This is a genomic window from Bradyrhizobium sp. USDA 241 (assembly GCF_049739505.1).
In the GTDB taxonomy this organism is placed as follows: Bacteria; Pseudomonadota; Alphaproteobacteria; order Rhizobiales; family Xanthobacteraceae; genus Bradyrhizobium; species Bradyrhizobium liaoningense.
In genome coordinates, this window is record NZ_JBMGPZ010000004.1 from 732836 (window position 1) to 960306 (window position 227471).

At 64.6% G+C, this 227471-nt stretch carries 203 protein-coding genes, 2 tRNA genes and 18 pseudogenes (2 of these 223 running past the window's edge); 107 read left to right on the plus strand and 116 right to left on the minus strand.

Annotated elements, in window-relative coordinates; genetic code table 11:
- Positions 1 to 222 carry the final stretch of an IS256 family transposase gene (locus tag ABIF91_RS13225; RefSeq protein ID WP_038952271.1) on the plus strand. 1047 nt of this gene lie to the left of the window's left edge, so only the last 222 of its 1269 coding nucleotides appear in the window; the start codon falls outside the window, past its left edge; the stop codon is at positions 220 to 222.
- Positions 223 to 242: 20 nt separating this feature from the next.
- On the opposite strand, the gene ABIF91_RS13230 is transcribed toward ABIF91_RS13225, so the two are convergent.
- From ABIF91_RS13230 to ABIF91_RS13240, 3 genes and pseudogenes are all read right to left on the minus strand, one after another.
- Positions 243 to 995 (minus strand): hypothetical protein, encoded by a 753-nt coding sequence (locus ABIF91_RS13230; RefSeq protein ID WP_424579187.1) that lies wholly within the window; start codon positions 993 to 995, stop codon positions 243 to 245.
- Between the two features lie 49 nt (positions 996 to 1044).
- A pseudogene (locus ABIF91_RS13235) lies at positions 1045 to 2315 on the minus strand (IS256 family transposase).
- A 56-nt stretch (positions 2316 to 2371) separates the two neighbouring features.
- On the minus strand, positions 2372 to 3346 hold the full coding sequence (locus ABIF91_RS13240; protein WP_424579188.1) for a hypothetical protein: 975 nt from the start codon (positions 3344 to 3346) through the stop codon (positions 2372 to 2374).
- Between the two features lie 155 nt (positions 3347 to 3501).
- Here ABIF91_RS13240 and ABIF91_RS13245 point away from each other — a divergent pair, with 155 nt between their 5' ends.
- A complete protein-coding gene (locus ABIF91_RS13245) occupies positions 3502 to 4770 on the plus strand; it encodes an IS256 family transposase (protein ID WP_038952271.1) in 1269 nt (422 codons plus the stop codon).
- Between the two features lie 298 nt (positions 4771 to 5068).
- Here the strand turns inward: ABIF91_RS13245 and ABIF91_RS13250 are convergent, their stop codons facing one another.
- Both ABIF91_RS13250 and ABIF91_RS13255 read right to left on the minus strand, forming a co-directional pair.
- Positions 5069 to 6337, minus strand: coding sequence for an IS256 family transposase (locus ABIF91_RS13250; protein ID WP_038952271.1), 1269 nt, complete (start codon positions 6335 to 6337; stop codon positions 5069 to 5071).
- A 63-nt stretch (positions 6338 to 6400) separates the two neighbouring features.
- Positions 6401 to 6940: an SIR2 family NAD-dependent protein deacylase gene (locus ABIF91_RS13255; protein ID WP_284280577.1), complete on the minus strand. Its 540-nt coding sequence runs from the start codon at positions 6938 to 6940 to the stop codon at positions 6401 to 6403.
- Between the two features lie 468 nt (positions 6941 to 7408).
- On the opposite strand from ABIF91_RS13255, the gene ABIF91_RS13260 reads away from it, so the two are divergent.
- On the plus strand, positions 7409 to 8752 hold the full coding sequence (locus ABIF91_RS13260) for an IS1380-like element ISBdi2 family transposase (RefSeq protein ID WP_208086440.1): 1344 nt from the start codon (positions 7409 to 7411) through the stop codon (positions 8750 to 8752).
- 150 nt (positions 8753 to 8902) lie between these two features.
- Here ABIF91_RS13260 and ABIF91_RS13265 read toward each other — a convergent pair whose 3' ends face one another.
- A complete protein-coding gene (locus tag ABIF91_RS13265) occupies positions 8903 to 9292 on the minus strand; it encodes a hypothetical protein (RefSeq protein WP_424579189.1) in 390 nt (129 codons plus the stop codon).
- Positions 9289 to 9414 (minus strand): hypothetical protein, encoded by a 126-nt coding sequence (locus tag ABIF91_RS13270; RefSeq protein ID WP_283805399.1) that lies wholly within the window; start codon positions 9412 to 9414, stop codon positions 9289 to 9291. The genes ABIF91_RS13265 and ABIF91_RS13270 overlap by 4 nt, the downstream gene beginning before the upstream one ends.
- Here ABIF91_RS13270 and ABIF91_RS13275 point away from each other — a divergent pair.
- Positions 9413 to 10630, plus strand: a complete 1218-nt coding sequence (locus tag ABIF91_RS13275; RefSeq protein WP_424579190.1) for an MFS transporter — start codon at positions 9413 to 9415, stop codon at positions 10628 to 10630. The genes ABIF91_RS13270 and ABIF91_RS13275 overlap by 2 nt on opposite strands.
- A gap of 36 nt (positions 10631 to 10666) precedes the next feature.
- On the opposite strand, the gene ABIF91_RS13280 is transcribed toward ABIF91_RS13275, so the two are convergent.
- Both ABIF91_RS13280 and ABIF91_RS13285 read right to left on the minus strand, forming a co-directional pair.
- On the minus strand, positions 10667 to 11800 hold the full coding sequence (locus tag ABIF91_RS13280) for an OpgC domain-containing protein (RefSeq protein WP_050994950.1): 1134 nt from the start codon (positions 11798 to 11800) through the stop codon (positions 10667 to 10669).
- Between the two features lie 193 nt (positions 11801 to 11993).
- Positions 11994 to 12650 carry a Spy/CpxP family protein refolding chaperone gene (locus ABIF91_RS13285; RefSeq protein WP_028179770.1) on the minus strand — a complete coding sequence of 219 codons (657 nt, stop codon included), beginning with the start codon at positions 12648 to 12650 and terminating at the stop codon, positions 11994 to 11996.
- Between the two features lie 197 nt (positions 12651 to 12847).
- Here ABIF91_RS13285 and ABIF91_RS13290 point away from each other — a divergent pair, with 197 nt between their 5' ends.
- Entirely contained in the window at positions 12848 to 13999 is a 1152-nt protein-coding gene (locus ABIF91_RS13290) for an acyl-CoA dehydrogenase family protein (RefSeq protein ID WP_028179769.1), read from the plus strand.
- Positions 14000 to 14451: 452 nt separating this feature from the next.
- Here the strand turns inward: ABIF91_RS13290 and ABIF91_RS13295 are convergent, their stop codons facing one another.
- Entirely contained in the window at positions 14452 to 16623 is a 2172-nt protein-coding gene (locus ABIF91_RS13295; protein ID WP_028179768.1) for an EAL domain-containing protein, read from the minus strand.
- Between the two features lie 453 nt (positions 16624 to 17076).
- Between ABIF91_RS13295 and mepA the strand changes: the two genes are divergently transcribed.
- The gene (mepA, locus tag ABIF91_RS13300) at positions 17077 to 18021 is read left to right on the plus strand and encodes a penicillin-insensitive murein endopeptidase (RefSeq protein ID WP_028179767.1); all 945 of its coding nucleotides are present in this window, start codon (positions 17077 to 17079) and stop codon (positions 18019 to 18021) included.
- 117 nt (positions 18022 to 18138) lie between these two features.
- On the opposite strand, the gene ABIF91_RS13305 is transcribed toward mepA, so the two are convergent.
- Positions 18139 to 19155, minus strand: coding sequence for an AraC family ligand binding domain-containing protein (locus tag ABIF91_RS13305; protein WP_424579191.1), 1017 nt, complete (start codon positions 19153 to 19155; stop codon positions 18139 to 18141).
- Positions 19156 to 19389: 234 nt separating this feature from the next.
- On the opposite strand from ABIF91_RS13305, the gene ABIF91_RS13310 reads away from it, so the two are divergent.
- The 5 genes from ABIF91_RS13310 (at position 19390) to modC (ending at position 24635) form a co-directional block, all read left to right on the plus strand.
- The gene (locus ABIF91_RS13310) at positions 19390 to 21354 is read left to right on the plus strand and encodes an autotransporter domain-containing protein (RefSeq protein ID WP_424579192.1); all 1965 of its coding nucleotides are present in this window, start codon (positions 19390 to 19392) and stop codon (positions 21352 to 21354) included.
- Between the two features lie 413 nt (positions 21355 to 21767).
- Positions 21768 to 22265, plus strand: a complete 498-nt coding sequence (locus ABIF91_RS13315) for a hypothetical protein (protein ID WP_028179765.1) — start codon at positions 21768 to 21770, stop codon at positions 22263 to 22265.
- A gap of 196 nt (positions 22266 to 22461) precedes the next feature.
- Positions 22462 to 23247 carry a molybdate ABC transporter substrate-binding protein gene (modA, locus tag ABIF91_RS13320; protein ID WP_028179764.1) on the plus strand — a complete coding sequence of 262 codons (786 nt, stop codon included), beginning with the start codon at positions 22462 to 22464 and terminating at the stop codon, positions 23245 to 23247.
- Positions 23248 to 23274: 27 nt separating this feature from the next.
- On the plus strand, positions 23275 to 23970 hold the full coding sequence (modB, locus tag ABIF91_RS13325; RefSeq protein WP_035670865.1) for a molybdate ABC transporter permease subunit: 696 nt from the start codon (positions 23275 to 23277) through the stop codon (positions 23968 to 23970).
- 2 nt (positions 23971 to 23972) lie between these two features.
- Complete coding sequence (gene modC, locus ABIF91_RS13330) at positions 23973 to 24635, plus strand: molybdenum ABC transporter ATP-binding protein (RefSeq protein ID WP_028179762.1); 663 nt, start codon at positions 23973 to 23975, stop codon at positions 24633 to 24635.
- A gap of 196 nt (positions 24636 to 24831) precedes the next feature.
- Here the strand turns inward: modC and ABIF91_RS13335 are convergent, their stop codons facing one another.
- Positions 24832 to 26625, minus strand: coding sequence for a potassium/proton antiporter (locus ABIF91_RS13335; protein ID WP_028179761.1), 1794 nt, complete (start codon positions 26623 to 26625; stop codon positions 24832 to 24834).
- Between the two features lie 209 nt (positions 26626 to 26834).
- Between ABIF91_RS13335 and ABIF91_RS13340 the strand changes: the two genes are divergently transcribed.
- Together ABIF91_RS13340 and map are read left to right on the plus strand one after the other, a co-directional pair.
- Positions 26835 to 28151 (plus strand): mechanosensitive ion channel family protein, encoded by a 1317-nt coding sequence (locus ABIF91_RS13340; protein ID WP_028179760.1) that lies wholly within the window; start codon positions 26835 to 26837, stop codon positions 28149 to 28151.
- A 185-nt stretch (positions 28152 to 28336) separates the two neighbouring features.
- Positions 28337 to 29155 carry a type I methionyl aminopeptidase gene (gene map, locus ABIF91_RS13345; protein ID WP_028179759.1) on the plus strand — a complete coding sequence of 273 codons (819 nt, stop codon included), beginning with the start codon at positions 28337 to 28339 and terminating at the stop codon, positions 29153 to 29155.
- 116 nt (positions 29156 to 29271) lie between these two features.
- On the opposite strand, the gene ABIF91_RS13350 is transcribed toward map, so the two are convergent.
- Positions 29272 to 29868 (minus strand): bifunctional transcriptional activator/DNA repair enzyme AdaA, encoded by a 597-nt coding sequence (locus ABIF91_RS13350; RefSeq protein WP_028179758.1) that lies wholly within the window; start codon positions 29866 to 29868, stop codon positions 29272 to 29274.
- 131 nt (positions 29869 to 29999) lie between these two features.
- Between ABIF91_RS13350 and ABIF91_RS13355 the strand changes: the two genes are divergently transcribed.
- Positions 30000 to 30920, plus strand: a complete 921-nt coding sequence (locus ABIF91_RS13355; protein WP_028179757.1) for a DMT family transporter — start codon at positions 30000 to 30002, stop codon at positions 30918 to 30920.
- A 55-nt stretch (positions 30921 to 30975) separates the two neighbouring features.
- On the plus strand, positions 30976 to 31689 hold the full coding sequence (gene radC, locus ABIF91_RS13360; protein WP_028179756.1) for a RadC family protein: 714 nt from the start codon (positions 30976 to 30978) through the stop codon (positions 31687 to 31689).
- 108 nt (positions 31690 to 31797) lie between these two features.
- On the opposite strand, the gene ABIF91_RS13365 is transcribed toward radC, so the two are convergent.
- A complete protein-coding gene (locus ABIF91_RS13365) occupies positions 31798 to 32142 on the minus strand; it encodes a sel1 repeat family protein (protein WP_028179755.1) in 345 nt (114 codons plus the stop codon).
- 579 nt (positions 32143 to 32721) lie between these two features.
- Here ABIF91_RS13365 and ABIF91_RS13370 point away from each other — a divergent pair.
- Positions 32722 to 34065, plus strand: coding sequence for an IS1380-like element ISBdi2 family transposase (locus ABIF91_RS13370; protein ID WP_208086440.1), 1344 nt, complete (start codon positions 32722 to 32724; stop codon positions 34063 to 34065).
- 125 nt (positions 34066 to 34190) lie between these two features.
- Here the strand turns inward: ABIF91_RS13370 and ABIF91_RS13375 are convergent, their stop codons facing one another.
- Complete coding sequence (locus ABIF91_RS13375; RefSeq protein ID WP_424579193.1) at positions 34191 to 34472, minus strand: hypothetical protein; 282 nt, start codon at positions 34470 to 34472, stop codon at positions 34191 to 34193.
- Between the two features lie 373 nt (positions 34473 to 34845).
- On the opposite strand from ABIF91_RS13375, the gene ABIF91_RS13380 reads away from it, so the two are divergent.
- A complete protein-coding gene (locus ABIF91_RS13380; RefSeq protein WP_028181652.1) occupies positions 34846 to 36237 on the plus strand; it encodes a peptidoglycan-binding protein in 1392 nt (463 codons plus the stop codon).
- Between the two features lie 143 nt (positions 36238 to 36380).
- Here the strand turns inward: ABIF91_RS13380 and ABIF91_RS13385 are convergent, their stop codons facing one another.
- The 5 genes from ABIF91_RS13385 to ABIF91_RS13405 all read right to left on the minus strand — a co-directional run bounded on the left by ABIF91_RS13385 (position 36381) and on the right by ABIF91_RS13405 (position 40945).
- Positions 36381 to 37073: an AprI/Inh family metalloprotease inhibitor gene (locus tag ABIF91_RS13385; protein ID WP_028181651.1), complete on the minus strand. Its 693-nt coding sequence runs from the start codon at positions 37071 to 37073 to the stop codon at positions 36381 to 36383.
- Positions 37073 to 38062 carry a 2-hydroxyacid dehydrogenase gene (locus tag ABIF91_RS13390; protein ID WP_028181650.1) on the minus strand — a complete coding sequence of 330 codons (990 nt, stop codon included), beginning with the start codon at positions 38060 to 38062 and terminating at the stop codon, positions 37073 to 37075. Before ABIF91_RS13390 ends, ABIF91_RS13385 begins: the two co-directional genes overlap by 1 nt.
- Positions 38062 to 38880, minus strand: a complete 819-nt coding sequence (locus tag ABIF91_RS13395; protein ID WP_028181649.1) for an ABC transporter permease — start codon at positions 38878 to 38880, stop codon at positions 38062 to 38064. The genes ABIF91_RS13390 and ABIF91_RS13395 overlap by 1 nt, the downstream gene beginning before the upstream one ends.
- A complete protein-coding gene (locus ABIF91_RS13400; RefSeq protein WP_028181648.1) occupies positions 38877 to 39722 on the minus strand; it encodes an ABC transporter ATP-binding protein in 846 nt (281 codons plus the stop codon). The genes ABIF91_RS13395 and ABIF91_RS13400 overlap by 4 nt, the downstream gene beginning before the upstream one ends.
- A gap of 200 nt (positions 39723 to 39922) precedes the next feature.
- Positions 39923 to 40945, minus strand: a complete 1023-nt coding sequence (locus tag ABIF91_RS13405) for an ABC transporter substrate-binding protein (protein ID WP_028181647.1) — start codon at positions 40943 to 40945, stop codon at positions 39923 to 39925.
- 135 nt (positions 40946 to 41080) lie between these two features.
- Here ABIF91_RS13405 and ABIF91_RS13410 point away from each other — a divergent pair, with 135 nt between their 5' ends.
- The 6 genes and pseudogenes from ABIF91_RS13410 to ABIF91_RS13435 all read left to right on the plus strand — a co-directional run bounded on the left by ABIF91_RS13410 (position 41081) and on the right by ABIF91_RS13435 (position 47387).
- Positions 41081 to 41890 carry a creatininase family protein gene (locus ABIF91_RS13410; protein WP_035670889.1) on the plus strand — a complete coding sequence of 270 codons (810 nt, stop codon included), beginning with the start codon at positions 41081 to 41083 and terminating at the stop codon, positions 41888 to 41890.
- A gap of 139 nt (positions 41891 to 42029) precedes the next feature.
- Positions 42030 to 42292, plus strand: a pseudogene (locus ABIF91_RS13415) (hypothetical protein).
- A gap of 237 nt (positions 42293 to 42529) precedes the next feature.
- A pseudogene (locus tag ABIF91_RS13420) lies at positions 42530 to 42997 on the plus strand (IS110 family transposase); the annotation flags it as partial.
- Between the two features lie 93 nt (positions 42998 to 43090).
- Positions 43091 to 44359, plus strand: coding sequence for an IS256 family transposase (locus tag ABIF91_RS13425; RefSeq protein ID WP_038952271.1), 1269 nt, complete (start codon positions 43091 to 43093; stop codon positions 44357 to 44359).
- Positions 44360 to 44420: 61 nt separating this feature from the next.
- Positions 44421 to 44966 carry an IS110 family transposase gene (locus ABIF91_RS13430; protein WP_051394009.1) on the plus strand — a complete coding sequence of 182 codons (546 nt, stop codon included), beginning with the start codon at positions 44421 to 44423 and terminating at the stop codon, positions 44964 to 44966.
- A gap of 489 nt (positions 44967 to 45455) precedes the next feature.
- Positions 45456 to 47387: a carbohydrate porin gene (locus ABIF91_RS13435; RefSeq protein WP_051394008.1), complete on the plus strand. Its 1932-nt coding sequence runs from the start codon at positions 45456 to 45458 to the stop codon at positions 47385 to 47387.
- Positions 47388 to 47395: 8 nt separating this feature from the next.
- Here ABIF91_RS13435 and ABIF91_RS13440 read toward each other — a convergent pair whose 3' ends face one another.
- From ABIF91_RS13440 to ABIF91_RS13450, 3 genes are all read right to left on the minus strand, one after another.
- On the minus strand, positions 47396 to 47587 hold the full coding sequence (locus ABIF91_RS13440; RefSeq protein WP_424579194.1) for a hypothetical protein: 192 nt from the start codon (positions 47585 to 47587) through the stop codon (positions 47396 to 47398).
- A gap of 72 nt (positions 47588 to 47659) precedes the next feature.
- Positions 47660 to 48127, minus strand: coding sequence for a TSUP family transporter (locus tag ABIF91_RS13445; protein WP_424579195.1), 468 nt, complete (start codon positions 48125 to 48127; stop codon positions 47660 to 47662).
- Positions 48128 to 48243: 116 nt separating this feature from the next.
- The gene (locus tag ABIF91_RS13450) at positions 48244 to 50319 is read right to left on the minus strand and encodes a methyl-accepting chemotaxis protein (RefSeq protein ID WP_424579196.1); all 2076 of its coding nucleotides are present in this window, start codon (positions 50317 to 50319) and stop codon (positions 48244 to 48246) included.
- A gap of 245 nt (positions 50320 to 50564) precedes the next feature.
- Here ABIF91_RS13450 and ABIF91_RS13455 point away from each other — a divergent pair, with 245 nt between their 5' ends.
- Positions 50565 to 51860 carry a hemolysin family protein gene (locus tag ABIF91_RS13455; protein ID WP_028181726.1) on the plus strand — a complete coding sequence of 432 codons (1296 nt, stop codon included), beginning with the start codon at positions 50565 to 50567 and terminating at the stop codon, positions 51858 to 51860.
- 105 nt (positions 51861 to 51965) lie between these two features.
- Here the strand turns inward: ABIF91_RS13455 and ABIF91_RS13460 are convergent, their stop codons facing one another.
- From ABIF91_RS13460 to ABIF91_RS13480, 5 genes are all read right to left on the minus strand, one after another.
- On the minus strand, positions 51966 to 52205 hold the full coding sequence (locus ABIF91_RS13460) for a PilZ domain-containing protein (RefSeq protein WP_028181725.1): 240 nt from the start codon (positions 52203 to 52205) through the stop codon (positions 51966 to 51968).
- A 213-nt stretch (positions 52206 to 52418) separates the two neighbouring features.
- Positions 52419 to 53186, minus strand: coding sequence for an IS21-like element IS1631 family helper ATPase IstB (gene istB / locus ABIF91_RS13465; RefSeq protein ID WP_424578711.1), 768 nt, complete (start codon positions 53184 to 53186; stop codon positions 52419 to 52421).
- 4 nt (positions 53187 to 53190) lie between these two features.
- A complete protein-coding gene (gene istA / locus ABIF91_RS13470) occupies positions 53191 to 54948 on the minus strand; it encodes an IS21-like element IS1631 family transposase (protein ID WP_100214066.1) in 1758 nt (585 codons plus the stop codon).
- A 107-nt stretch (positions 54949 to 55055) separates the two neighbouring features.
- The gene (locus ABIF91_RS13475; protein WP_193374334.1) at positions 55056 to 56753 is read right to left on the minus strand and encodes an FMN-binding glutamate synthase family protein; all 1698 of its coding nucleotides are present in this window, start codon (positions 56751 to 56753) and stop codon (positions 55056 to 55058) included.
- A 416-nt stretch (positions 56754 to 57169) separates the two neighbouring features.
- Positions 57170 to 57943, minus strand: coding sequence for a ferredoxin--NADP reductase (locus ABIF91_RS13480; protein WP_028176862.1), 774 nt, complete (start codon positions 57941 to 57943; stop codon positions 57170 to 57172).
- Between the two features lie 386 nt (positions 57944 to 58329).
- Here ABIF91_RS13480 and ABIF91_RS13485 point away from each other — a divergent pair, with 386 nt between their 5' ends.
- The 6 genes from ABIF91_RS13485 (at position 58330) to ABIF91_RS13510 (ending at position 64520) form a co-directional block, all read left to right on the plus strand.
- On the plus strand, positions 58330 to 59148 hold the full coding sequence (locus tag ABIF91_RS13485; protein ID WP_028176863.1) for an ATP-grasp domain-containing protein: 819 nt from the start codon (positions 58330 to 58332) through the stop codon (positions 59146 to 59148).
- A gap of 110 nt (positions 59149 to 59258) precedes the next feature.
- Positions 59259 to 60260, plus strand: coding sequence for an NADP-dependent oxidoreductase (locus ABIF91_RS13490; RefSeq protein WP_028176864.1), 1002 nt, complete (start codon positions 59259 to 59261; stop codon positions 60258 to 60260).
- Positions 60261 to 60405: 145 nt separating this feature from the next.
- Entirely contained in the window at positions 60406 to 61251 is an 846-nt protein-coding gene (locus tag ABIF91_RS13495) for a hypothetical protein (protein WP_028176865.1), read from the plus strand.
- Between the two features lie 114 nt (positions 61252 to 61365).
- Positions 61366 to 61581, plus strand: a complete 216-nt coding sequence (locus ABIF91_RS13500; RefSeq protein WP_028176866.1) for a hypothetical protein — start codon at positions 61366 to 61368, stop codon at positions 61579 to 61581.
- 189 nt (positions 61582 to 61770) lie between these two features.
- Positions 61771 to 62910: an FAD-dependent monooxygenase gene (locus ABIF91_RS13505; RefSeq protein ID WP_028176867.1), complete on the plus strand. Its 1140-nt coding sequence runs from the start codon at positions 61771 to 61773 to the stop codon at positions 62908 to 62910.
- Positions 62907 to 64520 carry a benzoate-CoA ligase family protein gene (locus ABIF91_RS13510; protein WP_028176868.1) on the plus strand — a complete coding sequence of 538 codons (1614 nt, stop codon included), beginning with the start codon at positions 62907 to 62909 and terminating at the stop codon, positions 64518 to 64520. The genes ABIF91_RS13505 and ABIF91_RS13510 overlap by 4 nt, the downstream gene beginning before the upstream one ends.
- Positions 64521 to 64720: 200 nt before the next feature.
- Here the strand turns inward: ABIF91_RS13510 and ABIF91_RS13515 are convergent, their stop codons facing one another.
- Positions 64721 to 65233, minus strand: coding sequence for a MarR family winged helix-turn-helix transcriptional regulator (locus ABIF91_RS13515; protein WP_028176869.1), 513 nt, complete (start codon positions 65231 to 65233; stop codon positions 64721 to 64723).
- Positions 65223 to 65855 carry a maleylacetoacetate isomerase gene (gene maiA, locus ABIF91_RS13520; protein ID WP_028176870.1) on the minus strand — a complete coding sequence of 211 codons (633 nt, stop codon included), beginning with the start codon at positions 65853 to 65855 and terminating at the stop codon, positions 65223 to 65225. The genes ABIF91_RS13515 and maiA overlap by 11 nt, the downstream gene beginning before the upstream one ends.
- Positions 65856 to 66055: 200 nt before the next feature.
- Here maiA and gtdA point away from each other — a divergent pair, with 200 nt between their 5' ends.
- Positions 66056 to 67096, plus strand: a complete 1041-nt coding sequence (gene gtdA / locus ABIF91_RS13525; protein ID WP_035670913.1) for a gentisate 1,2-dioxygenase — start codon at positions 66056 to 66058, stop codon at positions 67094 to 67096.
- A gap of 151 nt (positions 67097 to 67247) precedes the next feature.
- Here gtdA and ABIF91_RS13530 read toward each other — a convergent pair whose 3' ends face one another.
- The 4 genes from ABIF91_RS13530 to ABIF91_RS13545 all read right to left on the minus strand — a co-directional run bounded on the left by ABIF91_RS13530 (position 67248) and on the right by ABIF91_RS13545 (position 71549).
- On the minus strand, positions 67248 to 68069 hold the full coding sequence (locus ABIF91_RS13530; RefSeq protein WP_028176872.1) for an ABC transporter permease: 822 nt from the start codon (positions 68067 to 68069) through the stop codon (positions 67248 to 67250).
- On the minus strand, positions 68062 to 68835 hold the full coding sequence (locus ABIF91_RS13535) for an ABC transporter ATP-binding protein (RefSeq protein ID WP_028176873.1): 774 nt from the start codon (positions 68833 to 68835) through the stop codon (positions 68062 to 68064). The genes ABIF91_RS13530 and ABIF91_RS13535 overlap by 8 nt, the downstream gene beginning before the upstream one ends.
- Positions 68836 to 69142: 307 nt before the next feature.
- Positions 69143 to 70147: an ABC transporter substrate-binding protein gene (locus ABIF91_RS13540; protein WP_028176874.1), complete on the minus strand. Its 1005-nt coding sequence runs from the start codon at positions 70145 to 70147 to the stop codon at positions 69143 to 69145.
- 34 nt (positions 70148 to 70181) lie between these two features.
- Positions 70182 to 71549, minus strand: a complete 1368-nt coding sequence (locus ABIF91_RS13545) for an FAD-dependent oxidoreductase (RefSeq protein WP_028176875.1) — start codon at positions 71547 to 71549, stop codon at positions 70182 to 70184.
- A gap of 111 nt (positions 71550 to 71660) precedes the next feature.
- On the opposite strand from ABIF91_RS13545, the gene ABIF91_RS13550 reads away from it, so the two are divergent.
- Both ABIF91_RS13550 and ABIF91_RS13555 read left to right on the plus strand, forming a co-directional pair.
- Entirely contained in the window at positions 71661 to 72545 is an 885-nt protein-coding gene (locus ABIF91_RS13550; protein ID WP_028176876.1) for a LysR family transcriptional regulator, read from the plus strand.
- A 198-nt stretch (positions 72546 to 72743) separates the two neighbouring features.
- Positions 72744 to 73016, plus strand: a complete 273-nt coding sequence (locus ABIF91_RS13555) for a hypothetical protein (protein WP_028176877.1) — start codon at positions 72744 to 72746, stop codon at positions 73014 to 73016.
- A 3-nt stretch (positions 73017 to 73019) separates the two neighbouring features.
- Here ABIF91_RS13555 and ABIF91_RS13560 read toward each other — a convergent pair whose 3' ends face one another.
- Positions 73020 to 73823 (minus strand): enoyl-CoA hydratase-related protein, encoded by an 804-nt coding sequence (locus tag ABIF91_RS13560; protein ID WP_028176878.1) that lies wholly within the window; start codon positions 73821 to 73823, stop codon positions 73020 to 73022.
- A 152-nt stretch (positions 73824 to 73975) separates the two neighbouring features.
- Here ABIF91_RS13560 and ABIF91_RS13565 point away from each other — a divergent pair, with 152 nt between their 5' ends.
- Positions 73976 to 74950 (plus strand): ketopantoate reductase family protein, encoded by a 975-nt coding sequence (locus ABIF91_RS13565; protein WP_035694057.1) that lies wholly within the window; start codon positions 73976 to 73978, stop codon positions 74948 to 74950.
- A 3-nt stretch (positions 74951 to 74953) separates the two neighbouring features.
- Here the strand turns inward: ABIF91_RS13565 and ABIF91_RS13570 are convergent, their stop codons facing one another.
- From ABIF91_RS13570 to ABIF91_RS13580, 3 genes and pseudogenes are all read right to left on the minus strand, one after another.
- Positions 74954 to 75628, minus strand: a complete 675-nt coding sequence (locus ABIF91_RS13570) for an alpha/beta family hydrolase (protein WP_028176880.1) — start codon at positions 75626 to 75628, stop codon at positions 74954 to 74956.
- Between the two features lie 114 nt (positions 75629 to 75742).
- A pseudogene (locus tag ABIF91_RS13575) lies at positions 75743 to 77300 on the minus strand (long-chain-fatty-acid--CoA ligase).
- Positions 77297 to 78037, minus strand: a complete 741-nt coding sequence (locus tag ABIF91_RS13580) for a TetR/AcrR family transcriptional regulator (RefSeq protein ID WP_050994959.1) — start codon at positions 78035 to 78037, stop codon at positions 77297 to 77299. The pseudogene ABIF91_RS13575 and the gene ABIF91_RS13580 overlap by 4 nt, the downstream one beginning before the upstream one ends.
- 88 nt (positions 78038 to 78125) lie before the next feature.
- Between ABIF91_RS13580 and ABIF91_RS13585 the strand changes: the two genes are divergently transcribed.
- From ABIF91_RS13585 to ABIF91_RS13605, 5 genes are read left to right on the plus strand one after another with little or no spacing between them, the layout of a single operon-like run.
- Positions 78126 to 79307 (plus strand): lipid-transfer protein, encoded by a 1182-nt coding sequence (locus tag ABIF91_RS13585; protein ID WP_028176881.1) that lies wholly within the window; start codon positions 78126 to 78128, stop codon positions 79305 to 79307.
- A gap of 8 nt (positions 79308 to 79315) precedes the next feature.
- On the plus strand, positions 79316 to 79771 hold the full coding sequence (locus ABIF91_RS13590) for a MaoC family dehydratase N-terminal domain-containing protein (protein ID WP_028176882.1): 456 nt from the start codon (positions 79316 to 79318) through the stop codon (positions 79769 to 79771).
- On the plus strand, positions 79771 to 80178 hold the full coding sequence (locus ABIF91_RS13595) for a MaoC family dehydratase (RefSeq protein WP_035670932.1): 408 nt from the start codon (positions 79771 to 79773) through the stop codon (positions 80176 to 80178). The genes ABIF91_RS13590 and ABIF91_RS13595 overlap by 1 nt, the downstream gene beginning before the upstream one ends.
- 20 nt (positions 80179 to 80198) lie before the next feature.
- On the plus strand, positions 80199 to 81026 hold the full coding sequence (locus ABIF91_RS13600) for an SDR family NAD(P)-dependent oxidoreductase (protein ID WP_028176884.1): 828 nt from the start codon (positions 80199 to 80201) through the stop codon (positions 81024 to 81026).
- A gap of 13 nt (positions 81027 to 81039) precedes the next feature.
- Positions 81040 to 82185 carry an acyl-CoA dehydrogenase family protein gene (locus tag ABIF91_RS13605; protein ID WP_028176885.1) on the plus strand — a complete coding sequence of 382 codons (1146 nt, stop codon included), beginning with the start codon at positions 81040 to 81042 and terminating at the stop codon, positions 82183 to 82185.
- 1 nt (position 82186) lies between these two features.
- Here ABIF91_RS13605 and ABIF91_RS13610 read toward each other — a convergent pair whose 3' ends face one another.
- Positions 82187 to 83167, minus strand: a complete 981-nt coding sequence (locus tag ABIF91_RS13610; RefSeq protein ID WP_028176886.1) for a helix-turn-helix domain-containing protein — start codon at positions 83165 to 83167, stop codon at positions 82187 to 82189.
- A gap of 139 nt (positions 83168 to 83306) precedes the next feature.
- Here ABIF91_RS13610 and ABIF91_RS13615 point away from each other — a divergent pair, with 139 nt between their 5' ends.
- Entirely contained in the window at positions 83307 to 84032 is a 726-nt protein-coding gene (locus tag ABIF91_RS13615; RefSeq protein WP_028176887.1) for an alpha/beta fold hydrolase, read from the plus strand.
- A 36-nt stretch (positions 84033 to 84068) separates the two neighbouring features.
- Here ABIF91_RS13615 and ABIF91_RS13620 read toward each other — a convergent pair whose 3' ends face one another.
- The 4 genes from ABIF91_RS13620 to ABIF91_RS13635 all read right to left on the minus strand — a co-directional run bounded on the left by ABIF91_RS13620 (position 84069) and on the right by ABIF91_RS13635 (position 86708).
- Positions 84069 to 85208 carry an amidohydrolase/deacetylase family metallohydrolase gene (locus ABIF91_RS13620; protein ID WP_028176888.1) on the minus strand — a complete coding sequence of 380 codons (1140 nt, stop codon included), beginning with the start codon at positions 85206 to 85208 and terminating at the stop codon, positions 84069 to 84071.
- 149 nt (positions 85209 to 85357) lie between these two features.
- Positions 85358 to 86056: a hypothetical protein gene (locus ABIF91_RS13625; RefSeq protein WP_245285412.1), complete on the minus strand. Its 699-nt coding sequence runs from the start codon at positions 86054 to 86056 to the stop codon at positions 85358 to 85360.
- Entirely contained in the window at positions 86053 to 86430 is a 378-nt protein-coding gene (locus tag ABIF91_RS13630) for a DUF2252 family protein (RefSeq protein WP_245285413.1), read from the minus strand. The genes ABIF91_RS13625 and ABIF91_RS13630 overlap by 4 nt, the downstream gene beginning before the upstream one ends.
- Positions 86431 to 86631: 201 nt before the next feature.
- Positions 86632 to 86708, minus strand: a tRNA-Arg gene (locus ABIF91_RS13635).
- Positions 86709 to 86850: 142 nt separating this feature from the next.
- Here ABIF91_RS13635 and ABIF91_RS13640 point away from each other — a divergent pair.
- Together ABIF91_RS13640 and ABIF91_RS13645 are read left to right on the plus strand one after the other, a co-directional pair.
- Positions 86851 to 87204: a VOC family protein gene (locus ABIF91_RS13640; RefSeq protein ID WP_028176889.1), complete on the plus strand. Its 354-nt coding sequence runs from the start codon at positions 86851 to 86853 to the stop codon at positions 87202 to 87204.
- Positions 87205 to 87309: 105 nt separating this feature from the next.
- Positions 87310 to 87593, plus strand: a pseudogene (locus ABIF91_RS13645) (GYD domain-containing protein).
- Between the two features lie 68 nt (positions 87594 to 87661).
- Here ABIF91_RS13645 and ABIF91_RS13650 read toward each other — a convergent pair.
- The 4 genes from ABIF91_RS13650 to ABIF91_RS13665 form a co-directional block, all read right to left on the minus strand.
- A complete protein-coding gene (locus tag ABIF91_RS13650) occupies positions 87662 to 88618 on the minus strand; it encodes a tripartite tricarboxylate transporter substrate-binding protein (protein WP_028176890.1) in 957 nt (318 codons plus the stop codon).
- 124 nt (positions 88619 to 88742) lie between these two features.
- Positions 88743 to 89114: a cupin domain-containing protein gene (locus ABIF91_RS13655; RefSeq protein WP_028176891.1), complete on the minus strand. Its 372-nt coding sequence runs from the start codon at positions 89112 to 89114 to the stop codon at positions 88743 to 88745.
- A 27-nt stretch (positions 89115 to 89141) separates the two neighbouring features.
- Positions 89142 to 89780, minus strand: coding sequence for an RraA family protein (locus tag ABIF91_RS13660; protein WP_028176892.1), 639 nt, complete (start codon positions 89778 to 89780; stop codon positions 89142 to 89144).
- Positions 89781 to 89801: 21 nt separating this feature from the next.
- On the minus strand, positions 89802 to 91319 hold the full coding sequence (locus ABIF91_RS13665) for an AMP-binding protein (RefSeq protein WP_028176893.1): 1518 nt from the start codon (positions 91317 to 91319) through the stop codon (positions 89802 to 89804).
- A gap of 231 nt (positions 91320 to 91550) precedes the next feature.
- Between ABIF91_RS13665 and ABIF91_RS13670 the strand changes: the two genes are divergently transcribed.
- Complete coding sequence (locus ABIF91_RS13670) at positions 91551 to 92174, plus strand: hypothetical protein (RefSeq protein WP_028176894.1); 624 nt, start codon at positions 91551 to 91553, stop codon at positions 92172 to 92174.
- A 37-nt stretch (positions 92175 to 92211) separates the two neighbouring features.
- Here ABIF91_RS13670 and ABIF91_RS13675 read toward each other — a convergent pair whose 3' ends face one another.
- Together ABIF91_RS13675 and ABIF91_RS13680 are read right to left on the minus strand one after the other, a co-directional pair.
- Positions 92212 to 92427: a hypothetical protein gene (locus ABIF91_RS13675; protein ID WP_028176895.1), complete on the minus strand. Its 216-nt coding sequence runs from the start codon at positions 92425 to 92427 to the stop codon at positions 92212 to 92214.
- A gap of 18 nt (positions 92428 to 92445) precedes the next feature.
- Complete coding sequence (locus ABIF91_RS13680) at positions 92446 to 93447, minus strand: 2-dehydropantoate 2-reductase (RefSeq protein ID WP_284279988.1); 1002 nt, start codon at positions 93445 to 93447, stop codon at positions 92446 to 92448.
- Between the two features lie 167 nt (positions 93448 to 93614).
- Between ABIF91_RS13680 and ABIF91_RS13685 the strand changes: the two genes are divergently transcribed.
- Complete coding sequence (locus ABIF91_RS13685; RefSeq protein WP_028176897.1) at positions 93615 to 94193, plus strand: YidB family protein; 579 nt, start codon at positions 93615 to 93617, stop codon at positions 94191 to 94193.
- A gap of 90 nt (positions 94194 to 94283) precedes the next feature.
- Positions 94284 to 94556: a GlsB/YeaQ/YmgE family stress response membrane protein gene (locus tag ABIF91_RS13690; protein WP_080659861.1), complete on the plus strand. Its 273-nt coding sequence runs from the start codon at positions 94284 to 94286 to the stop codon at positions 94554 to 94556.
- Between the two features lie 145 nt (positions 94557 to 94701).
- Here the strand turns inward: ABIF91_RS13690 and ABIF91_RS13695 are convergent, their stop codons facing one another.
- Positions 94702 to 95487: an SDR family NAD(P)-dependent oxidoreductase gene (locus ABIF91_RS13695; protein ID WP_035675224.1), complete on the minus strand. Its 786-nt coding sequence runs from the start codon at positions 95485 to 95487 to the stop codon at positions 94702 to 94704.
- 247 nt (positions 95488 to 95734) lie between these two features.
- On the opposite strand from ABIF91_RS13695, the gene ABIF91_RS13700 reads away from it, so the two are divergent.
- The 3 genes from ABIF91_RS13700 to ABIF91_RS13710 are packed head-to-tail and all read left to right on the plus strand — an operon-like array spanning position 95735 to position 98808.
- A complete protein-coding gene (locus ABIF91_RS13700; protein WP_028176900.1) occupies positions 95735 to 96799 on the plus strand; it encodes an acyl-CoA dehydrogenase family protein in 1065 nt (354 codons plus the stop codon).
- Between the two features lie 18 nt (positions 96800 to 96817).
- Positions 96818 to 97978: an acyl-CoA dehydrogenase family protein gene (locus ABIF91_RS13705; protein ID WP_028176901.1), complete on the plus strand. Its 1161-nt coding sequence runs from the start codon at positions 96818 to 96820 to the stop codon at positions 97976 to 97978.
- 17 nt (positions 97979 to 97995) lie between these two features.
- Entirely contained in the window at positions 97996 to 98808 is an 813-nt protein-coding gene (locus ABIF91_RS13710; RefSeq protein ID WP_028176902.1) for an enoyl-CoA hydratase/isomerase family protein, read from the plus strand.
- A 169-nt stretch (positions 98809 to 98977) separates the two neighbouring features.
- On the opposite strand, the gene ABIF91_RS13715 is transcribed toward ABIF91_RS13710, so the two are convergent.
- The 3 genes from ABIF91_RS13715 to ABIF91_RS13725 form a co-directional block, all read right to left on the minus strand.
- Positions 98978 to 99727, minus strand: coding sequence for a hypothetical protein (locus ABIF91_RS13715; RefSeq protein WP_028176903.1), 750 nt, complete (start codon positions 99725 to 99727; stop codon positions 98978 to 98980).
- A gap of 2 nt (positions 99728 to 99729) precedes the next feature.
- Positions 99730 to 100521 (minus strand): enoyl-CoA hydratase, encoded by a 792-nt coding sequence (locus ABIF91_RS13720; RefSeq protein WP_028176904.1) that lies wholly within the window; start codon positions 100519 to 100521, stop codon positions 99730 to 99732.
- Between the two features lie 137 nt (positions 100522 to 100658).
- Positions 100659 to 101864 (minus strand): ABC transporter substrate-binding protein, encoded by a 1206-nt coding sequence (locus tag ABIF91_RS13725; RefSeq protein WP_035694624.1) that lies wholly within the window; start codon positions 101862 to 101864, stop codon positions 100659 to 100661.
- A gap of 278 nt (positions 101865 to 102142) precedes the next feature.
- Between ABIF91_RS13725 and ABIF91_RS13730 the strand changes: the two genes are divergently transcribed.
- A complete protein-coding gene (locus tag ABIF91_RS13730; protein WP_028176906.1) occupies positions 102143 to 102913 on the plus strand; it encodes a thermonuclease family protein in 771 nt (256 codons plus the stop codon).
- Positions 102914 to 103051: 138 nt separating this feature from the next.
- Positions 103052 to 104440, plus strand: a complete 1389-nt coding sequence (locus ABIF91_RS13735; protein ID WP_028176907.1) for a M48 family metalloprotease — start codon at positions 103052 to 103054, stop codon at positions 104438 to 104440.
- Positions 104441 to 104638: 198 nt separating this feature from the next.
- Here ABIF91_RS13735 and ABIF91_RS13740 read toward each other — a convergent pair whose 3' ends face one another.
- Entirely contained in the window at positions 104639 to 105967 is a 1329-nt protein-coding gene (locus ABIF91_RS13740) for an MFS transporter (RefSeq protein ID WP_028176908.1), read from the minus strand.
- 181 nt (positions 105968 to 106148) lie between these two features.
- Here ABIF91_RS13740 and cyoA point away from each other — a divergent pair, with 181 nt between their 5' ends.
- The 7 genes from cyoA to ABIF91_RS13775 are packed head-to-tail and all read left to right on the plus strand — an operon-like array spanning position 106149 to position 113089.
- Positions 106149 to 107309 (plus strand): ubiquinol oxidase subunit II, encoded by a 1161-nt coding sequence (cyoA, locus tag ABIF91_RS13745; RefSeq protein WP_028176909.1) that lies wholly within the window; start codon positions 106149 to 106151, stop codon positions 107307 to 107309.
- Positions 107310 to 107321: 12 nt separating this feature from the next.
- Complete coding sequence (cyoB, locus tag ABIF91_RS13750) at positions 107322 to 109319, plus strand: cytochrome o ubiquinol oxidase subunit I (RefSeq protein ID WP_028176910.1); 1998 nt, start codon at positions 107322 to 107324, stop codon at positions 109317 to 109319.
- Positions 109320 to 109949, plus strand: coding sequence for a cytochrome o ubiquinol oxidase subunit III (gene cyoC, locus ABIF91_RS13755; RefSeq protein ID WP_028176911.1), 630 nt, complete (start codon positions 109320 to 109322; stop codon positions 109947 to 109949).
- Positions 109946 to 110326: a cytochrome o ubiquinol oxidase subunit IV gene (gene cyoD, locus ABIF91_RS13760; protein WP_028176912.1), complete on the plus strand. Its 381-nt coding sequence runs from the start codon at positions 109946 to 109948 to the stop codon at positions 110324 to 110326. The genes cyoC and cyoD overlap by 4 nt, the downstream gene beginning before the upstream one ends.
- A 13-nt stretch (positions 110327 to 110339) precedes the next feature.
- Entirely contained in the window at positions 110340 to 111191 is an 852-nt protein-coding gene (locus tag ABIF91_RS13765; protein WP_028176913.1) for an SURF1 family protein, read from the plus strand.
- A complete protein-coding gene (locus ABIF91_RS13770; protein WP_028176914.1) occupies positions 111163 to 112566 on the plus strand; it encodes an ATP-binding protein in 1404 nt (467 codons plus the stop codon). Before ABIF91_RS13765 ends, ABIF91_RS13770 begins: the two co-directional genes overlap by 29 nt.
- Positions 112556 to 113089: a response regulator transcription factor gene (locus ABIF91_RS13775; RefSeq protein ID WP_028176915.1), complete on the plus strand. Its 534-nt coding sequence runs from the start codon at positions 112556 to 112558 to the stop codon at positions 113087 to 113089. Before ABIF91_RS13770 ends, ABIF91_RS13775 begins: the two co-directional genes overlap by 11 nt.
- A 373-nt stretch (positions 113090 to 113462) precedes the next feature.
- Here ABIF91_RS13775 and ABIF91_RS13780 read toward each other — a convergent pair whose 3' ends face one another.
- From ABIF91_RS13780 to ABIF91_RS13795, 4 genes are all read right to left on the minus strand, one after another.
- On the minus strand, positions 113463 to 114287 hold the full coding sequence (locus ABIF91_RS13780; RefSeq protein WP_284279975.1) for a CarD family transcriptional regulator: 825 nt from the start codon (positions 114285 to 114287) through the stop codon (positions 113463 to 113465).
- 344 nt (positions 114288 to 114631) lie between these two features.
- A complete protein-coding gene (gene fdxA, locus ABIF91_RS13785) occupies positions 114632 to 114970 on the minus strand; it encodes a ferredoxin FdxA (protein ID WP_028176917.1) in 339 nt (112 codons plus the stop codon).
- A gap of 131 nt (positions 114971 to 115101) precedes the next feature.
- On the minus strand, positions 115102 to 115353 hold the full coding sequence (locus ABIF91_RS13790; RefSeq protein WP_063709768.1) for an RNA-binding S4 domain-containing protein: 252 nt from the start codon (positions 115351 to 115353) through the stop codon (positions 115102 to 115104).
- 22 nt (positions 115354 to 115375) lie between these two features.
- Positions 115376 to 118765, minus strand: a complete 3390-nt coding sequence (locus ABIF91_RS13795; protein ID WP_424579197.1) for a helicase-related protein — start codon at positions 118763 to 118765, stop codon at positions 115376 to 115378.
- A 33-nt stretch (positions 118766 to 118798) separates the two neighbouring features.
- Between ABIF91_RS13795 and ABIF91_RS13800 the strand changes: the two genes are divergently transcribed.
- Complete coding sequence (locus tag ABIF91_RS13800; RefSeq protein ID WP_080659863.1) at positions 118799 to 119110, plus strand: hypothetical protein; 312 nt, start codon at positions 118799 to 118801, stop codon at positions 119108 to 119110.
- A gap of 498 nt (positions 119111 to 119608) precedes the next feature.
- On the opposite strand, the gene ABIF91_RS13805 is transcribed toward ABIF91_RS13800, so the two are convergent.
- Positions 119609 to 120418, minus strand: a complete 810-nt coding sequence (locus ABIF91_RS13805) for a DUF3108 domain-containing protein (protein ID WP_424579366.1) — start codon at positions 120416 to 120418, stop codon at positions 119609 to 119611.
- Between the two features lie 615 nt (positions 120419 to 121033).
- Between ABIF91_RS13805 and rpmB the strand changes: the two genes are divergently transcribed.
- The 11 genes and pseudogenes from rpmB to ABIF91_RS13860 all read left to right on the plus strand — a co-directional run bounded on the left by rpmB (position 121034) and on the right by ABIF91_RS13860 (position 131486).
- Positions 121034 to 121342 (plus strand): 50S ribosomal protein L28, encoded by a 309-nt coding sequence (gene rpmB / locus ABIF91_RS13810; RefSeq protein ID WP_028176922.1) that lies wholly within the window; start codon positions 121034 to 121036, stop codon positions 121340 to 121342.
- Between the two features lie 241 nt (positions 121343 to 121583).
- The gene (locus ABIF91_RS13815) at positions 121584 to 122471 is read left to right on the plus strand and encodes a HamA C-terminal domain-containing protein (RefSeq protein WP_284279969.1); all 888 of its coding nucleotides are present in this window, start codon (positions 121584 to 121586) and stop codon (positions 122469 to 122471) included.
- Positions 122472 to 122901: 430 nt separating this feature from the next.
- Positions 122902 to 123123, plus strand: coding sequence for a DEAD/DEAH box helicase (locus ABIF91_RS13820; RefSeq protein WP_424579198.1), 222 nt, complete (start codon positions 122902 to 122904; stop codon positions 123121 to 123123).
- 406 nt (positions 123124 to 123529) lie between these two features.
- Positions 123530 to 124873, plus strand: coding sequence for an IS1380-like element ISBdi2 family transposase (locus ABIF91_RS13825; RefSeq protein WP_208086440.1), 1344 nt, complete (start codon positions 123530 to 123532; stop codon positions 124871 to 124873).
- Between the two features lie 211 nt (positions 124874 to 125084).
- Positions 125085 to 125828 carry a hypothetical protein gene (locus ABIF91_RS13830; protein ID WP_424579199.1) on the plus strand — a complete coding sequence of 248 codons (744 nt, stop codon included), beginning with the start codon at positions 125085 to 125087 and terminating at the stop codon, positions 125826 to 125828.
- Positions 125829 to 126030: 202 nt separating this feature from the next.
- Positions 126031 to 126453, plus strand: a complete 423-nt coding sequence (gene tnpA / locus ABIF91_RS13835) for an IS66-like element accessory protein TnpA (protein WP_424578819.1) — start codon at positions 126031 to 126033, stop codon at positions 126451 to 126453.
- A complete protein-coding gene (tnpB, locus tag ABIF91_RS13840; RefSeq protein ID WP_018273742.1) occupies positions 126450 to 126806 on the plus strand; it encodes an IS66 family insertion sequence element accessory protein TnpB in 357 nt (118 codons plus the stop codon). The genes tnpA (ABIF91_RS13835) and tnpB (ABIF91_RS13840) overlap by 4 nt, the downstream gene beginning before the upstream one ends.
- A gap of 50 nt (positions 126807 to 126856) precedes the next feature.
- Positions 126857 to 128408 (plus strand): annotated as a pseudogene (gene tnpC / locus ABIF91_RS13845) (IS66 family transposase).
- Positions 128405 to 129055: a UPF0149 family protein gene (locus ABIF91_RS13850; protein ID WP_063712394.1), complete on the plus strand. Its 651-nt coding sequence runs from the start codon at positions 128405 to 128407 to the stop codon at positions 129053 to 129055. The pseudogene tnpC (ABIF91_RS13845) and the gene ABIF91_RS13850 overlap by 4 nt, the downstream one beginning before the upstream one ends.
- A gap of 49 nt (positions 129056 to 129104) precedes the next feature.
- A complete protein-coding gene (locus ABIF91_RS13855) occupies positions 129105 to 130031 on the plus strand; it encodes a hypothetical protein (protein ID WP_155252170.1) in 927 nt (308 codons plus the stop codon).
- A gap of 88 nt (positions 130032 to 130119) precedes the next feature.
- Positions 130120 to 131486, plus strand: a pseudogene (locus ABIF91_RS13860) (DUF2235 domain-containing protein).
- A gap of 9 nt (positions 131487 to 131495) precedes the next feature.
- Here the strand turns inward: ABIF91_RS13860 and ABIF91_RS13865 are convergent.
- From ABIF91_RS13865 to ABIF91_RS13885, 5 genes and pseudogenes are all read right to left on the minus strand, one after another.
- The gene (locus ABIF91_RS13865) at positions 131496 to 132560 is read right to left on the minus strand and encodes an IS630-like element ISRj1 family transposase (RefSeq protein WP_424579200.1); all 1065 of its coding nucleotides are present in this window, start codon (positions 132558 to 132560) and stop codon (positions 131496 to 131498) included.
- A gap of 1286 nt (positions 132561 to 133846) precedes the next feature.
- A pseudogene (locus ABIF91_RS13870) lies at positions 133847 to 134788 on the minus strand (transposase); the annotation flags it as partial.
- A gap of 74 nt (positions 134789 to 134862) precedes the next feature.
- Positions 134863 to 135629: pseudogene (gene istB / locus ABIF91_RS13875) on the minus strand (IS21-like element IS1631 family helper ATPase IstB).
- 4 nt (positions 135630 to 135633) lie between these two features.
- A complete protein-coding gene (gene istA, locus ABIF91_RS13880; RefSeq protein ID WP_424579201.1) occupies positions 135634 to 137391 on the minus strand; it encodes an IS21-like element IS1631 family transposase in 1758 nt (585 codons plus the stop codon).
- 106 nt (positions 137392 to 137497) lie between these two features.
- A pseudogene (locus ABIF91_RS13885) lies at positions 137498 to 137932 on the minus strand (transposase); the annotation flags it as partial.
- 462 nt (positions 137933 to 138394) lie between these two features.
- Between ABIF91_RS13885 and ABIF91_RS13890 the strand changes: the two are divergent.
- Complete coding sequence (locus tag ABIF91_RS13890; protein ID WP_028177491.1) at positions 138395 to 138640, plus strand: PilZ domain-containing protein; 246 nt, start codon at positions 138395 to 138397, stop codon at positions 138638 to 138640.
- A 151-nt stretch (positions 138641 to 138791) separates the two neighbouring features.
- Here ABIF91_RS13890 and ABIF91_RS13895 read toward each other — a convergent pair whose 3' ends face one another.
- From ABIF91_RS13895 to cobS, 5 genes are all read right to left on the minus strand, one after another.
- Positions 138792 to 139199, minus strand: coding sequence for a hypothetical protein (locus tag ABIF91_RS13895; RefSeq protein WP_028177490.1), 408 nt, complete (start codon positions 139197 to 139199; stop codon positions 138792 to 138794).
- Between the two features lie 260 nt (positions 139200 to 139459).
- On the minus strand, positions 139460 to 140572 hold the full coding sequence (locus ABIF91_RS13900; RefSeq protein WP_028177489.1) for an NADH:flavin oxidoreductase/NADH oxidase: 1113 nt from the start codon (positions 140570 to 140572) through the stop codon (positions 139460 to 139462).
- Positions 140573 to 140869: 297 nt separating this feature from the next.
- Positions 140870 to 141955, minus strand: a complete 1086-nt coding sequence (locus ABIF91_RS13905; RefSeq protein WP_424579202.1) for an esterase-like activity of phytase family protein — start codon at positions 141953 to 141955, stop codon at positions 140870 to 140872.
- Positions 141952 to 143856 carry a cobaltochelatase subunit CobT gene (gene cobT, locus ABIF91_RS13910; protein WP_028177487.1) on the minus strand — a complete coding sequence of 635 codons (1905 nt, stop codon included), beginning with the start codon at positions 143854 to 143856 and terminating at the stop codon, positions 141952 to 141954. Before cobT ends, ABIF91_RS13905 begins: the two co-directional genes overlap by 4 nt.
- Before the next feature lie 210 nt (positions 143857 to 144066).
- Positions 144067 to 145065: a cobaltochelatase subunit CobS gene (gene cobS, locus ABIF91_RS13915; protein ID WP_028177486.1), complete on the minus strand. Its 999-nt coding sequence runs from the start codon at positions 145063 to 145065 to the stop codon at positions 144067 to 144069.
- 296 nt (positions 145066 to 145361) lie between these two features.
- Between cobS and ABIF91_RS13920 the strand changes: the two genes are divergently transcribed.
- Entirely contained in the window at positions 145362 to 146021 is a 660-nt protein-coding gene (locus tag ABIF91_RS13920; protein ID WP_028177485.1) for a DedA family protein, read from the plus strand.
- A gap of 20 nt (positions 146022 to 146041) precedes the next feature.
- On the opposite strand, the gene ABIF91_RS13925 is transcribed toward ABIF91_RS13920, so the two are convergent.
- Complete coding sequence (locus ABIF91_RS13925; protein ID WP_028177484.1) at positions 146042 to 146413, minus strand: nuclear transport factor 2 family protein; 372 nt, start codon at positions 146411 to 146413, stop codon at positions 146042 to 146044.
- A 49-nt stretch (positions 146414 to 146462) separates the two neighbouring features.
- Positions 146463 to 147071 (minus strand): annotated as a pseudogene (locus ABIF91_RS13930) (NADPH-dependent F420 reductase); the annotation flags it as partial.
- Positions 147072 to 147181: 110 nt separating this feature from the next.
- Between ABIF91_RS13930 and ABIF91_RS13935 the strand changes: the two are divergent.
- Complete coding sequence (locus tag ABIF91_RS13935) at positions 147182 to 148111, plus strand: LysR family transcriptional regulator (RefSeq protein ID WP_028177482.1); 930 nt, start codon at positions 147182 to 147184, stop codon at positions 148109 to 148111.
- Between the two features lie 13 nt (positions 148112 to 148124).
- Here the strand turns inward: ABIF91_RS13935 and ABIF91_RS13940 are convergent, their stop codons facing one another.
- Positions 148125 to 149357 (minus strand): citrate/2-methylcitrate synthase, encoded by a 1233-nt coding sequence (locus tag ABIF91_RS13940; protein ID WP_028177481.1) that lies wholly within the window; start codon positions 149355 to 149357, stop codon positions 148125 to 148127.
- A 73-nt stretch (positions 149358 to 149430) separates the two neighbouring features.
- Between ABIF91_RS13940 and ABIF91_RS13945 the strand changes: the two genes are divergently transcribed.
- Positions 149431 to 150525: a citrate synthase/methylcitrate synthase gene (locus ABIF91_RS13945; protein WP_424579367.1), complete on the plus strand. Its 1095-nt coding sequence runs from the start codon at positions 149431 to 149433 to the stop codon at positions 150523 to 150525.
- Between the two features lie 454 nt (positions 150526 to 150979).
- Here ABIF91_RS13945 and ABIF91_RS13950 read toward each other — a convergent pair whose 3' ends face one another.
- On the minus strand, positions 150980 to 151615 hold the full coding sequence (locus ABIF91_RS13950) for a J domain-containing protein (protein WP_028177479.1): 636 nt from the start codon (positions 151613 to 151615) through the stop codon (positions 150980 to 150982).
- 104 nt (positions 151616 to 151719) lie between these two features.
- Here ABIF91_RS13950 and ABIF91_RS13955 point away from each other — a divergent pair, with 104 nt between their 5' ends.
- Positions 151720 to 151989, plus strand: coding sequence for a BolA family protein (locus ABIF91_RS13955; protein ID WP_028177478.1), 270 nt, complete (start codon positions 151720 to 151722; stop codon positions 151987 to 151989).
- 187 nt (positions 151990 to 152176) lie between these two features.
- Here the strand turns inward: ABIF91_RS13955 and ABIF91_RS13960 are convergent, their stop codons facing one another.
- From ABIF91_RS13960 to ABIF91_RS13970, 3 genes and pseudogenes are all read right to left on the minus strand, one after another.
- A complete protein-coding gene (locus ABIF91_RS13960) occupies positions 152177 to 153529 on the minus strand; it encodes a hemolysin family protein (protein WP_028177477.1) in 1353 nt (450 codons plus the stop codon).
- A gap of 67 nt (positions 153530 to 153596) precedes the next feature.
- Positions 153597 to 154740, minus strand: a pseudogene (aroB, locus tag ABIF91_RS13965) (3-dehydroquinate synthase).
- Entirely contained in the window at positions 154737 to 155363 is a 627-nt protein-coding gene (locus tag ABIF91_RS13970) for a shikimate kinase (protein WP_035669502.1), read from the minus strand. Before ABIF91_RS13970 ends, aroB begins: the two are co-directional and overlap by 4 nt.
- A gap of 156 nt (positions 155364 to 155519) precedes the next feature.
- On the opposite strand from ABIF91_RS13970, the gene ABIF91_RS13975 reads away from it, so the two are divergent.
- The 4 genes from ABIF91_RS13975 (at position 155520) to ABIF91_RS13990 (ending at position 159966) form a co-directional block, all read left to right on the plus strand.
- A complete protein-coding gene (locus ABIF91_RS13975; RefSeq protein WP_424579203.1) occupies positions 155520 to 155666 on the plus strand; it encodes a histidine kinase in 147 nt (48 codons plus the stop codon).
- Positions 155667 to 155683: 17 nt separating this feature from the next.
- Positions 155684 to 156643, plus strand: coding sequence for a site-specific tyrosine recombinase XerD (gene xerD, locus ABIF91_RS13980; RefSeq protein WP_028177474.1), 960 nt, complete (start codon positions 155684 to 155686; stop codon positions 156641 to 156643).
- A 323-nt stretch (positions 156644 to 156966) separates the two neighbouring features.
- Entirely contained in the window at positions 156967 to 157929 is a 963-nt protein-coding gene (locus ABIF91_RS13985) for an acetyl-CoA carboxylase carboxyltransferase subunit alpha (RefSeq protein ID WP_028177473.1), read from the plus strand.
- Positions 157930 to 158430: 501 nt separating this feature from the next.
- On the plus strand, positions 158431 to 159966 hold the full coding sequence (locus tag ABIF91_RS13990; RefSeq protein WP_245285424.1) for a L,D-transpeptidase family protein: 1536 nt from the start codon (positions 158431 to 158433) through the stop codon (positions 159964 to 159966).
- A 115-nt stretch (positions 159967 to 160081) separates the two neighbouring features.
- On the opposite strand, the gene ABIF91_RS13995 is transcribed toward ABIF91_RS13990, so the two are convergent.
- From ABIF91_RS13995 to ABIF91_RS14025, 7 genes are all read right to left on the minus strand, one after another.
- A complete protein-coding gene (locus tag ABIF91_RS13995) occupies positions 160082 to 160777 on the minus strand; it encodes an ABC transporter ATP-binding protein (protein ID WP_028177471.1) in 696 nt (231 codons plus the stop codon).
- Complete coding sequence (locus ABIF91_RS14000; RefSeq protein ID WP_028177470.1) at positions 160770 to 161504, minus strand: ABC transporter ATP-binding protein; 735 nt, start codon at positions 161502 to 161504, stop codon at positions 160770 to 160772. Before ABIF91_RS14000 ends, ABIF91_RS13995 begins: the two co-directional genes overlap by 8 nt.
- Positions 161491 to 162564, minus strand: a complete 1074-nt coding sequence (locus tag ABIF91_RS14005; RefSeq protein WP_424579204.1) for a branched-chain amino acid ABC transporter permease — start codon at positions 162562 to 162564, stop codon at positions 161491 to 161493. The genes ABIF91_RS14000 and ABIF91_RS14005 overlap by 14 nt, the downstream gene beginning before the upstream one ends.
- A gap of 128 nt (positions 162565 to 162692) precedes the next feature.
- On the minus strand, positions 162693 to 163910 hold the full coding sequence (locus ABIF91_RS14010; protein ID WP_028177468.1) for a substrate-binding protein: 1218 nt from the start codon (positions 163908 to 163910) through the stop codon (positions 162693 to 162695).
- A gap of 4 nt (positions 163911 to 163914) precedes the next feature.
- A complete protein-coding gene (locus tag ABIF91_RS14015; RefSeq protein ID WP_424579205.1) occupies positions 163915 to 164763 on the minus strand; it encodes a branched-chain amino acid ABC transporter permease in 849 nt (282 codons plus the stop codon).
- A 138-nt stretch (positions 164764 to 164901) separates the two neighbouring features.
- Positions 164902 to 166416: an amidase gene (locus ABIF91_RS14020; protein WP_028177466.1), complete on the minus strand. Its 1515-nt coding sequence runs from the start codon at positions 166414 to 166416 to the stop codon at positions 164902 to 164904.
- 166 nt (positions 166417 to 166582) lie between these two features.
- On the minus strand, positions 166583 to 167803 hold the full coding sequence (locus ABIF91_RS14025; protein ID WP_155251801.1) for a substrate-binding domain-containing protein: 1221 nt from the start codon (positions 167801 to 167803) through the stop codon (positions 166583 to 166585).
- A gap of 143 nt (positions 167804 to 167946) precedes the next feature.
- On the opposite strand from ABIF91_RS14025, the gene ABIF91_RS14030 reads away from it, so the two are divergent.
- The gene (locus ABIF91_RS14030; protein ID WP_028177464.1) at positions 167947 to 168390 is read left to right on the plus strand and encodes a MarR family winged helix-turn-helix transcriptional regulator; all 444 of its coding nucleotides are present in this window, start codon (positions 167947 to 167949) and stop codon (positions 168388 to 168390) included.
- Positions 168391 to 168634: 244 nt separating this feature from the next.
- On the opposite strand, the gene secA is transcribed toward ABIF91_RS14030, so the two are convergent.
- Positions 168635 to 171475, minus strand: a complete 2841-nt coding sequence (gene secA, locus ABIF91_RS14035) for a preprotein translocase subunit SecA (protein ID WP_028177463.1) — start codon at positions 171473 to 171475, stop codon at positions 168635 to 168637.
- A gap of 352 nt (positions 171476 to 171827) precedes the next feature.
- On the opposite strand from secA, the gene ABIF91_RS14040 reads away from it, so the two are divergent.
- From ABIF91_RS14040 to ABIF91_RS14050, 3 genes are all read left to right on the plus strand, one after another.
- Positions 171828 to 172754: a peptidylprolyl isomerase gene (locus tag ABIF91_RS14040; protein ID WP_028177462.1), complete on the plus strand. Its 927-nt coding sequence runs from the start codon at positions 171828 to 171830 to the stop codon at positions 172752 to 172754.
- 130 nt (positions 172755 to 172884) lie between these two features.
- The gene (argJ, locus tag ABIF91_RS14045) at positions 172885 to 174126 is read left to right on the plus strand and encodes a bifunctional glutamate N-acetyltransferase/amino-acid acetyltransferase ArgJ (protein WP_028177461.1); all 1242 of its coding nucleotides are present in this window, start codon (positions 172885 to 172887) and stop codon (positions 174124 to 174126) included.
- A gap of 4 nt (positions 174127 to 174130) precedes the next feature.
- Positions 174131 to 174541, plus strand: coding sequence for a (deoxy)nucleoside triphosphate pyrophosphohydrolase (locus tag ABIF91_RS14050; protein WP_028177460.1), 411 nt, complete (start codon positions 174131 to 174133; stop codon positions 174539 to 174541).
- 79 nt (positions 174542 to 174620) lie between these two features.
- Here ABIF91_RS14050 and ABIF91_RS14055 read toward each other — a convergent pair whose 3' ends face one another.
- The gene (locus ABIF91_RS14055; protein WP_085966103.1) at positions 174621 to 175499 is read right to left on the minus strand and encodes a methyltransferase domain-containing protein; all 879 of its coding nucleotides are present in this window, start codon (positions 175497 to 175499) and stop codon (positions 174621 to 174623) included.
- Between the two features lie 162 nt (positions 175500 to 175661).
- Between ABIF91_RS14055 and ABIF91_RS14060 the strand changes: the two genes are divergently transcribed.
- From ABIF91_RS14060 to ABIF91_RS14075, 4 genes are read left to right on the plus strand one after another with little or no spacing between them, the layout of a single operon-like run.
- Positions 175662 to 176471 carry a ComF family protein gene (locus tag ABIF91_RS14060; RefSeq protein WP_028177458.1) on the plus strand — a complete coding sequence of 270 codons (810 nt, stop codon included), beginning with the start codon at positions 175662 to 175664 and terminating at the stop codon, positions 176469 to 176471.
- 35 nt (positions 176472 to 176506) lie between these two features.
- On the plus strand, positions 176507 to 176782 hold the full coding sequence (gene grxC, locus ABIF91_RS14065) for a glutaredoxin 3 (RefSeq protein WP_028177457.1): 276 nt from the start codon (positions 176507 to 176509) through the stop codon (positions 176780 to 176782).
- Entirely contained in the window at positions 176779 to 177657 is an 879-nt protein-coding gene (locus tag ABIF91_RS14070; protein ID WP_028177456.1) for a carbon-nitrogen hydrolase family protein, read from the plus strand. Before grxC ends, ABIF91_RS14070 begins: the two co-directional genes overlap by 4 nt.
- Positions 177654 to 178139, plus strand: coding sequence for a DUF1178 family protein (locus tag ABIF91_RS14075; RefSeq protein ID WP_028177455.1), 486 nt, complete (start codon positions 177654 to 177656; stop codon positions 178137 to 178139). The genes ABIF91_RS14070 and ABIF91_RS14075 overlap by 4 nt, the downstream gene beginning before the upstream one ends.
- 108 nt (positions 178140 to 178247) lie before the next feature.
- Here ABIF91_RS14075 and ABIF91_RS14080 read toward each other — a convergent pair whose 3' ends face one another.
- The 4 genes and pseudogenes from ABIF91_RS14080 to ABIF91_RS14095 form a co-directional block, all read right to left on the minus strand.
- Entirely contained in the window at positions 178248 to 179147 is a 900-nt protein-coding gene (locus ABIF91_RS14080) for an EamA family transporter (protein ID WP_424579368.1), read from the minus strand.
- A 261-nt stretch (positions 179148 to 179408) separates the two neighbouring features.
- Positions 179409 to 179689: pseudogene (locus ABIF91_RS14085) on the minus strand (GIY-YIG nuclease family protein).
- Positions 179690 to 179799: 110 nt separating this feature from the next.
- Complete coding sequence (gene ubiG / locus ABIF91_RS14090) at positions 179800 to 180567, minus strand: bifunctional 2-polyprenyl-6-hydroxyphenol methylase/3-demethylubiquinol 3-O-methyltransferase UbiG (RefSeq protein WP_028177452.1); 768 nt, start codon at positions 180565 to 180567, stop codon at positions 179800 to 179802.
- Positions 180568 to 180581: 14 nt separating this feature from the next.
- Positions 180582 to 181049, minus strand: a complete 468-nt coding sequence (locus tag ABIF91_RS14095) for a PH domain-containing protein (RefSeq protein WP_028177451.1) — start codon at positions 181047 to 181049, stop codon at positions 180582 to 180584.
- Positions 181050 to 181202: 153 nt separating this feature from the next.
- On the opposite strand from ABIF91_RS14095, the gene ABIF91_RS14100 reads away from it, so the two are divergent.
- The 6 genes from ABIF91_RS14100 (at position 181203) to ABIF91_RS14125 (ending at position 190332) form a co-directional block, all read left to right on the plus strand.
- On the plus strand, positions 181203 to 182459 hold the full coding sequence (locus ABIF91_RS14100; RefSeq protein WP_028177450.1) for an aspartate kinase: 1257 nt from the start codon (positions 181203 to 181205) through the stop codon (positions 182457 to 182459).
- A gap of 491 nt (positions 182460 to 182950) precedes the next feature.
- Positions 182951 to 184294, plus strand: a complete 1344-nt coding sequence (locus tag ABIF91_RS14105) for an IS1380-like element ISBdi2 family transposase (protein ID WP_208086440.1) — start codon at positions 182951 to 182953, stop codon at positions 184292 to 184294.
- 509 nt (positions 184295 to 184803) lie between these two features.
- Positions 184804 to 187071 (plus strand): phosphoenolpyruvate--protein phosphotransferase, encoded by a 2268-nt coding sequence (gene ptsP / locus ABIF91_RS14110; RefSeq protein ID WP_424579206.1) that lies wholly within the window; start codon positions 184804 to 184806, stop codon positions 187069 to 187071.
- Positions 187072 to 187127: 56 nt separating this feature from the next.
- Positions 187128 to 188213 (plus strand): peptide chain release factor 1, encoded by a 1086-nt coding sequence (gene prfA, locus ABIF91_RS14115; protein ID WP_028177448.1) that lies wholly within the window; start codon positions 187128 to 187130, stop codon positions 188211 to 188213.
- A gap of 3 nt (positions 188214 to 188216) precedes the next feature.
- A complete protein-coding gene (gene prmC / locus ABIF91_RS14120; RefSeq protein ID WP_028177447.1) occupies positions 188217 to 189098 on the plus strand; it encodes a peptide chain release factor N(5)-glutamine methyltransferase in 882 nt (293 codons plus the stop codon).
- A gap of 463 nt (positions 189099 to 189561) precedes the next feature.
- Positions 189562 to 190332, plus strand: a complete 771-nt coding sequence (locus ABIF91_RS14125; RefSeq protein WP_028177446.1) for a DUF4167 domain-containing protein — start codon at positions 189562 to 189564, stop codon at positions 190330 to 190332.
- A gap of 215 nt (positions 190333 to 190547) precedes the next feature.
- Here ABIF91_RS14125 and ABIF91_RS14130 read toward each other — a convergent pair whose 3' ends face one another.
- Positions 190548 to 191291 carry a class I SAM-dependent methyltransferase gene (locus tag ABIF91_RS14130; RefSeq protein ID WP_028177445.1) on the minus strand — a complete coding sequence of 248 codons (744 nt, stop codon included), beginning with the start codon at positions 191289 to 191291 and terminating at the stop codon, positions 190548 to 190550.
- Between the two features lie 108 nt (positions 191292 to 191399).
- Between ABIF91_RS14130 and gloB the strand changes: the two genes are divergently transcribed.
- The gene (gloB, locus tag ABIF91_RS14135) at positions 191400 to 192167 is read left to right on the plus strand and encodes a hydroxyacylglutathione hydrolase (RefSeq protein ID WP_028177444.1); all 768 of its coding nucleotides are present in this window, start codon (positions 191400 to 191402) and stop codon (positions 192165 to 192167) included.
- A gap of 23 nt (positions 192168 to 192190) precedes the next feature.
- Entirely contained in the window at positions 192191 to 192613 is a 423-nt protein-coding gene (locus tag ABIF91_RS14140; protein ID WP_028177443.1) for a cupin domain-containing protein, read from the plus strand.
- A gap of 1 nt (position 192614) precedes the next feature.
- Here the strand turns inward: ABIF91_RS14140 and ABIF91_RS14145 are convergent.
- A pseudogene (locus tag ABIF91_RS14145) lies at positions 192615 to 193477 on the minus strand (DMT family transporter).
- Between the two features lie 142 nt (positions 193478 to 193619).
- The gene (phbB, locus tag ABIF91_RS14150; protein WP_028177441.1) at positions 193620 to 194345 is read right to left on the minus strand and encodes an acetoacetyl-CoA reductase; all 726 of its coding nucleotides are present in this window, start codon (positions 194343 to 194345) and stop codon (positions 193620 to 193622) included.
- A gap of 213 nt (positions 194346 to 194558) precedes the next feature.
- On the opposite strand from phbB, the gene ABIF91_RS14155 reads away from it, so the two are divergent.
- A protein-coding gene (locus tag ABIF91_RS14155; RefSeq protein ID WP_424579183.1) for an IS630 family transposase occupies positions 194559 to 195501 on the plus strand; the annotation gives its coding sequence in 2 pieces (ribosomal slippage) (positions 194559 to 194894 and positions 194896 to 195501; 942 coding nt in all).
- 131 nt (positions 195502 to 195632) lie between these two features.
- On the opposite strand, the gene ABIF91_RS14160 is transcribed toward ABIF91_RS14155, so the two are convergent.
- A complete protein-coding gene (locus ABIF91_RS14160; protein WP_028181795.1) occupies positions 195633 to 196811 on the minus strand; it encodes an acetyl-CoA C-acetyltransferase in 1179 nt (392 codons plus the stop codon).
- Positions 196812 to 197118: 307 nt separating this feature from the next.
- On the opposite strand from ABIF91_RS14160, the gene phaR reads away from it, so the two are divergent.
- Positions 197119 to 197709 carry a polyhydroxyalkanoate synthesis repressor PhaR gene (gene phaR / locus ABIF91_RS14165; RefSeq protein ID WP_028181794.1) on the plus strand — a complete coding sequence of 197 codons (591 nt, stop codon included), beginning with the start codon at positions 197119 to 197121 and terminating at the stop codon, positions 197707 to 197709.
- A gap of 42 nt (positions 197710 to 197751) precedes the next feature.
- Positions 197752 to 198369, plus strand: coding sequence for a class I SAM-dependent methyltransferase (locus ABIF91_RS14170; protein WP_028181793.1), 618 nt, complete (start codon positions 197752 to 197754; stop codon positions 198367 to 198369).
- Positions 198370 to 198493: 124 nt separating this feature from the next.
- On the opposite strand, the gene ABIF91_RS14175 is transcribed toward ABIF91_RS14170, so the two are convergent.
- Positions 198494 to 199381, minus strand: coding sequence for a branched-chain amino acid aminotransferase (locus ABIF91_RS14175; RefSeq protein WP_028181792.1), 888 nt, complete (start codon positions 199379 to 199381; stop codon positions 198494 to 198496).
- Between the two features lie 222 nt (positions 199382 to 199603).
- On the opposite strand from ABIF91_RS14175, the gene ABIF91_RS14180 reads away from it, so the two are divergent.
- The gene (locus ABIF91_RS14180) at positions 199604 to 200536 is read left to right on the plus strand and encodes an alpha/beta hydrolase (protein ID WP_028181791.1); all 933 of its coding nucleotides are present in this window, start codon (positions 199604 to 199606) and stop codon (positions 200534 to 200536) included.
- A gap of 9 nt (positions 200537 to 200545) precedes the next feature.
- Here the strand turns inward: ABIF91_RS14180 and ABIF91_RS14185 are convergent, their stop codons facing one another.
- Complete coding sequence (locus tag ABIF91_RS14185; RefSeq protein ID WP_028181790.1) at positions 200546 to 200791, minus strand: hypothetical protein; 246 nt, start codon at positions 200789 to 200791, stop codon at positions 200546 to 200548.
- Between the two features lie 209 nt (positions 200792 to 201000).
- On the opposite strand from ABIF91_RS14185, the gene ABIF91_RS14190 reads away from it, so the two are divergent.
- A complete protein-coding gene (locus ABIF91_RS14190) occupies positions 201001 to 201873 on the plus strand; it encodes a hypothetical protein (RefSeq protein ID WP_028181789.1) in 873 nt (290 codons plus the stop codon).
- 46 nt (positions 201874 to 201919) lie between these two features.
- Here ABIF91_RS14190 and ABIF91_RS14195 read toward each other — a convergent pair whose 3' ends face one another.
- From ABIF91_RS14195 to ABIF91_RS14215, 5 genes and pseudogenes are all read right to left on the minus strand, one after another.
- Positions 201920 to 202480 (minus strand): carboxymuconolactone decarboxylase family protein, encoded by a 561-nt coding sequence (locus ABIF91_RS14195; protein ID WP_028181788.1) that lies wholly within the window; start codon positions 202478 to 202480, stop codon positions 201920 to 201922.
- Between the two features lie 107 nt (positions 202481 to 202587).
- A pseudogene (locus tag ABIF91_RS14200) lies at positions 202588 to 203033 on the minus strand (PLP-dependent cysteine synthase family protein); the annotation flags it as partial.
- 73 nt (positions 203034 to 203106) lie between these two features.
- A pseudogene (locus ABIF91_RS14205) lies at positions 203107 to 203427 on the minus strand (Lrp/AsnC ligand binding domain-containing protein); the annotation flags it as partial.
- Positions 203428 to 203573: 146 nt separating this feature from the next.
- Positions 203574 to 204703 (minus strand): IS3-like element ISRj2 family transposase gene (locus ABIF91_RS14210; RefSeq protein ID WP_086023025.1). Its coding sequence is split into 2 segments (ribosomal slippage): positions 203574 to 204451 and positions 204451 to 204703, totalling 1131 coding nucleotides; the frame shifts between segments, so codons are not numbered across the junction.
- Positions 204704 to 204791: 88 nt separating this feature from the next.
- Positions 204792 to 204938: pseudogene (locus ABIF91_RS14215) on the minus strand (Lrp/AsnC family transcriptional regulator); the annotation flags it as partial.
- A gap of 163 nt (positions 204939 to 205101) precedes the next feature.
- Between ABIF91_RS14215 and ABIF91_RS14220 the strand changes: the two are divergent.
- Positions 205102 to 206115, plus strand: a complete 1014-nt coding sequence (locus ABIF91_RS14220; RefSeq protein WP_028182170.1) for a 1-aminocyclopropane-1-carboxylate deaminase — start codon at positions 205102 to 205104, stop codon at positions 206113 to 206115.
- Between the two features lie 203 nt (positions 206116 to 206318).
- Here ABIF91_RS14220 and recQ read toward each other — a convergent pair whose 3' ends face one another.
- Together recQ and ABIF91_RS14230 are read right to left on the minus strand one after the other, a co-directional pair.
- Positions 206319 to 208184: a DNA helicase RecQ gene (gene recQ / locus ABIF91_RS14225; protein ID WP_028182169.1), complete on the minus strand. Its 1866-nt coding sequence runs from the start codon at positions 208182 to 208184 to the stop codon at positions 206319 to 206321.
- A 240-nt stretch (positions 208185 to 208424) separates the two neighbouring features.
- The gene (locus tag ABIF91_RS14230; RefSeq protein WP_424579207.1) at positions 208425 to 209168 is read right to left on the minus strand and encodes a polysaccharide deacetylase family protein; all 744 of its coding nucleotides are present in this window, start codon (positions 209166 to 209168) and stop codon (positions 208425 to 208427) included.
- Positions 209169 to 209366: 198 nt separating this feature from the next.
- On the opposite strand from ABIF91_RS14230, the gene ABIF91_RS14235 reads away from it, so the two are divergent.
- Positions 209367 to 210315, plus strand: a protein-coding gene (locus tag ABIF91_RS14235) for an IS630 family transposase (RefSeq protein WP_424579208.1) whose coding sequence is annotated in 2 segments (ribosomal slippage) — positions 209367 to 209702 and positions 209704 to 210315 — 948 coding nt in all. Because the reading frame shifts where the segments join, the coding sequence is not laid out codon by codon here.
- A gap of 6 nt (positions 210316 to 210321) precedes the next feature.
- Here ABIF91_RS14235 and metA read toward each other — a convergent pair.
- From metA to ABIF91_RS14260, 5 genes are all read right to left on the minus strand, one after another.
- On the minus strand, positions 210322 to 211323 hold the full coding sequence (gene metA, locus ABIF91_RS14240) for a homoserine O-succinyltransferase MetA (protein WP_035669456.1): 1002 nt from the start codon (positions 211321 to 211323) through the stop codon (positions 210322 to 210324).
- Positions 211324 to 211335: 12 nt separating this feature from the next.
- Positions 211336 to 212637 (minus strand): O-acetylhomoserine aminocarboxypropyltransferase/cysteine synthase family protein, encoded by a 1302-nt coding sequence (locus ABIF91_RS14245; RefSeq protein WP_035669453.1) that lies wholly within the window; start codon positions 212635 to 212637, stop codon positions 211336 to 211338.
- Positions 212638 to 212926: 289 nt separating this feature from the next.
- On the minus strand, positions 212927 to 214513 hold the full coding sequence (locus tag ABIF91_RS14250) for an amidase family protein (protein ID WP_028181626.1): 1587 nt from the start codon (positions 214511 to 214513) through the stop codon (positions 212927 to 212929).
- Positions 214514 to 214634: 121 nt separating this feature from the next.
- Entirely contained in the window at positions 214635 to 215669 is a 1035-nt protein-coding gene (locus ABIF91_RS14255; protein WP_035669439.1) for an aldo/keto reductase, read from the minus strand.
- Positions 215670 to 215684: 15 nt separating this feature from the next.
- Positions 215685 to 216866 carry an MFS transporter gene (locus ABIF91_RS14260; RefSeq protein ID WP_028181628.1) on the minus strand — a complete coding sequence of 394 codons (1182 nt, stop codon included), beginning with the start codon at positions 216864 to 216866 and terminating at the stop codon, positions 215685 to 215687.
- 99 nt (positions 216867 to 216965) lie between these two features.
- On the opposite strand from ABIF91_RS14260, the gene ABIF91_RS14265 reads away from it, so the two are divergent.
- The gene (locus ABIF91_RS14265; protein ID WP_028181629.1) at positions 216966 to 217919 is read left to right on the plus strand and encodes a LysR family transcriptional regulator; all 954 of its coding nucleotides are present in this window, start codon (positions 216966 to 216968) and stop codon (positions 217917 to 217919) included.
- A gap of 129 nt (positions 217920 to 218048) precedes the next feature.
- Here the strand turns inward: ABIF91_RS14265 and ABIF91_RS14270 are convergent.
- Positions 218049 to 218138 (minus strand) — tRNA-Ser (locus tag ABIF91_RS14270).
- A 194-nt stretch (positions 218139 to 218332) separates the two neighbouring features.
- Between ABIF91_RS14270 and ABIF91_RS14275 the strand changes: the two are divergent.
- The 4 genes and pseudogenes from ABIF91_RS14275 to tnpB (ABIF91_RS14290) form a co-directional block, all read left to right on the plus strand.
- Positions 218333 to 218518: pseudogene (locus ABIF91_RS14275) on the plus strand (hypothetical protein); the annotation flags it as partial.
- 83 nt (positions 218519 to 218601) lie between these two features.
- Positions 218602 to 219024: an IS66-like element accessory protein TnpA gene (tnpA, locus tag ABIF91_RS14280; RefSeq protein ID WP_424578819.1), complete on the plus strand. Its 423-nt coding sequence runs from the start codon at positions 218602 to 218604 to the stop codon at positions 219022 to 219024.
- 133 nt (positions 219025 to 219157) lie between these two features.
- Positions 219158 to 220426, plus strand: a complete 1269-nt coding sequence (locus ABIF91_RS14285) for an IS256 family transposase (protein ID WP_038952271.1) — start codon at positions 219158 to 219160, stop codon at positions 220424 to 220426.
- Positions 220426 to 220788 (plus strand): IS66 family insertion sequence element accessory protein TnpB, encoded by a 363-nt coding sequence (gene tnpB / locus ABIF91_RS14290; RefSeq protein ID WP_424579369.1) that lies wholly within the window; start codon positions 220426 to 220428, stop codon positions 220786 to 220788. The genes ABIF91_RS14285 and tnpB (ABIF91_RS14290) overlap by 1 nt, the downstream gene beginning before the upstream one ends.
- On the opposite strand, the gene ABIF91_RS14295 is transcribed toward tnpB (ABIF91_RS14290), so the two are convergent.
- From ABIF91_RS14295 to tnpA (ABIF91_RS14315), 5 genes are all read right to left on the minus strand, one after another.
- Entirely contained in the window at positions 220772 to 221026 is a 255-nt protein-coding gene (locus ABIF91_RS14295) for a hypothetical protein (protein WP_424579209.1), read from the minus strand. The two genes, tnpB (ABIF91_RS14290) and ABIF91_RS14295, sit on opposite strands and share 17 nt — an antisense overlap.
- A 3-nt stretch (positions 221027 to 221029) precedes the next feature.
- Complete coding sequence (locus ABIF91_RS14300; RefSeq protein WP_424579210.1) at positions 221030 to 221422, minus strand: UPF0149 family protein; 393 nt, start codon at positions 221420 to 221422, stop codon at positions 221030 to 221032.
- Positions 221419 to 222969 (minus strand): IS66 family transposase, encoded by a 1551-nt coding sequence (gene tnpC, locus ABIF91_RS14305; protein ID WP_035681142.1) that lies wholly within the window; start codon positions 222967 to 222969, stop codon positions 221419 to 221421. Before tnpC (ABIF91_RS14305) ends, ABIF91_RS14300 begins: the two co-directional genes overlap by 4 nt.
- A 50-nt stretch (positions 222970 to 223019) precedes the next feature.
- Positions 223020 to 223376 carry an IS66 family insertion sequence element accessory protein TnpB gene (tnpB, locus tag ABIF91_RS14310; protein WP_018273742.1) on the minus strand — a complete coding sequence of 119 codons (357 nt, stop codon included), beginning with the start codon at positions 223374 to 223376 and terminating at the stop codon, positions 223020 to 223022.
- Positions 223377 to 223461: 85 nt separating this feature from the next.
- Positions 223462 to 223794 (minus strand): IS66-like element accessory protein TnpA, encoded by a 333-nt coding sequence (gene tnpA / locus ABIF91_RS14315; protein WP_284279398.1) that lies wholly within the window; start codon positions 223792 to 223794, stop codon positions 223462 to 223464.
- Between the two features lie 19 nt (positions 223795 to 223813).
- Here tnpA (ABIF91_RS14315) and ABIF91_RS14320 point away from each other — a divergent pair, with 19 nt between their 5' ends.
- Positions 223814 to 224137 (plus strand): hypothetical protein, encoded by a 324-nt coding sequence (locus ABIF91_RS14320; protein ID WP_155252020.1) that lies wholly within the window; start codon positions 223814 to 223816, stop codon positions 224135 to 224137.
- Between the two features lie 53 nt (positions 224138 to 224190).
- Here the strand turns inward: ABIF91_RS14320 and ABIF91_RS14325 are convergent, their stop codons facing one another.
- From ABIF91_RS14325 to ABIF91_RS14335, 3 genes are all read right to left on the minus strand, one after another.
- On the minus strand, positions 224191 to 225654 hold the full coding sequence (locus ABIF91_RS14325) for a trehalose-6-phosphate synthase (RefSeq protein WP_028181087.1): 1464 nt from the start codon (positions 225652 to 225654) through the stop codon (positions 224191 to 224193).
- 241 nt (positions 225655 to 225895) lie between these two features.
- On the minus strand, positions 225896 to 226714 hold the full coding sequence (gene otsB, locus ABIF91_RS14330; RefSeq protein ID WP_028181086.1) for a trehalose-phosphatase: 819 nt from the start codon (positions 226712 to 226714) through the stop codon (positions 225896 to 225898).
- A gap of 4 nt (positions 226715 to 226718) precedes the next feature.
- Positions 226719 to 227471 carry the 3' portion of an MFS transporter gene (locus ABIF91_RS14335; protein ID WP_424579211.1) on the minus strand. The gene runs 735 nt beyond the window's last position, so 753 of the gene's 1488 nt are visible here — the last part of the coding sequence; the start codon falls outside the window, past its right edge; its stop codon occupies positions 226719 to 226721.

The following is a 227471-nucleotide window of genomic DNA, read 5'->3' on the forward strand; positions in this document are numbered from 1 at the left end:
CCGATCGAGAGCGTCTTCGCCACGGTGCGCCACCGAACGGTGCGGACCAAGGGATCGCTGTCGCAACAAACTGCGAAGCTGATGGTGTTCAAGCTCATCGACGCCGCATCGAAGACCTGGCGGCGATTGAAGAGCACGAACCAGTTGCCGAAAGTCATCGCCGGTGTAAAGTTCATCGACGGAATCGAAGTCATTCCGAACACTGAAAGCCACGCCGCCTGATCAGGCCGCGTCACCCAAAATCAGCCATAGCTCGGCACGAGATCGGCACTTTCATTGTCTTCGGCTTTGTCCCAGAAACTTTCCTGATGAACTGTTTCCGAAACGAAACGCATGAGCTTCGGCCAAGCTGCCTCCCAGTCGAAGTTCGGCTTCGCGTTGTTCGAGGGGTCAAAGAGCTTCTTGTATCCTTGGATCAGCGCATGCTGGAACGGCGGCTTGGCGGCGTGGAAATCTGAGAGCAGCGGGAGAAAGGAATCCGGCTTGCTTGCCACCGCATCCTCAAGTGCCGACACGAGGCCGCCCAGGGTTGGACCACGCCAGAAGTCGCCCGGCTTGAAGCTGTTCAACCGCTCAACTAACGAGCCATCTTCGGCAAACGCAACCAGCGCGTCAGTCTCGTAGGGCGCAGGACCAGGTCCCCAACGGCTCTCATGGTAAGAAAGAAAATCGGGATGTTCGCTAGCGGAACCTAACTCCGGAGCGGCCATCAGTTCAGCAAACCACGCGGCTGCTTCCGGCTGATCCTTAATGGCCGAGAGCCATTCCCGCTGCGTGAACTTCAAGCGGCGCTCGCGATCCTCACCCCTCGACACAATGGGCAGATTTCTAATGGCCTCTATAACCTTCGTCTTGCCGTCTTGAGAGAACTCCACAAAGCGCGACGACAATAGGCGGTAGAGTTCGTGGCGGTGCCCCGATTGCATCAACTGCGGGCAGATCAAAGGCTCAAAGATCCGTTTCAGCACTTCAAAATGTTCGGTAACGGTATGCAAGGCGATCCGGCGAATAATGAGCTATGCGGGATTTTGGGTGACGAGGCGATCAGGCGGCGTGGTTTTCCGGCACTTGGATGACCTCGATGCCGTTTTCGAATCTGACACCTGCGCTGACCTTCGGCAACTGATTTGTGCCTTTCAGCCGCCGCCAGGTCTTTGATGCGGCGCAGAGCAGCTTGAACACCATCAACTTGGCAGTCGTTGACGATAACGAACCTTTCGTGCGCACCGTTCTGTGCCGGACCGTCGCGAACACGCTTTCGATGGGATTCGTCGTCCGCAAGTGGTCCCAATGCTCGGCGGGGAATTCGTAGAACGCAAGCATTGCGTCGCGATCTTTCGTCAGGCACTCGACCGCCTTGTCGTACTTCGCTCCGTATTTCTCGGCAAAGACATCGATCGCCACTTCGGCCGAAGCTCGGTTGGACGCCAAATAGACCTCGCGCAGATCCTTCTTCATGCTGGCCTGTACCGACACTGCGACTTTGTTCAAGATATTCGCGGTTTTGTGCACCCAGCACCGCTGATGTCGCGTGGCGGGAAAGACCTCGTCGAGCGCCTTCCAGAAGCCGAGCGCGCCGTCACCGACGGCGATTTCCGGGGCGATCTTCAAGCCCTCGGGTTTTCGCCTCGACGAGCAGTTCGTGCCAGCTCTGCGTGCTCTCGCGCACGCCGACCCTGGAAGCCGATGAGTTCCTTCTTGCCTTCCGGCGTCGCGCCGATCAGCACCAGCATGCATTCGCTGTGGTCTTCCATGCGAGCCTGCAGGAAGACGCCGTCCGCCCACACGTATACGTACCGGCGCGCCGACAGATCGCGCTTCTGCCAACGCTCGTACTCGAGCTGCCACTCCGTCGTCAGTCTGGAAACCACCGCCGGAGAAAGATTCGGCGCATCCTTGCCCAAGAGCGCCGCCAGCGCCTCCTGGAAGTCGCCCGTCGAGATGCCTCGCAGGTACAGAACCGGCAAAAGTGCATCCAAGCTCTTCGTGCGCCGTGCCCACAACGGCAGGATCGCCGAGGTGAAGCGGATCCGCTCGCCATCGCTGGTCACCGCGCGATCGCGAATCTTTACCCGGGCGACTTCGACGGCGCCGATCCCCGTCTGGATCGTCCGCACTGGACCATGGCCGTGTCGCACGAGGCGGTCGCGGCCATCGGGAAGCTTCAAGCCCTTCATCGCGGCGAGAAACGCCTCGGCTTCCATCTCGACAGCCTGCGCAAGCAGCTGCCGAGCTCCAGATCGCAAAATATTCGTCAGTGGATCGTCGATCTCATCGGGCTGACGCAGTGGGACAATGTTGCTATGCTCGTTCATGGCGTATCGCTCTCCTTGAGGTTCTGGCAGGCTCGACACCCGCCTCGATACGCCGCCTATCTCATTCCGTCATCACCCAGTTTCCCGCATAGCTCCCGAATAATCTCGGATCCGTCTTTCAAAGCCGCTTCAACATACTCGCTCGCACCCACCTGCTCCGTCTCAAGCCATCCGTCGAGAACATCGCGCAGCCCCTCAACAAACCGGTTCTCAGGCCCATAAAAGTCCCGATTCTGGGAGTTTGTTTCGATTGCAGGACGCCAAAGCGCACTGTCGTAGCTCCGTCGTTCCTTTGAGAATACAATCCGCAGGCCATTCTCGAAAATGACTGCCGCGTTCCGGCCCGCTTTTCGGCCAAGTTCGCGGGCGTATGCCTGCAATATCTCCTTAAGCCAATAGTCATCGACAACCGTTGCAAGGTCGTCGTCTGACCGCTTTCGCCGTCGGGAGGAACGCTCCAGCCTTAGGCAGGCCTCGATGACAGCACAGGCTTTTTCAGCACTTTCTGCACTACCGTCATCGAAGAGACGCTTGAGAAGTCCCTTTGAAAGGGCATGCGGCACGAGGGATCGGTCATACTTGGAGTTCAACCACGTAGGTATAAGACCAACATCTCCAATGGAGATGGAACGAAGTGGCAAGACTCCCAACAATTCAGCAAACGTGAAGTAGGTACGGTAGTTGTCTCTTGGTTCGCCGGTTGCCTCATCCCTGAAGAGCGTAACCGAACGAATGACGTCGAGGATTTTTTCAGCTAGCTCATCGCTATTGAGCGCAGCTGCTCGTGCGCCGACCGCTTGAAGATACTTCAGAGCAGCCCAAACCGGTATGTGCACGAAATCTGGGTTGGCAGATGGCACCGGCCCCTGGTTCTCAGAGGGGTTAAAAAAGCCGCGCTGCTTGAGGGCGTCAAAGTACTGCTCCGGCTCGCTCCGCTTGCAGAGAAGATCGAAACCATGCTGCGCGAACTCTTCGCCGCGGCGCATCGTCTCGAAGAATGACTCTAATTTTGATGGCAAGCTAGGGCTCAAGGAGGCTCTCCATCTCCATCTGGACTTGTAGTCCCAACGGGGTCGCCGCCGGTATGATGAGCTATGGCGGAATCTGGGTGATGACGGTGTGAGGAAGGCGGCGTATCGAGGCGGGTGACGAGCCTGCCAGAACCTCTCGAGGAGAGCGATACGCCATGACCGAGACTACCAATGTTCTTGCTTTCCGTCAGCCGTCCGCGGTTGATGATCCACTGACCGATATCGTTCGTGCCGGCGCGCGGGACCTGCTTGCCAGGGCGATCGAGATCGAGGTTGGCGCGTTTCTGGCCAGCACGGCCAATCTGACGCTGCCCGACGGTCGAGCGCGCCTGGTCCGACATGGGCACGGTCCGGTGCGCGAGATTGCGACCGGCATCGGTCCGGTGGAGGTCGCTCGTCCCAAGGTCCGCGACCGCGGAGCGAGCGGGCCAGGCGACCGCCTCCGCTTCAGTTCGGCAATCCTGCCGCTATGGGCGCGGCGGACGAAGAGCCTGGATGCCTTGATCCCGGTCCTCTATTTGCGCGGCATCTCGACCGGCGACTTCCAGGAGGCGCTCTCGGCGCTGCTCGGCAAGGATGCGCCGAACCTGTCGCCTTCGGTGATCGCCGGCCTGAAGGCCGATTGGCAGGTCGAGTACGAACGCTGGCAGAGACGCGATCTGTCGGCGCGTCGCTATGTCTACATCTGGGCCGATGGCGTGTACCTGCAGGCCCGCATGGAAGATCACAGCGAATGCATGCTGGTGCTGATTGGCACCACGCCGGAAGGCAAGAAGGAGCTGATCGGCTTCCAGGTCGGCGTGCGCGAGAGCGCGCAGAGCTGGCGCGAACTCCTGATCGACCTGCGGCAACGCGGGTTACGGATTGCCCCGCAACTCGCCATCGGCGACGGCGCCCTCGGCTTCTGGAAGGCACTGGACGAGGCCTTTCCCGGCACGCGGCACCAACGATGCTGGTGCCATAAAGTGAGCAACGTACTCGACAAGGTCGCCAAATCCGTGCAGGGCCCCATGAAGAACGACCTGCGGAACATCTATCTGGCCCCACACCGGGCCGAAGCTGAAACCGCGATCGACGTCTTCGTCGAGAAATACCACGTCAAATACGGACGTGCGGTGGAGTGCCTGATCAAGGATCGCCATGCGCTGCTCGCCTTCTTCGACTTCCCTGCTGAGCACTGGATCCACCTACGCAGCTCGAACCCGATCGAGAGCGTCTTCGCCACGGTGCGCCACCGAACGGTGCGGACCAAGGGATCGCTGTCGCAACAAACTGCGAAGCTGATGGTGTTCAAGCTCATCGACGCCGCATCGAAGACCTGGCGGCGATTGAAGAGCACGAACCAGTTGCCGAAAGTCATCGCCGGTGTAAAGTTCATCGACGGAATCGAAGTCATTCCGAACACTGAAAGCCACGCCGCCTGATCAGGCCGCGTCACCCAAAATCAGCCATAGCTCTCTCGAAATCCTCGAGTATGTAGTCCAGAAAGCGCAACAGCAGAGCGCCAACGACCGGCCGCAAGCGCGTCACTTCATGCTGCAAGGGTACTTTGCGCACGAATATGAGCTGATGCGAAGCCTCACCCAATACTATGCACAGTGTGACATCGAACTGATACCCTTTCGGCGCGACGCGCGTGACTGGGCTCAGTTGACCGATGTCTTGGAGGCGTTTGCGGAAATCATACCGGAGCTATGGCTGATTTTGGGTGACGCGGCCTGATCAGGCGGCGTGGCTTTCAGTGTTCGGAATGACTTCGATTCCGTCGATGAACTTTACACCGGCGATGACTTTCGGCAACTGGTTCGTGCTCTTCAATCGCCGCCAGGTCTTCGATGCGGCGTCGATGAGCTTGAACACCATCAGCTTCGCAGTTTGTTGCGACAGCGATCCCTTGGTCCGCACCGTTCGGTGGCGCACCGTGGCGAAGACGCTCTCGATCGGGTTCGAGCTGCGTAGGTGGATCCAGTGCTCAGCAGGGAAGTCGAAGAAGGCGAGCAGCGCATGGCGATCCTTGATCAGGCACTCCACCGCACGTCCGTATTTGACGTGGTATTTCTCGACGAAGACGTCGATCGCGGTTTCAGCTTCGGCCCGGTGTGGGGCCAGATAGATGTTCCGCAGGTCGTTCTTCATGGGGCCCTGCACGGATTTGGCGACCTTGTCGAGTACGTTGCTCACTTTATGGCACCAGCATCGTTGGTGCCGCGTGCCGGGAAAGGCCTCGTCCAGTGCCTTCCAGAAGCCGAGGGCGCCGTCGCCGATGGCGAGTTGCGGGGCAATCCGTAACCCGCGTTGCCGCAGGTCGATCAGGAGTTCGCGCCAGCTCTGCGCGCTCTCGCGCACGCCGACCTGGAAGCCGATCAGCTCCTTCTTGCCTTCCGGCGTGGTGCCAATCAGCACCAGCATGCATTCGCTGTGATCTTCCATGCGGGCCTGCAGGTACACGCCATCGGCCCAGATGTAGACATAGCGACGCGCCGACAGATCGCGTCTCTGCCAGCGTTCGTACTCGACCTGCCAATCGGCCTTCAGGCCGGCGATCACCGAAGGCGACAGGTTCGGCGCATCCTTGCCGAGCAGCGCCGAGAGCGCCTCCTGGAAGTCGCCGGTCGAGATGCCGCGCAAATAGAGGACCGGGATCAAGGCATCCAGGCTCTTCGTCCGCCGCGCCCATAGCGGCAGGATTGCCGAACTGAAGCGGAGGCGGTCGCCTGGCCCGCTCGCTCCGCGGTCGCGGACCTTGGGACGAGCGACCTCCACCGGACCGATGCCGGTCGCAATCTCGCGCACCGGACCGTGCCCATGTCGGACCAGGCGCGCTCGACCGTCGGGCAGCGTCAGATTGGCCGTGCTGGCCAGAAACGCGCCAACCTCGATCTCGATCGCCCTGGCAAGCAGGTCCCGCGCGCCGGCACGAACGATATCGGTCAGTGGATCATCAACCGCGGACGGCTGACGGAAAGCAAGAACATTGGTAGTCTCGGTCATGGCGTATCGCTCTCCTCGAGAGGTTCTGGCAGGCTCGTCACCCGCCTCGATACGCCGCCTTCCTCACACCGTCATCACCCAGATTCCGCCATAGCTCATTTCGAGATCCTCCAGACCGTAACCGACAAACAGGACGGTCTTATTCCGAAAGAGAGCTTCGAGAAACGTGAGGGTCCGGTTCTCGCGGATCGGATCGTCCGTGCCGCGGTCGTTTGCGTACCGCCGTATGTAGTCTCGTGTTGTCATCACCATACTGCTCGGATCGGACAAGGACCCGTGAAGGTGAAACACGCAGTCCGGCTGGTTAAGATTTGCGGGTGTAAACTCCTCTACTTGCACAATTCTTCTTCTGACGCGTGGAGCGAAAGTCCTATCTTGCGCGGACTGACCTTCGCTCACCGAGAGCGGCACATCAGGAATCTCCATGTCGAGCCAAGCATCGTAATTCGTCGTGACGAACGTTCTGCTCAGCTTACCGAGGCTCCGGTAGACGCGCTGGCCCACGTCGTTGTTCTGGTATCCATTAATCGGATTGATCAGCCCATCGTAGTTGATCTTCAATCCATGCTCTGCTTCGACAGCCCGCGCAATGGAGAGCTTCATGCGCGGGCCTAGCCCGTCTTATTCGCGAGAGGGCGCCTGAGAGGCTGGCGAGCGTGGTGTAAAGCGCTGATGCGGCGTAGGATTCGGTTGCGAAGCCACCCCATCACCTTCAACCGCGAACGCCACGCCCGCCATGACCGATGATACGATTTCAGACCACTATCGAGAAGCAAGAATTCAACACAAATAAAACCTCTGCCTCGCGCTCGATCTCTTCATGCTTGATAGTCTCGTTTCGGAGGCTGAGCACCTACCGCGTCTAATAGGCCGCTCGCGCCGGTTTCTTTGGACGCGGCACGACCGCGACTCCACGTTTCGGCACAGAAATGATCGGGAGTCACTCAATCTTTCTTCAACTTAACCCGTCTTATTCGTAAGAGTGCGCCTGAGGGGTAAAGCGCTGATGCGGCGTAGGATTCGGTTGCGAAGCCAACCCCATCACCTCCAACCGCGAACGCCACGCCCGCCATGACCGACGATACGATTCCGCCCTTCTCGTTTCCAGCCGTTCACGCCAAGAAAGTCACAGCTGCCTTCGATGGTGGGCGCCTAACCTCGAACGGGGGCGTGATGCTTCTGGCGATGGCCGAGCGGCGTCTCGGTTTGGCCAACAATCTGGCCCGGGTGTTCCCGGATCGGCGCGATCCGACGCGGGTCGTGCACAGCCTGGTCGATATGTTCCGCGCTCGCATGTTCGCGATCTGCTGCGGCTACGAGGACGCCGACGACCTCGATCATCTGAGGTCCGATCCGGCATTCAAGCTGGCCTGCGGTCGCCTACCGGACACGGGCCGGGATTTGTGTTCCCAGCCGACGCTGTCGCGGCTGGAGAATGCTCCGCGCCTGCGCGACGTGATCCGGCTGACCTACACTTTGGTCGACGCATGGATGGATAGCTACCCGCGCGAGCCGGCATCCGTCACGCTCGACATCGATGATACCTGCGACGTCGTCCACGGCCATCAGCAGCTCTCGCTGTTCAACGCTCATTATGACGAACGCTGCTTCCTGCCGATCCACGTCTACGACACGGAGAAGAGCCGGCCCGTGGCCGTCGTGCTGCGGCCCGGCAAGACGCCGGGCGGCGTCGAGGTGCGTGCCCATCTGCGCCGCCTGGTACGGCATATCCGGACGCGATGGCACAACACGCAAATTACGTTCCGTGGCGACGGGCACTATGCCCGGCCGGAGGCAATGGCGTGGTGCGAGACCAACGGCATCGACTACATCTTCGGTCTGTCCGGCACCAAGCCTCTCGCCAGAAAAGTCGACGAGGTCGCCGACGACATCCGCACGCGACGCGCCATCGAGAACCTGCCGGTTCTGCGTGGCTATACCGAGACGCGCCACAAGGCAAAGTCCTGGGATCGCGAACGGCGCACTGTCGCCCGTATTGAGGCGACGATGCTCGGCCTCGACATCCGCTTCGTCGTCACCAGCCTCGATGTCGGCTCGGCCGAGTGGATCTACGACAGCCTGTATTGCGCGCGCGGCCAAGCCGAGAATCTGATCAAGCTGCATAAGACGCAGCTCGCCTCCGATCGCACCAGCTGCCGTTCGGCGCTCGCCAACCAGGTCCGTCTCGTGCTCCATACGGCCGCTTATTGGCTGATGCTGACCGTGCGCGACGCCATTCCCAAAGCCCGGGAATTGGCCGCTGCCGAGTTCGCGACGCTGCGTCTTCGGCTCTTGAAAATCGCCGCCCGTGTCGTCGAGACCACGAGCCGCATTCGCCTTGCGTTTGCCGCGGCATGTCCCGAAGCCGACCTGATCTGCGGCTTGCCCGGCGCGCTGCTGCCGCTCGGTCCTTGACCGGCGGGGCGTCCGCCCCCGTTCGCCCAACCCATCCCTCAAGCGCGTTGCAAAGTACCGGTCGTCAGGCGGCGAAAAGCCGAAGGCAATCCTGTGCGCCTCGTCAGACAAGATGTGCGGCCGCATCAATCGGGCCCAAAAGCCGCACTCTCACGAATAGGACGGGCTAGGTTGCGTATCGTCCAACTGGCCATGTGAAAACTTGTTCTCCACAATACACGCCTTGAGCGCACCCTCAGCGAGTTGCCCCCAGGTCGGACATCCGGCAAGCACCGAAGCACCGGCACCAACAAACGGAATTAACGTTCCTCGTTGCGCCGCTTCCCGAAGACCTTGTGGTACATTAGGAATGAGCGGAATTTCATCGCTCATATTCGATCGCTTGCTAGCCCTCTGCAGAAGTGCATCGAAGGTGTCATCATAGCGCACTGTCACGAGTCGATCGACAGCATAGGCCGCGATGACCTTTGGCAACCTTTTGGATATGCCGCCTTCGTCCCTCGATATCTTGGTGCTTTTGACGAGATGGACTGCCTTCACGCCGGTCGCGGCAGATAGACGAAGAACGGGCCTAGCCGCCCGCCAACCTTGCCCTCCGCCTGCGGATAGGCCACCATCCCCGCGCGCACCACCAACAAAACCAAAAGCGCGAGGAAACGCATGAGCAAGCCGTCAGGCTTCGACTATGGCTGGGTCGTTGTCGCCGCAGGTGCGCTGATGACCTGTGTCGGGTTCGGCACGATGCTGTCGCTGGCGGTGTTCCTGCAGCCGATCTCGGAAGCGATGGGCTGGTCGCGCGCCGGCGTGTCGGCGGCGGCGACGCTGGATTTCCTCTGCATGGGCGTGGCTGCTTTCCTCTGGGGCGCGCTGTCGGACCGCTTCGGCACCCGCATCGTGGTGCTGTCAGGGAGCATTCTGCTGGGACTCGGTCTCGTGACGGCGAGCCAGGCGGCAACCCTGTGGCAATTCCAGCTTTGCTTCGGCGTGCTGATCGGCATTGCCGCCGGCAGCTTCTATGCACCGATGATGGCGCTCGCGAGCGCCTGGATCGAGAAGAACCGCAGCCTTGCGGTAGCGCTCGTCTCCGCGGGCATGGGCGTGTCGCCGGTGACGATCGCGCCGGCCGCGAGCTGGCTGATCACGACCTATGAATGGCGCACCGCGATGCTGGTGATCGGCTGTGCTGCCTGGGCGCTCTTGATTCCCGCCTGCTTCCTGGTGCGTCCGGCGCCGCAAGCCGTCGCTGCAACGGCGGATGCTGCGCCTGATGTCGAGCTGACCGCGGCGCAGGCGCTGCGCACGCCGCAGTTCATCGCGCTCGCAGCGGCGCATTTCGCCTGCTGCGCCGCGCATTCCGGCCCGATCTTCCACATGGTGTCCTATGCGATGGTCTGCGGCATCGCCCCGCTCACGGCGGTGACGGTCTATAGCGTCGCCGGGGTGTCAGGCCTCGGCGGGCGCCTGCTGCTGGGCGCGGCTGCCGATCGCATCGGCGCCAAGCCCGTGCTGGTCGGCGGCTTGTTGGTGCAGGCGATGTGCATCGCGGCCTATCTGGCGGTGGGGCAGCTCGGCGAATTCTACGCGCTCTCGGTGGTGTTCGGCCTCGCCTATGGCGGGGTGATGCCGCTCTATGCGGTGCTGGTCCGCGAATTCTTCGGCGCGCGCATCATGGGCACGGTGTTCGGCGCGGTATCGGCCTTCGCCAGCCTCGGCATGGCGCTCGGTCCCTGGGCCGGCGGGCTCGTGTTCGACAATTTCCAGCGCTACACATGGCTGCACGCCGGCTCATTCGCGATCGGGCTCGCCGCCGTCGCGGTGGCGCTGAGCTTCCCGACCAGGCGCCGGCCATCGCTCGATCTCGGCCGCATCGCGGCCTGACGGCGGAACAATGCGCCTGCGCATTCGTGTTCGAAACTACAACGGCCTGAGATTGGGAAACATGCCGCGATCGATTGCGGCGAGCAATATCGCCATCGCGCTCATCAGGCCCAGGCCCAGGACAGTGACCAGCGTCTGCCATGCCAGGCTGTTCCAGCCCAGGCTGAGCAGTGCATGAGCTGCAAAGGACAGCAGAACACTGGCGCAATAGATCGCGAGCGAATATTCGCCGCATCGTATCAGCGGCCGCAGTGCTCCGGCTTTCAAGATGCTGGCATTGCTTGGAAGAAGGCGCCAACAGAGCAGTGCGAGCGCAGCAAAATGCAATAATCGCAGGATATCGAGATTGGTCTTGTCGACCGGATAGATCAGGCGCGACAACCACTCCGGCACATAGGCTTCGATCGCGTGGATCTGCCAGCCCAGGGTGATTACGAACGAGAACAGCACGTAGCCCGCCGCCAGAACGGCAAGAGCCCGGGAATTGAGAACGGCAAGCTGCCAATCGCCGCGGTTTGCTCCCCACCAGATGCCGATCACGAACAGCAGCTGCCAGTTCAGCGGATTGAAATAGAGTTGCCCCCTCGGATAGGCCGGGATGTACCAGTCAAACAGATGGGCGAGAACATAGAGAGCTACGGATCCGGTCAGGGCCAGCGGCCAGGCGTGTATCGTCAGCGGCACGATGAGAATGAGCGCGAAGTGGAGTATGACCATCAGGAGCAGAGGGTCGAGATTGACCGGGGAATAGCGCAGCAGTGCCACCTGAAGCAGTGTCTCTGCGGGCTCCTGCAGCAGGATGGCCAGGTTGGCGTGATCGAACATGCCGGGCTGCCATGCCGCAATGTACGCCACCTCCGCCAGCAACAGGACGACCGTCATGATCTGCGCGACATAGATTTCGAACGAACGCCGCAACATGCGCAAGCTCGCCGCCGCAAAGCCAGACTGACGCATCAGGTCGCCGTATACGATGCCGGACGCGAGGCCCGACAAGAATACGAGAATCTCTGCCGCATCACTGAAGCCGAAATTCTTGGGCGTGAACCTGTTCAGATAGCTTTCCGGGATGTGATTGATATAGATCCACCACAGGGAAAGGCCCCGAAAGAGATCGATCCGAAGATCGCGCTTCGCCAGGGGTGGCGGTATGGTCGCAGTCCACTTCACTCCAGCGCACTGCCTCTCTCGATCAGAACGTCTCGCCACGGCGAGCGCTTACCGGGCCAGCGCGGTGATGTCGTGGACGCCGGCTCATCACTTCAATCAACCGCTGACGGTACCTTGCCGCGCCGCTACGGTCCAGAAAGCATGCCGCACTTGCCAGCATTGTCGAGACATGGCGAGGATGCGGTTGAAGCCCTCATTTTCCGCCTTGCATCGGCATGGCGCCCATCCGGCCACCCTGCATCATCGGCATCATGCCCATGTTGGGCGCGAGCAATTCGTCGGCGGTCTTTTTCTGCTCGTCGGAGAGGGTGCCGACGAGGTTGGCCAGCGCCGATTTCATCGCGCGGGTGGCCTCCAGCCGGGCCGACAGCCACTTTTCCTGCCAGGTCACGCGATCCAGCAAGGTCTCTGACCCAGGGCCAGCCATCGACCCGCGGAGCTCTCCGAGAGCCTTGGCATTCGCGCGCAACGCATCGGCGAAAGCGGTCCAGGCCGGCGCCTGAGCGTCCGTGATCTTGAGCTCGGTCCGCAGAAAGGCAATCCGGCCCTCCACGCGATCGACGGTCTCCATCCCGTTCATGCAGTCACCGCCGGACTGACGCATCATGCCCATCATCCGCATCATGTCGGACATCGGCATGTTGCCGCCCATCATGTTCATCATGCCGCCGCCCATCCTGCCCTGAGATGGGGCGGTGCCGCGCGGCGCCTCCGGCGGCGTGGCCGGACCGGTCGCAGGCGCGTCCTTCTGATCCGGATGATGGGCCTGGTGGTCGGCAGGCGATTGCGCGAGTGAGGAATTGCCGAGGAGGGGGAGCAGCAGGGCTGCCGCAAGCATCTGATGTCGCATCGTGTACCTCCCGAGGTTCCGCCTTTGTTGCGATTGTGGGGCTCGCCCGACGAATTCGACTTGACCCAAGTCAACAGAACCGCCGCGGCCGGCCATGACGCGCTCGTTCCGCCCGATGGCGTCGCCTTGATCCCATCAGCCAAATGGACCACGATCGCGCCTCTACCGCTCACGGCAGAAGGGGCGAGACAACGCGAATGTCCGAGCTTTCCGGATTTGGTCTGGTCGAGCGGGCGCGAGCCATCGCCCCCTTGATCGCACGCGAGGCCGACGAGATCGAGCGGACGCGGCGGCTGACGCCGGGCGTCGTTTCTGCGCTGACCGAGAACGGGCTCTACCGGGCGCTGTTGCCGCAGAGCCTCGGCGGCGCGCAAGCCGCGCCGGAGGCCTTCATGCAGATGGTGGAGGAAATCGCCAAGGCGGATGCGTCGACGGCTTGGTGCCTCGGCCAGTGCGGCGTCTGCGCGATGATCGCGGCCTGGCTCGACCACGACACCGCGCAGGAAATCTTCAACACGCCGCCCGGCATCCTCGCCTGGGGCGCGATCGCGCATGAGGCACGCATCGTCGAGGGCGGCTATCGCGTCACGGCGCGCTGGGATTTCGCCTCAGGCTCGCGGCAGGCGAGCTGGCTGGGCGCGCATGTCCGCATCGTCGGGGCTGACGGCGTGCCGCGCAAGAATGCCGATGGATCGCCGGAGCTGCGTACCATCCTGTTTCCGGCTGCGCGCGCGACCTTGCACGACGTCTGGCAGGCGATCGGGCTCGCCGGCACCGGCACGGACTCCTATGAGGTCAACGACCTCTTCATCCCCGAGCGCTTCACGGCGTTTCGCGACGTGCCGTCGACGCTGCGCGAGCCGGGCCCGCTCTACAAGATCGGCACCGGCTCGACCTTCAGCCTCGGCTTTGCCGCGGTGTCGCTGGGCGTCGCGCGCGCCACGCTGGATGCCGCTATCGCGCTGGCACGGGAGAAGCACCAATCGCTGGCGGCCGGCCCCATGCGCGACAACGGAGCGGTCCAGGGGCTGATCGGCCGCACCGAGGGTGATTTGCGCGCCGCCCGCGCCTATCTCTATGCGGCTGCGAACGCGATGTGGCGCGACCTGTCTGCGACCGGCGCGTTCAGCGCGGCACATCGGAACGCCGTCCGCCTCGCCGCGACCTGGACCATCCATCAATCCGCACGCGTGGTTGACACGGCCTATCACATGGCCGGCGCGACCGCGGTGTTCCGCAGCAATCCGTTCGAGCGCCGGTTCCGCGACATGCACGCCATCGCGCAGCAGATCCAGGCGCGCGACACGCACTATGAGGATGTGGGGAAGACGATCTTGACGGAAGGCTGATGGCAGCCGCAACGCCGGTCTGCTCCCTCCCCCGCTTACGGGCAGAGCCATCGCATATGGAAGCGCGGCGGGAAACTCGCCTGCGGCCATCCTTCGAGACGCCCGCCTCCGGCGGGCCCTCAGGATGAGGGCGTAGTGCGCGGCAGCAGTTTCAAAGGACACCGCTTTTGCGAAGCCTCATCCTGAGGAGACCGCGGAGCGGTCGTCTCGAAGGACGAGGCGCTTGCTCAGACCTTTCCAAGAGATCATATGCGATTGCCCTGCCCGCACCCGGGAGAGGGAGCGCACACGACCTGAGAACTCGTGCGAAAGCCTCACATCGTCATGGCCGGGCTTGTCCCGGCCATCCACGTCTCACCACGCGGCGCGAAGAACGTGGATGCCCGGGACAAGCCCGGGCATGACCCCTTCTACGCTCGGACATGTGACCGTTCGACTGGCGACGGCGGATATCACGCCACCAGCGCGGCGTCCTCGTCATCGGCGGCATCAATCCCGCGCTGTGCGGCAAGCAGGCAGATGATCTCCGCATTCGGCCGGGCCTTGCTGAACAGAAAGCCCTGGCCCTCGTGGCAGCCTTCGGCGCGAAGACAGCTCAGCTCGGCTTCGGTCTCGACACCTTCGGCGGTGATGGTGACGCCGAGGCCCTTGCCGAGGCTGACGATGGAGCGGATGATCGCCTGCGCCTCGCGGTTGGCGCCGAGATCGCGCACGAAGGACTGGTCGATCTTGATCTTGTCGAACGGGAAGCTGCGCAAATAGCTGAGGCTGGAATAGCCGGTGCCGAAATCGTCCATGGAGATGCGCACGCCGAGCGCGCGCAGCGCGTGCAGCGTCGCCAGCACTTGCGCGCTCTTCTCCAGGAGCAGCGTCTCGGTGATCTCGAGCTCGAGCCGGCGCGGCGGCAGGCCGGAATGTTTCAGCGCGTCCGTCACAATCGAGAGCAGATTGCCGCTGCGGAACTGGAGCGGGGACAGGTTGACGGCGACGCGAACGTCGTCGGGCCAGGCCGCGGCATCCAGGCAGGCGCGGCGCAGCATCTGCCCGCCGAGCGGATTGATCAGGCCGGTGTCCTCGGCGACCGGAATGAACTCGGCCGGCGAGACCATGCCGCGCTCGGCATGCGGCCAGCGCACCAGCGCCTCGAAGCCGGTGATGCGGCCGCTCTGGAGGTCGATCAGCGGCTGGTAATAGGGACGGAGCACGTCGTTCTGGATCGCGTCGCGCAGCTCGACCTCGATCTTGCGGCGGCTCTGCGCCTTCGCATCGAGCGCGGCCTCGAAGAAGGCGAAGGTGCCGCGCGCGTCCAGCTTGGCGCGCGACAGCGCCATGTCAGCGCTCTTGAGCAGCTTCTCGGAATCGTCGCCGTCGCCGGGCGACATGGCGATGCCGATCGAGGCGCCGATCACCACGGAATGGCCGTCGAGCAGATAGGGATCGGCGATGGCTTCCAGGAGGCGCTTGGCCAGCATCACCGCGTCCTCGGGACGGGTCAGTCCGCCTTGCACGATCGCGAACTCGTCGGAATTGAGCCGCGCCAGCGCGTCCTCCTCGCGCAGGGTCGAGCGCAACCGCTTGGCGACACCGCGCAGGAGCTTGTCGCCGACCGCATGCCCCAGCGTATCGTTGACCGCCTTGAAATTGTCGAGCCCCAGCATCAGGAGCGCGACCTTCTCGGCGCTGCGCCGCGTGTGCAGCAGCATTTCGTCCATCTGCTGCCGGAGCAGGCTGCGATTGGGCAGGCCGGTCAGCCCGTCATGCTGGGCCATGAAGGCGAGCCGCGCCTCAGCGCGCTTGCGCTCGGTGATGTCCATCAGCGCGAGCAGCACCGCGGGCCGCTCGGCATAAGTCAGTTCGCGGGAGTAGATCGCAAGGTCGATCAGCGTCCCGTCGGCCTTGACATGTTTCCAGGTGCGGCCGGCCTGTTCCTCGCCGGAGCGGTCGGCGGTCCAGGGCGGCTCGCTGTCGAAGGCCTGCAGGGAGCGGATCTTCAGCCTCTCGAACTCGGCCCGGCTGTAGCCGTAATGCGCGACCGCGGCGTCGTTGACGCCGATGATGCGCTCGTCATCCAGCGCGCAGACGATCATGGGCACGGGATTGCCGTCGAACAGCAGGCGGAACGAGGCCTCGCGCTGCTTCAATTCGGTGATGTCGACGCGCAGGCCGACGACTCCGCCGTCGTCGGTCAGGCGTTCGTCGATCAGGATGACGCGACCGTCGGACAGCTTCTGCTCGTGGCGCGCACCGGGCTGATAGAGCTTTTGCAGACGCTCCGCGATCCACTCGTCCTCATGACCGATGGCCTCGGGATAGTCGCCGCGGGCGACGCCGATGCGCAGCGTGTCTTCGAGGCGCGCGCCTTCCTCGAACAGATCGGCGGTCTTGCTGTAGATCTCGGCGTATTTCTTGTTCCAGAGGACGTAACGGCCTTCGGCATCGAGGAACACGATGCCCTGCGGCAGGATGTCGATGGCCTGGCGCAGGCGCTCATGGGATTTGCGCGCTTCCGCAATCGCAGCTTCCGCCTCGGCGCGGCTGCGCAGGACTTCGTCGTGCTCGACAAGGTCTCGCGGCGAGCACGCGAAACGCGGCCTGCGCGCCTTCCTGCTGGCGCGGGCAAGCACGTTTTGCTTTCGCTTTTTCGTCTTTCGAGACCCCAAACTCAACTTCACTCGTCCCAGTCGCGCGCCCGGCGGCCGCAAGTCTTGAGGCAAGTGTCTGAAAAAAAAGTAATCTTGCCCGGCCGCGGTCCGCGCGAGGCGGACCTTGCTGCCTGTTTGCGCGGCGCGACCGCGACGGCAAGCGCCTTCAGACTGAGTCCGGCACCGCAATCAATGGGCGATCTGGCGCAAAACTGCGCGCGCACTTGAATCCGTTCCGAAATCGCACGCGATTGCATGCGGTCCGCAGATATTCCTCCCTCCGCGCACGAATTTTGGTCAATGCGGGATACGGTTATTGCGGCGTTAAAAAGCGGCAATTTGAGACGCGATTTGGGCCCGTGCGCCGTGATGTTGCGGTCCGCTCAATGCCTCGTTCTTAACCCTGATGCCGCATTGGGCTATAAGGACGTCAGCATGAGTCGCCGCAGCATCACACTCCTCCTGCTCTCGCTTGCTCTCCTGGCTGCCGGCGGTGCGCTGGCCCAGGACAAGGGCAGCATCACCCCGAAGCCGCTGCCGCCGCTCGCCAATCCGAACGATCCCGATCTCCCCGCCAAGGAGTTGTTCGCGCGAAAGCTGCTGCCGTCGAAGGGGACGGCCCATGTCATCGGCTCCTACGCCAGGGGCTGCATCGGCGGCGCGGAGCAGATTCCGGTCAACGGCGACCATTGGCAGGTGATGCGACTGTCGCGCAATCGCAGCTACGGTCATCCCGACATGATCGCGCTGATCAAGCGGCTCGCGGCGAAGGCGCACAAGGACGCGGGCTGGCCCGGCATCCTGGTTGGCGACATCGCCCAGCCGCGCGGCGGGCCGGCGCTGTCCGGCCATGCCAGCCACCAGATCGGCCTCGATGCCGACATCTGGCTGACGCCGATGCCGAACCGCCGCCTCTCGCGCGAGGAGCGCGAGGACATGTCGGCGGTGATGATGGTGCGCCAGGACCGGCTCGACGTCGACCCCAAGGTGTTCACGCCTGGCCATGTGCTGGTGCTGCGCGATGCCGCGCGGGAGCCCGCGGTGCAGCGCATCTTCGTCAACGCCGCGATCAAGAAGGCACTGTGCCGCGAGGCCAAGGGCGACCGCGCATGGCTGTCGAAGATCCGGCCGTGGTGGGGCCACGACTACCACTTCCACATCCGCATGCGCTGCCCGCCGGGGGCGGGCGAGTGCGAGGGCCAGCCGTCACAGGCCGACGACGAAGGCTGCAAACCTGCCGACCTCGCCTACTGGTTCTCCGACGCGGTGCTGCATCCCAAGCCGCCGCCGGAGCCGCCAAAACCGAAGCCGCCGATGACGCTGGCGCAGATGCCCGCGGCCTGCACGGCGGTGCTGCACGCAGGCGACGCGAAGCCGTAAGCCACGCCGCCGCCACGGCTTTAGGGAATCACCCCCGGCCGAGAACATGGAGCGGGCCGTCGGCCGCGCTCGTTTCACGGGACCATGCCTCGGCGCGGTCCCTGACTTCGCCCGGCGTCAGGCCGAACTGGCGGCGGAAGGCCCGGACAAAGGTGTGGAATCGCCGCTGAATTGCAGTTCGACCGCGAGATCGATCAAGCGTTTGCTCCGCGCCGCCGGCGAAATGAGCAGAAGCAAAGCGCGATTGAGTCGCTGATCCTGCACGTAGTGCGCAAGACCTCCATCGGACTCGAACAGCCGGTAGAGGCTGGCGCGAGACAATCGAAAGCGGCCGCAGAGATCGTCAGCACTGAGCGCGCCGGTGTGGAGATTGGCGTCGATATGCTGCTTGATCGCCGCCAGGAGTAGTCGGCGTTCCGCCCGCCCGACATCGCCACGCGCGTCGGCCGCGCGGCCGGCGACTTCCGCGATGACGTCGCATATGCCATCGACGATCGCCGCGGTCACGGCGGCTGCGTCGGCGGTTTCAGGTTGCTGCCAAAGCGCCGCAAACTGATCGGCGAGGAGACGCGCACGACGATCGCATCCCGGCAGAAGCGTCGCCGCTGACGAATCCGGGTGCGCCAGCCGCGGGGCGAGCACCGGACGCGGCAGGATCAGCGAGGTCTGTCGCGAACGCTCCCCGCCCGCCCCCATCAGCCAGGTGCGGTTCGGCTGCGCCATGTCGATCAGGCAGACGTCACCGGGGCGCAGGGCTATTTCGCGGCGCCCCGAGGCAAACCGTATCTGTCCCTGGTAGCAAAGGGTGATGTGATAGTGATCGAGACCGCCACGCGCGATATGCGCGGCCGTACGATCATATTCGAGCGGCGACGAAACGCTCTCGACCAGCATGCCCTTGCCGGTCATCTTCGTCGCGGACAACAAGTAAAAGTCGTCCGGCGCGTTCAGCGGGATGACGTCGCAGATATCCGACGTCGCCGCGCGAAGTGCCTCCAGCGCCTGTCTGCCGATTCCGGGGGGCGCCGCCGCCAGCTCGCTCATATGTCCTTCGTCCGCATCGCTGCTCAACGCGGCAAGATCGCGCGGCCCTATCTGCTGGTGCCCCGGCCGGGCGCCAACCTTGTTGTTCATCTGTACTCAGCCGAACAGCGACACGCAACCGACGATGGGTTGGCAGCGGCCGTCCGCTGCCGGTGATTGTGTCGTTTCGGCACCAGCATGCGTCCGAGATGTGAACCTGAGATTCTGGGCACATTGCCCCACTGGGCTGCCTGCTATGCAGCGGGATCGGACTTGCGGCACGTCTGCCGCGCCTCTGGCGCGACAGACCGGGGGACTGGAATGCGGATCGTTCGGAAGGCGTTGGTGGCGCTGGCATCGCTGTGCGCGGCGTTCGGCTGCCTGGATCCCGCAATGGCTTCGCCGGGCTGTGATGCGATCAGCGTCACACCCCAGGGCGTGGCCACGCCGGGGGCAGGATTTGTCCGAGGCGACACGATCACGCTGACCGTTACGAACAATACCGGGAACAGCCACATCTTTCTGGCAAATAGTACGTCGTTCGCGATCCTGGCGGGTCCGACCACAACGGCTTTCACCTACGTCGTGCCGGCGGATACATCGGACACGCTGTATTTTGGCGGCACGCTCTATCCGGCGGATAGTGTCGCCAGCCTCTGCGTCAATGCGCCGGCGCCGACCGTCGCCTCGGTCAGCCCGAACACCGGCGCGGCGCTGGGCGGCACGTCAGTCGTCATCACCGGCACTGGATTCACTTTTGCCACGGCCGTGGCGTTCGGCAGCAGCGCAGCGACCTCCTTCACCGTCAACAGCGGCACGCAGATCACCGCCGTCGTCCCGGCGCATGCCGCGGGGGCGGTCGATGTGGTCGTCACGAACAATGTCGGCAGCAGCACGCTCTCCGCCGGCTTCACCTATACCAACGCCAGCACGTCGGTGACCCTGACGTCATCACCGAACCCGAGCCAGTCCGGGCAGGCCGTGGCATTCAGTGCATCGGTGGCAAGCAGCGGCGGTTCTCCGTCCGGCACGATGACCTTCAGCGACGGCGGCATCGTGTTCGGTACCGTTGCCCTGAGCGGGGGCGTTGCCACGCTGACGACGGCATCGCTCTCGGTCGGGACGCACAACATCACGGCGACATATAATGCCGGCCCCGGGTTCTCCGGGTCTGCGTCCGCAGCGCTTGCCCAGATGGTGAACGTGCCGGCCGACAGCAGCAAGCTGCGGTCGATGCAGATCGTCGCGACCAGGACTGTGGCGCAGATTTCGGGCCAAGCCATCTCCGGCGCCATCGATGGCGCGATCGCTGACGGCTTCTCCGACAATCCATCGCCGGTGATGTCGAACGGCGACGGCATGCGGTTCAACCTCGCCGCGGCCGACGATGACGGTGGCAGACCAGGACCGTTCGGGGCCATGCGGTCGCCGACAAACGACCGGGTCGACGACGCCTTCTCGGCGCTCGCTTACGCGGGTAGCGCCCGGTCGGTGACGAAAGCGTCGCCGCGCGTCGCGCAGCGCGACTGGCAGGCCTGGATCGATCTGCGCGGAGGGGGCATTCGCAACAACTCCGGCACCGCGAACGATCTCTCCGGCGGTCAGATCAATGTGACGGCCGGCCTGACCCGCAAGCTGACGCCCGACGTCCTGATCGGCATGCTCGTCGGTTACGAGAACTTCCGATATGACTCGGCCTTTCTCACCGCCCGGCTCCGCGGCGACGGCTGGACTGGCGGCGCCTATCTCGGCTGGCGGTTCTGGAATCGTCTGCGCCTCGATGTCGCCGTGGCCTATACCGGGCTCGACTATTCGCTGACGGCCGGGACGGCCGCGGCTTCGTTGCCCGGCCGGCGCGTGCTCGTGTCGGCGGGCCTGACCGGCAACTACAGGCTGGCCGATGTCGACCTCGAACCATCCGCGCGCCTCTACGCGCTGTGGGAGCATCAGGATGGCTATACGGACAGCCTCGGTACTGCGCAGACCGACCGAAATTTCTCCTCCGGTCGCGCGAGCACCGGCCTGAAGGCCGCGCGGTCCTGGATGATCGGGTCCGATCTCACCCTCGCGCCCTATGTCGGCATCTACGCCGACTACTATTTCAGCCAGGACGGGACCGATACCAGCGGGCTTTCCTCGATCGCCACGGTTCCGCTCGTCGTCCTCCAATCATGGTCGGCGCGCGTCACCTCGGGCGCGGCGATGACATTCGCAGGAGGACCGCGGATCTCTCTCGGTGGTGAAGTCGGCGGGTTGGGCCGCGATTACACGCTCTGGAGTGCCAAGGCGCAGGCCGCCTTCCCCTTTTAGGACAGATCCACAGTCGACGGAGCCAGATGCAGATTGCGGCGCGGGAGCCGGCGGTGTGCAAGGTCGTGCTGCACGCAGGCGACGCGAAGCCGTAAGCGACGCCGCCGCCTCACCCACCTGTGTCCTCCCGGGGCGCGAAGCGAGCCCGGGACCCATAAGCCACAGGGAGCGGTTGTGGCGTGAGGTAGCCACTCCGAATCTTCGCCAAACTCCTCCCTGTGGTTATGGATCCCGGGCTCGCGCTGCGCGCACCCCGGGATGACGAACTCGTTGATTGGTTCGCAGCACCCGAATGCGGTAACATGCCCTGCCCCGTGCCGTAAGCCCGCGGCATCCGGGGATGTGCATCCCATCTTTCGACAAGCCTGACTGCAAGCCTCGCGCCGGTCGCGTGGCCAACGATGGGATTTCACATGCGCGCCCTCATCTTCCTCGCTGCGCTCACAATCAGCGCGACCTCCGCTTTCGCCGCCGAGGAGCCCAGCGGCTGCGACAAGTTCAAATGGCCGATCGAGCGCGCCGCGCTCGCGGCACCGGATCGCACCAAGCTCGCCTCGGGAAGCGAGCAGGCGGAATTGCCGTCCTCGGCCATCACGCTGGAGTTGATTGTCCCGAGTGAAGCAAGACTGCCGACGATGCCGGAGCGGGCGCCAAAGGACGGCACCTTTGCCGGCTTCACCAGCATCAAGACGCCAAAGGCCGGGCTCTACACGATCAGCCTGTCGGCCGGCGCCTGGGTCGACGTGGTCCAGGACGGGCATGTCCTCAAGCCCATGGACTTCAGCGGCGCGACCGATTGTGAGGGCATCCGCAAGACCATGAAATACCAGCTGTCGGCGCAGCCCTTCGTGCTCCAGGTCAGCGGCACCAAGGACAATTCGGTCTCGATCGCAATCCTGCCGGCGCAATAGGCGCCGTTGAACTGACCAAACGGTCGCCCTTTGACCTGACGCCTCGGCCTGCTATGTTTGCCTGGAGCGATATCCCTGCCGGTCGTAAGCCGCTGCCGGGCCCCGTGGAGCAGCGCTTCCACCCGTCGCATCGACCCACCCAACGCCGGACTTGCGCGTGCATCTTGCGCGCGCGGACTCGCACGGAGCGCTCCCCATGTTACGCATTTCAGGACTTTTCACCGCCTTCATGATCCTCGCGGGCGCGGCCCTTTCGCCCGCCGCCGCCGAGGACAAGACCATCACCGTGTTCGCCGCCGCCTCGATGAAGAACGCGCTGGACGAGATCGACGCCGCCTACACCGCCAGGACCGGCGTCAAGTTCAGCATCAGCTATGCGGCAAGCTCGGTGCTGGCCAAGCAGATCGAGCAGGGCGCACCGGCCGACGTGTTCGTCTCGGCCGACACCGACTGGATGGACTACGCAATCGCCAAGAAGACCATCAACGAACCTTCCAGAGTCAACCTGCTCGGCAACAGCATCGTGCTGATCGCGCCGAAGGATGCCAGGATCGACAACGTCGACATCGCGCAAGGCTTCGATCTCGCCAAGCTCGCCGGCGACGGCAGGATCGCGACCGGCGACGTCAAGTCCGTGCCGGTCGGCAAATATGCCAAGGCCGCGCTGGAGAAGCTCGGCGCCTGGCAGTCCGCGGAGCCGAAATTCGCCATGGCCGAGAGCGTCCGCGCCGCGCTGACGCTGGTCGCCCGCGGCGAAGCCAATCTCGGCATCGTCTACTCGACCGACGCAAACGTCGAGCCCGGCGTGAAAATCATCGGCACCTTCCCGGCGGCTTCGCATCCCGCGATCGTCTATCCCGTCGCCGCGACCACGACCGCGAAGGGTGAGACCGGCGACTATCTGGCGTTCCTGCGCTCCTCGGCGGCCAAGTCCATTTTCGAGAAGTACGGCTTCAAGTTCCTGGTCAGTCCCATAACTTAGGGCTTGCGACGTGATGTCTGCGGCTTGATGTCGGACCTCTCTCCCGCCGAATGGACGGCGATCCTGCTCTCGCTCAGGGTCGCCATCATCGCAACGCTGGTGGCGACGCCATTCGGCATCGCGCTGGCGTGGCTGCTCGCGCGGCGTGATTTCTGGGGCAAGTCGCTGCTCGACGCGATCGTGCATCTGCCTCTGGTGCTGCCGCCTGTCGTCACCGGCTATCTGCTCCTGCTGACGTTCGGCCGCCGCGGCCTCGTCGGCGGCTTCCTTGCCGACCATCTCGGCATCGTCTTTTCATTCCGCTGGACCGGCGCGGCACTGGCCTGCGGCGTGATGGCGTTTCCGCTGCTGGTGCGCCCGATGCGGCTGTCGATCGAGGCGATCGATCGCCGGCTCGAGCAGGCGGCCGAGACACTCGGCGCCGCGCCGTGGAAAGTGTTCTTCACGGTGACGCTGCCCCTGGCGCTGCCCGGCGTGCTCGCCGGCATGGTGCTCGGCTTCGCCAAGGCGATCGGCGAGTTCGGCGCGACGATCACCTTCGTCTCCAACATTCCCGGCGAGACCCAGACGATATCCTCGGCGATCTATTCGCTGATCCAGACCCCGGACGGCGATGCCGCCGCGGGACGGCTGGTGATCGTCTCGATCGTGCTGGCACTGGGCGCTTTGATCGCCGCCGAGTGGTTCGCCCGCCGCGCCACCGCGCGCCTGCACGGAAACTGACCATGCTGCGTGTCGACATCGAAAAGCAGCTCGGCGAATTCTCGCTGCATGCATCCTTCGCCAGCGAAGGCCGTGCCATCGGCCTGTTCGGCGCCTCGGGCGCCGGCAAGACGTCGCTGGTCAACATGATCGCAGGGTTGTTGCGGCCCGACCGCGGCACCATCGTGATCGACGGCGAAACCGTCGACGACACCGCGGCCGGCATCCATGTCCCGACCTGGCGCCGCCGCATCGGCTATGTGTTCCAGGACGCGCGGCTGTTTCCGCATCTCAACGTCGCGCAGAATCTCGACTATGGACGGCGGATGAACCGCCTGCCGCCCGATGCCTCCCAGCACAAGCGCATCGTCGACCTGCTCGACATCGGTGCACTGCTCGATCGCCGTCCCGGAAAGCTCTCGGGCGGCGAGCGCCAGCGCGTTGCGCTCGGACGCGCGCTGCTGTCGAAGCCGCGGCTGCTGCTGCTCGACGAGCCGCTCGGCGCGCTCGACGAGGGCCGCAAGCTCGAGATCCTGCCCTACCTGGTGCGGCTGCGGGACGAAGCCAACGTGCCGATGGTCTATGTCAGCCACGACGCCGCCGAGCTGCGCCAGCTCGCGACGCAGATCGTATTGCTGAAGCAGGGCCGCGTGACGAGTTTCGGCGGGGTGAAGGTGCTGACGTGAGGTCGTGTGCCGACCCACCCTCCGCCGTCGTCCCGGCGAACGCCGGGACCCATACCGCGTGATCCATCGGGGAATTGCGGTGCGAATACCGGCCAAGAAGGAGCAACTGCGAATCTTCGTCAAGCTTCTCCCTGTGGTTATGGGTCCCGGCGTTCGCCGGGACGGCACAGGAGATTGCTGACGCGCCGGAGCCTCCCTAAACCCCTGCCACCGAGGTCCACAGCTCCGCGAGCTTCTTCCGCAGCGCCTGTGCGCGCGTCAGCGGCTCGGGCGTCTCGTCTTCTTCCGGCAGGCGCAGGCCGACGAGATTGACGCGGCCGCCGGAGATCGAGCGCGCGACAAGGACGATCTCGTCCAGGGCGAGCTCGGCGCCCTCCTTCGGCGCGCGGTCGAGATGGACGTCGAAATAGTCGGCCAGGGTCAGGTTGCCTTCGTCTTCACCGACCTTGACGCCGTAGATCTCGGCGAGCTCGGCGAGCGTGTGGTCGCCGGAGACCATGAAGTCGCCGAGCAGATGCGGATCGGGCGCCGTGCTCGGCTGCATGTCGACGAAGAAGCGGTCGAGCGACTCGGCCTTTTCCGGCGGGGCCAGCAGATAGATGTAGTCGCCGGGCGCGATCGGATCGGCTTCCCCCGGCGTCAGGATGTTCTGGTTACGGATCACCAGCGTCGGCTTGGACCAGGACGGGATCAGGCCACGGCGGAAATACAGGCTCTTGGGCCGCACCGGATAGCCGACCAGCTGCTGCTCGAGCTGGCCGGGCAGATCCAGTTCGACGCGCCGCGGGCCGCGCTCGGCGCGCGGCAGCGCCACGTGCAGCTTGCGTGCGGCGGGCGCCAGCGTCCAGCCCTGCAGCAGGAGCGAGATGATGACGACGACGAAGGCGACGTCGAAATAGAGATAGGCCTTGGAGAGCCCGACCAGCATCGGGATCGAGGCCAGGAAGATCGCGACTGCGCCGCGCAGGCCGGTCCAGGCGATGAAGATCTTCTCGCGCCAGTTGAAGCGGAACGGAGAAAGGCACACGAACACCGCGAGCGGCCGCGCCACCAGCATCAGCACGAGCGCGACGGCGACGGCCGGCAGCACGCTGGTGCCGAGCCGGCTCGGTGAGACCAAGAGGCCGAGCAGCACGAACATCACGATCTGCGCCAGCCAGGTGGCAGCATCGAGGAACGTCACCACCGAATTATGCGCGCGCGTCGGCCGATTGCCGATGATGATGCCGGCGAGATAGACCGCGAGGAAGCCGGAGGCGTGCATGATCTGCGAGCCGCCGAAGATCACGAGGGCAGCTGTGGCCACGAACGGGGCATGCAGGCCCTGCGGCAGCGCCACCTTGTTGAGGGCGATCACGACCAGGCGCCCGCCGATGACACCGACGATGGCGCCCAGGACCGCCTCCTGAATGAACTCCACCAGCACATGGCCGGGCGAGCTCGAGCCGACCGAGATGTATTCCACCAGCATGAGCGTGAGGAAGATCGCGAACGGGTCGTTGGTGCCGGATTCCGCCTCCAGCGTCGCGCCGACGCGCGGGCGCAGGCGCAGGCCCTGGGTGTGCACCAGCAGGAACACCGCGGCCGCATCGGTCGAGGCCACCACGGCGCCGACCAGCAGCGATTCCGACCAGTTGAGATCGAGCGCGTATTTCGCGAACGGCGCCGTGACAAGCGCGGTCAGCAGCACGCCGACGGTCGCGAGCATCACGGACGGGGCCAGCACAGTGCGGATGCTGGCAAAGCGCGTCCGCAGGCCGCCGTCGAACAGAATCAGGGCGAGCGCGACGGAGCCGACCAGATAGGTGGTGCGGACGTCGTCGAACTGGAGCTGGCCAGGGCCGGAATCGCCGGCGAGCATGCCGATCGCAAGAAAGACGAGCAGCAAGGGGGCGCCGAAGCGCAGCGCGAGCAGGCTCGAGAGGATGCCGGCCATGATGAGGACGGCGCCGAGCAATATGGCGATGCTGACGGAGTCGAGGGAAGCCATCCACCTTCCGGGTAAAAATCGCTGGGATTGCATCCTTATCGTCGGCGGACTCGCGCGCCAACCCATTTTCCATGGTTCGAGGCAATCTGCCCGCATTTTGCGGCCTTAACGCGCTTCACTTGACGGTGTATCGATGGTCCGGCCGCGCCCCTTGTGGGATTCTGCGCCTCCCTCGAATCAATTCCTCCCCCCGCTTGCCGACGAGACCGATGGACATGGACCTCAAAGAATTCATGGAGTTCGTGCAGACGACCGCACGCAGCGTCGGGGCGGAAATCTCCTCACCCTGGTTCTACCTGCAATTCGGTCTCATGCTGGCCGCGGCCGGCATCGCCTATGCCGCGGAGACCGCGATTCGCAGCCGCATCGACATGACCTCGCTGGCGATGCGCTTGCCGCTGCCGCTCCGGCATTTCGTCCGGGTGATGGTCTCCAGCGCCTCGACGGCGGTGTTCACGCTGCTCGTGATCATCTCGCGCGTGGTGATGTACCACGCGACCTGGCCGAGCCGCAGCTATCTCCTGATGGTCGCAGCCAAGCTGGGCTTCGCCTGGCTCGTGATCCGGCTCGTGACCTCGGTGCTGCGCAACGCCTTCATCGTCAAGCTGGTGTCGATCGCGGCGTGGTTCGTCGCCGCGCTCTCCATCCTCGGCCAGCTCGACGCGACGGTCGACGTGCTCGATTCCTTCGCGATCGTGCTCGGCGGCCTCAGGCTGACCCCGCTGCTGGCACTCAAGGCCGGTGCGCTCCTCCTCATCGCACTCTGGGCCACCAACATCGCGAGCAATTTTGCCGAGAGCCGGATCAACGCGACCACCGATCTGACGCCGTCGGTGCAGGTGCTGCTGGTCAAGATCATCCGTATCGGGCTACTCACCGTCGCGATCGTGATCGCGCTCGGCGCCGTCGGGATCGACCTGTCGGCGCTCGCGGTGTTTTCCGGCGCGGTCGGCGTCGGCATCGGTATCGGCCTGCAGAAGATCGTGGCCAATTTCATCTCGGGCATCATCCTGCTCGCCGACAAGTCGGTGAAGCCCGGTGATCTCGTCACCATCGGCGACAATACCGGTCGCATCAGCGCGATGAAGACGCGCTATATTTCCGTCGCCGCCGGCGACGGCCGCGAATTCCTGGTGCCGAACGAGGATCTGGTGACGCAGAAGGTCGTCAACTGGACCTATACCGACAAGAACACGCTGGTGAAGATCGCCTTCGGCACCAATTACGATGCCGACCCGCGCCTTGTCTGCACGCTCGCCGCCGAGACCGCCGCCGCCCATCCGCGCGCGCAGAAGGGCAAGCCGCCGACCTGCATCCTGACCGAGTTCGCGGAAGCCGGCATGAAGTTCTCGCTGACCTTCTGGATCGCCGACCCCGACGGCATGGACAAGGTCAAGAGCGACGTGATGCTGGAGCTGTGGGACGCGTTCAAGCGCGAGGGCATCCGGGTTCCCTATCCGGTCCGCGAAATCCGCATCCGCGGCGGCGCCCTCCCCGTGGAAACCACCGTAGAAGTCCCGAATTAGGTCACTTTCGCCCCCAAGGCTGGCAGGGCTCTTGTTCTGACGCGTTTTCTTCACGCGAGCCGGTAGCCACTTCGCTCGAAAACGCTCTGCCTCGGCTTGCATGAAGGCCGGCAATCGTTAAATTAGGGCCTGAAATCAAGCCTTTCCGCCGATATCGAGACCAGCCCCGAGAAGACCTGACACGCATGAGCTACGTCGAAGCCACCGATACCTCCCTGCGCAAGACCGGACAGATCAAGCTGCATGGGCCGAGCGCCTTTGCCGGCATGCGCAAGGCGGGCGCGCTGGTGGCAAAATGCCTCGACGAGCTCACCGACATCGTCGGGCCGGGCGTGCCGACCTCCAGAATCGACGAATTCGTCCGCGACTTCGCCTTCAGCCATGGCGCCTATCCGGCGACGCTGATGTATCGCGGCTACCGCTACTCGACCTGCACCTCGCTCAACCACGTGGTCTGCCACGGCATGCCCGGGGACCGCCCGCTGAAGGAAGGCGACATCGTCAACATCGACGTCACCTTCATCGTCGACGGCTGGTATGGCGATTCCAGCCGGATGTATGCGATCGGCCCGATCGCGCGCAAGGCCGAGCGGCTGATCGAGGTCACCTATGAAGCGATGATGCGCGGCATCGCCGCCGTGAAGCCCGGCGCCACCACCGGCGACATCGGCCACGCCATCCAGAGCTTCGTCGAGCCGCAGGGCATGAGCGTGGTGCGCGATTTCTGCGGCCATGGGCTCGGGCGCATGTTCCACGACGAGCCGAACATCATCCATGTCGGCCGGCCCGGCGAGGGTGTGCAGCTCAAGCCCGGCATGTTCTTCACCATCGAGCCGATGATCAATCTCGGCAAGCCGCACGTGAAGATTCTCTCCGACGGCTGGACCGCGGTCACCCGCGACCGTTCGCTGTCGGCGCAGTTCGAGCACTCCGTCGGCGTCACCGCGACGGGCGTCGAGATCTTCACGCTGTCGGAGCGGCACGGCGAGAAGCAGATCGGGTGATTGCCGGCACCAGTCCATCTCCGTCGTCATTCCGGGGCGCGACGAGGTCGCGAGCCCGGAATCTCGAGATTCTCAGGTGCACAATTGCGCATCGTAGTTCGGTGCTTCGTACCGCCCTACCGCCGGCGGCGGAATGATGATGGCGTCCTCTTGTAGGTCGCGACGAACGCGTCGTTGAAGCGCCGAACGCTGCCGAATCCCGCGGCAAAGGCGATCTCCGCCAACGTCATGTCAGTCTGGTCGATCAGACGCTTGGCCTCCTGCACGCGCCGCGTTGCCGCGATCTCGATGGGGCTCGCCCCGGCATGGCGCATGAAAAGACGCAGGAGATGGCGCGGCCCGACGCCAAGCGCGTCCGCGAAATCCGTCATGGACGCCCGATCCAGAAAACCGTCGTGGATCAGCCGCATGCCGCGCGCAACGGTGGTGGCCGTTCCCATCCAGGCCGGAGAGCCCGGCGCGGCTTCCGGCCGGCAGCGCAGGCACGGGCGAAAGCCGGCCCGCTCGGCGGCCGCCGCGGTCGCATAGAAGGTGACGTTCTCGGAGCGGGCCGGCCGAACCGGACACACCGGCCGGCAATAGATGCGCGTCGAACGGACGCCGGAGAAGAACAGGCCGTCGAAGGCGCGCGCCCGCGCGAGGCGCGCCCGGTCGCAGGTTTCCCAATCGAGGTGCGGTGGCAGCGTTTGCCGATGCGCAGAGCCTGTCGTCATGGCGAAAACATAATTTCAAGGCGCGCCGCCGAGTAGCTGAAATCGGACTCCACCGGGCGATGAGGTCCGAATTCAGCCAGCCTGCATCGCCGCTCCCGATCATGGTGTCGACGGATCCCGGAGCAGATCGCATGAGCACATCGGCGCAACAGACGACGTCAGGGCAAACCCGTCTCGCATTCGAGATCGGGCTGCTGCTGCTTCTCTCCCTGATCTGGGGCAGCTCGTTCACGCTCATCAAGATTGCAATCCCGACGATTCCGCCGTTCACGATGGTCGCCGCGCGGGTGACGATCGCTGCCATTCTCCTGGTCCTGATCGCAGCCACGCAGGGATACACCCTGCCGCGCCAGGGGTCTGTGCGGGCTGCATTCGTCGTGCAGGGACTGCTGCAGAGCGCGCTGCCCTTCACCCTGATCAGTTGGGGCGAGACGCATATCACCAGCGGGCTCGCCGGCGTGCTCAACGCGACCCCGCCGATGTTCGTGCTTGCGATCGCGATGACGACCGGGCGCGGACGACAGGAGATCGGCGGCCGGACGACCATCGGTGTTGCTCTCGGCCTGGCAGGCGTCGCCCTGACCATGGGAGTCGACGCGCTCTCGGGGATCGGCACCGCCGCGCCGCTGGCACAGGCAGCCGTGCTGGCTGCGAGCTTCTGCTACGCGCTCGCACCGATCTGGGGGCAGCGGTTCGCGAGCCTTCCCGCGGTCGTCACGGCAGCCGGCGCGATGGGCTGCGCCGCCGCCCTGATGCTGCCCATAGCCGCTGTCCTCGACCGGCCCTGGACGCTGGCGCCGACGAGCCAGGCGATCGCAGCCGTGCTCGGCCTTGCCATCGTCTGCACCGCGCTCGCAATGGTGATCTATTTCCGCCTGATCCGCACGCTGGGCCCGCTCGGCACGACGAGCGGCAGCTATCTGCGCGCGGGCTTCGCCGTCGCGCTCGGGACCACGCTCCTTGGCGAGAGCTTCACCTGGTCGATGCTGGCCGGCATGACGTTCATCGTCATGGGGGTCATAGCGGTGACCGCACCCATGCGGAAGCCATGAGGCGACTACAATTGCCGATTGAAAAATTCTCCCGACAGGGCAATGCTGGCGGCCGATGCCCGCCAAGTCCGACCACGACAAGAGCAAGCCTGAGGACGCGCCGCACTATCTCGGCCATCGCGAGCGGCTGCGCGAACGCTTCTACAGCGCGGGCGCGGATGCGCTCAGCGATTACGAGTTGCTGGAGATGGCGCTGTTTCCGGCGCTGCCACGGCGGGACACCAAGCCGCTGGCGAAAATACTGATCAAGACGTTCGGCTCCTTCGCCGAGGTCGTTCATGCGCCGGTGGCACGCCTGCGCGAGATCGACGGGGTCGGCGAATCCGCGATCAACCAGCTCAAGCTGATTGCCGCGGCGGCGCATCGCGTCGCCAAGGGCGAGGTCAATAGCCGCAACGCGCTGTCGTCCTGGAACGAGGTGATCGACTATTGCCGCACCAGCATGGCGTTCGCCGACAAGGAGCAATTCCGCCTGCTCTTCCTCGACAAGCGCAACCAGCTGATCGCCGACGAGGTGCAGCAGACCGGGACCGTCGACCACACCCCGGTCTATCCGCGCGAGGTGATCAAGCGCGCGCTCGAGCTCTCCGCCACCGCGCTGATCCTGGTGCACAACCACCCCTCAGGCGATCCCTCGCCCTCGCAGGCCGACATCCAGATGACGAAGGCGATCATCGACATCGCAAAACCGCTGGGCATTGCCGTGCACGACCACATCATCGTCGGCAAGAACGGGCATGCGAGCTTGCGCGGAATGCGGTTGATCTAAAGCGCGATGCGATTGCGATGAATCGTCATTGCGCTTTGGGTTGTTGCTCAAGCATGATCTTTCCGGAAAACCGCCGTGCACTCTTCCGGATCATGCTTCCGGGCAAGATCAGAACACCCTGTTCCTGGCAACCTTCAAGTGCTCTTCTGCGGCTCTGAATCCGCTCAATGCCTTGAGCGTAAGAGCGGTCGGTTGCGGCTTCCATTCGGCAACCATCTTCTCGGCCTTCTCGAGCTCCGGCTTGGACAACATGGAAGCCATTTCATTCACGTTCTTGGCCGGCGCCACCTTGGAGAGCTTGAAATACGCGTATGACAGAGACAAATCTCTCGACGTTCCCTTTCCGCCTGAATAGGCGCGGGACAGGCTGAAGAGGGCGTCGGGAAGCCCCTGATCGCCCGCCAACTTCCACCATTTCAGCGCCTCCTCCGAATTGCCTCGTCGGTCATACATGAGAGCGACATCGTGCTGGGCGCGCGCATAACCCGCATTCGCAGCAACGAGTTTGTATTTCAGTGCTTGATCCGCGTCGGTTGCGATGATGCCCGCGCCTTGTCCGTCGTAATAGCAGCCTAGCCCGTCTTATTCGCGAGAGGGCGCCTGAGAGGCTGGCGAGCGTGGTGTAAAGCGCTGATGCGGCGTAGGATTCGGTTGCGAAGCCACCCCATCACCTTCAACCGCGAACGCCACGCCCGCCATGACCGATGATACGATTTCAGACCACTATCGAGAAGCAAGAATTCAACACAAATAAAACCTCTGCCTCGCGCTCGATCTCTTCATGCTTGATAGTCTCGTTTCGGAGGCTGAGCACCTACCGCGTCTAATAGGCCGCTCGCGCCGGTTTCTTTGGACGCGGCACGACCGCGACTCCACGTTTCGGCACAGAAATGATCGGGAGTCACTCAATCTTTCTTCAACTTAACCCGTCTTATTCGTAAGAGTGCGCCTGAGGGGTAAAGCGCTGATGCGGCGTAGGATTCGGTTGCCAAGCCAACCCCATCACCTCCAACCGCGAACGCCACGCCCGCCATGACCGACGATACGATTCCGCCCTTCTCGTTTCCAGCCGTTCACGCCAAGAAAGTCACAGCTGCCTTCGATGGTGGGCGCCTAACCTCGAACGGGGGCGTGATGCTTCTGGCGATGGCCGAGCGGCGTCTCGGTTTGGCCAACAATCTGGCCCGGGTGTTCCCGGATCGGCGCGATCCGACGCGGGTCGTGCACAGCCTGGTCGATATGTTCCGCGCTCGCATGTTCGCGATCTGCTGCGGCTACGAGGACGCCGACGACCTCGATCATCTGAGGTCCGATCCGGCATTCAAACTGGCCTGCGGTCGCCTACCGGACACGGGCCGGGATTTGTGTTCCCAGCCGACGCTGTCGCGGCTGGAGAATGCTCCGCGCCTGCGCGACGTGATCCGGCTGACCTACACTTTGGTCGACGCATGGATGGATAGCTACCCGCGCGAGCCGGCATCCGTCACGCTCGACATCGATGATACCTGCGACGTCGTCCACGGCCATCAGCAGCTCTCGCTGTTCAACGCTCATTATGACGAACGCTGCTTCCTGCCGATCCACGTCTACGACACGGAGAAGAGCCGGCCCGTGGCCGTCGTGCTGCGGCCCGGCAAGACGCCGGGCGGCGTCGAGGTGCGTGCCCATCTGCGCCGCCTGGTACGGCATATCCGGACGCGATGGCACAACACGCAAATTACGTTCCGTGGCGACGGGCACTATGCCCGGCCGGAGGCAATGGCGTGGTGCGAGACCAACGGCATCGACTACATCTTCGGTCTGTCCGGCACCAAGCCTCTCGCCAGAAAAGTCGACGAGGTCGCCGACGACATCCGCACGCGACGCGCCATCGAGAACCTGCCGGTTCTGCGTGGCTATACCGAGACGCGCCACAAGGCAAAGTCCTGGGATCGCGAACGGCGCACTGTCGCCCGTATTGAGGCGACGATGCTCGGCCTCGACATCCGCTTCGTCGTCACCAGCCTCGATGTCGGCTCGGCCGAGTGGATCTACGACAGCCTGTATTGCGCGCGCGGCCAAGCCGAGAATCTGATCAAGCTGCATAAGACGCAGCTCGCCTCCGATCGCACCAGCTGCCGTTCGGCGCTCGCCAACCAGGTCCGTCTCGTGCTCCATACGGCCGCTTATTGGCTGATGCTGACCGTGCGCGACGCCATTCCCAAAGCCCGGGAATTGGCCGCTGCCGAGTTCGCGACGCTGCGTCTTCGGCTCTTGAAAATCGCCGCCCGTGTCGTCGAGACCACGAGCCGCATTCGCCTTGCGTTTGCCGCGGCATGTCCCGAAGCCGACCTGATCTGCGGCTTGCCCGGCGCGCTGCTGCCGCTCGGTCCTTGACCGGCGGGGCGTCCGCCCCCGTTCGCCCAACCCATCCCTCAAGCGCGTTGCAAAGTACCGGTCGTCAGGCGGCGAAAAGCCGAAGGCAATCCTGTGCGCCTCGTCAGACAAGATGTGCGGCCGCATCAATCGGGCCCAAAAGCCGCACTCTCACGAATAGGACGGGCTAGCTTGTAGGCACCGAGCGGGTCATTGGCGGCGGCCGATTTCTGAAACCACCCCAAAGCCTGGCTGCGATCCTGCTGCGTGCCGATGCCGTTGTTGTGCATCATGCCGACATGATATTGCGCCTCGGCATCCCCGCGATTGGCCAACGCCACCATCGCATCGAAGGTGCGGGCGTCATCCGCGCTGGCGGGCATCGCGAAAAGCAGAAGGCACGAAAAGGCCAGGGCAACGAACTTCATGTCAAAGCCCGATCGAGTTTGAACCATTCCATCTTGGTCGCCCGAGGCGGAAGAAAAGTTCGAAATCCGTAAAAAAATCCGAAATCTGCGATTATTGGCCTGAGCCCGTCTCGTCATGCTGGGCCGTCCTCGCCGGACCGTCTCGCCTCGTAACCGGAGGGATGGCCGCGTCGGTGCCCAGATCGGTCGCCGTGCCGCGGTCCCGATTCCACCGATGATTTCCCGCCGAAGCTGTAAGCCATTTCACATGCTCCGGGCCGGCGACCTGCCAGATTTCGGGAGATCACGCTGGAGTCACGGGCTGATCACGGCACCTGGTTCACTTTGGCTTGCACGGAGAGTCGATCATTCAGTCAATTTGCGGGAGCGGAAAATGATCTCATTCGAAAGATTGAAAAACGAGTATGAGCGGAATTGGGCCGGTCTCGAGATCCGGGCCGGACGCCTGGCCGAGGCGAATGCAGTCGCCCGCAAGGCCCTCAACGGCAAGGCGACGTATCAGCAGATCGAGCGGTTGACGGGCGTCCCCTGGTTCTTCACCGCGCTCTGCCACTACCGCGAGTCCAACTTCGATTTCGACACGTATCTCGGCAATGGCGAGTCGCTTCATCGCGTGACGAAGCTCGTTCCGAAAGGGCGCGGCCCCTTTGCCACGTTCGTGGACGGAGCCGTGGACGCGTTCAGAATCCAGAACTTCATTGGCGCGAACGATTGGAGCATTGCGCGGATGATGTTCCGGCTCGAGGCGTTCAACGGCTTCGGTTATCACTCCAAGGGCGTCAACTCGCCCTATCTCTATGGCGGCTCGACACTGTACGGCCCGCCGGAGGCAAGGGCGGGAAAATTCGTTCGCGACCATGTGTTCGACTCCGATCACGTCGATTCGCAGCTCGGCACGGCGGTGATCCTGCATGCGATGATGTCACTCGATTCCTCGATCACGCTCGACGGCAGCCCGCAATTCGCCGGCCGCAGCGAGCCCGAGGACGACGTGGCCTCGACGGTCATTCTCATGCAGCAGGCGCTCAACAAGCTCGGCGCCAACCCGCCGCTCGCCGAGGACGGCATCAGCGGACCAAAGACCCGAGCCGCCGTCTCGCAGTTTCAGGAACAGAACGGCCTGAGGGATACCGGGCTTCTCGATGCGGCCACGGTCGCCGCGATCACGCGCGCGACGCAGCCTGGAGGCCCGGTGCAGGCGGTCGACCTGTCGCAGATCCTGAAGCGGCTGGAGGACCTCGCGCAATTGCTGCGGCCATCAGCCGGCGGCACGACGCTGCCGACGACCGTGCCGAGCAGGACATTGCCTGCGACGAATGACCCGATCAGCCTGTTCGAACGGCTTTTCTCGCTCATCAACCGGACGGCACCCGTGCCGGGACCGGTCGCCCCGGCGAGCCCCGCCCCCGTCGATCAGCTGAAGCAGGTCGTCGACCTGCTCAGCACTCTCCTCAACACGAGCAGAGGCAAGCCCATGCTGGGCCAGGTCAACGGCGCGCTCGGCGAGACCGTCGGCAAGCTGCTCGACGGCAAGAAGACCGCGCTCGGCATCGGCGGCTCGCTGCTCACCGCGCTGCTCTCGTCGGTGACGGCGAGCCCCAACGCCGGCGGCCTCGCCGGACTGCTCGGAACGATCGTGACCGCCGTGCCCGGCATCAGCCAGTTCGCGATGCCGATCTCGCTCGCGCTCGCCGTCTGGGGCGTGCTCGGCAAGATGGAGAAATGGTCGCAAGGCACCGCACCGCCACCGAGAGTGACGACGTAACCTGCGGCCATCCTTCGAGACGCCCGCCTCCGGCGGGCCCTCAGGATGAGGTCGCGTTACGCGGCGAGATATCGGACCCTCATGGTGAGGAGTCCGCCAAAGCGGGCGTCTCGAACCATGCAGGCCGAGTACGCTCGCGGTGCCTATTGCCGCAGCATGATCAGGGGATCGGCGGTGTCGGGGACGCGCCGCCACTGCGCGTGGTCGTCGGCCTCGAACTGCCAGGCCTCGCCTGATTTCGACATCAGGATGATCTGGCCGCGCTCGAGGCGCCATTGCGTCGGGTTGAACTGCGCAATCGTCGCGTCGCATTTCGGCTTGAGGAAGACCTGGAAATTGTCCGAGTCCGCCTCGGTGTTGGTCAGCGTCAGCCCGCAGACCGGCTGGCCGTTGCCGCGTACCATCGACCAGTCGCCGATCATCTGGTCCATCGACTTGGCCATCGAACGCGCGGCGGCGAGATCCTGCAGGATGTAGACGCCCTCGCCCTGGCGCAGGCCCTCGAAGATGCCGGCCTCGACCTCGGTGAAGTCGATCACGGCTTCCCCGGTCGCGTCCTGCAAGCGGACGATGTCGAGGCCCCTGACGTTCCAGGCGACGATGTCTTTCGTGAAAGGCAGCGCGGTCTTGCAGGCCGGCTCCAGCTCCAACTTGAAGCCCTGCGCCGCCGCATCGCTCTTGAGCGTGACGACGCAGGTCTTGCTGCGCTCGGTGGTCGAGAGCTCCCACTGTCCGGGCATCTGCTTCTTCAGGCTCGTCGCATCCTGTGCATGCGCAAGGCCGATCGCGGCCAAGCAGGCCGCGACGGTGAAAGCAACGACCCGAAGAGCTCTCATCAGCGCCCCTTGACCGGCGTTTCCGCAACCGGCGTCAGCGGCGCCTTGCCGGCAAACCAGGCCTTGAGATTGTCGACCACGAGCTGGTCCATCGCGTTGCGCGTCACCACCGAGGCCGAACCGATATGCGGTAGCAGCACGACGTTCTGCATGGTCTTGAGCTCGTCTGGCACATTCGGCTCGGCCGCGAACACGTCGAGGCCGGCGGCGAGGATGGTGCCTGATTTCAGCGCCTGGATCAGCGCCGGCTCGTCCACCACCGAGCCGCGCGCCACGTTGACCAGCACGCCGCGCGGTCCGAGCGCCTTCAGCACCTCGGCATTGATCATCTTGTTCGTGGCGGCGCCTCCGGGCACGATCACCATCAGCGTGTCCACCGCCTTCGCCATCTCGAGCAGGTCGGGGTAGTGCTTGTAGGAGACGTCCTTGGACGGATTGCGCGAATGGTAGACCACCGGCACCAGCGAGGCGTCGAGCCGGCGCGCGATGGCCTGGCCGATCCGGCCCATGCCGACGATGCCGACCTTGCGGTCGCGCAGCGAGCCGACGCTGAGCGGATAGTTCTGCGTCTGCCAGAGGCCGGAGCGCACATAACGGTCGGCCTTGATGAACTCGCGCAAGGTCGCGATCAGAAGGCCCATCGCGACGTCGGCGACTTCCTCGGTGAGCACGTCGGGCGTGTTGGTGACGACGATATTGTTCTCGGCCGCGTATTTGGCGTCGACATGGTCGTAGCCGACGCCGAAGCTCGCCACCATCTCCAGCTTCGGCAGCTGTGACAGCGAATCCCTGTCCGCGCGCACGGTGTGATAGGTCACCGCGACGCCGCGGATCTTGTCGCGGACCGCCGGCGTCAGCCGCTCGAGATCGCCGCGTGTCTCCGCCTTGTGCACGACGAAATGATCGGAAAAGCCGTTTTCGAGAATCGGCCGCACCGGCCCATAGATCAGAAGGTCGATCTTTTCGGACGAAATCGAACCGGCAGCCATCAGTTTTCCTTTCCAAGCGCGCTCTCATGCCAGCGCCGTAAAACGAGGTGGGAAACTAGCGCCAGCACCCCATAGATGACAATCCCGGCCAGCGACAACAGAAGCAGCGCTGCGAACATGCGGGGTATGTTCAAGCGATAGCCGGACTCGGCAATTCTGTAGGCGAGGCCGGAGCCGGCACCGGCTGTTCCCGCCGCGATCTCGGCCACGACCGCGCCGATCAGCGACAGGCCGCCGGCGATGCGCAGGCCTCCGAGAATGTAGGGCAGTGCCGCGGGCAGCTTGAGAAAGCGCAGCGTCTGTGGCGGCGAGGCACCATAGAGCTGGAACAAGCCGGCGAGATTGCGATCCACCGAATTCAGCCCGAGCGTGGTGTTGGACAGCACCGGAAAGAAGGCGACGATGAAGGCGCAGACCACGACCGCGGTCTGCTGCTCCAGATAGATCAGCAGCAGCGGCGCGATCGCGATGACGGGCGTCACCTGCAGGACCACGGCATAGGGGAACAGGGAATATTCCACCCATTTCGACTGGTTGAACAGCAGCGCCAGCGCGATGCCGCCGATGCTCGCCGCGAGGAACCCCTCGAGCGTGGTCAGCAGCGTGGTGGCGAGCGATTGTGACAGAACCGCCCAGTCCTTGATCAGCGTCAGGACGATGACGGACGGCGCCGGCAGCACGTAAGGCGGGATCCCTTTGAGGCGGACCACGAGTTCCCAGGCGACGAGGCCGGCCGCGAACACGATGACGGGAAGCACGAAGCGCATCGCGCGCTGCGCGCGGGACGATCCCGCGGTGATGGGAGCTTGCGCGCTCATAGCGTCGAGCGTCCCGAATAGGACGGTGCCAGCGCGGCCGACACTCTTCGGCAGTAGTCGGAATAGGCGGCCGAGGTTCGAAACTCCTCCCCGCGCGGCTCGACCGTCTCGATGCGGATGTCAGCCTGGATGCGGCCGGGCCGGGCCGTCATCACCACCACGCGCTGCGACAGATAGACGGACTCGAACACCGAATGGGTGACGAAGATGACGGTCTTGCGAAGGCGGCGCCACAGGGCGAGCAGATCGTTGTTGAGGCGGAAGCGCGTGATCTCGTCGAGGGCTGCGAACGGCTCGTCCATCAGGAGGATCTCGGGGTCGGTGACGAGCGCGCGCGCCAGCGACACCCGCATCTTCATGCCGCCGGAGAGCTCGCGCGGATAGGCATCGGCAAAATCGGCGAGCCCGACACTCGCCAGCGCCTCGTCGGCACGCGCGCGCGCGTCTGCCTTCGGCACGCGTGCGAGCCTCAAGGGCAGCCGCACGTTCTCGCGGACGCTGGTCCAGGGCATCAGGGTCGGTTCCTGAAACACGAAGCCGATGCCATGACCTGGTTGAACATGACCTGGTTGAACATGGCCGGGCTGCACCGAACCCTCGTGACGCGCCACCCGCACAGTGCCCGATGACGGCGCACTCAGCCCCGCGATGATGCGCAGCGCCGTCGACTTGCCGCAGCCGGACGGGCCGAGCAGCGAGATGAACTCGCCCTTGCGGACGGCGAGGTCGAACGGGCCGAGTGCCATGACGCCGTTGTCATAGGCCTTCGTCACGCCGCGCAGACTGACGGCAAGAGCCGTCAGGCTGGCCTCGACGGCGGGCGACGTGCTGCGCTCTACCATTGATCGATAACTGCAGCGTTTCGGGCGCCTTTCACCTCTCCCCATCGGGGAGAGGTCGGCGCGCAGCGCCGGGTGAGGCGGATCAGGGCCCACGAGGGAGCGCAACCCCTCACCCGCATCGCATCTGGCGATGCGATGCGACCTCTCCCTTCGGGAGGGGTGCAGGACGCCGGGCCACCTTCGCCGAATCGCAGCATGCGCTAGGGCTTGTTCGGGCGCAGCTCGATGCCGACGCCCTTGTTGATGAAGCGCAGCGTATAGGACTTGCGGAAGTCGAGATCCGCCTTCACGACGCCGGCCTTCACCATCTTGTTGAAGAAGGAGGCGTAGCGCTCGTCGCTCATCGCGCCGATGCCGTTCTTCAAGCTGTCGCCGGAATCGACGATGCCGTGCTCCTTCATCTTGGCGACGGAATAGATGAGCAGATCGTCGGTCATCTCCGGATTGAGCTTCTTGATCAGGGCATTGCCGGCGGAATTGTCGCGATAGATGTAGTTGTACCAGCCGATCATGGAGGCATCGACGAAGCGCTGGACCAGGTCGGGCTTCTTCTCGACGATGTCGCGGCGCGTCTCGATCAGGGTCGAATAGGTGTTGAAGCCGTAATCGGCGAGCAGCAGCACGTTCGGCTTGAAGCCGGCGGCCTTCTCCACCGCGAAGGGCTCGGAGGTGACGTAGCCCTGCATCGCGCTCTTGGGATTGGCGATAAAGGGCTGCGGATTGAAATTATAGGGACGGACGTTCTTCTCGCTGAAACCATATTCGGACTTCAGCCACTGGAAGTAGCTGGTCATGCCCTCCTTGGAGACGAACAGCGTCAGCGGCTTGAGATCCTCGATCTTCGTGACCTTGGCGTCGGGATGCGTCAGCATCACCTGCGGATCCTTCTGGAAGATGGCGGCGATGGTCACGACCGGGACGTTGTTGGCGACGGCGTCGAACGACATCAGCGTGTTCGCAGCCATGAAGAAATCGATCTTGCCGGCGATCAGCAGCATGCGGTTGTTCTCGTTGGGACCGCCGGGGACGATGGTGACGTCGAGCCCGTATTTCCTGTAGGTGCCGTCGGCGACCGCCTGGAAGAAGCCGCCATGCTCGGCCTCGGCGACCCAGTTGGTGCCGAAGGTGACCTTGTCGAGCGTTTCGGCGCGCGCCGGCACAAAGGGCACGATAGCGGCCAGCAAACCCGCAATTAACGCTCGCCGCAGATGAGAGGGGGTCATGATGGCACTCCGTCGATCATGGCTGGCCGATGTGAAGGCAACGCGATAAAACCGCATGACATCAGGGGACGCGAACCGGCCAGGCCCGCATCCCCTCATACCCCAAATTACGTGACAAATTCGGGCAAAGAAACCTTGAAGACGCCCTCCCGCGACTGGATCGATATCGACTGGGCCGATGCGGGCCCTGCGGAGGTGTCGCGCTGGATCGCGGTGCTGCCGCTGGCGGCGACCGAGCAGCACGGTCCGCATCTGCCGCTCACGACCGACGTGCTGATCGCGGAAGCCTATCTCGCGCGCGTGCGCGCGCTGCTGCCCGAGAGCATTCCCGCCGGATTTCTCCCGGTTGAACCGGTCGGGATTTCCACCGAGCATATCGACTATCCGGGTACGCAGACGCTGCCGACCGAAATTGCGCTGAAGAAATGGACGGGGATCGGCGAGGACGTTGCACGCCGCGGCGTGAAGAAGCTCGTCATCGTCACCAGCCATGGCGGCAACAGCGCGGCCATGATGCTGGTGGCGCAAGACCTGCGCGCACACCAAAAATTGTTCGTGGTGACGACGTCATGGTCGCGGCTGTCGGGCGCGGACAGATTGTTCCCGGCCGAGGAAGTGCGTCACGGCATTCACGGCGGCGCGGTCGAGACCTCGATCATGCTGGCACGCTATCCCGATCAGGTGCGCATGGATGCGATCGCGGATTTCCCTGCGAGCAGCGTCGCGATGGAGAAGCAGTATCGCTGGCTCTCGACGCAGCGGCCCGCGCCGTTCGCCTGGCAGACGCAGGATCTCAACCCGAGCGGCGCGGTCGGCAATGCGACGCTGGCCGTGGCCGAGAAGGGCGAGCAGCTGATCGACCAGGGTGCACGCGCCTTCTGCGAGCTGCTGAGCGAAGTCGATAACTTCGACGTGAACAGGCTCGCCAAGGGCCCCCTCGGCTAGCCGGCATCCTTCTGGATTCATTCGGGAAAGGTCGAGTCTTCGCAGCCACGTTTGCAGTTTTCGAACCGGATGCGAAGAGCCTCCGTCCAACTGGGCATGCGGGCCACAACAGACCGCCTCAACCCGGATGGAGTTTCACATGTCGATCAAGACCAAGATTGCCGCCGCAGCTCTCGCTGCCCTCGCCGTCACCGGCAGCATCGTGTCCACCACCTCTTCTGCCGAAGCCAAGCAGCCCGGCTGGGTCTGGGGTGTCGGCGCCGGCATCGCCACCGCCGCTGTCGTCGGCTCCGCGATCGCCGCCAGCAACGACCCCTATTACACGGCTATCACCGCTGCGGCTGGGTCGCCCAGTACAACGCCTTCGGCCAGTACGTCGGCCGCGTTCGTACCTGCTACTGATCTGGGTATCTGAGGCCGATCTCTCGTGGATTCCGTGTCCGACACGGGCGCCTCATCCACCCCGTGTCGTGCCCCCGACCCCGCCCGGCTGTCCCCCCGGGCGGGGTCATTCGTTTCGAGCCCAGGGCATCGTTGCATCTCCGTCACAAAGCAGTGCGAAGCCGATGGAGTGGACGCCCCCCGACGGCATCGATTGTGCCAAAGTGCGGGTGTTGAAACCCGGTAAGGAGGACGTCCATGGACGACGAGGTTAGCATCATCGGTTTAGATTTGGCCAAGAACGTGTTTCAGGTCCACGGCGCGGGGCAGGACGGAAGGATGATCCTGCGTAAAAAGCTCAACCGCAGCAGATTGCTCGAGTTTTTCGCCAAGTTGCCAAGGTGTGTGGTCGCAATGGAGGCCTGCGCCAGCGCCCACTATTGGGGACGGGAGATTGGTAAATTTGGGCACGAAGTCCGGCTGATCCATCCCTCCTACGTGAAGCCCTTCGTTAAGCGTCAGAAGAACGATGCCGCGGATGCGGAAGCGATCGCCGAAGCCGCGTCTCGACCAACGATGCGCTTTGTCGGCGTCAAGAGCGCCGAGAAGCAAGCCTCTTCCATGGCATTCAAGGTTCGTGATCTCTTGGTTCGACAGCGTACACAGGCGATCAACGCTTTGCGCGGACATCTTGCGGAATACGGCTTGATCGTGGCTCAGGGGAGCTATGGCGGAATCTGGGTGATGACGGTGTGAGGAAGGCGGCGTATCGAGGCGGGTGACGAGCCTGCCAGAACCTCTCGAGGAGAGCGATACGCCATGACCGAGACTACCAATGTTCTTGCTTTCCGTCAGCCGTCCGCGGTTGATGATCCACTGACCGATATCGTTCGTGCCGGCGCGCGGGACCTGCTTGCCAGGGCGATCGAGATCGAGGTTGGCGCGTTTCTGGCCAGCACGGCCAATCTGACGCTGCCCGACGGTCGAGCGCGCCTGGTCCGACATGGGCACGGTCCGGTGCGCGAGATTGCGACCGGCATCGGTCCGGTGGAGGTCGCTCGTCCCAAGGTCCGCGACCGCGGAGCGAGCGGGCCAGGCGACCGCCTCCGCTTCAGTTCGGCAATCCTGCCGCTATGGGCGCGGCGGACGAAGAGCCTGGATGCCTTGATCCCGGTCCTCTATTTGCGCGGCATCTCGACCGGCGACTTCCAGGAGGCGCTCTCGGCGCTGCTCGGCAAGGATGCGCCGAACCTGTCGCCTTCGGTGATCGCCGGCCTGAAGGCCGATTGGCAGGTCGAGTACGAACGCTGGCAGAGACGCGATCTGTCGGCGCGTCGCTATGTCTACATCTGGGCCGATGGCGTGTACCTGCAGGCCCGCATGGAAGATCACAGCGAATGCATGCTGGTGCTGATTGGCACCACGCCGGAAGGCAAGAAGGAGCTGATCGGCTTCCAGGTCGGCGTGCGCGAGAGCGCGCAGAGCTGGCGCGAACTCCTGATCGACCTGCGGCAACGCGGGTTACGGATTGCCCCGCAACTCGCCATCGGCGACGGCGCCCTCGGCTTCTGGAAGGCACTGGACGAGGCCTTTCCCGGCACGCGGCACCAACGATGCTGGTGCCATAAAGTGAGCAACGTACTCGACAAGGTCGCCAAATCCGTGCAGGGCCCCATGAAGAACGACCTGCGGAACATCTATCTGGCCCCACACCGGGCCGAAGCTGAAACCGCGATCGACGTCTTCGTCGAGAAATACCACGTCAAATACGGACGTGCGGTGGAGTGCCTGATCAAGGATCGCCATGCGCTGCTCGCCTTCTTCGACTTCCCTGCTGAGCACTGGATCCACCTACGCAGCTCGAACCCGATCGAGAGCGTCTTCGCCACGGTGCGCCACCGAACGGTGCGGACCAAGGGATCGCTGTCGCAACAAACTGCGAAGCTGATGGTGTTCAAGCTCATCGACGCCGCATCGAAGACCTGGCGGCGATTGAAGAGCACGAACCAGTTGCCGAAAGTCATCGCCGGTGTAAAGTTCATCGACGGAATCGAAGTCATTCCGAACACTGAAAGCCACGCCGCCTGATCAGGCCGCGTCACCCAAAATCAGCCATAGCTCGGCTCAGGGCGTCAGACATATCCCCCGATTGCATGAGCTCCTGACAATATATCCGGACCTGCCCGATCTCGCTCGTGGCCTTTGCCAGACTCTCTTGAAGCACGTGGAATCCCTGTCGGAGCAGATTGCAGAGCTTGAGAAGGGACTGCGAGTGCGCGCGAGACAGGACGAGGTGGCCTCTCGCTTAATGACCATTCCGGGGATCGGGGCAATCTGCGCCACAGCGATAGAGGCCTTGGCGCCCTCGGCGGAGACCTTTTCCAAGGGGCGTGATTTTGCGGCCTGGATTGGTCTCACGCCCAAACAGAATTCTTCCGGAGGCAAGGACAGGCTTGGCAAAATCTCCAGGATGGGCCGGCGAGATCTCCGACGGCTCCTCGTGCTTGGTGCCACCGCCGTGGTGCGATGGGCAAGACGATATGGACCGCCAGCAGGATCCTGGCTCGCGAGAATGCTCTTGAAGAAGCCACCAAAGCTGATCGCGGTCGCTCTAGCGAACAAATTGGCGCGTATCGCTTGGGCCTTGATGGTCCGCGGTGGCGCTTATCAAGCTCCAGCGTCTGGCGCTGCGTAACGCAGGGCCAGAAGCCGAGAGACGTCGGGAATGTGGTAAGGTCTAACGGAGGATTATGGGCAATCGGTCAGGGACTGGGATTGGAAGAATCAACAGGTGGATGAGTGCCAGAGAGCACGCATAGCCGAATTGGATCCAATCCACGCATTCCATAAGGGCCCGCGACGTGTCGAGGTCGCATCACGAGGCCGGACACACGTCAGCACCCGACCACATGCCTGTTCCGAAGTTAAATTTTGCTTGCATTTAGTGGGGCGGAACCACTTCAGTTGCAATTGCGAATTAATTGCAATAAGATTAGCATGGGCACTTGGGACTAGGTCGCGCCGGATCGCGTGGACGACCGAGGCCTGATGACAGGGCGCCGCGAATCGGCAGGGATAATCGCGGCAGGTGGAATACATTCGCGTTTTGGGGGCGTGCGTTTTGACGTTGAGAGGTCACCGTTACAGGTACTTGCGGACGGCTGCGGCGATTGCCTCGGGCGTGATGGCTCTTCCCGCCGCCAGCCGCGCGGCCGATCTGCCGCTGAAGGCACCCGCCCTGAAAGCCGTCTATGACTGGACCGGCCTCTATATCGGCGCGCATGCCGGCTTCACCCGCGGCACATCCGCGGCAACGCTGGCCGATCCCACCGTCGCGACCGACAATCACGTGTTCAACGGCATGACCGGAGGCGTCCAGGCCGGCTACAACTGGCGCCTCAACTCAGGTTTCCTGCTCGGCGTCGAAGGCGATATCTCCTTCCCGAACTACCTCCCCTCCAATCACGTCGTGTCATCGGCGGCGAGCGCGCTGTCGAGCGCGGAGGAGCGCTGGGACTATGTCGCGAGCCTGCGCGCGCGGCTCGGCTATGCCAGCGGCAACTGGCTGTTTTACGCGACCGGCGGCGCTGCCTTCGCCGGCGAGCGCTTTCTCTCGACGCCGACCGGCGGGAACGAAGAGAAAGTGTTGCACACGCGCTTCGGCTGGACTGCCGGCGGCGGCGCCGAATACGCCTTCGCGCCGCACTGGAGCGCGCGGGTCGAATATCTCTACAGCAAGTTCGAGAACGCCAACGTCACCTTTCCCTCCGGCGGGCAATATTCGTCGTCGATGGATTTTCACAGCCTGCGCGTCGGCCTCAATCGCAAGATCGACTGGCCGGGCGTGCCGACCTACGACCCGAAATCCGACGTCACCGACACCGAGTCCAGCCGCTGGGAGATTCACGGCCAGTCAACCGTGCTCGGGCAGGGCTACCCCGCGTTCCACGCGCCCTATACCGGACCGAACAGCCTGCTCCCGTCGCCGGATTTTCAACAGACCTGGAGCAATTCGCTCTATCTGAATGCGCGGCTGTGGGACGGCGGCGAGGTCTATTTCAACCCCGAGCTGCTCCAGGGTTTCGGCTTCAACAACACGACCGGCGCCGCGGGCTTCCCCAACGGCGAAGCGCAGAAGTCCGGTTTTCCCTATCCGCACTTCAACGCCTCGCGATTGTTCGTGCGTCACACCTTCGGCTTCGGCGGCGAGCAGGAGGAGCTGGCCAGCGGCCAGTTTCAGCTCGCCGGCAAGGCCGACGTCTCGCGCCTGACCTTGCAGGTCGGCAAGTTCTCGGTGGTCGACGTGTTCGACGGCAATGCCTACGCGCACGATCCGCGCAAGGATTTCATGAACTGGTCGATCTGGGCGTCCGGCGCCTTCGACTATGCCGCCGACAAGCTCGGCCTCGGCTATGGCGCCACCGCCGAATTGAACCAGAAGCAATGGGCGTTGCGCGGCGGCTACTTCCTGATGGATGCCGTCTCCAACTCCAACAATTTCGACATGAATATCGGCCGTCGCGGCGAGTACGTCGCGGAGCTCGAGTTGCGCTATTCGCTGTTCGGCCAGCCCGGCAAGCTGCGCACGCTCGGCTTCGTCAACAGCGCTTTCTCCGGCAGCTATCGCGAGACGCTGGACAATCCCGCGTTCGGCGTGGACATCAGCCAGACCCGCCGCGGCCGCCTCAAATACGGCTACGCGTTCAACCTCGAACAGGCCATCACCGGCGACATCGGCGTGTTCGGCCGCTGGAGCTGGAACGACGGCCGCAACGAGATCATGGCCTTCACCGACATCGATCGCAGCCTGTCCGGTGGCGTCTCGGTCAAAGGCACGACATGGGGCCGGCCCGACGACGTGGTCGCCATCGCGGGTGCCGTCAACGCCCTGTCGCAGGATCATCGCGACTTCATCGCCGCCGGTGGTCTCGGCCCGCTGATCGGCGATGGCCGGCTCAACTACCGCCGCGAACGCGTGCTGGAGACCTATTACGCCTACGCGCTGAACAAGGCGCTGACCTTCACCGCCGACTACCAGCTCATCGTCAATCCCGCCTACAACGCCGATCGGGGACCGGTGTCGGTGTTTTCGGGGCGGCTGCACGGGGAATTCTGAGCCGCGGCTCAGAACAACAACGCGACGCCCGAGACGAACAGCAGCGCCAGCACGATCTTCCGGAACGCGGCCTCGTCGATCCGGCCGAACAGTTGCAGCCCGAGCCACGCCCCGGCGAACAGGAACGGCAGGCCGAGCGCGAGCAATTTTGCCGTATCGAGTGAGAGCGATCCTTTGACACCGAGCCAGAGTGCCGCCATCGCGAAGACTGCGACTGCGACCGGCTGGAACGTGGCACGCTGCGCTGCCTTGGGCAGGTCCCGCAGATTGCATCAGATGGTGACAATGATGCCGGCAAGGCCTGTGAGGCCGCCGAGCAGTCCGTTGGCGAAACCGATCGTGATGTCTGCGGCCGGCGATACTTCACTGGCCAGCTTGAGCTGCGGCCGGAAGAATGCGTACAGGCTGTAGGCAATCAAGATGGCTCCAACCGCGATGCGGACACTCTTCGGATCAGCCCAGGTCAGAAGTGACACTCCGGCCGGCACGCCGACGACGGCGCCGGCGATGAGGGGCCACAGCCGCCGCCAGTCGAGCGCCGCGCGAAGCTTCCAGACCGAATAGCTCTGCACCAGGAGGCCGAAGCCGACGATCAGGCTGGCACTCTGAAGCGGCGTCAGCACGTAAAGCCACAGCGAAGACGCGACCAGGCCAAAGGCGAAGCCGGAGAGGCCGGCGACGAACGCGCCGGCGAAGGTGGCCAACAGGAAAAGCGGAAGCTCGATTGCGATCCCGTCCATTGCTCGCTCCATAGATCAGCGAGCAGCACTTGCGTGGGATCACCACTTCACGGGGAGGCTGCGACATCCCCGGGCTGCAAACCTAGGTGAAGTCGCTTCCTCCCACAACGACATTTCTACGCGGCCCGGATCGCGTCCAGGAATTTTCCGACCTCGACCTTGAGACGACTGCTCTCGCCGGACAGCGATCTGGCCGACGCGAGCACATTGGAGGAGGCCGATCCGGTCTGGCTCGCGCCGCGCTGCACGTCGACGATGCTGGCGGAGACCTGCTGGGTGCCGCGCGCGGCCTGCTGCACGTTGCGGGAGATCTCCCGCGTCGCCGCGCCCTGCTCCTCGACCGCCGAGGCGATTGCGGACGCAATCTCGGACATGCGCGTGATGGTGTCGCCGATCGCCTTGATGGCGCCGACCGAATCCTCCGTTGCGCTCTGGATACCCGCGATCTGCTGACTGATCTCGCCGGTGGCCTTGGCGGTCTGCTCGGCCAACGCCTTGACCTCGGAGGCGACGACGGCAAAGCCGCGTCCGGCCTCGCCGGCGCGCGCCGCCTCGATGGTGGCATTGAGGGCGAGAAGATTGGTCTGGCCCGCGATCTGGCTGATGAGTTCGACGACGTCGCCGATCCGGCCCGCGGCCCTGGCAAGCTCGCCGACATGGTCGTTGGTGCGCCCGGCCTGCTGCACCGCCTCGCCGGCGATGCGCGCGGAATCCTGGACCTGACGGCTGATCTCGTCGACCGACGAGGCCATCTCCTCGGCCGCCGCGGCAACGGTCTGCACGTTCGTGGAAGCCTGTTCGGAGGCGGCCGCAACGGTCGCGGTGACATTCTCCGATTGCGCGGCGGTGCTCGTCAGCGTTCCCGCGGACGCTTCCAGCTCCGAGGAGGCCGACGAGACGGTGTTGATCACGTCGCCGATCATGGCTTCGAACTCGCGCGCGATCTGATCCACGCGCTGGCTGCGCTTGAGCTTCGCTTCCGCTTCGACCGCGGCAGCCTCGTCGGCGGCCTTCTTGGCGAGCAGCGAGTCCTTGAAGTGCTGGAGCGAGCCCGCGACCTGGCCGATCTCGTCGTTGCGGCCCGTCGCCCGAATCTCGACCTCATGCTGTCCGGCGGCAAGGGCGCCGATCACGTCGGCGATCCGGCCGAGCGGCGTCACCACGCGCCTGCGCAGCATCACGGTCACGCCGCCGAGCGTTCCGAGCAGCGCCAGCACGGCAACAGCGGCCAGCGCGAGCATTGCCAGCGCGCCGTCGCGCGCGGCCGAGGCGCGCTCGGCCGCTTCCGCCAGCGCGGCGTCGCGCACGCCGTAGAACATCTGGATGGCCGGCACGATGACCTTCGCCAGCTCGTCGGCGGTGGCGCCGTACTTGCCGTCACTCCGGGCTGCAGGAAGCTCCCTGTCCACGGCAACCGCTGCCTGTCCAAAATAGGATTCCGTTGCCGCCTTCAGCGCGGCAGCGATGCGGGACGGATTTCCGAGCTGGTCGATCCCGGCCTCGATGCGCTCGCGGTCGGCCTCCACGCGCCCCTGCATGCGGTCCATCAGCGACAGCTCGGCCGCGGTGAGCGGGCGGCGTGCGGAGAGCGCCGGGGACAGCGTGGCCGCGCGGCTGCCGGCCGAAACGCGCAGATCCTGCGCCGTTCGCGCCAGGCTCAGGAGCGCCGCAAGCGAGGAATCGGCATTGATGACCTTCGCTTCGAGCCGGTTCATGACCGGTTCGATGTTGCCGAGAACCTCGGCAACACCGGGCAGGAAGCCCTTTATCGCGGTGCTGTCGCGCGCCGCCAGGGGAACGCTCATCGCGCAATCCGCAGCGGTGGTGATCTCCTTCAGCCGCCGCGCGGCACGGTCGAGATTTTCGGCGATCGCTCCGCCGTCGTCCAGCACCATGATGGCGCGCCTTGCAGCGTCCAGGCCCCCCTCGGCCGTTTTCGTAGCCTTCGCGGCAGCTTCGAGCTGCGCCTGCGTCGCAGCGCCTTCCTGGAAGATCGGTCCGATGTAGGGAGCGCGAAGGCTGGCGAGGTGCTGGCTGGCCATCAGCGTCGCACCAAAGGCGTCGACGGTCTTGATCGCGTCGGAGCGGTTCGCGAAGATGCGCGTCTGAGGTATCAGCACCTCGGCGCCAAGGATGACCGCAAATACCGTCACCGTCAGCATCGACAGCGCGAAAAGCTTCCCGATCCGCATCCTGATTTCCCCGAATTGATTTCTGCAATGTCGAAAATCTAGCGGGCGGCCACTAAGGGGGCGTTAAGCAACGATCCGTAATTCCGCGGAGTGTCAGGTCGTCGCGGCTGGCCCCGGGGAACACTGTCGGACGCCAGTTCCCTTCGGTGCCTGAATCCGCGGAATCACCGGCATCTCCCCACCGAATACCTATATCAATGGCTTGCGCCGTCATCCGGCCACACATGCTTACCTCCGGAAGGTCAATGCTCTCGCTCGAACTCGTCATCGTCGTCGTCCTGATCGTCATCAACGGCCTGCTCTCCATGTCCGAACTGGCCGTGGTCTCGTCGCGTCCGGCGCGGCTGTCGCTGCTGGCGGCCAAGGGCGTGCGCGGCGCCGAGCGGGCGCTGACGCTGGCCGCCGATCCCGGCAAGTTCCTGTCGACGGTGCAGATCGGCATCACGCTGGTCGGTGTGCTCTCCGGCGCATTCTCGGGCGCAACGCTCGGACAGCGGCTGACGCAATGGCTGCTCGAGCTCGGCCTCTCCAAGGGCATTGCCGACATCGTCGGGGTCGGGCTCGTGGTCACGCTCATCACCTACGCCACCCTCATCGTCGGCGAGCTGGTGCCGAAACAGGTGGCGCTGCGCGATCCCGAAAGCATCGCGGTCCGGGTCGCGCCCGCGATGCACACGCTGGCGAAGATATCGCTGCCGCTTGTTTTTCTGCTCGACCTCTCCGGAAAGCTGATCCTCACGTTGCTCGGCCGCGGCGGCAAGGCCGAGGAGAAGGTGTCGGAGGACGAGATCCATCACCTCGTCAGCGAGGCCGAGAGCGCTGGCGTGCTCGAGCCGGGCGAGAAGGAGATGATCGCGGGCGTGATGCGGCTCGGCGATCGTCCTGTTGGCGCCGTCATGACGCCGCGCACGGAGGTCGACGAGATCGACCTGAACGACGATCCGGCCGCCATCCGGGAGATCATCGCCAAGAGCCCGCATTCGCGCTTTCCCGTCTCCGACGGCGACCGCGACAAGCCGATCGGCGTGCTCCAGGCCAAGGACCTGCTGGTGGCCTATATGAACGAACGCACGCCGGATCTGCGCGCGCTTGTGCGCGAGGCGCCGGGCATTCCGGTGTCGGCCGATGCGCGCGACGTGCTGACCATCCTGAAAGCGGCTCCGGTTCACGTCGGTTTCGTCTACGACGAATACGGTGCCTTCGAAGGCATGGTGACGGCCACCGACATCCTCGAGTCGATCGTCGGCGCCTTCCATTCCGAGGCGGGACCGCCGGAGCCGGCCTATGTCAGGCGCGCCGACGACTCGCTCCTGATCTCCGGCTGGATGCCGGTCGACGAATTCGGCGAGCTGCTCGGCGTCGAATTGCCGCCGCACCGCTACAACACGGTGGCGGGCCTGGTGCTGCAACAGTTCAACGCGCTCCCCAACGCCGGCGACGCCTTCGATTTCCGCGGCTGGCACATCGAGGTGGTCGATCTCGACGGGCGGAGGATCGACAAGATCCTGGCGAGCCGGTTGAGTGAGGTCGAGACGGGGTGAATTGAGCGATAGCAAGCCGCAAAGTTAGCTGTCGTCCCGGATCGGCGCGCGCTTGTCCGGGACGTCAGCTGAGTTGTGGCTCGAGCGCGCGTCACACAGCGAGCGTCACCCGAACCTCACCCCGATCCGCTTTTCCTTGCGCCAGACCACCGAGCAGGACAGATGCGTTCCGTCGGCCTGCACGAACAGAGTGAAATGCTGGGGGATGCCGACGGGGCTGGTGACGTCGAGTGCGGCGCCGGTATCGGAGAGATTGCGAACGGTGCAGTCGATCGCGCCGCCGCCGAACTCGATGGTTCCGGCCTTCAGCACGCGGTGCCTCGATTTGCTGCGTCGCTCGTCCATGGGCGGAATTTACACCCAAAGCTGAACCAAACGTTAAGCGCCAAAGCATGATCCGGAAAAGTGTGCAGCGGTTTTCCGAAAAGATCATGCTCAAACAACAACCTGAAGCGCGATGAATTTCTGCGACCGGAATCCTACCCCCGCGGGTCACTTCAAATTCCTCCGGGTGTGGTCAGTCAAATTCCTCCACCCGCGAGGCAGGACAAGGGACTGTTAGTTTGAGTTTGTTTCCCGGGCAAGAGCTTCAGCGGCTTCTTTGAGCCGATAGCTGCGTCCGTCGAACTCAAGCAGATGGCAATGATGCATAAGGCGATCGAGGATCGTCGTGCTCATAGTGTTGTCCCCAAGGTATGCCCCCCAATCCTGCACGACGCGATTGGAGGTGACGATGACGCTGCGGCGCAGTTTGTAACGCTGATGGATCAGGGTCTGCAGCAAAGTGCCGGCGGCGTCGGGGATGGCGCGTGCGAGGAATAGATCGTCCAGCACGAGGAGATCGCAGTCGATGATGGTTCGCAGCCGGACCTCGCGTTGTGCCGGAGAGTTCAGGGCGTAGCGGTGGAAGAAGTCGTCGGTCTCAAGATACTGGACCTTGTGGCTTTGCAGGATCGCCTGATAGGCAATCGCCTTGGCGATGTGCGACTTCCCGGTGCCAGGTTTGCCAACAAGCAGAGCGTTCTCGCCAGCGGCAATGAACGCCAGGGTGTGGAGCTGGAAGCAGGTCTGACGTGGCAGTTTGGGATTGAAGGACCAGTCGAACTCGGCGAGCGTCAGCTTTTCGTCGAGCCCGGATTGCTGGTATCGCCGCTCGATAAGACGGGACTGACGACGGTCCAGTTCATCCTGCAGGATAAGGGAGAAGGTCTCGAGGAAGGGCTGGTTGGCGCCCTGCGCCTGGAGCACGCGCGTCTGCAGCGTGTCGCGGACACCCGACAGGCGCAGCTGTCGTAGGCAACGCTCAATTTCCGGCATGGTCATCATGTGGCTAGGTCTCCAGTTTAAGGTGAGAAGGTGCAGCGGGAGCGCTCGTGGCGCCGGAGTTGGCCGGGGTTGCGCAGGCGACACGAGCGCGGATTGCCGTGGCGTGATCGTCGTGAGCCTCGGCCTGCCGACCATTGTCGTCGGCGTCGCGCCGCACAGCGCGGCTGAAGAGGTCGCCGTATTCCGCGGGGGTACGGATCAGCGGATGATCCTGGGTGAGCGGCGATGCCGGCTGTGGCGTCACTCCAACCTGCTCGATCGCCTGTTCGAACAACCGCTCGACGGTCGCACGCACGTGCTTGTAGCGGTAGATGCGGTTGTCGATGGCGTGCGCGCAGGCCTGCTCGACCAGCCGCGCCGGATACTTCCGGCCCAGCCCGACAATGCCCCACATCGCGCGCTGTCCGGGGCGCCCTTCGGTGTCGAACACCTGCTGGCACAAGGCCCTGGTCTGCGGTCCGATGCGCTCGGCGCTCGCCAGCAGCACGGCGGTTTGCCGCGACGGGTTGAACGGCCGTTCGCTGGTCGGCAGGACGACAGAACCGGGGTGCGCCATCCGGGAATGAACACGCAGCAGCGCACGGGTGTGGCGATCACGGATCTCGATCGTGGTGGTGTAGATGCGCACGACGACCTGGCTGCCGATCGGCGCGGGCCGCGCGGCGTAATAGCTGTTGTCGACGCGTACGGTGGTGTCGTCGCAGACAGTCCGGACGACTTCGGTGAAGATGCGGAAGGGAGCGACAGGCAGCGGCCGCAGGTGCGGCTTCTCTTCCTGGAACATCGCCTCGACCTGACGGCGCGTGCTGCCGTGGATGCGTTTGGAAGCCCAGTTCTCCTCCCAGTGCCTCAAGAACTCGTTTTGCGCCTCCAGCGTCTCGAAGCGCCGTCCGGCCAGCGCAGTGCCCTGGGTATGTTGAATCGCATTCTCGACGCATCCTTTCCGATTTGGATCGGCCACGCGCGCGGGATCGGCGACCACGGCGTAATGAGCCAGCATCGCGCTGTAAATCGGGTTGAGCTGGGGCTCGTACAAATCCGGCTTGAGGACGCCTTCCTTCAGGTTGTCGAGCACGACATAGCTGGGGACCCCGCCAAAATACCGGAACGCCTCTTCGTGGAGCTGCGCCCAGACTTGTTGGCTGGACTTCCAGACTACCCGCCGGAAGCTGCGCCGCGAGTAGCGTAGCGTCATCACGAACAGGCGGGGACGACGGTACCGCCCGCTCTTCGGATCAACCGTCGGCGCGCCCTCGCCATAGTCGACCTGAGCTTCCTCGCCGGGGAGGAACTCAAGACGATCAAACTGCTCAGGATCAGCGTGCCGCAACCGGCGCACAAACCGCTTGACACTCTGGTAGCTGGACGGAAAGCCAAATTGATCAACCAGGTCCTGGTAAATCGCCTGCGCGTTCCGCTTCAGCCGGACCTGTTCTTCGATCCACGTCCGATGCGCTTCGCAAGCCGAACGGGCCAGGCTGCTGGTGACCGTCGCTTCCGATGTCCCAAAAGCCGGTGGTCGGGGTGGAGGAATTTGGCCGTCCGCGCTCACCGAGCCGGTGGTCACTTCCCCGGGGGAATTTGCCTCCGCACCGGCCCGCAGCGCCTGATAACGCCGGATCGTCTTGCGATCGACACCCGTCAGCCGGTGAATCTCGCGCTGGCTGGTGTTGCGATCAAGTAATGTAAGTACGGTGCTTTGCAGATGTCGCTTCAAGACGTTCAACTCCCCGGCCCCTTGCTGGCTAAAGGGGTCGAACATAAACGTCCTGCCTGACCGGCTACTGCTGTTCAGCGGCGCTGACGGCGATCATCAGGTGGGGGAGTTTCAAGTGACCATACCCGGGGGATTTTGACCGACCCACGGGGCTACGGCGCGGGCTGGAACGTTTCGGCGCGCGCCATGCGCCAGGCGTCGCGGAAGCGCGGGTCTTCCGTACCTTCGAGCAGTTCGCCCGGGCGCAGTGCCGGATAGAGCTGCGCGAAAGATTGCACCTGGGTCGTCGACGTCCGTTGGCTGAAGTGAATCGGGCGCAGCTGCTGCGGATGTTCGAGGCCGGCGGCGGCAATGAGCTCCGTCAGCGAGTGCAGCGTCGCATGATGGTAATTGTGTACGCGATCGATCTTGAGCGGCACGTAGAGCGCGCGCGCCCGCGTCGGGTCCTGCGTCGCGACACCGGTCGGGCAGCGGTCGGTGTGGCAGCTCAGCGACTGGATGCAGCCGAGCGAGAACATGAAGCCGCGCGCCGAATTGCACCAGTCAGCGCCGATCGCCATGGCGCGCGCCATGTCGAAGGCGGTTGCGATCTTGCCGGATGCGCCGATCTTGATGCGATCGCGCGCGTTGATGCCGATCAACGCATTGTGGACGAAGTTGACGCCCTCGCGCATCGGCATGCCCAGATGATCCATGAACTCCAGTGGTGCGGCGCCGGTGCCGCCCTCATTGCCGTCGACGACGATGAAATCAGGATAGATGCCGGTCTCGATCATCGCCTTGCAGATCGCCAGAAACTCCCAGGGATGGCCGATGCACAGCTTGAAGCCGGCCGGCTTGCCGCCGGAGAGGCGGCGCATCTCGGCAATGAACTGCATCATGCCCACGGGTGTGGAGAAGACCCGGTGCGACGCCGGCGAGATGCAGTCCTCGCCCATGGCGACGCCGCGGATCTTCGAAATTTCTTCCGAGACTTTTGCCGCCGGCAGCACGCCGCCATGGCCAGGCTTGGCGCCCTGGCTGATCTTGAGCTCGACCATCTTGATCTGGTCTTCGCTGGCGACGCGCGCGAACGCTTCGGGATCGAAGGTGCCGTCGAGACGACGGCAGCCGAAATAGCCGGAGCCGATCTCCCAGATGATGTCACCGCCCATCTCGCGGTGATAGGGACTGACGCCGCCCTCGCCGGTGTCGTGCGCGAAGCCGCCCTTCCTGGCACCGGCATTCAGTGCCCGCACCGCATTCGGACTGAGCGCGCCAAAGCTCATCGCCGAAATGTTGAACACCGAGGCCGAATAGGGCTTGGTGCAATCGGGGCCGCCGATGGTGATGCGGAATTTCTCCGCGGCATGCGTCTTCGGCGCGACCGAGTGATGCATCCACTCGTAGCCGTCGCGGTAGACGTCCTCCTGGGTGCCGAAGGGACGCTTGTCGAGCTCCATCTTGGCGCGCTGATAGACCACCGCACGGGTGTCGCGCGAGAACGGCATGCCGTCCTTCTCGCTCTCGAAGAAATACTGCCGCATCTCGGGCCGAATCTCTTCGAGCAGGAAGCGGATATGCGCGGAGATCGGGTAGTTGCGCAGCACCGCGTGGCTCTTCTGCAGGAGATCGCGGACACCGAGCAGCGTCAGCGCGGCGAAGATCAGGATCGGGACCAGCATGATGTCGAAGATCTTGCGATCCGCGAGGCCGATGCCGATCAGGAGCGCGGTGACCACCGCGCAGATCGTCAGCACGATGAAGCGCGGCGAGAAGGGCAGCAGCAGGGTTTCCATGATCCCCTCTTCCGCCAGCGGCAGGCGTTTGGGAGATTCATGTGTCTTGTCGTCGTCGGCCACGATTCCCATCCTCTCGCCAGCAGAAGGCGGTACGATACGCCTGCGCCTGTCATACGGATATGACGCCGCCCTTGTTTCAAGGCTAGCGAATTCGGCCGGCGCAGATCAATCCGCCGAGAGGATGGGTTGCTGCACTGCAGCGGAAGGGGGTGGGGATAGGCGGTGCCGGGGCCAGCGGGCCTCAACCCGCTGCCCATGGAGCGCAGACGCGCTGCCCCAGAGTTCAGCTGTCGTCCCGGGCAAGCGTAAGCGCAGACCCGGGATCCATAACCACGAGATTTTGGGGCTGGGAAAGCTGTCCGCTCCGACTCGTCGCATAACGACGGCCTGTGGTTATAGGTCCCGGATCTACGCGCGCTTAGGCGCGCTTGTCCGGGACGACGGGTCGGGTGTGGCGCGCGATCACGCCACTTCTTCGACAGGACTTACCGCTCGACGAAGGCCTTCTCGATCACGAAATGGCCAGGCTTGTTGCCGCTTCCCTCGACGAAGTTGCGGCTCTCGAACATCGCCTTCAGCTCTTCGAGCATCGCCGGGCTGCCGCACATCATGATGCGGTCGGTCTCGATATCGAGCGGGCCCTGGCCGATGTCGTTGAATATCTGCTCGGAGCTGATGAGGTCGGTGATGCGGCCGCGGTTCTTGAACGGCTCGCGGGTCACGGTCGGATAATAGACGAGCTTGTCCGCGAGCAGCTCGCCGAACAGCTCATCCTCGCGCAAGGTCGCGACGAGCTTCTCGCCATAGGCGAGCTCGGAGACCTGGCGGCAGCCATGCACCAGGACGATCGACTCGAACTGGTCGTAGACCTCGGGATCCTTGATCAGGCTCGCAAAGGGCGCGAGGCCCGTGCCGGTCGAGAGCAGCATCAGCCGCTTGCCGGGAAGCAGGTTGTCGGTGATCAGCGTGCCGGTCGCCTTGCGGCCGACCAGGATGGTGTCGCCTTCCTTGATCTTCTGGAGGCGCGAGGTGAGCGGGCCGTCCTGAACCTTGATCGAGAAGAACTCGAGCTCTTCCTCGTGATTGGCGCTCGCCATGCTGTAGGCGCGCAGCAGCGGACGGCCGTCGACCTCGAGGCCGATCATGGCGAACTGGCCGTTCTGGAAGCGGAAGCCGGTATCGCGGGTGGCGCGGAAGCTGAACAGCGTGTCGGTCCAGTGGTGGACGGAAAGAACCTTCTCTCGGTAAAACGCGCTCATGATTTTCGATATTCCGAATAACTGCGGTTTTAGGGCAAAAGCGCCGCCCGGCCCTGAAAACGGGGCGGACACCATTTGCCATGGCGGAGGATTTCGCGTGTGTGATCTACGCCATTGAGACCAATAATCAACCTCGTTCCGGATGCAATTGATGCCGGTCAAATCGGCATTTGCGGCAGAACTGGTCAGATCGTTGATGAATCTGCTGCCGGGCGCGCGCAGAGGGCAATTTCTTTTCCCTTCCGGGCTTGATTGCAGCACTTAATTTCCGTCGCGCTCGCGAGAATTTCATTAAGAATAGCTCTGATTTTCACCCCGGTCGGGCGCCGATTCCCGCATTTTTGCGGCTTTTGGCGCCAGGGACGACTGAAGAGCGACTGGAGCAGATGGCAGACGGCGAGCGGATCTTCGTCCAGGCGATCAGGCGCTATTGCGCCCAGCATGGGATCACGGTCGATGTCCGCCCCGGCGGCTGGCTGATCGCGATGCGCCGGGACGAAAGGCGCCACCTCGCCTTCGGCTACGACATCGGCCTCAACAGCGCCATCGCCCACCGCCTCGCCAACGACAAATCGGCCACTTCCGAGGCGCTGGAGATGGCCGGTGTGCCATGCGTTCCCCATCGGCTGTTCCTCAACCCAAGACTCGGCAGGAATGTCGTTGGCCCCACCTGGCGAGAGGCCATGCTCGAATTGCTTCGCGCCCATCCGCAAGGCGTGGTGGTGAAGCCGAACGAGGGAACGTCGGGACGGTTGGTGTTCAAGGTGTCGACCGAGGCGGAACTCGATCACGCGGTTGACGACGTTTTCTCGATGAGCGCTGGACTCGCGATCTCGCCCTATCTGGCGATCGAGGACGAGGTCCGTGTCGTGCAACTCGGCGATCTGCCCCTCGTCGTCTACAGCAAGCAGCGTGGCTCGGATTGGCGGCATAATCTCGATGCCACCGCAAAGCCCGTGCTGCTGGAGGACGGCGAGGTTCGAACGGCTTGCGTGAAGCTCGCGGTCGATGCCGCGAGCGCCATCGGCATCGCCTTTGCCTCAATCGACGTGGTGCGTGTCGACCGCGAATGGAAAGTGCTCGAGATCAATTCCGGCGTGATGATGGAAGCGCTGGGCAAGCTGCATCCGGAATTGGTGCAGGCAACATATGACGCGGCGCTGGACCGGGTGTTCGGGGAAGATGAGCGGATGTTCCAGTTGTGAAATGGAACGCGGCGCTCTAGCCTTGAGGCCGCGCACAGCAAATGCGGCCTGCAGGTCTTGTTCGCGGCGGCTGCATCAATGGTCGTCAAAGAATCAAAGAGGGGAACGCCATGAACGGCAACGTCAATCGCCAGATTCTGCTGGTGGAGAAGCCCAGCGGCAAGCTCGGCCCCGAGCATTTCAAGATGGTGGAGGGCACAATGCCGGAGCCGAAGGACGGCGAGGCGCTGCTGCGCGTCCGATACATCTCGCTTGATGCCGCCAACCGCGCCTGGATGCACGGCGCGACCTATCGCTCCGCGGTCGAAGCCAACAGCGTGATGGCCGGCGGCGCCATCGCCGAGGTCGTCAGTTCGAAGGCACCGGAGCTTGCGCCCGGCGACATCGTGTTCGGCGACACCGGCTGGCAGGAATTTGCCGCGGTGCCGGCCAAGCATCTCACCAAGATGCCCAAGCTCGAACCGATGACGCACCTGCTCAGCGTGTTCGGCATCGCCGGCCTCACCGCCTATTTCGGCCTGCTGGAGATCGGCAAGCCCAGGGAGGGCGAGACGGTCGTGGTCTCTGCGGCTGCGGGCTCGGTCGGCTCTATCGTCGGACAGATCGCGAAGATCAAGGGATGCCGCGTCATCGGCATCGCCGGCGGTGCCGACAAGTGCAGATGGCTGACCTCCGAACTCGGCTTCGATGCCGCGGTGGACTACAAGGACGGCGCAGTGTTCAAGGCGTTGCGCGCAGCGGCGCCGAAAGGCATCGACGTCTATTTCGACAATGTCGGCGGCGACATCCTCGAAGCCTGCCTGCCACAGATGAACAATTACGGCCGCATCGCCTGCTGCGGCGCGATCTCGCAGTATGACGGCGCTCCTGCCGCGCACGGCCCACGCGGCGTGCCCGGGCTGATCGTGGTGAAGCGGCTGACCATGCAAGGCTTCATCGTGATGGACTACATGAAGGACAGCCAGCGTGCGCTCGCCGACCTCCAGACGTGGGTCAAGTCCGGCAAGCTGAGGGTGCAGGAGGACATTGTCGAGGGCTTCGAGAACACACCGAAGGCGCTGATCGGGCTGCTTGCGGGCGAGAACCGCGGCAAGCGCATGGTCAGACTCTGAGACGCGGTCGGCGCTGGCATAATTGACTTGCGGGTGAGGTCAAAGCGGCGAATGATGCTGCCTTGCGAGGCGTCACTCGCGACGATTGCGATTGCATCACATTTCAAGAATCGTCGGCTTACCCGACGGGCAGGAAATCATTCAGATGTTCAACACGTTGAAGCATGCATCGCGGCGCAAGGCGCTGCTGGCGGCGGCACTCTTTGCAACCGCGACATCGGCAGCCGCGCAAGCACCGACCGAGGCCCAGAAGAGCGCCATCCGTTCCGCATGCCGCTCGGATTTCATGGCGCACTGCGCGAGCGTGACGCCCGGCGGCACGGAAGCGTATCAATGCCTGGCGAAGAACATGTCCAGCCTGTCATCGGGATGCCAGACCGCGGTTCGCGCCGTCGAGCCCGCTGCGGCTCCGAAGACCGAAGCCGCGCCCGCCGCGCCGAAGACCGAGGCTGCGCCCAAGGAAGCCGCTCCCAAGGTGGAATCGGCGCCGCCCGCTGCGTCCAAGACTGAGCCCGCGCCCGCAGCGCAGCCCGCCGCTGCACCGACGCCGAAGGCCGCTGCCGCCAAGCAGCCGAGCAGTGCGCAGATTGCGGCCGTCAAGAGCGCGTGCCGCGCCGACTATCCCAAGGTCTGCGCCAGCGTGACGCCGGGCGGCGCGGCGGCGCTCGAATGCCTGGAGAAGAACAAGGCCAAGGTCTCGCCGGCCTGCGAGAAAGCCGTGAGCGCTGCAGCCGGCGGAGGCGCAGCAGCAACGGCAGCGCCGGCGGGCGCAGCGGCGGCGGCAGCGGCCGCGCCAGCCGTGATCGCCTTGCGCCCCCTACTGCCGCGAGAGGAGCTGTTCATCGTGAGGTCGGCCTGCGGCGCCGACATCCGCACGCTCTGCGCCGGTGTCGCGCCCGGCGGCGGCCGCATCATTCAATGCATTTCCAACAGGGCGGCCTCGCTGTCGCCCGCGTGCAAGGACGTGCTCGCCCCGTTCGCGGCACGATGAGGCGGCGCGTCGCGCGGCAATGATGGTCGGCGTGCGAAAATGAACTGCCGCACGCCTGCAACGACAAGCCTTTTGCAAGTTTCATTTCGATAACGACAAGATCGGGAGGACAACATGCGTTCATTGCTGCGCGTTGGTTCCGCTCTCTTCGCCTTCGCCGCGACCATGACGTTCGAGGCCACCGATGCCAACGCGGTGGTGTGCGCCCGCGGCGTGTATCGGGCCGGCTGCGCCGGTCCGACCGCGGCCGTCGTGGTCCGCAAGCCCGTGCCCGCGGTCCGTTGCACCAGGGTTCTGGTGAACGAGGTCTATGTGAAGCGCTGCGTCTGACGCCCCCGGTGGCCAATTCGCCCCGGTTTGGCTATGGTTCGGACCTGAAGTTTCGGACACCGGCGAAACGGGTTTTCGAAGGCGAGCTCTGGCGTGCCGGCCTTGCCGATAAATCCGCTGGCGCCGGGCGCCGGAGCACATTAGTCTACCCCTAGATAGTAAGTATACTGTCAATTAGGGAGGCAGACGTTGCGGATCGCCGTGATTGGCGGGGGGCCAGGTGGGCTCTACTTCGCCTATCTTTGGAAGAAGCGTCATCCCGAGGATCAGGTCGACCTGTTCGAACAGAACCCGGCCGACGCGACCTGGGGCTTTGGCGTCGTGTTCTCCGACCAGGCGCTGGAATTCCTGCGAGCCGACGACCCCGAGACGGTCGACGCGATCGCCCCGCATATGGAGAGCTGGGAGAACATCACGCTGAACCTGCACGGCGACAGCGTCGCCATCGACGGGGTCGGCTTCTCCTCGATCGGGCGCCTCGAACTCCTCAGGTTCCTGCAGCAGCGCGCGCTCGATGTCGGCGCCACGCCGCGCTTCGACACACAGATCCAGACAATTGACCAGCTCAACGGCCACGATCTGATCGTCGCCGCCGATGGCCTGAACTCGCTGGTGCGCCGGGCCTTTGAGGGCGATTTCGGGACGTCGCTGTCCTACTCCTCCAACAAGTTCGTCTGGTACGGCACCTCGAAACGCTTCGACACGCTGTCGCAGACCTTCGTGAAGACCGACCGCGGCGCCTTCAACGCCCATCACTACCGCTATTCGCCGGGCATGAGCACGTTCCTGGTCGAATGCGATCACGCAACGTGGCAGGCCTACGGCTTCGCCTACAAGGACGTCGAGCAGTCCAAGGGTGTCTGCGAGGAGGTCTTCGCCGACACGCTTGGCGGCCACTGCCTCGTCTCGAACAAATCGGTCTGGCGCAACTTCCCCTGGGTCTGGAACGAGCACTGGTCGTTCAAGAACATGGTGCTGCTCGGCGACGCCCTGCATTCCGCACATTTCTCGATCGGCTCGGGCACGCGGCTCGCGATCGAGGACGCGATCGCGCTGGTCAAGGCGCTGGAGTCGGATGCCCATCTTGCGACCGCGCTGCATCGCTATCAGGCCGCGCGCAAACCCATCGTGCAGAAGCTCGTCGATGCCGCGCGCACGAGCGGGTTCTGGTACGAGCACTTCGCCGAGCACATGAAGCTTCCCCTGCTGGACTTCGCCTACAGCTACATCACCCGCTCCGGCCGCATCGACGATTCGCGGCTGCGCGCGATGTCGCCGGCCTTCATGGCGCGCTACGAGGCAGCCAAGAACGGCGGAGATGCCGCATGAGCAACGAGATCCGCGACCAGGTGCCCGCGGACGGCCCGGGCGCACGCGAAATCGGCTTTGCCGTTCCTGAAATCTACAATGCCAGCCGCGTGCTGTTCGACAATCTCGGCAAGGGCCGCGGCGACAAGATCGCGCTCATGGGCCCGGCAGGCACGCGGACCTATGCCGAGCTCTGCGGCGAAGCCTGCCGGTGGGGCAACGGTTTCGCCTCGCTTGGCCTGAAGCGCGGCGATCGCGTGCTCCTGTTCCTCGACGACACGCCGGCCTACCCGGCCGCCTTCTTCGGCGCCGTGCGGGCCGGCTTCGTGCCGCTCCTGATCAACACGCTGACGCCGCCGGACCTTCTGCAATTCTATCTCGCCGATTCCGGCGCGGCCGTCGCGGTCGTGGATGCCGAGTTCGCGGCGCGCTTCAACGCGGAGGCGTGCAAGGATACGAAGCTCCATACGCTGATCGTCGTGAACGGGGCAGCGGGCGAGCATGCCGCGCCTGCGGCGCTTGCGGCAGCAGACTGGCTCGCGCAATTCCCGGCTGATCTCGCCGAAGCCGACACTCGTCGCAACGAGATGGCGTTCTGGATGTACTCCTCCGGCTCGACCGGCAGGCCCAAGGGCATCGTGCATCTCCAGCACGACATGGCCTATAGCGATGACGCCTTTGCGCAGAACGTGCTGAAGCTGACGCCTGACGACATCTGCTTCTCGGTGCCGAAGATCTTCTTCGCCTACGGCTTCGGCAATTCCGTCACCTTCCCGTTCTCTGCCGGCGCCGCGACGCTGCTGTTGCCGGGCCAGCCCAGGCCTGCGTCGATCTTCGCGGCGATCGCGCAGTACAAGCCGACGGTCTTCTTCGGGCTGCCGACGCTTTATACATCGCTGACAAAGGCCGACGGCGCCGACAGGACAGATTTCTCGTCGCTGCGCATGGCGCTCTCCGCCGCCGAGGTGCTCTCGGCGGAGGTCTTCAACGGCTGGAAGACGCTCACGGGACTCGAAATCGTCGAAGGCCTCGGCTCGACCGAGGTGCTGCACATCTATCTCTCCAACCGGCCCGAGCGGAAGAAGCTCGGCGCCGCCGGTCTGCGCGTGCCCGGCTACGAGGTCGCGCTGCGCGACAAGGACGGGAACGAGGTCGGCGACAACGAGGAAGGCATCTTGTGGGTCCGCGGCGATTCCAACACGCCGCTGTACTGGAACCGGCCGGACAAGTCCGCGGAAACCATTCGCGAGGGCGGCTGGATCTACACCGGCGACCGCTTCGTCCGCGATGCCGACGGCTTCCACTTCTTCCGCGGCCGCGCCGACGATCTCATCAAGATCTCAGGCCAGTGGGTCTATCCGCTCGAGGTCGAACTGTGTCTCGCCGACCACCCCGACATCCGCGAATGCGCGGTGTTCGCCGCCGAGCTGCCGGATCGCCGCATGACGCTGAAAGCGGTGGTGGTGATGAACAACCGCGCCGCCGACCAGGGTGAGGCGACGCGCAGGCTGCAGGACTATGTGAAGAGCAAGCTGCTGCCCTACAAATATCCGCGCGAGGTGATCTTCATCGACGAGCTGCCGAAGACGGGGACGGGCAAGATCGACCGGCAGGCGTTGCTGCGGATGTGAGGCAAGAACGTCGCGTCGCCACAGTCTCGGTGTCGTCCCCGCGAACGCGGGACCCATAACCACAGGGAGGGATTTGGCGAAGACTCGGAGTCGCCATCTCGCATCATAGCCACGCCCTGTGGTTATGGATCCCGGATCTGCGCTTCGCTTGTCCGGGACGACGGTGGAGAACGAGGCGCCAACACAGCCTCACACCGGTCTCACCCCGCCTTCCCCAGATGCTCCAGCGCATCCTCGGCCCGCAGCGGCACGCGCGAGGCTTCGTTGTTGAGATCGACGAGCTGCACCAGCAGCCCCATCAGCGCCTTGCGGTCGGCCGGTTTCAGCGGCTCCAGCATCCGCGCCTGGGCGCGTTCGACGGCGGGGATGATGTCGCGCAAGATTGCGGCGCCTGATTTGGTCAAGTGGAGCAGCTTGATCCGCCTGTCTTCCGGCGCCGGCTTGCGCTCGATATAGTCCTTGGCTTGAAGCCGCTCGATCACGCTGCCGAGCGTGGAGCGGTCGAAGGCGACCACCGCGGAAAGCCGCGTCGCGTCGATGCCGGGATGGGTATGGATCGCGACCAGCGCGGCATATTGCACCGGGGTGAGATCGAACGCCTTGCACTCCTCCATGAAGATCGAGACCGCGATCTGCTGCATGCGCCGGAACAGATAGCCCGGCGCGGCATAGACCGCGTCCATGGTGATCGGAGGGGCAGGCTTACTCGGCATCGGGCTGCTTCTCCGGTGCGGCATCGGCGAAAGCGGGCAGCGCCTTGGCGGCGGCCTCGGCCTCGAGCAGGCGCGGATAGGCGGAGACGTCTACGCCGAAGCGGCGCGCATTGGTAAGCTGCGGCACGAGGCAGAGATCGGCCAGCGTCGGCGCATCGCCGAAGCAGAACGGCCCCTTCTCATCTCGGATCAGGGCATCGCAGGCCGACAGGCCCTCGCGATTGACCCACGCCGCCCAGTCCTGGACCTTCTCCTCGGGCAGCCCGAGTTCACGCAGCCGCGCCAGCACCTTCAAATTCTGCACCGGATGGGTGTCGCAGGCGATCGCCAGCGCGAATGCCCTCACCTTGGCGCGGCGAAGCGGATCCTTCGGCAGCAGCGGCGGATTGGGGTGGGTCTCGTCGAGCCATTCGATGATTGCCACCGATTGCGTCAGCACCGTGCCGCCGTCGCTCTCCAGCGTGGGCACGAGCCCTTGCGGGTTGATGGCCAGATAAGCGGGCGCGCATTGTTCGCCCTTGCGAAGATGATGCGGCAGATGCTCGGCGCCGAGCCCCTTGAGGTTCAGTGCGATCCGCACCCGATAGGCGGCGCTGGAGCGGAAATAGCCGTGCAGCTTCATCGGGACCTCCCTCTATTCTGTCATTCCGGGGCTCGCGTAGCGAGAGCCCGGAATGGTTATGGATTCCGGGCTCTCCAGGCCGCGCGCTTGCGCGGTCCCGTCGCCCCGGAATGACGACGACCTTGTATGTCATTCGTCACATTGACGCTACCCAGATCGTCAGTATACTGTCAATCAACAAACGATCGGGAGCAGCAACCATGGAAGCCGTGACCAAGACGCCGGAACGCGAGGCGTTCTACCGCAAGATCGACGGCGAGAATCTCACAGCGCTATGGACGGTGATGAGCGATCTGATCACGCCGGAGCCGAAGAGTGCCTGCCGGCCGCACCTCTGGAAGTTCGACGTCATCCGCGACTACATGCTCGAGGCCGGCAAGCTCATCACCGCCAAGGAAGCCGAACGGCGCGTGCTGGTGCTGGAGAACCCGGGGCTGCGCGGGCAATCCAAGATCACGACCTCGCTCTACGCAGGGGTGCAGATGGTGGTGCCCGGCGATGTCGCCCCTGCGCACCGGCACAGCCAGTCCGCGCTGCGTTTCGTGCTCGAAGGCAAGGGCGCCCACACCGCCGTCGACGGCGAACGCACCGCGATGGAGCCCGGCGATTTCATCATCACGCCGTCGATGACCTGGCACGATCATTCCAACGAGACCGACCAGCCGATGTTCTGGCTCGACGGTCTCGATATCCCCTTGGTGCAGTTCTTCGACTGTTCCTTCGCGGAAGGCTCGAAAGAGGATCAGCAAAAGATCACGAAGCCTGCCGGTGACAGCTTTGCCCGCTACGGCCACAATCTGCTACCGGTCGATTTGAAGCGGAGCTCGAAGACGTCACCGATCTTCAGCTATCCCTATGCCTACACCCGCGAGGCGCTGGAGAAGGCCCGCGCGAGCCAGGAGTGGGACGGGTGCCACGGGCTGAAGCTGAAGTTCAGCAACCCCGAGATCGGCGATTTCGCCATGCCGACCATCGGCACCTTCATCCAGCTGCTGCCCAAGGGTTTTAACACCGCGCGCTATCGTTCGACGGACGCAACGGTGTTCTGCCCGATCGAAGGACGCGGGCGCAGCCGCATCGGCGATGCCGTGTTCGAGTGGGGCCCGCGCGATCTGTTCGTGGTGCCGAGCTGGCACTGGGTGACGCACGAGGCGGATGACGACGCCGTGCTGTTCAGCTTCTCGGATCGACCGGTTCAGCAGAAGCTGGATCTGTTCAGGGAAGATCGCGGGAACGCGTGAGGCGCCGCCCTATCCTCCGTCATGGCCGGGCTTGTCCCGGCCATCACGTGCCGCTACGCTCGAGGAAAGACGTGGATGCCCGGGTCAAGCCCGGGCACGACGACCTGATTTGTGGCGCTCGCCTGCGTCCTCATCATCTTTGCGTTCGCGGCTATCGCCAGTGCAACAGCCGCGTCTCCAGCCAGCCGATCACCTTCCCCACCGCCAGCCCGAACACCGACAGGATCACCACGCCGGCGAGCAGCTGATCCGTCTGCATCAGATTGCCGGCCTGCAGCACGAAGGCGCCGATGCCGTATTGCGCGCCGATCATCTCGGCGCTGACGACGAGCAGCAGCGCCACGGAGGCGGTGATGCGGAAGCCGGCGAGGATCGCGGGCAGCGCACCCGGCCAGATCACCTTGCGCACGATGGTGGCGAAGGGAACGTTGAAGCTCTGCGCCATGCGGATGAGGTTGCGCGGCACCGCATCGACGCCGCTATAGACCGAGATCGCAGTCGAGAAGAATACCCCTAACGCGATGGTCGCGATCTTCGGCTCTTCGCCGATGCCGAGCCAGAGGATCAACAGCGGCAGCAACGCGATCTTCGGGATCGGGAACAGCGCCGAGATGAAGGTGATGCCGACGCCGCGCGCCAGCCGCGACAGGCCGATAGCAAAGCCGACGGCGACACCGGCCGCGGTGCCGAGCAGCCAGCCGACGCCGATGCGCAGCAGCGAGGCCGAAACGTGCTGCCAGAGCGCGCCTGAGATCGCGAGTTGGTAGATCGCGCGCGCGATCGCCGAGGGCGCCGGCAGGAACAGCGGATTGACGAGGCCGGCGCTGCCGGCGACCTGCCAAAGGGCGATGACGAGCGCGAGCGCGATCCAGCCGCCGTGGCGGCTCGAGTCCGGCACGAAGCCCGCACCGCGGAAGCGGACGCGGCGCGTCGCAGTGTCCTTCGCAATCTCCGCTGGCGCGCGGTCAAGCATGCTGGACCTCGCGCTCGGCATCGATCGCCTCGTTGCGGATCAGCGACCAGATCTGGCTCTGGAGCGCAAGCAGCCTTTCGCGCGCCGCCGCTTCGCCGCGGGCTGCTCGCGTCATCGGCACGGTCACGACCTCGCGGATGCGTCCCGGCCGCCGCGACAACACCACGATGCGGTCGGCCAGCCGTGCAGCCTCTTCGAGATTGTGGGTGACGTAGACTGCACCCATGCCGCCATCGGCGAGCAGGCGGACAAAGTCTTCCATCAGGAGCTCGCGAGTCTGCGAATCCAGGGCCGAGAGCGGCTCGTCCATCAGCAGAATGGCAGGCCTTACCGCAAGCGCGCGCGAAATGCCGACGCGCTGGCGCATGCCGCCGGAGAGCTGCTTGGGATAGGTGGTGCGGAAATCGGTCAGGCCGGTGCGGCGCAGGGCGTCCTCGACCAGCGCACGGCGTTGCGCAGCGCTAAGCTGGGCATGCAGCAGCGGGAATTCGACATTCTCCTCCACAGTGGCCCAGGGCAGCAGCGCGAAATCCTGGAACACGAAGGTCAGCGGATTGAGACTGTCCGCCGGCGGCGCGCCGCGCAGCTCCGCCGCGCCGGAGGTCGGCTGCAACAACCCGCCCAGGATCGACAGCAGCGTGCTCTTGCCGCAACCCGATGGCCCGACGATCGCCACCACCTCGCCGGCGCTGACGGTGAAGGAGACATCGTCGAGCACGGCGAGATCGCCGAAGCGATGGGAGATGTGGTTGGCAATCAGGTCCATGCATTGCGCCTGCGTTCCTCACCCTCCCCTGGAGGGGCAGGGCAATCGCATATGACCTCTCGGAAAGGTCTGAGCAAGCGCCTCGTCCTTCGAGACGACCGCTCAGCGGCCTCCTCAGGATGAGGCTTCGCTAGAGCGGTGTCCTTTGCCGTTGCACACTCCGCCCTCATCCTGAGGGCCCGCCGGAGGCGGGCGTCTCGAAGGATGGCCGCAGGCGAGTTTCCCGCCGCGCTTCCATATGCGATCGACCCTCCCCCTCCAGGGGAGGGTGGCAGATCGTCCGTCGCGAGAGTCTGCATCGTCAGCATCAATCCGCCTTCACGTAATCCTTGGCGATGATCGCATTGGCATCAAAGCCCTTGTCGGCAAAGCCCTGCTCCTGGAGCCATTTGATCTGGTTGTCGACATTCTTGACGTCGAGCTTGCCGTCGGGATCGACATAGGCGCAATTGCCGACCACCTGCTCGACTGGCAAATTGGTGTATTTGGCGATGATCTCCAGCAGCGGTTTTGTCTGCTCGTTGATGGGGGCGACACCGTCCTTCATCGCGGCAAGGATAACATCGTGATATTCGCGGTCGGCCTTGGCGAGCGCGCCTAACAGTTTTGTGACCAGCGTCTTGTTGGCCAGCGTCTTCGGCGAGGCGAAGACCGCCCCCAACTGCCACGGCGTCTCGTCGCCGACCCAGCCCAGGAACTTCGCGCCGCCTTCGTCCATCAGCTTTCGCGCCGTGGAGATCGGCAGCAGCGCGGCATCGACGGTCTCGCCCTTGAGCGCAGCGGCCGCATTCGACAGCGATTGCAGCGGCACGATCTTCACGTCGGCGAGCTTGAAGCCGTATTTGTCGGCGAGCAGGCCGAGCGAATAGTGAAAGCTCGATCCGACCTGCGTCACCGCCACGCGCTTGCCGGCGAGGTCCTTCGGCGTCTTCAGCCCGGCGGCATAGGCGTTGTTGCTGGCGAAATAGCCGATCAGGGGATAGCCGGGCTTCTCGCGGCTCATGCCGCCGATCACCTTCAAGACGCCCTTGCCGGCGAGATTGTAGAGGCCCGCGGTGAAGGCGGTGACGCCGAAATCGACATCGCCTGAGGTCGTCGCCACCGCGATCGGCTGCGCCGCATCGAAGAATTTGAGCTCGACCTCCAGGCCGGCGTCGCGGAAATAGCCCTTGTCCTGCGCGATGAAAACGGGCGCGGAGGAGGACAGGCGGAGCACGCCGATCCTGGCCTTCAGCACGTCCTCGGCCCGCGCCGTGCCCATCGCCATGATCGCCACCAGGCCCGCTATCGCGAGCCGCGCCATCCCGATCATTCCAATTCCTCCGCCGTCGTTGTCTTGCAGTCCGCTACAGCCCTTCGGGGACGGCCTGGTCCCGCCCGATGAAAGCGCCCTGTTGCTTCAACGTTTCCTGCAATTTTTCAATGGGGATGTCACGCGGGATTCGGTTGCCGGAGAGCGCCAGCGCGGCTGCGGAACCGGCGGCCTCGCCCATCACGAAACAGGCACCGGAGACCCGCGCCGCCGACTGGCCTTCATGTGTCATCGAGGCACAACGGCCGGCGACCAGGAGATTGTCGACGCCTTGGGGCACCAGCATCCGGTAGGGCAGCTCGTTGTAGCCGCGCGATTCCGGAATTGGCGGGAATGTGAAGACGACGTCGCCGGGAACATGAGCCTCGATGGGCCAGCCGTTGACGCCGATCGAATCCTCGAACGAGGCGCAGCCGAGCACGTCCTCGCCGCTGAGCTGATAGCCGCCCTTGATGCGGCGCGTCTCGCGGATGCCGAGCTGCGGCGGCAGGTCGACGATGTAGGAATTTTCAAAGCCCGGCACGGTGCTGCGCAGGAATTCGAACGCGGCGAGCGCCTGCTTGCGGCCCTCGATCTCGCCGCGGGTGAGATCGTCGGGCTCGACGCCGTTGATGGCGTGACCGTCCTCGCGCGCGACTTGCGTAAAGTTCACGCGCCATTCGATGCCGGATTTTTGCGGCCGCACGATGGCGCTCTTGCGCGGGAATGTGTGCGTGCCGGCCGCGACCGCCTTCTCCATCAGCTGCGGGATGGTCCGCCAAGCCTCGCCCGCCTTCCCGGGATCGATGCCGTTGAGGCGGAGCATCATCGAGGGATAGAGCGGATGCCCGTGCTCGTCGCCGATCTCGAACGGCGCGCCGGCCCACACGGCGAGATCGCCATCGCCCGAGCAGTCGATGAAGATTTCTGATCGCACCGCCTGCCGGCCGGCCTTGGTCTCGACCAGCAGCGCGTCGATGCGGCGGTCATCGCCCATCACGACGCCGGCACCGAGCGCATGGAAGAGGATATGCACCTTGTGACTGGCCAGAAGCTGGTCAGCGGCGATCTTGTACGCGGCGGTGTCATAGGCCTGCGCGAAGACCTTGCCGAGGATCAGATGCGGCGTGTTGAGGCCGTTCAGCCGATCAATCCGCGCCAGCAGATCCGACGCCATGCCCTGCACCAGCCGCCGGTGCTCGCCATGGACATTGCCGTGCAGGCCGCAGAAATTGGTGACGCCGGCCGCGGTGCCCATGCCGCCGAGGAAGCCGTAGCGCTCGATCAGCAGCGTCCTCCGCCCGGCACGGGCAGCTGAGGCCGCAGCGACGATGCCGGCCGGTCCGCCGCCGAGAACGACGACTTCGTATTCGCCATAGAGCGGCACTTGTCGTGCCGGCTCTTCGATCATCGTGGCCCGCATGGCGCGTCCGCTCCCGAAATCTCTTGCTTGCGGGCGACTATGAATTAACGCGCGGCAGGCTACAATCCACCAAAATACGCGATCAGCTTTCGCGAATCGAGAAAGGTGGACATGGACATCCTGGTGAACCTTCAGGCCTTCCTCTCCACCGCGGATGCGGCCGGATTCTCCGCCGCCGCGCGAAAGCTTGATGTCTCGACCTCGGTCGTCGCCAAGCGCGTCACGCAACTGGAGGCACGAATCGGCACGCCGCTGTTTCACCGTTCGACCCGGCAATTGCGGCTCACCGAAGCGGGCCAGCGCTATGTGCATCGCGCGCGTGGTGTCGTGGCCGACGCCACCGACCTGCTCTCGCGCATGGGCGAGAAGGGCCACGACCTCGTCGATCACCTGCGCATCAAGGCGCCGACCTCGCTGACGGTGGCGCGCCTCGCCGATGCCTTCAGCGCCTTCCAGACCCAGAACCCGCGGCTCAAGCTCGAGATCGTGCTGATCGACCGCCCGGTCGATCCCGTCACCGAGGGATTTGACATCGCCATCGGCGCCTTCCCGCATTCCTTCGGCGGCGTCATCGACGAGCCGCTCTGCCCGCTGAAGCGGCTGCTCTGCGCCTCGCCGGCTTACCTGAAGAAGCACGGCACGCCCAAACATCCGCGCGACCTCGTCGAGCATCGCTGCCTCAGCTTCCTGCCGACCGGCCCTGAATGGATCTTCGACGGGCCGCGCGGCCGCATCAGCATCCAGGTCAGCCCACTGCTGTCCTCCAACGAAGGGCACGTGCTGGCACGCAGTGCGATCGCCGGCAACGGTATCGCGCTGCTCTCGCATTATCTCGTCGCGGATGCCCTGCGCGACGGCACGCTCAAGCCGGTGCTGCGCGAGTTTCCGATTCCGGAATTGTGGGTGAAGGCCGCGATCCCCGAGCGGCGCCGCAACGCCGCTGCGGTGCAGGCGCTGCTCACCCTGCTGAAGACGTCACTGGCGCGGTCGCTGTGAGCCGTTTCGCACACCTGCCACGGCACGGCGGTTGCTCTTCGACAATGGACCTGACAGAAAGATCGCCAAGCCCCGCTGTCATCGCCCGGCTTGACCGGGCGATCCAGTATTCCAGAGGCGTCAAACGTATACGGAGACGCCGCGGCGTACTGGGTCGCCCGGTCAAGCCGGGCGACGACAAGCAACTTGGTTCAACGAATGAATTCGACGCTTTTGAAATTCGCCCTGCCTGTCCTGACCGCGCTCGCGATCTCAACCACCGCCGCCTTAGCGGTGGAGCAGAACTGCCGCTTCATCCGGGAAAAGCCTGATCGCGAGGCCTGCTACAGGCATCAGGAGGAAGAGCTGGCTGCAAAGCGCAAGCCTGCACCTGCGAGCGACGAGAGCAAGACACTCGAAACGATGCGCCAGCTGCGGCAGGATGACGACGCGGTCTATCGCAGCATCAGCAACATCTGCCGCGGCTGCTGACCTTCAGCTTTTTGCGCCGCCCCAATTCGCCGCACGCTTCTCCGCGAATGAGGCCAGCCCTTCCGCTGCCTCGGCGCTCTGGCGCTTGAGCGAATGCAGCTGCACGAGCCGGGTGTAGGCGGCATCGTCCACGGCCATGCCGCCGAACGAGCTTTCCAGCGCGAGCTTCTTGGTTTCGGCCATCGCCTCGGGCCCGTTGGCGAGCAATTGCTCGACCACCTTGCTGCCTGCGGCCTCGAGTTCGGCGAGCGGCACCACCTCGTGGACGAGGCCGATGCGGCGGGCATCCTCGGCGCCGAAGCGCTCGCCGGTCAGCGCGTAACGGCGGACTTGCCGAACGCCGATGGCGTCGCAGAGCTGCGGGATGATGATCGCCGCGGTCAGGCCCCAGCGCACTTCGGTGATCGAGAACAGGGCGTTGTCCGCGGCGATCACGACATCGCAGGCCGCGATCACGCCGGTGCCGCCGCCAAAGCAGCCGCCCTGCACCAGCGCGACGGTCGGGATCGGCAGCGTGTTGAGCCGCTGCACGGCCTCGAAGGTGGCCCGCGACGCCGCCTCGTTCGCTTCGGCCGATTGCGGCCGCACGCCGTTGATCCATCTGAGGTCGGCGCCGGCCTGGAAATGCCTGCCGTTGCCCCTGAGCACGACGACGCGCAGGTTCGGCTTTCTGCCGAGATCGTCCATGGCCGCGAGCACGCCCGCGATCAGCGCGCCGTCATAGGCGTTGTTGACCTCCGGCCGGTTCAACGTGACGGTCGCAACCCCACGCTCATCGAGAGTCCACAGGACGGGGCTGGCAGTCATCGGCGATCCTCCGGTCGGTCTGTTTGCTGCGCACTATGACCGAGACGGCGCGTCCTGATCCATATCTTTCCGGCGTGGGGCGGCCGCGTCCATCGCATGGCGGCTTGTGTCATGCTGGTGCCGGGGCGACACCATAGGTACGGGACATCATCATGCGCATCTGCATTTTCGGCGCGGGCGCCGTCGGCAGCCACATTGCAGTACGGCTGGCGCGCGCCGGCCACGAGGTCAGCTGCGTGATGCGGGGGGCGCATCTGGAGGCGGCTCGCGCCAACGGGCTCAAGCTGCGCGTCGGCGATGCCGAGGTTTCCGCCAAGGTGAACGCCTCGGGCGACCCGGCCCAGCTCGGCCCGCAGGACGTGGTGATCTCGACGCTGAAGGCCACCGCGCTTCCGGGGCTGGTCGGCAGCATCAAGCCGTTGCTCCAGGACGACACCGCGATCGTGTTCGCGCAGAACGGCATTCCCTGGTGGTACGGCATCGGCCTGCCGCCGCGGCACCCGACGCCGCCGGACATTTCCTTCCTCGATCCCGGCGGACGCCTGCGCGCCTGCATCCCGAAGGAGCGCATCATCGGCGGCGTGATCTTCTCCTCCAACGAGGTGATCGCGCCGGGCGTGGTGCACAACCTCTCGCCGGAGCGCAATCGCGTCTTGATCGGGGAATGCGACGACCGCCATTGCGAGCGCATCACCAGGTTGCGCGGCATCTTCAATGACGCGCGGCTGGAATCGCCGCCGGTGGCCGAGATCCGCGAGGCGATCTGGTCAAAGCTGCTGACCAACATGTCGCTGTCGGTGCTGTGCCTGCTCACCGGCCAGACCGCGCGTGGCGTGCGCGACGACCCCGCCTTTGCGGAGGTGATTCCACGCATGCTGAGCGAGGCCAACGAGATCGCCCAGCACTTCATTCCCGAGGTCAAGCGCGTGACCCGCAGCGGCTCCGCCCCCAATCACAAGCCGTCGCTGCTCCAGGATTACGAGCTTGGCCGCGCCATGGAGATCGACGTGCTGGTAAGGGCGCCCCAAGCCTTCGCGCGCACCGCCGGCCTGTCGACGCCGACGCTCGACCTGATCGCCGCGCTGGCAATTCAGAAGGCGCGCGACAAGGGGCTTTATGCGGCGTGAAGTTCAGGCGAGTTGGTCGATCCAGGCGGCCAGCGTATCGAGCACTTCCGTCAGCGCGTCGTCATTGCTGCGGCCCGACTTTTTCAGGACCGCGAAGGAGTGATCGCCGCCTTCGACTTCATGCAGCGTCGCCCTCGCACCGAGCGTCTTGATCACGGGCCTGAGATGGCCGAGATCAGCAAGCCCGTCACGCGTGCCTTGCAGGAACAGCATGGGGATCGTGATACCGGCGAGGTGCTCGGCGCGCTCGCTCGACGGCTTCTTGTCGGCATGGAGGGGAAAGCCCAGGAAGGCGAGCCCTTTGACACCGGGCAGCGGTGCCTTCGACTGCGCCTGCGAGGTCATGCGCCCGCCGAACGACTTTCCGCCGGCAACGAGCTTCAATCCGGGACAGAGCCGCGCCGCCTCATCCACCGCCGCGCGGATGGCGGCGTGTGCGACGGCCGGCTGGTCTGGACGCCCCTGTTTCTTCTCCATGTAGGGAAAATTGAAGCGGAAGGTCGCGATGCCGCGGCGCGCGAGGCCCTCGGCGACCTTCTCCATGAAGGAGTGCCGCATGTCGGCCCCGGCGCCGTGCGCCAGCACGTAGCAGGCACGCGCATGGTCCGGCCGCGTCAGCACTGCCGAGACCGTGCCGATGCGCTCGATGTCGAGCTTGAGCTCGCGCGTCTCGACCAAGACTCACAATTCCCGAATGGATCGGGCCAATGGTACCTGCGCGACCGCGATCTGAAAACATGAAACTTCGCACGCTCGTCGCGGGCGTGCGCAGCTCGACGCGAGCGGAAGCCGTCAGCTCACCCGCCGTTCCCGGCCTTCCCAGAACGGCCTGCGCAGCTCGCGCTTCAGCACCTTGCCCGCGCCCGACAGCGGCAGCGGTGTCTCCGTGATCTCGATGCTGCGGGGACATTTGTAGCCCGCAATCAACGTCTTCGTGAATTCGATCAGCTCGCCGGCAGAAACCTCCACGCCGCTGCGGCTGACCACGACGGCATGGACCTGCTCTCCCCATTGCTCATTTGGAATTCCGATGACCGCGCATTGCAGCACCGACGGATGCTGCGCCAGCGCGTTCTCGACCTCGACCGAGTACACATTCTCGCCGCCCGAGATGATCATGTCCTTCACGCGGTCGACGACATAGATGAACCCGTCCTCGTCGATGTAGCCGCCGTCGCCCGTGTGCATCCAGCCGTCGACGACGGCGCGCGCGGTCTCCTCCGGCCGCTCCCAATAGCCCATCATCACGGTGTCGCCGCGCACCACGATCTCGCCGACGGACCCTGCCGGCACCGGCCGGTCGTTCTCGTCGACGATCCGCACCTCGCAGCCGAGCGTGGCACGGCCGGCACCGCGATGACGTCCCTTTCTCCGGCCCTCCCCGACATGCTCGCCGGGGTGCAGCAGCGTCGCGATCGGCGACAATTCGGTCATGCCATAAGCCTGGGTGAAGCGCACATGCGGCAGTGCGCGCGCGGCACGGTCCAGCACCGCCTCGCTGATCGGCGAGGCCCCGTAGATGATGTGCTTGAGCGAGGACAGGTCGTAGTTTCCGATCGCGGGGTGGTCGACGAACATCTGGATCATCGTGGGCACCAGCAGCACGTCGGTGACGCGCTCGTTCTGCATCGCCAGACATCACGCCTTCGGGGGTGAAGCCCTGGACGATCACGTTTGAGCCGCCGGAGAGCAGCAGCGAATACATCGCCGCCCCGTTGGCGAATTGGAACATCGGCGCCGCATGCAGGTAGGTCGTGCTCGCCGGAAACAGTCCTTCGCCGAGCGCATTGAGCGCGTTGGCCATCAGGTTCTGGTGGCTGAGCATCACGCCCTTGGAACGCCCGGTGGTGCCGCCGGTGTAGAAGATGCCGGCGAGATCCTCGCCCTTGCGCATGGCATCGGCGACCGGTGCGCTGCCCGCGACCAGATCCTCATAGCTCTCCATCCCCGCCGGCACCTCGCCGTCGTCCGCGTAGACCAGCTGCAGCCCCGGAAGCGCGCCGGCGAGTTGCGCGCCAACCTGTGCGAAGGCCTTGTCGACCAGCAGAACGGAGGCACGGCAGTCGCGCAGCGCATCCTCGTTTTCGAGGGCGCTCCAGCGGATGTTGAGCGGCACGATCACGCCGCCTGCCCAGCCGGTCGCCAGATAGAGCTCGAGGTAGCGGTCCGAGTTGAAGGACAGCACGGCGACGCGATCGCCGTCCCGGACGCCGCGCGTGCGCAGGCCGCCGGCCAGCCTGGCAACGCGTTCGCCGAGCTCGCCCCAGTTGCGGCGCCGCTGGCCATAGACGGTGGCCAGCCCCTTCGGATTGATCTGCAGCGCGCGCCGCAGCCCATGCGTGATGTTCATCGCGTTCCTCCTCCTGTGCGCTTCTTCCCTGTCGTCCCGCGCCCTGAGTTGCGCCGTTGCGGCGCCCTCGGCGTCTTCTTTGTCATCTGCTGCCGGCCCTCGGCCGCCAGGCCTTCCGTCAGCCGAACCGTGAACTCGTCGGCGATTTCGCTCGGCGACAGCCCGCCGTCACGGCGATACCAGTGGCCGATCCAGTTGAGCGCGCCCGCGATCGCGAACGCTGCAAGCTTCGGATCGCAGGGCCTGATCGAACCGTCGTCGACGCCCCCGGAGATATACTTCCGGAACGTGGCGTCGATGCGCTTCTTGGCGGCGCGCGCGACACCGGCGTTCCGTTCGGCCAGGTCGCGCAGATCGAAGCGCACCAGGCTCGCGCCGAAATCGGTCGCCATCAGCGCGGCATAGGCGTGCACCAGCTTGCGCAGCTTGGCGAGGCCAGAACCACCGCCCGCGTTGATCTCCGTGATGACGCTGTCGACGAGCTCGGCACCCATCGACCAGCATTCGAACAGGATCTCGTCCTTGCCCCGGAAGTAGTTATAGAGCGCGGGCTTGGTGATGTTCAGCCGCTCGGCGACCTCGTTCAGCGTCACGCGATGATAGCCTTGCTCCAGGAACAGCTGCACGGCGGCGCGCAGCACCGCCTCGCGCTTCTCGTCGCGGGCGCGGCGGCGACTCTCGAACGGCAGCCAGGGCGAAGGCGGCGATGAGGGCGGAGCGGGTGGCGCTGCATCCATGCTGGATCGGTTGACTCCGGAGGACATCGACCGATATGTTACCCATGGGTAAGACAAAGTCCAATGGGTAATTTATTCGGAGGAAGCCATGTCTGACGTCATCGTCGCAGGGGTCGGCATGATCCCCTTCGCCAAGCCCGGCGCCAGCGCGCCCTATCACGAGATGGGGACGGAAGCGGCCAAGCTGGCGCTCGCCGACGCAGGTCTCGGTTACGAGAAGGTCGAGCAGGCCTATGCCGGATACGTCTACGGCGATTCCACCTGCGGGCAGCGCGCGCTCTACCATGTCGGGATGACCGGCATCCCCATCGTCAACGTCAACAACAACTGCTCGACCGGCTCGACCGCGCTGTTCATGGCGCGGCAGATGATCGCGAGCGGCGCGCTCGACTGCGTGCTGGCGGTCGGCTTCGAGCAGATGAAGCCCGGCGCACTCGGCAGCGTCTACACCGATCGCCCGAGCGCGTTCGAGGAATTCGACGCGGCTGCGGACCAGCTGATCGACGCCCCCGGCATTCCGCTGGCGTTGCGCTATTTCGGCGGCGCCGGGCTCAGCCACATGAAGAAATACGGCACCCCGCTCGACGCCTTCGCCAAAGTGCGCGCCAAGGCGAGCCGTCATGCCAGGAACAACCCGCTCGCGCTCTTCCGCAAGGAAGTCACGGCCGACGACGTGATGAACGACCAGGTGATCTGGCCGGGGGTGATGACGCGCATGATGGCGTGCCCGCCGACCTGCGGCGGCGCCGCCGCCGTGCTGGTGTCCGAGCGCTTCGCGGACAAGCACGGCATCGGCAAGCAGGTGCGCATCGCGGCGCAGGCCATGACCACCGACACGCCCTCGACCTTCAAGGCCGGCGACATGATGCAACTGGTCGGCTACGACATGGCCAAAGAGGCGGCAAGCCGGGTTTATGAAAGCGCCGGCATCGGGCCCGACGATCTCGACGTCGTCGAGCTGCACGACTGCTTTGCCCACAACGAGCTCATCACCTACGAGGCGCTCGGCCTCTGCGGCGAGGGCGAAGCCGGCAAGTTCATCAATGACGGCGACAACACCTATGGCGGCCGGATCGTGACCAATCCATCCGGCGGATTGCTGTCGAAGGGACATCCGCTCGGCGCCACCGGACTTGCGCAGTGCTACGAGCTGACGCGGCAGTTGCGCGGCACGGCAGGTCCCACGCAGGTCGAAGGTGCGAAGGTCGCGCTCCAGCACAATCTGGGCCTCGGCGGCGCCTGCGTCGTCACGCTCTACCAGCGGCACTGATCTCCGCCATGGTCGATCAGTCCGCCGTAGGGCGCAGCTTTACGCCCGTCACCGCGCGCGTGGAGCCGGGCCGTCTTCGCTACTTCCTCAAGACGCTGGATGAACGGAATCCGGTCTACCGCGACGCGGATGCTGCACGCGCGGCCGGATTTGCCGGCACGCCGGTGCCGCCAACCTATTTGTTCTGCCTGGAGATGATGGACGCCGAGGACCCGTTCGAAATGTTCGCCTCGCTCGGCATCGACCTCGGCCGCGTGCTGCATGGCGAGCAGAGCTTCGTCTATCACGCGCCGGTTCTGGTCGGCGACACCCTGACGTTCCGGCCGTGCGTGACCAGCGAGACGGAGAAGAAGGGCGGCGCGATGACGCTGATCGGCATTCGATGCGAGGTGACCAACCAGGACGGCGTGCATGTCGCCGATACCGCGCGCACGATCGTCGTCCGCAACAAGGTGACGTCGTGATGGTATCCGCAGACATCAAGGCCGGCGACCGCATCGTCCACAAGGTCTTTCCGCCGATCACCCGTCACACGCTCGCGCTCTATTGCGGCGCATCGGGCGATCACAATCCGATCCACGTCGATATCGACTTTGCCAAGACGGCCGGATTTCCTGACGTGTTCGCCCACGGCATGCTGGTCATGGCCTATCTCGGGCAGGCGCTGACGGACGTAGTGCCGCCGTCGAAGCTCCGCAGCTTCGCGACCAGGTTCGTGGCGATCACCCAGCTCGGCGCCAAGCTGACTTGCGAAGGCACCGTGACCGAGCTCTTCGCCGAGGATGGCGAGCGCCGCGCACGGCTCGCGCTCACCACCAGGGACGATCGCGGCGAGGTCAAGCTCGAAGGCAGCGCAATCGTCGCGCTGTAACGGCAAAGGGACTCATTCGAATGGCAAAACTGCAGGGAAAGGTCGCGCTCGTCACCGGCTCGGGCCGCGGCATCGGGCGCGCGATCGCGCTCAAACTCGCGCACGAGGGCGCCAGGGTCGTCGTCAATGATCTCGATGCCGAGCCCGGCAACGCCGTGGCCGCGGAGATCAAGACGCTCGGCGGCGACGCCGTCGCAGTGAACGGCAGCGTCTCGGAAATGGGTTTCGCCGACCGTTTCGTCGGCGCCGCGCTGGACAAGCTCGGCGGGCTCGACATCATCGTCAACAATGCCGGCTACACCTGGGACTCCACCATCCAGAAGATGACGGACGAGCAGTTTCAGGCCATGCTCGACGTCCATCTCGTCGCGCCGTTCCGGATCCTGCGCGCGGCCGCCGAGCCGATCCGCGTCTTTGCCAGGAAGGAAGCCGAGGAGGGGCGCGAGGTGTTCCGCAAGGTCGTGAACATCTCCTCGATCGCTGGCCTCTACGGTAACGCCGGACAGGCAAGCTATTCCTCGGCCAAGGCCTCGCTGATCGGGTTGACCCGAACCATGTGCAAGGAGTGGGGCCGCTACAAGGTCAACGTCAATTGCGTCGCCTTCGGCCTCATCAACACCCGTCTGACCCAGCCGATCGAGGCGCAGCAGAGGACCATCGACGTCGCCGGCCGCGACATCAAGGTGGGCGTGCAGCCGCACATGCTGGAGGCCATGTCGCGGATGATCCCGCTCGGCCGCGGCGGCACGCCGGAAGAGGCAGCCGACGCCGTCTATCTGTTCTGCAGCCCGGAATCCAATTATATCAGCGGCCAGGTGGTCGTCGCCGGCGGCGGCCTGATTGTCTGAGAGCGAGGCGCTGATGCAATACCGATCATCGTGGATGACCGAAGAGCTGGACACGTTCCGCGACCAGTTCCGGAAATATCTCGCCAAGGACCTGGCGCCGCATGCCGAGAAATGGCGCGAGCAGAAGATGGTCGACCGCTTCGCCTGGCGCGGGCTCGGCGAGATGGGCGCGCTGCTGGCGAGCGTGCCGGAGGAATATGGCGGCCTGGGTGCCACCTTCGCCTATGACGCAGCGGTGCTGGAAGACCTCGAAAGCACGGTGCCGGAGATGACGACCGGCGTCTCCGTGCACAGCGCCATCGTCGCGCATTACATCCTCAACTACGGCTCGGAGGAGCAGAAGAAGCGCTGGCTGCCGAAGATGGCCTCGGGCGAGATGGTCGGCGCCATCGCCATGACCGAGCCCGGCACCGGCTCGGACCTCCAGGCCGTCAAGACCACGGCGAAGAAGCAGGGCAATTCCTACGTCATCAATGGCCAGAAGACGTTCATCACCAACGGCCAGGCCGCCGATCTCGTCATCGTGGTCGCGCGCACCGGCGAAGCCGGCGCCAAGGGCATCTCGCTGATCGTGGTCGAGACCGCGGGTGCCGACGGCTACAAGCGCGGGCGCAACCTCGACAAGATCGGCCTGCATGCGTCCGATACGTCGGAACTGTTCTTCGACAACGTCACCGTGCCGCCGGACAACCTGCTCGGCAAGGAAGAGGGCCAGGGCTTTGTCCAGCTGATGCAGCAATTGCCGCAGGAGCGCCTCGCGCTCGCGGTCGGCGCCGTGGCCTCGATGGAGCGCGCGGTCAAGCTCACCACCGATTACACCAAGGAGCGCAAGGCGTTCGGCAAGCCGCTGATGGATTTCCAGAACACCGCCTTCACGCTGGCCGAGCGCAAGACCGAAGCGATGATCGCGCGTGTCTTTGTCGACTGGTGCATCGAGCGCCTGATCGCAAAAGATCTCGACACGGTCACGGCCTCGATGGCGAAATACTGGTGCTCGGAGAAGCAGGTCGAGACCGCTGACGAATGCCTGCAACTGTTCGGTGGCTACGGCTACATGCAGGAATACCCGATCTCGCGAATCTTCATCGATTCCCGCATCCAGAAGATCTATGGCGGCACCAACGAGATCATGAAGCTGTTGATCGCGAGATCGCTGTAGATCATCGCGCACGCCAGTCGCGCGGGCGGCAGCCGAAGCGCTGCTTGAAACGCCGCGTGAAGTGGGAGAGGTCCGAAAAGCCCCAGTCGAACGCGATTGCGCCGATCGCACGGTCCGCCATTGCGGGATCCCCGAGATCCCTGGCCGCGCCGTCGAGCCGGTGGTCGATGACGTAATCGGTGAAGCTGGAGCCTGATCGCGCCAGCAGCTTGTGGACGTAGCGTTCGCTGATGCCGACGGCCTCGGCGACATCGGCAACCGCAAGGCCGGGCTCGCGGAGCCGCCGGTGGATGGCGCGCTTCAGCGACAGCGTGGTTGCATCGGCAAGACTCTCGGACTCCGCAGCGCCTGCCCGGCTGCGCCGCGACAGGCTCACGGCGACCAACTCGATCAGAACCCGGAACAGCCGCACGCCCTCGTCTTCGGTCATGCGCAGCGCGCCGTCGCTGAGCGTGCGCGCGGTCTCCACGATGAGATGGCCGACGAAGGGATCGTCGGAGACGCGCGCTGCGCCGACGTCGAAGGAGGCCGGCAGGCGCTCGCGCAAGGCTTCTGCCGGCACCCACAACGAGGCAACGCGCAATTGTGGTCCGCGGTCGTGCAGGAGCGCGAACTGCCGATCGCTATCGAAGATGCCGACCTGTCCCGGCGAAAGGCTGATCTCGCGATCATCCTGCTGGATGCGACAGCGGCCCCCCAGCTTCAGGTTGAGGTAGAAGCAACTGCGGTCCGATGCCGCGATGTCGGCCGCAGAGCGCCGCACCACGTGTTCGGGAAAGCTGACGCGGTTGATCGCAGCATCGCCGAGGCGGACGTGCTCGACGCTGGCCGGAAAGCCGGCTGCGGCCGCCGGCTCCGGCGTCAGATTCATGAAGGCCTGGCAGATCGCCTCGCGATAATAGGAGAATTGCTCGGTGGGCCGCACGCCCGCAGTATTCCAGGCCGATCGACGTGACGGAATGGCGCGCTCGATCTGCTGCATCGGTTCACTCCGAGACCAATCCGGTTCACTCACAGCCAAGCAACGAATTCGTGACCGGTCCAGATTTGCCGCGCGGCCACGCTGCCCAGCCAAGGCCATTATGCGCCGATCTAATCACACCCTCAGGAGGAGTCACAACATGTCGACCTACGTTCTCGTCCACGGCGCCTGGCACACCGGCGCCGAATTCGAGCCTGTCGCCGCACCCATTCGTGCGGCCGGCCATCAGGTCCATACCCCCACCATCAAGGGCAACCGCCCGGGCGATGCCAAGACGACCGGGCTGAAGGAGGCGATCCAGTCGATCGCCGACTATCTCGCCGAAAGAAATCTCAAGGACGTCATCCTGCTGGGCCATTCCTATGGCGGCATGATCATCACCGGCGTCGCCGACCTCGCGCCCGAGCGCATCCGCCGCCTGGTCTACTGGAATGCCTTCGTGCCCAACAATGGCGAATGCCTCAATGACATGGTGCCGCCGCACTATCTCGGGCTGTTCGACGCGATCGCGGCCGAGCGCGGCGACGGCTCGGTGGTCTTGCCCTTCCCGATCTGGCGCGAAGCCTTCATCAACGATGCCGATATCGAACTGGCGCAGCGCGCCTACGACGTCCTCAATCCGCATCCGCTGGCGACCTTCACCGACAAGATCGCGCTCAAGACCAATCCGGCGGAGATGCCGCTGGCCAAATCCTACATCAACTGCACCGAAGACACCGCGATGCCGCACAGCCATGGCTGGCATCCGCGTCTGTCGGAGAAGCTCGGCCTGTTCCGCCTGGTGCAGGTGCCGGGAAGCCATGAGCTGTGCTTCTCCGATCCGGCGCGGCTCGCCAGGGCGATCATGGAGGCAGGCCGCGACTGACAGCCCGCCCTGATGCACCTCTCGATCGTGGGCCGCTCAATTCGGATGCCACCAGCGGCCGCCGATGACGACGCCCTCGGAGACGATCTTGCGATCCCCGATCAGGTGCTCGCCGACAACGTCCTCATAGTCGAACTGGCCCTGCCTCACCGAGATCAGCGTGGCGTCGCCGACGCTGCCCGGCTTGAGGCTGCCGAGCTCGGGGCGGCGCAGCGCCATCGCCGCGTTCACGGTCGAGGCCGCGATCACGTCCGGCAGCTCCATGCCCATGCACAGGAACTTCGACATGGTCGTGACCTGGTCGTAGGCCGGGCCGTCGATGCAGAGCTGGTGGATGTCGGAGGAGATGGTGTCGGGATAGAAGCCGTTGGCGAGCATCGCGCGCGCGGTCTTGAAGGCGAACGAGCCCTTGCCGTGGCCGATGTCGAACAGCACGCCGCGCTCGCGCGCATCCAGCACCGCCTTCTTCACCGTGCCCTGCGCGGTCGCGGGCGTGTTTGGGAAGGGACGGAACGCGTGGGTCAGCACGTCGCCGGGCCGCAGGCGAGCCAGCACCTCCTCGTAGCTCGGCGGCGGGTGGTCGATATGCGCCATCAGCGGCATGCCGACCTCGTTCGCAACCTCCAGCGCGATATCGAGCGGCACCGCCCCCGACGTGCCCGATGAGTGCAATCCCACGCGCACCTTGATGCCGACGATGAGGTCGCGATTGGCATCGGCCACCTTGGCCGCCTCGATCGGATTCATCAGCCGCAGTTCCTCGCTCTCGCCGACCATGATCCGGTGCGAGAAGCCGAAGATGCCGGCGTGCGAGACGTGCAAGTAAGCGAGGATGCGAACCTGGCTCGGCTCGATGACGTGCTTGCGGAAGCCGGCGAAATTGCCGGGACCGGCGCTGCCGGTGTCCACCGCCGTGGTGACGCCGGAGAGGCGGCAAAATTCCTCGGCATCGATGCCGAGCGAGGTGCCGCCCCAATAGACATGGGTGTGCAGATCGATCAGCCCCGGCGTCACGATGAACTGTGAGACGTCGCGCACCTCGGTGCCCGGATCGGCCTTGAGCCCGCTGCCGACCGCCGCGACCTTGCCGCCGGCAAAGGCGACGTCGGTCACGGCATCGAGCTTCTGCGAGGGGTCGACCACGCGGCCCCCGCGCAGGATGAGGTCGAAAGGCATCATGGTCTCCTGATGTGGCGAGGTCTGGCCAGTGGCGTGCGGGGGCAGGCTGAAAGGGGCCCTTCAGCCCCACTTGCTTGCGGGCATTCTGCTAGCAATTTTCGCGCCGCATTGGCAAATCCGGACGGGAGGCTGGCCGCGCGGCGACATCACCGGCGAACGGGTAGCCGGACCTTCTTCCACTCCTCGAAGTCTCCCTGCACGGCCACGGCTGCCCGCTTTGCGGCGTCTTGTAGCCAGCCGTCATCCTTCTGCTTACGGAGATGACGCTCGATCTGCTTTTTGTCGTCACGTTTCGCGGCGTGAACCGCCCCGAGGTCGAAACCCATGGCCCACAACAGGTCGAGCCTGAGCCGCACGCCGGTGCGATCACCCAGATCGATCTTGCGCTGGTCGGGCGCAATGCGCCGGACGATGTAGCGGTCGACCAAATCGAGATGCGGATCCGGCGCGCGGAACGGGCCGCGTGCGAGCTCTAGAAACTTCGGCTCGTCCCTGTTGCCGTGCGCCCAATCCCAAGCGGAAGGCACCAACGCCTTGGCTTCCCTGACGACCTGACCACCGGCCCATGCCGCGATCGCGACATAGCGCGGCCGGCCGAGGCTGCCGCCGCCCTTCCGGAGCGAGGCGAAGCGCTTCAACTTGGCACCCTTGGGCAGGCTCGTCTCGAGCATGGAAGCTACTTCGGGTGGCGGGTTCTTCACTTCCCGATAGTGCTTCACCTCGTGCCAAAAATCCCGTCGCTCTTCGTCGGAGCAGGCGACGTAGGGCCGCATCCAGCTCTCCTGCTCATCGAGCAGCCGCGGCGCCGGCTTCGCCAGACCCTCCTGATAGCCTTCGAGGATCACCTTGGCCGCACGCGATTGTCGACCTGCGACTTCGCCAGCCGCGCGCTGGTCGCAAGGCGAACGAGATCGAACGGATAGGGAATGACTGCCGCCTCGTCGAAATCGTTGATGCCCCACACCAGGCGCCCTTCGGCATCGCGCCAAGTGCCGTAATTTTCGATGTGCATGTCGCCGACCGACAGCACGGCGGGCGCATCCTTCAACTTGGGACAGAGCTTCTCGATCCGCTGCGCCCAGCGAAAGAACGTCGCGCGCAGGAACGTGAACGCATCCTTCTGCATCCGCTCGTGCTTGTGGGCGAGGTCCGCCTCGACAACGTCGCATTGTTTACGCAGCCAGTGCTCGAAGGCCGCATTGTCGCGCTGAAAAGTCATCCGGTGCAAACCACTGGTATCGGCGAGCCGGCGCTGATCCCAGACGCGCCCTCGAATCAATCTTCAGCTGCATCAACAATCAACTGATGCTCAGACGCGAAATGCTATAATCAAATAAGCAGCGGCGCAATTGTCGGCACCTGGGCCGACATCGCGCAGCCCTCGGGAGAGCGACAAACGAGACGAAGCCGGACAAGGAAATGGCGATCCCGGGATGACTCGAACATCCGACCTACGGTTTAGGAAACCGCCGCTCTATCCGGCTGAGCTACGGGACCGCGGAACCCGTGGGTACGGGTTCGATCCCGTCATAGCAGAGCAAAATGCGGTTCGCCAGCCGTCAGGCGGGCCAAGCCATCGTCAACCTGAACAGGGCGGCTATACAATCGCTTCCAGGCCCCTCTCGGCGGAGCAGCCCACATGATCGAGAGCATCAGCGCCATCACGCTCGGCACCCATGACATGGCGCGCGCCGTGGATTTCTACCGCTCGCTCGGGTTCGAGCTTCTCTATGGCGGCGAGGCCGCGGCATTCACGAGCTTTCGCGCCGGCAACGGCTATCTCAACCTGACGGTGCAGCCGGACGACAAGCGCTGGTCCTGGTGGGGCCGCGTCATCTTCCATGTCGCCGACGTGGACGCGACCTATCAGCGGGCGCGCGCTGCGGGATGGCAGCCGTCGACCACGCCCCGTGATGCCGAATGGGGTGAGCGCTACTTCCATCTCACCGACCCCGACGGCCATGAGCTCAGTTTCGCACGGCCGTTGTCCTGACCGAATAAGTCGCATCTGCTGACGTTCCAACGCGCAGGTAGCGCTGTCTCAGCCGCCGTGGCAAACTCGGCGCGGTTTCCTCAGTTCTAACCAGGGAGGACGACCATGGTAACCTATGTTGTGCTGGGAAACTTCACGGATCAGGGAGCCCGCAACGTCAAGGACTCGCCGAAGCGGGCCGACGCCTTCAAGGAGATGGCCAGATCGTTCGGCGTGACTGTGAAAGAGATCGTCTGGACGCAGGGACGATATGACGTTGTGACCGTTCTCGAGGCTCCAGATGAGGCTGCCGCGATGTCGCTCAGCCTTAGTTCGGCAATGTCCGCACCGAAACGCTGCGCGCGTTTTCGGCAGCGGATATGACAAAGATCGTCGGCAAGATGCTCTGACGCTCAGGCCCGCGCGAGCGCACCGGACCTGACATCGGACCTGGGATGGCAATCCCGGGCATGGTCTCTCATGCCCTGATATTGTTGTCCCGCACCACCTTGCCCCAATAGGCGACCTGCTTGTCGAAGAAGGCCTTGAAGGCGGCGCCGTCCTGGAGCAGCAGCGTCATGTGCTGGGTGTCCTTGAGCTGGGTGGCGGTCGCGGGCTCGCTCAGGATCTCCTTGGAGGCCGTCGCCATGGCCGCGACGATATCGGGCGGCGTGCCTGCGGGGGCGAAGATGCCCCACCAGGCGAGCGTCTCGAAATCGGGGAAGCCGGCCTCGATCGCGGTCTGAGTATCAGGCAGCGCCGGCAACCGCTCGCGGCCGAGCTGCAGGATCGGACGCAGCATGTTGGTGCCGAGCTGGGCGGCGACCAGCGCGGCCGATCCCGCGATCAGGTCCACATGGCCGCCGAGCACATCGTTCATCGCAGGGCCACCGCCGCGATAGGGCACGTGCATGATCTCGACCCCGGCCTTGCTGCCGAGCACGGTCATGGCGAGATGGCCGAGCGTACCGATGCCGACCGAGGCATATTTCACCGCGCCCGGCGTCGCCTTGCAGGCCGCGACCACGTCGGCAAAACTCTTGTAGGGACGGCCGGCGCCCGCCGCGATCACGTAAGGCGCGGTGCCGATGAGCAGCACCGGCATCAGCTCGCGCTCGACATCGACCGGCGGCTTGTCGAGGATGGCCGGGATCACCGCATGGGAATCGAACGTCACCAGGAAGGTCGAGCCGTCCGCCGGGCTCTTGGCGACCTGCGCCGCGCCGAGCGCGCCGGCCGCGCCCGACTTGTTCTCGACCACGACAATGCGGTTGAGCTTGGTCTGCAGATTGCTCTGCAGCAGCCGCGCCATGGCGTCGGTCGATCCGCCCGGCGGGAACGGCACGACCAGCGTGATCTTTCCGGCCTGTGCCGCCGCTGGCGCCACTGCGAGAATGGCGGGCGCAGCCAGGAATGTGCGTCTTGTGATCGTCATGGTCCCCTCCCTGTGATTCTTGCGCCCGGCTTTTTTGCTCTTTGGCGCTCGAGCATGATCCGGAAAAGCTAGCGGCTTTCCGGAAAGATCATGCTCCAGATAAATACCTGAAGCGCGAAGCGCTTCAGGTCGTTCCGAAACCCGACCCTGGTTTTCTGTATTCTGGCCGAGGCGGACTGAAGATGTCCAGCACGCGGGCGCCGTCGGGGCCGGCGCGCATGGTGTGCGGCACGTGGCCGGGCGTGCGCCAGAAATCGCCCTTCTTCACCGGGATCTCCTCGTCGCCCTGGACGCGGATGGCGGAGCCGTCGAGCAGCACGCCCCATTGCTCCTCGGGGTGATGATGCAGCGTGCCTTGCGCATGCGGCGCCAGCGTCACCACCGAGAGCATCGCCTGCTCGCCGGAGAAGATGCGCGTGGTCACTCCGCTGGCGAGCTCGCGGAAGAGGCCGTCGCTGGGATCGTCGATGTTGTGGAATTCGTCCTTCTGGCTCACGGCATCCTCCCCTTCGTTCTCGTCTGATCAGGACTTTCCATAAGAGCCCTGGTAGCGGCCCTCGCGGATCGCCTTCAGCGTCTCCTCCTCGCGCGCGACCTGGGCGCGCACCGCTTCCAGCAGCGCGGCGGCGCCGGCGGCGGGAAACGACACCACGCCGTCCTCGTCGCCGACCACGATGTCGCCGGGCGAGATCACGCTGCCGCCGACGGTGACCGGCACGTTGATCTCGCCGGGGCCGTTCTTGTAGGGACCACGATGGATCACAGCGCGCGCATAGCAGGGAAAATTGTCGGCCGCGAAAGCCGCGACGTCGCGGATCGCGCCGTCGATGACATAGCCTTCGGCTTTGCGACACTGCGCGATGTTCTTCATGATCTCGCCGACCAGCGCCCGCGTCTCGTCGCCGCCGCCGTCGACCACGATGACGTCACCCGGGCCGACCAGGTCGAGCGCGCGGTGGATGGCGAGATTGTCGCCGGGCCGGGTACGCACGGTGAAGGCCGTTCCCACCAGCTTGCCGCCGCGATGATACGGCCTTAGCCCCACCGCGCCCGGCAGCCGGGCGAGATTGTCAGAGATCACCGAGGTCGGCGCGTCCCTGAAACCTTCGATGATATCGGCCGGCGGCTTCGGCACGCTGCTCGCTGCAATGGTGATCGTCATGTCAGTCCTTCCGTGTTTGTCTTACTCGACGTGCGCCCGCGCCTTCGCCGGCCAGATCCGGAAGGCGCGTCCCTCCTTCATCCACGCCGCGCGCTCATCGCGCAACAGCGTGCGGCGGACTTTACCGGAATCATCGCGCGGCGGAGCGCCGACGAACTCGAAGCTTTCGGGGTGCTTGTAGCGGCTGAGCCGGTCTTTCAAAAACTCCGCCATGCCGTCGGCGATGGCCTGGCCGTCGGCATCCAGCTCCGGTTCGATGATGGCATGCACACGCTGGCCCAATTCCGGATCGGGCAGTCCCACCACGACGCAGGAGCGCACGCCGGGGCAGGCGGAGACCGCGGCCTCGACCTCGGCCGGATAGATGTTGGCGCCGCCGCGCAAAACCATGTCGGCGAGGCGGTCGCCGAGATAGAGATAGCCTTCCGCATCCAGCCTGCCGATATCGCCGAGCGACTCCCAGCCGTCGGCACGGCGTTTCGGCTCGGCACCGAGATAGTGATAGGTGGCGTCCTTGCCGTCATTGTTGAGGAAGTAGATCTCGCCGGTTTCCCCCGGCGCAACATCGTTGCCGTCCTCGCCGATGATGCGAAGCTTCGCCATGTCGCCGATCTTGCCGACCGAGCCCTTGTGCGTCAGCCATTCCGTACCGGAGATGATGCAGGCGCCCTGGCGCTCGGTGCCGCCATAGAGCTCCCAGATCCGCTCGGGCCCGAGCCAGGCGATCCAGTTCTCCTTCAGCCAGGGCGGCATCGGCGCGGCCATGTGGAAGACCGTCTCCAGGCTCGACACATCGTAGGCGTTGCGCACGTTGTCCGGCAGCGCCCAGATCCGGTGCATCATGGTCGGCACGAAATTGACCCATTGCACGCGCTCGCGTTCGATCTGGCGCAGCGTCTCCTCGGCGTCGAACTTGGTAAGGCCGGTGAGCTTGCCGCCGACGAACAGGGCGTAATGCGACACGATGAACGGCGCATTGTGATAGAGCGGGCCGGGATTGAGCAGCGAAACCCCGAAGGGGATGTTGAGCGGCGGCGCGGCGACCGTGTCGGTCACCGCCGGCTGATGATCGAGGATCACCTTGGGTCGGCCGGTCGAGCCGCCTGAGGTCATCGCTTTCCAATAGCGTGCCACCGGCGCATTGAGCGGCTCGTCCGAGAAACCTTCCGGCACGAAGTCCGCAGGCAGCCGGTTCGGCGCATTCCAGTCGGCCTCGCCGCCGACCACAAGCGCCGGCTTCAGAATGTCGAGCACCGCGGCGGCTTCGCCGCGCGGCAGCCGCCATGACAGCGAGGTCGGCGTCGCCCCGCACTTCCATACCGCAAAGGAGGTCTCGAAGAACGTGTTGCCGTTCGGCAAGCCGATCGCCACGAAATCGCCGGGCTTGACGCCCCTGGCCGCGAACGCCCGGGCGCGCCGGTTGGCGCCACGCTCAAGCTCGTCCCAGGTCAGCGTGTCCTGCCCGTGACGGATGGCGATCGTGCCATGCGGTTTGCGTTCAGCGTACCAGCGCGGCACGTCGGACAGGGGCAGCAGCATCAGGCGTTTCCACTTCGTCTTCTTGGCGACGCCTCGGGAGTGAGGCGCTCACGACATGAGTGTAACAGTCTGCCGGCAGGGCGCTGTGACTCCCGCGCCACGTCAAGCACAAAATGTCAGCATTGCAGACATGAAATTCCCAAGTTCCATGGGTGACAAGGCGGCGATAAAGGGGCAAAAATCGGTCTCGACTCAGTTCGGGTTGAGTCCTGCAAGGAATGCTCTCGTAGAATGTCGGCCGTGGCTACATCGCGTCGTGCGGCGCTGCTTCTTGTGACCGCAGCAGGGTCTCTCCTGCTGATGCATGCGCATGCCGAGGCGCAATGGTGGAAACGCTCGCCGGTCGATTTCGAGGAATGCGCCGACGCCGCCGAGAAGGCCGCAACCAAATCCGAGAAGACCTCCGCGCTTGCCGATTGCAACGCCAAGTTTGCCGGCCGCCGCAAGCCGGGCGGCGGCTATTCCTATTACGACTTCCTTCAGGATCGCACCTTCGACATCGCCGGCCCCAATCCGACGCCGGAGGAACAGAAGAAGATCGACGAAGCCTACACCGCCTATCTCGCCAGTCAGCGCCGCAGCAATGAAGCGGCCCAGGCCACCGCTCGCCAGCAGCGCGAGCAGCAAGAGCAACTGGTGCAGCAGCTTCAGCAGGTTGCACTGCGAACCGAAGTCGAGCGCGTGCCTATTCCGGTCGAGCGGCCGAAGGTCCAGCAGGCCGCAGGCCCGAGGCCGAAGGGCGCGCCCTGCACCAAGGGCTCGTTCTCCTGCGAATGGCCGCGGCTATCGGAAAGCTTGAACGATCTGAAGAAGCTGTTCACCCCGACCCCGAGCAAGCCCGCGAAGAAGGGCTGAGCCGAGACAGCGTCATTTCCGGATTCAGCGTGGAGCCTCAGTTCGTGTGCTTCTTCTTGCCGCGCTTCGGCTTGACCGCGGGCGCAGGCGCGGGCTCCGTTATGGCCATCGAACCACCCAACTCCTTACGGCTCTCCTGCAATCGCCTGTCATAGCCGGGCGAGTTCATGACCGTCGGTGGCCTGGCGTAGGCGAGCGTCGATGCGGCGCAAAGCGCGGCCAGTGCAAGCCCGATCATCAAACCACGCTTCATCGCGTTCCTCCTTCGCACTCACGCCGATCCGCGAATCTGCTGCGGCGTCAGCCGCGGCGGGCCGTTGCCGGCCGTCTCAGCCTCCTTGATCAGCGCAACAATGCGGCGCATCAGCGGCACGCTGACATTGTTCCGCTCGGCGAGCGCGATGACCGCGCCCTGGAGATAGTCGATCTCGGTCCTGCGGCCCTGCTTCAGATCCTGCCACATCGAGGAGCGCGCCTCGGGATCGATCTTCATCGTGCGTCCCAGGATCGCTTTGAAGATCGCATCGGGCAGCCGCAGCAAGGCCGGAGACCACCTCATCGGGATCGGCGTCGCCGAGACCGGCGTGATGCCGGCCGCCTTCAGCGCGGCGAGCCCCTCGGCCATCTGGTCGGCGAACAATCTGCGCCAGTCGCGGTTCGCCAGTTGCGCGGCGAGCGGCAAGTCCGACAACGCGCTGAGCGCATTGTTCAGATTGATGATCAGCTTGCCCCATTGCACCCCGGTGATGTCGCCGCTCGCGCGCATCGTGAGGCCGGCGACCGAGAGCTTCCCGGCCGTGTTCTCCGCATCCTCCCCAATATGAATGTCGCCGGAGGTCGAGCGATGGAAGCGGCCCTCGCCCATCGCGATCACGTTGAACGGCACCATGCCGGCCAGCACGCGGCGGCCGCCGAGCCGCTCGCGCAGCACGGCGACGTTGCCGACGCCGTTCTGAAGCGAGACGATGACGGCATCCTCAGGCGCATGCTGCGCGATCTGCTCGGCAACAGCGGCGGTGTCGGCGCTCTTCACCGTCAGCACGACGCCTGCGCTGTGGAAGATCGAGGGATCCTCCGATAGCGCCAGTTGCCCCGCGCCAAGCCTCTTCTCGGAGCCGTCGAAATCGGTCAGAAGCAGGCCGAACCGTTCGATCTCGGTCTTCACCCGCGGCCGCACCAGGAGCGCGACGCGGCGGCCGGCGGCCGCCAGCATGCCGCCGACGAAACAGCCGATGGCGCCCGCGCCGGCGACTACGATCGGTCGATTTGTCATAACCTCGCCTTGCTCAACCTGAACGGCCCGCCTTCGATAGCAGAGGCCAGGCCGGCAACCAATCGCGGTGCATCCGACTTGTAACGGTCATGCGTGCCCCATATGTTTTCGCCCCGGGGGCAGTCAGCGGCGAGCGCTCGCCGAACCAGACGCCAAAGGAGAGCACCATGGGTCTACTCGACGTCCTCAATGGCATGCAGAACGGCCCGCGCGGCCCGAGCACACCGAGCTCCGAGAAATCCTCCGGCGGCATGTCGCCGATGACCATGGCGCTGCTCGGCCTGCTCGCCTGGAAGGCATTCAAGCATTTGACGGCAGGCCAGCCCGGCGCGGCGCCTGCCCCGCAGCCGCGGTCGCCGCTGCCGCCTCCGACGCAGGCGAATGCGGGCGGCCCCGGCGGCGGTCTCGGCGATTTGCTCAAAGGTGGCCTCGGCGGCCTGCTTGCGGGCGGCGCGGCCGGCACCGTGCTCAGCGGTGGGCTCGGCGATCTCCTCAACCAGCTCCAGCAGAGCGGCCAGGGCGAAGCCGCGAATTCCTGGGTCGGCAGGGGCGAGAACAAGCCGATCGCACCCGGCGATCTCGCCAGCGCACTCGGCGCCGACCAGATCGACAGCCTGTCCGCCCAGAGCGGCCTGTCACGCGAGGAACTGCTCTCCGGCCTCAGCCAATATCTGCCGCAGGTGATCGACCATCTGACGCCGGACGGACGGCTGCCGACCGAGAACGAAATCTCGGGCCGAATCTGAAGTTCTTGGTCTGAGCATGATCTATCCGGAGAACCGCGACACACTTCTCCGGATCATGCTCGAAGCGTTCTCGGGAAGGGGAGCACACTCATGAGCATGGGCGGCCTGCTGTGGATCATTGTCGTCGGCTTCGTCGCCGGCCTCATCGCGCGCTGGCTGGCGCCGGGACCGAACAGTCCGAGCGGCTTCATCCTCACAACCATCCTCGGCATCGCCGGCGCATTTCTGGCGACCTTCGTCGGCCAGGCCATCGGCCATTACAGCCCCGACCAGGGCGCTGGCTTCATCATGGCCACGATCGGCGCGGTGGTGGTGCTGTTCATCTGGCACCGGCTGGTGGCGAGCGGCGTGATCAAGGGGTAGTGGCTCGAAGCGCAAAGAGACGGCAGACTGTCTCCACATCGTCATGCCCGGGCTTGACCCGGGCATCCACGTCTTTCAATCCGCACGGCAACGCGTGGATGGCCGGGTCAAGCCCGGCCATGACGGGGAAAGAGCGCGGCACCGATCACGTAATCAAGTGCATCCCCGCATCCATGCGCACGACCTCGCCGGTCATGTTGCTGGAGGCCGGCATCGCGAGGAAGCAGACGAGTTGCGCGATGTCTTCTGCGCGCGAGGCGACCTTCAGCGGCACCTTTGCGACAACGCTATCGCGCACCTGCTTTGCCCCTGCCTCGCCGCGGCCCTTGGTGAACCAGGGCGTGTCGATATAGCCGGGGCATACCGTGTTGACGCGGATCAGCGGCGCCAGCGCACGCGACAGCGACAACGTCATGGTGTTGAGTGCGCCCTTGCTCGCGGCGTACGCGATCGACGAGCCGACACCGCTGATGCCGGCGACCGAGGACACGTTGACCACCGCGGACGGCCGCCCCGAAGCCTTCGCGCCCGCCTCGAGCAGGCTGCGCGCGGCGCGCACCATCTGGAACGGACCGATGGTGTTGACGCCGTAGACCCGCTGGAAATCCTCCGCCGACAATCCGTCGAGATCGGCGTGAGCGACATGCTTGGTGATGCCGGCATTGTTGACGAGCACGTCGAGCCGGCCCCAGGGCGCAGCGGCAGCTACGATCCTGCGGCAATCCTCATCCTTGGAAACGTCGCCTTGCGCGACCAGGACCTCTGCCGCGCCGGCCTTGCGGCAGAGCTCGGCCGTGGCCTCGGCTTCCTTCTGGCTCGACGAATAGTTGATGACGAGCCGCGCCCCGCTCCGCGCGAGAATCTCCGCGGTCGCCGCGCCGAGGCCGGACGCCGATCCCGTCACGATTGCGCACAGACTGTCCTTTGCCATCCCGAATTCCTTCCCCTGTTCTGACGTTGGCGTCCTCTTTAGCGAGTTTGCCGCGCCCTGCAAATCGAGCAAACTCCGCTAAGCGGAATTAGCCTCCTGTTGGCCCTTGCGCCCATGCCCGCGCCGCAGGTTGACCTGCGGTCAACGCTTGTCAGGGCCATGGCTTTTTTCGATCATCGGGCGCAAGAAGAGACCGCGCACCCGCCTACGAAACGGGACGCGCCAATGGCAAGACACGGGGAACGCTGTGGCGGAGAGTGACAATATCGTCGTCGAGACCGCGGAGAAAATCTTCGCCGACCTCGCCGATCCGCAAACCATCAACAACGACAGGAAGGATTCGTGGCAGGCGCCGCTGTGGCGGGCGCTGAGCGAGGCGGGCCTGCCATTGTCCTGGGTGCCCGATGATCTCGGCGGCTCCGGCGCGAGCCTTGCCGATGGCTTTGCGCTGCTGAACGCCGCCGGCCGTTTCGCGGTCGCGGTGCCCCTGGCCGAGACCATGCTGGCGGGGTGGCTGCTGGCGCAGGCCAGGATCGCCTCGCCCGAAGGCGAGATGACGGTGTTGCCGGCTTCGCCGAAGGACCGCATCAGCCTCGATGCCGATGGCGCGCTCTCCGGCCGTGCGCGCGGCGTGCCGTTCGCGAAGACAGCGAAGCACTTCGCGGTGCTGGCGCATGGCAGGAACGGTGTTTCCATCGCGCTGGTCGATGCGGCCAAGGCGCGGATCGAGGCCGGCCTGAATGTCGGCTACGACCATAGCGACACCGTGACGCTCGACAAGGTCCAGCCCATCATCATCAAGCCCGCGCCGAAGGGCTGCGACCAGACCACCCTGATGCTGATGGGCGGCGTCGCACGCAGCCTTCAGATCGCCGGCGCATTGGAATCGATGCTCGACATCTCCGTGCGCTATTCCAACGAGCGTGTCGCCTTCGAGAAGAAGATCTCGAAGTTCCAGGCGGTGCAGCACAATCTCGCGCGCCTTGCCGGCGAGTCCGCCGCGGCGCTTGCGGCAGCGACGTCGGCTGCCGACGCGATCGCCAACGCAAGATCCTTCAACGACGAAGTCTATCTCGAAGCCGCCTCCGCCAAGATCCGCTGCGCGGAAGCCGCCGAGAAAGGCGGCGGCATCGCGCATCAGGTCCACGGCGCGATCGGCTTCACCATGGAGCATATCCTGCACCGCTATTCGCTGCGGGCGCTGGCCTGGCGCGACGATTTCGGCTCGGAGAGCCATTGGGCCGTCGAACTCGGCAAGCTGGTCGCGAACCGCGGCGCCGACGAATTGTGGCCGCTCGTGGCGTCGCGCTGATCAGGAGACGAGACAACAATGACCGCTGCCCTTCGTTTCGATCCGATCCGCCTGCCGGAGAAGTGCGAACAGTTACGCAAGGAAGTGCGCGCCTTCCTCGCCGAGGAAATCGCCGCCGGCACCTTCGATCCGCACAAGCCCAACCGCGAGGACACCGACGCGCCGGAATTTTCCCGCAGGGTCGGCGCCAAGGGCTGGCTGGGGATGACCTGGCCGAAGAAATATGGCGGGCAGGAACGCTCCTTCCTCGAACGCTACGTCGTGACCGAGGAGATGCGCGTCGCCAACGCGCCGACGCGGCGCTTCTTCGTCGCCGACCGCCAGAGCGGGCCGGTGCTGTTGAAATACGCGCCCGAGCACATCAAGATGGATATCCTGCCGCGCATCTGCCGCGGCGAGATCTGCTTTGCCATCGGCATGAGCGAGCCGAACTCCGGCTCCGACCTGTTTGCGGCGAAGACGCGCGCGACCAGGACCGACGGCGGCTATCTCATCAACGGCACCAAGATCTGGACCTCGTCGGCACACATCGCCGACTACATGATCGCGATCTTCCGGACCTCGCCGCCGACCAAGGAGAACCGCCGCCACGGCCTGACGCAGTTCCTGGTCAAGATGAAGCAGCCCGGCATCAAGGTGAACCCGATCGGCCAGATCACCGGCCAATACGAGTTCAACGAGGTCGTCTTCACCGATCACTTCATCCCTGATGATCACGTGCTCGGCGAGGCCGACGGCGCCTGGAAGCAGGCGACGAGCGAGCTCGCTTATGAGCGTTCGGGCCCCGAGCGCTTCCTCGAAACCTATTACGTGCTGACCGAGCTGGTGCGCGCAGTCGGTCCCAATCCGGACACGCGTAGCGCCGAGGGCATTGGCCGGCTGGTGGCGCAACTCCACACCATGCGGCGCATGTCGGTCTCGGTTGCCGGCATGCTGGAAGCCGGCAAGGAGCCGGTGGTCGAAGCGTCCATCGTCAAGGACATCGGCACGGTCTGGGAGCAGCAGCTTCCGCACCGCGTGCGCGACCTCGCCGCTTTCGTCGAGGAGACCGCGAGCAACCGCGAGACGCTGGAGCGGCAGCTCGACTTCGCCATCAAGACCGCGCCGAAACTCACCATTCAGGGTGGCACCACCGAGGTGCTGCGCGGCATCATCGCCCGCGGACTTGGCTTGCGCTAATTCAATCGAGGATCATCATGAGCACCCATAAAGATATCGGCGTCGAGAAGATCGGGCATGTCGGCACCATCGAGATCCGCCGGCCGCCGCTCAACTTCTTCGACATCTCGCTGATCAACCAGATCGCGGATGCGCTCGACGAGTTCGACCGCGACATCGAGATCCGTGCTTCCGTTCTTTCCGCGCAGGGCAAGGCGTTCTGCGCCGGCGCCAATTTTGGGGATCCGGCGCGACAGGCGCAGGAGGCGCGAGAGGCCGAGAAGAAAGGCGACCCCGCCGACAGCCTCGGGCCGATCAACCATCTCTACATCCAGGCGGTGCGCATCTTCCGCGCCAAGAAGCCGATCGTTGCCGCCGTGCAAGGCGCGGCCATCGGCGGCGGACTCGGGCTCGCGGTCTCCGCCGATTTCCGCGTCACCTGCCCCGAGGCGCGCTTCTCCGCGAACTTCACCAAGCTCGGCTTTCATCCCGGCTTCGGCCTGACCGTGACGTTGCCCGAGCTGATCGGCAAGAACAACGCCGAGCTGATGTTCTACACCAGCCGCCGCGTCACCGGCGAGGAAGCGGTGAAGTGGGGCCTCGCCAACGAGCTGGTGCCGCAGGACCAGGTGAAATCGGCCGCGATGAAGCTCGCCGGCGAGATCGCCGAATGCTCTCCGCTCGGCCTGCTCTCGACCCGCGCCACGATGCGCGCCGGCCTCGCCGACCGCGTCATGGCCGCGACCAACCACGAGCTCGCCGAGCAGACCAGGTTGCGCGCGACGGAAGACTTCAAGGAAGGTGTGAAAGCCACGGAAGAGCGGCGGGTCGCGAATTTCAAGGGGCGGTAACCGCTTTCTTCCTTCTCCCCTTGTAGGAGAAGGTGGCGCGAAGCGCCGGATGAGGGGTCTGTTTCCACAAGGCAATCTCTATTGAGTGCGCGGAGAGAGACCCCTCACCCGTCTCGCCGCTACGCGCCGATCCGCCCTCTTCCACAAGAGGGAGAGGGTTTGAACGCGATCAGCTCACGCGAAACGTCACGCCGCTCAGCAGGAACTCATTCCCTGCGACCGCGTGCCCTTTCGCCCGCGCTGCATGCAGCACACGTGCAGCATCAGCCACGCGAAACTCCAGCGCGCTCATGATCTCGCTGGCGCCCTTGACGAAGCGGAAGGTTGCGTTCGGCAGCTTCAGTTCGGCATCGCCGCTCGGCGCAATACCGATGATCTTGCCCCAATGCTGCGCCAGCCCCACCGGGTCCGGGCTCTGCACCTCCACGATTGTGAGCGCCTGCGTCACATCCTTGCGGATGAATTTTTGCCAGTCGGGTCCCGCCGGCGGATAGGGGCCCAGAATGTCGTCGCTGCCTTCGGTGTGGTTGAATTCGATGAAGGCGGCGCGGCAGTCGCGCGGGTGCAGCTGCACGCCGTGATAGGGCGCATGGTCGATGACGTTGGCGGTGCGCACGCCGAGCGCGTTGGCGTTGCGGCCGCGCTCGTCCGGATCGTTGCAGCAGAAGATCGCCATGTAGCCGCCGCGGCCGCCGGTCTTCTCGATGAAGCGGCCGGCCGTGGTGCCGTCCTTGAAGGGCGCCACCACCTCGAGCAGAATCGTGTCGACCGGGAGCAGCGCGTTCTCCAGGCCATATTTGGCGACATTGCCGTCGCGATAGCAGACGGAAAGGCCCATGATCTCCGCGATGTCGGAAATGACGGGCGCGAGCTGCGGCGCGACCAGACAGATCTGCCGCAGCCGCATATAGGGCGCCATGGTCATGCGCCCCTGAAGGTCGGCTTGCGCTTCTCGACGAAGGCCTTGGCGGCCTCCTTGTGATCCTCGGTGTCGCCGCAGCGGGTGTGATGGATCGCCTCGCCGTCAAAGCAGTCTTCCAACGGCAAGCGCTCGGCATTGTTGATGTTGCGCTTGATGAAGCCGAGCGCGATCGACGGGCCCTGCGCCAGCGACAGCGCGAGCTCGTGGGCGGCGGCGTCGATCTCGGCGTCCGGCACGACCCTGGTCACCATGCCGATCGCATGCGCTTCCCTGGCCGTGAGCACCGGCGACATCAGATAGAGCTCCCGCGCCCGCGCGCTGCCGAGCAGTTGGGTCAGGAAATAGGTCCCGCCGTAATCGCCGGAGAATCCGACCTTGGCAAAGGCGGTGGTGATCTTGCAGGATTCGGAGGCGATGCGCAGATCGCAGGACAGCGCCATCGACAGGCCCGCGCCGGCCGCGGCACCATCGAGCTGCGCCACCACGGGCTTGGGCATCTGATGCAGGATGCGCGAGACCTCCATGCCGCGGCGCAGATTCGCAAGCTTCTGCTCGAACGGCAGCGGCGCACGACCTGCCGCCATCGACTTGACGTCGCCGCCGACGCAGAAGGAGCCGCCGGCGCCCTTGAACAGCACCGCCCGCACCTCGGGATCGTCGGCCGCGCGCCGCGCCGCTTCGACCAGCCCGGCGACCATGTCAGGGTTGAGCGCGTTCTTCCGCTCCGGCCGGTTCATCGTGATGGTGAGCAGCCCGCCTTCGAGCTTCTGCAGGACCATGTCGTTGCTCACAGGGCGTCTCCCTTGTTGTTTGTTGTATCGTTCCGGGGCGCGATGAAGTCGCGAGCCCGGAATCCATTCTTCGATCGTCGCTGCCGCCCGATGGATCCCGGGTTCTCGCTACGCGAGCCCCGGGATGACGCTTCGCGTCACTTCTTCACGAGCGGGCAGCGCGACTGCTCGAGCGGCTGGAACGCCTCCGCACCGGGCACCGTGGCGAGCAGCTTGTAGTCGTCCCAGCGGCCCTTGGACTCCGACGGCTTCTTCACCTCGAACAGATACATATCGTGAATCATGCGGCCGTCCTCGCGGATCTTGCCATTCTTGGCGAAGAAGTCGTTGATCGGCGTCTCCTTCATCACCTTGATCACCGCCGCGGCGTCGGTCGTGCCGGCCGCCTTCACGGCCTTCAGGTAGTGTGTGACGGAGGAATAGACACCGGCCTGCGCCGAGGTCGGCACCCGCTTGGTGCGCTCCATGAAGCGCTTCGAGAAGGCGCGCGTGTCGTCGTTGAGGTCCCAGTAGAACGCCTCGGCCAGCAACAGGCCCTGCGCGGTCTCGAGCCCGATCGAATCGATATCGGAGACGAAGGCGAGCAGCGGCGAGACCTTCTGGCCGCCCTTGGTGATGCCGAACTCGGCCGCCTGCTTGATCGCGTTGACGGTGTCGCCGCCGGCATTGGCGAGCCCGATGACTTTGGCTTTGGAGGCCTGGGCCTGCAGCAGGAACGAGGAGAAATCCGACGTGTTGAGCGGATGGCGCACGCTGCCGAGCACCTTTCCGCCGGTCTTCGTCACGACGCTGCCGGTGTCCTTCTCCAGGTCCTGGCCGAAGGCGTAATCGGCGGTGAGGAAGAACCAGGTGTCGAGACCCGACTTCACAGCCGCAAGGCCGGTCACGTTGGCCTGGCCGTAGGTATCGAACACGTAGTGCACGGTGTAGGGACCGCAGGCCTCGTTGGTGAGACGGATCGAGCCCGGGCCGTTGAACATGATGATCTTGTTGCGCGCTTTCGCAATCTCGCCGGCGGCTAGCGCGGTCGCGGAGGCCGCGACGTCGTAGATCATCTCGACGCCCTGGTTGTCGAGCATGTCGCGGGCGATGTTGGCGGAGAGATCTGCCTTGTTGAGATGGTCGGCCGCCAGCACCTGGATCTTGCGCCCCAGCACCTCGCCACCGAAATCCTCGACCGCCATTTTGGCCGCAGTCTCGCTGCCGGGACCGGTGATGTCGGCATACAGGCTCGACATGTCGAGGATGCCGCCGATCTTCAGCGGCGGCTTGTCCTGGGCCTGCGCCGCGCTTGCACTCAATGCAAAAGCGGCGGCAAAAATGCTAGGCAAAAGTCTCTTCATCGAAAACGATCTCCCTTTATCGCGCCGTACTCTGATGGCGGCTTGGTTATTGCTCTTGGCTATAGCTGTTCGCTATCGCTATTGCCGCAATCCTGCCGCATGCGCAACAGCGCAGCACGCACGCGGGTGTTGAGAGCACACGATTGCCGCGCGTTTTCCGCAAAGCGGAATGGCGAGATGCGTAAAATGCGCCTCCGCGCCGTCCTTGCGAGGAAGACTCTTCGCGGCTCACGACGCTTGAGTTATGATCCGCCCGCAACGCAACCTCTCCGGGTCACGTGACGCGACTGCTTCATCTCATCGTCGCATGTCTTCTCGTCGCGAGAAGCACCGCGCTCGCCAATCCGTGCCAGTTCGAATCCCAGGACGAAGGCCGCGTTGCCGCGATCGTCGATGCGCGCAGCGTGCGTCTCGACGACGGCCGCGAAATTCGCCTTAGCGGGATCGAGCCGACAGCGGCGACGAAGCAGGCGCTGGCATCGCTGCTCGCCGGCCGCGACGTGACGCTGCGAAGCGCTGACGACACGCCCGATCGCTACGGCCGCCAGGGCGCGCTGGTCTTCGTCGGCGGAAGCGACACGCCGGTGCAGGCGACGCTGCTCGCCCGGGGCGACGCCATGGCCTCCGCCGAGATCGCGGACAAGGACTGCGCGGCCTCCCTGATGGCGTCAGAAGCCGCGGCACGGCGCCAAAAAATTGGCAGCTGGGCTGACCCGTCGGCCATAAAAAACGCGGAAAGTCCGGACGATATTTTGGCCGAGATCGGGCGTTTTACGGTGGTCGAGGGCAAAGTCCTGTCGGTCCGGCAAGCTGGGGCAACGACCTACCTCAACTTCGGACGAAACTGGACACGTGGCTTTGCCGTGACTATTTCAAAGCGCACGCTACCGGCGTTCGAAGGCGCCGGTATCAGCCTTAAGTCCTTGGAGAATCGGCGTATTCGAGTTCGGGGCTGGGTTGAGGGGAGTACGGGGCCGCGCATCGATGTGCGCCTCGTGGGGCAGGTCGAGTTGCTGGGCGCAAACGAGCCGACAGGGGTAAGGCCTTAAGATCAGGCCAGGCACGGGTTAAGCGACGTGGATGGGGTGCTAGAACGGCACGTACGGGTTGAACGCCGCCGCCTGCGGGCGGCGCCGGCCGCGCTGTGCCTTGTTCTGGGCACGACTGCTCTCGCCGGTTGTGGCGATATGGGCCGGTTCCAGACCGCGGCGGCCCCGGCGACCGTCGTGCTGCCGAAGCCGAAGCCCGCCGTGGCGCAAACCCCCGCCACCGAGAAGGAGCACGAGCGCATCCTGGCGAGCTATGGCGGCACCTATGACGATCCCAAGCTCGAGGCTCTGGTCAGCAAGACCGTCGACCGGCTGGTCGCGGCTTCCGACCGCCCCGATCAGGGCTACAAGGTCACCATCCTCAATTCCGGCGCGGTGAACGCGTTCGCGCTGCCGAACGGCCAGCTCTATGTCACGCGCGGCCTGCTCGCGCTCGCCAGCGACACCTCCGAATTGTCTTCCGTGCTCAGCCACGAGATGGCGCATGTGCTGTCCAAGCACGCCGCGATGCGCGAGGACCAGGCCCGCCAGGCCGCGATCGTCACCCGCGTCGTCACCGACATGAGCAATGATCCCGATCTCACCGCGCTCGCGCTGGCCAAGACCAAACTCACCATGGCGAGTTTCTCGCGCAAGCAGGAGATCGAGGCCGACGGCATCGGGGTCGGCATTTCCGCCAAGGCACATTTCGATCCCTATGGCGCGGCGCGCTTCCTCTCGGCGATGGAGCGCAATGCCGAGCTGAAGGCCGGCAAGAGCTCGCATCCGCGCGCGCAGGATTTCACCTCGTCGCACCCGGCAACCCCGGAGCGCGTGCAGAACGCGCAGAATATCGCACGGCAATACACGGCGCCGGAGGGCGCCGAGCGCGACCGCGAAAGCTATCTCGCCGCGATCGACAACCTCGTCTATGGCGAAGATCCCAGCGAAGGTTTCGTCCGCGGCCGGCGTTTCCTGCATCCGAAGCTCGGCTTCACCTTCCAGGCGCCGGACAATTTCACGCTCGACAACACCGCGCAGGCCGTGATCGGCGTGCGCGAGGGCGGCGCGCAGGCGATGCGCTTCGACGTGGTGCGCGTGCCGGCCGAACAGTCGCTCGGCGACTACCTGAATTCGGGCTGGATGGAAGGCGTCGAGAAGGCGTCGACCGAGGACCTCACGATCAACGGGTTTCCGGCAGCGTCCGCCACCGCCAAGGGCGATCAGTGGCAGTTCAAGGTCTATGCGCTGCGCTTCGGCAGCGACGTCTACCGCTTCATCTTCGCGACACGGCAGAGGTCGACCGAGAGCGATCGCAACGCGCGCGAGACCGTCAACTCGTTCCGTCGCCTGACACTCGAAGAGATCCAGGCTGCGCGCCCGCTGCGCATCAAGGTCATCACCGTGCAACCCGGCGATACCGTGGAATCGCTCTCCCACCGCATGGCCGGCGTCGATCATCCCGCCGAGCGCTTCCGCGTGCTGAACGGCCTCGATCGCACCGCCCAGGTGAAGGTGCGCGATCGCGTGAAGATCGTGGCGGATTGACGTGCGCTAAGCGCACGTCATCCCGGGGCGCGCTTGGCGCGAACCCGGGATCTGGAGCCACAAGCTTCGCTGCCGTAGGGTGGGCAAAGCGTCAGCGTGCCCACCACCTCTCTATCGCTATCGCTGAAAGATGGTGGGCACGGCGCGATGCGCCTTTGCCCACCCTACGACACCTATGATGCGGCAACCGCTGAGACCTTAACGCCCGGCGTCCATGTCGCCGGCCTCGCGCTGGCCGCTGAGCCAGAGCGCGAGCAGGGTCCAGAACGCGCCCGAGAGCAGATACGCACCCGAAGCGATGACGCCGAGATTGGTGGCGAGCAGCAGCGCCACCAGCGGGGCAAAGCCGGCGCCGAACAGCCAGGCCATGTCCGAGGTCAATGCCGATGCGGTGTAGCGGTATGTCTGCCGGAAGTTCGAGGCGATCGCGCCGGAGGACTGGCCGAAGGACAGGCCGAGCAGGATGAAGCCGATCACCATGTAGATGGTCTCTCCGAACGCGCCGGCATCGAGCAGCTGCGGGGCAAAGCCGCTATAGATCGCGATCGCGATCGCCGATCCCATCAGCAGCGATTTGCGGCCGACGCGGTCGGCGATGATGCCGGAGATCACGATCGCGGCAACGCCGAACACGGCGGCGACGATCTCGATGATCAGGAAGCGCACCGGGCTCTCGCGCGTGAACAGGAACACCCAGGACAGCGGAAACACCGTGACCATGTGGAACAGCGCGAAGCTCGCGAGCGGCGCGAATGCGCCGAGCATGATGTTCTGGCCTTCGCGCGCGACAGTCTCGGAGATGCGCGAGGGCTGCAATTCGCGGGTCTCGAACAGCGTGGCGTATTCTTCCGTCGTCACCATGCGCAGGCGCGCAAACAGCGCCACGACGTTGATGGCGAAGGCGACGAAGAACGGATAGCGCCAGCCCCAGTCGAAGAAATCATCCGCGGAAAGATTGCCGGCGAAATAGGCGAACAGCGCGCTCGCCACGATCAGTCCGAGCGGGGCGCCGAGCTGCGGCACCATCGCGTACCAGCCGCGCTGGGAGGACGGGGCGTTCAGCGCCAGTAGCGAAGCCATGCCGTCCCAGGCGCCGCCCCAGGCCAGACCCTGCGCGATGCGCGCCAGCGCCAGCAGCCAGATCGCGGCGACGCCGATCTCGTGATAGCCGGGCAGGAACGCGAGCGCCACGGTGGCGGTGCCGAGCAGGAACAGAGCCGAGATCAGCTTTGCCGTCTTGCCGTACGTCCGGTCGATCGTCATGAAAATGACGGTGCCGATCGGCCGGGCCATGAAGGCCAGCGCGAAGATCATGAACGAATAAAGGGTGCCGGTCAGCTCGCTCGCGAATGGAAACACCAGGCGCGGGAACACGATCACCGAGGCGATCGCGAAGACGAAGAAGTCGAAGAATTCCGAGGTGCGGCCGATGATGACGCCGATAGCGATCTCGCCGGGACTGGCCTGGTCGTGGCCGTGCTCGCCCGTGTGGAGGTCTGCCATTGCGGGGGTCTGTGCCGTCGCCATTCGTGCGCCCTTAACGTCCTGAAAACCAAAGCCGACCGCCCGGCCGGAGGCCAGGCAATCCGGTTCTGTCTGTCCCAACATTCTGCACTGCAACATTGGACAAATTGTCCAATGTCCGGATTGTTGCGTCGCAGCTACCCGTTGCCCCCGCAAAGGAAACTCATTCTCAAAGGCTCGGCCCGTGTCTCGTCTCAAGATCCTGGCGCTACTACCCCTGGCAGTTGCACTCAGCGGCTGCAACTACGTCGTGCTGACGCCAGCCGGCGACATCGCTGCCCAGCAGCGCGACCTCGTCATCATCTCCACCGTCCTGATGCTCCTGATCGTCCTCCCCGTGATGGCGCTGACGGCGCTGTTCGCCTGGCGTTACCGCCAGTCCAACACGGCCGCTCGCTACGAGCCGGAATGGGACCACTCGACCAAGCTCGAGCTGGTGATCTGGTCGGCGCCGCTGCTGATCATCGTCTGCCTGGGCGCGCTGACCTGGATGGGCACGCATCTGCTCGATCCGTACCGCACCCTCGGCCGCATTCATGCCGACCGCGCCGTGGACCAGTCCAAGGCCCCGCTCGAGGTCGATGTCGTCGCGCTCGACTGGAAGTGGCTCTTCATCTATCCGGGCTACGGCATCGCGACCGTCAACGAGTTGGCCGCGCCCGTCGATCGTCCGATCAACTTCCGCATCACCGCCTCCTCGGTGATGAACTCGTTCTACATCCCCGCGCTCGCCGGCCAGATCTACGCAATGCCCGGCATGGAGACCAAGCTCCACGCCGTCGTCAACCACCCCGGCACCTACAAGGGGTTCTCGGCGAATTACAGCGGCGCCGGCTTCTCCGGCATGCACTTCAACTTCAAGGGCCTCGACGACACGGGCTTTGACGCCTGGATCGCCAGCGCCAAGTCGGCCGGCGGCTCGCTCGGCCGCGCCGAATATCTCCAGCTCGAAAAGCCCAGCCAGAACGAGCCGGTGCGGCGCTGGGGCACCGTCGATGCCGATCTCTACCGCCTGATCCTCAACATGTGCGTCGAGACCGGCAAGATGTGCCAGAGCGAGATGATGGCGATCGACGCCAAGGGCGGCGCCGGCCATCAGGGCCTGAACAACACGCTGCCGCTGGCCTACGACAAATACGCCCGCCGCGGCACCGCGTTTGGGCCGGAGCCGAGCTTCGTCGCCGGTACCTGCACGCCGGATGCGCCGCAGGGCAAGACCACCGCCTCGATCACGGCCCCGACCGACACCATGCCGCTCATCGGCGCCGGCCTGAAGCGGCCGTCGTTCACGCCGCTCAAGTCCTCGTCCTTCTTCCTCGGACAGCGTCCGAAGTCAGACTCCTAGTAGAGATCCCGCATGTCTCCTGATTTTCTCAAGCTCATCTTCGGCCGGCTCGGCTTCGAATCGCTGCCGCTGCACGAGCCGATCGTCGTCGGCACTTTCGTGGTGGTGGCGCTCGGCGGCGCCGCGCTGCTCGGCGGCCTCACCTATTTCCGTCTCTGGGGCTATCTCTGGCGCGAGTGGTTCACCACGGTGGACCACAAGCGCATCGGCATCATGTACATGATCCTCGGCATCGTGATGCTGCTGCGCGGCTTCGCCGACGCGCTGATGATGCGCGGCCAGCAGATGCTCGCCTTTGGCGGCTCCGAAGGCTATCTCAACGCCCATCACTACGACCAGGTCTTCACCGCCCACGGCGTGATCATGATCTTCTTCGTGGCGATGCCGCTGGTCACGGGCCTGATGAACTATGTCGTGCCGCTCCAGATCGGCGCCCGCGACGTGTCGTTCCCGTTCCTGAACAATTTCAGCTTCTGGATGACGGTCGGCGGCGCGGTGCTGGTGATGGCCTCGCTGTTCATCGGCGAATTCGCCCGCACCGGCTGGCTGGCGTATCCGCCGCTCTCGAACATCGGCTACAGTCCCGATGTCGGCGTGGACTATTACATCTGGGCGCTGCAGGTCGCCGGTGTCGGAACGACGCTATCCGGCATCAATCTGATCTGCACCATCGTCAAGCTGCGGTGCCCCGGCATGACGATGATGAAGATGCCGGTGTTCACCTGGACCTCGCTCTGCACCAACGTCCTGATCGTCGCCTCCTTCCCCGTCCTGACCGTCGTGCTCGCGCTGCTCTCGCTCGACCGCTACGTCGGAACCAACTTCTTCACGAACGATTTCGGCGGCAGCCCGATGATGTACGTGAACCTGATCTGGATCTGGGGCCACCCCGAGGTCTACATCCTGGTTCTCCCCGCCTTCGGCATCTTCTCCGAGGTCACCTCGACCTTCTCGGGCAAGCGGCTGTTCGGCTATACCTCGATGGTCTACGCCACGGTCGTCATCACCATCCTGTCGTACCTGGTGTGGCTGCACCATTTCTTCACGATGGGGTCGGGCGCCAGCGTCAATTCGTTCTTCGGCATCACCACGATGATCATCTCGATCCCGACGGGCGCGAAGATGTTCAACTGGCTGTTCACGATGTATCGCGGCCGTATCCGCTACGAGCTGCCGATGATGTGGACGATCGCCTTCATGCTGACCTTCGTGATCGGCGGCATGACCGGCGTTCTGCTCGCGGTGCCGCCGGCCGACTTCGTCCTGCACAACAGCCTGTTCCTGATCGCGCACTTCCACAACGTGATCATCGGCGGCGTGGTGTTCGGCGCGTTCGCCGGCATCAACTATTGGTTCCCGAAGGCGTTCGGCTTCAAGCTCGATCCGTTCTGGGGCAAGATGTCGTTCTGGTTCTGGGTCACCGGCTTCTATCTCGCCTTCATGCCGCTCTACGTGCTCGGCCTGATGGGGGTGACCCGCCGCCTGCGCGTGTTCGAAGATCCCTCGCTTCAGATCTGGTTCGTCATCGCCGCGATCGGTGCCCTCTTCATCTTCATCGGCATCCTCTCCATGCTGATGCAGTTCGCGGTCAGCCTGCTCAAGCGCGAGCAGCTCAAGGACGTCACCGGCGATCCCTGGGACGCGCGTACGCTGGAATGGGCGACCTCCTCGCCCCCGCCGGACTACAACTTCGCCTTCACCCCCGTCGTTCACGACAACGACGCGTGGTGGGACATGAAGAAGCGCGGCTATCAGCGTCCGCTCACCGGGTTCAGGCCGATCCACATGCCGAGCAGCACCGGCACCGGCATCATCCTCGCCGGCCTCGCCACCGCGATGGGTTTCGGCCTGATCTGGTACATGTGGTGGCTGGCGGCTGCGAGCTTCATCGCGATGCTCGCCGTCGGGATCGGCCATACCTTCAACTATCACCGCGACTTCGACATTCCGGCTGAAGACATCATCCGGACGGAGGACGCGCGCACCAAACTGCTCGCCGGAGCCAAGTAAATGACTGTCGCTGTCAATCCCTCGCAAACCGGCGAGCCGGTCTTCTATCTCGCCGACGAACATCCGCATCCGGAAGGCTGGAGCACCGCGCTCGGCTTCTGGATCTACCTGATGAGCGACTGTCTCATCTTCGCGATCCTGTTCGCCACCTACGGCGTGCTCGGCGGCAATTACGCCGCCGGGCCCGCGCCGAAGGACCTGTTCGACCTGAACCTGGTCGCGGTGAACACGTCGATGCTGCTGCTGTCGTCGATCACCTATGGCTTTGCCATGCTGACGATGCAGCAGAACAAGGTCGGCCAGACCCAGATGTGGCTGGCGATCACCGGCCTGTTCGGCGCCGCGTTCATCGGCATCGAGCTCACCGAGTTCGCCCACATGATTCACGAGGGCGCCACACCGCAGCGCAGCGCCTTCCTGTCGGCCTTCTTCACCCTGGTCGGCACCCACGGCCTGCACGTCTCGTGCGGCCTGATCTGGCTGGTGACGCTGATGGTGCAGGTCCAGAGATTCGGCCTGATCGAGGCCAACCGCCGCCGCCTGATGTGCCTGTCGATGTTCTGGCACTTTCTCGACGTGGTCTGGATCGGCGTCTTCACCTTCGTCTATCTCCTGGGAGTTCTGCGATGAACACCGATACCCACGCCGCCCATGCGGACCATCATCACCACGGCGACGGCCACGCCCACGGCACGTTCTCGACCTATCTGCTCGGCTTCGTGCTCTCGGTGGTGCTCACCGCGATCCCGTTCTGGCTGGTGATGAGCGGGGCGCTTCCGAGCAAGCAGATCACCGCGCTGGTCATCATGGCCTTCGCGGTCGTGCAGATCGTCGTGCACATGATCTATTTCCTGCACATGAACGCGACCTCCGAGAACGGCTGGAGCATGATGGCGCTGATCTTCACCATCGTGATGGTGGTGATCGCGCTGTCCGGTTCGCTGTGGGTGATGAGCCACCTCAACAGCAACATGATGCCGGTGCACCAGATGCCGGGGATGAACTGAGCGAGGCTCCGAAGTGAGCAAGACCCGGACCGTGACGAGCAAGCCAGGGGAGGAGCACAGCGAGGCTGTGCGCGCCCCTTCCTTGTGGCTCACGGCCCTCTTGCTCATCGCCTTTGTCGTTCTGATCGCGCTCGGCGTCTGGCAGATCGAACGCCGGGTCTGGAAGCTGGCGTTGATCGACCGCGTCGAGCAGCGCGTTCATGCGCCGGCGCAGCCGGTTCCCTCGCCCGCGTCATGGCCCACCATCAGCGCCGCGAACGACGAATACAGGCACGTCAGCGTCAGCGGCCGCTTCCTGCACGACCGCGAGACTCTGGTTCAGGCCGTCACCGAGGAAGGCCCGGGCTATTGGGTGCTGACGCCGCTGAAGCGCAGCGACGACACGCTGGTGCTGATCAATCGAGGCTTCGTGCCGTCCGAGCGGCGCGACGCGTCGACGCGCAGGGGCGGCAATCCCGACGGTCAGGTCGAGATCACCGGCCTGCTTCGCATGACGGAACCGAAAGGCGGATTTCTCCGGGACAACGCGCCCGAGCACAACCGCTGGTATTCACGGGACGTCGCCGCGATTGCGGCGGCACGCGGCCTTCACGACGTCGCGCCCTTCTTCGTCGATGCCGACGCCGGATCACAAGTCGCCGGCGGTCCGATCGGCGGATTGACCGTGATCCGCTTTCCCAATAACCACCTGATCTACGCGCTGACGTGGTTTGCCCTGGCTTTCATGCTGGCCGGTAAACTCTTCGTCACATTCGGCGGCGGGCTGTTCCGCCGCAAGCGCTTCGTCCACGAAAGGGCCGGCGGCTCGGATGCCGCCGCCCGCAGGACGGGATCAGATGCTGGAACGATCGTCGAGCCGACCTGACGACGGGAAAACGCTTTCCCAGACGCTTGCGCGTGACGTGCTCGCCGTCACGCTGCAGTCGCAGGCCGATGCGCGCAGCGAGCTGATCGGCACCGCTCCGACCGACGACGAGACCAACCGCAAGAACATGGCGCTGTTGATCCAGCTGCGCTGGACCGCGGTGGTCGGCCAGATCGTGACCATTGGCGCCGTGCATTTTGGCCTCGGCATCCCCCTGCCATTGGAGCGGATGGGCGCGGTGATCGGCGCGCTGGTGCTGCTCAACGTCTCCAGCCTGGTCTGGGTGCGCCATCGCGCCGCGATCACCAACAACGAGCTCCTGGTCGCCCTGATGCTGGACGTCGCCGCGCTGACCGCGCAGCTCTATCTCTCCGGCGGCGCCACCAATCCCTTCACTTCGCTGTTCCTGCTCCAAGTGACGCTGGGCGCGGTGCTGCTCGATGCCCGCTCGACCTGGTCGCTGGTCGCACTGAGCTGCGCGAGCTTTGTCTGGCTGACATTGGCCCACCGGCCGCTCGACCTGCCGCCCAATCCGCTGAGCGAGACCTATACCCTCACCGTAACAGGCATGCTGCTCGGCTTCGTGCTCAACGCCGTGCTGCTGGTGGTGTTCGTCACCCGCATCAACAGGAATTTGCGCGAGCGCGATGCGCATCTGGCGGCGCTGCGTCAGCATGCCGCCGAGCAGGACCACATCGTGCGCATGGGCCTGCTCGCCTCCGGCGCGGCACATGAGCTCGGCACGCCGCTGGCCTCGCTCTCGGTGATCCTCAGCGACTGGCGTCGCATGCCGGATCTCGCCGCCGATCAGGAGCTTGCCGAGGATCTTGCGGAGATGGAGACCTCGCTGCAACGCTGCAAATCGATCGTCACGGGTATCCTTGTGTCGGCGGGCGAAGCGCGCGGCGAAGGCTCCTCGCCGACGACGGTGACGGCCTTCGTCACGGCACTGGTCGAAGAGTGGCGCAACGCGCGTTCGGCCCGCACGCTCTACTTCGTCAATACGTTCGGCGAGGACGTCGCGATCGTCTCCGACGTGGCGTTGAAACAAGTGATCTTCAACGTGCTCGACAATGCCTATGAGGTCTCGCGCGACTGGGTCGAGCTCGTGGCCGAGCGCGAAGGCGACAATCTCGTGCTGTCGATCAGCGACCGCGGCCCGGGCTTTGCGCCGGAGATGCTGGCGCAGCTCGGCAAGCCCTACCACTCGAGCAAGGGCCGCGCCGGCGGCGGGCTCGGCCTGTTCCTGGTGGTGAACGTCGTACGCAAATTGGGGGGCGCCGTGACTGCCGAGAACCACAGGAAGCGCGGCGCCACGGTGCGCCTGACGTTGCCGCTCGCAACGCTCGCGATCGGAGGAAGTTTTGACGCCTGACCGTTCGCTCATCGTCGTCGAGGACGACGCCGGCTTCGCGCGCACGCTGAAGCGCTCGTTCGAGCGCCGCGGCTACGAGGTCGTGCTCGCCGCCTCGATCGAGGAGGTGCGCCAGGTGCTGGAGCAACGCTCATTCGGCCACGCCGTGGTCGACCTCAAGCTCGGCGGCGCCTCGGGCCTCGCCTGCGTCGAGCTCCTGCACACGCATGATCCGGACATGCTGATCGTGGTGCTGACCGGCTTTGCCAGCATCTCCACCGCCGTCGAAGCGATCAAGCTGGGCGCATGCCACTATCTGGCAAAGCCGTCGAACACCGACGACATCGAGGCCGCCTTCACCAAGGCCGAAGGCAACGCCGAGGTCGCGCTCGACGCGCGGCCGACCTCGATCAAGACGCTGGAATGGGAGCGCATCCACCAGACCCTGATCGAGACGGAGTTCAACATCTCGGAAGCGGCACGACGGCTGGGCATGCACCGGCGGACGCTGGCAAGGAAGCTCGAGAAGCGGCCGGTGAAGTGATGCAGCGAGAACGTAGCACGCGTAGGTGGTGAGGTAGGCCCTCCAGGTGCGCAAAGCGCATCTGCTTGTTGTAACCCACCACTTCTTTCGATGCGGACACTGACGTTGGCGGGTTACGCCGTGCGATTGTGCTTCGCACGATCGCACGGGCTAAAGCATGATGGAGTCAGGCTCGATCGGCGCGGGCGATTACCTCTCCCCGACGGGGAGAGGTCGGATTGCTACGGGGCGCAATTGCGCGCCTGAGCAATCCGGGTGAGGGCCGCGGCATCGACTCAACCAAGACACATTCCCCTTCAGCCCACCCTCCGAACCCAAACAAAAAGCCCGGCCGAATGGCCGGGCTTTTGATCTCTTGCGTTTGACGCGAGGCTTACGCGGCCTCGTCGGCGACGGTGGTGTCGTCGCCATCGGTGTCGTCGGTCTCGCCCTCGGCATCCGTGTCGGCTTCGCCGTCAGCGGCTTCTGCCTTGGCACTGGTGCGGCGCGGGCTCTTGGCGAGCTGGGCTTCGATCTCCTTGACCGCTTCGGTCTCGGTCGAGTGCTGCACCACCGCGATCTCGCGGGAGAGACGGTCGAGCGCCGCTTCATAGAGCTGGCGTTCGCTGTAGGACTGCTCCGGCTGCGACTCCGAGCGATAGAGGTCGCGCACGACTTCCGCGATCGCGACGATGTCGCCCGAATTGATCTTCGCTTCGTATTCCTGGGCGCGGCGCGACCACATGGTGCGCTTGACGCGGGCGCGGCCCTTGAGCGTCTCCAGCGCCTTCTTGACCAGCGCCGGATCGGACAGCTTGCGCATGCCGACATTGGCGACCTTGGCGGTGGGCACGCGCAGCGTCATCTTGTCCTTGATGAAGTTGATGACGAACAGCTCGAGCTTCGCACCGGCGATCTCCTGCTCCTCGATGGCCAGGATCTGGCCGACGCCGTGAGCGGGATAGACGACGAACTCGTTGGCCTTGAAGCCCTGGCGCTGGGTCACGACCTTCTTTTCCTCGACCTTCGGCGCAGCAGCGGGCTTGGCAGCCGGCTTCGCCGCGGCGGGAGCCTTGGCAGGCGCAGCGGCAACAGGAGCCTTCGTCGCGGGCTTGGCAGCGGGAGCCTTGGCAGCTACCGGCTTTGCAGTCACAGGCTTGGCAGCAACAGGCTTGGCGGCGGTCGCTTTCGCGGCCGGTTTGGCAGTCTTGTTAGGCATTGCGCTTCTTTTGTTCTTCGAGGACTTTGCAGCCGGCGCCTTCGTCGCGGTCCGACCCTTGGATGCGCTACGGCTGGCCGCGGCGACTTTTTTGGCCTCCTTATGGGAAGCCCTCGCTGAAGTACTCTTTTTACGCGTTTTCTGTGACACAGCCTGCGCGCGGAAACTGCCACGCCCCTGTTCGACATTTGGTTTCACGGGAACCCAGAGGGGCCAAACGGGCTGACGGGGTTCGGCTTAATGTGCCCAATATAGCACATTTCCCGCAAAAATCAATGATTTAGGGGTCTTCAGGGCTGGTTTTCGGTGGCAGCGCCGCTATTAGGGTTAAGTTTGGGCCCGAATTAGTCGCCCGAGCCCGGGTTTGGAGAAAAATATTTCTCGAACTTGCCTTCCATGCCGTCGAATTCTTTGGCGTCGGCGGGCGATTCTTTCTTCTGGGTGATGTTGGGCCAGCTCTTGGCGTAGTCGGCGTTGACCTGGAGCCACTTATCGAGGCCCGGTTCCGTGTCCGGCTTGATGGCGTCGGCGGGGCATTCCGGCTCGCACACGCCGCAATCGATGCACTCGTCGGGGTGGATGACCAGCATGTTGTCACCCTCGTAGAAGCAGTCGACCGGGCAGACCTCGACGCAGTCGGTGTACTTGCACTTAATGCAGTTTTCAGTGACGACGTAAGTCATCCAACGCTCCGAAAAGCTCTTTTAAAAGTCGCGGCTTGCGTAGCGCGGATGGCCCGGCGCCGCAAGATCGGGAAGGCCAATCATGACGGCTTTGCGCGTTTGATCGACCAAGAAGTGAATACAAGGCGCAATTAATTGCGTGTCCCGAGTTCCTCATAGAGCCCCCGTGCCGAGGCAGCATCGCCGCGGCGTTCGTTGAAGCCCGTCACCTTCAGGACGCGCACCGTGCGATCGAGTGCGATGGTGAGCACGTCGCCGGCCTTGATCGCATGCCCCGGCGATGTCTCGCGTACGCCGTTGACGCGGACATGGCCGGTGACGACGAGCTCGGCCGCGGAGGTGCGCGCCTTCACCACCCGCGCGTGCCACAGCCATTTGTCGATGCGCTGCCGTTCGGTCGTAGGGTCACTCCTTCCGACCGGACAGCTGCTCCTTCAGCGCGGCGAGCTTGGCGAAGGGCGAGTTCGGATCGGCCGGACGGTCGCGCTCGCGTGGGCCTGCGCTCGAGGCGTAGGGACGCAGCGACGGCCCACCCTGGCGGTCGCGGCCCTTGTCGCGGTCACGGCCACGGTTGTCGCGGCCCTTGTCGCGGTCTCCACCGAACTTGCCCTTGTCGCGGTTGCGATCCTTGTCGCCGCCCTTGCCCTCGAAACGACGATTCCTGTCGTCGCGGCCCTCAGGACGCGGCGCGCCGTCCGCACCGCCTTCGCGCGGCTTGCGGAAGTCCCTGCCGCCATCGCGGCGACCGCCGCCGTGACGATGGCGCTCGCCAGGCTTGGCGCCTTCAGCCGCTTCGCCCGGCGCGGCCGCGGCACCTTCGGCACCGGCCTGCGGACGCGGCTGATGGTGACGCTGGTGGCGATGGCGCTCGTGGCGCGGCTTGCGATCCTCGTGACGGCCAGCCGGGCGCCAGACCTCGACCAGTTCGGGCTCTGCCGGCGCGACTGCTGCCTCAGGCGCGGCAGCGTCGGGCGCTGCCGCGGCTTCGGTCGCTGCCGTCTCGGCGGCGGCGGCTTCGAGGCCGGCGGCCTCCGGGGAGGTCGCAGCCTCTTCTGCCGGCGGCGCAATGCCGGGGGCATCTTCGGGCGTGACGGGGGTCTCGGGAGACGCTTCGAGCGCCGGCTCCTCACGGGCGGGCTCGTCGTGCGGCTCCATGCCGGGCGCGTCTTCGACCGTGACGGACTGGTCAGCGGCTTCGGTGGAGACGGTCGTCTCCGCCGGCAGGCCGGCCACGGCCTCCGTCGAGGTCTCCGCGCTGCCCTCGGCGGGCGGCGTCTCGGCCGCAACCGTTTCGGCAACGACAGGCTTTGGCGGCAGCGGCGGACGCTTCTCCATGCGATAGCCGAGCGCGCGCAGCACGGAGGCGAAGTCTTCGCCGGCTGATCCCGTCAGCGAGGTCATCGCCTGCGTCACCACGAAGCTGCGGCCGTCGAATGCGCCGACGGGCTTTTCGCCGGGCGAATTCTCGCGCCACGCCAGCGCCGGGCGGATCAGATCGGCCAGCCGCTCCAGGATGTCGACGCGCACGGCGCGCTCGCCGGCCTGCTTGTAGCCGAGCACGCGATAGGCATCGCGCGGCAGAGCCTTGTCGACCGGGAACGAGGTGCGGCCCGACGACGCCAGATGCTGCGCGCCCGAGAGCGCGGAGAGATCGACATTATCCTGCTTCAGCGCCCAGAGCAGCGCAGCGAGCGCGCGCGCGGCGGGCTTGAGCAGGCCGGGGAAATAGATGTGGTAAGCGCCGAAGCGGACGCCGTATTTCCGCAGCACGGCGCGCGAGGACTGGTCGAGATCCTTCAGCTCGTTCGCGATCCTGGGGCGCTCGAGCACGCCGAGCGCCTCGACCAGCTGATAGGCGATGCCGCGGGCAATGCCGGTGACGTCCTCGGCCTTCGACAGCTCGAACATCGGCCCGAGCAGTTTTTCGATGTGCGTCTTGACCCAGAGCTCGAGCCGCGCCTGCACCTTGTCGCGCGGGCCGCCGGTCAGGCGCTCGTCGGAGATGATGCGGATGCGCGGATGCAGCGCGTCGTCTGCGGCAGACAGCCGCGCCACGGCATCGCCGGTCCAGCGGATGATGCCTTCGGAGGTCAGCACGAACTGCTCGTCCGGCGCGTTGCCGAGCTTCTCGGCGCGCGCGTTGATCTCGCCGGCGAGCACCGCTTGCGCTGCGGCCTGCAAGGCTTTCGCATCGGAGCCTGCTTCCGCCGCATCCGGTGCAAAGGTGAAGCCGTCGAGGCGGCCGATGACATGGCCTTCGACGATGACTTCGCCGGTCTTGCCGATTTCAGTATTCAAGCTCGTGTTCTCCCGCAGGCGGCGCATCAATACACTGGTCCGGCGATCAACGAAACGCTCAGTCAAGCGTTCATGGAGCGCATCCGATAATTTATTTTCGACCTCCCGCGCGATCCCCTGCCAGCGTTCGGGGTCTCTCAGCCAGTCCGGGCGGTTCGCGACGAAGGTCCAGGTGCGGATCTGGGCGATTCGGGCCGACAGCGTGTCGATGTCGCCGTCGATGCGGTCGGCCTGGGTGACCTGGGACTCGAACCAGGAATCGGGAATGCAGCCCTTCCGCATCAGGAAGCCGTACAGCGTCGTCACCAGCTCGGCATGGGCGGCCGGCGACAGTTTTCTGTAGTCCGGGACCTGGCAGGCTTCCCAGAGCCGTTCCACGGCGGCCTTGCCATGCGCGATATCGCGCACCTCGCCGTCGCGGGCGGCGTGGTCGAGCACGCGCATGTCCTCGGCGATCGGCGCGCGCGTCAGCGCCTCGTGGCCGGGGGCGAGGTTCAGCGACACCTGGAGCGCGCCGAGCGAGGAGAAGTCCAGCTTCGAATTGCGCCATTGCAGCACCTTCACGGCATCGAAGGTGTGGTTCTGCAGCGCGTTGACGAGTTCGGGCTCGAACGGCGCGCAGCGGCCCGTGGTGCCGAAGGTGCCGTTGCGGGTGGCGCGGCCGGCGCGGCCGGCGATCTGCGCGAATTCGGACGGCGTCAGGCGGCGGAACTGGTAGCCGTCGAACTTGCGGTCGGAGGCGAAGGCGACGTGGTCGACGTCGAGATTGAGGCCCATGCCGACAGCATCGGTGGCGACGAGATAGTCGACGTCGCCGTTCTGGAACATCGCCACCTGCGCGTTGCGGGTGCGGGGCGAGAGCGATCCCAGCACCACGGCGGCGCCGCCGTGCTGGCGGCGGATCAGCTCGGCGATGGCGTAGACTTCATCCGCCGAGAACGCGACGATGGCGGTGCGGCGCGGCTGGCGGGTGATCTTGCGGTCGCCGGCGAATTCGAGCTGCGACAGCCTGGGACGCGTGATCATGGACACGCCCGGCAGCAGCCGCTCGATGATCGGGCGCATGGTGGCGGCGCCGAGCAGCAGCGTCTCGTCGCGGCCGCGACGGTTGAGGATGCGATCGGTGAAGACGTGGCCGCGTTCGAGATCGGCGGCGATCTGGACCTCGTCGACGGCGAGGAAGGAGACGTCGAGGTCGCGCGGCATCGCCTCGACGGTGGAGACCCAATAGCGCGGGTTCTTCGGCTTGATCTTCTCTTCGCCTGTGACCAGCGCGACGCTGGCTTCACCGGCCCTGTCGGCGATCTTGTTGTAGACCTCGCGCGCGAGCAGGCGCAGCGGCAGGCCGATCATGCCCGAGGGATGCGCGAGCATCCGCTCGATGGCGAGATGGGTCTTGCCGGTGTTGGTCGGCCCGAGCACCGCGGTGACGCCGGCGCCGGGCACGCGATCGGAAGGTGCGCGCTCGGAGGCGAAGGGGGAGGAGGAAAAAGCCATGTCTGGGGGATTAGGTAATGGCGATTTGGGCGAATGTCAGTGCTGCATGAGGCGGGCCGGGGGCCGGGTGTCGGCCAAGTGTCCGAACGCTGCGCTGGCGCCCAGCACTCCGCCGTCATGCCCCGGCTCGACCGGGGCATCAAGCACGCCGCGGCCCCTCCGCTCAACCACAACCGCCTCGGCGTACTGGATCGCCCGGTCAAGCCGGGCGATGACACCGAGCGCGTGAAAGCGCCCTCGCCAAATCCCGCGCAACTGTCTCACTTTGCGACGCTTTTCCCGTTCGCCTTAAGCTTCGGAACGACTCTAGAACGAATCGCGGCCGAATCGCTGACTCCCCGTTGAGTCCCGTTCCGTTCTCGCAACATGTCGCGGGACTCGTGCTGGTTGTGCACTAGATGGAGGTTCGGACCGCCGCACAAGCGGCCGTATCAGTTAAAGCTGGGGACGGCGCGGAGTCGAATCAGAATCGGGAAGGAGTCAAATGGATTCCCGTTGTCTCGCTCTGCCGTCATGCCCGGGCTTGTCCCGGGCATCCACGTTCTCGGCCCGGCGCAGCAAGGACGTGGATGGCCGGGACAAGCCCGGGCATGACGCAGGTGCTGGGGCCGGACGCTTTTTTTTCGCGAAAACAACCCCATGCACACTAGGGAAGTCATTGATTTTACGAAGATTCTCCTACCCTCCCCTGGAGGGGGAGGGTCGGCGCACAGGGAGCGCAGCGACATGGGCGCCGGGGTGGGGTGATCTCTCCACTCGGGCAGTCCCCGTGGGGAGACATCACCCCACCCCGCTCGCGCTGCGCGCGATCGACCCTCCCCCTCCAGGGGAGGGTTAAGAGCCCTACTGCGTCTTGGCGACGCGCGGGGGCTGGGCCGAGGTGATGAAGCTTGTGGCTTCCAGCATGGCGGGGCCGAGCGGCGTCGGCATTTTCAGCCAGAACGGGACCAGGATGCGCGTGCCGGCGACGGGGGCGAAGGCGATCTCGATGTTGCGCTGGGCGGCGAGGTATTTGATCACGGGACGATCGGGGATGTAGCCGGCGACAGGCACGAAATAGAGCGAGCACACCACGACCGGGCCCTTGTACCCCTTCTCCGCCTTCACGGTCTCCATGCGCTTGAAATCGAGCTTGAGGTCGTAGCGCATGCGGCCGTCGAACACCGGCGCGCCGATGTGGCAGGCCTCCGGCGAGACGGGATCGCCAGTGCCGGGCACGCGCAGCAGCGAGGCCGTCATGGGGTCCCAGACGCCGCGGCGATGCGCCTCGGTGACGACGATGCGATCGGGATCGACCGGCGGTTCGGGGAGGATCGCAAAATCCTTCACATTGCCCTTGTCGAGGGTGATGCGGATCTCTTCGGTCTTCTTCTGGGTGGTGGTGGAAGCCTGGTAGCCGGTCGCCACCAGCGCACCGTTGACGACGCGGCCCTGCGAGGCGCCGGTGCCGGAGCCGCCCGTGAACGACTTCAGCAGCCCCGTGGTGCCGCCCGCGGCCGCCGCCGAAAACACGTCGTCCTGGATATCGATGTTCCAGGCGCCCTTGCCGACGGGAATGCCCGCCAGCGAGGCCTCATATTGCGCCTCGAGCTTGCCCTGCGCCGCGGCCGGCACCGCGCCCCACGCCAGGGCCAGCGCACAAAGCGCCATCAGCCAGCCGGCCAGGCGCGGACGGGCTGAGCGCAGCTTTTGCGCAAAAGGAGGCGTTGCAAGCACGAAACAATCCGATCGGGGGCGCGATGCGCTGTTACTTAAACCAAAAACCGCGGCAAACAATGTGTCCGGACGTATCCGCCCCGGAACTCCCCCTGATCTTTCGGCGGCGAATACGCCCTTTATGTGATGGTAAGACGCGCTAAACACTGCCGTTTTGGTGATCGGGAGGTAACCCACTCTCCCCATGTTCCACTGTCATGCCCCGGCTCGCCGTCTTCGCTAAAGCTTCGCCGGCCGAGCACCGCTGTGGGCCCGGCGGAGCCTTGCGGAGACGGGACCGGGGCATCCAGTACGCCGCGGCCCCTCGCCTCCAGCCGCGCCGCCTCGGCGTACTGGATCGCCCGCCCTGGTGCGCAATTGCGCACCAGGGCGGGCGATGACACCTCGCGTGGGGGCAAAGCGCGGGGTACGAATCCCCGCCCAAAAACTTGACGTCCCGCCCCTTCCCCCCTATACGTCCGCCCGCTCCCTGCAAGGACAAGAGAATTTGCCCCCGTGGCGCCCCGAATGGCGGCCGCAGATCGTTGGGGGTTCAGGATAAGGATTTTTGCCATGTCTCGCCGCTGCGAACTGACGGCCAAGGGCCCCCTCGTCGGCCACAAGGTCAGCCACTCCAACATCAAGACCAAGCGCCGCTTCCTGCCGAACCTCGTCAACGTGACGTTCATCTCGGAAGCGCTCGGCCGCAACGTGCGCCTGCGCGTCTCCACCAACGCGGTCAAGAGCGTCGACCACAATGGCGGCCTCGACCCCTTCCTGCTCAAGGCCAACGCCGACAACCTGTCGCCGCGCGCCCTCGAGCTGAAGCGCGCCATCCAGAAGAAGGTCGGCGACACCGCGCCGGCGAAGCAGGCGAGCTGAGTTTTCGGAAATTGGGCGGGGGCTAAGTCGCGTGGCGTAGGCTTAGCCGAGTAGAGTTTGCGTTGCGGCCGGATCGGAAGATCCGGCCGTTTTTGTTAGACCTATTGGTAGTTGTACGACGGTTGTCTGCTCGCATTCGGCTCCGCTATGCTCATGACAAGCACATACGTTGGGGGCGAGGCGACTGACCGACCTTACACCGGAGCTATTGCACCAAATTCTCGCCGGAGATCCGGACGAATTGGACGTTCATTTGCGTCTTGTTGAGCGCGACGTCGCGCTCCAAGATTGCAAAGTCAGATTGCATTGCCATTGCCTCACGGTCGACGCCAACGGCCGAATCAAGATTGCTAGGCTGGCAGAATTTATGCGGGCGATGCTCGCCGATTACGCTATTCCCAAAAACAAGATGCAAGCGGCACGCGCGCGCGATTCCAAATATCATTCAACAGGAGCCGTGATCCAGCTCCATCACGAGGCGCTCAATCTATTCACTCATCTCGCACAGACCGGGGAAGGCGGCGAGATGTTGCTCTATCTGCTGTCTGAACGCTTCCTCAAGATGCCTCAGGTATTGTGCAAAATGGATCTCAAGACTGATACCTCTATGCACTATCACGGATCTGATGGTGTGTACGCTCGCGTAACTTCCGAAGGAGTTATCAAGCTGTACTGGGGTGAGTCCAAGATTTACGGCGACGCTTCGGAAGCCATAAGAGACTGCCTCTACAGCCTATCTCCATTCCTGCTTGAGCCTGACGCAGAACATGCCGGGCGCGAGCGCGACCTTCTACTTCTAAGTGATAAAGCCGATCTCAGCGACGAGACTTTGACCAAAGCATTTCGTCGATATTTCGATAGGACATCTCCACTTTCGAACCGCGTTCAGTACTGTGGTGTTGCACTAGTCGGATTCGATGCCGACTTCTATCCGAACGAGAATACTGCCGTCACCGCGGATGAGATTGCCTCATCTGCGAAATCAGCTCTCGCAAAATGGAGCAGGCAGATTGGAAATCGAATCTCCAAAGAGAAGCTCGCAAACTTTGAGATTGAATTTCTCTGCGTCCCCATGCCGTCTGCTGCCGCCTTCAGAGATTCCTTCCTGACAGCTTTGGGCAAGAAATGAAGCCAGCCGAACTACATCAATGGCTACTATCTGATGGGATCAGAGAAGACCTAGAACTTGTAACTAGGGCTACTGTTGTATCCGAATTAATCGGCTCACCGCCCGACCACGACGACTTAGCTCGAATCAAAGAACTAGACTGGGAGCGCCTACTCCTTGCGGGAAGCTTACTCGCACGAGCCACCGAACGCACCCCGATCGAAGCAGCTCTCAGGATCACAACCGCCGCATTGAGCCTACCCACCCCAACAAGGATACACGATGCCGGCGTCATTCTACTTCAGAAACTATCGAACTACCGAGCTGCTGACTTAGCGATACAACGCCATCTTCTGGAGCCTGGTCTGGCTGGACGGCTCGGCGCTTCGGCCAGACTAGAAGCTTTTACCAGAGAGCTTAACAATTCGATCCTGATCGAACACTCGGGCGAATGGCTCAGCGTCAATCCATTTGGAATCGAGCACGCAACCCGCAAAGCTGGATATCGGCTTCCGCCCCCACAGCGTCAGGAAAAACATTCCTGGTTCTACAATGGCTCATTGACGAGATGAAGGCCAGCGGCGCGACCATCGCCGTCTATCTCGCGCCCACACGAGCGCTAGCCCGTCTTATTCGCGAGAGGGCGCCTGAGAGGCTGGCGAGCGTGGTGTAAAGCGCTGATGCGGCGTAGGATTCGGTTGCGAAGCCACCCCATCACCTTCAACCGCGAACGCCACGCCCGCCATGACCGATGATACGATTTCAGACCACTATCGAGAAGCAAGAATTCAACACAAATAAAACCTCTGCCTCGCGCTCGATCTCTTCATGCTTGATAGTCTCGTTTCGGAGGCTGAGCACCTACCGCGTCTAATAGGCCGCTCGCGCCGGTTTCTTTGGACGCGGCACGACCGCGACTCCACATTTCGGCACAGAAATGATCGGGAGTCACTCAATCTTTCTTCAACTTAACCCGTCTTATTCGTAAGAGTGCGCCTGAGGGGTAAAGCGCTGATGCGGCGTAGGATTCGGTTGCGAAGCCAACCCCATCACCTCCAACCGCGAACGCCACGCCCGCCATGACCGACGATACGATTCCGCCCTTCTCGTTTCCAGCCGTTCACGCCAAGAAAGTCACAGCTGCCTTCGATGGTGGGCGCCTAACCTCGAACGGGGGCGTGATGCTTCTGGCGATGGCCGAGCGGCGTCTCGGTTTGGCCAACAATCTGGCCCGGGTGTTCCCGGATCGGCGCGATCCGACGCGGGTCGTGCACAGCCTGGTCGATATGTTCCGCGCTCGCATGTTCGCGATCTGCTGCGGCTACGAGGACGCCGACGACCTCGATCATCTGAGGTCCGATCCGGCATTCAAACTGGCCTGCGGTCGCCTACCGGACACGGGCCGGGATTTGTGTTCCCAGCCGACGCTGTCGCGGCTGGAGAATGCTCCGCGCCTGCGCGACGTGATCCGGCTGACCTACACTTTGGTCGACGCATGGATGGATAGCTACCCGCGCGAGCCGGCATCCGTCACGCTCGACATCGATGATACCTGCGACGTCGTCCACGGCCATCAGCAGCTCTCGCTGTTCAACGCTCATTATGACGAACGCTGCTTCCTGCCGATCCACGTCTACGACACGGAGAAGAGCCGGCCCGTGGCGGTCGTGCTGAGGCCCGGCAAGACGCCGGGCGGCGTCGAGGTGCGTGCCCATCTGCGCCGCCTGGTACGGCATATCCGGACGCGATGGCACAACACGCAAATTACGTTCCGTGGCGACGGGCACTATGCCCGGCCGGAGGCAATGGCGTGGTGCGAGACCAACGGCATCGACTACATCTTCGGTCTGTCCGGCACCAAGCCTCTCGCCAGAAAAGTCGACGAGGTCGCCGACGACATCCGCACGCGACGCGCCATCGAGAACCTGCCGGTTCTGCGTGGCTATACCGAGACGCGCCACAAGGCAAAGTCCTGGGATCGCGAACGGCGCACCGTCGCCCGTATTGAGGCGACGATGCTCGGCCTCGACATCCGTTTCGTCGTCACCAGCCTCGATGTCGGCTCGGCCGAGTGGATCTACGACAGCCTGTATTGCGCGCGCGGCCAAGCCGAGAATCTGATCAAGCTGCATAAGACGCAGCTCGCCTCCGATCGCACCAGCTGCCGTTCGGCGCTCGCCAACCAGGTCCGTCTCGTGCTCCATACGGCCGCTTATTGGCTGATGCTGACCGTGCGCGACGCCATTCCCAAAGCCCGGGAATTGGCCGCTGCCGAGTTCGCGACGCTGCGTCTTCGGCTCTTGAAAATCGCCGCCCGTGTCGTCGAGACCACGAGCCGCATTCGCCTTGCGTTTGCCGCGGCATGTCCCGAAGCCGACCTGATCTGCGGCTTGCCCGGCGCGCTGCTGCCGCTCGGTCCTTGACCGGCGGGGCGTCCGCCCCCGTTCGCCCAACCCATCCCTCAAGCGCGTTGCAAAGTACCGATCGTCAGGCGGCGAAAAGCCGAAGGCAATCCTGTGCGCCTCGTCAGACAAGATGTGCGGCCGCATCAATCGGGCCCAAAAGCCGCACTCTCACGAATAGGACGGGCTAGCGAGCGAAATCGAGGGCAATCTGACCTCACTGATCAAAAGAATGTCTATTGAAGACATCGAGGTAACTTCTCTTCCTCTTTCCGCAAAGCATCTAGACGCATCTAAGGCGGGCAAGAAGCTCATCTACATCTTAACTCAAGAGCGACTTCATCTGTTAGCGAACGGCTTCAATGACGGAATGAGGATAGATATTCTGGTAGCAGACGAAGCACACAAGGTTGGCGACCACTTACGCGGGGTTGTCTTGCAGGATGCGATCGAGCGGGCCAGCCGAAGCAACCCCAAGATCAAGATTGTATTCATAAGCCCAGCGACCCAAAACCCGGAAGCTCTTCTCGATGACGCGCCAGCTACCACACGGAAAGAAGCTGTAGACAGTGACATCCCCACTGTCCTTCAGAACGTAGTCATGGCTACGCAGCCCTCAAGAAAGGCTACGGAATGGCTGTTTAAATTGCGGCAATCTAAGGAAACTTACCTTCCAATTGGTTCGGTCACACTACAAGCGCGCCCCACATCCCTCAAAAAGAAGCTGGCGCTTATCGCGACTTCCATTGGCTCAAAGGGAGGCACTCTTGTCTATGCGAACGGCCCAGCGGAAGCTGAAGAGATTGCTCTTCTGCTCAGCCAACTAATTGACGGCCCACAGAACGAGAAAGATGCTGAACTGGTGGCTTTGGCTGATTTGGCCCGCCGCGGTGTACATCCCCGTGGGTCGGTCAAAATCCCCCGGGTATGGTCACTTGAAACTCCCCCACCTGATGATCGCCGTCAGCGCCGCTGAACAGCAGTAGCCGGTCAGGCAGGACGTTTATGTTCGACCCCTTTAGCCAGCAAGGGGCCGGGGAGTTGAACGTCTTGAAGCGACATCTGCAAAGCACCGTACTTACATTACTTGATAGCGGTACGACGACCCCACCTCGTTTAGGTGGACGGGATGAGCGAGACTCGCGCGTGGATTTGACAACGCGAGGGACGCTCGTTCCATGCATCAAGACAGACATCAAGACGGGCATGATGCCGCCTCCTATCAGCGGATCGAGGTGATCACAGGGGAGAGGCGACGGCGCAGTTGGAGCGATGCGGAGAAGGCGCGGATCGTGGCCGAGAGTGCCGATCCGGAGACGAGCATTTCCGAGGTGGCTCGACGCAACGGGGTGAACCGGGGACTGCTCAGTGTGTGGCGGCGCCAGGCGCGGCTCGCGTCGAGCGAAGCGCCGCAGTTCGTGCAAGTCAGGCTCCAGGCCGCCGTCGAGGCGCAGCCGAACGCGATCGATAAGGCGCATGTTCTGACGGATCCGGCCGAGCGGATCGAGGTGATGATCGCGGGCGCGACGGTGCGCGTGCCCGTCGGCGTCGACGCCGCGACGCTGGAGCGCGTGCTGGCGGCGGTGAGATCGACGCGATGATCTCTTTCGGTCCAATGGTCCGTGTGTTCGTCGCGACGCAGCCGATTGACTTTCGTAAAGGCGTTCATGGCCTTGTCGCGCTGGTAGCGGAGGGATTAGGCGGCAAGCCCTACAGCGGTGACGTTTATGTCTTCCGATCGAAGCGATCGGATCGTTTGAAGCTACTGGTTTTTGACGGCTCGGGAATGGTTCTAGCGACGAAGTGGCTGGAGAATGGGGGCTTTGCCTGGCCACCTGTTCGCGAGGGTACGATGCCGGTGACGGGGGCGCAACTGGCGATGCTGATTGAAGGTCTTGCGGAGTGGTCGCGTGTGGTCCCGAAGGTGACGAAGCGGCCGACGAAGGTTGCCTGAAGCGTCTTGTTTTGCTGGCGATTGCGAGTGCGTTCGTGTAGCTCTGCGATATGGCGCTTCGCCCCGAAGATCTCCCCTCTGACCCTGCGGCTCTTGCCGAGATGGTGCTGGCTTTCGAAGGCGAGAACGATGATCTGCGCGCAGAGATCGCCACGTTGAAGAGCCTGATCTTCGGCGCACGATCGGAGCGCGCGGCGATCGTCTGCGCCGAACAGATCGCGTTTGATCTGGAACGGACCGCCGGCTCACAGCTCCCGGCCAATGACGACAAACCGGACGCGCCGCGGCCGGAGCGGCGCAAAGCGAAGCGCAACATCGGCGCGCTGCCGGCGCATCTGCCTCGGGTCGAGCGGGTGATCGAGCCGGCGTCCACGCTGTGCCCGTGCTGCACGGGTCAGATGCATCGGATCGGCGAGGAGAGCAGCGAAGCGCTCGATCGGGTTCCCGCGTGGCTGCGCGTGCTCCGCACGATCCGTCCAAAATACGCCTGCCGCTCCTGTGAGGGCCCGATTGTCCAGGCCCCGGCACCGGCGCGGCTCGTCGAGGGCGGCATGGCAACGACGGCGCTGATCGCGCATATCGCCGCGGCCAAATATGCCTGGCAATCGACGCTCTATCGCCAGACGCAGATCCTGGCGGGTCAGGGTGTCGTCGTCGACCGTCAGACGCTGGCGCGCTGGATGGGGAGCGCGGCGTGGCTGGTCAGGGGCCTCTACGATCTGCAACTGAAGACTATGCACGGCTTCGAGCGGCTGTTCTGCGACGAGACGCCGATGCCAGTGCTCGATCCGGGACGCGGCCGCACGAGGATCTGCCAGTTCTGGGCGCACGCGACGGACGATCGGGCGTGGAAAGGGGCCGGCGCCGCCGGCGGTCGCCTACGTGTTCGCAGGTGGTCGCGGCAAAAAGGAGATCGTGGCGCAGTTAGCCGGCTTCGAAGGCGTGCTGCAAGTCGACGGCTATGCCGCCTACGCCTCGCTGGCGGGCGATGCGATGATGTCGGGCCAGATCCAGCTGGCGTATTGTCTCGTTCACGCGCGCCGCAACTTCGTGAGGGTGCACAAGACGACGAACTCACCCTTCGCCGCGGAGGTCATCGAGCGCATTGCGGCCGTCTACGCGATCGAGGAGAGGATCCGCGGTCTCGATGCTGGGGAACGCCGCGCGACGCGACAGGCCGAGACGAAGCCGCTGATGGAGGCGTTGAGGGCCCGTCTGATCGCGGTGAAGGACGGGATCTCCCGCCGCTCGACGCTCATCAAGGCGATCGACTACATGCTCGAACGCTGGCAGGGCCTGACGACGTTCCTGGATGACGGGCGGCTCGAGCCGGACACCAACACGGTCGAACGATCGATCAGGCCAATTGCGATCGGAAAAAAGAACTCGTTGTTCAGTGGTGACGAAGGCGGGGGCGAGACCTGGGCGATACTCGCTTCGCTTCTTAACACAGCGAAATTGAATGGCCTCGACCCCGAGGCGTATCTCGTCGACGTTCTCGATCGCATGGTGAGCGGCGCCACGAAGACCAACCAGCTTCACGAACTTCTGGCCTGGAACTGGAAGGCCGCACGCGAAGCCGAAAAGCGGGCCGTGGCATGACGAAGCCGAAGCAAGGGCGGGGAACGCGAAAAGCACGCAAGACGACGATGGCGGACTATGCCATGTCGTTCGAACGGCTCGGGCAATGGATCAGCAAGCGCGCCAGGTCGCCGACGCTTCGGCATCCGCGGGCGACGTCGCTCTCCATGCTCGATGGCGCGGTGGCCGCGGTCGTCGCCGGGCCGGTCTCGATGGCGTCCGAGGAATGGGTGTGCCCGCTCCTCGGCGTAGATCCCGACGCCTTCAATCACGACACCGAGGAGTTCTCGGCAATCGCCGCCACGCTGATGCGCCACAACGCTATCAGCGAGACGCTGTCGACGAGACCGGAGAGCTTCGAGCCGCTGTTCGTGCGATCACCGGACGGCGAAGTCGACCCGCAGCCCTGGTGCATGGGCTTCTACGCCGTCATGAAGCTTCGGCTTCTCGTCTGGTCGCGGCTTCTCCCCCCGAATGGAACCGAACACCTTATGCTGCGGCCGATCTTGGTCCATTGCATCGACGACGCCGGTCGACCCTTGCTACCCCCGGCCCGGCGCACGCTGGGAACGCAGCCCATCATCCAAAACGCCTGGCGCAACATTCCAGCAACCGTCGAGGCCCTCCGGCAGTTCTGGATGCCTATACGCTTCAAGCGCGGTGCGTAGGCCGTCCGCACCAAGTCCGTGGCTCCGTGGGCCTCTCGTACCGTTTACGTTGGAATTCATTAGATCTCGCTGGGACCGTGGCGCAGGCGAACTCAATGAGTTCGCACAACTTGAGCAGGTTTGCGCTTATCTTTTGGCCTTGCACCTCCGCGAGGGATCCATCTTAGAAGCTCCTTTCACCAAACGTCACGATCCGATTTTCATTTCGGCGGTAAACGCACAGCTCGCGCATCTTGTTTCACACCTTTCCATTCCCGCTTCACTAGCGAGCCGACATTCGGGCGTCAGCTCAGTAGGGATGCAGAAACTTCTGAACTATTTCAGGTCCTATGAGGGGGATATTGAAGACCTTCTGCCGGCACCGCCAGAAAGCGGCGATGCTTACAAACGGCTGATGCGAATCATGGAAACGATAAACGAGCACCTATACCCCGCCTTCTTGCCGAAAACGCTGATCCCCCTGCACACACTCGTCGTTCTCGAATGGCTGAAGGGATATTCTCTCGCTGCTATCATTCGAGCAAGAATAGCATACAATCGCAGGCACGGCCGCACCGTCCCTCTGCCAAAACTGATCCGAAACACAATGGAGTTGATCGAACAGACCGCTCGATTTCGAGCGCCTAAGTTTGTCTCCGCCTATATGGAGGTACTAAAGCTGCATTTACGAGAAATTGGACGAAGCGACCTAATTTCGAACGAGATGGACGTAGGCCTCGCGTTAGAATTCGGTGTTTCTACCCAAACACTGGTGTCGTTAATAGAATTGGGATTGTCGCGAATGGCCGCAGTTGAACTTCACGAGAAAATTGCCCTAGACGATCTCGATCGAGATCAAGCAAGAAAATGGATCGAGGACCACAATGAGCGGTTTGAAGGAATGGATTTGCCGGCGGTTATCGTGAACGAGATTCGGCGCAAGGTACTCAGCATTCATAGCGAGGACACGCAGACTACTGGAACCAATAGCCAATAGCGCTGCTCAGGCGATTGCAATCAACAGCATGACTATGTCCAATATCCCGCTATACTCGCCTCGGTAGCATCACCCGGAGGCGCATTCCATGGAGCCGGCGCACGATACCGACCGCAAGCCTGAGCCGAAACACCTCGTCATCTGCTGCGACGGCACCGGCAACGAGATCTCCGAGAACATCTCCAACGTACTGAAGCTGTATCGCTGCCTGCGCAAGACCGAGAAAACGTCGCCGCGGCAGATGGTGTATTCGATCCCGGGGTCGGCACGGTGACGGAGCCTTCGACGTGGCACCGCTTCAAGGCCAACGTCAACATGGTGCTGGGGCTCGCCACCGGCTACGGGCTCGATGACAACGTGCTCAGCGCCTATTGCTTCCTGGTTCAGCATTATGCGCCCGGCGACAGGATCTACCTGTTCGGCTTCTCGCGCGGGGCCTATACCGTGCGGGTGCTGGCGGGGCTCATTCACAAGATCGGCCTGATCTCGCCGGAGCAGGCGAACCTCGCAGGCTCGGGCCTCGTCGCCTACAAGCAATATTCCGGCACGGGGCGCGGCAACGCGATCGAAGACGTCGAGGGCATCGCGACCGACGAGAGCGGGCCGCTGCCGAAGGACACATTCGACCTCGCCGCGCAGTTCGCGCGCATCACCTCGACGCGCTGGCCGACCATCCACTTCATCGGCGTGTGGGACACGGTGGCAAGCGTGATCGTGCCGCGGCGCGACAATTTCTTCTTCCTGTTCAGCCTGGAGGAGCTCGCCTTCACGCTGCGCAACCCCAGCGTCAGGATCTTCCGGCAGGCGATCGCGATCGACGAGCGGCGCTGCATGTTCCGCCTGAAGCAATACCGCGAGCCGCAGGACTATTGGAGCAACCGCTACGTCCCCGACGAGAAGAAGGTGCCGCAGGACATTCTGCAGGTGTGGTTCGCCGGCGTGCATTGCGACGTCGGCGGCGGCTATCCGGAGGTCGAGAGCGGCGAGTCGAAATACCCGCTGATCTGGATGATCGAGGAGGCCGCGAAGGCCGGGCTGAACTTCAACCCGCGCACGGTGAACCAGCTCGCCTGGGGCGTCCAGCGCAAGAACTCGCCGTTCCACTATGTCGCGCCGGCCTACACCGGCAAGACGGGCCAATTGCACGATTCGATGACGCCGGCCTGGCGGGTGCTGGAGTATTTGCCGAAGAGCGCGGCGTACAAGGAATGGCCGGAGCGGAAGGCCTATTTCGGCTTCTACATCCCCGACTGCGAGCCGCGCGTCATTCCCGAAGGCGCGCATGTGCATGAGAGCGTGCTGAAGCGGATGGCGGTGGAGCCGGACTACCGGCCGGTGAACATGCCGAAGGATTACGTGACGGTGCCGATGCCGGTGGGGCCGGGGCATGCGGAGGCCGCGGCGGAGATGGAGGGCGCGGCTTCGCCGCCGCCTGGAGAGCCGAAGACGAGCTAGTACCCGGAATCAGAGCTGAGTGATACGGCGGCCTTTGAAACGGCGTTGACGGACCTTTTTCTTGGTCCAGACGAAGGGCTCGGCTCTGTCGTTGTGTGCGTTGACGTAGGCATCGATGTGTTCCTGAAGCTGCTTGAGGCTCGTGAAGGAGGTGCCGCTGAGCGACTGCCCCTGCAAGATGGAAAACCATACTTCGACCTGATTGAGCCATGACGCACTTGTCGGCGTGAAATGAAATTGCACGTTGGGGTGGGCCTTGAGCCAGTCCTCGTTCTTTTTATGGGTGTTGAGGTTGTCGAGGATGACGTGAAGCTTGCGGTTCGGAAAAGCCGCGGTGACGCTGTTCATGAAATCGAGAAACTCGACGCGGCGCCGGCGTTTTGAATGGGTCGCGATGATCTTTCCGGTGGCGACTTCGAGCGCCGCAAACAATGTTGTGGTGCCATGCCGCTTGTAATCGTGGCTTTGGCCGGTCAAGGCGCGGCCATTGGGCAACTTCAGATAACCCTGCGCTCGCTCCAAAGCCTGGATCGAGGGCTTCTCGTCCACGCACAGCACAATGGCCTTCGCCGGCGGCGCGACATAGAGGCCGACAACATCGGCGGCTTTGGCCGTAAAGTTCGGGTCGTTGCTCTCGCACCAGGACTTGCGAGCCACCAGGTCAATCTTGTGGCTGCGCAGGAACCGCCAGACATATTGGACATCGACATCGCCCAGCGCCTCGGCCAGCAGGGGGCCGGTCCAGCGCGCAAACCCTTGCGGTGGCGGCTTATCCAGCAGCTTCAGAATCCGCTTGTCGGTCGTCTTCGTATAGATCGGCTGCTTGCCAGGCCGCGGCTTGTCTTGCAGCCCTTCAAGGCCATGGTCGGCATAGCGATGCCGCCAAAGGCTGACAATCCGCGGCTGGACCCCAACTTCCTTGGCGATCGACCGGGTGCTGCGCCCATCCGCCGCCAACAGAACTATCCGCGCCCGCTTCAAATCGCGCTGCAACGTCACCGGTGAGCGACAGCACGCCTCAAGCACCTTGCGATCTTTCCTCGAAAGGTGGACTTCTCTTGCTTCGGGTATCATCCCGACCTTGAATCACGACTCACGTTCCAAGAAAAGTGGGTACTAGGGCGCGGAGCCGTCAACGTCAGCTTACCGAGGCACTGCGGAAGTTTTGCACCTTGGATGTGACGGCGACTTGCGGCCCGTTGCAGACCTCGACTAGCAGCGAAAGTTTCGCGGCGAGCGGCCGGTCGAGGTATCGCTGCGCTTAACGGTTTCTTTATCGATGTCGCGCTTTTCGCGAGCCTTCAAAGGTTGTTTGTCGGTTTCCCTACAACTAGCATTGTGGAAGGCCGCCGTTTAAGAGATCATCGTAGTGTGGGGAAACCGACGAGTTCGAATGCGGAAATTGCTGCAAACCGGTAAAGCAATAGCCGCACTCGCGGTTGGTCTGCCTTTCTTCGCCTTCGGGATGTGGCTGGGGCTAGCCCAAATATGTCGCGTATTCACGACAGGGGAACTGTACTCGCGCGGTTACGGCCCTGGTTGGATGGGCTGGTCAAGACTCGTCAGCTTTGAGAGCGACCCAATCACCTTCGTATCAGCTCTCGCGACAGCCGTGCTCCTCACTGCTACTGGGCTGTTCATTTTCGGACGGCTGTTCTCTAATGTACGACGCTGGTGGAACGCGCAGAACTCTTAAAAGTCCGCACTCGGTCGGTGGTGACCTACATAGCGATGCCCGCTGAGCGCCGCTTATGACCCTGGCTGTGTGAAAACGTGAAATCTCCCGAAGGGCACAGAATCTGCTTCTCGGATACGGCAGCGCCGCAGTTCAGTATGCTCCTCATGCTCCCAGAGCGGGCTTTCGAAGGAATACTTTTCTCTGCAATTTGCTCTGCGTTGCGTTTTTACACGGCCAAGACCCTAGGCAGACGTCGTAGTCTTAGCCATCGATGTGGCCGAGCCCCAAGCACCGCCCGCTTACTATTTGGCGAGCAACCAGATGGCTGGTGCGGAAATCAAGCCGAGGACCGCTAGCACCAGCATGAGCCGGCCAAACTTACCCCAAACGCCAAGTTGAGAGAACTCGCGGTTCGGCATTTTGTCCAGCCAACGGCGGAAGCGGGCCAAGTGCGGCCCCAGTCCGCTTAGTTCTAGCCATTCCAGCATTTCGGGCCCTCGCTACCGAGATACTGATAGAGGCGAGTTAATTCGAGCTTGAAGCCATACCTAGAATTTAGACCGGTGTCTCCTTGTGGCCCGATTATGTTGCAAAAGTCGGCTGCAGTGGATTTGGCCCTTGGGCCTTTCGTTGAGCCGCGCTCTGAAGCGCTGGCCCTGACGCATTTTACGCAACTTCGACGCTACGCGATGCGCAGAGCCTGAGCCGGTGGCGGACGTGCGACCAGCGATGCAAACCGCCTCAGATTCTGGGCGATGGCGGCTAGAACAAACTCATCCTGGGCACCTTGCGGGCCGCGCAATCGGAGCCGACCAAGCTTCAGGATGCGCTTCAAGTGTGCGAACCTCATCTCGACCTTCTTGCGCTGACGCCGAGAGAGCTCGAAGCCCTTGGTGCCAGCCAACGACCGGGCAACGTCTCGGGCATGCTCATGGATATCGCGTGGGATCTTGCGTGATGGCTCCTTTGGGCAGCACTGCGGTTTGAGCGGGCATGCATTGCAGTCGAGCTTGCTTGCGCGATACAGAAGGGTCTTGCCCTCGTGCACGGTACCGCTCGTCCCAAGCCGCTTTCCGCCCGGACAGTGGTAGACATCGCTGGTCGGGTCATATCGAAAGTCGCTGCGCGAGAAGGTGCCATCATCCCGCTTCGACTTGTCGAACACGGGGATATGGGGCGCGATGCCCTTCTCCTCGACCAGCCAGTTCAGCATTGGAGCGGCCCCGTAAGCGGTATCCCCGATAAGCCGCTCCGGCTTGAGACCAAAGCGTTCCTCCGTTCGCTCAATCATGGTCCTCGCTGCTCCGACCTCGGCCTGGCGAATGGAGCGGGAGGCCTCGACATCAACGATGACGCCGAACTTCACGTCGATGAGATAGTTGTCGGAGTACGCGAAGAATGCCGGTCCCTTGTGAGCGCCGGTCCACTGCGCTGCCGGATCGGATGGCGAGACAAACTTCGGGACGACATCGCTGGCGGCGCCCCACGCCGGATCGTCGAGGGTCTCCAGATACTCCTTCACCGCGCGGCTGGACCTTTGCGGGTCGCGGTCCTTGCGCCAATCCTGACCTGCGATCGAGCGTCGCTTGTTGGCATCAGCCTGGATCAGGCTCGCATCGACTGCCCCGCGGGTCACTTCAAATTCCTCCGGGTGTGGTCAGTCAAATTCCTCCACCCGCGAGGCAGGACAAGGGACTGTTAGTTTGAGTTTGTTTCCCGGGCAAGAGCTTCAGCGGCTTCTTTGAGCCGATAGCTGCGTCCGTCGAACTCAAGCAGATGGCAATGATGCATAAGGCGATCGAGGATCGTCGTGCTCATAGTGTTGTCCCCAAGGTATGCCCCCAATCCTGCACGACGCGATTGGAGGTGACGATGACGCTGCGGCGCAGTTTGTAACGCTGATGGATCAGGGTCTGCAGCAAAGTGCCGGCGTCGTCGGGGATGGCGCGTGCGAGGAATAGATCGTCCAGCACGAGGAGATCGCAGTCGATGATGGTTCGCAGCCGGACCTCGCGTTGTGCCGGAGAGTTCAGGGCGTAGCGGTGGAAGAAGTCGTCGGTCTCAAGATACTGGACCTTGTGGCTTTGCAGGATCGCCTGATAGGCAATCGCCTTGGCGATGTGCGACTTCCCGGTGCCAGGTTTGCCAACAAGCAGAGCGTTCTCGCCAGCGGCAATGAACGCCAGGGTGTGGAGCTGGAAGCAGGTCTGACGTGGCAGTTTGGGATTGAAGGACCAGTCGAACTCGGCGAGCGTCAGCTTTTCGTCGAGCCCGGATTGCTGGTATCGCCGCTCGATAAGACGGGACTGACGACGGTCCAGTTCATCCTGCAGGATAAGGGAGAAGGTCTCGAGGAAGGGCTGGTTGGCGCCCTGCGCCTGGAGCACGCGCGTCTGCAGCGTGTCGCGGACACCCGACAGGCGCAGCTGTCGTAGGCAACGCTCAATTTCCGGCATGGTCATCATGTGGCTAGGTCTCCAGTTTAAGGTGAGAAGGTGCAGCGGGAGCGCTCGTGGCGCCGGAGTTGGCCGGGGTTGCGCAGGCGACACGAGCGCGGATTGCCGTGGCGTGATCGTCGTGAGCCTCGGCCTGCCGACCATTGTCGTCGGCGTCGCGCCGCACAGCGCGGCTGAAGAGGTCGCCGTATTCCGCGGGGGTACGGATCAGCGGATGATCCTGGGTGAGCGGCGATGCCGGCTGTGGCGTCACTCCAACCTGCTCGATCGCCTGTTCGAACAACCGCTCGACGGTCGCACGCACGTGCTTGTAGCGGTAGATGCGGTTGTCGATGGCGTGCGCGCAGGCCTGCTCGACCAGCCGCGCCGGATACTTCCGGCCCAGCCCGACAATGCCCCACATCGCGCGCTGTCCGGGGCGCCCTTCGGTGTCGAACACCTGCTGGCACAAGGCCCTGGTCTGCGGTCCGATGCGCTCGGCGCTCGCCAGCAGCACGGCGGTTTGCCGCGACGGGTTGAACGGCCGTTCGCTGGTCGGCAGGACGACAGAACCGGGGTGCGCCATCCGGGAATGAACACGCAGCAGCGCACGGGTGTGGCGATCACGGATCTCGATCGTGGTGGTGTAGATGCGCACGACGACCTGGCTGCCGATCGGCGCGGGCCGCGCGGCGTAATAGCTGTTGTCGACGCGTACGGTGGTGTCGTCGCAGACAGTCCGGACGACTTCGGTGAAGATGCGGAAGGGAGCGACAGGCAGCGGCCGCAGGTGCGGCTTCTCTTCCTGGAACATCGCCTCGACCTGACGGCGCGTGCTGCCGTGGATGCGTTTGAAAGCCCAGTTCTCCTCCCAGTGCCTCAAGAACTCGTTTTGCGCCTCCAGCGTCTCGAAGCGCCGTCCGGCCAGCGCAGTGCCCTGGGTATGTTGAATCGCATTCTCGACGCATCCTTTCCGATTTGGATCGGCCACGCGCGCGGGATCGGCGACCACGGCGTAATGAGCCAGCATCGCGCTGTAAATCGGGTTGAGCTGGGGCTCGTACAAATCCGGCTTGAGGACGCCTTCCTTCAGGTTGTCGAGCACGACATAGCTGGGGACCCCGCCAAAATACCGGAACGCCTCTTCGTGGAGCTGCGCCCAGACTTGTTGGCTGGACTTCCAGACTACCCGCCGGAAGCTGCGCCGCGAGTAGCGTAGCGTCATCACGAACAGGCGGGGACGACGGTACCGCCCGCTCTTCGGATCAACCGTCGGCGCGCCCTCGCCATAGTCGACCTGAGCTTCCTCGCCGGGGAGGAACTCAAGACGATCAAACTGCTCAGGATCAGCGTGCCGCAACCGGCGCACAAACCGCTTGACACTCTGGTAGCTGGACGGAAAGCCAAATTGATCAACCAGGTCCTGGTAAATCGCCTGCGCGTTCCGCTTCAGCCGGACCTGTTCTTCGATCCACGTCCGATGCGCTTCGCAAGCCGAACGGGCCAGGCTGCTGGTGACCGTCGCTTCCGATGTCCCAAAAGCCGGTGGTCGGGGTGGAGGAATTTGGCCGTCCGCGCTCACCGAGCCGGTGGTCACTTCCCCGGGGGAATTTGCCTCCGCACCGGCCCGCAGCGCCTGATAACGCCGGATCGTCTTGCGATCGACACCCGTCAGCCGGTGAATCTCGCGCTGGCTGGTGTTGCGATCAAGTAATGTAAGTACGGTGCTTTGCAGATGTCGCTTCAAGACGTTCAACTCCCCGGCCCCTTGCTGGCTAAAGGGGTCGAACATAAACGTCCTGCCTGACCGGCTACTGCTGTTCAGCGGCGCTGACGGCGATCATCAGGTGGGGGAGTTTCAAGTGACCATACCCGGGGGATTTTGACCGACCCACGGGGACTGCAAAGCCATCGCCGCCAACCAGACCGGCCGCAATGCACCCCTCCACGACCCGTTCGAACATGTGGCGAAATACATCTCCCTCGCGGAAGCGCTCGTTGCGGGCGCGCGAGAACGCCGAATGATCCGGGATAGCGTCCTCGATCCCGAGCTTGCAGAACCAGCGATAGGCAAGGTTCACCTGCACTTCACGGCAGATCAGCCGCTCCGAACGGATCGCAAAGACATATCCCACGACCAGCATCCGGATCATCAGTTCCGGATCGATCGACGGGCGACCCGTGGACGAATAATGAGGTGCTAGTTCACTGCGAAGCCAGGACAGATCGAGAGCAGCATCGATCTTCCGCACGAGATGATCTTCAGGAACCGCGTCGCCAAGATGAAACTCGTAGAACAATTGACCTTGGTCACTCTTCGCACGGCCCATCATGGATCGACCTCGCCGAGATTCGCGTCAACACAACGGAATCACGGTTCGCGGCTCGTCTCAACCGACTTTTGCAACAAAATCGGCCCCATTGCGGCCCTGAGGTGAGGTGCGCGACGCTGTCAGCGGCAAAGCAGACCTCGTGAAAATGCCGCGCAAGTGATGAGACCGCGCGCCCCAGCTCGCTCGTGGCGCAATGCGACATGGAATGGGTGACGTCTCTCGCGTTGAGCACTGCCTGCCGAGACATCCCCCCACCCCACTCGCGCTGCGCGCAGTCCCCCCACGAGCGAGCTTCGCTCGTCTCGGACCCCTCCAGACAGAGTGACCCGCTACCGCCGCTTGCTGCCTTCGCCGGCACTTTTCGTTAAAATTCTCCTGCCGGCCTTAGCTGCTTCGCATCAACTCGCCGGCATCATCGTCGCCCGAACCCGCCGCTAGATGCGGAATTGGAGGAGAGTGCCAATGCATCCGCGCCGCCATGTCCGCGTCAAGCCAGCAGGGCTGGTGTCGCGCCAGGCCAAGATCATCACCGACCCGCGCGCGCCGGTGATCCCCTGCACGCTGATCGACTATTCGCCCGGCGGGGCCTGCGTCGATCTCGGCGGCCAGGTGAAGATCCCCGATCGCTTCGAGCTCCTGCACGTCAACACCAAGAAGCGCTGCCGCATCGCCTGGAAGCGCGGCACGCGCGTGGGCGTGGTGTTCTGAGGCTACAGCGTCATGGCCGGGCTTGTCCCGGCCATCCACGCATCTCCACGCAGCACAAGAACGTGGATGCCCGGGACAAGCCCGGGCATGACGACCTCTGCAAAATGTGCAAATGCGATAGCCCTGCCCTCCAGGGGAGGGTGAGAGAGAGCTACTTCCGCATCCTTGCCTTGGCGCCGGCGACGATCTGCATGACGACGCCGGCGAGCCAGCCGGCGAAGACGAGCCAGGTCCAGAGCATGTGCGGATCGATCCGCAGCACGATGACGACGACGGAGACGAAGGCGGTGAGCGTGGCGAACAGCGTGCCGGCGGCGCTCATGAATTCGGCGGCGTCGATCTGGCTGTGCGCGTCGTCGAACGGCAGCTGCGGCGTGTCGATGCCGAGATAGAAGCCGACGGCGCCGAGCAGCATCATCAGCAGCAGGAAGCCCTGCGTGGTCAGCATCGGAATCGCCGCACCGACATAGGCGCCGACGAACAATCCGCACGCCGCGCCGGCCATAGCAAGGCCCACGCGCTCGAAGATGTGAGCCGCTTTGCGGACAGGATAACGCATGGGCAGCCCTCCGTTGCCTCGCCTGCGCCGAAGGTTAGGCCAGTTTGGGAGGGCGTGGAAGCTCAGGGGAGTTACGGATGGATTTGGGGGGTGGCCTTGATTCCACCTCTGTCATGGCCGGGCTCGTCCCGGCCATCCACGTTCATCTCGCGGCATGAAGAACGTGGATGCCCGGGACGAGCCCGGGCATGACGACCTCTTCAATGTCGCCTGCCGCAGCGGAGTCGCGACGAGCTTTGCTCGCGCTGGAGAGGAAGACGTCACCTCGCGCCGAACGTGGTCTTGCCGAACAGCGCCTTCTGCGTCGAGGGCTGCGAGCGCCAATATTGCGGGGGCGCTTCGACCTCGCCGCCGAGCGCGGCGGCGGCGTGCCAGGGCCAGCGCGGGTCGTAGAGCATGCCGCGGGCGAGCGCGACCATGTCGGCCTTGCCGGACGCCACGATCTCCTCGGCCTGCTTCGCTTCCGTGATCAGGCCGACGGCGATGGTGGGCAGGCCGGTCTCGCGCTTGATGGCGTCCGCGAACTGCACCTGATAGCCGGGGCCAAGCGCGATCTTCTGCAGCGGCGAGACGCCGCCGGAGGAGGCATCGATCCAGTCGACGCCGCGCGCCTTCAGCGCTCGCGCAAATTCTATCGTCTGCGCCAGGTCCCAGCCGCCCTCGACCCAGTCGGTCGACGACACCCGCATGCCGACCGGCTTGTCCGAGGGGAATGCGGCACGGACCGCGTCGAACACTTCGAGCGGATAGCGCATGCGGTTCTCGAGGCTGCCGCCATATTCGTCGCTGCGCCGGTTGGAGATCGGCGACAGGAACTGATGCAGGAGATAGCCGTGCGCGCCGTGCACCTCGATGGCGTCGATGCCGAGCCGCGCGGCGCGCTTCGTTGAATCGACGAAGGCCTCGCGGATGCGCTTCAGGCCTGCCGCATCCAGCGCCTGCGGGGCGGCCTCGCCCTCCTTGTGCGGCACCGCGCTCGGGCCGACCGTCTGCCAGCCGCCCTGCTCCACCGGAATCAGCTGGCCGCCGTCCCAGGGCCGCGCGCTACTGGCCTTGCGGCCGGCATGGGCGAGCTGCATCGCGATCGCGGTGGAGGAATGCTTGCGCACCGAATGGAGGATCGGCTTCAGCGCGGCCTCGCAGGCATCGCTGTAGAGCCCGAGGCAGCCCGGCGTGATGCGGCCGATCGCCTCCACATGCGTCGCCTCGATGCAGAACATCGCCGCGCCCGACAGGCTGAGATTGTTGATGTGGGTGAAGTGCCAGTCCGAGGCGACGCCGTCGTCGGCCGAATACTGGCACATCGGCGAGACCACGATGCGGTTCTTCAAGGTCAGGCCGCGCAGCTTGATCGGGGAAAACAGGACGCTCATGCGGGGAAGTTCCGGAGGATGGAGGGCGATGCGGAGGAGTGTAGTGGGAGACGCGCGGATTGCTAGGCGCACGGGGGAATGGCGGGTAGCCCCGGCGTGCATTTCCGCAATCATTGGTCGCGAGGTCGCGCACCGCCCCTGCCGTCATCCCGGGGCGCGCGCAGCGCGAGCCCGGGATCCATAGCCACAGGATGGAATCGTGGAGCGAGCTCCCATTCCGAGTCCTCGCAAAACTCCGCCCTGTGGGTATGGGTCCCGGGCTCGCGCTGCGCGCGCCCCGGGACGACAAGCTGCGTCCTATTCCGCCAGCGTGAATTGCAGCAGCAAGGTGCGCTGGAGCATCGAAAAGTTGTCGTCGGAGATGAGGGTCAGCACGGTCTCGCCTTCGCTCGTGACGTGGGCGTCGATGGCTTCCATGTTGTCGATCTCGTGGCCGAGATCGGCGGCGAACAGCGCGGGGCCATCGACCAGCGCACCCGGCGCGATCGACTTCAGGGGGATCGAGCGGATGCGGATGTTGACGCCGGTGAACCAGGAGAATTTGCGTTCGAGGATGAGCAGCTCGCCCGAGGGCAGCAGCACGGCATCGCTGATGTCGTAGGTCTCAGTGCGCCGCACGCTGAACTGGCCGGGCGTGGGGCCGCCGATCAGGAAGGCGACGAGGTTGCCGTCGGCGTCCAGCCCGCGCTCGGAGAACGCGATCAGGGTGCCCCCGAGCGCCATGTTCTGGTCTTTGCCTTTGGGCACGACGACCATCGCCTCGAGCCCCTTGTTGTAGGGCAACTTGCGCAAGGCGGGCGGCACGGCAATGATCTCGCCGCGGGCGCGCGTGCCGCCCTTGGCAAAATCGTAGCGCAGGATCTGGTTGACGCGCTCGAGCCCGACATAGACGAGGTTGCCGTCGCGCGCGAGCGACTCGGTATCGTACCAGAGCTTCTTCTCGGTGATCGGCCGACCGTCGGCGCCCAGCGCCGGCGCGGCCTCGACGTCGGCAAGGCCCGTCATCTCGCGGCCGGCATAGCGGATGCTGCCGGTGAACCAGCCGCCCTGGTCGGAGATGGCAAGGAAGCGCTCGCCCTTGCCGTCGAGAAAGCGGAGGCCGGACAGGCCGCCGAAGCCGCGATAGGGCGAGGTCAGCACCAGGCCGCTGCGATAGTCCAGCGAGCCGAAGCGCGTGCGCGAGCGGTCACGCGGCTCGAAACTGGGAATGGGGCGCGCGTTGACCTCGACGCTGGCGGGTTCTGCGACGGCGTGCTCGACCTGGAGCGGGCGCGGTGGCGGCTCGGCCGCGCCTTGCGCCTGCGCGAGAGGCGAGACTGCGAGAGTGGATAATCCCGCCGCGGCGTGCCGAAGAAAGCTGCGGCGGGATGAATGCGTGCTCACGAATGAAATTTGCGTCGCGGGCGACCGGGTGCTTGCGTGGGCGCCGTGTTGGTCTCGCTGAACAGCTCGGCGAGCTTCTCGGTGATGGCGCCGCCGAGCTCCTCGGCGTCCACGATCGTCACCGCGCGGCGATAGTAGCGCGTGACGTCATGGCCGATGCCGATCGCGATCAGCTCGACCGGCGAGCGGGTCTCGATCTCCTCGATGATGTGGCGCAGATGCCGCTCGAGATAATTGCCGGGATTGACCGACAGCGTGGAATCGTCGACCGGCGCGCCGTCCGAGATCATCATCAGGATTTTGCGCTGCTCGGGCCGGCCGAGCAGGCGCTTGTGCGCCCAGTCCAGCGCCTCGCCGTCGATGTTCTCCTTCAGGAGCCCCTCGCGCATCATCAGGCCGAGATTCTTTCGCGCACGGCGCCAGGGGGCGTCGGCGGACTTGTAGATGATGTGGCGGAGATCGTTGAGGCGGCCGGGATTGGCCGGCTTGCCGGCGGCAAGCCAGGCCTCGCGGGATTGCCCGCCCTTCCAGGCACGCGTGGTGAAGCCGAGGATCTCGACCTTGACGCCGCAACGCTCCAGCGTGCGCGCGAGAATGTCGGCGCAGGTCGCCGCGACCGTGATCGGGCGTCCGCGCATCGAGCCGGAATTGTCGAGCAGCAGCGTCACCACGGTGTCGCGGAACGTCGCCTCCTTCTCGTGCATGAAGGACAGCGGGTGATAGGGATCGGTGACGACGCGCGACAGCCGCGCGGGGTCGAGGATGCCCTCTTCGAGGTCGAACTCCCAGGCGCGGTTCTGCTGCGCCATCAGCTTGCGCTGCAGCCGGTTGGCGAGGCGGGCGACGATGCCTTGCAGATGCGCGAGCTGCTTGTCGAGATAGGCGCGCAGCCGCTCCAGCTCGTCGTGGTCGCAGAGGTCCTCGGCCGCGATCACCTCGTCGAACTTGGGCGCGAAGGCGTGATATTCCGGCCCGCGCGGCTCGTTCTTGCCGTGCGCGTTCGGACGCGTCGCCTCGCCGGGCGTCTCGTCGTCGCCGAGCTCGCCGTCGTCGAACGTATCCGAGGTCGAGGCCTGCGCGCTTTCCATCGCGCTCTCGCTCATCTCCTCCGAGCTGGCCTGCGCCTGGTCGGCGCTCATCTCCTGCGCGGCGTCGGAATCGGGCGAGCCTTCGGCGCCGGACTGGTCGTTGTCGCCGTCCCGGTTCTCGTCGTTCTCGTCATTGTCTTCGCTGTCGGCGTTGCGCTCGTCGCCGAGCTCGAGCGCCGACAACAGATCGTGCACGGCGTCGCCGAACCTGGTCTGGTCCTCGACCACGCCGTCGAGCCGGTCGAGCCGCTTGCCGATCTTGTCTTCGAGGATCGGCCGCCAGAGGTCGACCATCTTCTTCGCCGCCGCCGGCGGCGCGAGGCCGGTCAGGCGCTCGCGCACCAGCATCGCTAGCGCGTCCGCGAGCGGCGCATCGGCGCGGTCGGTGATCTCGTCGAACTTGCCGCGATGAAAATGATCGTCGAGCATCGCGGTGAGATTCTTGGCAACGCCGGCCATGCGGCGCGCGCCGATCGCCTCGACGCGAGCCTGCTCCACCGCCTCGAACACGCCGCGCGCCTGCGGATTGCCGGGCATCAGCTTGCGATGAACCTTGGGATCGTGACAGGCGAGCTTGAGCGCGATCGAATCGGCATGGCCGCGCACGACCGCGGCATCGCGCTTGGTCATTTTCCGCGCCGGCTCGGGCAGCCGCGCCTTGCCCGGCGCAAGGCCGGGCCGCTCGGCCGCGAAGGAGACATCGAGCTCGGGCGTCTTGGCGATCGCCTTGAGACAGGAGGCGACCGAGCGCTTGAACGGCTCGGTCGGCGCTTCCTTGTTGGTGCGGAATTTGGAGTTGGAGGTGGTGCTCATCTCGATCTCACCGTCGTCCCGGGCTCAGCTTGATCCGTCGTCCCCGCGAACGCGGGGACCCATCACCAAAGGGAGCAATTAGTGAGCGCACTGATGGCCCAATCTTCGCAAAACGACGGCCTGTGGTTATGGGTCCCGGATCTGCGCTTCGCTCTCGACAACGCTTCGCGTTGCCAAGAGCTGCGCTTGTCCGGGACGACATCCTACACCTCAGCTCAGCGCCACGTTCACCGCCGATTCCGGCAGCTCCGCGTTGAAGCAGCGCTGGTAGAACTCGGCGACCAGGGGGCGCTCGAGCTCGTCGCACTTGTTGAGGAAGGTGACGCGGAAGGAGAAGCCGATGTCGCCGAAGATGTCGGCGTTCTCGGCCCAGGTGATCACCGTGCGCGGGCTCATCACCGTCGACAGATCGCCGTTGGCGAAGGCGTTGCGGGTCAGGTCGGCGAGGCGCACCATCTTGTTGACGATGTCGCGGCCTTCCTGGGTGCGATAGTGCTTGGCCTTGGCCAGCACGATCTCCACTTCCTCGTCATGGCTGAGATAGTTCAGCGTGGTGACGATCGACCAGCGGTCCATCTGGCCCTGGTTGATCTGCTGGGTGCCGTGATAGAGGCCCGAGGTGTCGCCGAGGCCGACGGTGTTGGCGGTGGCGAACAGGCGGAACGCCGGGTGCGGCTTGATCACCTTGTTCTGGTCCAGCAGCGTCAGGCGTCCGGAGACTTCCAGCACGCGCTGGATCACGAACATCACGTCCGGGCGGCCGGCGTCGTATTCGTCGAACACCAGCGCGACGTTGTGCTGCAGCGCCCAGGGCAGGATGCCGTCGCGGAATTCGGTGACCTGCTTGCCGTCGCGGACCACGATCGAGTCCTTGCCGACGAGGTCGATGCGGCTGATGTGGCTGTCGAGGTTGACGCGCACGCAGGGCCAGTTCAGGCGGGCGGCGACCTGCTCGATATGGGTGGATTTGCCGGTGCCGTGATAGCCGGTCACCATCACGCGGCGGTTGCGCGCAAAGCCCGCGAGAATGGCGAGCGTGGTGGCACGGTCGAAGCGGTAATCGGCGTCGACTTCGGGCACGTGAGGATCGACTGCGGAATAGGCCGGCACTTCGAGATCGCTGTCGATCCCGAACACCTGGCGAACCGACACTTTCATGTCGGGCAGACCGGAAACTTCCTCAACTTTGGACAGGGCGGCGGTCGTCATCAATCCTCCGAGGTCCCGGGCGGTCCCGAAACCGGTTATTCGCACGTTGGCTGCGGCTGGGTGCTGAAAAGCAACCTATCAGAGACGCGGGGCCGGCAGAAGCCCGCCCTCCAATCAAAGTTCCGTCGTCTTTTCATTTAGATAGGCAAGGAACGCAGTTTTTGGAGGGCTGCCTTGCGAATCACGCTCGAATTTCGGGCGGGGGAAGTCTCTGCCTTCCCAAATGGCAAGTTTGCCGCTCGTGCTTACTTAGGTAGGGTCTGAACTCCGATACTCCAGCCCGCCACAGAGACGACGTGACGTCCTTCCTCGATCCGCTCATCTCCTTCGTCTCGGCCCATCCATGGCTGGGCTATCTGACCCTGTTCCTGGCGGCGCTGCTCGAAGCCGTTCCGGTGGTGGGATCGGTGATCCCCGGCTCGACCATCATCCTGGCGCTGAGCGCCCTGGTCCCGGGCGGCGAACTCAAGCTGCAATGGGTGCTGCTGGCGGCCGCGCTCGGCGCCGTGCTCGGCGACGGTTCGGCCTACTGGATCGGGCACCGGCGCCAGCGCGAGATCCTCAACACCTGGCCGCTGACCAACTATCCGCGCGTAGTCGCCGAGAGCGAGAGCTTCTTCAACCGCTTCGGCACCTGGGCCGTGTTCTTCGCCCGCTTCGTGCCGCCGGTCCGGGCCTTCGTCCCCGTGACCGCCGGCGCACTCGGCATGGCGCCGGCGAAATTCTACGCGGTGAACATCCCGGCAATCCTGGCCTGGGCGCCCGCGCATGTGCTGCCGGGCGTGCTGGCGGTCTCGGCCCTGCACGAATATGCCGGGCTGCATCATCATGAGCATGTCGGCAAGCACATCTGGATCTTGACCGTGGTCGCCGTGGCGATCGTGGGGGGCGCGGCGGTGTGGCTCATCCGCCGCCGGTGCCGTAGCGAAGTCGCCGCCTCGAAGCCCCAGGCCTAGTTCGGCAGGGCGACCGTCTCTCACGGCGCGTTGAGCAACACCCACAAGCGCGAGATCTTACCGCCTTCGATTTCCGCGACGTCGGCGCCGGTCACGGCGACTGGACCATGCTCGGGCCCGGCGTGCCAGGCCAAACGTGCCAAGCCATGATGCCCCACGGCGACGCCATCGGGTACGAACCTGAATGCTGGCCCAAACTGCTGCAGAAGGTCTCCGGCGACGCGCGATATCTCCGACCGACCCCGGACGATCTTCGCCGGCTCGTACATGACGGGCTCCTCGACGAACAACTCGGCGATGGCGGCGCGCCGTTTGTCCTCGTCCCGCTCGTTGAACACGCGCTCCAGATTTGAGCGAAGCAGGTGGTCGAAATCGGTACTCTCGGTTGTCATCTGGGTAGCCTTTCGTCATCTCATATTGTTGGTGAACATTCTCGAAGTGTCAGCCGAACTTGACCAGGTTCAGCGCCGGAAGCGGACCGCCAGGAAACTGGGTCAGCCTGCCTCCGATCGCGAGCGAACCCAGATCGATGCCGAAGAATCCGAGCCGCTCGATCAGCGCGCCGACTGCCGCTTTCGCGCCGGCCTCGTCCCCGGAGTAGAACAGGACGCGCCGGCCGCCTTCGCTCGCAGGGTCGGCAGTCAGGAGTGCCGGCAGCAGGTGATTGAATGCCTTCACCACGCGAGCGCCGGGCGCCAGATCGGCGAAAACTTCGGATGAGGCGCGGCCACCGAGTTCGGCCGGCTTGAACAGCGGCGCCTCGATCGGGTTGTTGGCATCGATGACGATGCGGCCGGCGAATGGCGGCAGGCCGGCAAGCGCGTCCGGCAGCTTCGACCAGTTGACCGCGACGAACACGATGTCCCTGGAAGCTGCCTCCTCGCGGGTGCCGGCGGTCACGAGCGGACCGAGTTCGGCAACGGTCGTCGCCAGGCTGTCCGGGCCGCGGCTGTTGGACAGGGTCACGGCGATGCCCTTACGCGCCAGGGCTTGGGCGATTGCGCGGCCAATATTGCCTGCACCGATGATGCCGATAGTGGACATGGAAAGTCTCCGGGATGTTTTGGATTAATCGGTGGCCCAGAGATGGCCCAAACATTGCCCCTTGATTAGGAGGCTATTGCTCGTATGATTTTCAACGATTGCTTGAGAATGGATGGATGGAAACGCTGGCGAACCTTGAGTCCTTCCTCCGCAGCGCCGAGTCCGGCAACTTTTCGGAGGCCAGTCGGCGTCTCTCGTTGACTGCGGCCGCCGTCAGCCGAAACGTCGCCATGCTCGAGCGCAATCTCGGCGTCCGGCTGTTTCATAGTTCGACTCGGAAATTGACGCTGACTGAGGCGGGCGAGACGTTTCGCGTGGCGATCTCCGACAATCTCGAGGGCCTTCAGGCAGCCATTGCCGGGATATCGACCGGCAGCGACGAGCCGGCAGGCCTTCTCAAGCTCAGCCTGCCGCCGACATTCGGCACGGCTCATATCCTGCCGCTACTTCCCGGCTTCCTCGCCCGATATCCGCGGGTCCGCCCTAAGTGGCACTTCGAAAACCGCCAGGTCGATCTGATCGGCGAAGGCTACGACGCGGCTATTGGTGGCGGGTTCGAGCTGTCGCCGGGACTCGTGAGCCGAACACTTGCGCCCGCCCATATCGTCGCCGTGGCGTCACCAGCCTACATGTCCGGGCGCGTGCCTCCGACCAGGCCTGATGAGCTGGCCAGGCTCAATGGCATCGTGATGCGCTCGCTGCAAACCGGCCGCATCCGGCACTGGTCGATGCGCGATGTTTCGGGACGGGAAGTTCAGGCGTCGCTGTCGGAGTCCATCGTGGTCAACGATCCCGCAGCAATGCGCGAGGCAGCGCTGCTGGGCCTGGGAGTGGCCATGCTCGCGACAGCCGACATCCTTCCAGCGCTCGAAGATGGCACCCTGCTGCGCCTGGTACCGCGCTGGTATTGCGACGCCGGTGCGATCTCGATCTATCATGCATCGCGCAAGCTCGTGCCCGCGAAGACGAGAGCCTTCGTGGACTGGGTAGCGGACGCATTCAGGAAGAACCGGCTCGCCGAACGCTTCGCCGGAAGTCTGAGCTGACAAGGTCGGCGGACTATGTGTCCCGAATTCCGGCAGCCCCGGCCCTTCGCCCCGGCGCCGGCCCGACATACCGCGCCCGCGGACGGATCAACTTGCCGAACTGCAATTGCTCGCTGGCGTGCGCGATCCAGCCGACGCTGCGCGCCATGGCGAACAGAGCGAGCTCGCTGCCCGCTGGCAGGCGCAGCGCGTGCACGAGGACTGCGAGCGCATAGTCGATGTTGACGAATTCGCCGGTTGCTTCCGCGATGCGCTCCGGCACCTCACGGGTGAATTTGCGCGGCGCGCCGGCGCGCGACAATGCGTTCAGCAGCGATTGCGCGCGGGGATCGCCGCGCTTGTAGACGCCATGGCCGAAGCCGGCAAAACGCTCGCCGAGCGCGACGCGCTCGCGCACCATCGGCTCGACGTCGCGGTCGACCAGCGCTTTCACGAGCTGCGAGGCCAGCACGCCGGCTCCGCCATGCTTCGGCCCTTTCAACGCGGCGAGGCCGGCGATGACGGAATCGTAGAGGTTGAGACCGGTCGAGGCAGCGCAACGCGCGGTGAAGGTCGAAGCGTTCAGTTCGTGATCGGCGAGCAGAACCAGCGCGCGGCGGATCAGGTCGGGCGCATGCTTGTTATCGGGCGCCCAGGCGTTGGCGATCTGCCGATGCAGCGGCTCGGCCGACGGCTCGGCGTTGAGCATGGTCGCGACCAGCAGACGGACGATGCGCGCGCCGACCATGGCGCGGCCATCGGGCGCACGGGTGAAGGCGCGGGGATCGGCACTGGCGGCCAGCGCCAGCACGGCGATGGCCCGGTCGATCGGCGCTGCCCGGCGCGCGGCCGCTGCGATCGTGCGCATCTCCTCGGATATCTCCGGCTGATTGTCCGGATCGAACGGATCGACGCCGGAGACATCCCAGAGCAGCGTCGCCGTGTGCTCCAGCGTGTCGCTTTCGGAAAGATCGACGCAATTGACGCCGCGATAGATCGCGCCCTCCTCGGTGATGGTCGAGATCTCCGTGTCCATCACCGGCAGGTCGGCATCGAAGCTGCGCAGCCCGCGCGGCTCCGGCGACGGTACGCGGCGCTCCTTCAGTGCCCGGACATCCTCCGCGCGGTAGCGGTTCTTGCGCGAATCCGGCGTCGGCTCGGAGCGGATCAGGCCGCGGCTGACATAGGCGTAGAGAGTGGCCGGGGAGACCGCGAGCTCGGCGGCGGCCTCCCTGGCAGAGAGGTACAGCCCATCGGAATTTTTCATATTGATTTACGTAATCAAGATTGATCAATCTGTCGAGAGGCCCGACCTTGTCTGCCGTGAAAGGAGACAGGCCATGAATATTCACCTGACCAAGAACCAGATCGGGCTGGACGGCGTCCCCGCGGCTGAAACCGTGCTGAGCCATGTCGATGGCGAGCGTGGCGAGTTGATCATCGCCGGCGAGCATGTCGGCACCCTGGCCGCCAAATCGAGCTTCGAGGGCGTCACCGCCCGCCTCTGGAACGGCGCGAGCAAGACCAGCCTGAGCGAAGCCAATGTGCGGGCGAGCCTGGGCGCTGCGCGCGAGCGCGCCTTCGCGCGGCTGCCCGACCTGCTGCCGGCGACGCGCGGCATGGGCATCGTCGACGGGGTTCGCGCAGCTGTCGCCGCGCTTCGCGCCGAGCACGGGCTCGAACATGAAGCGACCATCGTCGGCGCATTCCCGGTGATCGCAGGCGCACTGGTCCGCCGCGCCAAGGGACTGGAGCCGGTCGCGCCCGATCCCGGCGTGAGCCACGCTGCCGACACGCTGCGCATGCTGCACGGGCGCGCGCCTGCAACGCGCGAGGTGACCGCGCTCGATGCATATCTCGTCACCGTTTGCGACCACGGCATGAATGCCTCGACCTTCACGACGCGTGTGGTGGCCTCGACGCAAGCCGATCTGTTCGCCGCCGTGACCGCGGGCTATTGCGCGCTCACCGGTCCCCTGCATGGCGGCGCACCGGAGCCGGTGCTGGAAATGCTGGATGCGATCGGCTCGCGTGAACGGATCAAGCCGTGGGTCGACGCGGCGCTGGCGCGCGGCGAGCGGATGATGGGCTTCGGTCACCGCGTCTATCGCGTGCGCGACCCGCGCGCCGACGTCTTGAGGACCGCGATCGAGGCGCTGGCTTCCAACGGCGCCGACCTGCCCTTCGCCGGCGAAGTCGAAGCCTATATCCGCGCGGCGCTGCGCAAGAAGAATCCGGAGCGGCCGCTGGAGACGAATGTGGAGTTCTTCACTGCGATCCTGCTCGACGCGCTTGCGATTCCAAGGCAGGCCTTCACACCGATCTTCGCGGTGGCACGCGCCGCGGGATGGACTGCACACGCGCGCGAGCAGCAGCGGACGGGACGGTTGATCCGGCCGAGTTCGTCCTACGTGGGGGCGATGCCTGCAGATTAGACGCAAGCAGGATATCCGGGCTCGTCAGAGCTGATTTTTCTCGAGCCCTTTTCGAGCACGCGACGGAAGGACTCAGCGGCCAGCCGGAACAAAAACGCTGGCCGCGCATTCCTGCTCGCCCCTACGAAGGTCTTCAGGGGCAGTCACGAAAAGGAATGGTAATGAAGAAGCTCTCCTACGCCCTCGCTGCCGGAACGCTGTTCGCTCTGTCGTCACTCGCGGTGCCAGCCCATGCGCTGCCGGCGCATCCCATCCCAAATGCTTCAGTGTCGGGGGACGTCGTGAACGCACGCTATCATTACGTTCCGCGAAGGGTCTGCACCGTACGCACCGTGGTCACGCGCGGCTATCATGGACGCCGCGTCGTCAAGCGCGTCCGTGTCTGTCGGGTGAGGTGACGTTGATGGTGCCGTCCGCTTCCGGGCGGACGGCATTCAATACAGGCGCGGTGGCCTTACGCCTCCCGCACGACCGTCTTCAGATAATTATACGCCTTGATGATCTCGATCAGGCGATCTTCGGTGGAGCGGTCGCCGCCATTGGCATCGGGGTGGTGCTGCTTCACCAGCGCCTTGTACTTCGTCTTCACGTCGGCGAGCGTCGCACCGGGGCCGAGGCCCATGACCTGGAGCGCCTTGCGCTCGGCGTTCATCACCTTGCGCGTTTCGGCCTTGGGCGGCGCCTCCGGCCCCTTCCGCCAGCCCGTGCGGCCATTGAGCTCCTGAAACATGCTGAACGGATCGAACGCGCCGTCGATCTCGGCTTCTGAGCCCTTCTTGACGCCGCCATTGGCGCCCATCTTCCAGGTCGGACGGTGACCGGTCAGCGCATCCTTCTGGTAGCGCGCGACGGCGTCGGCGTTCATGCCGGAGAAGAAATTGTAGTTCTGGTTGTACTCGCGCACGTGGTCCAGGCAGAAGTGCCAGTATTCGCGCTGGTTCTCGCGGCCCTTGGGCGCGCGGTGACTGCCCTTGTTCTGGCAGCCGGTCCATTCGCAGGCGACCACGGTATCGCGCGGCTTCGCTTCCGCCTGCTTGCCGCGCGGCTTGACGCGGATGGAGTCGAAGAACTTTGATGAATCGATCGGCATGGCTGACTTTGACTACGCAATGCAAAAACCTTCAAGTCTTGACATTGCAATTAGCGTGAGGCCCGGGAGTTGACGGGCCGCGATCGCGTCCCTTAATGGCACTCATGGTCATGAAAGACACTATCAGCAACAAGTTGCAGGAAGCTTTCACGCCGGAAAGCCTGCGGGTCGTCGACGAGTCACATTTGCATGAAGGCCACGCCGGCCATCAGCCCGGCGGCGAGACGCACTTTCGGGTCTATATCGTGTCTGCCGCCTTCAAAGGGAAGAGCCCGGTCGACCGCCATCGCATGATAAATTCGGCGCTCGCCGCGGAACTCTCCGGCGGCGTGCACGCGCTCGCGATCCAGGCGCAGGCGCCTGGGGAAGAGTGATTTGCTCACCCTCCCCTGGAGGGCAGGGCTATCGCAGATGAGGAAACGCGGCGGGAAACTCGCCTGCGGCCATCCTTCGAGACGCCCGCCTCCGGCGGGCCCTCAGGATGAGGGCGGAGCGTCCAGCAGCAGTTTCAAAGGACACCGCTTTGGCGAAGCCTCATCCCGAGGAGACCGCAAAGCGAGATTAGAACGACGTTCCGGCCCGTCTCGGCTTGGTCTCCTCCAGCTCACCCTCGCGTGCCACCGGTGAAATACGGAGCGCGGTGATGCGGTTGCGCTCGCGGCGGAGGACGCGGAAACGGAAGCCGTGGAAGGTAAAACTCTGGCCGCGGTCGGGGATCGAGCGCGCTTCGTGAATGACGAGGCCGGCGACCGTCGTTGCCTCTTCATCGGGCAGGTGCCAGTCCAGCGCGCGGTTGAGATCGCGGATCGGCACGGAGCCGTCGACCACGACGGAGCCGTCGGGCTGACGGCGTACGCCGGTGACCACCACGTCATGCTCGTCGGAGATATCGCCGACGATCTCCTCCAAAATGTCTTCCAGCGTCACGAGGCCTTCGACCTCGCCATACTCGTCGACGACGAGCGCGAAATGGGTCTTGCGACGGCGGAACGCCTTGAGCTGTTGGGATATCGGCCGCATTTCCGGCACGAACCAGGGCGGCAGCATGATGCTCGTGACGTCGATACGCGAGGTATCGCCCTCCGACGCGCGGATGGCCCGCAACAGATCCTTGGCGTGTAGGATGCCGATGATGTTCTCCGACTTGTCGCGCCACAGTGGAATGCGGGTGTACTCGGTGGCCAGCACCTCACGCACCAGCTCCTCCGGCGGCAGGTCGGCATTGATCATCACCATGGCGGTGCGATGAACCATCACGTCGGACACGGTCAGCTCGCCAAGTCGGAAGACATTGTGGATGTATTCGGCCTCGCCGCTCTCGATCTTGCCGTGCACGGCCGATTCCTCGACCAGGCCCTCGATCTCGGAATCCGTCAGGATCTCGTGCTGCGAAAACTCCTGGACCCCGATCAGGCGCAGGATCGCGCTCGAAGCCGCGTTGAGACACCAGCTCAGCGGATAGAACAGCAGGTAGGAGACATGCAGCGGATAGGCGATCCACTGCGACACCGGCATCGGCTCCCTGATCGCAAGCGTTTTCGGCACCTGCTCGCCGATGATGATATGCAGCGAGGAGAAGACCAGGAAACCCGCCACGAACGAGACGAAGTGCAGCGTGGCCTCCGACAAACCGAGCGGCTGGAGGACCGGACTCAGCAGCGCCGACACGGTCGGCTCACCGATCCAACCAAGACCGAGGGAAGCCATGGTGATGCCGAGCTGGCAGCAGGCGAGATAGGATTCGATGTTTCCCATCATCGTCTGCAGCAGGCGGGCGCCGAAGCGATTCTGCTCGACCATGGCCTTGACACGAAAGCCGCGGCTCTTCACGAGCGCAAATTCCGCAGCCACGTAAAACGCGTTGGCGGCGAGCAAGAGGACCGCCAGCAGAAGATTGATCGAGATCGAACTCATGTTTGCCTCGCGACCGCCTCGGCAGTCCCCGCCGTTTCGCGGGCGGCCGGCCTGAACGGTCCCGCCATCACTGCGACAGTTTCGACTGCAGGAAATCGCGCACCAGCGTCGGCTCGACGTCCTTGGCGATCACCGCGCGTCCCACGGCCTCCAGCAGGATGAAAGTGAGCTTGCCGCGCTTGACCTTCTTGTCCTGGGCCATCAGCGCCATCAGCGCATCGGCATCGGCAAGTCCTTCCTGCGCGAAACCGGCGATGTCCTGCAGGCGCGTCGGCAGGCCGGCTTCGATCAGGTGCCGTTCGATCCGCGCCGCGTCCAGCTCGCCGATCATGCCGAGCCTGGCCGAGAACTGCGCCGCGAGCGTCATGCCGATCGCGACGCCCTCGCCGTGGAACAGACGGTCGGAGAAGCCGGTCGCCGCTTCCAGCGCATGACCGAAGGTGTGGCCGAGATTGAGCAGCGCGCGCTCGCCGGTCTCGCGCTCGTCGCGCGAGACGACGCCGGCCTTGGCGCGGCACGAGGTCGCGATCGCGTGCTCGCGGGCCGAGCCGCCCTTGAAGATGTCGGAATGGTTCTTCTCCAGCCAGGTGAAGAAGGCCTCGTCGCCGAGCACGCCGTATTTGGCGACCTCGGCATAGCCGGCGCGGAACTGGCGCGGCGACAGCGTGTCGAGCACGGCGGTGTCGGCGATGACCAGCACCGGCTGGTGGAAGGCGCCGAGCAGATTCTTGCCCTGCGGCGAGTTGATGCCGGTCTTGCCGCCGACGGATGAATCGACCTGCGCGAGAAGCGAGGTCGGCACCTGCACGAAATCGACGCCGCGGCGCAGGATCGCCGCGGCAAAACCGGCGAGATCGCCGACAACGCCGCCACCGAGTGCGATGACGAGATCGTTGCGCTCGATCTTCGCGGCGATCAGGGCTTCGCTGACTTTTTCGAGGCCGGCATAGGTCTTGGAGATCTCGCCTTCCTCGACGACGATGCGCGAGGTCGGAATGCCGCTTGCTGCGAGCGACGCCTCAGTGGGCTCGAGCCAGTACTTTGCAACGGTGCGATCGGTGACAACAGCCGTCCGTACGCCGGGCCGCAAGGCTGCGACCCGTTCTCCCAGCGAAGACAGCACGCCGCGCGCCGATGACGATGTCATAGGCGCGGTCGCCGAGCGCGACGTCGACCTTGACTGGATCGGAATGTTTCAACGGCGCAGTCATCGTACGGCACTCGCAACGTCGGCAGGTGGTTGGGCGGCCTGCCCGCCGCAGAGATGGGCGTGCAGCGCCTCGATGCATTCCTCGACGATCCGGTCGTGCGGCACGTCGCGCGAGGCGATGGTGAGGTCGGCATTGGCATAGACCGGCTCGCGCTGGGCGAGAAGGCGCGTCACGGTTCCTTCGGGATCGGCGGTCTGAAGCAGCGGACGGTCGGCACGACGGCGCACGCGGCGCATGATGACGTCATGGTCCGCCTTCAGCCAGATCGAGATGGCCTTCGCCGCGATGCGCGCGCGTGTCTCCTCGCGCATGAAAGCGCCTCCGCCGGTCGCCAGCACCACGGGACCTCCCTCGAGCAGGCGCGCGATCACGCGGGCCTCGCCATCGCGGAAATACGGCTCGCCATGGGTCGCAAAGATTTCCGGGATGCTCATGCCGGCGTGGGCCACCTCGATTTCGACATCGGCATCGAGAAATCGCAGGCCAAGCCGCGCCGCCAACCGCCGGCCGATGGTGGACTTGCCCACCCCCATCATGCCGACCAGCACGATCGAGCGCGCGCCGAGCGCCGACAGGATGTCGGCCTCAGGGGTCGCTTGTGCTGGCACCGCGGCGTCGGACATGGACCTCGCTCGAACTGCCGCCGGGGGCGGCATGCTTTGGCCACCTATACGATCCCATGGGGGCCCTCGCCAGAGGACTCTTGCCACGAAACGGCGAACATGTTGGATGATTTCATTGGTTAATTTGCCACGACCCTACCCCGAGACCCCAGACCGATGCCGAGCCTATTCCGCTTCCTGACGGGTGTCGCCGTGATCGCCGGCATCGTCTATGGCGTGGTCTTCGCGCTGGCGAACTTCGTCAATCCCAAGCCGCGGGAAATGACGGTGACGATCCCGCCGGATAAATTTCTCAAGAAATAGGCGCTAGCCTCCGAGGCATGCCCACCAAGCCCTCAGACGCCAAGCTCATCGGCCTGTTCCTCGACATGCTCGCGGCGGAACAGGGCGCGGGGCCCAATACGCTCGACGCCTATCGCCGCGACCTGACCGACTTCTCGGAATTTCTGGGCCGCGTCGGCCACAATTTCGTGGACGCGGAAACGCAGACGCTGCGCGACTATCTCGCCGATCTCGAGATCCGCGGCTTCAAATCCACCAGCGTCGCCCGCCGCCTGTCGGCGATGCGGCATCTCTACCGCTTCCTCCTCAATGAGCGCATCCGCGGCGACGATCCCGCGGCGATCCTGTCCGGTCCCAAGCGCGGCCGCGGCCTGCCGAAGGTGCTGTCGATCGCGGATGTCGACCGCATGCTCCGCCGCGCCAAGGAGTTGAGTGAGGCGGAAGATGCCTCGCCCTCCAAACGGCTGCGCGCTCTCAGGCTCTATTGCCTGCTCGAGGTGCTCTATGCCACGGGCCTGCGCGTCTCCGAGCTGGTGGCGCTGCCGCGCTCGGCGGCCAAGCGCGATGCGCGCATGATCGTGGTGCGCGGCAAGGGCAACAAGGAGCGCCTGGTGCCGCTCAACGAGGCCTCGCGGCAGGCGATGGCGGATTACCTCGCCGCGACGGAGGCGGCAAAGACCGAGAAGAAGAAAGACAGCCTCGCCGCCTCGAAATGGCTGTTCCCCTCCTTTGGCGAGAGCGGACATCTGACGCGGCAGCATTTCGCCCGTGATTTGAAAGAGCTCGCGGTCGCCTCCGGCCTGCAGGCCCGGCTGGTCTCCCCGCATGTGCTGCGCCACGCCTTTGCCAGCCACCTCCTGCACAACGGCGCCGATCTGCGCATCGTGCAGACGCTGCTCGGCCACACCGACATCTCCACGACGCAGATCTACACCCATGTGGTCGAGGAGCGGCTGAAGAGCCTGGTGCGCGACCTGCACCCGCTGGCGGAGAAGTGACTGTCGTCCCTGCGAACGCAGGGACCCATACCGCGTGATCTATCCGTGACGGGTCGTGTTAGTATCTTGGGAAGACCGCTTCACTGCCAGTCTTCGCCAAACGTCTCCCTGTGGTTATGGGTCCCTGCGTTCGCAGGGACGACAGCGGGGGAAACGAAACCGCCTTGACTTCGGCCGCATCTCCGCAGAAAGAGCCGGGGCCTCACCGATTGATTTGGCTGGCGCCACACGAGCGCACAAGCCAAACCATTGAAGACGCTAAACTTCTTTCCGCAACGCTAACCTCGCTTCGCTCCAAGGCCCCGCCCCCCTATATTGAGTTGATGCAAGACCAGATGCGCAGCTATCTCGACTTCGAAAAGCCCGTCGCCGAGCTCGACTCCAAGGTCGATGAATTGCGGGCGCTCGCGGCGTCCGGCACCGACATCAGCGACGAGATCGGGCGGATCGAGGACAAGGCGGCGCAGGCGCTGGCCGACCTCTACCAGAACCTGACGCCGTGGCAGAAGACGCTGGTCGCGCGGCATCCGCAGCGGCCGCATTTCAACGACTTCATCAAGGGCCTGATCACCGAATTCACCCCGCTCGCCGGCGACCGCAAGTTCGGCGAGGACGAGGCGCTGGTCGCCGGCTTCGGCCGCTTCCGCGGCGAGCCGATCTGCGTGATGGGCCAGGAGAAGGGCGATTCAACCGAGAGCCGGATCCGGCACAATTTCGGCATGGCGCGGCCGGAAGGCTATCGCAAATGCGTGCGGCTGATGGAGATGGCCGAGCGGTTCGGCCTGCCGGTGCTGTCGCTCGCCGATTCCGCCGGCGCCTATCCCGGCATCGGCGCCGAGGAGCGCGGCCAGGCCGAGGCGATCGCGCGCTCGACCGACGCCTGCCTGGCGCTGACCGTGCCGAACGTCGCCATCATCACCGGCGAGGGCATGTCGGGCGGCGCCATCGCCATCACCACCGCCAACAAGGTGCTGATGCTGGAGCACGCGATCTACAGCGTGATCTCGCCGGAGGCGGCGTCCTCAATCCTCTGGCGCGACGGCACCAAGGCGCAGGAAGCCGCCAACAACATGAAGATCACTGCCCAGGACATGCTCCGCTTCGGCGTGATCGACCAGATCCTGAAGGAGCCGGTCGGCGGCGCCCATCGCGACCCCGCGGCCATGATCGCCACCACGGGCGAAGCCATCGCCAAGGCCTTCGACGAGCTCCGGGACCTCGACGGCGAGGCCATCCGCAAGCAGCGGCGGCAGAAATTCCTCGATATCGGCCGTAAACTGGGCTGATTCGCCCGTTTTAGCGCCGCGACGGCGGTGCGCTCCCTCCCTTGCCTGCGGGGGAGGGTTGGGGAGAGGGTGTCTCCTCTCGCGACATTCCCAATGCGGCGCGAGCCCTCCCGGCCTCCACCGCAAGCGGGGGAGGTGAAGAGCGAGACGGTAACCCCGCATTAACCCTTTTTTTGCCCAAATCGGCGATCTCAGTGGCGGTGGCCGCGTGGTCCAAGTTCCGGCCCAGTTTAAGTCTCTGTTGACCACAGCTTTGGGCCAACGCCCTCGTGATCCCCGCTCGGGTTGCGACCACATGACCCAGAGGTTAGAATTTTAATCAATGGCTTCAGGGCACAAGCGCTGGGGCGTGAGCTGAAAAAGCCCGTCATGACGGGTCCGGTTCGCCGGTCGGATCATGCTCCAGAAGAATTGGGGTTCGCGCTCGCTGCCCGGCACGGTGTGGGGTCCATCTTGATTTCTCGTTCGCTTGCTCGCGCGCTCTTGGCTTCCGTTGCGCTGATGACGGCCGGCGTTCTGCTGACCGGCTGCAACACCGACCAGGTCTCGCTCGCGACCAACGCCAAGGCCAACCAGCCGGTGCCGCCGAAGCTGATCGCTGCGATGGCCGAGAAGGACATGGATCTGCAATCGCCGATCCTGGTCCGCCTGTTCAAGCAGGAAGCCGAGCTCGAGATCTGGAAGCAGACCCGCTCGGGCAAGTTCGCGCTGCTCAAGACCTATCCGATCTGCCGCTGGTCCGGCGACCTCGGCCCCAAGGTGCGCGAAGGCGACCGCCAGGCGCCGGAGGGATTCTACTCGATCAACCCGAGCCAGATGAATCCGCAGTCGGCCTATTACCTGTCCTTCAACACGGGCTATCCGAACGCGTTCGACAAGGCTTTGGGGCGCACCGGCTCGCAGCTGATGGTGCATGGCGATTGCTCATCGCGCGGTTGCTACGCGATGACGGACGAGCAGATCGCGGAGATCTATTCGTTGGGGCGCGAATCCTTCTTCGGCGGCCAGAAGGCGTTCCAGCTGCAGGCCTACCCGTTCAAGATGACGCCGGTGAACATGGCGAGGCACCGGAATAATCCGAACATGCCGTTCTGGAAGATGATCAAGGAAGGCTACGATCATTTCGAGGTGACGCGGCAGGAGCCGAAGGTCGATTTCTGCGAGAAGAAATACGTGTTCGACGCCGCGAAGCCGGCGGATGCCAAGCGCGACCTGGTGTTCGACGCCTCGGCGAAGTGCCCGGCCTATGTGATCCCAGAGGAGATCGCCGAGGCCGTGCGCGGGAAGCAGGCCAAGGACGAAACGGAATACGCCAGGCTCGTCGCCAAGGGCACGCCGGTGGCGCGCATGAACACCGGCATCGACGGCGGCATGAACAAGGTGTTCGCCGCCAAGATTCCGGAGGGCTCGACCGGCCTCTCCGAGGGCGCCGAAGGCACCACGCTGCAGATGCTGGCGATGGCGAAGGCGCCGGGCACGATCCCCGGCCACGTCAATCCGCCCAAGCCGAATCTCGACGCGGTGGCATCCGCGCCGGCACCGCAGGAAGAGCCGGTCGCAGCCGTCAGCGCGCCCGCAACCACGCGCGTCGCCGCAGTTGCGCCGACGGAGAAAGCTCAAGAGAAATCCCAGGAGAAATCCTCGGGCGGCGGCTTCTTCTCGAACCTTGGCCGCAAGATGGGCCTCGGCACCGCCGACACCACGGCGACCACGCCTCCGCCGCAAGCCACGGCGTCCGTGGCGCCGGCCCAGACCTCCGTGACGCCGCCCACGGCAGCGTCGAGGCTCAAGGCCGCAGTGACCCGCTTCGTGCCGGGGCATGACAAGTCCAAGGATGCCGCAAAGGACGCGCCGAAGCCGGCTGTTGCCGCCGCCAAGCCCGCCGAGCCGGCAAAGCCGGACACCCGCCTTGCCGCGACGCGCCCGGCGCTGAAGCCGTCGGTCTCGGACGGCGCGGGTGAAGCGACGCATATCATGGGCGCCGCGCCGGTGGTGCAGTCGAACTCGTTCGACAGCCGCTTTGGGGCGGTGAAGTAGGGGCGACGTTCTCCGCGCTATCCCAGCCTGATGCCGTCATTCCCCGCGAAGGCGGGAACGACGGTTGAGAGCGGGTGACAATGTCGCGCCTCATCCGCAGGCGCGCAGCGCGATCCTACGGCGCCAGATACCGCATCAGCTCCGGATTGTCCCTGACCTCGCCCGCCTCGCCCTGCAGCGCGACCCTGCCGCGGTCGAGGACGTAGGCGTAGTCGGCGACGCGCAGCGCCAGGTCGAGGTGCTGCTCGACGATGATGACGGCGATCTCCTTGGCGAGATCGATCAGGCGCTCGGTGATCTCCTCGATCACGCCGATCCAGACGCCTTCGGTCGGCTCGTCCAGCAGCAGCAGTTTCGGATCGCCCAGCATGGCGCGGCCGATGGCGAGCATCTTGCGCTCGCCGCCGGAGAGCGTGCCGGCGGGCTGGTCGAGGCGTTGGCCAAGCTTGGGGAAGATGGTCAGCACGTGATCCACTGCGTCGGCCTTCTTGCTCGCGAGCGAGCCGACCGCGAGATTGTCGCGCACCGACAGGCGCGCGAACACCGAATGCTCCTGCGGGACGTAGCCGATGCCGGCGCGGACGCGCTCCTGGGTGGCGCGGCGGCTGATGTCGCGGCCGTCGAAGCCGATCTCGCCCTTCCATGCCGGCAGCTCGCCGACGATGGTCTTCATCAGCGTGGTCTTGCCGGCGCCGTTGCGGCCGAGCACGGCGACGCCGCCGCGCCAGGGAATACCGAGGCTGACGTCGAACAGGACCTGGCTGCGGCCGTAGCCGGCGTCGAGATGCTTGATGTCCAAAAATTCAGGCACGGCGCAGATAGATCTCCTGGACGGCCTTGTTGGCCTGGATCTCGGACACCGTGCCCGATGCCAGCACCTTGCCCTGGTCGAGCACGGTGAGGCGATCGCAGATGTCGCGGATGAAATCGAGGTCGTGCTCGACGATGACGAGGGAGCAATGCTGCTTGATCGGCTGCAGCAATTCGCCGGTGACGCGGCGCTCCTCCAGGCTCATGCCGCCGGTGGGCTCGTCCAGCAGCAGCAGCTTCGGCTTGCCGGCGAGCGCCATCGCGATCTCCAGCCATTGCTGCTGGCCGTGCGACAGCGCCGCCGCCGCATCGAAGGCGCGGTCGGCGAGGCGGAACTGGGTCAGCATGGTCATGACCTGGTCGTGCAGGAGCCCGCGCGTGCGCGAGAACACGAGGTCGAGCAGCGAGCACTGCGCCTGCAGCGCGAGCAGGATGTTGTCGTAGAGCGTCAGCGTCGGCAGCACGCTGGTGATCTGGAATTTCAGGCTCATGCCGGCCCGCGCCCGCTCGGTCGGCGTGAAGGCGGTGATATCGGTGTTGACGAAGGAGACCTTGCCCTGCGTCGGCACCTCGGCGCCGGCGATGCACTTCATCAGCGTGCTCTTGCCGGAGCCGTTCGGACCGATCAGGCCGTGAAATTCGTTCTCGCCGACGGTGAGCGCCGCGCCATCGAGCGCCGTGAGCTTGCCGAAGACCTTCTTGATGCCGGCGGCCTCAAGGAGCGGCATTGCGCTTCTCCTTTGGCTTCGCACCGAAGCTGCCGACCCGCTCGCGCTCGCCGAGCACGAAGCTGATCAGGCCGAGCGGCCGGAACAGGATCACGAGCAGCAGCAAGAGGCCCAGGATGATCGGCCAGACGTCACGATAATTGTCCGACAGCCAGAAGCTGACGCCCTCGACGATGACGGTGCCGATGACGGCGCCGATCAGCGTGCCGGAGCCGCCGAACAGCACGTAGAGCACGACCTGGGTCGAGACCACGACGCCGACCATGTTGGGCCAGACGAAGCCCTCGTGGAAGGCGTAGAGGCTGCCGGCAAGGCCGGAAATGGCGCCGCCGATGGTGAAGATGATGGCCTTCTGCGCCTTGTAGCCGAAGAAGGCGATGCGCTGCTCGTTCTCGCGCAGGCCGGCGAGCGCGAGGCCGAACTGCGAGCGCACCAGGAAGCGGCAGAGCAGGTAGACGACGACGAGAATGCCGAGCACGAGATAGTAGAAGGCCGGACCTTCCGTGAACTCGTAGCCGCCGAGCGACATCGGCGCGATCGAGGGAATGCCGTTCTGGCCGCCGAGATAATACCAGCCGCGCGCCAGGCGGTCGGCAGCATAGGAGCCGGTGAGCGTACCCAGCGACACGAAGATCACGCTCGAGGGATGCCGTCCGAGCAGCAGGAAGCCGCCGAGCAGGAGCGCCGAGGCGAGTCCGATGATGGTCCCCGCCGGCAGCACCAGGAGGATGTTGGTGATGTCGAGGTCGCGCGCGAGCAGCGCGACGCCGTAGCCGGCCGAACCGAAGAACAGGGCCTGGCCGAAGCTCATGATGCCGGCATAGCCCCAGACCAGGTCGAACGACAGCGCGAACAGCGCCAGGATGATCACCCGCGTCGCGAACACCGTGAGATAGTCCTGCAGCACCAGCGGCGCGAGCAGCGCCGCGACCAGCACGACGCCCTCCACGATCGGCAGGATATTTCGTCCCGACGCCGCGCTCTTGGCCACCGGAAGGTCCGCGTCGCTGCCAACGTTGACGTGGACAGCCTGCTTAGCCGCACCCATGGACTTCAGCATTTCGAATTCGACATCGTGGGATCAATCCGCCTGGTCGTGGTTCACCTCTCCCCAACGGGGAGAGGTGAAGGGAGAGCCTCTCGGCTGGTACGGATGCAAGTCAACTGACGATGACCCGGCATGTGTCGTCAGCATTCCTTGGGATCGACGAGGCCGTTGCTGCGGGCGACGATCTCGTAGTTCCCACCCTTGGCGACCGCGGTGTACATCTTCATCTTGCAGTGCCGCTTGCCCGGCACCATCTCGGCCGGCCCGCCCGGACCTTCCGCGATCTTGGCGTGGTCGAGCGCGGCGGCGACCGACTCGCGATCGATCTTGCCCGCTTCCTTGACCGCAGCCTCCCACAGCTTCAGGCCGCGATAGGTACCGGTGGCGGCGCTGCCGGCGGCGAACAGGAAGTTGCCGGGGAAATCCTTCTCGTACGCGGCCTGGATCTTGGCGTCGAACGGGTTTTCCTTGGTCAGCACCTTGAAATAGTCGAGGCAGCTCGCGAGGCCCTCGATCTCCGCGGCCTGGTTGATGTTGAGCGTGTTCTCGTCATAGTAGACGCAGGCGAGCCGTCCGCCGTTCTTGAGGAAGCCCGCTTCATAGAGCTGCTTGAAGAACGGACCGACGCCCGGCGGGATGACGGTGTTGAAGACGACGTCGACCTTGTTGGAGATGATGCGGTTGACGGTCGAGGAGAAGTCGACCTGGTCGAGCGGGTAGTATTCCTCGAACACGACCTCGCCGCCGTTGGCTTCGATCACCTTGCGGGCGTAGACGTTGAGCGTGTGCGGCCAGACGTAGTTGGCGCTGGGCAGCGCGAACTTCTTGCCGCCGTTCTTGATCAGCCAGGGGATGAACTCGTCGCACTGCTGCGCCGGCGTCGGGCCGGTGCAGAACAGGTAGGGCGTGCACTCCTTGCCTTCGTAGAGCTGCGGATAGATGTAGAGCGTCTTGCCGCGGGCGACGATCGGATCCTTGATCGCATTGCGCATCGACGAGGTGATGCCGCCGAGCACCATGTCGACCTTGTCGCGCTGGATCAGCTTTCGCACGTTGCCGACGGCCACGGATTCGTTGGACGCGGTGTCCTCGATATAGAGCTCGAGCGGACGGCCGAGCAGGCCGCCGGCCGCGTTGATCTCCTTGATCACCATTTTCGCGACGTTGGCGTCGGCGTTGCCGGCATAGGCGATGGGGCCGGTGAGGTCGGTGGCGATGCCGACCTTGATCGGGCCCTCGGCCGCATTGGCCCAGGGCGCCGGGATCACCCAGCTGCCGACACCGGTTGCGACCGCGCCGGACGCAAATGCGAAATTGGAGAGGAAACGACGTCGCGTGAGCTGAATACGATCGAGCATGTGATTAAACCCCTTTTCCAGCGATGAGGCCCTGCGGGCGGAATTTGATGAAGACAATGGCGAGCACGAAGACGAGGACATCGGCGACGACGGGCGCCATCACCCAGGGCAGAGCGGCGCTGAGGGTGCCGATGACGCCGGCGCCGGCGACCGGACCGATGAAGGAGCCGACGCCGCCGACCATGACCGCGACAAAGCCCTGGATCAGGAAGCGCAGCCCGAGATCGGCGTAGAGGCTGAACACCGGCACGATCAGCGCGCCGGCGAGCGCGGAGCCGAACGCGAAGGTGGCGCCGTACATCAAGGGCGTGGAGATGCCGGAGGCGCGCGCCAGCGACGGGTTCTCCAGCGTGGCGCGCATGCGCAGGCCGAAGCTGGTGCGCGAGAGCAGCAGGTAACAGCCGCCCATCACCAGCAGCGTGATGACGATGATGGTAAAGCGCCAGGCCGAGATGTGCATGGCGCCGATGTCGATCGAGCCGCCGATCGGCTCCGGCACGGTGAGATAGAAGCCGCCGATCAGCCCGCGCACGGATTCGCGGATGATCAGGCCGAGCGCATAGGTGCCGAGCATGGCGACGATGGGCGCGGCGTAGAAGCGGCGGATGATCAGCGCTTCCAGCACGAAGCCGAGCGCGCCGACGACGAAGGGTGCCGCGACCATGCCGGCCCAGATCGGCAGGCCCCTGGCATAGGCGAGATAGGTGATGTAGGCGCCGAGCAGGACGAACTCGCCCTGCGCGAAGTTGAAGATGCCCATCATGCTGGCGATGATCCCGAGCCCCAGCACGATCAGAACGATGATCGCCCCGAAGCTCAGGATCTCGAACGTCGCGACGAACGCATTAGCCATGCGCCGGAGCCTTTCCCGTTCCGATGGAATCGGAACGGGCCTCTAGAATGCAGTTTCGACGCGTTTTCCTGACGCGAACCGGGGTCCAGTTCGCGCGAAAACGCCCTGGTGTTCTGCCCACCTGCATCAACACCTCGTTCACATCTTCTTCCAATCGCCGATCTGCTCGAAGGCATGGGCGGCGCGGTAGATGGTCGTCTCCTCGAACATGCGGCCGACCAGCATCAGGCCGGCGGGCAGGCCATCGACCATGCCGCAAGGCAGCGACATCGCGGGATGATGCGTGATGTCGAACGGCGCGGTGTTGGAGATCATCTCGAGCGCGCGGGCGACATACTCCTCGCGGCTGGCATTGGGCTCCGGCAGCTTGGTCGCCTTCATCGGCGTGGTCGGCATCAAAAGGAGATCGTAATCCCTGAACGCCTTGTCGTAGGCCGCGGTCAGCCGGCGCGAGATGTTGAGCGCCTTGCCGTAGAAGCGCGGACCGAAATTGTTGTTGATGTAGGTGCCGAGCATCATGAACAGCTTCGTGGTCTCCGACAGTGAATCGGCCTGCCGGCGCCAGCCACGGTGGAAATCCATCAGCGAGGTCGAATAGAGGTCGCCGCGGCTGAGGCCGTAGCCGTCGCCGAACATCATGGTCTGGGTCAGGCCTTCGGTGCCGATCGGGGTCCAGATCGCGCCGCCCAGGAGGTGCATCGGGATCGAGACGGTCTCGACGGTGGCGCCGAGATCCTTGAAACGCTTTGCCGCCTCGCGCACGCTTTCATTCACCGCAGCCTCCGCCCCCGGCTGCTCGAAACCTTCCTTGACGATGCCGATCTTCATGCCCTTGACGCCCTGGCCGAGCGCCTTGGTGTATTCCTCGACCTTCGGAGCCTTGATGCGAGGATCGTAGCCGTCGTCGCCGGCGAGCACTTCGAGCAGCAGCGCGTTGTCGGCGACCGTCGCGGTCATCGGGCCGGTATGGTCGACATAGATCTCGATCGGCATGATCCCGGTGTAGGGCACGAGGCCCCAGGTCGGCTTCATCCCGTAGATGCCGCAGAACGAGGACGGCATGCGGATCGAGCCGCCCTGATCGCCCCCGATCGCCATGTCGACCTCGCCGAGCGCGACCACGACGCCCGAGCCCGACGACGAGCCGCCGGCCGAGTAACCCATCTTGTGCGGATTATGCACCGGCCCGTAGGAGCCGGTGTGGCTGCCGCCGGACAGGCAGAAGTGCTCGCAATGCACCTTGCCCTTGATCTCGGCGCCGGCATCCAGCATGCGCGTGACGATGGTGGCGTCGAAATCGGGCACATAGCCCTCCAGCGTCGACGACCCGTTGGTCATGGGAACGCCAGCCAGCATGATGTTGTCCTTCAGGGCAATGGTCTTGCCCTTCAACTTGCCGCTGGCCGCACCTTTCACGGTCGATTTGCGATACCAGGCATTGCGCGGGTTCTCTTCCGGCGAGGGACGGTAGCCGGGCGTGCGCGGGTACTTCACCTCCGGCACCTCGTCCGGCATCGCGGCAACGAGATTGTAGGCCTCGATCGAGCCCTGCATCAGGCCGCGGAACGAGGTGACGTCGTCGTCGGTCAGCGAAAGGCCGCACTGCTCGGCGACGCTGCGAAGTTGGTCGGGCGTGGGAAGGACAACTGTCACGGGCGCTCTCCTTGAAGGCTTCTTGATTCCTGGCGTTGAACGGAAGCCTTCCGCCGGCGCCTGCACGGCGCGGGCCAATCTGGCTTCGCGGCGATACTACAGACGGAAATATTTTCCTTTTCAAGTATTATTTCGCTAGACGGCTGCGACGTATCGGCGGCCGCACTCAGAACGTCTTGATGATCCTGAAGTCGAGACCGTCGGCTTCAGCGAAGTACATCGGCATCTCGGCGCGGCCGTCGCGAACAGTCACGGGACCGCGGCCGGCCGAATAGACGGTGTTGCGCGCGGCCTTCAGCAGCGGACGAAACGCCAGCGAGCCGGCGCGGTTGGCCACGGACTCCAGGAAGCGCAACCCTTCATAATTCGACTGGCCGACGGAGCCGACCGGCGGCGCATTGGCGCCGAACATCGCTTCGTATCCGCTGAGGAACTCGTCGTTGGCGCGTGAAGCCATGCAATTGAAATAGCCGGAAGCGCAGAACAGATTCTCGGTGTTGTCGGCGCCGATGCCGAGCAGGACGGTCTCGTCCATCGCGCCCCCGAGCCGCAGCGTCGAGGTGGCAAGGCCCGCTTCGGCGAAGGCGCGGTTGAAGGTGATGCTGTCGGTGCCGATCAGGGAGATCAGCACCACGTCGGGCCTGGCGGCGCGGATGCGCGCCAGATGCGGCTCGTGATTGTCCTCGCCGACCGGAACGAACTCCTCGCCGACGACCTGGCCGCCCGCTTCCTTGATGTAGCGCTTCACCGCGCGATGCGACTGCCAGGGCCAGACGTAGTCGCTGCCGATCAGGTACCAGCGCGCCGCCTTCTTGACCTCCGCGAGCCAATGGATCGAGGGCCGGCTCTGCCAGCGCGGCGTCTCGCCGATCGCCATGACCCCCGGCGTGCGCTCGCCGCCTTCATAGACCGGGGTGTAAATATAGGGGATGCGGTTGCCGGTGACCTCGCGCAGCGCGACGCGGACGGCGCTGATATGCGAGCCCATGATCAGGTCGACCTCGTCGAAGGCGATCGCCTGCTCGGCGCGGCGAACCACCTCGTCGATCGGGCCGCCGGAATCGTAGATCGACAGCTCCAGCTCGCGACCCAGAATCCCGCCGCGCTTGTTGATCTCGGCGACCGCCAGCATCGCGCTATTGGTGGAACTCGGGCCCCAGATTCCGGGCGAGCCGGTGAAGGTAAGGAAATTGCCGATGCGCAGCTTGTTGCGCGCGCCGCGCCGCTTCATGAAATGCGCATCGACCGGGGACAGGTCGAAATCCGCCGCCGATGACGACAAATTCCTGAACAGCAGGGACGGCGGCAACGCCGGGCCGCCATGAGCCGGGAGGTTCACCGTCGCGCGCACGCCAACTCCTGTCCGGGACCAGACCTGAAAGCACATTCTTCGGGCGGCTGCGGCTTCCGCCCTTTTGTTAGGCAATGATCCTATTTTGAAAATATTGAATGTTCAAGAATTGAAGTGCATATAGATGCAGCATCGATTGCAAGACATTCACTCATTTGGGTCAAGACGAAGTCTTAGCCGTGGCAAAACCGCCGAAAGAAAACTCCCCGATCACCGAACACCTCGCCTACCTGCTCGCGCAAGCCAACCGGGAAATCAACCGGCAGCTCGAACTGCGGTTGAGCAAGGAAGGCGTTCCCGTCGAGCAATGGCGCATCCTGAAAGTGCTGTCGGATGGCAACGGCCATTCGATGGGCGAGCTTGCGGATGCCGTGCTGCTCAACCATCCGACATTGACCAAGATGATCGACCGCATGGTCTCCGACACGCTGGTCTATCGCGTGCAGGACCCGAACGACCGCCGCAAGGTCCTGATGTTCATCTCCGACCGCGGCAAGGGGCTGTGCAAGAAGCTCAACTCGCTCGCGGTGGACCAGGAGGAGCACATCCTTGAGAGCTACGGCGACAAGTCGACCAGCGAGCTCAAGCGGCTGCTGGAGAGCTTGATCGACAGCTCGAATTGAGGCAAGCGGCTCTCGCGTGAGAATGACGCAACCAGCCCGGCGATGGGGCGGGCTTTGCGCCACACCCATAACTGTCATCGCCCGATTTAATCGGGCGATCCAGTATTCCCGAGAAGGATGTGATTGAGCCGAGAGGCCGCGGCGTACTGGGTCGCCCGGTCCAGTGCGCACTTGCGCGCGAACCGGGCGACGACAGCGGAGGTTGGGGTCGCGACGTCGCGCTTCATGCCCGCGTAGCTAGCCGCTAAGCATACCGCCCGTGGCAGTGCTTGTACTTCTTGCCTGAGCCGCACGGGCAGTCCTCGTTGCGGCCGATCTTGCCCCAGCTGGCTGGGTTCTTCGGATCGCGTAGCGACGCATCAGTGGCCGGGGCGCTGAGGGTGACGCTGGCAAGCGCCATTTCGTCTTCGCCGGTATACGGGTCGAACTTGTGCGCCTCCATCGGCGGCAGGACAGGAGCTTCCTGCTCCGGCGGGACGATCTCGACCCGCATCAGCTGCGCCGTGACCGCCTCGCGCAAGTGAGCGCTCATCTCCTGGAAGAGATTGAAGGCTTCGGTCTTGTATTCCTGCAACGGATCGCGCTGGCCGTAGCCGCGCAGGCCAATGACCTGGCGCAGATGATCGAGCATGATCAGGTGCTCGCGCCAGAGATGGTCGAGGGTCTGGAGCAGGATGGTCTTCTCGACGTAACGCATCACGTCGGGACCCCATTGCCCGACCTTGGCCGCCATGTGCTCGTCGGCCTTGGTCTCGATGCGGTTCAGCAGCTCCTCGTCGGCGATGCCTTCTTCCTTCGCCCATTCGTCGACCGGCAGGTCGAGATCGAGCACGCGCTTCAGTTCGTCCTTCAGACCCGCGACGTCCCACTGCTCGGCATAGGCATGCTCGGGCACGTGCTTGGCGACGAGGTCGTCGATGAAGGCGTGGCGCATGTCGGTGACGGTCTCGGCGACGCTCTCGTCCTTCATCAGCTCGACGCGCTGATCGAAGATCACCTTGCGCTGGTCGTTCTGGACGTTGTCGAACTTGAGGAGATTCTTGCGGATGTCGAAGTTGCGCGCCTCGACCTTCTGCTGCGCCTTCTCCAGGGCCTTGTTGATCCAGGGATGGATGATGGCCTCGCCCTCTTGCAGGCCGAGACGCTGGAGCATGCTGTCGAGGCGGTCCGAGCCGAAGATCCGCATCAGGTCGTCTTCGAGCGACAGGAAGAATTTCGAGCGACCGGGGTCGCCCTGACGGCCGGAACGGCCGCGCAGCTGGTTGTCGATACGGCGGGATTCGTGGCGCTCGGAGCCGATGATGTAGAGGCCGCCGGGCTTCTTCACGGTCTTGGCGGGCTTGGATCCCTTCGCCGGCTCGATCTCGACGGTCTCCTCGGCCTTCAGCACGATTTCGCGGAAGCGCTCGATGTCGGCCTTGATCTGCTCGATCTTCTTCGCCTTCTCAGCCTCGTCGGTGATGCCTGCGGTCTCCTGCTGGATGCGCATCTCCAGCGAGCCGCCGAGCTTGATGTCGGTGCCGCGGCCGGCCATGTTGGTGGCGATCGTGATCGCGCCGGGCACGCCGGCTTCCGCGACGATGTAGGCCTCCTGCTCGTGGAAGCGCGCGTTCAGCACCGCGAACAGCTTCGCCTGCTTGCCGGCGCGGGCCGCGGCATAGAGCTTGTCGAGCGCGCCCTCCTTGCCGAAATCGATCTGCTTGTAGCCGTTCTTCTTCAGGAACTCGGCAAGCACCTCCGATTTCTCGATCGACGCCGTGCCGACCAGCACGGGCTGGAGCCGCGAATTGGCGCGCTCGATCTCGGCAAGAATGGCTGCGTATTTCTCCTGCTGGGTCCGATAGACCTCGTCGTCCTCGTCGAGGCGCGCGACCGCCAGATTGGTCGGGATCTCCACGACCTCGAGCTTGTAGATGTCGAACAATTCGTCCGCTTCGGTCGCGGCCGTGCCGGTCATGCCCGCCAGCTTCTCGTACATGCGGAAGTAGTTCTGGAAGGTGATCGAGGCGAGCGTCTGGTTCTCGGGCTGGACCTGGACGTGCTCCTTGGCCTCCAGCGCCTGGTGCAGGCCTTCCGAATAGCGGCGGCCCGGCATCATGCGCCCGGTGAACTCGTCGATGATGACGACCTCGTTGTCGCGGACGATGTAGTCCTTGTCGCGCGTGAACAGCGTGTGGGCGCGCAGGGCCTGGTTGATGTGGTGCACGACGGAGACGTTCTCGACGTCGTAGAGCGACTCGCCCTTGAGCTGGCCGGCGTCGCGCAGCAGGGTCTCGATCTTCTCCATGCCGGCTTCGGTCAGCGTCACCGTGCGCTGCTTCTCGTCGACCTCGTAATCGGTCTTGTCGAGCCTGGGCAGGAAGCCGTCGATGGTGTTGTAGAAATCCGAGCGGTCGTCGAGCGGACCCGAGATGATCAACGGCGTGCGCGCCTCGTCGATCAGGATGGAGTCGACCTCGTCCACGATGGCGAAGAAGTGCGGGCGCTGGACCATGTCCTCGAGCCGGTACTTCATGTTGTCGCGCAGATAGTCGAAGCCGTATTCGTTGTTGGTGCCGTAGGTGATGTCGCAGGCATAGGCCGCCTTGCGCTCGGCATCGTCGAGGCCGTGCACGATCACGCCGGTGGTCATGCCGAGGAAGCCGTAGATCTGGCCCATCCAGCCGGAGTCGCGGCGGGCGAGGTAGTCGTTGACGGTGACGACATGGACGCCCTTGCCGGCGAGCGCATTGAGGTAGACCGCGAGCGTCGCGACCAGCGTCTTGCCTTCGCCGGTCTTCATCTCGGCGATGTCGCCCTCGTGCAGCACCATGCCGCCGATCAGCTGGACGTCGAAATGACGCTGGCCGAGCGTGCGCTTGGCCGCCTCGCGCACGGTGGCGAAGGCCGGTACCAGGAGATCGTCGAGCGTCTTGCCTTCGGCGAGCTGCTTCTTGAACTCGGCGGTGCGCGCTTTCAGCGCCTCGTCGGACAGCTTGGAGACTTCGGGCTCCAGCGCGTTGATCGCGTTGACGCGGGACTGATATCCCTTCACCCGCCGGTCGTTGGCGGAGCCGAAAAACTTGCGGGCGAGCGCGCCGATCATGCCTAGTTCCTGTGTTCGCGATTTAACCGCGTTGCAGCCAAGAAGTTGTCACCCGCCTGCCTATCAACTCACCGTGACGCCCCGCGGCATCAGAGCCCGGACTGCAGGTTCATCCGCCATATGGGTTGGAATTGGGCAAGTCTGGGTTCAACGGCCAAAAACGCAGCAAAATAAACGCCATCGCCATGGTCGCGACCGGGGAGAGATATGGCCCGGTCAGGGCCTTGTCAACGGCGGGCGCATTGCGGCTAATTCATCATTTTGACAGACTTTTCGCGTTGCCAAGCCCCCCTGAATTGGGCGAGTGTCCGCCCCGCTCGAGCAGCCCCCTGCTTCAACATAAGGATTTTCCATGACCACCTCGTTCCCGGTAACCACCGGCCAGCGCTTCCGGCACGCGTCGGCCCTGGCTGGCAGCCTCGCCCTGGCGCTGTCCCTGGCGTTCGCGGGCCCGCTCCGGGCCGCCGACGATCCGGTGCTGGCGAAGGTCAATGGGGCGGAAATCAAGAAGAGCGACGTCGCCATGGCCGAGGAGGAACTCGGGCAGAGCCTCGCCCAGATGGACCCGGCGACCAAGGACGAGAACGTCCTGTCCTTCCTGATCGACATGAAGATCGTCAGCAAGGCTGCCGAAGACAAGAAGATCGCCGACAGCGAGGAGTTCAAGAAGCGCCTGGCATTCGCCCGCAACCGGCTCCTGATGGACAGCCTGCTCGCCAATGAGGGCAAGGCCGCCACCACGCCGGACGCCATGAAGAAGGTCTACGAGGAAGCCGCCAAGCAGATCACCGGCGAGCAGGAGGTGCGCGCCCGCCACATCCTGGTCGAGACCGAGGACGAGGCCAAGGCGGTGAAGGCCGAGCTCGACAAGGGCGCCGATTTCGCCGAGCTCGCCAAGAAGAAGTCCAAGGACCCGGGCTCCGCCGATGGCGGCGACCTCGGCTTCTTCACCAAGGAGCAGATGGTGCCGGAGTTCTCGGCCGTGGCGTTCTCGCTCGAGCCCGGTAAGATCTCCGACCCCGTGAAGTCGCAGTTCGGCTGGCACATCATCAAGGTCGAGGAAAAGCGCAACCGCAAGGCGCCCGATTTCGAGCAGGTCAAGGCCCAGATCGAGCAGTACGTGACCCGCAAGGCTCAGGCCGAGTATGTCGCCAAGCTGCGCACCGAAGCCAAGGTCGAGCGGCTCGACCAGCCGGCGGCGGATGCGTCCAAGGACGCCAAGCCGGCGGACACTGCCAAGCCGTCCGACAGCAAGATGGCGCCCCCGGCGAAGAAGTAAGAATTCGCTGTCACTTCGCTGACGCCAAGAGTATCTAAGCCGTCGTGATGCCCGGCCCTGAGCGCGAAGCGCGTCTTCGCATATTGGGGCCGGGCATCTGCTTATCCAGATTCCACGAAGGCGCCTCGCGATGTCCTCCTCCGTCTCTCCCCTCACCCCCAAAACCGTTCCCGACATGCCCGTGATCGCGGGCATCCGTCTTGCGACGGCCGAAGCCGGCATCCGCTACAAGAACCGCACCGACGTGCTGCTGGCGGTGATGGACAAGGGCACCGCGGTGGCCGGCGTCTTCACCAAGTCGAAGTGCCCCTCTGCCCCGGTGGAATGGTGCCGCGCCAAGCTGAAGGGCGGCAAGGCCCGCGCGCTCGTGGTCAATTCCGGCAATGCCAACGCCTTCACCGGCAAGACCGGCCGCGCCTCCACCGCGCTGACCGCGAAGATCGCCGCCAAGGCGGTCGGGTGCAGCGAGAGCGAGATCTTCCTCGCCTCGACCGGCGTGATCGGCGAGCCGCTGGATGCGACCAAGTTCGACGGCGTGCTCGGCCGCCTCGCCGAGACCGCCGAACCCGGCGACTATCTCGCCGCCGCCAAGGCGATCATGACGACCGACACATTCCCGAAAGTCGCGACAGCGACCGTCAAGCTCGGCAAGGCCAAGGTCACCATCAACGGCATGGCCAAGGGCGCCGGCATGATCGCCCCCGACATGGCGACGATGCTGTCGTTCATCTTCACCGACGCCCCGATCGCGCCGGCCGCGCTGCAGGCGCTGCTCAAGAGCGGCGTGGAGGATACTTTCAATGCGGTGACGATCGACGGCGACACGTCGACGTCGGACACGCTGCTGGCTTTTGCGACCGGCGCCGCCGCCGGGCATGGCGCACCGAAGATCAGCCGCGCCAGCGATCCGCGCCTGAAGGCCTTCGTCAAGGCCTTCAACCAGGTGCTTGCCAACCTCGCCGAGCAGGTGGCGCGCGACGGCGAAGGCGCGCGCAAGCTGGTCGAGATCACGGTCGAGGGCGCCAAGACCAAGGCCTCGGCGCGCAAGATCGCGATGTCGATCGCCAACTCGCCGCTGGTGAAGACCGCCATCGCGGGCGAAGACGCCAATTGGGGACGCGTGGTGATGGCGGTCGGCAAGGCCGGCGAGCCGGCCGATCGCGACAAGCTCTCGATCTCGTTCAACGGCATCCGCGTCGCCAGGAGCGGCGCGCGCGATCCCGACTATGACGAAGCGCAGGTGTCGGAAGCGATGAAGGCGCCGGAGATCGCGATCAAGGTCTCGCTCGGCCTCGGCAAGGGCCGCGACCGCGTGCTGACCTGCGACCTCACCAAGGAATACGTCGCGATCAACGGGGATTACAGGTCCTGATCGGATGGCCGAACTGAAGCTCACCCTCGTCGTGGCCTGCGCCCTGGTCGATGCCGACAAGCGCATCCTGATCGCGCAGCGTCCCGAGGGCAAGCAGCTGGCCGGCCTCTGGGAATTTCCCGGCGGCAAGCTCGAGCCGGGCGAGCGGCCGGAGCAGAGCCTGATCCGCGAGCTCCATGAGGAGCTCGGCATCACCGTCGCCGAGCCATGCCTCGCGCCGCTGACTTTCGCCAGCTACGGCTACGAGACCTTTCACCTCCTGATGCCGCTCTACATCTGCCGGCGCTGGGAGGGCCTGGTGACGCCGCGCGAAGGGCAAAACCTCGCCTGGGTCCGCGCCAACAAGCTGCGCGACTATCCGATGCCGCCGGCGGACATTCCGCTGATCCCGCATCTGATCGATCTGCTGATGTGAGGTCGTAACGGCGGTGTCGATTATTCGGTCGTCATTCCGGGGCGCGCAACGCGCGAACCCGGAATGACGTTGGAAACGCCTACGTCTCCCCCGCCTTCTTCACCGCTTCCGCCAGACTCGCCTTGGCTGACCCGGGCTTGAGCGGCTGCTGCTGGCTCGCATGCGGGGCCCAGCCGGACAGCCAGATGATGTCGAAGGTCGCGCGGATGCGGCCGTCGGCATCGGCAAAGCGCTCCGCATAGATCTCGGCCATACGCAGCAGCGTCGCGCGGCGCGTCGGTGTCCGCCGCCGCTCGATCAGCACGTTGGCCGCGCCCATGCGGCGGAGATCCTGCATCAGCGCCAACGCGTTGGCATAGCGCACCACGACGCGGTCGACGTCGGTTACCGGCAGCGCGAAGCCCGCCCGCTGCAGCAGCGCGCCGATGTCGCGCAGGTCGGCGAACGGCGCCACGCGCGGCGACACGCCGCCCTCGCATTCGGCTTCCGCCGCGGCAAAGGCCTGCCGCAGTTCGGTCAGACTGTCGCCGCCGATCATCGCGGCGAGCAGCAGGCCGTCCGGCTTCAGCGCCCGGCGAATTTGCGCAAGCACACCCGGCAGGTCGTTGACGAATTGCAGGGCCAGCGCCGAGACGACGAGATCGAGGCTTTCCGGCGCGAACGGCAGTGTCTCCGCGCCCGTCGCGTCGGGTGCAATCCACGCGATTGTCGGAAGCCGCGTGCGCAACGCCGCGAGCCCCTCGCCGGGCGTCCAGAGATCGGCCGGAGCGTGAAACTCACGCATCACCGCAGCCAGCCGGTCGGACATGTCCTCGGCAACACGATCGAGCAGGAAGGTCGCGGCCCCGTGCGCCTGCGCACGCCGCTGCCGCGCGTGCAGCAAGGCACGATCGAACAAAGCGGGCGGGGTTTGCGGGGTCTGAGCCATGCCGCTGGTTACGCCGATCAGGCTGGCCATGGCAATCACTCTCGTGTCCCGGACGCGCTGCAGCGCTCTTTAGCGCCGCTGCGCAAACCCTGGGCCCCGGCTCAGCAGCGCAGCGCTGAAGGAGCGCTGCGCTGCGTCCGGGGCACGAGATGATGGCTTGAGCAATCTAGGGGGCAACGCTAGCCTCCTCTCATGGAAGCCAAGACCAGCCCCAGCCGCTCCATCGCCGCGCCGCTGCGGGCCGCGTGGGCGGCTGGCCGCCACGTGCTGTCGCGCGCGGCACGGCTCGCACTCGACATCGCGCTGCCGACGCAGTGCGTATCCTGCCACGAGCCGGTCGACGGCGAGGGCGTTTGTGCTTCGTGCTGGGCGCGGCTGTCGTTCATCGAGCGGCCCTACTGCCCGCGGCTCGGCATTCCCTTCGTTTATGACCCCGGCCCCGACATGCTGTCGATGGAGGCGATCGCGAGCCCACCGGCCTACCAGCGCGCGCGGGCGGCGGTGCGTTACGACGACGTCGCGCGCACGCTGGTCCACGCGCTGAAGTACCAGGACCGCACCGATCTGGCGCCGGCCATGGGCCGCTGGATGGCCCGCGCGGGCGGCGAGCTGCTCGCCGGCGCCGACATGCTGGTGCCCGTTCCCCTGCACTGGCGGCGAGCCTGGCGCCGCCGCTACAACCAGTCCGGTGCGCTCGCGCGTGTCATCGCGCGGCAGAGCGGCGTCAAGGTGCAGAGCGAGGTGCTGCGCCGGGTGCGCGCCACCGAGCAGCAGATCGGCCTGTCGCGTGCCCAGCGCGCCACCAATGTGCAGGGCGCATTCCAGGTATCTCCCGACCGTCAGGCCGAGATTCAGGGCCGCCGCATTGTCCTGGTCGACGACGTCCTGACGTCGGGAGCGACGCTGGATGCCTGCGCGCGGGTCCTGCTCCGCGCCAAAGCGGCCCAGGTCGACGTGCTGGTCTTCGCCCGGGTTGTCGAAAGCGGCCCCCGTCCCATATAGTTCAATGAATTCATGACATGAGAGCGCCAGACGAAATGACTGCTGCTGTCGAGATCTACACCCGGCCGGGCTGCGGCTATTGTTCCGCCGCCAAGTCGCTGCTGACCCGCAAGAAGGCGACCTTCACCGAATTCGACGTCGCCAAGAACCCGTCCTGGCGCCAGGAAATGTACGGCCGCGCCGGCCAAGGTTCGACTTTCCCGCAGATCTGGATCGGCGGCACCCATGTCGGCGGCTGCGACGAGCTCTATGCGCTCGACCGCGAAGGCAAGCTCGACGGCATGCTCGAGAGCGTCAAGGCCGTCTCATGAGCGAGAATCGCACCTTCACCGCGGCCATGGTGCAGATGCGCACCGGCCTGATGCCCGAGCCGAGCCTCGAACAGGCAACGAAGCTGATCCGGCGGGCTGCGGCCAACGGCGCCGACTACGTGCAGACGCCCGAGGTCAGCAACATGATGCAGCTGAACCGCAAGGCATTGTTCGAGCATCTGCAGAGTGAAGAGGACGACGCTTCGCTGAAGGCCTACCGCGCGCTCGCGGCGGAATTGAAGATTCATCTGCATGTCGGCTCGCTGGCGCTGCGCTTCTCGCCGGAGAAGGCGGTCAACCGCTCCTTCCTGATCGGGCCCGAGGGCGATGTGCTCGCGAGCTACGACAAGATCCACATGTTCGACATCGAGCTGCCGGACGGCGAGAGCTATCGCGAATCCGCCAATTACCAGCCGGGCGAAACCGCCGTGATCTCGGATCTGCCCTGGGGCCGCATCGGACTGACGATCTGCTACGATGTGCGCTTCCCGGCACTCTACCGCGCGCTCGCCGAGAGCGGCGCGTATTTCATCACGGTGCCGTCGGCCTTCACCCGCAAGACCGGCGAAGCACATTGGCACGTGCTGCTGCGCGCACGCGCGATCGAGACCGGCTGCTTCGTCTTCGCCGCGGCCCAGGCCGGCCTGCACGAGAACAAGCGCGAGACTTACGGCCATTCCCTGATCATCGATCCCTGGGGCGAGATCCTCGCCGAGGGCGACGTCGAGCCCGGCATCATCATGGCCAGGATCGATCCGGCCAGGGTCGAGACCGCCCGCCGGGCGATTCCCTCGCTCCAGCATGGCCGCCGCTTCGGCGTCTCCGACCCCAAGGCGGGACCGGACCATTTGCACCTTGTGCGAGGCTCGGCATGATCCGCTACGCCCTTCGCTGCGACCGGGACCACGACTTCGAGAGCTGGTTCCAGAGCTCGTCCGCCTACGATTCGCAGGTGAGGCGGAAGCTCGTGACCTGCCCGATCTGCGGCTCGGCCAAGGTCGAGAAGGCGATCATGGCGCCGCGCATCGTCGGCAAGAAGGGCCGTGGCCGCGCGACACCGCCGCCGGAGCCGGTCGCCACGGCCACGACGCCCGACGCTGCACCGTCAGGACCGACCTCGCTGCTGATGGCGCAGGAGCGCGAGCTGCGCGCCAAGCTCAAGGAGCTGCGCGATCATATCGTCAAGAACGCCGACAATGTCGGCGAACGTTTTGCCAACGAGGCTCGCGCCATGCACTACGGCGACAAGGAGCATCGGCCGATCTACGGCGAGGCCTCGCCCGACGAGGCGAAGTCGCTGATCGACGAAGGCATCGAGGTCTCGCCGCTGCCGGTGCTGCCGGAAGACCGGAATTGATGCGCCAGTTTCGTCATGGCCGGGCTTGACCCGGCCACCCACGCCTTGCCCAGCTCACGAAGAACGTGGATGCCCGGAACAAGCCTGGGCATGACAGCAACTGAGCGATCAGGCTGCGACCAGCACTGCCACGCCGATCACGATCAGCGCAATTCCTGCGAGCTCGCGCGGCGCGATCGGCTGCTTGAACGAGTAGTAGGCCACGGCCTGCGCGAACAGCACCTCGATCAAAGCGAGCGTGCGGACATTGGCGGCCGCCGTCAGGGCGAAGGCCAGGAACCAGAATTGCGAGGCGAAGGCGCCCGTGAAGCCGGCGAGCATCGAGGGCCGCCATAATCCGAGGATTCCCCGCAATACGTCTGGCGCACGTAGAAGCAGATAGATCGTCAGCACCAGCGTCTGCACGAACAGGCCGAGCACCAGCGTGAACGAGGAGGCCGTCACGAACGACACGTCGGGCACCGTGATGATCGCTCCGCGAAAACCGACCGCCGACAGCGCGAACGCCGCCGCGGCGACGAGGCCGGTGATGGTCGGCTTCAGTTCGGCAAAGCTCTTCTCGCCGCCCGGCCGCAGCGCGGTGATGACGACGCCGACGGTCGCGATCACGATCGCCAGCACCTTCAGCCAGGTCAGGTGATCGCCGAGGAAGACGAAGCCGAAGATCGCGGTCTGGATCGCCTCGGTCTTCAGATACGCCGTCGTCACCACGAAGGAACGATCGTTCATCGCGAGCAGCATCAGGCCGGTGGCGACGATCTGGCTGAGCGCCCCTAACAGCAGCCACGGCCAGAACACCGTCGGCGGCATGTCGAGATGATCACCGGTGCCGATCAACACCACCCCGAGAAACAGCAGCGAGAACGGAAAGCCGAACAGAAAGCGGATATTGGTCGCGCCCCAGGTCCCCAGCGGCTTCGTCAACGACCGCTGCATCGCATTGCGCGCGACCTGCCCGAGCGCAGCGATGACGGTGAAGGGAATCCAGAGACTGGCGATGGTGAGCATGGAGTTGCTGGAATAGGAAGGGACCTGAGCCAACGTGCCGCTGACGGCGAAGCAGGTCAATCACACGGACGTCATGGGTGCGATGCTTTCGCCACAATCTCCGCTGTCGTCCCTGCGAACGCAGGGACCCATAACCCCAGGGAGCAGTTTTGCGGAGGCTGCCAACCCGCGCATCCAACACCGTCCGCCATCGATGGATTCCGCGGTATGGGTCCCTGCGTTCGCAGGGACGACAGCATTTGCTTGGCAGCGCTCACACCGTCAAACCAAGAGATCGCTGAGGTCCCGCCACTCGGGGTTATCGCGCTCGATCAGCTCGATCTTCCAGTCGCGCTTCCAGCGTTTAACCTGCTTTTCGCGGGCGATCGCCTCTTCCGCCCGTTCATACGACTCCGTGTAGACGAGGCGGTGTACGCCGTAGCGCTTGACGAATTCCGAGCCCTGGCCCGCGCGGTGTTCCTCGAGGCGTTTCTGGAGCGAGTTGGTGATGCCGATGTACAGTGTTCCGTGACGGCGGCTGGCGAGGATGTAACGTAGTACATGCTCGGAGCGCCTGTCTTCGCTAACCACAGGGGCTGGTGGTTATGGGTCCCTGCGTTCGCAGGGACGACACCGTTCTCGGAGTAACAGCCCACACCTCACCCACGGTAGTTCACACCATCCCTTCCGCGACCACCATGTAGTTCACGTCCATATCGGACGAGAGGGTCCATTTGTCGGCGAAGGGGCTGTAGACCACGCCGGTCTGCTCGGTGATGACGAGGCGGTTGTCGAGCAGGTGTTTTGCGAGTTCGTCGGGGGTGACGAACTTGTTCCATTCGTGGGTGCCGCGCGGCAGCCAGCGCAGCACGTATTCGGCGCCAACGATCGCGAGCGCGAAGCTCTTCCAGTTGCGGTTCAGCGTCGAGACCACCATCAGCCCGTTCGGCTTCAGCATCGAGGCGCAGCGCTTCAGGAAGACGCCGACATCGGTGACGTGTTCGACCACCTCCATCGCCAGCACGATGTCGAAGCGCTCGCGCGGGTCGATCTCCTCCACCGTGGTGCAGCGATAGTCGATCGCAAGATGGCTCTTGTCGGCGTGCAGCTTCGCCGCGGCGATGTTGCTCTGGGAAGGATCGATGCCGATGACCTGTGCGCCCAGCCGCGACAACGGCTCGCACAGCAGGCCGGCGCCGCAGCCGATGTCGAGCACGCGAAGGCCGCCGAGGCAATTGAGGCTGCGCACGTTGCGCTCGAACTTGCGGCAGGCGGCGTCACGGATATAGCCGAGCCGCAGCGGGTTGATCCGGTGCAGCGGCGCCATCTTGCCCTTGGGATCCCACCACTCCGCGGAGAGTTTTGAGAATTTCGCGATCTCGGCGGCGTCGACGGTCGAGCCCGGCTGGGCGGAAAGGGAAGTATTTTGCTGCATGCTCATGGTTGCGCGCGGTCCTACCGCGTGGTGATCGAACTACGGAAGGCGAGCGGCGAGGCGATGGTCCTGATCGTCTCGATGCCCTCGCCGACGCCGCGAATCGTCACGTCGCCGTAGTTGAGAATACGTCCAAGAATGGACTGGTCGACGTCGACGCTCTCGACCTTGTCCAGCGCCATCTCGAAGGTTCGGCGCTTGATGAAACCGGTCTTGTGCACGACCCTGAGATTGGTGACGTCGGTCTCGGTGGTGAAGCGATGGAACCAGCCCTTGATGGTCCAATACAGGGCCGCCAGAGCCACGAGACCCGAGGCGACCAGGCAAAGCAGGACGAGCCAGTCGCCGGTGGTCTGCCGGGACAGCACGAACAGGGCCAGCGCCGCGATCCAGGCCACGATGGCCGGAAAGTAGAAGATCCAGTGCGCATTGGTCGAATACAGCACCCGCTCGCCCGGTTGCAGGATCTCGTCGATATAGCGCGCCATGATCTCGGTTAACCCACTTCCCCCGCGCCCTGCCCCCGCAGGAACCCGCTTGCCCCCGGCCCCGCCGCTATGTATACGCGCGTCGGTGTCCGCGAGGCACCCGTCCAGTGCGGGTCACCATACTGATCCTTATGAAGGAATGCACGCGTCGTCATGAGCCGCCTCGTGATGAAATTCGGCGGCACGTCCGTCGCCAACATCGAACGTATCCGCAACGTCGCACGCCACGTGAAGCGTGAGGTCGATGCCGGCCATGAAGTGGCCGTGGTCGTCTCGGCGATGGCCGGCAAGACCAACGAGCTCGTCGCCTGGTGCACCGAGGCCTCGCCGATGCATGACGCGCGCGAATACGACGCCGTGGTCGCCTCGGGCGAACAGGTGACCTCAGGTCTTCTTGCCATCGTGCTCCAGGGCATGGGCATCCAGGCCCGGTCCTGGCAGGGCTGGCAGATCCCGATCAAGACCAGCGACGCCCATGCCTCGGCCCGGATCGAGGACATCGACGGCAGCGAGATCATCAAGCGCTTTAGGGAGCGCAAGGAGGTCGCGGTCATCGCCGGCTTCCAGGGCATCAACCCCGAGACCAACCGCATCACCACGCTCGGCCGCGGCGGCTCCGACACCTCGGCCGTGGCGATCGCCGCCGCCGTCAAGGCGGACCGATGCGACATCTACACCGACGTCGACGGTGTCTACACCACCGACCCGCGAATCGTGCCGAAGGCCAAGAGGCTCGACAAGATCGCGTTCGAAGACATGCTGGAACTGGCCTCGCAGGGCGCCAAGGTGCTCCAGGTCCGCTCGGTGGAACTCGGCATGGTCCACAACATGCCGATCTTCGTCCGCTCGAGCTTCGACAAGCCCGAGGATATCGACCCGCATGCCAACCAGCCGCCCGGCACGCTGATCTGCAGCGAGGAGGAGATCATGGAAAGCCACGTCGTCACCGGCATCGCCTTTTCGAAGGACGAGGCCCAGATCTCGGTGCGCCAGATCGAGGACAAGCCCGGCGTCGCGGCCTCGATCTTCGGCCCGCTGGCGGATGCGAACATCAACGTCGACATGATCGTGCAGAATGTTTCCGAGGACGGCAAGACCACCGACCTCACCTTCACCGTACCGGCCGCCGACTATACCCGCGCCAAGGATACGATTACCGCCGCCAAGGCCAAGATCGGCTATGCGCGGCTCGATACCGCCACCGACGTCGCCAAGATCTCGGTGATCGGCAGCGGCATGCGCAGCCATGCCGGCGTCGCCGCCCAGGCGTTCTCGGCCCTCGCCGGGCGGAACATCAACATCCGGGCCATTACAACCTCCGAGATCAAGTTCTCGGTTCTGATCGACGCCGCCTATACCGAGCTGGCGGTGCGCACCCTGCATACGCTGTACGGCCTCGATCAGGCCTGAAGCGCGATCATCGTCGCGCTTCAGATTGTTGTTAGCCCGTCTTATTCGCGAGAGGGCGCCTGAGAGGCTGGCGAGCGTGGTGTAAAGCGCTGATGCGGCGTAGGATTCGGTTGCGAAGCCACCCCATCACCTTCAACCGCGAACGCCACGCCCGCCATGACCGATGATACGATTTCAGACCACTATCGAGAAGCAAGAATTCAACACAAATAAAACCTCTGCCTCGCGCTCGATCTCTTCATGCTTGATAGTCTCGTTTCGGAGGCTGAGCACCTACCGCGTCTAATAGGCCGCTCGCGCCGGTTTCTTTGGACGCGGCACGACCGCGACTCCACGTTTCGGCACAGAAATGATCGGGAGTCACTCAATCTTTCTTCAACTTAACCCGTCTTATTCGTAAGAGTGCGCCTGAGGGGTAAAGCGCTGATGCGGCGTAGGATTCGGTTGCGAAGCCAACCCCATCACCTCCAACCGCGAACGCCACGCCCGCCATGACCGACGATACGATTCCGCCCTTCTCGTTTCCAGCCGTTCACGCCAAGAAAGTCACAGCTGCCTTCGATGGTGGGCGCCTAACCTCGAACGGGGGCGTGATGCTTCTGGCGATGGCCGAGCGGCGTCTCGGTTTGGCCAACAATCTGGCCCGGGTGTTCCCGGATCGGCGCGATCCGACGCGGGTCGTGCACAGCCTGGTCGATATGTTCCGCGCTCGCATGTTCGCGATCTGCTGCGGCTACGAGGACGCCGACGACCTCGATCATCTGAGGTCCGATCCGGCATTCAAGCTGGCCTGCGGTCGCCTACCGGACACGGGCCGGGATTTGTGTTCCCAGCCGACGCTGTCGCGGCTGGAGAATGCTCCGCGCCTGCGCGACGTGATCCGGCTGACCTACACTTTGGTCGACGCATGGATGGATAGCTACCCGCGCGAGCCGGCATCCGTCACGCTCGACATCGATGATACCTGCGACGTCGTCCACGGCCATCAGCAGCTCTCGCTGTTCAACGCTCATTATGACGAACGCTGCTTCCTGCCGATCCACGTCTACGACACGGAGAAGAGCCGGCCCGTGGCCGTCGTGCTGCGGCCCGGCAAGACGCCGGGCGGCGTCGAGGTGCGTGCCCATCTGCGCCGCCTGGTACGGCATATCCGGACGCGATGGCACAACACGCAAATTACGTTCCGTGGCGACGGGCACTATGCCCGGCCGGAGGCAATGGCGTGGTGCGAGACCAACGGCATCGACTACATCTTCGGTCTGTCCGGCACCAAGCCTCTCGCCAGAAAAGTCGACGAGGTCGCCGACGACATCCGCACGCGACGCGCCATCGAGAACCTGCCGGTTCTGCGTGGCTATACCGAGACGCGCCACAAGGCAAAGTCCTGGGATCGCGAACGGCGCACTGTCGCCCGTATTGAGGCGACGATGCTCGGCCTCGACATCCGCTTCGTCGTCACCAGCCTCGATGTCGGCTCGGCCGAGTGGATCTACGACAGCCTGTATTGCGCGCGCGGCCAAGCCGAGAATCTGATCAAGCTGCATAAGACGCAGCTCGCCTCCGATCGCACCAGCTGCCGTTCGGCGCTCGCCAACCAGGTCCGTCTCGTGCTCCATACGGCCGCTTATTGGCTGATGCTGACCGTGCGCGACGCCATTCCCAAAGCCCGGGAATTGGCCGCTGCCGAGTTCGCGACGCTGCGTCTTCGGCTCTTGAAAATCGCCGCCCGTGTCGTCGAGACCACGAGCCGCATTCGCCTTGCGTTTGCCGCGGCATGTCCCGAAGCCGACCTGATCTGCGGCTTGCCCGGCGCGCTGCTGCCGCTCGGTCCTTGACCGGCGGGGCGTCCGCCCCCGTTCGCCCAACCCATCCCTCAAGCGCGTTGCAAAGTACCGGTCGTCAGGCGGCGAAAAGCCGAAGGCAATCCTGTGCGCCTCGTCAGACAAGATGTGCGGCCGCATCAATCGGGCCCAAAAGCCGCACTCTCACGAATAGGACGGGTTAGAGCATGGTCTTTCCGGAAAACCGCTTCGCACTTTTCCGGACCATGCCTAGGCTAATTTTCCCTTAGCGGTCGCAGCAAATGGGAAGGTGTACACACCTTCGCGTTTGGCAGGCGTTTTGCTTGGCAAAACAAGCCTCAATTCGCTATACGGCGAACAGGGTGGGCAGCCGCAGACTGTGTCCCAGTTCAGGCGGCGCTGATTCGGTACAAGCGCTAAATCTCAGGTAGATTTTGGACTTGTGCCTGCGCCGGACGAACAATTTGGTTGTTTTTCTGGAATTTTGAGCCAGCCGCCGGCTGATACCGCCGGGCCCGGCAGACGAAGGAGATTGACGGTTCATGCGGAGCGCGTCGGGAGGTCCCCGCGTCTTGTTGAGACGGCTCCGCGAAACCATGGCGGAGCAGGTCTCGGCCCAGGAGCGGCTGGACAAGATCGTGGTGCTGATCGCCGCCAACATGGTGGCCGAGGTGTGCTCGGTCTATGTGCTGCGCATCGACAACACGCTCGAGCTCTACGCCACCGAAGGTCTCAACCGCGAGGCGGTGCACCATACCGTGCTCAGCGCCCATGAAGGCCTGGTCGGCCTCGTCGCCAGCGAGGCGACTCCGCTCAATCTGAGCGATGCGCAGAGCCACCCGGCCTTCTCGTTCCGCCCCGAGACCGGCGAAGAGATCTACCACTCCTTCCTCGGCGTGCCGATCCTGCGCGCCGGCAACACGCTCGGCGTGCTGGTGGTGCAGAACCGCGCCAAGCGCAGCTATGTCGAGGAGGAGCTCGAGGCGCTTCAGACCACCGCGATGGTGCTGGCCGAGCTGATCGCCTCGGGCGAATTGTCCGCGCTGGCCCAGCCGGGCCAGGAGCCGGCGGCGCGCCATTCCGCGCAAAAGGTCGGCGCGATCCTGTCCGAGGGTATCGCGCTCGGCCACGTCGTGCTGCACGAGCCCCGCGTCGTCATCAAGGACTACATCGCCGAGGACCTGCCGAAGGAGATCAAGCGGCTGGACACCGCGCTCGCCAAGCTGCGCGCGGACCTCGACCGCATGCTGGAGCGCGGCGACGTCGCCGAGGGCGGCGAGCATCGCGAGGTGCTGGAAGCCTACCGCATGTTCGCCAACGACCAGGGCTGGTCGCACAAGCTGCACGAGGCGGTCGCCACCGGCCTCACCGCGGAAGCCGCCGTCGAGCGCGTGCAATCCGACACCCGCGCGCGCATGCTGCGCTCGACCGATCCCTATCTGCGCGACCGCCTGCACGACCTGGAAGACCTCGGCTACCGTCTGATGCGGCAGCTGGTCGGCCAGGATCACGCGCCTTCGCGCGAACAATTGCCCGACAATGCCATCGTCATCGCCCGCGCGATGGGCCCTGCGGCGCTGCTCGACTACGACCGCAAGCGCCTGCGCGGCATCGTGCTGGAGGAAGGCACTGCCAATTCGCACGTCTCGATCGTGGCACGCGCGCTCGGCATTCCCGCGGTCGGCGAAGTGCCGAACGCGCCCGGCATCGCCGATCCCGGCGATGCCATCATCGTCGACGGCACCTCGGGCTCGATCTATGTGCGCCCGTCGCAGGAGATCGAGGCCGCCTTCGCCGAGCGCGTGCGCTTCCGCGCCCGCCGCCAGGCCCAGTATCTGGCGCTGCGCGACCGGCCCTGCGTCACCAAGGACGGCCAGAAGGTCGAGCTGATGATCAACGCAGGGCTGGCCATCGACCTGCCGCATATCGAGGACACCGGCAGCGCCGGCATCGGCCTGTTCCGCACCGAGCTGCAATTCATGGTCGGCCAGAGCCTGCCGCGCACCAGCGACCAGCTCGCGCTCTATCGCACCGTACTGGACGCGGCCGGCAGCAAGCCCGTCACCTTCCGCACGCTCGACATCGGCGGCGACAAGGCGCTGCCCTATATGGAAGCGGTGATCGAGGAAAATCCCGCGCTCGGCTGGCGCGCGATCCGGCTCGGGCTGGATCGTCCCGGCCTGTTGCGCGGCCAGATCCGCGCGCTGCTGCGCGCCGGCGGCGGCCGTGCGCTGCGCATCATGTTCCCGATGATCTCGGAGGTCGCCGAATTCGATTCGGCCAAGGCGCTGGTCGAGCGCGAGCTGACATATCTGCGCCAGCACGGCCACACGCTGCCTGAAAGAATCGACATCGGCACCATGGTCGAGGTGCCGGCGCTGCTCTATCAGCTCGACGAGCTCCTGAAGAAGGTCGACTTCATCTCGGTCGGCTCCAACGATCTGTTCCAGTTCCTGTTCGCGGTCGACCGCGGCAACGCAAAGGTTTCCGAGCGCTTCGACACAATGTCGGCGCCGATCCTGCGCGCGCTGCGCGACATCGCGCACAAGTCCCATGCGGCGAAGAAGTCGCTCTCGCTCTGCGGCGAGATGGCGTCCAAGCCGATCGGCGCGCTGGCGCTGATCGCGCTGGGCTACCGCTCGCTGTCGCTCTCGGCAACCGCGCTCGGCCCGGTCAAGGCGATGGTGCTCGATCTCGACGCCAAGAAGGCCGAGGCGACGCTTGGCCCGCTCTTGGACGCGCCGGCCGGCAGCGTCTCGATCCGGCAGAAGCTGACGGAATTTGCCGAGGCCGAAGGCCTGGCATTGTAGCGGGCCTGCCGCCGCGTCCTGCCGCCTCGCCTCTTGCCGCTATTGAGACTGAACCGATGTCGTCACTCCCCGAAGCCAAACTGGACGTCCTGCTCGCGCATCACGCCTCGCTCGAGGCCGAATCGCTCGGACAGCTCACCTCCGAGCGGTATGTGCAGATCACGCGCGAGCTCGCCGAGATCACCCCGCTGGTCGAAGCGGTGAAGGCCTATCGTTCCGCCGTCAAGGAGCTGGCGGATACCGAGGCGCTGATCGCCGATCCCACGACCGATGCCGAGATGCGCAGCATGGCGGAGGCCGAACGCGACGAGCTGACGCCAAAGATCGAGGAGCTGGTCCAGAAGATCCGCGTCGCGCTGTTGCCGAAGGACGCCATGGACGACCGCAATGTGGTGCTGGAAATCCGCGCCGGCACCGGTGGCGACGAAGCCTCGCTGTTCGCCGGTGACCTGTTCCGAATGTACGAGCGCTTTGCCAGCCTTCAGGGCTGGAAGGTCGAGGTGATCTCGGCCAGCGAAGGCACCGTCGGCGGCTACAAGGAAATCATCGCGGAGGTGCAGGGCCGCGGCGCGTTCTCGAAGCTGAAGTTCGAATCCGGCGTGCACCGCGTGCAGCGCGTGCCCGACACCGAGACGCAGGGACGCATCCACACCTCGGCCGCGACGGTGGCCGTGCTGCCGGAGGTCGAGGACGTCGACGTCGACATCAAGAACGATGACCTGCGAATCGAGACCATGCGCGCGCAAGGAGCGGGCGGCCAGCACGTCAACAAGACCGAATCGGCGATCCGCATCACCCACATCCCGACCGGCATCGTGGTGATGATGCAGGACAGCCGCTCGCAGCACAAGAACCGCGCCTCCGCCATGAACATCCTGCGCTCGCGCATCTACGACGCCGAGCGGCAACGCGTCGACGCCGCACGCTCCGCCGAGCGCAAGGAGAAGGTCGGCTCCGGGGACCGCTCCGAGCGCATCCGCACCTATAATTTTCCGCAAGGGCGCGTCACCGATCACCGCATCAACCTCACGCTCTACAAGCTGCCGCAGGTGATCGCGGGTGAAGCCCTGGGCGAATTGATCGACGCACTGACGACGGAGCACCAGGCCGCTCAGCTCGCTGCGCAGGGCGCGGCGGCCTGAGGCGTGAGCAACCCCTTCACCGGGCAATCCATCGAGGGCGCGCGGCGCACGCTGGCTGCGCTATTGAGATCGGCACAGCTCGAGGAAGCCGAGCTCGACGCCCGCATCCTGATCGGTGCGGTGCTCGGCCTCGACCTCACCGGCCTGGTCACGCAGGCTGCCCGTCCCCTCACCGCGGCCGAAGCATCGCGGCTCGCGCAGCATGCGCAGCGCCGCATCGCCGGCGAGCCGGTGGCGCGCATCCTCGGGACCCGCGAATTCTGGGGCCTGCCATTTCGCTTGTCGGAAGCAACCCTGGTCCCGCGCCCCGATACCGAGACCGTGGTCGAGCTTGCACTCGAGATATTTCGCGAGCGGCAGGCGTCTCATTCGCCGCGTATCGCCGACATCGGCACCGGATCCGGCGCGATCCTGCTCGCGCTGCTGCACGAAATTCCGGATGCTTTCGGCGTCGGCACCGATCTCAGCCAGAACGCGCTCAGAACCGCCAGGGACAATGCCGCCGCGCTCGGCCTCGCCGACCGCGCCGCCTTCGTCGCCTGCTCCTACGCCGCTGCGCTCCGCGGCCCGTTCGATCTCATCGTCTCGAACCCGCCCTATATTCCCTCAGGCGAGATTCCGAAACTGAGCATCGAGGTGCGCGGGCACGATCCGCATCTGGCGCTCGACGGCGGCAATGACGGATATGACGCCTACCGCGCGCTGATTCCCCAGGCGGCCGAACGGCTCGCGCCCGGCGGAGCGGTGATCGTCGAGGCCGGACAGGGCCAGGCGCAAAATATTGAAACCTTGATGAGGGGCGCCGCGTTATCAGTGGACCGGCCGCCCAAGGCCGACCTGGCGGGCATTCCGCGGGCCGTTTCGGCCCGAAAAATGCCCCCATAAAAGCCGGTTTGGGCTGCAAAAAACCTCTTGGAATATCGCCTGGGAACGACTACGTTTCGTTCAACACATCGGTGCCGGCCCCGTATACCTACGGGTGAAAGCCGGGCTCTCGGGCGAGAGCTTTACTGATTTAAAGGTTCCAAGCCGCAGGTCCTGTTGAGCGCGATGGCCAGTAGAGCTGCGCTGCTCTCCGACCGCAACGTGAACGAAAGCCTGATATTGCGCTTGAAAACTTACGCAAGAAAGCTGGGCTTGTTTCGGCAGGCGAAATGAATGGGTTCGCTGGCAATGAATGCTGGCGGGTGGGGAACGCGTCTTTGTTGTACGCGACGGTCGACGAACATTGGCAGGGCTCGATCCGGCTTGCGCGCGGTGCGCGCGAGAGATGTGAGCCGCTGTCACCAGGTCACTCCTAGCAATCAGTAATGCGTGCAACCTTTAGGGCTGGAATCGAAGGCAGGACATGAGAAACGGTCAGAACAAGCAGCGGATGCGCAACCGCAACAACAATAACAACAACCGGCGCGGCCAGAACCCGATGACCCGGGTCTACGAGTCCAACGGACCCGACATCAAGATTCGCGGCACCGCTTCGCACATCGCTGAAAAGTATCTCCAGCTTGCGCGTGATGCGCGCTCCTCCGGCGACCCCGTCGCAGCCGAGAACTACTACCAGCATGCCGAGCATTACTTCCGCCTGATCGCGGCGGCCCAGGAGCAGTTCCGCCAGAACCAGCAGCCGCGCGGCGATGCGCCCGTCAGCAGCAGCGACGACGGCGAGGATGACGGCGAGAATTTCTCGGCTTTCGGCCAGGAGCCGGGTTTCGTCCCGCAGCCTCCGCAGCAGCCCTTCATGCGCGACCGCGACGGCCAGCGCGATCACCACCAGCGTGATCAGCAGCAGCGCGACGGCCAGCCGCCCTATCAGCGCGACAACCAGCAGCCGCGCGAGCACCGCGAACGCGATCATCGTGCACAGCCGCAATATCAGCCGCAACCCGCCAACCAGCCGCAGCCCGTCATCGCCGATGCCGGCAGCGTCGACCGCCTGCCCTCCTTCATCACCGGCGCGCAGCCGCAAGTGAATGTCGCCGCGAATGGCGGCCAGGGCGGGTTCGAGGGCGCCGGTGGCGGCGAGCGCTATCCGCGGCGGCGGCGCCGGCCGCATGGCCCGCGCCCCGAGCGCGAGGCCGCCCCAGCTGCGTCCAGCGACGAGGTCGCCCCCGGCGAGTAGCCACTTCTGATTTTCAGACCTGAATCGTCCCGGCCTCGCCGGGACGATTTGTTTGTGCCCGGCTGAAGCGGTGAGCGCTCGGGGCACGGACTACCTCTCCCGGTAGGGGGCGATGAGCCCAAAGCATGATCCGGAAAAGTGCGCAGCGGTTTTCCGAAAAGTCATGCTTGAACAACAGCCAGCGCGATGGCGATTCATCCTCATCGCATCGCGCTTTAGCGCGTCGCTGTCGTCTGGGACGGCACCAGCACCGGCTTCGCGAGCGAGGGAATGAGCCGCGCGCGCTCGCGCTTGGCGGGGATCGCGCGGTAGACCTGCTTGGTCGCCTCTACGATATGGACGCCGGCAAAGGGCAGCGACAACGCTGCGCCGGCGCGCTCCCACATCTGCGCCGATTTCAGCACCCAGCCTCCGGCATAGGGCGGCATGAACAACGCTTCGCCCCAGGCGGTCGGCGTGAACCAGGTCTGGCGCAGCAGCTCGGTGATCTGCGAGCGCGAATAGGGCCGGCCGTGACCGAAGGGCGTGCTGTCGGTGCGGGTCCACACCCCACGCCGGTTCGGGATCACGGCGATCACGCGCCCGGACGGCGACAACACGCGCCACACCTCGCGCAGCAGCGCGGCCGGATCGTCCGACATCTCCAGCGCGTGGACCAGGAGGATACGGTCGACCGCGGCGTCAGGAAGCGGCAGCGAGTATTCGTCGACCAGCGAGGCCAGCGCCGGTCGTCCCGTCGGCCATTTCAGGACACCTTGGGCCGCCGGCATGAAGGCGATGCAGCGTTCGGCGTCCTCGCGGAACAATCCCAGATAGGGCGTGGGATAACCAATGCCGAGCACGCGCTGGCCTTCGGCGCTTGGCCAGCGCTCCCTGATGCCGCGATTGATCATTTGCCGCGCCACGATCCCGAGGCGGCGGGAATAGAACTCGCGGAGGTCGACGACGTCGATGGTCATGACGGCAATGTAACATGCGCATGGCCGCCGCTGCGCGCGGAATATTGCATTGCCTGCGCAACGTTAACGCCATATTTGTCTGGCGGGGCTGAGCCCGATGGAGACGACATGGCCGCCGAAATTCGTACTTTCACCTGTTTAAACGACAATTTCGGTTATCTGATCCACGATGTGGAAACCAAGGCGACGGCATCGATCGACGCGCCGGAGGCCGGTCCCATCCTCCAGGCCCTGGAGCGCGAGGGCTGGCAGCTCACCGACATCCTGATCACTCATCATCATGGCGATCATGTCGGCGGGGTTGCCGAACTCAAGCAGAAATACAATTGCCGCGTCGTGGCGCCGCACGACAAGACGACTGAGATCGCGAATGTCGACCTGCGCGTCGCCAACGCCGACGTGGTGAAGATCGGCAATCTGCTGGCGCGCGTCGTGGAGACGCCCGGCCACACGCTCGACCACATCTCTTACGTGTTCGACACCGAGAAGACGGTCTTCGCCGCCGACACGCTGTTCTCGATCGGCTGCGGCCGCGTCTTCGAGGGCACCTACCCGATGATGTGGGATTCGCTTCTGAAGCTGCGGGCACTGCCCGACGACTTCAAGCTCTATTGCGGCCACGAATACACGGCGTCCAACGTCAAGTTCGCGCTCACCATCGAGCCGGACAATGCGGCGCTCCAGGCGCGCGCCGCGGAAGTGGCAAAGCTCCGGGCCGAGAACAAGCCCACGATTCCCTCACTGCTTGGTGACGAGAAGCGAGCAAACGTGTTCCTGCGGGCTGATGCGCCCGAGGTCGCAGCCAAGCTACACATGAAGGGCGCGGATGCCGCCGCGGTGTTCGGCGAACTGCGCGAGCGCAAGAACAAGTCCTGAAGAACAAGTCCTGACGGGGATCGATGCCGACCGCAGCCGAGATCATCGCGCGCCTCGAACTCCGGCCGCATCCCGAAGGCGGGCATTACCGCGAAACGTTTCGTGATCTGGCCACGGACGCCAACGGGCGTTCGCGCTCGACGCTGATCTACTTCCTGCTGGCTCGCGGCGAGCGCTCGCACTGGCATCGCGTCGATGCGGTCGAGACCTGGCACTATTACGCCGGCAGCCCCTTGATGCTGCGCATCGCCCATGACGGCTGCTCGCAGCATGAGGTGCGGCTGGGCACCGACCTCGTCGGCGGCGAGCGGCCGCAGGCGATCGTGCCGGCACAGGCCTGGCAGATGGCGGAAACCACCGGCGAATGGACGCTGGTCGGCTGCACCGTGGCGCCCGCGTTCGACTTCGCGGGCTTCGAACTCGCGCCGCCGGGCTGGGAGCCGTAGCTCACCTCTTTCGCAGCACCATGTCCTTCGCCGCGATCAGGCCGCCGCCGGCGATCAGGATGGCGGCGATGGCGATGTTGGCGCTGGCCTTGGCATAGCCGGCGGCGATGAGGAAGCCGGTCGAGAGCAGCGGCGTCGCGTAGGAGGCGGCGCCGAGCACACGGATGTCGCCGCGCTTCATGCCGATGTCCCAGGCGTAGAAGGCGGCGCCGACGGGGCCGATGCCGAGTGCAATGACCGAGAGCCATTGCACCGTCGTCTCCGGCCAGACCGTGGTTTCAAGCAGACCATGCATCAGCGCGGCCAGTACGGCCGTGGCGAGGCAGAAGCCTGCGACCGCGTCGGTCGGCACCGCCTTCAACCGCCGCGACAACACCGAATAGGTGGCCCAGACGAAAGCGGCGATGAAGGCCGCGATCAATCCCGGTACCGCGCGAAGCCGGAGGTGTTGCCGGCGAACAGCAGCACGGTGCCGACGAGGCCGAGGACTGCGCCGATGATGTGATGCGCGGCCAGCCGCTCGCCCGGCAGGAATGACGAGAACAGCACGATGAGCAGCGGCCACAGGTAGTTCAGAAGGCCCGCTTCGGCCGGCGGCGCAAAGCGCAGCGCGAGAAAATACAGCGCATGATAGCCGAACAGGCCACCGACGCCGACGACCCAGACGGCGAGCGGCTGACGCAGGCTTTTCGCCGCCTCGCTCCGCCCGATCCAGGTGAGCAGCCCAACGACACCGCCGATCGCGAAGGTCATCGCGGCGAGCTGGAATGCCGGGATCTTTCCGGTCGCCACCGTCATCACTGACAGCAGCGACCACATCAGGATCGCGGTCAAACCGATCAGCGTGGCGGTGCGGGGAGTCATCGGCCCAATGCTTCCGTCATGGCCGGGCTTGTCCCGGCCATCCACGCTCTTCCGTGGCGACGGCTGTTGTAAGGCCGTGGATGCCCGGGACAAGCCCGGGCATGACGACGCGGAAAATATCAGCCCGCGTGATGCGATCGCATCACACCATGTACTGACCGCCGTTGACCGTCAGGGTCGACCCGGTGATGAAGCCGGACTCGTCGGCCGCGAGGAACACGACCGCGCGCGCAATCTCTTCGGGCTCGCCGAGCCGGCTGACTGGGATCTGCGGGATCACGTTCTTCTCCAGGACGTCCTTCGGCACCGCCTGCACCATTTCGGTGTTGATGTAGCCTGGGCAGATCGCATTGACGGTGATGCCGCCCTTGGCGTTCTCGAGCGCGAGCGCCTTGGTGAAGCCGACGTCGCCGGCCTTCGCCGCGGAATAGTTGACCTGACCGAACTGCCCCTTCTGGCCGTTGATCGACGAGATCGAGATGATGCGGCCGAACTTGCGCGCGCGCATGCCCTCGATGACCTGGCGCGTCATGTTGAACAGCGAGCCCAGATTGGTGTTGATGACGGCGGTCCACTGCTCGAGCGTCATCTTGTGGAAGGCGGTATCCCGGGTAATGCCGGCATTGTTGACCAGCACCTCGATCGGCCCGAGATCGGCTTCGACCTTCTTTACGCCCTCCGCGCAGGCGTCGAAACTGCTGACGTCCCATTTGTAGGTCGCGATGCCGGTCTCGGCCTTGAACTTCTCCGCCGCCGCATCGTTGCCGGCATAGTTCGCCGCGACCTTGTAGCCGGCCGCCTTCAGCGCCTTGCTGATTGCCGCTCCGATGCCCCGCGTACCACCCGTCACCAGTGCAACACGTGTCATATCGTATTCCTTCCCTTGGACTCTTCGGACGCTTCTGACGTGATTGTTTTTAGCTGCGGATTATGCGGGACGTTTGACGGACATCAAGAACAAAACGCCCGGCGTGAGCCGGGCGTTTCTCTTTAGAGCGTGATGTTTTTGACTGGAATCGGGGTTCCCAGAGCGGGCGATTTCTGATTCAAGCTCCATGCTGGAGTGCGGAGGCCAGCATGGATGACGCGCCCCTATTCGGAAGACATCCGTGAACGCGCCTTGGCTCGCGCTGACGCGGGCGAGACGGTTCGTTCGATCGCAGAGGCGCTACAGATCAGCCCCTCGTGCGTGACGAAGTGGAAGAACCTAAGGCGTGATACCGGAGGCCTGGCGCCCGGCCAGATCGGCGGCCACAAGAAGCGGGTTCTGTCGGATGCCAACGCCGACTGGCTGCGCAAACGCATTCGCTCGGGGCCATTCACCTTGCGCAAGCTGACGCAGGAGCTGGCTGCACGGGGGATCAAGACAGACGTGCGGGCGGTGTGGACTTTTGTTCACGCCGAGGGGCTCAGCTTCAAAAAAAACGCTTCTACCAGCCGAGCAGGATCGCCCAGACGTCGCCCGTAAGCGGACCCGATGGAAAGCGCATCAAGGCAGGATTGACGTCACGCGGTTGGTTTTCATCGACGAGACGTGGATCAAGACCAATATGGCGCCGCTACGCGGCTGGGGGCCTTGTGGGCAGCGCCTCCAAGCATCTGCACCTTTCGGCCATTGGAAGACCATGACCTTCATCGCGGCGCTGCGTCATGATCGGATCAGTGCGCCTTGGGTGATTGATGGTCCCATCAATGGTGAACTCTTCACGCTGTACGTCGAGAAGGTGTTGGCACCCACCCTCGCACCGGGCGAGATCGTCGTTCTCGACAATCTTGGCAGCCACAAGGGCAAAGCGGCTCGCCAAGCTATCCGCGCCAGAGGAGCCCACCTTATCTTCTTGCCGCCCTACAGCCCTGACCTCAACCCGATCGAGCAGGTCTTCGCCAAACTCAAACACCTCATGCGATCCGCAGAACCTCGTGACGTGGAGGCAACCTGGCGGAAGGTTGGTGAACTCCTCGATCTCTTCTCCCAGGAGGAGTGCACCAACTACTTCAAAAACTCAGGCTATGGTTCCGTGTAAATACATCATGCTCTAGTCGAGGCCTGCGTGGTTGCGAAGAATATTTGATTTGCAACCGCTGCCTTTTTGGTCGCGTGCAACGCACGCGCTGACGTGTGCAGCGCACGCGTCAGCTCCGTGCAAGGTCCTCGTCAGTCGCGCGCCACACACATGGCGATGCCCATGCCGCCGCCGATGCACAGCGTGGCCAGGCCCTTCTTCGAATCGCGCTTCTGCATTTCGTGCAGCAGCGTCACCAGCACGCGTGCGCCGGATGCGCCGACCGGATGGCCGATCGCGATCGCGCCGCCATTGACGTTGACCTTGGAGGTGTCCCAGCCGAGATCCTTGTTGACGGCGCAGGCCTGTGCCGCGAAGGCTTCGTTGGCCTCGATCAGGTCGAGATCGCCGACGTTCCAGCCGGCCTTCTTCAGCGCGGCGCGCGAGGCCGGGATCGGGCCCGAGCCCATGATCTTCGGATCGACACCGGCCTGCGCCCAGGACACGATGCGCGCGATCGGCTTCTTGCCTTCCTTGGCCGCCTGCTTGGCGGTCATCAGCACCACCGCGGCGGCGCCGTCGTTGATGCCGGAGGCCGAGCCCGCGGTGACCGTGCCATCCTTCTCGAAGGCCGGCTTGAGCTTGGCCATCGCGTCGAGGGTGGCGCCATGACGCGGATATTCGTCGGCGCTGACGACGACGTCGCCCTTGCGGGTCTTGATGGTGACGGGCACGATCTCGTCGTTGAACCTGCCGGCCTTCTGCGCGGCCTCCGCCTTCTGCTGCGAAGCAACGGCGAACTCGTCCTGCTGGGCGCGGGTGATCTGCCACTGCCGTGCGACGTTCTCGGCGGTGTTGCCCATGTGGTAGCCGTTGAAGGCATCCCACAGGCCGTCCTTGATCATGGTGTCGACCAGTTCGAGACCGCCCATCTTGACGCCGCCGCGCAGGTGCTGGGCGTGCGGGGCCATGCTCATGGATTCCTGGCCGCCTGCGACCACGATCTCGGAATCGCCGTTGAGCAGCGCCTGATAGCCGAGCGCAACCGTGCGCAGGCCCGAGCCGCAAAGCTGGTTCACGCCCCAGGCCGGGCTCTCCACCGGAATGCCGGCGGCGATCGAAGCCTGGCGAGCCGGGTTCTGGCCTTGGGCCGCGGTCAGGATCTGACCCATGATGACCTCGGAGACCCGGCCGGGCTCGATGCCACCACGCTCCAGCGCGGCCTTGATGGCGATGGCGCCGAGATCGTGGGCGGGAAGGGTCGCGAACGCTCCGTTGAAGCTACCGACCGGGGTGCGGGCGGCGCTGACGATGACGACATCGTCTGACATGGGCATCTCCTGGGTTTGAAAGGGGGCAGACGGGGCTGGGGAAAAGACGGCTCGCCAGTCTCGAATGGCATCCTGTTAACGTCGTTGAGGCATGTCAATCGGACGGTCTCCGAATTCATGCCGCGACGCATTCAAAATAGCGTTCTTGGCGCTTTCGCAAGCAAGATTTTGCTCTGCAATTAACCGTGCCGCACAAAACGGTAGCGTGAGCCCGTTGAAAATGCTTATTTTGTTGCGTTGCGTACTCTTCCCGCCCTGCGGCATTGCCCGACAGGTTCCCGTTCTCCGCGTTTGCAAGTGAGAGCCCATGGCGAAATCAGACCAACCCACCACCATCAAGAAATACGCGAACCGCCGGCTCTATAACACCGGAACGAGTACCTACGTGACGCTGGAAGACCTCGCCGCCATGGTCAAGGATGGCGAAGATTTCCTGGTCTATGACGCCAAGACCGGCGACGACATCACCCGCTCCGTGCTCGCCCAGATCATCTTCGAGCAGGAGAACAAGGCCGGCCAGAACCTGCTGCCGACCACCTTCCTCCGCCAGCTCATCCGCTTCTATGGCGACAGCATGCAGATGGTGGTGCCGAAATATCTGGAGCAGTCGATCGCGACGCTGACGCAGGAGCAGGAGAAGTTCCGCAAGCAGATCGCCAATACGCTGTCCGGCACTCCTTTTGCTCCGCTGGAGGAGCAAGTCCGCCGCAACATGGAGCTGTTCCAGCAAACCTTCTCGATGTTCAAGCCGTTCGCGGCGCCCCGTCCGACCACCACTTCCGAGCCGGAGGCCGATGCGAGTACCGAGGCGGCGAAGGACAGCAATATCGACGATCTGCGCCAGCAGATGAAGGAGATGCAGGAACGCCTCGAGCGGATGTCGAAGAAGGACGAGTAGTCTTTCATTTGCACCGGCCCCTGGCGAGCCGGAGGACGAGCCATGTCTGACCGAGCCACCCATTGGGAGCATGTCTACGCCACCAAGGGCGAAGCCGAGGTCAGCTGGTTTCAGGACAGCCCGACAATCTCGCTCGAGATGATCCGCGCGGCCAATCCGGATCATGGCGCAGCCATCATCGATATCGGCGGCGGCGCCTCGCGGCTGGTTGATGCGCTGCTGCAGGACGGATATCGCGACGTCGCCGTGCTGGATCTCTCTGCCAACGCGCTTGATGCGGCGAAGAAGCGAATCGGCGGAGCTGCTTCGATCGTCGACTGGATCGTTGCCGACGCCACGACGTGGCAGCCGGCGAAGACCTACGACGTCTGGCACGATCGCGCCGCATTTCATTTCCTGACCGAGCCGCGCGACAGGGCGGCCTACGTCGAACGCCTGCGAGCAGCGCTGCCCCCCGGCGGACAAGTCATCATCGGCACGTTCGCGCCCGATGGTCCGGAGAAATGCAGCGGCCTGCCGGTTCAGCGACACGATAGCGTGAGCCTTGCAGCGGAGCTCGGGCCTGAGTTTGAGCTCGTCGAGACGCGCAGCGAGACGCATCACACGCCGTGGGATTCAACGCAGGCGTTTCAGTTCAGCCGATTTACGCGAAGCCTCTAGAAACGGTGTCATGCCCGGCTTGACCGGGGCATCCAGTACGCCGCGGCTTATCGAGGAATCACAACTGTCTCTGGAATACTGGATCGCCCGATCAAGTCGGGCGATGACAACGAAATAAAGGCAGCTACGCCGCCAGCTTCACCGCATGCGCGAAATCCCAATAGAGTTTGCGCGCCCTCGTGTAGAACGGGCCCGGCCTCAGCTCGCGCTCGTCGATGCGGATCACGGGCGCGACCTTGGCGAAATTGCCGGATGAAAAGATCTCGTCGGCGGCAAGGAAATCGGCATAGCGCAGCGTCTTCTCGACCACGGTGACTCCGTCGGCACGTAGCAGGCTGATGACACGCTGGCGCGTGATGCCGTTCAGGAAAGTGCCGTTCGGCACCGGCGTGAACACAACGCCGTCCTTCGCCATGAACACGTTCGAATTGCCGAACTCGGCGACGTTGCCGAGCATGTCGAGCATCAGCGCGTTGTTGAAGCCGCGCGCGGCGGCCTCGGCGAGTGCGCGCGAATTGTTCGGATAGAGGCAGGCCGCCTTGGCTTCGACCGGCGCGCATTCGGCGGTGGGCCTGCGGAACGGCGACAGCGTGATCGCGTTGCCGACGGGCTTTGGCATCGGCGCCACGTAGATGCACAGGCACCAATTGGTGGTCTCGGGGTCGAACAGCACGCCGCCGCCGCTCCCGTTCTGCGCCCAGTACATCGGACGGATATAGAGCTCGGCATCCGCCGCAAATCGCGCAATGCCTTCCTGCGCGAGCGTCAGCCAGGCGCCGGTATCGAGCACCGGCTTCAGGCCAAAATTGATCGCCGATTGATTGACGCGGGCGACGTGCCGGTGGAGATCGGGCGCAACACCCTCGAACGCGCGCGCGCCGTCGAACACGATCGAGCCAAGCCAGGCCGCATGCGTTCGCGAGCCCATGATCGGCACATTGCCGTCGTGCCATTCGCCCTCGAAGAAGGTCCAGCTCGGCGAATAGTCGATGGGTTTCTTGATCTCGGCCATGACAGGCCTCCCCTTGGGAACCATGCAGGCACTATTGTCCCAATTTCTAAACGATTTGCTGCGGGGAAATGGTGAGTTACCCTCTCCCCTTGTGAGAGAGGGTGGCTCGTCGCGTAGCGGCGAGACGGGTGAGGGGTATCCATCCGCGAACTCATCTGCGGAGAAAACCCCTCATCCGGCGCTGCGCGCCACCTTCTCCCACAAGGGGAGAAGGAAGAAACCATGCCGCTCGATCCGCTCGCCAAGCGTTTGTTGACCATGATGGCTGCGGCTGCGCCACAGGCGCGGAGCCGGCCCAGCGTGGAAGCGCGGCGGCAATCGCTGACAAAGCTGATGCAGTTCGCGCGTGCCGAGGCACCGGATGTGACGACGTCCGACGGCATGCTGACCGGCCGCGCCGGCGAACTACCCTATCGCCTCTACACGCCGTCGAGCGCCGAGGAGCTCGTACCGGGATTCGTGTTCTTTCACGGCGGCGGGCTCGTCGCCGGCAGCATTGCCACGCACGACCGCATCGCGGCCGCGCTGGCGCATGCCACCGGCTGCCGCCTCGTGTCGGTCGACTACCGGCTCGCGCCCGAGCACAGATTCCCCGCCGCCGTCGATGACGCGATCGCCGCCACCGAATGGGTGGCGCGCGAGGCGGCATCGCTCGGCATCGACGCGGACCGCCTGGTGATCGGCGGTGATTCCGCCGGCGCCACGCTCGCTGCGGTCGTGTGCCAGGAGGCGGCTCAGACCGCCGGCCTCTCCATCGCCGCGCAATGCCTGATCTGCCCGGTGCTTGATTTCGAGGAGACGTCGCCCTCGCGCGAGGCCTTTGCCGAGGGCCACCTGATCGACCGCGTCACGATCGAAGCCGATCTTTCCGACTATCTGCCCGAGGGCATCGACGCCGCCGACCCCCGCGTCTCTCCGCTGCGCGCGACACGGCTGACGGGCCTGCCGACCGCGATCATCCATACCGCCGAGTACGACCCGATGCGCGACGAAGGCAATGCCTATGCCCGCAAGCTGCTCGCCGCGGGCGTCGCCGTCGAGCATGTCTGCCACGACGGCATGGTCCACAATTTTCACGCGATGGGCGCGATCCTGCCGCAGGCGCAGCTCGTGCTGTCGCAGATCGGCGAGCAGGTGCGGAGGGCAGTGAAGTGAGAGCGCGAATCACACGCGCGCGTCGAGAACGGCCCTGGCTGCCACAACGTATTCAGGCCAATGCGCATCCGCATAGCGCTCCGCCTGCCGTGCGCAAGTGACGTCGGGCGCATGCGCGGCGGCGATCATGCGCGCAAAGCGTTCTTCGGCAACCGTCACATCGTCGACCACTGGCGCCGGTGCGGCCGCCACGGCGGTCGGAGCGAGGGCGAGCCCCGCCATTCCGGCGAGCAGGATGCGGCGTGACGTGTTCATGGCTGTCGTCCTCCGTTGTCCGGCCTGCACTCCGGCAGGCGAGAGTGTCGGTGCAGTCACGACAGGGTAGCCGCGCGCGTCGATACAGTCCATCGTTTGCGGATAACGCTTGACCACGGGAACGATCACGTTCCATCTAGCATGAGACTCCGCAACCCCACGCGTCGGATTGTCACGTGTCAAACCGCAGCCCATCGCATCGTCCGGCTTTGCGCGCTGTCGCGCTGGGGCTGGCCTGCCTGACGGTTTCAGCGAGCGCTGCGTTCGCCGCCGAGGCGGACGAGGACGCACCGGCAAAGCCGACTGTTCCGAACATCTACCTCGACCTCCGCACCAGCTACGCGTCGATCCCCGCAGGCACGCTCGGGCTCGGCTTCGGCACCACCTCGTTGTCGGCCGCGTTCCAGGCCTTGGCGGCGCGACGAGGCACGACGCTGCCGAACGGCTTGCCGGCGGCACAGTCGATTGCCGTTGACCTGCCGCTGACCGTCGACGTCACCGACCGTGTCTCGCTCTATGGCGGCGTGTCCGGATCGACGACGGATCTCGGCGGCGGCTGGTCGTCCTTTGACATCACCAGCTGGAACATCGGCTTGCAGGCCGACCTCTACCAGCAGAATGGCGGCAAGATCCCGACGATCACGCTGCAATCGACGCTGACGCAGTCGGTGCCGAACGAGCAGGGCATGGTGAATTCCTTCAACAACATCCTGGAATTCGACTACGCGCTCGACGAGGACGAGACGCGGGGCTGGTTGGCCGGCGTGCAATACACCACCGCCACCATTGCCAGCCCGTTCGCCAGCATCCGGCCGAACACGGTGCTCTATGCCGGCGGCTATTACCAATGGCCGAGCAACTGGAAGTTCACCGGGCGCCTCGGCATGCAGTCCTTCGGTGGCGCACAGCTGGCGGGACGGACGATCGCGGAGTCCTTCACCCAGCCGATCCTGCGCCTCGACCTTGACCGCATGGACGACAACGACAACCGCCTGTTCGGCATCACCGCGCTGATCGCGTGGACGCCGAAGCCCTCCTATCAGCTGACGTTGCGAACGCCGCTCTACGCCGTGCGCAATTGAGCATGATCCCGAAATAGGATCATGCTCAAACGAAACGAAGCCGCTGCTAATCCGGCACCGGCACGTCGAACGTGTTGAGCGTGACCGAGACCATGCAGTAGACGCCGACCAGATAGGACAGCTCGGCCGCGCCGTGTTCGCCGAACTCCTTCACCGCCGCACGATAGGTCAGCTCCGGCAGCACGCCACCGCTGACCAGGGCCGAGGCCATGTCATAGGCGACCGCCTCCTGCCTGGTCAGATCGACAGGCCGCTGTCCGGCGACGATGGTTGCCAGCTTCTCGTCGGACAGACCACGCTGCTCGGCGACCAGAACGTGGGCATAGAGCTCATAGCCGGACCGGAAATGCGAGCCGGTGATGAGGATCGCGACCTCGCGCACCGGCGCGGGCAGCAGCGGGTTCGACGCGACCGCCTTGACCAGCTCCCACACCGGCTTGCCGAAGCGCGGCTCGCGGATCCAGGGGTTCCAGGGCCCGAGCAGCGCGCCGTCGTCGCGCATGTTCACAAAACCCTTGAAATGGTCGGTGATGCCGGCTCGCATGTCGTCATAGAGCGGCTTCTGTTCGTCAGTCAGATCCTTGGGATCGAGAATGGGAAGGCGCACGGCAGGATCTCCTCGTTGAGACCACAACCGTCACCTGCATGCGTGCGCAGGGCAAGTGAAGTTGCCGTGACGGTCGTGCCAATTTGAAAAACGGCAGGAAGACGCTGCTATGACGCGGCGGGGCTTCGTGCGCCCTGCGGATTGAAGACGTCGTCGACATCGAGCCTCAGCGGCTTGCCTGTCGCGAGGAACGACGACAAGGCCGCCTCGTACGGCGCCGGATCGAGGCCGCTCGCTTTCAGCCATGCGGGCTCGTAACAGGTCTGCCGGTAGCGCTCGCCGGAATCGCAGATCAGCGTCACCAGCGACCCTGTCGCGTTCGCCTGACGCATTTCCGAGGCGAGCCGGCACAGCGCCAGGAAGTTCATACCGGTGGAGCCGCCGACCGCGCGGCGCAGCCGGCGCGACAGACGTTCATCGCCGCGATCGTCGCCGCATCCGGGATCTTCATCATGCGATCGACCATACCCGGCACGAAGGACGGCTCGCAGCGTGGCCGGCCGACGCCCTCGATCAGCGACGGGCGGTCGCAAACATGGGAGCGGCCCTGCGAGCTGTGCGCTGGATTCCGTTTTGACGCGTCTATGACGCGAACCGGTTTCCGCTTTGCTGGAAAACGCTTCTGCTCAAAACTCCAGCGGCGCGTTGTCGACGACTTCCTTCATCACGAAGAAGGTTCGGGTCTGGCGCACGCCGGGCAGCGCGATGAGCTGCTCGCCATGGATGCGGTTGAAATCCTCCATGTCGCCGACACGGATCTTGAGGAAGTAGTCGAAGTCGCCGGCGACCAGGTGGCAGTCGAGCACGAATTTCAACTTCGCAATGGCCTGTTCGAAGGTGGCAAAACTCTCCGGCGTCGAGCGGTCGAGCACGACGCCGACCATCACCAGCGTGCCCTTTGCCAGCTTCTTCGGCGCGACCATGGCGCGCACGGTGGCAATGAAGCCAGAGCTGGCCCCGGTTGTTTGGACAGCGCCCCGCTGGATTTAAGTGGATTCCTGCCGGGTTATGCTGAACGCGGGGCTTTACGGTTTTGTCGTTGCGTCGGGAGGGCGTAGCCCGACCAGAGCGACGACAAAACCGTCGGCGACGGTCATGCGGCCATCACCATAGCTTGCGTGCCGAAGTAAGCCTCGTCGGGCGTGCGCCCGTCAAGGCTCGAGTGAGGGCGTCCCTGATTGTAGAAGGCCAGATACTTGGCAATTGACGCTCGCGCCTCGGACACGCTGTCGTAGGCGCGGAGATATACTTCTTCGTATTTGACCGTGCGCCAGAGCCGCTCGACAAACACGTTGTCGCGCCAGGCGCCCTTGCCGTCCATGCTGATGGCGATCTTCGCGTCCAGCAGCACATCGGTGAACTCGAGGCTGGTGAACTGGCTGCCCTGATCCGTGTTGAAAATCTCGGGCCTGCCGTGCTTCGCCAACGCCTCCTGGACCGCTTCGACGCAGAAGGCCGCCTCCATTGTGATCGAGACGCGATGGGCCAGGACCCGTCGGCTGAACACATCGACGACCGCCGCGAGATAGACGAAGCCACGCCGCATCGGAATGTAGGTGATGTCCATTGCCCACGCATGGTCGGGCCGCTCGATCTTCAATCCGCGCAACAGGTACGGGTAGATCTTGTGACCCGGAGCCGGCTTGCTCGTGTTCGGGCGACGATAGACCGCCTCGATCCCCATGCGCTTCATCAGCGTCGCGATGTGGCGGCGACCGGCGTATACGCCCTCCCGCCGCAGCAACGATCGCAGCATACGCGCTCCCGCGAAGGGATAATCGAGATGCAGCTCATCGAGCCGACGCATCAAGGCAAGGTCCTCGGCCGAAACTGGCCGAGGTTCATAGTAGACCGTGCTGCGAGCCAGCTTCAGGACCTTCGCCTGGCGCACGATAGAAAGATCATGACCGCGGTCGATCATCGCTTTGCGCTCAGCAGGCCCGCCTTGGTGAGCGCGCCGGACAAAAAATCGTTTTCCAACGCCAGCTCGCCGATCTTGGCATGTAACGCCTTCAAATCGACCGGCGTCTCGGCCGATGTCTTGTCATGCCCAAACACGCCGGCGGCGCCTTCCAGGAGCTGGTTTTTCCAGATCGTGATCTGGTTCGGATGAACATCAAACAGTTGCGCCAGCTCCGCCAGTGTCTTGTCGCCTTTGACCGCAGCCAAAGCAACCTTCGCCTTGAATGCCGGAGAATGCGTCCGGCGGCTCTTCTTCGTCATCTTCGCTCCTGATTCGCAGCAAGAATCCTCGCCGCTGTCAGGCAGAAAATCCACTCAAGCTACTGTCCGAATTTGCGGGGCCAGCTCTGCCGTCCTCGAACAGGCGCTGAGTGCGGCGGTGGCAGGTGGCGGGGCTGATCGCGACCGTCTCGGCCAGCTCGGCATTGCTGAGCCGGCCGTTATTTTGCAGCAATCTCAGTATCTTAAGGTCGATGCGGTCAAGTCGAGCTGCCACGGAAGAAGCTTTCACTTATGACGAATTATTTGGAAGGAATTTGGATCATCTGGCCAATCTCTGCAAGAGACAGGCAGTATTGACCCAATATTCGAGAGCACCTTTTTCCGGGGCGGTGCTAGCTCCGTCCCCAGACGCCACCGCCAAATCGGGATGACCAATGATGCTGGAAAAATTCGCGCGCTACCCGCTGACCTTCGGCCCGACGCCGATCGAGAAGCTGGAGCGACTGTCAAAACACCTCGGCGGCAATGTCGAGATCTATGCCAAGCGCGAGGACTGCAATTCCGGCCTCGCCTATGGCGGCAACAAGCTGCGCAAGCTCGAATACATCATCCCCGATGCGATCGCCTCCAACGCCGACACGCTGGTCTCGATCGGCGGCGTGCAGTCCAACCACACCCGCATGATCGCCGCGGTCGCGGCCAAGATCGGCATGAAGTGCCGCCTCGTGCAGGAAGCCTGGGTGCCGCACGAGGACGCGGTCTATGACCGCGTCGGCAACATCATGCTCTCGCGCATCATGGGCGCCGACGTGCGCCTGGTCGACGACGGCTTCGACATCGGCATTCGCAAGAGCTGGGAACAGGCGATCGAGGAAGTGAAGGCGGCGGGCGGCAAGCCTTACGCGATTCCCGCCGGCGCCTCCGTGCATAAGTTTGGCGGCCTCGGCTATGTCGGCTTCGCGGAGGAGGTGCGCAAGCAGGAAGCCGAGCTCGGCTTCAAGTTCGACTACATCATCGTCTGTACCGTCACCGGCTCCACCCATGCCGGCATGCTGGTCGGCTTCGCCGCCGATGGCCGCGCCCGCAAGGTGATCGGTATCGACGCCTCGTTCACGCCGGCCCAGACCAAGGCGCAGGTGCTCGAGATCGCGCAGAACACCGCTGAGCTCGTCGAGCTCGGCAAGGAGCTCGTCGCCGACGACGTCGTGCTGATCGAGGACTACGCTTATCCCGCCTATGGCGTGCCGTCGGAAGAGACCAAGGAGGCGATCCGCCTCAGCGCGCGGCTCGAAGGCATGATCACCGACCCCGTCTACGAGGGCAAGTCGATGCAGGGCCTGATCGACCTCGCGAAGAAGGGCTATTTCGAGAAGGGTGCGAAGATCCTCTACGCCCATCTCGGCGGCGCCCCCGCGCTGAACGGATATGCGTACGCGTTTCGGAATGGGTGAGTGAGGGCATAGCCCTCGCCTTGTACACAGCTGTCGCCCCGGACAAGCGCAGCGAAGCGAAGCGCTGATCCGGGGCCCATACGCCGCGGCAATAGTTTTACGAAGGCTCGTAGTTGCCAGCCTGCCGTCCCACACCGGCCTGTGGTTATGGATCCCGGATCTGCGCTGCGCTTGTCCGGGATGACGGCGGAGTTTTTGGCTTGCTACCGCGTCCTGACGATCTGTAGCAGTTCCTCGCCGTAATGCTCGAGCTTCTTGTCGCCGATCCCCGGCACATTGCGGAGTTCGTCCAGCGTCGTTGGCCATGCCCGGACGATGCCGTCGATCGTTGCGTCGTGCAGCACCACGTAGGCCGGCACGCCACGTTCGCGCGCGACGTCTGAACGCCAGGCGCGCAGGCGCGCGCGCAGTTCGGGATCGACATCGCCTTGCGCGGCGTTAGCGGCGGGCGCAAGGTCGCCGCGGCGGGATTTGCCGCGGCTCGCGCGAATGCGCGTGTCGGGCGCCTCCTCGCGGAGCCACACCTCGGTCTCGCCGCGCAGCACGCCGCGCGCAGTCTCGGTCAGCTTGAGCGCACCGAACGCTTCGCTGTCGCTCTGCAAATGCCCCATCGCCACCAATTGGCGCAGCACCGTGCGCCACTGCTTTTCGTTGAGCTCGCGGCCGATGCCGAACACCGACAGCTTGTCGTGTCCGAATTGCGTCACCTTCTCGGTCAGGCGCCCCACCAGCACGTCGATCAGATGCATCGCGCCGAAGCGCTGGCCGGTGCGGTAGACGCAGGACAGCAGCTTCTGCGCCAGCACCTTGCCGTCGCGCATCTTGGGCGGCGTCAGGCAATTGTCGCAATTGCCGCAGCTCTCGCCCATCACGATCTCGCCGAAATAGGCGAGCAGACGCCGGCGCCGGCAGTGCGGCGTCTCGGCAAGGCCGACCAGCGCATCGAGCTTGCCGATCGAGACCCGCTTGAATTCGTCGGAGGCGCTGGACTCGTCGATCATGCGGCGCTGCTGCACGATGTCGGAGAGGCCATAGGTCATCCAGGCCGTGGACGGCTTGCCGTCACGGCCCGCGCGCCCCGTCTCCTGATAATATGCCTCGATGCTCTTGGGCAGATCGAGATGGGCGACGAAGCGCACGTCGGGCTTATCGATGCCCATGCCGAACGCCACGGTCGCAACGATGACGATGCCGTCCTCGTTGAGAAAGCGATCCTGGTTGCGCGAGCGCACGCTGCCGTCGAGCCCGGCGTGGTAGGGCAGCGCCGCAATGCCGGCGTCTTGAAGCGCGGCGGCGACCTCCTCGACCCGGTTGCGCGACAGGCAATAGACCACGCCGGCATCGCCCATGTGGCGTTCGCGAATCAATTCCTTCAGTTGCGACACCGCGTTGCGCTTGTCGACGATCTCGTAGCGGATGTTGGGCCGATCGAAGCTCGAGACGAATTGCGGCGCACCCGTGAGCTGAAGCCGATCGATGATCTCCTTGCGCGTCAGCTCGTCGGCCGTCGCGGTCAGGGCGATGCGCGGCACGTCGGGAAAACGCTCGGCGATGATGGAGAGGCCGACATATTCGGGGCGGAAGTCATGCCCCCATTGCGAGACGCAATGCGCTTCGTCGATCGCAAACAGCGCCACCTTCGCCTGCGCCAGCAGCGACAGGCAGCGCGGCGTGACCAGGCGTTCCGGCGCGACATAGAGCAGGTCGAGATCGCCCGCGAGAAGGCGTCGCTCGATGTCGGACGCCTCCTGCGGAGTCAGCGACGAGTTCAGCGCGGCGGCATTGACGCCGGCCTCGATCAGCCCGGCAACCTGGTCGCGCATCAGCGCGATCAACGGCGACACCACGATGCCGCAGCCTTCGCGCAGCAAGGACGGAAGCTGATAGCACAGCGACTTGCCACCGCCGGTCGGCATCAGCACGAGGCAATTGCCGCCCTCGGTAACATGCCGGATGATCTCGCCCTGCGCGCCGCGAAAGCCCGGCAGGCCGAACACCGAATGCAGCACCGACAGCGCATCGCGGCCGTTGGCCGGCGCAGAGAGCGGAGCGGTGGAGGGAGCGGACATGGGCGGAACAGATCAGGCCGTGAGATTCGTCACAAGGCCAGTCGCATGCCAGCGTGGGCGTGGCAAGACTGTTTGGAGGCGAGGCACGGCTGTTCCCCTCTCCCCTTGTGGGAGAGGGTGGCTCGCCGCGTGAGCGGCGAGACGGGTGAGGGGTTCTATCCACGAATTCGATTTTGCGGAGACATACCCCTCATCCGGCGCTTCGCGCCACCTTCTCCACAGGGGAGAAGGGAAAAGAAACTACGCCCCGATTCGTCGCAGCGCCTCTGCAACGGTCACGATCGGCATGTTGCGCTTGCCAGCGGCCTCCAGCGCATGACGCATCAGGTGCGGCGTGCAGCCATAGGGGCTTGGCGCATCGGCGACGTCGTGGCCGTAGAAGATCAGCCAGCCACCGCTTGCGACCGCCTCGTCGAAATAGCGATCGACGCCTGCCGCATCGATCTCGCAATCCACAAGCGGCGACGCGCGCAGGAACTGGAGATCGATGACGTCGCTGTTGACGCCGGGAAGAATGCCGCGCGCCGATCGGTAGGCTTTTGCGAGTTGCGGCTTGCGCCAGACCGAGGCGAGCCCATAGGGGTAGGCGAAGTTCTCCAGCGTGATCGAGGAATCGATCTCGCGGAAATGACTGCGGTTCCGCTCGATCTCGCGAGCCATCGCGGCCTCATCGAGAGTGGCCGAACTCTGGTGCGAGAAGGTGTGGCAGGCAATCTCGTGACCGGTCCTGTGAAGCCGCATGATCGCATCGTTCGACAGACCGTGCCAATGGTCCGACGGCTGATCGATCAGGCTGCCGGCGAGATAGAACGTCCCCCGCCCGCCATGCTGCTCCAGAAGCTCGGCACCCTGGCCTGCGGCGCTATCGGGGGCATCGTCGAAGGTGAAGCTCACCATCGGCGCATGCGCGGGCAATCGGTGCGGCGCGGCGTGGAAATGCCGGGCCAGCCGATTGTTCACGCGTCCCTGGAGTGCCGACCACACGCTGCGCTTCCCGTGATTCCTATTCCTCTAGTGAAACATTCGTGCGCAGGTTGAGGCAAGCCTAACGCCTGGGTAATCCTAACGTGAGACCAAAACCGCTTCGGCTAGAGCGGTTCATGGCTTGATTGAATCGGGAGGGATTCCCGATTTCGGACGAATATGATTCAAGATGCTGGCTGGGCTGGAGGCCAGCATCCGATGGTCCGACCGATATCCAATGATCTGCGTAAGCGGGCGGTTGCGGCGGTTGCAAAGGGCGAGAGCTGCCGTTCGGTGGCATCGCGGTTTGGCGTTGCGGTGTCGTCAGTTGTGAAGTGGTCGCAACGTTATCGAGCGACCGGCTCAGTGGCCCCTGGCAAGATGGGCGGCCATCGCAAGCCCGTTCTTGAGCCGCATCGCGCCTTCATCAAGGAGAGGATCAGTCAGACGCCGCATTTGACGCTGCACGCCCTCAAGGACGAACTGGCCGCGCGCGGGGTCAAGGTCTCCCACAATGCGGTTTGGACGTTCCTGCGCCGCGAAGGGCTGCGGTTCAAAAAAAACGCTGCTCGCGCTCGAGCGGGCTCGCTCCGACATCGCACGTAGACGCCAGCGCTGGCGCTCATGGCAGGCCAATCTCGACCCTCGACGCCTGGTCTTTATCGACGAGACCTGGATCAAGACCAACATGGCTCCATTACGCGGATGGGGGCCAAAAGGCGAGCGGGTGCGGAGCTTCACGCCACATGGTCATTGGCGGACGCTGACATTCCTTGGCGCCTTGCGCTGTGACCGTCTCACTGCCCCTTGCCTGTTCGACGGCCCAATCAACGGCGAATGCTTCCGCGCCTATGTTCAGCAGGTTCTCGTCCCGCAGCTTCAGCCGGGCGACATCGTCATCATGGACAATCTCGGCAGCCACAAGTCTGTTGCCCTGCGCAGCCTGATCAAAGCGGCCGGCGCCAGGCTCTGGTATCTGCCGCCATACTCCCCCGACCTCAATCCGATCGAACAGACCTTCGCCAAGATCAAGCACTGGATGCGTTCCGCCCAGAAACGCACGGTTGACGACATTTGCCGCCATATCGGCGACCTCATCACAACCATCCAACCCAACGAATGCAGCAACTACTTCGAAAACGCTGGATACGCTTCTATCAAAACATGAAATGCTCTAGCGCGCCGCGACCGACGCGTCGGCGCCCGCTCCGAGATAACGCAACCAGTTGCGGAATAGCATCGCCGCCGCGTTGCCAGTGCCGATATCGGCGCGCAAGTTCAGTCCAGGCAGCTCGTTGGCGAGTGCCGGATGGCGCTGATGCGCCGCCTTCTTCTCGAAGCGAGCCAGTTTCTCTTCCGTCGCTGCGTCAAAATAGCTCACCGGTAGGCGCGGGTAGGTCTCGCGCTCCCGCACGAGATAGCGGCCGATGTCCCGCAGATATTCTCGCTGGAGCGACAGCGCGTCATATTCCGGGTGGCCCTGAAAGAACACGAAGCGGCTGGTATATTGGCGGACGAAGACGTCGACGCCGGCTTGGGCCGAGCGTGTCAGCACCTGGTAACCGGCCTGCACGAGGTCGCTCTCGGCGATCTCGTTCAGGCGTGAATGCGAGACCTTGAGCGGCGCAGGCGCAGCACGGGTCAACCAATCGCGCGTCACGAGGTCGCAATCGAAAGTGCCGTGACATTTGGCCGGCAGCCGCCGCCGTTCGATGCCGTCGAGGTGCAGCACCGCGGCATGCGCGGCAAGGCACGACCAGATCGTCGAGCGCGTGTTGGTCTTGGCCCAGTCGACGAGGTTCGTGAGATCCTGCCAGTATGGCTCCTGGTCGAGCTCGGGCGCGATCGGCTCTGCGCCGGTCACGATCAGTCCGTCGAACTTGCCGCGCTCGAGATCGGAAAGGTCGGAATACTCGCTGTCGACATGCCACTTCGCTTCGGGCGACCGCTTCACGCTGGGAAGCGAGAAGCAGTGGAAGCGGATGCGGTGCGGGCCCGCGGCAGCCTGGAGCAGCTTCATGAACTGCCGCTCGGTCGCCTTCAGCGCCGGATCCGGCATGTTGTTGATCAGTCCGATCGTGAGGTCGGCGCCGGCATGGTCGCGTACGAGATCGCCCTCGCCCGGCACCAGGGCCGGGCTCGATATCACTTGATCCCTGTCGATCAGGATCGTCATGGTCGACGCCGCCTACTCCGCGGCCTCGAGCCGCGCCGACGGGCAGGCCTTTTCCAGCGCCTGGTCGATGTCCTCGATGATATCAGAAACATGCTCGATGCCGATCGACAGACGGATGGTCTCCGGCAGCACACCGGCAACGCGTTGCTGCTCCGCCGACATCTGCCGATGGGTCGTCGAAGCCGGGTGGCAGGCCAGCGACTTGGCATCGCCGATATTGACGAGCCGCGTGATCAGCTTCAGCGCATCATAAAACGTCTTGCCGGCCTCCATTCCGCCCTTGATGCCGAAGGTGAACAGCGAGGAGGCGTTACCATTCAGGTACTTCTGCACCAGCGGATAATAGGGACTGTCCAGAAAACCGGTGTAATTGACCCATGCCACGCGCGCATCGCCGCGGAGGAATTCGGCGACCTTGCGCGCATTCTCGACATGGCGCTCCATGCGCAGCGCAACGGTCTCGATGCCCTGGAGCAGCAGGAAGGCGTTGAACGGCGACAGCACCGAGCCCATGGTGCGCTGATAGACGCTGCGCGCGCGCTCGATATAGGCGGTGCGACCGAACCGCTCGGCATAGACGAGACCGTGATAGGAGGCATCCGGCTTGTTGTAGGCCGGGAAACGCTCGGCATGCTTGGCCCAGGGGAAATTTCCGGAATCGACAATGGCGCCGCCGAGCGTGGTGCCGTGACCGCCCAGGAACTTGGTCAGCGAATGCACGGCGATGTCGGCACCGTAGTCGAACGGCTTCAGCAGGATCGGGGTTGCGACGGTGTTGTCGACGATCAGCGGCACGCCATGCGCATGCGCGATCTTTGCCAGCGCCTCGATGTCGCAGACATTGCCGGCGGGGTTGCCGATGGTCTCGGCAAAGACGGCCCGGGTGTTCTCGTCGATCAGCTTCTCGATCGCCTCAGGCCTGTCGCTCTCGGCAAAACGGCCAGTAATGCCTTGGCGCGGCAGGATGTGGGAGAGCAGCGTGTGCGTGGTGCCGTAGAGCTGCGGCACGGAAACGATGTTGCCGCCGTGATCGGCGACGTTGACGAAGGCGAAATGCAGCGCGGCCTGCCCGGTCGCGACTGCAAGCGCGCCGACGCCGCCTTCAAGTTGGGCGATACGCTTCTCCAGCACCGCACTGGTCGGATTGGCGATGCGGCTGTAGCGAAAGCCTTCGGTCTCGAGATTGAACAGGGCGGCGCCATGATCGGCGCTGTCGAAGGCGTAGGCCGCGGTCTGGTAGATCGGTACGGCCACCGCATGCGTGGTGGCTTCGGGCTCGTAGCCGGCGTGAATAGCGATCGTCTCGTTGCGCATCGTGCCACCTCCGCGTGGAGCGGGCCGCACTTATTGGCCTGTATGAGGCATGTGCGTTGTCCGCCGTCCTCGTGTTAGAGGCGGGTGGTAAAGCGGACAATAATTCGCCTAGAGATCGAGGAAGTAACCCTAACGCCTGCTGGCGAATTGGCTGAAATCCCGGTTAAATTCGATTAACCGATCAAGCCATGACTTGCTGGGTGTCATCCATCTCGCCGCTGCGCGGCGAGCACCCCTCGCCCACGCCGGGAGAGGGGTGCATCGTCAACGTGGCGGTGCTGGCTTAGGCTTAAGCCATGTTCTCCCAGAGGCGGTGGGTGAGCACGCCGGCACGCTTCTCGATCGCGGCGGCGGCATCGAGTGCGAGGTCCTCGCGGTAACGCCCGGCGATGAGCTGCACGCCGATCGGCTTGCCGTCATGCAGCGCCACCGGCACCACCGCGCCGGGCAGGCCCAGCACGTTGATGGCGGAGATGAAGCGGATCTCGCCCCAGAAGATCTCGCGCACGCGCTCGGAACTGACGGTGTCGTCACGCGGGCCCGGCGTCGGCTTCACCGTGGTCGGCGCCAGCACGACCGGATACTCCTCGAAGAACAACTGCCAGGCGCGGATGTGGCCGTTGCGCGCGGCAGTCGCCTGCATCCAGGCTTTGAGATCGAGCACGTCAGCCTTGGCCTTCATGCCGCCCCAGGCTTTGTGGAAATCCTCGGACGTGACCTTCAGCATGCCGGCCTCCTGCATCACCACGGTCTCGTTGGTGATGATGTCGCACCAGGTCTGCCAGACACCGTTGATGTCGGGCACCTCGACCTCGCTGACGCGATAGCCGGAACGCTCGAGATGGTCGGCGGCCTGGCGCAGCGCCGCGGCGACAGAGGGATCGACGTCCATGTCCTCGGGGATCTTCGCCAGCGCGACCTTGATCGGCCCCTTCGGCTTGGGTCCGATCAGCGGTGCCGGCACCCACCAGGGGTCGCGCGGATCGCGCTGGCTCATCGCCTCCAGCGCGAGGCGGACGTCGGCGACATGGCGGGCGAGCGGCCCCTGCGCCGACATCAAATGCGCCAGCATCGGACGCTCCGCCGTTGCGCTTCCGTTGAAGGCGGGGATGCGGCCCTGCGTCGGCTTGATGGTGGCGACGCCGTTGCAATGCGCCGGCCAGCGCAGCGAGCCGCCGATGTCGTTGCCATGGGCGATGGTGCCGATGCCTGCCGCGACCGCCGAACCCGCGCCGCCCGAGGAGCCGCCGCAGGTGATATCGGGATCCCAGGGGTTCAGCGTCAGCCCGTGCAGGGGATTGTCGGTGAAGCCGCGGAAGGAGAATTCCGGAGTGTTGGTGAGACCAAGAACGATGGCGCCGGCCTTCCTGAGGTTGCGGACAACAGGCGCATCCGACGGCGCGATGAGGTCCTTGTTGGCGGGAACGCCGTTGAAGTTGGGCCGGCCTTCATAGTCGACATTCTCCTTGATGGTGATGGGCACACCGTGCAGGAGGCCGAGCTCACCGCCCTTGGCGCGCTGCTTGTCGGCGGCGTGCGCGGCCGCGAGCGCTTCTTCCGAGAGATCCACGACAACCGCATTGAGCCGCGGATTGACGGTGCGCATCCGCTCGAGATGCGTTTCCACGACTTCGACCGCGGAGATTGCGCCAGAGCGGATCGCAGCCGCGGTATCGACCGCGGACCATTGCCAGGCCGGTCCCCTAGGCCGGCGCGCGGTGGCTGATTTGCGCGCGGCGACCTTCTTGGCGGGCTTGATTGTTTTCGCAGCGACGCCCTTTCGGGCGGAGGTCTTCCTGCTCGAGGCCTTCTTGCTCGTCTTCGTTGCCGCTTTCCTGGAAGTACTTTTCTTCTTGGTTGCCGTTTTCTTCGCCACGTCGCATCTCCTGAAATTGCGCGGCGGAGGTTACGGACGAGGATGAGGCGTGTACAGCGGCGTTTCTGCATGGCGCATTGCGACGGTACACCGATGCGACGAATTGCCTGCGTCCCCTGGCCTAAACAGCCGGCGGATTCAGCCGGGCAAAGCCCTGCTGGATGCGATAGGGATAGTAGGGATAGGGCGGCATCACCGCGCTGGCCTCGTCGAGACGCTTGATCTGATCCGCGCTCAGCGGCCAGCCTACTGCGCCGAGGTTGTCGCGCAGCTGCGCTTCGTCGCGAGCGCCGATGATGACGGAGGCGATCGTGGGGCGGCTCAGCAGCCAGGCGATCGCGACCTGGGGCACGGTGCGGCCGGTCTCCATCGCGATCGCGTCCAGCACGTCGACGACGGCGTAGAGCATCTCCTCACGCACCGGCGGACCAAACTGTGCGGTCGCGTGCAGGCGGCTGCTCGGCGGCAGCGGCTGGCCGCGCCGGATCTTTCCGGTAAGGCGGCCCCAGCCGAGCGGACTCCAGACCAGCGCGCCCACCCCCTGGTCGCGCGCGAGCGGCATCAGCTCCCACTCGTAGTCGCGGCCGAGCAGCGAATAGTAGACCTGATGCGCGACATAGCGCGGCCAGCCATGCCGGTCCGCAATGGCGAGCGACTTCATCAACTGCCAGCCGGCGAAATTGGAGACGCCGACATAGCGCAGCTTGCCCGCGCGCACGAGCATGTCGAGGGTCGACAGCACCTCCTCGATCGGGGTGAAGGCGTCGAAAGCGTGGAGCTGGAGCAGGTCGATGTGGTCAGTACCAAGCCGGCGCAGCGCCGCGTCGACCGAGGTCAGGAGCCGCTGCCGCGACGAGCCCGCATCGTGCGGCCCCTCGCCCGTCGGCAGGCTCATCTTGGTGGAAATCAGCACCTTGTCACGCCGGCCCCTGATCGCAGCGCCGAGAATCTCCTCGGACGCGCCGTTCGAATAGACGTCGGCGCTGTCGAACAGATTGACGCCGGCATCGAGGCAGATGTCGATCAGCCTGCGCGCCTCGTCTGCATTGCTGCGGCCCCAGGCCGAGAACAGGGGGCCCTGACCGCCGAAGGTGCCGGTGCCGAAGCTGAGGACGGGGACCCTGAGTCCGGAGGCCCCGAGATTGCGGTATTCCATTGCGGGTCTCCTTCGCTATTCCGCCGGACACGCCGCGGCGGCGACCGACGCGCGCTCGAGCCGAAGGCTCCACAGCGCCAGCGCGAGGCCGATCGCTGTGATGCCGGCCGCGACCAGCGGCAGCGCGGGAAGCCCGAATCCGCGATCGATAGTGACGCCGCCGGCCCAGGCGCCGAGCGCGTTGCCGAGATTGAACGCGGCGATGTTGAGGCTGGAGGCGAGCGTGCGGCCGCTGGGGCCGGCTGCCTCCAATACGCGAAGCTGGAGCGGGGCGACGGTTGCGAAGGCGGCGATGCCGAGCAGCAGGATCAGCGCGATGGAAAGGATCTTGATCGATAGCACGGCTGCCAGCCCAAGCAGCACGATCGCAAGCGCGGCAAGCGTGCCGGTCAAGGCCCGTGCCAGGCCGCGGTCCGCAAGCTTGCCGCCGGCGACGTTGCCGATCGCGAGCCCGACACCGAACACCAGCAGGATCGGCGAGACGGCAGCCTCCGAGAAGCCGGTGAAACGCGTCAGGATCGGCTGGATATAGGTGAAGACGACGAACAGGCCGGCGAAGCCGAACACGGTCATGGCGAGGCCGAGCAGCACCTGCGGACGACCGAGCACGGCGACCTCTTCGGCGAGCGAGATCGGCTTGTCGCCATTGCCGACATGGCCAGGCACGAGCGCGGCGACCACCGCGAACGCGATCACGCCGATGACCGTCACGGCCCAGAACGCGGCGCGCCAGCCGAGCATCAGGCCGAGCCACGCGCCGAAGGGTACGCCCAGGAGCGTGGCGACCGTCAGGCCGATGAACATGGTGGCGATCGCGGAGGCACGCTTGTCCTCGGCGACGAGGCTGGTGGCCACCACCGAGCCGACGCCGAAGAACGTGCCATGGGCGAGCGAGGTCAGCACGCGCGCAGCCATCAGCAATTCGTAATTCGGGGCCAGCGCGCAAGCCGCATTGCCCAGCGTGAAGATCGCCATCAGCGCGAGCAGTACTGTTTTCCGCGGCATCCGCCGCGTCGCCAGAGTCAGCACCGGCGCGCCGACGAACACACCGAGTGCATAGCCCGATATCAGCAGGCCGGCGACCGGCACGGAAACATGCATGTCGGCGGCGACCTGGAGCAAGAGGCCCATGATGATGAATTCGGTGGTGCCGATGCCGAAGGCACCGGCGGTGAGCGCGAGGACGGCGGGAGGCATGCATGGCTCCGATGGATGAGACGAAGCCCCGCAGATAGCGGCATTGCCGCAAAACCATTAGACTGTCAGCAATCCAATCATTTGTGACGTGAATTCAACATGGCCCGTTTCGACACCAACCGCTCCGCCGAAATGGAGGTTTTCGTCCGCGTGGTCGATCTCGGCGGCTTCACCCAGGCCGCGCGAAAGCTGCGCCTGACGCCGTCGGGCGTCAGCAAGCTGATGTCGCGGCTGGAGGCGCGGCTCGGCGCGCGACTCGTCAACCGCACCACGCGCAGGCTGACGCTCACGGAGGAAGGCCGGGCCTTCTACGAGCGGGCCGTGCGCATCCTCGCCGAAATGGAGGAGGCCGAGCGCGAGGCCGCCTCAGGCGCGGCGCCGCGCGGCCGCCTCACGGTCAACTGCAACATTCCCTTCGGCATGCTGCATGTGGTGCCGTTGGTCCCGCGCTTCCTGGAACGGCATCCCGACGTCACGCTCGATCTCGTGCTGACCGACACGCTGATTGACCTGATGCAGGAGCGCGCCGACGTCGCTATCCGCGTCGGCCCGCTGCGGGCCTCGCGTCTCGTCGCGCGAAAGCTCGGCAGCAGCCGCATGGTCGTGGTCGGCGCGCCGGACTACCTCGCCCGTTGCGGCACGCCGAAAACGCCGGCGGACCTTGCCGATCACCGTGGCATCGGCTGGACTTTTCCTCGCAGCATCCGCGGTTGGCCGTTCAGGCGCGGTGATCACACCGAGGAGGCCGTGCCCATGCCGGTCGCGCGCGCCAGCGACGGTGAAGCCGCCCGCCGCCTTGCGCTGGGTGGCGTCGGGCTTGCCCGGCTCGCCCTCTTCCACATCGGCCCCGACATCGAATCCGGCCGCCTCGTCCCGGTGCTGCAAAACTACAATCCCGGCGACCGCGAAGACATCCACGCCGTCTATGTCGGCCACACCGCGCCACTGCCCGCGCGCGTGCGCGCGTTCATCGATTTCCTGGCCGAGCACGTGCGGGTGAGCGATTCCGCGTTGAAGCGGGCGGGTGATGGAAGGTGGAGATTGACGGGGTGAGGCGGCGGCGGAGGGCTCAGAAGAAGTTTGGCCCCGGCCGGCTTACCGAGCCGAAGCAAGCGGCAACAAGTCCGCCTTCGCCCTGCGGCTTCGGCAGGACAGCCTCGCGTAAACTTCGTTTGCGACGGCTGGCGGAGAGAGTGGGATTCGAACCCACGGTACGGTTTCCCGCACACACGCTTTCCAAGCGTGCGCCTTAAGCCACTCGGCCATCTCTCCGGAGCGCCCTCTCTTGAAGGGGCGCCGATGATTTTGCAAGGGATCGCGGGGATATCCGGCGATTTTTCCGCAACTTGTTGTATTTACAGGACAATATCTGACGCCAGACGTGCCTTGACCCGCTTGCCGGCTGAACCGCAGGCGGGTCTGACGCGACGATTCACGGGAAGCCGCCAAACATGACGGGGGACGCCATGACCATCTGCAGGACCATCGCCGCCCTTGGCCTGATTTCGGCCATCGGCTCTGCCCTCGCCGTGCCCGCCGCGGCGCAGGTCTGCACCCGGCAAGGCGTCGACGTCAGCTGTGACGATGGTCGGCGCGGGGTGCTTTCGGGCGATACCATTCTCTGGCCGGATGGCACGCGCTCGAACGATAGCGGTACGACGACCCCACCTCGTTTAGGTGGACGGGATGAGCGAGACTCGCGCGTGGATTTGACAACGCGAGGGACGCTCGTTCCATGCATCAAGACAGACATCAAGACGGGCATGATGCCGCCTCCTATCAGCGGATCGAGGTGATCACAGGGGAGAGGCGACGGCGCAGTTGGAGCGATGCGGAGAAGGCGCGGATCGTGGCCGAGAGTGCCGATCCGGAGACGAGCATTTCCGAGGTGGCTCGACGCAACGGGGTGAACCGGGGACTGCTCAGTGTGTGGCGGCGCCAGGCGCGGCTCGCGTCGAGCGAAGCGCCGCAGTTCGTGCAAGTCAGGCTCCAGGCCGCCGTCGAGGCGCAGCCGAACGCGATCGATAAGGCGCATGTTCTGACGGATCCGGCCGAGCGGATCGAGGTGATGATCGCGGGCGCGACGGTGCGCGTGCCCGTCGGCGTCGACGCCGCGACGCTGGAGCGCGTGCTGGCGGCGGTGAGATCGACGCGATGATCTCTTTCGGTCCAATGGTCCGTGTGTTCGTCGCGAGAGCTATGGCGGAATCTGGGTGATGACGGTGTGAGGAAGGCGGCGTATCGAGGCGGGTGACGAGCCTGCCAGAACCTCTCGAGGAGAGCGATACGCCATGACCGAGACTACCAATGTTCTTGCTTTCCGTCAGCCGTCCGCGGTTGATGATCCACTGACCGATATCGTTCGTGCCGGCGCGCGGGACCTGCTTGCCAGGGCGATCGAGATCGAGGTTGGCGCGTTTCTGGCCAGCACGGCCAATCTGACGCTGCCCGACGGTCGAGCGCGCCTGGTCCGACATGGGCACGGTCCGGTGCGCGAGATTGCGACCGGCATCGGTCCGGTGGAGGTCGCTCGTCCCAAGGTCCGCGACCGCGGAGCGAGCGGGCCAGGCGACCGCCTCCGCTTCAGTTCGGCAATCCTGCCGCTATGGGCGCGGCGGACGAAGAGCCTGGATGCCTTGATCCCGGTCCTCTATTTGCGCGGCATCTCGACCGGCGACTTCCAGGAGGCGCTCTCGGCGCTGCTCGGCAAGGATGCGCCGAACCTGTCGCCTTCGGTGATCGCCGGCCTGAAGGCCGATTGGCAGGTCGAGTACGAACGCTGGCAGAGACGCGATCTGTCGGCGCGTCGCTATGTCTACATCTGGGCCGATGGCGTGTACCTGCAGGCCCGCATGGAAGATCACAGCGAATGCATGCTGGTGCTGATTGGCACCACGCCGGAAGGCAAGAAGGAGCTGATCGGCTTCCAGGTCGGCGTGCGCGAGAGCGCGCAGAGCTGGCGCGAACTCCTGATCGACCTGCGGCAACGCGGGTTACGGATTGCCCCGCAACTCGCCATCGGCGACGGCGCCCTCGGCTTCTGGAAGGCACTGGACGAGGCCTTTCCCGGCACGCGGCACCAACGATGCTGGTGCCATAAAGTGAGCAACGTACTCGACAAGGTCGCCAAATCCGTGCAGGGCCCCATGAAGAACGACCTGCGGAACATCTATCTGGCCCCACACCGGGCCGAAGCTGAAACCGCGATCGACGTCTTCGTCGAGAAATACCACGTCAAATACGGACGTGCGGTGGAGTGCCTGATCAAGGATCGCCATGCGCTGCTCGCCTTCTTCGACTTCCCTGCTGAGCACTGGATCCACCTACGCAGCTCGAACCCGATCGAGAGCGTCTTCGCCACGGTGCGCCACCGAACGGTGCGGACCAAGGGATCGCTGTCGCAACAAACTGCGAAGCTGATGGTGTTCAAGCTCATCGACGCCGCATCGAAGACCTGGCGGCGATTGAAGAGCACGAACCAGTTGCCGAAAGTCATCGCCGGTGTAAAGTTCATCGACGGAATCGAAGTCATTCCGAACACTGAAAGCCACGCCGCCTGATCAGGCCGCGTCACCCAAAATCAGCCATAGCTCTCGTCGCGACGCAGCCGATTGACTTTCGTAAAGGCGTTCATGGCCTTGTCGCGCTGGTAGCGGAGGGATTAGGCGGCAAGCCCTACAGCGGTGACGTTTATGTCTTCCGATCGAAGCGATCGGATCGTTTGAAGCTACTGGTTTTTGACGGCTCGGGAATGGTTCTAGCGACGAAGTGGCTGGAGAATGGGGGCTTTGCCTGGCCACCTGTTCGCGAGGGTACGATGCCGGTGACGGGGGCGCAACTGGCGATGCTGATTGAAGGTAAACGGTACGAGAGGCCCACGGAGCCACGGACTTGGTGCGGACGGCCTACGCACCGCGCTTGAAGCGTATAGGCATCCAGAACTGCCGGAGGGCCTCGACGGTTGCTGGAATGTTGCGCCAGGCGTTTTGGATGATGGGCTGCGTTCCCAGCGTGCGCCGGGCCGGGGGTAGCAAGGGTCGACCGGCGTCGTCGATGCAATGGACCAAGATCGGCCGCAGCATAAGGTGTTCGGTTCCATTCGGGGGGAGAAGCCGCGACCAGACGAGAAGCCGAAGCTTCATGACGGCGTAGAAGCCCATGCATCAGGGCTGCGGGTCGACTTCGCCGTCCGGTGATCGCACGAACAGCGGCTCGAAGCTCTCCGGTCTCGTCGACAGCGTCTCGCTGATAGCGTTGTGGCGCATCAGCGTGGCGGCGATTGCCGAGAACTCCTCGGTGTCGTGATTGAAGGCGTCGGGATCTACGCCGAGGAGCGGGCACACCCATTCCTCGGACGCCATCGAGACCGGCCCGGCGACGACCGCGGCCACCGCGCCATCGAGCATGGAGAGCGACGTCGCCCGCGGATGCCGAAGCGTCGGCGACCTGGCGCGCTTGCTGATCCATTGCCCGAGCCGTTCGAACGACATGGCATAGTCCGCCATCGTCGTCTTGCGTGCTTTTCGCGTTCCCCGCCCTTGCTTCGGCTTCGTCATGCCACGGCCCGCTTTTCGGCTTCGCGTGCGGCCTTCCAGTTCCAGGCCAGAAGTTCGTGAAGCTGGTTGGTCTTCGTGGCGCCGCTCACCATGCGATCGAGAACGTCGACGAGATACGCCTCGGGGTCGAGGCCATTCAATTTCGCTGTGTTAAGAAGCGAAGCGAGTATCGCCCAGGTCTCGCCCCCGCCTTCGTCACCACTGAACAACGAGTTCTTTTTTCCGATCGCAATTGGCCTGATCGATCGTTCGACCGTGTTGGTGTCCGGCTCGAGCCGCCCGTCATCCAGGAACGTCGTCAGGCCCTGCCAGCGTTCGAGCATGTAGTCGATCGCCTTGATGAGCGTCGAGCGGCGGGAGATCCCGTCCTTCACCGCGATCAGACGGGCCCTCAACGCCTCCATCAGCGGCTTCGTCTCGGCCTGTCGCGTCGCGCGGCGTTCCCCAGCATCGAGACCGCGGATCCTCTCCTCGATCGCGTAGACGGCCGCAATGCGCTCGATGACCTCCGCGGCGAAGGGTGAGTTCGTCGTCTTGTGCACCCTCACGAAGTTGCGGCGCGCGTGAACGAGACAATACGCCAGCTGGATCTGGCCCGACATCATCGCATCGCCCGCCAGCGAGGCGTAGGCGGCATAGCCGTCGACTTGCAGCACGCCTTCGAAGCCGGCTAACTGCGCCACGATCTCCTTTTTGCCGCGACCACCTGCGAACACGTAGGCGACCGCCGGCGGCGCCGGCCCCTTCCACGCCCGATCGTCCGTCGCGTGCGCCCAGAACTGGCAGATCCTCGTGCGGCCGCGTCCCGGATCGAGCACTGGCATCGGCGTCTCGTCGCAGAACAGCCGCTCGAAGCCGTGCATAGTCTTCAGTTGCAGATCGTAGAGGCCCCTGACCAGCCACGCCGCGCTCCCCATCCAGCGCGCCAGCGTCTGACGGTCGACGACGACACCCTGACCCGCCAGGATCTGCGTCTGGCGATAGAGCGTCGATTGCCAGGCATATTTGGCCGCGGCGATATGCGCGATCAGCGCCGTCGTTGCCATGCCGCCCTCGACGAGCCGCGCCGGTGCCGGGGCCTGGACAATCGGGCCCTCACAGGAGCGGCAGGCGTATTTTGGACGGATCGTGCGGAGCACGCGCAGCCACGCGGGAACCCGATCGAGCGCTTCGCTGCTCTCCTCGCCGATCCGATGCATCTGACCCGTGCAGCACGGGCACAGCGTGGACGCCGGCTCGATCACCCGCTCGACCCGAGGCAGATGCGCCGGCAGCGCGCCGATGTTGCGCTTCGCTTTGCGCCGCTCCGGCCGCGGCGCGTCCGGTTTGTCGTCATTGGCCGGGAGCTGTGAGCCGGCGGTCCGTTCCAGATCAAACGCGATCTGTTCGGCGCAGACGATCGCCGCGCGCTCCGATCGTGCGCCGAAGATCAGGCTCTTCAACGTGGCGATCTCTGCGCGCAGATCATCGTTCTCGCCTTCGAAAGCCAGCACCATCTCGGCAAGAGCCGCAGGGTCAGAGGGGAGATCTTCGGGGCGAAGCGCCATATCGCAGAGCTACACGAACGCACTCGCAATCGCCAGCAAAACAAGACGCTTCAGGCAACCTTCGTCGGCCGCTTCGTCACCTTCGGGACCACACGCGACCACTCCGCAAGACCTTCAATCAGCATCGCCAGTTGCGCCCCCGTCACCGGCATCGTACCCTCGCGAACAGGTGGCCAGGCAAAGCCCCCATTCTCCAGCCACTTCGTCGCTAGAACCATTCCCGAGCCGTCAAAAACCAGTAGCTTCAAACGATCCGATCGCTTCGATCGGAAGACATAAACGTCACCGCTGTAGGGCTTGCCGCCTAATCCCTCCGCTACCAGCGCGACAAGGCCATGAACGCCTTTACGAAAGTCAATCGGCTGCGTCGCGACGAACACACGGACCATTGGACCGAAAGAGATCATCGCGTCGATCTCACCGCCGCCAGCACGCGCTCCAGCGTCGCGGCGTCGACGCCGACGGGCACGCGCACCGTCGCGCCCGCGATCATCACCTCATCCGCTCGGCCGGATCCGTCAGAACATGCGCCTTATCGATCGCGTTCGGCTGCGCCTCGACGGCGGCCTGGAGCCTGACTTGCACGAACTGCGGCGCTTCGCTCGACGCGAGCCGCGCCTGGCGCCGCCACACACTGAGCAGTCCCCGGTTCACCCCGTTGCGTCGAGCCACCTCGGAAATGCTCGTCTCCGGATCGGCACTCTCGGCCACGATCCGCGCCTTCTCCGCATCGCTCCAACTGCGCCGTCGCCTCTCCCCTGTGATCACCTCGATCCGCTGATAGGAGGCGGCATCATGCCCGTCTTGATGTCTGTCTTGATGCATGGAACGAGCGTCCCTCGCGTTGTCAAATCCACGCGCGAGTCTCGCTCATCCCGTCCACCTAAACGAGGTGGGGTCGTCGTACCGCTATCGCTCGAACTCGACGCCGCATCAGAGCGTGATCGTCGGCAACAAGAGCTCGGTTCATGTCGGGCCGGGCGTATTCGTCGGCCAGGGCAAGGGCGTGGTGCCGCTGGACGATCCCAACGCGCCGAACAAGCGGCAATGCGCGATTCTGGAGGGCGTGTCGTATTTTACTATTGAGGTTCGCGCCATTCGCCTGAGCCGCCATGCCCGAGGCTCCTCCCGGGCATCCACGTTCTCGAATCCGCGTGGCAAGACGTGATGACCGAGGCAAGGCCGGCCGGCCATCACGCGCGGACAGAGCCTGCGAGACTCTTAAATCAACCGCACGCCTGATATCGCCGACTTCAGCCAGCGCAGTGCCTGTGGCGGCTGGGCTGCGAGCGGCGCGACCGCCGCCTTCTCCGTCCGGCACTTCTCAAGCTCAGCGACGAAGTCAGCGGACCATTGCTGGATGGTGTGGCCGCGCAGCTTCTTCATCATCGCGTCCCAGCGCATCTTGCGCTCGGTGAGCGGCATGGAGGCAGCAACCGCGATCGCACGCGCCATACCGTCGACGTCGTGCGGATTGACCAGCAGTGCGGTGTCGAGCTCGTTGGCGGCGCCCGCGAATTTCGACAGCACCAGCACGCCGGGATCGGCCGGGTTTTGCGCGGCGACATATTCCTTGGCAACGAGATTCATGCCGTCGTGCAGCGGCGTCACCACGCCGATCTGCGCCGTGCGGTAGAGACCCGCGAGCACGGCCTGGCTGAAGCCCTTGTTCAGATATCGGATCGGCGTCCAGTCGACCTCGCCGTGGCGGCCGTTGACGTCGGAGACGAGGCGCGCGACCTCGCTCTGGAGACTGCCATAGGCCTCGATGCCGCCGCGCGAGGGGTTGGCGATCTGGAGCAGCGAGATGCTGCGCGCCAGTTGCGGCTGCTCGGTCCAGAGCCGGTCGAACGCGCTGATGCGATTGACCAGACCCTTCGAATAGTCGAGCCGGTCGACGCCGATCGCGAGCCGCTCGCCGTTGAGGCTGCGCCGCAGCCGCGACACATCGGGGTGCGAGGCAGACTTCGCAGCATATTGCGCGAACTTCTCCGCATCGATGCCGATCGGAAACACTTCACAGCGGGTGCGCCCATGCTGCGAGATCGCAACGCCGTCCTCGATGGCGAGGCCGAGCTCACCGCCGACATAACCGAGAAAGTTCTGGCGATCTTCCTCGGTCTGGAAGCCGAGCAGGTCGTAGGCCAGCATCGCCGTGATCAGCTCGCGATGGTTGGGCACGCCCTGCATCACCGCGGCGACGGGCCACGGCGTATGCAGGAAGAAGCCGATGGGATCATCGACGCCGAGGTCGCGCAACTCGGCGCCGAGCGCGAGGAAATGATAGTCCTGCACCCAGAACGCCGTCTTGGCTTTTCGGAAGCGCAGCAGGGCGCGCGCCATGAAGGCGTTGACCTCGCGATAGCTGACATAGTCCTCCCGCGAGACGCGGATCAGATCGCTGCGCGAATGCAACGCCGGCCACAGCGCCGAATTGGCAAAGCCTTCGTAATAACCGCCATAATGCGCCGCCGGCAGGTCCAGCGTCGCAATCGCGCCGGTCCCGAGCGCCTCGATCTCGGCAAAGGGTTCCTTCTGATGGCCATCACGTACCCGGCCAGAGGAACCGACCCAGATCGCACCCGAATGTTCCACCACGGGAAGCAGTGCCGCCGCAAGGCCGCCCGTCATGGGCTCGTTGGGTTTACCTCTCGCGACGCGATTTGAAACGATAACCAAGTTCACAGGTCGTCCCCTCCTGTTCATTCCACCTCGTTTAACTGCCGTTCATCAATATGGTTCCTGATCATCGTTTCAACCAATTGAAACCAAAATCAGGCGCGCGCGTTGGAACTGGTTTCGCTTGCGGAACCCTGGAATTTCGCTGGAAAGATGGCTTTTCCGGTCCTGGTGCGCAGCATGTATCGCGGCACGCAATGACGCTGCGCTCAGGGCTTTGTGTCCGCGAGGTGGCGCTGCCTTTGTTTCACCTCGGATCGAGCAGGTGCGCAAGGAACGCGCGCACGTCCGCCGGCGCATCGAAGTGGCCATTCACGCCCATGGCGCGGCGGCCTACGGAGAAGGCGAGCCCGTTCATGTCGGGCATGATCGCGAATACCGTTTCGTCGGTGACGTCATCGCCGATGAACATCGGGCGCCGCCCCCTGAATGGCTCGTGCTTCATCAATTCGCGCACGCCGCTCGCCTTGGTGAAGCCGGAATGCTTGATCTCGCAGACGAACTTTCCGGGCAGCACCTCGATCGGCGCATTGGGCAGGTCGGCGCGGATCAACGAGACGGCTTCGTAGATCGCCTTCTCCGCATGCGGCGCGAGACGGTAATGCAGCGCAAGCGAGTAGCCCTTGTCCTCGAGCAGAATGCCCGGGCTGAGCTTGGCGACTGCAGCCAGGCGCCGCTTCAGCTCCTTGTCGAGCGGGGGCGCATGGACCGCATCGGCCTCGTTGTCGACCGACAGCCGCATTTCGGCGCCGTGGCCGGCGACGGCACGAAACACGTCCGGCGCGAAGATCAGGTCGATATCGTTGAGCGAACGGCCGCTGACCAGCGCCAGCGCGCCGGACGTGCGCTCGGTCAGCCGGCCCAGCGTTTCCGACAGGCCCGGCGGCACCCACACCTCGCGCGGTGTCGGCATCAGGTCGAGCAGCGTGCCGTCGATGTCGAGCAGAATGGCGATCTCGTCGAGATGCGGCACCAGCGCATGCGGCACCGGCACCGCTTCGGGCGCATCGTCATCCAGCATGGTACGTGTCTGGTCCAAAGCCATCTCCGCAAGTTCTGATTTCATCAGTCTACTCCGTATAGGCGAGCGGCCGCGCGATTTGTTCGAGCGATTTGCGCTCCGCTGAGACGGCGTAGCGCCACGCCACGATCGCAGCCGCGATCATCAGGACTGCCCCCAGCAAATAGCCGGCGAACACGCTATTGCGTGACCCCGTGTCGATCAACGCGCCGAACAGCGCCGGCCCGATCACGCCGCCGATGCCGGTACCGACGGCGTAGAACACCGCGATCGCCAGCGCGCGAACCTCCAACGGAAACGTCTCGCTGACGGTAAGATAGGCCGCGCTCGCAGCAGGCGAGGCAAAGAAGAAGATCACCATCCAGGCCACGGTCTGCCCTTGCGCGCTCAGCACGCCGATCGAGAATAGATAGCCCGATATCGCCAGTAGCACGCCCGATGCGCCATAGGTGAACATGATCATGGCGCGGCGGCCGAGCGTATCGAACAGACGGCCGAGCAGCAGGGGCCCGAGAAAATTGCCGGCAGCGAAGGGCAGCAGGTACCAGCCGACTTGATCGGCACTGATGCCATAGAAATCGGTCAGCACCAGCGCGAAGGTGAAGAAGATGGCGTTGTAGAAGAACGCCTGGGCGCTCATCAGCACGAGGCCGACCACCGCGCGCTGGCGATAGGCCGAGAACAACGTATGCGCGACCTCGCGGAGCGGCGTGTGATCGCGCATTCTCAGGCGGATCTTGGTGAAGCGCCCGTCCGTCAGGTCCTGATCATGCCCGATCACCGAACGCTCGATCCCGTCGAC

Excerpts from the sequence above, each read along its gene's own strand:
- ABIF91_RS13895 (WP_028177490.1), bottom strand. The coding sequence starts at position 139,199 with ATGCGTTATCCTGTCCGCAAAGCGGCTCACATCTTCGAGCGCGTGGGC.
- ABIF91_RS14140 (WP_028177443.1), top strand. The coding sequence starts at position 192,191 with ATGCCGACCGCAGCCGAGATCATCGCGCGCCTCGAACTCCGGCCGCAT.
- ABIF91_RS13580 (WP_050994959.1), bottom strand. The coding sequence starts at position 78,037 with ATGGATGCAGCGCCACCCGCTCCGCCCTCATCGCCGCCTTCGCCCTGG.
- ABIF91_RS13725 (WP_035694624.1), bottom strand. The coding sequence starts at position 101,864 with ATGAAGAGACTTTTGCCTAGCATTTTTGCCGCCGCTTTTGCATTGAGT.
- fdxA (WP_028176917.1), bottom strand. The coding sequence starts at position 114,970 with ATGACTTACGTCGTCACTGAAAACTGCATTAAGTGCAAGTACACCGAC.
- ABIF91_RS13545 (WP_028176875.1), bottom strand. The coding sequence starts at position 71,549 with ATGCGGGCCACGATGATCGAAGAGCCGGCACGACAAGTGCCGCTCTAT.
- ABIF91_RS13270 (WP_283805399.1), bottom strand. The coding sequence starts at position 9,414 with ATGCGTTTCCTCGCGCTTTTGGTTTTGTTGGTGGTGCGCGCGGGGATG.
- ABIF91_RS13900 (WP_028177489.1), bottom strand. The coding sequence starts at position 140,572 with ATGAGCGTCCTGTTTTCCCCGATCAAGCTGCGCGGCCTGACCTTGAAG.
- istB (WP_424578711.1), bottom strand. The coding sequence starts at position 53,186 with ATGATGACCATGCCGGAAATTGAGCGTTGCCTACGACAGCTGCGCCTG.
- ABIF91_RS13830 (WP_424579199.1), top strand. The coding sequence starts at position 125,085 with ATGTCTATTGAAGACATCGAGGTAACTTCTCTTCCTCTTTCCGCAAAG.
- ABIF91_RS14185 (WP_028181790.1), bottom strand. The coding sequence starts at position 200,791 with ATGAACACGTCACGCCGCATCCTGCTCGCCGGAATGGCGGGGCTCGCC.
- ABIF91_RS13450 (WP_424579196.1), bottom strand. The coding sequence starts at position 50,319 with ATGCGGATCGGGAAGCTTTTCGCGCTGTCGATGCTGACGGTGACGGTA.
- ABIF91_RS13385 (WP_028181651.1), bottom strand. The coding sequence starts at position 37,073 with ATGAGAGCTCTTCGGGTCGTTGCTTTCACCGTCGCGGCCTGCTTGGCC.
- ABIF91_RS13615 (WP_028176887.1), top strand. The coding sequence starts at position 83,307 with ATGTCGACCTACGTTCTCGTCCACGGCGCCTGGCACACCGGCGCCGAA.
- ABIF91_RS13925 (WP_028177484.1), bottom strand. The coding sequence starts at position 146,413 with ATGACAACCGAGAGTACCGATTTCGACCACCTGCTTCGCTCAAATCTG.
- ABIF91_RS13515 (WP_028176869.1), bottom strand. The coding sequence starts at position 65,233 with ATGCCGAGTAAGCCTGCCCCTCCGATCACCATGGACGCGGTCTATGCC.
- ABIF91_RS14285 (WP_038952271.1), top strand. The coding sequence starts at position 219,158 with ATGACCGAGACTACCAATGTTCTTGCTTTCCGTCAGCCGTCCGCGGTT.
- tnpB (WP_018273742.1), top strand. The coding sequence starts at position 126,450 with ATGATCTCTTTCGGTCCAATGGTCCGTGTGTTCGTCGCGACGCAGCCG.
- ABIF91_RS13715 (WP_028176903.1), bottom strand. The coding sequence starts at position 99,727 with ATGGCGCCCTATATGCGGCTGCGGCAGATCTGTCTGGTCGCGCCGCAG.
- otsB (WP_028181086.1), bottom strand. The coding sequence starts at position 226,714 with ATGAAATCAGAACTTGCGGAGATGGCTTTGGACCAGACACGTACCATG.
- ABIF91_RS13640 (WP_028176889.1), top strand. The coding sequence starts at position 86,851 with ATGATCGAGAGCATCAGCGCCATCACGCTCGGCACCCATGACATGGCG.
- ABIF91_RS13380 (WP_028181652.1), top strand. The coding sequence starts at position 34,846 with ATGATCTCATTCGAAAGATTGAAAAACGAGTATGAGCGGAATTGGGCC.
- ABIF91_RS14095 (WP_028177451.1), bottom strand. The coding sequence starts at position 181,049 with ATGGCGCGCTATATCGACGAGATCCTGCAACCGGGCGAGCGGGTGCTG.
- istA (WP_424579201.1), bottom strand. The coding sequence starts at position 137,391 with ATGTTCGACCCCTTTAGCCAGCAAGGGGCCGGGGAGTTGAACGTCTTG.
- ABIF91_RS14015 (WP_424579205.1), bottom strand. The coding sequence starts at position 164,763 with ATGGCTAATGCGTTCGTCGCGACGTTCGAGATCCTGAGCTTCGGGGCG.
- gloB (WP_028177444.1), top strand. The coding sequence starts at position 191,400 with ATGGCCGCCGAAATTCGTACTTTCACCTGTTTAAACGACAATTTCGGT.
- ABIF91_RS13990 (WP_245285424.1), top strand. The coding sequence starts at position 158,431 with ATGACGGCCGGCGTTCTGCTGACCGGCTGCAACACCGACCAGGTCTCG.
- ABIF91_RS13825 (WP_208086440.1), top strand. The coding sequence starts at position 123,530 with ATGACCGACGATACGATTCCGCCCTTCTCGTTTCCAGCCGTTCACGCC.
- ABIF91_RS13255 (WP_284280577.1), bottom strand. The coding sequence starts at position 6,940 with ATGAAGCTCTCCATTGCGCGGGCTGTCGAAGCAGAGCATGGATTGAAG.
- xerD (WP_028177474.1), top strand. The coding sequence starts at position 155,684 with ATGCCCACCAAGCCCTCAGACGCCAAGCTCATCGGCCTGTTCCTCGAC.
- ABIF91_RS13590 (WP_028176882.1), top strand. The coding sequence starts at position 79,316 with ATGGTCGATCAGTCCGCCGTAGGGCGCAGCTTTACGCCCGTCACCGCG.
- ABIF91_RS13475 (WP_193374334.1), bottom strand. The coding sequence starts at position 56,753 with ATGGGAATCGTGGCCGACGACGACAAGACACATGAATCTCCCAAACGC.
- ABIF91_RS13935 (WP_028177482.1), top strand. The coding sequence starts at position 147,182 with ATGGAAACGCTGGCGAACCTTGAGTCCTTCCTCCGCAGCGCCGAGTCC.
- ABIF91_RS13350 (WP_028179758.1), bottom strand. The coding sequence starts at position 29,868 with ATGACGACAGGCTCTGCGCATCGGCAAACGCTGCCACCGCACCTCGAT.
- tnpA (WP_424578819.1), top strand. The coding sequence starts at position 126,031 with ATGCATCAAGACAGACATCAAGACGGGCATGATGCCGCCTCCTATCAG.
- ABIF91_RS13665 (WP_028176893.1), bottom strand. The coding sequence starts at position 91,319 with ATGCTGCTGCCCCTGTCCGACGTGCCGCGCTGGTACGCTGAACGCAAA.
- ABIF91_RS13245 (WP_038952271.1), top strand. The coding sequence starts at position 3,502 with ATGACCGAGACTACCAATGTTCTTGCTTTCCGTCAGCCGTCCGCGGTT.
- ABIF91_RS14180 (WP_028181791.1), top strand. The coding sequence starts at position 199,604 with ATGCCGCTCGATCCGCTCGCCAAGCGTTTGTTGACCATGATGGCTGCG.
- radC (WP_028179756.1), top strand. The coding sequence starts at position 30,976 with ATGCCCGCCAAGTCCGACCACGACAAGAGCAAGCCTGAGGACGCGCCG.
- ABIF91_RS13375 (WP_424579193.1), bottom strand. The coding sequence starts at position 34,472 with ATGAAGTTCGTTGCCCTGGCCTTTTCGTGCCTTCTGCTTTTCGCGATG.
- ABIF91_RS13945 (WP_424579367.1), top strand. The coding sequence starts at position 149,431 with ATGAATATTCACCTGACCAAGAACCAGATCGGGCTGGACGGCGTCCCC.
- ABIF91_RS13780 (WP_284279975.1), bottom strand. The coding sequence starts at position 114,287 with ATGCCTAACAAGACTGCCAAACCGGCCGCGAAAGCGACCGCCGCCAAG.
- ABIF91_RS13585 (WP_028176881.1), top strand. The coding sequence starts at position 78,126 with ATGTCTGACGTCATCGTCGCAGGGGTCGGCATGATCCCCTTCGCCAAG.
- tnpB (WP_018273742.1), bottom strand. The coding sequence starts at position 223,376 with ATGATCTCTTTCGGTCCAATGGTCCGTGTGTTCGTCGCGACGCAGCCG.
- ABIF91_RS13305 (WP_424579191.1), bottom strand. The coding sequence starts at position 19,155 with ATGAACAACAAGGTTGGCGCCCGGCCGGGGCACCAGCAGATAGGGCCG.
- ABIF91_RS13290 (WP_028179769.1), top strand. The coding sequence starts at position 12,848 with ATGTCCGAGCTTTCCGGATTTGGTCTGGTCGAGCGGGCGCGAGCCATC.
- cyoC (WP_028176911.1), top strand. The coding sequence starts at position 109,320 with ATGACTGTCGCTGTCAATCCCTCGCAAACCGGCGAGCCGGTCTTCTAT.
- ABIF91_RS14130 (WP_028177445.1), bottom strand. The coding sequence starts at position 191,291 with ATGACCATCGACGTCGTCGACCTCCGCGAGTTCTATTCCCGCCGCCTC.
- modB (WP_035670865.1), top strand. The coding sequence starts at position 23,275 with ATGTCGGACCTCTCTCCCGCCGAATGGACGGCGATCCTGCTCTCGCTC.
- cobS (WP_028177486.1), bottom strand. The coding sequence starts at position 145,065 with ATGACGACCGCCGCCCTGTCCAAAGTTGAGGAAGTTTCCGGTCTGCCC.
- ABIF91_RS13405 (WP_028181647.1), bottom strand. The coding sequence starts at position 40,945 with ATGACCCCCTCTCATCTGCGGCGAGCGTTAATTGCGGGTTTGCTGGCC.
- ABIF91_RS13510 (WP_028176868.1), top strand. The coding sequence starts at position 62,907 with ATGAGCAACGAGATCCGCGACCAGGTGCCCGCGGACGGCCCGGGCGCA.
- ABIF91_RS13275 (WP_424579190.1), top strand. The coding sequence starts at position 9,413 with ATGAGCAAGCCGTCAGGCTTCGACTATGGCTGGGTCGTTGTCGCCGCA.
- ABIF91_RS13285 (WP_028179770.1), bottom strand. The coding sequence starts at position 12,650 with ATGCGACATCAGATGCTTGCGGCAGCCCTGCTGCTCCCCCTCCTCGGC.
- ABIF91_RS13620 (WP_028176888.1), bottom strand. The coding sequence starts at position 85,208 with ATGCCTTTCGACCTCATCCTGCGCGGGGGCCGCGTGGTCGACCCCTCG.
- ABIF91_RS13480 (WP_028176862.1), bottom strand. The coding sequence starts at position 57,943 with ATGAGCGCGTTTTACCGAGAGAAGGTTCTTTCCGTCCACCACTGGACC.
- ABIF91_RS13425 (WP_038952271.1), top strand. The coding sequence starts at position 43,091 with ATGACCGAGACTACCAATGTTCTTGCTTTCCGTCAGCCGTCCGCGGTT.
- ABIF91_RS13550 (WP_028176876.1), top strand. The coding sequence starts at position 71,661 with ATGGACATCCTGGTGAACCTTCAGGCCTTCCTCTCCACCGCGGATGCG.
- ABIF91_RS14005 (WP_424579204.1), bottom strand. The coding sequence starts at position 162,564 with ATGCTGAAGTCCATGGGTGCGGCTAAGCAGGCTGTCCACGTCAACGTT.
- ABIF91_RS13490 (WP_028176864.1), top strand. The coding sequence starts at position 59,259 with ATGAACGGCAACGTCAATCGCCAGATTCTGCTGGTGGAGAAGCCCAGC.
- ABIF91_RS13610 (WP_028176886.1), bottom strand. The coding sequence starts at position 83,167 with ATGCAGCAGATCGAGCGCGCCATTCCGTCACGTCGATCGGCCTGGAAT.
- ABIF91_RS13555 (WP_028176877.1), top strand. The coding sequence starts at position 72,744 with ATGAATTCGACGCTTTTGAAATTCGCCCTGCCTGTCCTGACCGCGCTC.
- ABIF91_RS14245 (WP_035669453.1), bottom strand. The coding sequence starts at position 212,637 with ATGCGCAACGAGACGATCGCTATTCACGCCGGCTACGAGCCCGAAGCC.
- tnpA (WP_424578819.1), top strand. The coding sequence starts at position 218,602 with ATGCATCAAGACAGACATCAAGACGGGCATGATGCCGCCTCCTATCAG.
- ABIF91_RS13660 (WP_028176892.1), bottom strand. The coding sequence starts at position 89,780 with ATGACGATCACCATTGCAGCGAGCAGCGTGCCGAAGCCGCCGGCCGAT.
- ABIF91_RS14220 (WP_028182170.1), top strand. The coding sequence starts at position 205,102 with ATGCTGGAAAAATTCGCGCGCTACCCGCTGACCTTCGGCCCGACGCCG.
- ABIF91_RS13950 (WP_028177479.1), bottom strand. The coding sequence starts at position 151,615 with ATGCCGATCGATTCATCAAAGTTCTTCGACTCCATCCGCGTCAAGCCG.
- ABIF91_RS13445 (WP_424579195.1), bottom strand. The coding sequence starts at position 48,127 with ATGGACGGGATCGCAATCGAGCTTCCGCTTTTCCTGTTGGCCACCTTC.
- mepA (WP_028179767.1), top strand. The coding sequence starts at position 17,077 with ATGAGTCGCCGCAGCATCACACTCCTCCTGCTCTCGCTTGCTCTCCTG.
- ABIF91_RS14175 (WP_028181792.1), bottom strand. The coding sequence starts at position 199,381 with ATGGCCGAGATCAAGAAACCCATCGACTATTCGCCGAGCTGGACCTTC.
- ABIF91_RS14055 (WP_085966103.1), bottom strand. The coding sequence starts at position 175,499 with ATGGCCAGCCTGATCGGCGTAACCAGCGGCATGGCTCAGACCCCGCAA.
- ABIF91_RS13340 (WP_028179760.1), top strand. The coding sequence starts at position 26,835 with ATGGACATGGACCTCAAAGAATTCATGGAGTTCGTGCAGACGACCGCA.
- ABIF91_RS13705 (WP_028176901.1), top strand. The coding sequence starts at position 96,818 with ATGACCGCTGCCCTTCGTTTCGATCCGATCCGCCTGCCGGAGAAGTGC.
- tnpC (WP_035681142.1), bottom strand. The coding sequence starts at position 222,969 with ATGGCGCTTCGCCCCGAAGATCTCCCCTCTGACCCTGCGGCTCTTGCC.
- ABIF91_RS13390 (WP_028181650.1), bottom strand. The coding sequence starts at position 38,062 with ATGGCTGCCGGTTCGATTTCGTCCGAAAAGATCGACCTTCTGATCTAT.
- ABIF91_RS13535 (WP_028176873.1), bottom strand. The coding sequence starts at position 68,835 with ATGGACCTGATTGCCAACCACATCTCCCATCGCTTCGGCGATCTCGCC.
- gtdA (WP_035670913.1), top strand. The coding sequence starts at position 66,056 with ATGGAAGCCGTGACCAAGACGCCGGAACGCGAGGCGTTCTACCGCAAG.
- ABIF91_RS13710 (WP_028176902.1), top strand. The coding sequence starts at position 97,996 with ATGAGCACCCATAAAGATATCGGCGTCGAGAAGATCGGGCATGTCGGC.
- ABIF91_RS13650 (WP_028176890.1), bottom strand. The coding sequence starts at position 88,618 with ATGACGATCACAAGACGCACATTCCTGGCTGCGCCCGCCATTCTCGCA.
- ABIF91_RS13795 (WP_424579197.1), bottom strand. The coding sequence starts at position 118,765 with ATGGCTTTTTCCTCCTCCCCCTTCGCCTCCGAGCGCGCACCTTCCGAT.
- ABIF91_RS13460 (WP_028181725.1), bottom strand. The coding sequence starts at position 52,205 with ATGGACGAGCGACGCAGCAAATCGAGGCACCGCGTGCTGAAGGCCGGA.
- ABIF91_RS14075 (WP_028177455.1), top strand. The coding sequence starts at position 177,654 with ATGATCCGCTACGCCCTTCGCTGCGACCGGGACCACGACTTCGAGAGC.
- ABIF91_RS13400 (WP_028181648.1), bottom strand. The coding sequence starts at position 39,722 with ATGGTAGAGCGCAGCACGTCGCCCGCCGTCGAGGCCAGCCTGACGGCT.
- ABIF91_RS13605 (WP_028176885.1), top strand. The coding sequence starts at position 81,040 with ATGCAATACCGATCATCGTGGATGACCGAAGAGCTGGACACGTTCCGC.
- rpmB (WP_028176922.1), top strand. The coding sequence starts at position 121,034 with ATGTCTCGCCGCTGCGAACTGACGGCCAAGGGCCCCCTCGTCGGCCAC.
- argJ (WP_028177461.1), top strand. The coding sequence starts at position 172,885 with ATGTCCTCCTCCGTCTCTCCCCTCACCCCCAAAACCGTTCCCGACATG.
- ABIF91_RS13800 (WP_080659863.1), top strand. The coding sequence starts at position 118,799 with ATGTCAGTGCTGCATGAGGCGGGCCGGGGGCCGGGTGTCGGCCAAGTG.
- ABIF91_RS13975 (WP_424579203.1), top strand. The coding sequence starts at position 155,520 with ATGCCGAGCCTATTCCGCTTCCTGACGGGTGTCGCCGTGATCGCCGGC.
- ABIF91_RS14010 (WP_028177468.1), bottom strand. The coding sequence starts at position 163,910 with ATGCTCGATCGTATTCAGCTCACGCGACGTCGTTTCCTCTCCAATTTC.
- ABIF91_RS13500 (WP_028176866.1), top strand. The coding sequence starts at position 61,366 with ATGCGTTCATTGCTGCGCGTTGGTTCCGCTCTCTTCGCCTTCGCCGCG.
- ABIF91_RS14125 (WP_028177446.1), top strand. The coding sequence starts at position 189,562 with ATGAGAAACGGTCAGAACAAGCAGCGGATGCGCAACCGCAACAACAAT.
- ABIF91_RS14050 (WP_028177460.1), top strand. The coding sequence starts at position 174,131 with ATGGCCGAACTGAAGCTCACCCTCGTCGTGGCCTGCGCCCTGGTCGAT.
- ABIF91_RS13770 (WP_028176914.1), top strand. The coding sequence starts at position 111,163 with ATGCTGGAACGATCGTCGAGCCGACCTGACGACGGGAAAACGCTTTCC.
- ABIF91_RS14025 (WP_155251801.1), bottom strand. The coding sequence starts at position 167,803 with ATGTGCTTTCAGGTCTGGTCCCGGACAGGAGTTGGCGTGCGCGCGACG.
- ABIF91_RS14100 (WP_028177450.1), top strand. The coding sequence starts at position 181,203 with ATGAGCCGCCTCGTGATGAAATTCGGCGGCACGTCCGTCGCCAACATC.
- ABIF91_RS13355 (WP_028179757.1), top strand. The coding sequence starts at position 30,000 with ATGAGCACATCGGCGCAACAGACGACGTCAGGGCAAACCCGTCTCGCA.
- ABIF91_RS13455 (WP_028181726.1), top strand. The coding sequence starts at position 50,565 with ATGCTCTCGCTCGAACTCGTCATCGTCGTCGTCCTGATCGTCATCAAC.
- metA (WP_035669456.1), bottom strand. The coding sequence starts at position 211,323 with ATGACGATCCTGATCGACAGGGATCAAGTGATATCGAGCCCGGCCCTG.
- ABIF91_RS13250 (WP_038952271.1), bottom strand. The coding sequence starts at position 6,337 with ATGACCGAGACTACCAATGTTCTTGCTTTCCGTCAGCCGTCCGCGGTT.
- ABIF91_RS13985 (WP_028177473.1), top strand. The coding sequence starts at position 156,967 with ATGCAAGACCAGATGCGCAGCTATCTCGACTTCGAAAAGCCCGTCGCC.
- ABIF91_RS14105 (WP_208086440.1), top strand. The coding sequence starts at position 182,951 with ATGACCGACGATACGATTCCGCCCTTCTCGTTTCCAGCCGTTCACGCC.
- ABIF91_RS14265 (WP_028181629.1), top strand. The coding sequence starts at position 216,966 with ATGGCCCGTTTCGACACCAACCGCTCCGCCGAAATGGAGGTTTTCGTC.
- ABIF91_RS13560 (WP_028176878.1), bottom strand. The coding sequence starts at position 73,823 with ATGACTGCCAGCCCCGTCCTGTGGACTCTCGATGAGCGTGGGGTTGCG.
- ABIF91_RS13970 (WP_035669502.1), bottom strand. The coding sequence starts at position 155,363 with ATGTCCGACGCCGCGGTGCCAGCACAAGCGACCCCTGAGGCCGACATC.
- prfA (WP_028177448.1), top strand. The coding sequence starts at position 187,128 with ATGTCGTCACTCCCCGAAGCCAAACTGGACGTCCTGCTCGCGCATCAC.
- ABIF91_RS13865 (WP_424579200.1), bottom strand. The coding sequence starts at position 132,560 with ATGATACCCGAAGCAAGAGAAGTCCACCTTTCGAGGAAAGATCGCAAG.
- ABIF91_RS13395 (WP_028181649.1), bottom strand. The coding sequence starts at position 38,880 with ATGAGCGCGCAAGCTCCCATCACCGCGGGATCGTCCCGCGCGCAGCGC.
- ABIF91_RS14295 (WP_424579209.1), bottom strand. The coding sequence starts at position 221,026 with ATGGGCTTCTACGCCGTCATGAAGCTTCGGCTTCTCGTCTGGTCGCGG.
- secA (WP_028177463.1), bottom strand. The coding sequence starts at position 171,475 with ATGATCGGCGCGCTCGCCCGCAAGTTTTTCGGCTCCGCCAACGACCGG.
- ABIF91_RS14070 (WP_028177456.1), top strand. The coding sequence starts at position 176,779 with ATGAGCGAGAATCGCACCTTCACCGCGGCCATGGTGCAGATGCGCACC.
- ABIF91_RS14300 (WP_424579210.1), bottom strand. The coding sequence starts at position 221,422 with ATGACGAAGCCGAAGCAAGGGCGGGGAACGCGAAAAGCACGCAAGACG.
- ABIF91_RS13435 (WP_051394008.1), top strand. The coding sequence starts at position 45,456 with ATGGCTCTTCCCGCCGCCAGCCGCGCGGCCGATCTGCCGCTGAAGGCA.
- recQ (WP_028182169.1), bottom strand. The coding sequence starts at position 208,184 with ATGTCCGCTCCCTCCACCGCTCCGCTCTCTGCGCCGGCCAACGGCCGC.
- istA (WP_100214066.1), bottom strand. The coding sequence starts at position 54,948 with ATGTTCGACCCCTTTAGCCAGCAAGGGGCCGGGGAGTTGAACGTCTTG.
- ABIF91_RS13955 (WP_028177478.1), top strand. The coding sequence starts at position 151,720 with ATGGTCATGAAAGACACTATCAGCAACAAGTTGCAGGAAGCTTTCACG.
- maiA (WP_028176870.1), bottom strand. The coding sequence starts at position 65,855 with ATGAAGCTGCACGGCTATTTCCGCTCCAGCGCCGCCTATCGGGTGCGG.
- modC (WP_028179762.1), top strand. The coding sequence starts at position 23,973 with ATGCTGCGTGTCGACATCGAAAAGCAGCTCGGCGAATTCTCGCTGCAT.
- ABIF91_RS14060 (WP_028177458.1), top strand. The coding sequence starts at position 175,662 with ATGGAAGCCAAGACCAGCCCCAGCCGCTCCATCGCCGCGCCGCTGCGG.
- cyoB (WP_028176910.1), top strand. The coding sequence starts at position 107,322 with ATGTCTCCTGATTTTCTCAAGCTCATCTTCGGCCGGCTCGGCTTCGAA.
- ABIF91_RS13675 (WP_028176895.1), bottom strand. The coding sequence starts at position 92,427 with ATGAAGCGTGGTTTGATGATCGGGCTTGCACTGGCCGCGCTTTGCGCC.
- ABIF91_RS13530 (WP_028176872.1), bottom strand. The coding sequence starts at position 68,069 with ATGCTTGACCGCGCGCCAGCGGAGATTGCGAAGGACACTGCGACGCGC.
- map (WP_028179759.1), top strand. The coding sequence starts at position 28,337 with ATGAGCTACGTCGAAGCCACCGATACCTCCCTGCGCAAGACCGGACAG.
- ABIF91_RS13315 (WP_028179765.1), top strand. The coding sequence starts at position 21,768 with ATGCGCGCCCTCATCTTCCTCGCTGCGCTCACAATCAGCGCGACCTCC.
- phbB (WP_028177441.1), bottom strand. The coding sequence starts at position 194,345 with ATGACACGTGTTGCACTGGTGACGGGTGGTACGCGGGGCATCGGAGCG.
- ABIF91_RS13670 (WP_028176894.1), top strand. The coding sequence starts at position 91,551 with ATGTCGGCCGTGGCTACATCGCGTCGTGCGGCGCTGCTTCTTGTGACC.
- ABIF91_RS13595 (WP_035670932.1), top strand. The coding sequence starts at position 79,771 with ATGGTATCCGCAGACATCAAGGCCGGCGACCGCATCGTCCACAAGGTC.
- ABIF91_RS14160 (WP_028181795.1), bottom strand. The coding sequence starts at position 196,811 with ATGTCAGACGATGTCGTCATCGTCAGCGCCGCCCGCACCCCGGTCGGT.
- ABIF91_RS13740 (WP_028176908.1), bottom strand. The coding sequence starts at position 105,967 with ATGGCGACGGCACAGACCCCCGCAATGGCAGACCTCCACACGGGCGAG.
- ABIF91_RS13485 (WP_028176863.1), top strand. The coding sequence starts at position 58,330 with ATGGCAGACGGCGAGCGGATCTTCGTCCAGGCGATCAGGCGCTATTGC.
- tnpA (WP_284279398.1), bottom strand. The coding sequence starts at position 223,794 with ATGCATCAAGACAGACATCAAGACGGGCATGATGCCGCCTCCTATCAG.
- cobT (WP_028177487.1), bottom strand. The coding sequence starts at position 143,856 with ATGAGCACCACCTCCAACTCCAAATTCCGCACCAACAAGGAAGCGCCG.
- ABIF91_RS13495 (WP_028176865.1), top strand. The coding sequence starts at position 60,406 with ATGTTCAACACGTTGAAGCATGCATCGCGGCGCAAGGCGCTGCTGGCG.
- ABIF91_RS14260 (WP_028181628.1), bottom strand. The coding sequence starts at position 216,866 with ATGCCTCCCGCCGTCCTCGCGCTCACCGCCGGTGCCTTCGGCATCGGC.
- ABIF91_RS13685 (WP_028176897.1), top strand. The coding sequence starts at position 93,615 with ATGGGTCTACTCGACGTCCTCAATGGCATGCAGAACGGCCCGCGCGGC.
- ABIF91_RS13365 (WP_028179755.1), bottom strand. The coding sequence starts at position 32,142 with ATGTATGACCGACGAGGCAATTCGGAGGAGGCGCTGAAATGGTGGAAG.
- ABIF91_RS13565 (WP_035694057.1), top strand. The coding sequence starts at position 73,976 with ATGCGCATCTGCATTTTCGGCGCGGGCGCCGTCGGCAGCCACATTGCA.
- ABIF91_RS13335 (WP_028179761.1), bottom strand. The coding sequence starts at position 26,625 with ATGGCTTCCCTCGACTCCGTCAGCATCGCCATATTGCTCGGCGCCGTC.
- ABIF91_RS14040 (WP_028177462.1), top strand. The coding sequence starts at position 171,828 with ATGACCACCTCGTTCCCGGTAACCACCGGCCAGCGCTTCCGGCACGCG.
- grxC (WP_028177457.1), top strand. The coding sequence starts at position 176,507 with ATGACTGCTGCTGTCGAGATCTACACCCGGCCGGGCTGCGGCTATTGT.
- ABIF91_RS14000 (WP_028177470.1), bottom strand. The coding sequence starts at position 161,504 with ATGCCGCTCCTTGAGGCCGCCGGCATCAAGAAGGTCTTCGGCAAGCTC.
- ABIF91_RS13850 (WP_063712394.1), top strand. The coding sequence starts at position 128,405 with ATGACGAAGCCGAAGCAAGGGCGGGGAACGCGAAAAGCACGCAAGACG.
- ABIF91_RS13890 (WP_028177491.1), top strand. The coding sequence starts at position 138,395 with ATGCATCCGCGCCGCCATGTCCGCGTCAAGCCAGCAGGGCTGGTGTCG.
- ABIF91_RS13690 (WP_080659861.1), top strand. The coding sequence starts at position 94,284 with ATGAGCATGGGCGGCCTGCTGTGGATCATTGTCGTCGGCTTCGTCGCC.
- ABIF91_RS13600 (WP_028176884.1), top strand. The coding sequence starts at position 80,199 with ATGGCAAAACTGCAGGGAAAGGTCGCGCTCGTCACCGGCTCGGGCCGC.
- ABIF91_RS13695 (WP_035675224.1), bottom strand. The coding sequence starts at position 95,487 with ATGGCAAAGGACAGTCTGTGCGCAATCGTGACGGGATCGGCGTCCGGC.
- ubiG (WP_028177452.1), bottom strand. The coding sequence starts at position 180,567 with ATGAGCATGCAGCAAAATACTTCCCTTTCCGCCCAGCCGGGCTCGACC.
- cyoD (WP_028176912.1), top strand. The coding sequence starts at position 109,946 with ATGAACACCGATACCCACGCCGCCCATGCGGACCATCATCACCACGGC.
- ABIF91_RS13680 (WP_284279988.1), bottom strand. The coding sequence starts at position 93,447 with ATGACAAATCGACCGATCGTAGTCGCCGGCGCGGGCGCCATCGGCTGT.
- ABIF91_RS13735 (WP_028176907.1), top strand. The coding sequence starts at position 103,052 with ATGGGCCGGTTCCAGACCGCGGCGGCCCCGGCGACCGTCGTGCTGCCG.
- modA (WP_028179764.1), top strand. The coding sequence starts at position 22,462 with ATGTTACGCATTTCAGGACTTTTCACCGCCTTCATGATCCTCGCGGGC.
- ptsP (WP_424579206.1), top strand. The coding sequence starts at position 184,804 with ATGCGGAGCGCGTCGGGAGGTCCCCGCGTCTTGTTGAGACGGCTCCGC.
- ABIF91_RS13940 (WP_028177481.1), bottom strand. The coding sequence starts at position 149,357 with ATGAAAAATTCCGATGGGCTGTACCTCTCTGCCAGGGAGGCCGCCGCC.
- phaR (WP_028181794.1), top strand. The coding sequence starts at position 197,119 with ATGGCGAAATCAGACCAACCCACCACCATCAAGAAATACGCGAACCGC.
- ABIF91_RS13630 (WP_245285413.1), bottom strand. The coding sequence starts at position 86,430 with ATGACTTTTCAGCGCGACAATGCGGCCTTCGAGCACTGGCTGCGTAAA.
- ABIF91_RS13260 (WP_208086440.1), top strand. The coding sequence starts at position 7,409 with ATGACCGACGATACGATTCCGCCCTTCTCGTTTCCAGCCGTTCACGCC.
- ABIF91_RS14080 (WP_424579368.1), bottom strand. The coding sequence starts at position 179,147 with ATGCTCACCATCGCCAGTCTCTGGATTCCCTTCACCGTCATCGCTGCG.
- ABIF91_RS14255 (WP_035669439.1), bottom strand. The coding sequence starts at position 215,669 with ATGGAATACCGCAATCTCGGGGCCTCCGGACTCAGGGTCCCCGTCCTC.
- ABIF91_RS13540 (WP_028176874.1), bottom strand. The coding sequence starts at position 70,147 with ATGATCGGGATGGCGCGGCTCGCGATAGCGGGCCTGGTGGCGATCATG.
- ABIF91_RS14170 (WP_028181793.1), top strand. The coding sequence starts at position 197,752 with ATGTCTGACCGAGCCACCCATTGGGAGCATGTCTACGCCACCAAGGGC.
- ABIF91_RS13440 (WP_424579194.1), bottom strand. The coding sequence starts at position 47,587 with ATGGCGGCACTCTGGCTCGGTGTCAAAGGATCGCTCTCACTCGATACG.
- ABIF91_RS13820 (WP_424579198.1), top strand. The coding sequence starts at position 122,902 with ATGGCTCAGCGTCAATCCATTTGGAATCGAGCACGCAACCCGCAAAGC.
- ABIF91_RS13370 (WP_208086440.1), top strand. The coding sequence starts at position 32,722 with ATGACCGACGATACGATTCCGCCCTTCTCGTTTCCAGCCGTTCACGCC.
- ABIF91_RS13960 (WP_028177477.1), bottom strand. The coding sequence starts at position 153,529 with ATGAGTTCGATCTCGATCAATCTTCTGCTGGCGGTCCTCTTGCTCGCC.